This window comes from Vagococcus sp. CY52-2, assembly GCF_022655055.1.
Taxonomy (GTDB): domain Bacteria; phylum Bacillota; class Bacilli; order Lactobacillales; family Vagococcaceae; genus Vagococcus.
On record NZ_CP093384.1, the window covers coordinates 865,071 to 1,095,756 of the forward strand.

205 protein-coding genes and 8 pseudogenes (1 of these 213 running past the window's edge) are annotated in these 230,686 nt (G+C 33.9%); 135 read left to right on the plus strand and 78 right to left on the minus strand.

What is annotated here, in order from left to right:
• The 3 genes from MN187_RS04420 to MN187_RS04430 all read left to right on the plus strand — a co-directional run.
• On the plus strand, positions 1-694 hold the 3' portion of the coding sequence (locus tag MN187_RS04420; RefSeq protein ID WP_242094454.1) for an SIR2 family protein. It extends 827 nt beyond the left edge of the window; the window shows 694 of its 1,521 coding nt (coding positions 828-1,521); its start codon lies off the left edge, out of view; the stop codon is at positions 692-694.
• A gap of 31 nt (positions 695-725) precedes the next feature.
• Positions 726-1,331 carry a hypothetical protein gene (locus MN187_RS04425; RefSeq protein WP_242094456.1) on the plus strand — a complete coding sequence of 202 codons (606 nt, stop codon included), beginning with the start codon at positions 726-728 and terminating at the stop codon, positions 1,329-1,331.
• A 279-nt stretch (positions 1,332-1,610) separates the two neighbouring features.
• The gene (locus MN187_RS04430) at positions 1,611-1,991 is read left to right on the plus strand and encodes a hypothetical protein (RefSeq protein WP_242094458.1); all 381 of its coding nucleotides are present in this window, start codon (positions 1,611-1,613) and stop codon (positions 1,989-1,991) included.
• A 68-nt stretch (positions 1,992-2,059) separates the two neighbouring features.
• On the opposite strand, the gene MN187_RS04435 is transcribed toward MN187_RS04430, so the two are convergent.
• From MN187_RS04435 to MN187_RS04455, 5 genes are all read right to left on the minus strand, one after another.
• Complete coding sequence (locus MN187_RS04435; protein WP_117972224.1) at positions 2,060-2,248, minus strand: hypothetical protein; 189 nt, start codon at positions 2,246-2,248, stop codon at positions 2,060-2,062.
• Between the two features lie 55 nt (positions 2,249-2,303).
• On the minus strand, positions 2,304-3,599 hold the full coding sequence (locus MN187_RS04440; RefSeq protein ID WP_242094460.1) for an SNIPE associated domain-containing protein: 1,296 nt from the start codon (positions 3,597-3,599) through the stop codon (positions 2,304-2,306).
• Positions 3,600-3,809: 210 nt separating this feature from the next.
• Entirely contained in the window at positions 3,810-5,336 is a 1,527-nt protein-coding gene (locus MN187_RS04445) for a class I adenylate-forming enzyme family protein (RefSeq protein ID WP_242094462.1), read from the minus strand.
• 120 nt (positions 5,337-5,456) lie between these two features.
• Positions 5,457-5,801, minus strand: coding sequence for a uracil-DNA glycosylase family protein (locus MN187_RS04450; protein ID WP_242094464.1), 345 nt, complete (start codon positions 5,799-5,801; stop codon positions 5,457-5,459).
• Positions 5,788-5,934, minus strand: coding sequence for a uracil-DNA glycosylase family protein (locus MN187_RS04455; protein ID WP_242094466.1), 147 nt, complete (start codon positions 5,932-5,934; stop codon positions 5,788-5,790). Before MN187_RS04455 ends, MN187_RS04450 begins: the two co-directional genes overlap by 14 nt.
• Before the next feature lie 143 nt (positions 5,935-6,077).
• On the opposite strand from MN187_RS04455, the gene MN187_RS04460 reads away from it, so the two are divergent.
• Entirely contained in the window at positions 6,078-6,872 is a 795-nt protein-coding gene (locus MN187_RS04460; RefSeq protein WP_242094468.1) for a helix-turn-helix domain-containing protein, read from the plus strand.
• 441 nt (positions 6,873-7,313) lie between these two features.
• Here MN187_RS04460 and MN187_RS10535 read toward each other — a convergent pair whose 3' ends face one another.
• Entirely contained in the window at positions 7,314-7,445 is a 132-nt protein-coding gene (locus tag MN187_RS10535; RefSeq protein ID WP_256463838.1) for a hypothetical protein, read from the minus strand.
• Positions 7,446-7,597: 152 nt separating this feature from the next.
• Positions 7,598-8,842 (minus strand): serine/threonine transporter SstT, encoded by a 1,245-nt coding sequence (gene sstT / locus MN187_RS04465; RefSeq protein WP_242094470.1) that lies wholly within the window; start codon positions 8,840-8,842, stop codon positions 7,598-7,600.
• Positions 8,843-9,185: 343 nt separating this feature from the next.
• Here sstT and MN187_RS04470 point away from each other — a divergent pair, with 343 nt between their 5' ends.
• The 26 genes and pseudogenes from MN187_RS04470 to MN187_RS04595 all read left to right on the plus strand — a co-directional run bounded on the left by MN187_RS04470 (position 9,186) and on the right by MN187_RS04595 (position 44,011).
• Positions 9,186-11,522 (plus strand): DNA translocase FtsK, encoded by a 2,337-nt coding sequence (locus MN187_RS04470; RefSeq protein ID WP_241698948.1) that lies wholly within the window; start codon positions 9,186-9,188, stop codon positions 11,520-11,522.
• An 837-nt stretch (positions 11,523-12,359) separates the two neighbouring features.
• Positions 12,360-12,722, plus strand: a complete 363-nt coding sequence (locus MN187_RS04475) for an EF2685/EF0750 family sortase-dependent surface protein (RefSeq protein WP_242094472.1) — start codon at positions 12,360-12,362, stop codon at positions 12,720-12,722.
• On the plus strand, positions 12,712-13,527 hold the full coding sequence (locus tag MN187_RS04480) for a WxL domain-containing protein (protein WP_242094474.1): 816 nt from the start codon (positions 12,712-12,714) through the stop codon (positions 13,525-13,527). The genes MN187_RS04475 and MN187_RS04480 overlap by 11 nt, the downstream gene beginning before the upstream one ends.
• A 50-nt stretch (positions 13,528-13,577) precedes the next feature.
• A complete protein-coding gene (locus MN187_RS04485; RefSeq protein ID WP_242094476.1) occupies positions 13,578-14,378 on the plus strand; it encodes a WxL domain-containing protein in 801 nt (266 codons plus the stop codon).
• A gap of 114 nt (positions 14,379-14,492) precedes the next feature.
• Positions 14,493-15,590 carry a WxLIP family cell surface protein gene (locus MN187_RS04490; protein ID WP_242094478.1) on the plus strand — a complete coding sequence of 366 codons (1,098 nt, stop codon included), beginning with the start codon at positions 14,493-14,495 and terminating at the stop codon, positions 15,588-15,590.
• A gap of 23 nt (positions 15,591-15,613) precedes the next feature.
• A complete protein-coding gene (locus MN187_RS04495; protein ID WP_241698953.1) occupies positions 15,614-16,285 on the plus strand; it encodes a hypothetical protein in 672 nt (223 codons plus the stop codon).
• 360 nt (positions 16,286-16,645) lie between these two features.
• Positions 16,646-16,825: pseudogene (locus MN187_RS04500) on the plus strand (transposase); the annotation flags it as partial.
• Between the two features lie 97 nt (positions 16,826-16,922).
• Positions 16,923-19,745 (plus strand): MucBP domain-containing protein, encoded by a 2,823-nt coding sequence (locus tag MN187_RS04505; protein WP_242094480.1) that lies wholly within the window; start codon positions 16,923-16,925, stop codon positions 19,743-19,745.
• A 33-nt stretch (positions 19,746-19,778) separates the two neighbouring features.
• Positions 19,779-20,846, plus strand: coding sequence for a DUF916 domain-containing protein (locus tag MN187_RS04510; protein ID WP_242094482.1), 1,068 nt, complete (start codon positions 19,779-19,781; stop codon positions 20,844-20,846).
• Between the two features lie 293 nt (positions 20,847-21,139).
• Positions 21,140-24,790 carry a pectate lyase-like adhesive domain-containing protein gene (locus MN187_RS04515; protein WP_242094484.1) on the plus strand — a complete coding sequence of 1,217 codons (3,651 nt, stop codon included), beginning with the start codon at positions 21,140-21,142 and terminating at the stop codon, positions 24,788-24,790.
• A 183-nt stretch (positions 24,791-24,973) separates the two neighbouring features.
• Positions 24,974-26,512 carry an ABC transporter permease gene (locus tag MN187_RS04520; RefSeq protein ID WP_241698957.1) on the plus strand — a complete coding sequence of 513 codons (1,539 nt, stop codon included), beginning with the start codon at positions 24,974-24,976 and terminating at the stop codon, positions 26,510-26,512.
• Between the two features lie 12 nt (positions 26,513-26,524).
• Positions 26,525-27,199, plus strand: coding sequence for an ABC transporter ATP-binding protein (locus MN187_RS04525; RefSeq protein ID WP_117972241.1), 675 nt, complete (start codon positions 26,525-26,527; stop codon positions 27,197-27,199).
• Entirely contained in the window at positions 27,192-28,625 is a 1,434-nt protein-coding gene (locus MN187_RS04530) for a PASTA domain-containing protein (protein WP_242094486.1), read from the plus strand. The genes MN187_RS04525 and MN187_RS04530 overlap by 8 nt, the downstream gene beginning before the upstream one ends.
• 144 nt (positions 28,626-28,769) lie before the next feature.
• On the plus strand, positions 28,770-31,091 hold the full coding sequence (locus MN187_RS04535; RefSeq protein ID WP_199500881.1) for a cation-translocating P-type ATPase: 2,322 nt from the start codon (positions 28,770-28,772) through the stop codon (positions 31,089-31,091).
• Between the two features lie 124 nt (positions 31,092-31,215).
• Positions 31,216-33,054: a DNA primase gene (dnaG, locus tag MN187_RS04540; RefSeq protein ID WP_117972243.1), complete on the plus strand. Its 1,839-nt coding sequence runs from the start codon at positions 31,216-31,218 to the stop codon at positions 33,052-33,054.
• A gap of 27 nt (positions 33,055-33,081) precedes the next feature.
• Entirely contained in the window at positions 33,082-34,203 is a 1,122-nt protein-coding gene (gene rpoD, locus MN187_RS04545) for an RNA polymerase sigma factor RpoD (protein WP_241699213.1), read from the plus strand.
• Between the two features lie 164 nt (positions 34,204-34,367).
• A complete protein-coding gene (locus MN187_RS04550; RefSeq protein ID WP_117972244.1) occupies positions 34,368-35,378 on the plus strand; it encodes a DUF1002 domain-containing protein in 1,011 nt (336 codons plus the stop codon).
• 284 nt (positions 35,379-35,662) lie between these two features.
• Positions 35,663-36,820: an efflux RND transporter periplasmic adaptor subunit gene (locus MN187_RS04555; protein ID WP_242094488.1), complete on the plus strand. Its 1,158-nt coding sequence runs from the start codon at positions 35,663-35,665 to the stop codon at positions 36,818-36,820.
• A complete protein-coding gene (locus tag MN187_RS04560; protein WP_117972246.1) occupies positions 36,820-37,527 on the plus strand; it encodes an ABC transporter ATP-binding protein in 708 nt (235 codons plus the stop codon). The genes MN187_RS04555 and MN187_RS04560 overlap by 1 nt, the downstream gene beginning before the upstream one ends.
• Positions 37,520-38,740, plus strand: a complete 1,221-nt coding sequence (locus MN187_RS04565) for an ABC transporter permease (protein ID WP_241698961.1) — start codon at positions 37,520-37,522, stop codon at positions 38,738-38,740. Before MN187_RS04560 ends, MN187_RS04565 begins: the two co-directional genes overlap by 8 nt.
• A gap of 150 nt (positions 38,741-38,890) precedes the next feature.
• The gene (locus MN187_RS04570; RefSeq protein ID WP_117972248.1) at positions 38,891-39,598 is read left to right on the plus strand and encodes a lantibiotic protection ABC transporter ATP-binding protein; all 708 of its coding nucleotides are present in this window, start codon (positions 38,891-38,893) and stop codon (positions 39,596-39,598) included.
• Positions 39,591-40,346, plus strand: a complete 756-nt coding sequence (locus MN187_RS04575) for a lantibiotic immunity ABC transporter MutE/EpiE family permease subunit (RefSeq protein ID WP_241698962.1) — start codon at positions 39,591-39,593, stop codon at positions 40,344-40,346. The genes MN187_RS04570 and MN187_RS04575 overlap by 8 nt, the downstream gene beginning before the upstream one ends.
• Entirely contained in the window at positions 40,339-41,070 is a 732-nt protein-coding gene (locus MN187_RS04580; protein WP_241698963.1) for an ABC-2 family transporter permease, read from the plus strand. Before MN187_RS04575 ends, MN187_RS04580 begins: the two co-directional genes overlap by 8 nt.
• Positions 41,071-41,072: 2 nt before the next feature.
• Positions 41,073-41,741 carry a response regulator transcription factor gene (locus tag MN187_RS04585; protein ID WP_277756518.1) on the plus strand — a complete coding sequence of 223 codons (669 nt, stop codon included), beginning with the start codon at positions 41,073-41,075 and terminating at the stop codon, positions 41,739-41,741.
• On the plus strand, positions 41,720-43,066 hold the full coding sequence (locus MN187_RS04590) for a sensor histidine kinase (RefSeq protein WP_242094490.1): 1,347 nt from the start codon (positions 41,720-41,722) through the stop codon (positions 43,064-43,066). The genes MN187_RS04585 and MN187_RS04590 overlap by 22 nt, the downstream gene beginning before the upstream one ends.
• Positions 43,067-43,159: 93 nt before the next feature.
• A complete protein-coding gene (locus tag MN187_RS04595; protein WP_242094493.1) occupies positions 43,160-44,011 on the plus strand; it encodes a VOC family protein in 852 nt (283 codons plus the stop codon).
• A 56-nt stretch (positions 44,012-44,067) separates the two neighbouring features.
• On the opposite strand, the gene MN187_RS04600 is transcribed toward MN187_RS04595, so the two are convergent.
• Positions 44,068-44,403: a branched-chain amino acid transporter permease gene (locus tag MN187_RS04600; protein ID WP_242094495.1), complete on the minus strand. Its 336-nt coding sequence runs from the start codon at positions 44,401-44,403 to the stop codon at positions 44,068-44,070.
• Entirely contained in the window at positions 44,400-45,095 is a 696-nt protein-coding gene (locus MN187_RS04605) for an AzlC family ABC transporter permease (RefSeq protein WP_242094496.1), read from the minus strand. The genes MN187_RS04600 and MN187_RS04605 overlap by 4 nt, the downstream gene beginning before the upstream one ends.
• Positions 45,096-45,389: 294 nt before the next feature.
• Between MN187_RS04605 and abc-f the strand changes: the two genes are divergently transcribed.
• Positions 45,390-46,970 (plus strand): ribosomal protection-like ABC-F family protein, encoded by a 1,581-nt coding sequence (gene abc-f / locus MN187_RS04610; RefSeq protein WP_242094498.1) that lies wholly within the window; start codon positions 45,390-45,392, stop codon positions 46,968-46,970.
• 19 nt (positions 46,971-46,989) lie between these two features.
• Here abc-f and MN187_RS04615 read toward each other — a convergent pair whose 3' ends face one another.
• Positions 46,990-49,158 carry an LTA synthase family protein gene (locus MN187_RS04615; protein WP_305853361.1) on the minus strand — a complete coding sequence of 723 codons (2,169 nt, stop codon included), beginning with the start codon at positions 49,156-49,158 and terminating at the stop codon, positions 46,990-46,992.
• Positions 49,159-49,364: 206 nt separating this feature from the next.
• Here MN187_RS04615 and MN187_RS04620 point away from each other — a divergent pair, with 206 nt between their 5' ends.
• The 4 genes from MN187_RS04620 to MN187_RS04635 all read left to right on the plus strand — a co-directional run bounded on the left by MN187_RS04620 (position 49,365) and on the right by MN187_RS04635 (position 53,740).
• The gene (locus tag MN187_RS04620) at positions 49,365-50,540 is read left to right on the plus strand and encodes a class I SAM-dependent rRNA methyltransferase (RefSeq protein WP_241698970.1); all 1,176 of its coding nucleotides are present in this window, start codon (positions 49,365-49,367) and stop codon (positions 50,538-50,540) included.
• Between the two features lie 30 nt (positions 50,541-50,570).
• A complete protein-coding gene (gene aroD / locus MN187_RS04625; protein ID WP_242094500.1) occupies positions 50,571-51,344 on the plus strand; it encodes a type I 3-dehydroquinate dehydratase in 774 nt (257 codons plus the stop codon).
• Between the two features lie 2 nt (positions 51,345-51,346).
• A complete protein-coding gene (gene ybaK, locus MN187_RS04630) occupies positions 51,347-51,847 on the plus strand; it encodes a Cys-tRNA(Pro) deacylase (protein ID WP_242094502.1) in 501 nt (166 codons plus the stop codon).
• A gap of 177 nt (positions 51,848-52,024) precedes the next feature.
• Positions 52,025-53,740 carry a putative glycosyltransferase family protein gene (locus tag MN187_RS04635; protein ID WP_241698972.1) on the plus strand — a complete coding sequence of 572 codons (1,716 nt, stop codon included), beginning with the start codon at positions 52,025-52,027 and terminating at the stop codon, positions 53,738-53,740.
• 16 nt (positions 53,741-53,756) lie between these two features.
• Here MN187_RS04635 and MN187_RS04640 read toward each other — a convergent pair whose 3' ends face one another.
• Positions 53,757-55,028: a BaiN/RdsA family NAD(P)/FAD-dependent oxidoreductase gene (locus tag MN187_RS04640; protein ID WP_242094504.1), complete on the minus strand. Its 1,272-nt coding sequence runs from the start codon at positions 55,026-55,028 to the stop codon at positions 53,757-53,759.
• Positions 55,029-55,158: 130 nt separating this feature from the next.
• Between MN187_RS04640 and gdhA the strand changes: the two genes are divergently transcribed.
• The 3 genes from gdhA (at position 55,159) to MN187_RS04655 (ending at position 58,718) form a co-directional block, all read left to right on the plus strand.
• The gene (gene gdhA / locus MN187_RS04645) at positions 55,159-56,505 is read left to right on the plus strand and encodes an NADP-specific glutamate dehydrogenase (protein ID WP_242094506.1); all 1,347 of its coding nucleotides are present in this window, start codon (positions 55,159-55,161) and stop codon (positions 56,503-56,505) included.
• A gap of 117 nt (positions 56,506-56,622) precedes the next feature.
• Entirely contained in the window at positions 56,623-57,972 is a 1,350-nt protein-coding gene (locus tag MN187_RS04650; protein ID WP_117972263.1) for a glucose-6-phosphate isomerase, read from the plus strand.
• Positions 57,973-58,028: 56 nt separating this feature from the next.
• Positions 58,029-58,718, plus strand: a complete 690-nt coding sequence (locus tag MN187_RS04655; protein ID WP_241698975.1) for a DNA alkylation repair protein — start codon at positions 58,029-58,031, stop codon at positions 58,716-58,718.
• Between the two features lie 11 nt (positions 58,719-58,729).
• Here MN187_RS04655 and MN187_RS04660 read toward each other — a convergent pair whose 3' ends face one another.
• Positions 58,730-58,903, minus strand: a complete 174-nt coding sequence (locus MN187_RS04660; protein ID WP_158559346.1) for a hypothetical protein — start codon at positions 58,901-58,903, stop codon at positions 58,730-58,732.
• 159 nt (positions 58,904-59,062) lie between these two features.
• Here MN187_RS04660 and MN187_RS04665 point away from each other — a divergent pair, with 159 nt between their 5' ends.
• Both MN187_RS04665 and MN187_RS04670 read left to right on the plus strand, forming a co-directional pair.
• Positions 59,063-59,251, plus strand: a complete 189-nt coding sequence (locus tag MN187_RS04665; protein WP_117972265.1) for a hypothetical protein — start codon at positions 59,063-59,065, stop codon at positions 59,249-59,251.
• Positions 59,252-59,278: 27 nt separating this feature from the next.
• Entirely contained in the window at positions 59,279-59,908 is a 630-nt protein-coding gene (locus MN187_RS04670; RefSeq protein ID WP_233519151.1) for a DUF1361 domain-containing protein, read from the plus strand.
• A 38-nt stretch (positions 59,909-59,946) separates the two neighbouring features.
• On the opposite strand, the gene MN187_RS04675 is transcribed toward MN187_RS04670, so the two are convergent.
• Positions 59,947-61,152 carry an MFS transporter gene (locus MN187_RS04675; RefSeq protein WP_242094508.1) on the minus strand — a complete coding sequence of 402 codons (1,206 nt, stop codon included), beginning with the start codon at positions 61,150-61,152 and terminating at the stop codon, positions 59,947-59,949.
• Positions 61,153-61,413: 261 nt separating this feature from the next.
• Here MN187_RS04675 and parE point away from each other — a divergent pair, with 261 nt between their 5' ends.
• From parE to MN187_RS04700, 5 genes are all read left to right on the plus strand, one after another.
• The gene (gene parE, locus MN187_RS04680) at positions 61,414-63,429 is read left to right on the plus strand and encodes a DNA topoisomerase IV subunit B (RefSeq protein WP_117972267.1); all 2,016 of its coding nucleotides are present in this window, start codon (positions 61,414-61,416) and stop codon (positions 63,427-63,429) included.
• Between the two features lie 29 nt (positions 63,430-63,458).
• Complete coding sequence (parC, locus tag MN187_RS04685) at positions 63,459-65,915, plus strand: DNA topoisomerase IV subunit A (RefSeq protein WP_241698977.1); 2,457 nt, start codon at positions 63,459-63,461, stop codon at positions 65,913-65,915.
• A gap of 305 nt (positions 65,916-66,220) precedes the next feature.
• Positions 66,221-68,467: a formate C-acetyltransferase gene (gene pflB, locus MN187_RS04690; RefSeq protein ID WP_117972269.1), complete on the plus strand. Its 2,247-nt coding sequence runs from the start codon at positions 66,221-66,223 to the stop codon at positions 68,465-68,467.
• 78 nt (positions 68,468-68,545) lie between these two features.
• Complete coding sequence (pflA, locus tag MN187_RS04695) at positions 68,546-69,319, plus strand: pyruvate formate-lyase-activating protein (protein ID WP_118249671.1); 774 nt, start codon at positions 68,546-68,548, stop codon at positions 69,317-69,319.
• Between the two features lie 146 nt (positions 69,320-69,465).
• Complete coding sequence (locus tag MN187_RS04700) at positions 69,466-70,083, plus strand: PepSY domain-containing protein (RefSeq protein ID WP_242094510.1); 618 nt, start codon at positions 69,466-69,468, stop codon at positions 70,081-70,083.
• A gap of 377 nt (positions 70,084-70,460) precedes the next feature.
• On the opposite strand, the gene MN187_RS10630 is transcribed toward MN187_RS04700, so the two are convergent.
• Positions 70,461-70,562, minus strand: a complete 102-nt coding sequence (locus tag MN187_RS10630) for a hypothetical protein (RefSeq protein ID WP_371821046.1) — start codon at positions 70,560-70,562, stop codon at positions 70,461-70,463.
• A 189-nt stretch (positions 70,563-70,751) separates the two neighbouring features.
• On the opposite strand from MN187_RS10630, the gene MN187_RS04710 reads away from it, so the two are divergent.
• From MN187_RS04710 to MN187_RS04725, 4 genes are all read left to right on the plus strand, one after another.
• Positions 70,752-71,681, plus strand: coding sequence for a manganese-dependent inorganic pyrophosphatase (locus MN187_RS04710; RefSeq protein WP_242094512.1), 930 nt, complete (start codon positions 70,752-70,754; stop codon positions 71,679-71,681).
• A gap of 57 nt (positions 71,682-71,738) precedes the next feature.
• The gene (locus MN187_RS04715; protein WP_242094514.1) at positions 71,739-72,692 is read left to right on the plus strand and encodes a DUF1803 domain-containing protein; all 954 of its coding nucleotides are present in this window, start codon (positions 71,739-71,741) and stop codon (positions 72,690-72,692) included.
• A gap of 63 nt (positions 72,693-72,755) precedes the next feature.
• Complete coding sequence (locus tag MN187_RS04720) at positions 72,756-73,094, plus strand: thioredoxin family protein (protein WP_241698979.1); 339 nt, start codon at positions 72,756-72,758, stop codon at positions 73,092-73,094.
• A 19-nt stretch (positions 73,095-73,113) separates the two neighbouring features.
• The gene (locus tag MN187_RS04725; RefSeq protein ID WP_242094516.1) at positions 73,114-73,479 is read left to right on the plus strand and encodes a hypothetical protein; all 366 of its coding nucleotides are present in this window, start codon (positions 73,114-73,116) and stop codon (positions 73,477-73,479) included.
• A 208-nt stretch (positions 73,480-73,687) separates the two neighbouring features.
• Here MN187_RS04725 and MN187_RS04730 read toward each other — a convergent pair whose 3' ends face one another.
• On the minus strand, positions 73,688-73,843 hold the full coding sequence (locus MN187_RS04730) for a hypothetical protein (RefSeq protein WP_242094518.1): 156 nt from the start codon (positions 73,841-73,843) through the stop codon (positions 73,688-73,690).
• A gap of 316 nt (positions 73,844-74,159) precedes the next feature.
• Here MN187_RS04730 and MN187_RS04735 point away from each other — a divergent pair, with 316 nt between their 5' ends.
• The 27 genes from MN187_RS04735 (at position 74,160) to coaE (ending at position 100,925) form a co-directional block, all read left to right on the plus strand.
• On the plus strand, positions 74,160-74,849 hold the full coding sequence (locus MN187_RS04735) for a DUF969 domain-containing protein (RefSeq protein ID WP_117972276.1): 690 nt from the start codon (positions 74,160-74,162) through the stop codon (positions 74,847-74,849).
• A complete protein-coding gene (locus MN187_RS04740) occupies positions 74,849-75,769 on the plus strand; it encodes a DUF979 domain-containing protein (protein WP_117972277.1) in 921 nt (306 codons plus the stop codon). The genes MN187_RS04735 and MN187_RS04740 overlap by 1 nt, the downstream gene beginning before the upstream one ends.
• 20 nt (positions 75,770-75,789) lie before the next feature.
• On the plus strand, positions 75,790-76,437 hold the full coding sequence (gene pcp / locus MN187_RS04745) for a pyroglutamyl-peptidase I (RefSeq protein ID WP_117972278.1): 648 nt from the start codon (positions 75,790-75,792) through the stop codon (positions 76,435-76,437).
• A 278-nt stretch (positions 76,438-76,715) separates the two neighbouring features.
• Positions 76,716-77,090 carry an SdpI family protein gene (locus tag MN187_RS04750; RefSeq protein ID WP_117972279.1) on the plus strand — a complete coding sequence of 125 codons (375 nt, stop codon included), beginning with the start codon at positions 76,716-76,718 and terminating at the stop codon, positions 77,088-77,090.
• Positions 77,071-77,796, plus strand: coding sequence for a winged helix-turn-helix domain-containing protein (locus tag MN187_RS04755; protein WP_242094521.1), 726 nt, complete (start codon positions 77,071-77,073; stop codon positions 77,794-77,796). Before MN187_RS04750 ends, MN187_RS04755 begins: the two co-directional genes overlap by 20 nt.
• Positions 77,797-77,802: 6 nt before the next feature.
• Complete coding sequence (locus MN187_RS04760; protein WP_117972281.1) at positions 77,803-79,239, plus strand: ATP-binding protein; 1,437 nt, start codon at positions 77,803-77,805, stop codon at positions 79,237-79,239.
• 126 nt (positions 79,240-79,365) lie between these two features.
• Positions 79,366-79,656 carry a UPF0223 family protein gene (locus MN187_RS04765; protein ID WP_256463839.1) on the plus strand — a complete coding sequence of 97 codons (291 nt, stop codon included), beginning with the start codon at positions 79,366-79,368 and terminating at the stop codon, positions 79,654-79,656.
• Positions 79,649-80,425 (plus strand): inositol monophosphatase family protein, encoded by a 777-nt coding sequence (locus MN187_RS04770; protein ID WP_242094523.1) that lies wholly within the window; start codon positions 79,649-79,651, stop codon positions 80,423-80,425. The genes MN187_RS04765 and MN187_RS04770 overlap by 8 nt, the downstream gene beginning before the upstream one ends.
• 116 nt (positions 80,426-80,541) lie before the next feature.
• Positions 80,542-82,386 (plus strand): translational GTPase TypA, encoded by a 1,845-nt coding sequence (typA, locus tag MN187_RS04775; RefSeq protein WP_242094525.1) that lies wholly within the window; start codon positions 80,542-80,544, stop codon positions 82,384-82,386.
• 364 nt (positions 82,387-82,750) lie between these two features.
• Positions 82,751-82,933, plus strand: a complete 183-nt coding sequence (locus MN187_RS04780) for a hypothetical protein (protein ID WP_242094527.1) — start codon at positions 82,751-82,753, stop codon at positions 82,931-82,933.
• Positions 82,890-83,258 (plus strand): hypothetical protein, encoded by a 369-nt coding sequence (locus tag MN187_RS04785; RefSeq protein WP_242094529.1) that lies wholly within the window; start codon positions 82,890-82,892, stop codon positions 83,256-83,258. The genes MN187_RS04780 and MN187_RS04785 overlap by 44 nt, the downstream gene beginning before the upstream one ends.
• Before the next feature lie 493 nt (positions 83,259-83,751).
• Positions 83,752-84,453 carry a tRNA (adenine(22)-N(1))-methyltransferase gene (locus tag MN187_RS04790; protein WP_242094531.1) on the plus strand — a complete coding sequence of 234 codons (702 nt, stop codon included), beginning with the start codon at positions 83,752-83,754 and terminating at the stop codon, positions 84,451-84,453.
• Entirely contained in the window at positions 84,450-85,568 is a 1,119-nt protein-coding gene (locus MN187_RS04795) for a Nif3-like dinuclear metal center hexameric protein (protein ID WP_242094533.1), read from the plus strand. Before MN187_RS04790 ends, MN187_RS04795 begins: the two co-directional genes overlap by 4 nt.
• Positions 85,569-85,581: 13 nt before the next feature.
• Entirely contained in the window at positions 85,582-86,817 is a 1,236-nt protein-coding gene (gene pepT / locus MN187_RS04800) for a peptidase T (protein ID WP_241698985.1), read from the plus strand.
• A 202-nt stretch (positions 86,818-87,019) separates the two neighbouring features.
• Positions 87,020-89,617: an ATP-dependent chaperone ClpB gene (clpB, locus tag MN187_RS04805; protein ID WP_117972288.1), complete on the plus strand. Its 2,598-nt coding sequence runs from the start codon at positions 87,020-87,022 to the stop codon at positions 89,615-89,617.
• 62 nt (positions 89,618-89,679) lie between these two features.
• A complete protein-coding gene (locus MN187_RS04810; RefSeq protein ID WP_117972289.1) occupies positions 89,680-90,282 on the plus strand; it encodes a DUF5052 family protein in 603 nt (200 codons plus the stop codon).
• Between the two features lie 261 nt (positions 90,283-90,543).
• On the plus strand, positions 90,544-90,981 hold the full coding sequence (locus MN187_RS04815) for an OsmC family protein (protein ID WP_117972290.1): 438 nt from the start codon (positions 90,544-90,546) through the stop codon (positions 90,979-90,981).
• Between the two features lie 123 nt (positions 90,982-91,104).
• Complete coding sequence (locus MN187_RS04820; protein WP_117972291.1) at positions 91,105-91,428, plus strand: hypothetical protein; 324 nt, start codon at positions 91,105-91,107, stop codon at positions 91,426-91,428.
• Between the two features lie 118 nt (positions 91,429-91,546).
• Entirely contained in the window at positions 91,547-92,344 is a 798-nt protein-coding gene (locus MN187_RS04825) for a hypothetical protein (RefSeq protein ID WP_147340772.1), read from the plus strand.
• A 116-nt stretch (positions 92,345-92,460) separates the two neighbouring features.
• Entirely contained in the window at positions 92,461-93,798 is a 1,338-nt protein-coding gene (gene murC, locus MN187_RS04830; RefSeq protein ID WP_117972293.1) for a UDP-N-acetylmuramate--L-alanine ligase, read from the plus strand.
• 48 nt (positions 93,799-93,846) lie between these two features.
• The gene (locus MN187_RS04835) at positions 93,847-94,326 is read left to right on the plus strand and encodes a MaoC family dehydratase (RefSeq protein WP_117972294.1); all 480 of its coding nucleotides are present in this window, start codon (positions 93,847-93,849) and stop codon (positions 94,324-94,326) included.
• On the plus strand, positions 94,301-94,990 hold the full coding sequence (locus MN187_RS04840) for a Bax inhibitor-1/YccA family protein (protein WP_117972770.1): 690 nt from the start codon (positions 94,301-94,303) through the stop codon (positions 94,988-94,990). Before MN187_RS04835 ends, MN187_RS04840 begins: the two co-directional genes overlap by 26 nt.
• A gap of 116 nt (positions 94,991-95,106) precedes the next feature.
• Positions 95,107-95,496 carry a GntR family transcriptional regulator gene (locus tag MN187_RS04845; RefSeq protein ID WP_117972295.1) on the plus strand — a complete coding sequence of 130 codons (390 nt, stop codon included), beginning with the start codon at positions 95,107-95,109 and terminating at the stop codon, positions 95,494-95,496.
• Entirely contained in the window at positions 95,480-96,556 is a 1,077-nt protein-coding gene (locus tag MN187_RS04850; protein WP_242094535.1) for a DUF5808 domain-containing protein, read from the plus strand. Before MN187_RS04845 ends, MN187_RS04850 begins: the two co-directional genes overlap by 17 nt.
• Positions 96,557-96,818: 262 nt before the next feature.
• Positions 96,819-99,470, plus strand: a complete 2,652-nt coding sequence (gene polA / locus MN187_RS04855; RefSeq protein WP_117972297.1) for a DNA polymerase I — start codon at positions 96,819-96,821, stop codon at positions 99,468-99,470.
• 18 nt (positions 99,471-99,488) lie between these two features.
• Positions 99,489-100,319 (plus strand): DNA-formamidopyrimidine glycosylase, encoded by an 831-nt coding sequence (gene mutM / locus MN187_RS04860; RefSeq protein ID WP_242094537.1) that lies wholly within the window; start codon positions 99,489-99,491, stop codon positions 100,317-100,319.
• Between the two features lie 12 nt (positions 100,320-100,331).
• Positions 100,332-100,925 (plus strand): dephospho-CoA kinase, encoded by a 594-nt coding sequence (coaE, locus tag MN187_RS04865; RefSeq protein ID WP_242094539.1) that lies wholly within the window; start codon positions 100,332-100,334, stop codon positions 100,923-100,925.
• A 41-nt stretch (positions 100,926-100,966) separates the two neighbouring features.
• On the opposite strand, the gene MN187_RS04870 is transcribed toward coaE, so the two are convergent.
• Positions 100,967-102,583 carry an MFS transporter gene (locus MN187_RS04870; protein ID WP_241698990.1) on the minus strand — a complete coding sequence of 539 codons (1,617 nt, stop codon included), beginning with the start codon at positions 102,581-102,583 and terminating at the stop codon, positions 100,967-100,969.
• Positions 102,584-102,890: 307 nt separating this feature from the next.
• Here MN187_RS04870 and nrdR point away from each other — a divergent pair, with 307 nt between their 5' ends.
• From nrdR to rpmF, 5 genes are all read left to right on the plus strand, one after another.
• On the plus strand, positions 102,891-103,355 hold the full coding sequence (gene nrdR / locus MN187_RS04875; RefSeq protein ID WP_117972301.1) for a transcriptional regulator NrdR: 465 nt from the start codon (positions 102,891-102,893) through the stop codon (positions 103,353-103,355).
• Between the two features lie 22 nt (positions 103,356-103,377).
• On the plus strand, positions 103,378-104,784 hold the full coding sequence (locus MN187_RS04880; RefSeq protein ID WP_242094541.1) for a replication initiation and membrane attachment family protein: 1,407 nt from the start codon (positions 103,378-103,380) through the stop codon (positions 104,782-104,784).
• Entirely contained in the window at positions 104,781-105,713 is a 933-nt protein-coding gene (gene dnaI / locus MN187_RS04885; protein ID WP_242094544.1) for a primosomal protein DnaI, read from the plus strand. The genes MN187_RS04880 and dnaI overlap by 4 nt, the downstream gene beginning before the upstream one ends.
• 86 nt (positions 105,714-105,799) lie before the next feature.
• Positions 105,800-106,357, plus strand: coding sequence for a YceD family protein (locus tag MN187_RS04890; protein ID WP_241698991.1), 558 nt, complete (start codon positions 105,800-105,802; stop codon positions 106,355-106,357).
• Positions 106,358-106,415: 58 nt separating this feature from the next.
• Positions 106,416-106,595, plus strand: a complete 180-nt coding sequence (gene rpmF / locus MN187_RS04895) for a 50S ribosomal protein L32 (RefSeq protein ID WP_071456833.1) — start codon at positions 106,416-106,418, stop codon at positions 106,593-106,595.
• 46 nt (positions 106,596-106,641) lie between these two features.
• Here rpmF and plsY read toward each other — a convergent pair whose 3' ends face one another.
• Positions 106,642-107,274, minus strand: coding sequence for a glycerol-3-phosphate 1-O-acyltransferase PlsY (gene plsY, locus MN187_RS04900; protein ID WP_242094546.1), 633 nt, complete (start codon positions 107,272-107,274; stop codon positions 106,642-106,644).
• 131 nt (positions 107,275-107,405) lie between these two features.
• Between plsY and MN187_RS04905 the strand changes: the two genes are divergently transcribed.
• The 16 genes and pseudogenes from MN187_RS04905 (at position 107,406) to MN187_RS04970 (ending at position 120,806) form a co-directional block, all read left to right on the plus strand.
• On the plus strand, positions 107,406-107,822 hold the full coding sequence (locus MN187_RS04905) for a CoA-binding protein (protein ID WP_242094549.1): 417 nt from the start codon (positions 107,406-107,408) through the stop codon (positions 107,820-107,822).
• A gap of 186 nt (positions 107,823-108,008) precedes the next feature.
• Positions 108,009-109,064, plus strand: a complete 1,056-nt coding sequence (locus tag MN187_RS04910) for a phosphate/phosphite/phosphonate ABC transporter substrate-binding protein (RefSeq protein WP_242094551.1) — start codon at positions 108,009-108,011, stop codon at positions 109,062-109,064.
• 76 nt (positions 109,065-109,140) lie between these two features.
• Positions 109,141-109,890 (plus strand): phosphonate ABC transporter ATP-binding protein, encoded by a 750-nt coding sequence (phnC, locus tag MN187_RS04915; protein WP_117972308.1) that lies wholly within the window; start codon positions 109,141-109,143, stop codon positions 109,888-109,890.
• A gap of 2 nt (positions 109,891-109,892) precedes the next feature.
• Entirely contained in the window at positions 109,893-110,693 is an 801-nt protein-coding gene (phnE, locus tag MN187_RS04920; RefSeq protein WP_117972309.1) for a phosphonate ABC transporter, permease protein PhnE, read from the plus strand.
• A 15-nt stretch (positions 110,694-110,708) separates the two neighbouring features.
• Positions 110,709-111,518, plus strand: coding sequence for a phosphonate ABC transporter, permease protein PhnE (phnE, locus tag MN187_RS04925; protein ID WP_118249641.1), 810 nt, complete (start codon positions 110,709-110,711; stop codon positions 111,516-111,518).
• Positions 111,511-113,055, plus strand: coding sequence for a bifunctional metallophosphatase/5'-nucleotidase (locus tag MN187_RS04930; RefSeq protein ID WP_242094553.1), 1,545 nt, complete (start codon positions 111,511-111,513; stop codon positions 113,053-113,055). The genes phnE (MN187_RS04925) and MN187_RS04930 overlap by 8 nt, the downstream gene beginning before the upstream one ends.
• 149 nt (positions 113,056-113,204) lie before the next feature.
• A complete protein-coding gene (locus MN187_RS04935) occupies positions 113,205-113,438 on the plus strand; it encodes an AbrB/MazE/SpoVT family DNA-binding domain-containing protein (protein WP_241698993.1) in 234 nt (77 codons plus the stop codon).
• On the plus strand, positions 113,439-113,765 hold the full coding sequence (locus tag MN187_RS04940) for a type II toxin-antitoxin system PemK/MazF family toxin (protein WP_241698994.1): 327 nt from the start codon (positions 113,439-113,441) through the stop codon (positions 113,763-113,765). It begins immediately after the preceding gene.
• A 565-nt stretch (positions 113,766-114,330) separates the two neighbouring features.
• Positions 114,331-114,462 carry a hypothetical protein gene (locus tag MN187_RS10540; protein ID WP_256463840.1) on the plus strand — a complete coding sequence of 44 codons (132 nt, stop codon included), beginning with the start codon at positions 114,331-114,333 and terminating at the stop codon, positions 114,460-114,462.
• Between the two features lie 84 nt (positions 114,463-114,546).
• The gene (locus MN187_RS04945) at positions 114,547-114,780 is read left to right on the plus strand and encodes a hypothetical protein (protein WP_347247397.1); all 234 of its coding nucleotides are present in this window, start codon (positions 114,547-114,549) and stop codon (positions 114,778-114,780) included.
• A gap of 211 nt (positions 114,781-114,991) precedes the next feature.
• On the plus strand, positions 114,992-117,883 hold the full coding sequence (locus tag MN187_RS04950) for a Cna B-type domain-containing protein (RefSeq protein WP_242094556.1): 2,892 nt from the start codon (positions 114,992-114,994) through the stop codon (positions 117,881-117,883).
• 205 nt (positions 117,884-118,088) lie between these two features.
• Positions 118,089-118,376: pseudogene (locus MN187_RS10695) on the plus strand (type I restriction endonuclease subunit R); the annotation flags it as partial.
• 151 nt (positions 118,377-118,527) lie between these two features.
• Positions 118,528-118,854 carry a hypothetical protein gene (locus MN187_RS04955; protein WP_242094558.1) on the plus strand — a complete coding sequence of 109 codons (327 nt, stop codon included), beginning with the start codon at positions 118,528-118,530 and terminating at the stop codon, positions 118,852-118,854.
• 15 nt (positions 118,855-118,869) lie between these two features.
• A complete protein-coding gene (locus tag MN187_RS04960) occupies positions 118,870-119,100 on the plus strand; it encodes a hypothetical protein (RefSeq protein ID WP_242094560.1) in 231 nt (76 codons plus the stop codon).
• 128 nt (positions 119,101-119,228) lie between these two features.
• Positions 119,229-120,353, plus strand: a complete 1,125-nt coding sequence (locus tag MN187_RS04965) for a YcjF family protein (protein ID WP_242094562.1) — start codon at positions 119,229-119,231, stop codon at positions 120,351-120,353.
• A gap of 57 nt (positions 120,354-120,410) precedes the next feature.
• Positions 120,411-120,806 carry a DUF805 domain-containing protein gene (locus MN187_RS04970; RefSeq protein ID WP_242094564.1) on the plus strand — a complete coding sequence of 132 codons (396 nt, stop codon included), beginning with the start codon at positions 120,411-120,413 and terminating at the stop codon, positions 120,804-120,806.
• A 63-nt stretch (positions 120,807-120,869) separates the two neighbouring features.
• Here the strand turns inward: MN187_RS04970 and MN187_RS04975 are convergent, their stop codons facing one another.
• Positions 120,870-122,093 carry a GNAT family N-acetyltransferase gene (locus tag MN187_RS04975; protein WP_242094566.1) on the minus strand — a complete coding sequence of 408 codons (1,224 nt, stop codon included), beginning with the start codon at positions 122,091-122,093 and terminating at the stop codon, positions 120,870-120,872.
• 121 nt (positions 122,094-122,214) lie between these two features.
• On the opposite strand from MN187_RS04975, the gene lepA reads away from it, so the two are divergent.
• Positions 122,215-124,053, plus strand: coding sequence for a translation elongation factor 4 (gene lepA / locus MN187_RS04980; protein WP_117972320.1), 1,839 nt, complete (start codon positions 122,215-122,217; stop codon positions 124,051-124,053).
• Positions 124,054-124,262: 209 nt separating this feature from the next.
• Here the strand turns inward: lepA and MN187_RS04985 are convergent, their stop codons facing one another.
• The 3 genes from MN187_RS04985 to MN187_RS04995 form a co-directional block, all read right to left on the minus strand.
• Positions 124,263-124,727 (minus strand): hypothetical protein, encoded by a 465-nt coding sequence (locus tag MN187_RS04985; protein WP_242094568.1) that lies wholly within the window; start codon positions 124,725-124,727, stop codon positions 124,263-124,265.
• Positions 124,728-125,131: 404 nt separating this feature from the next.
• Positions 125,132-125,653, minus strand: a complete 522-nt coding sequence (locus MN187_RS04990; RefSeq protein ID WP_241699005.1) for a hypothetical protein — start codon at positions 125,651-125,653, stop codon at positions 125,132-125,134.
• Positions 125,654-125,794: 141 nt separating this feature from the next.
• Complete coding sequence (locus MN187_RS04995) at positions 125,795-125,989, minus strand: hypothetical protein (protein ID WP_242094570.1); 195 nt, start codon at positions 125,987-125,989, stop codon at positions 125,795-125,797.
• Between MN187_RS04995 and MN187_RS10635 the strand changes: the two genes are divergently transcribed.
• The 6 genes from MN187_RS10635 to MN187_RS10640 all read left to right on the plus strand — a co-directional run bounded on the left by MN187_RS10635 (position 125,925) and on the right by MN187_RS10640 (position 131,086).
• On the plus strand, positions 125,925-126,134 hold the full coding sequence (locus tag MN187_RS10635) for an NAD-binding protein (RefSeq protein WP_371821055.1): 210 nt from the start codon (positions 125,925-125,927) through the stop codon (positions 126,132-126,134). The two genes, MN187_RS04995 and MN187_RS10635, sit on opposite strands and share 65 nt — an antisense overlap.
• A gap of 168 nt (positions 126,135-126,302) precedes the next feature.
• On the plus strand, positions 126,303-126,722 hold the full coding sequence (locus tag MN187_RS05000; RefSeq protein ID WP_242094572.1) for a hypothetical protein: 420 nt from the start codon (positions 126,303-126,305) through the stop codon (positions 126,720-126,722).
• Between the two features lie 298 nt (positions 126,723-127,020).
• Complete coding sequence (locus MN187_RS05005) at positions 127,021-129,129, plus strand: heavy metal translocating P-type ATPase (RefSeq protein WP_371821049.1); 2,109 nt, start codon at positions 127,021-127,023, stop codon at positions 129,127-129,129.
• Between the two features lie 164 nt (positions 129,130-129,293).
• The gene (locus tag MN187_RS05010) at positions 129,294-129,446 is read left to right on the plus strand and encodes a hypothetical protein (protein WP_157093635.1); all 153 of its coding nucleotides are present in this window, start codon (positions 129,294-129,296) and stop codon (positions 129,444-129,446) included.
• 423 nt (positions 129,447-129,869) lie between these two features.
• A complete protein-coding gene (locus MN187_RS05015; RefSeq protein WP_071456854.1) occupies positions 129,870-130,856 on the plus strand; it encodes a choloylglycine hydrolase family protein in 987 nt (328 codons plus the stop codon).
• Positions 130,857-130,933: 77 nt separating this feature from the next.
• Positions 130,934-131,086 (plus strand): VOC family protein, encoded by a 153-nt coding sequence (locus MN187_RS10640; protein WP_370448223.1) that lies wholly within the window; start codon positions 130,934-130,936, stop codon positions 131,084-131,086.
• 196 nt (positions 131,087-131,282) lie between these two features.
• Here MN187_RS10640 and MN187_RS05025 read toward each other — a convergent pair whose 3' ends face one another.
• Positions 131,283-131,837: a tyrosine-type recombinase/integrase gene (locus MN187_RS05025; protein ID WP_117972326.1), complete on the minus strand. Its 555-nt coding sequence runs from the start codon at positions 131,835-131,837 to the stop codon at positions 131,283-131,285.
• 262 nt (positions 131,838-132,099) lie between these two features.
• On the opposite strand from MN187_RS05025, the gene MN187_RS05030 reads away from it, so the two are divergent.
• The 17 genes and pseudogenes from MN187_RS05030 (at position 132,100) to MN187_RS05110 (ending at position 147,532) form a co-directional block, all read left to right on the plus strand.
• Complete coding sequence (locus MN187_RS05030; RefSeq protein WP_158559356.1) at positions 132,100-132,624, plus strand: GNAT family N-acetyltransferase; 525 nt, start codon at positions 132,100-132,102, stop codon at positions 132,622-132,624.
• A gap of 397 nt (positions 132,625-133,021) precedes the next feature.
• The gene (locus MN187_RS05035) at positions 133,022-133,888 is read left to right on the plus strand and encodes a shikimate dehydrogenase (RefSeq protein WP_241699007.1); all 867 of its coding nucleotides are present in this window, start codon (positions 133,022-133,024) and stop codon (positions 133,886-133,888) included.
• A 17-nt stretch (positions 133,889-133,905) separates the two neighbouring features.
• Positions 133,906-134,925, plus strand: a complete 1,020-nt coding sequence (gene aroF / locus MN187_RS05040) for a 3-deoxy-7-phosphoheptulonate synthase (RefSeq protein ID WP_117972329.1) — start codon at positions 133,906-133,908, stop codon at positions 134,923-134,925.
• An 18-nt stretch (positions 134,926-134,943) separates the two neighbouring features.
• Positions 134,944-136,011, plus strand: a complete 1,068-nt coding sequence (aroB, locus tag MN187_RS05045; RefSeq protein ID WP_117972330.1) for a 3-dehydroquinate synthase — start codon at positions 134,944-134,946, stop codon at positions 136,009-136,011.
• On the plus strand, positions 136,011-137,177 hold the full coding sequence (gene aroC, locus MN187_RS05050) for a chorismate synthase (protein WP_242094574.1): 1,167 nt from the start codon (positions 136,011-136,013) through the stop codon (positions 137,175-137,177). Before aroB ends, aroC begins: the two co-directional genes overlap by 1 nt.
• 17 nt (positions 137,178-137,194) lie before the next feature.
• Entirely contained in the window at positions 137,195-138,286 is a 1,092-nt protein-coding gene (locus MN187_RS05055) for a prephenate dehydrogenase (protein WP_242094576.1), read from the plus strand.
• A gap of 14 nt (positions 138,287-138,300) precedes the next feature.
• On the plus strand, positions 138,301-139,584 hold the full coding sequence (aroA, locus tag MN187_RS05060) for a 3-phosphoshikimate 1-carboxyvinyltransferase (RefSeq protein WP_242094578.1): 1,284 nt from the start codon (positions 138,301-138,303) through the stop codon (positions 139,582-139,584).
• A gap of 1 nt (position 139,585) precedes the next feature.
• The gene (locus tag MN187_RS05065; RefSeq protein ID WP_242094580.1) at positions 139,586-140,089 is read left to right on the plus strand and encodes a shikimate kinase; all 504 of its coding nucleotides are present in this window, start codon (positions 139,586-139,588) and stop codon (positions 140,087-140,089) included.
• Positions 140,090-140,917, plus strand: coding sequence for a prephenate dehydratase (pheA, locus tag MN187_RS05070; RefSeq protein ID WP_241699010.1), 828 nt, complete (start codon positions 140,090-140,092; stop codon positions 140,915-140,917). It abuts the gene before it with no gap.
• 5 nt (positions 140,918-140,922) lie between these two features.
• A pseudogene (locus tag MN187_RS05075) lies at positions 140,923-141,517 on the plus strand (ABC transporter ATP-binding protein).
• A gap of 280 nt (positions 141,518-141,797) precedes the next feature.
• A complete protein-coding gene (gene amaP / locus MN187_RS05080; RefSeq protein WP_117972336.1) occupies positions 141,798-142,358 on the plus strand; it encodes an alkaline shock response membrane anchor protein AmaP in 561 nt (186 codons plus the stop codon).
• Between the two features lie 13 nt (positions 142,359-142,371).
• A complete protein-coding gene (locus MN187_RS05085) occupies positions 142,372-142,548 on the plus strand; it encodes a DUF2273 domain-containing protein (RefSeq protein WP_071456867.1) in 177 nt (58 codons plus the stop codon).
• 34 nt (positions 142,549-142,582) lie between these two features.
• Entirely contained in the window at positions 142,583-143,113 is a 531-nt protein-coding gene (locus MN187_RS05090; protein WP_117972337.1) for an Asp23/Gls24 family envelope stress response protein, read from the plus strand.
• 28 nt (positions 143,114-143,141) lie between these two features.
• Complete coding sequence (locus MN187_RS05095; protein ID WP_071456869.1) at positions 143,142-143,387, plus strand: GlsB/YeaQ/YmgE family stress response membrane protein; 246 nt, start codon at positions 143,142-143,144, stop codon at positions 143,385-143,387.
• A 525-nt stretch (positions 143,388-143,912) separates the two neighbouring features.
• Complete coding sequence (locus MN187_RS05100; protein ID WP_241699012.1) at positions 143,913-144,272, plus strand: NAD(P)H-dependent oxidoreductase; 360 nt, start codon at positions 143,913-143,915, stop codon at positions 144,270-144,272.
• Positions 144,273-145,157: 885 nt separating this feature from the next.
• Positions 145,158-146,237: a tyrosine recombinase XerS gene (gene xerS, locus MN187_RS05105; protein WP_117972339.1), complete on the plus strand. Its 1,080-nt coding sequence runs from the start codon at positions 145,158-145,160 to the stop codon at positions 146,235-146,237.
• A gap of 119 nt (positions 146,238-146,356) precedes the next feature.
• Positions 146,357-147,532 carry a DUF998 domain-containing protein gene (locus MN187_RS05110; RefSeq protein WP_117972340.1) on the plus strand — a complete coding sequence of 392 codons (1,176 nt, stop codon included), beginning with the start codon at positions 146,357-146,359 and terminating at the stop codon, positions 147,530-147,532.
• Positions 147,533-147,564: 32 nt separating this feature from the next.
• Here MN187_RS05110 and MN187_RS05115 read toward each other — a convergent pair whose 3' ends face one another.
• Entirely contained in the window at positions 147,565-149,154 is a 1,590-nt protein-coding gene (locus MN187_RS05115; RefSeq protein ID WP_241699013.1) for a bifunctional aspartate transaminase/aspartate 4-decarboxylase, read from the minus strand.
• 203 nt (positions 149,155-149,357) lie between these two features.
• The gene (locus MN187_RS05120) at positions 149,358-150,872 is read right to left on the minus strand and encodes a UDP-N-acetylmuramoyl-L-alanyl-D-glutamate--L-lysine ligase (RefSeq protein WP_117972342.1); all 1,515 of its coding nucleotides are present in this window, start codon (positions 150,870-150,872) and stop codon (positions 149,358-149,360) included.
• Positions 150,873-151,068: 196 nt separating this feature from the next.
• Here MN187_RS05120 and MN187_RS05125 point away from each other — a divergent pair, with 196 nt between their 5' ends.
• Positions 151,069-151,506 (plus strand): hypothetical protein, encoded by a 438-nt coding sequence (locus tag MN187_RS05125; RefSeq protein WP_117972343.1) that lies wholly within the window; start codon positions 151,069-151,071, stop codon positions 151,504-151,506.
• 25 nt (positions 151,507-151,531) lie between these two features.
• Here the strand turns inward: MN187_RS05125 and MN187_RS05130 are convergent.
• From MN187_RS05130 to MN187_RS05150, 5 genes and pseudogenes are all read right to left on the minus strand, one after another.
• Positions 151,532-151,750, minus strand: a pseudogene (locus MN187_RS05130) (exonuclease domain-containing protein); the annotation flags it as partial.
• Between the two features lie 101 nt (positions 151,751-151,851).
• Positions 151,852-152,601 (minus strand): ABC transporter ATP-binding protein, encoded by a 750-nt coding sequence (locus MN187_RS05135; RefSeq protein WP_241699015.1) that lies wholly within the window; start codon positions 152,599-152,601, stop codon positions 151,852-151,854.
• Positions 152,594-153,475, minus strand: a complete 882-nt coding sequence (locus MN187_RS05140; protein WP_241699016.1) for an ABC transporter permease — start codon at positions 153,473-153,475, stop codon at positions 152,594-152,596. Before MN187_RS05140 ends, MN187_RS05135 begins: the two co-directional genes overlap by 8 nt.
• Complete coding sequence (gene trpX, locus MN187_RS05145) at positions 153,472-154,461, minus strand: tryptophan ABC transporter substrate-binding protein (protein WP_117972346.1); 990 nt, start codon at positions 154,459-154,461, stop codon at positions 153,472-153,474. The genes MN187_RS05140 and trpX overlap by 4 nt, the downstream gene beginning before the upstream one ends.
• A 323-nt stretch (positions 154,462-154,784) precedes the next feature.
• The gene (locus MN187_RS05150; RefSeq protein ID WP_117972347.1) at positions 154,785-155,450 is read right to left on the minus strand and encodes a hypothetical protein; all 666 of its coding nucleotides are present in this window, start codon (positions 155,448-155,450) and stop codon (positions 154,785-154,787) included.
• A gap of 174 nt (positions 155,451-155,624) precedes the next feature.
• On the opposite strand from MN187_RS05150, the gene MN187_RS05155 reads away from it, so the two are divergent.
• The 3 genes from MN187_RS05155 (at position 155,625) to MN187_RS05165 (ending at position 160,154) form a co-directional block, all read left to right on the plus strand.
• Complete coding sequence (locus tag MN187_RS05155) at positions 155,625-157,175, plus strand: cell division site-positioning protein MapZ family protein (RefSeq protein WP_242093477.1); 1,551 nt, start codon at positions 155,625-155,627, stop codon at positions 157,173-157,175.
• A 68-nt stretch (positions 157,176-157,243) separates the two neighbouring features.
• Positions 157,244-158,944 carry an Rqc2 family fibronectin-binding protein gene (locus tag MN187_RS05160; protein ID WP_242093479.1) on the plus strand — a complete coding sequence of 567 codons (1,701 nt, stop codon included), beginning with the start codon at positions 157,244-157,246 and terminating at the stop codon, positions 158,942-158,944.
• 7 nt (positions 158,945-158,951) lie between these two features.
• Positions 158,952-160,154: a hypothetical protein gene (locus MN187_RS05165; RefSeq protein WP_242093481.1), complete on the plus strand. Its 1,203-nt coding sequence runs from the start codon at positions 158,952-158,954 to the stop codon at positions 160,152-160,154.
• Between the two features lie 31 nt (positions 160,155-160,185).
• Here the strand turns inward: MN187_RS05165 and MN187_RS05170 are convergent, their stop codons facing one another.
• The 15 genes from MN187_RS05170 to MN187_RS05240 all read right to left on the minus strand — a co-directional run bounded on the left by MN187_RS05170 (position 160,186) and on the right by MN187_RS05240 (position 175,911).
• Entirely contained in the window at positions 160,186-160,473 is a 288-nt protein-coding gene (locus MN187_RS05170) for a type III secretion system protein PrgN (protein WP_117972351.1), read from the minus strand.
• A gap of 119 nt (positions 160,474-160,592) precedes the next feature.
• The gene (locus MN187_RS05175) at positions 160,593-161,219 is read right to left on the minus strand and encodes a YfbR-like 5'-deoxynucleotidase (RefSeq protein ID WP_117972352.1); all 627 of its coding nucleotides are present in this window, start codon (positions 161,217-161,219) and stop codon (positions 160,593-160,595) included.
• 23 nt (positions 161,220-161,242) lie between these two features.
• Positions 161,243-161,650, minus strand: coding sequence for a phosphate-starvation-inducible PsiE family protein (locus MN187_RS05180; protein ID WP_117972353.1), 408 nt, complete (start codon positions 161,648-161,650; stop codon positions 161,243-161,245).
• Between the two features lie 106 nt (positions 161,651-161,756).
• Positions 161,757-162,377, minus strand: a complete 621-nt coding sequence (gene pyrE / locus MN187_RS05185; protein ID WP_117972354.1) for an orotate phosphoribosyltransferase — start codon at positions 162,375-162,377, stop codon at positions 161,757-161,759.
• Complete coding sequence (gene pyrF / locus MN187_RS05190) at positions 162,374-163,099, minus strand: orotidine-5'-phosphate decarboxylase (RefSeq protein WP_242093483.1); 726 nt, start codon at positions 163,097-163,099, stop codon at positions 162,374-162,376. Before pyrF ends, pyrE begins: the two co-directional genes overlap by 4 nt.
• Positions 163,096-164,016 carry a dihydroorotate dehydrogenase gene (locus MN187_RS05195; protein WP_242093485.1) on the minus strand — a complete coding sequence of 307 codons (921 nt, stop codon included), beginning with the start codon at positions 164,014-164,016 and terminating at the stop codon, positions 163,096-163,098. Before MN187_RS05195 ends, pyrF begins: the two co-directional genes overlap by 4 nt.
• Positions 164,013-164,792 (minus strand): dihydroorotate dehydrogenase electron transfer subunit, encoded by a 780-nt coding sequence (locus MN187_RS05200; RefSeq protein ID WP_242093487.1) that lies wholly within the window; start codon positions 164,790-164,792, stop codon positions 164,013-164,015. Before MN187_RS05200 ends, MN187_RS05195 begins: the two co-directional genes overlap by 4 nt.
• Before the next feature lie 15 nt (positions 164,793-164,807).
• Positions 164,808-167,987 carry a carbamoyl-phosphate synthase large subunit gene (carB, locus tag MN187_RS05205; protein ID WP_242093488.1) on the minus strand — a complete coding sequence of 1,060 codons (3,180 nt, stop codon included), beginning with the start codon at positions 167,985-167,987 and terminating at the stop codon, positions 164,808-164,810.
• Positions 167,980-169,062 (minus strand): carbamoyl phosphate synthase small subunit, encoded by a 1,083-nt coding sequence (locus MN187_RS05210; RefSeq protein ID WP_242093490.1) that lies wholly within the window; start codon positions 169,060-169,062, stop codon positions 167,980-167,982. The genes carB and MN187_RS05210 overlap by 8 nt, the downstream gene beginning before the upstream one ends.
• Positions 169,063-169,066: 4 nt before the next feature.
• Positions 169,067-170,350 (minus strand): dihydroorotase, encoded by a 1,284-nt coding sequence (gene pyrC, locus MN187_RS05215; RefSeq protein ID WP_242093492.1) that lies wholly within the window; start codon positions 170,348-170,350, stop codon positions 169,067-169,069.
• A 10-nt stretch (positions 170,351-170,360) separates the two neighbouring features.
• Complete coding sequence (locus MN187_RS05220) at positions 170,361-171,287, minus strand: aspartate carbamoyltransferase catalytic subunit (RefSeq protein ID WP_242093495.1); 927 nt, start codon at positions 171,285-171,287, stop codon at positions 170,361-170,363.
• 15 nt (positions 171,288-171,302) lie between these two features.
• Positions 171,303-172,595 (minus strand): solute carrier family 23 protein, encoded by a 1,293-nt coding sequence (locus MN187_RS05225; RefSeq protein ID WP_241699027.1) that lies wholly within the window; start codon positions 172,593-172,595, stop codon positions 171,303-171,305.
• Between the two features lie 137 nt (positions 172,596-172,732).
• Complete coding sequence (gene pyrR / locus MN187_RS05230; protein WP_071456897.1) at positions 172,733-173,272, minus strand: bifunctional pyr operon transcriptional regulator/uracil phosphoribosyltransferase PyrR; 540 nt, start codon at positions 173,270-173,272, stop codon at positions 172,733-172,735.
• Positions 173,273-173,471: 199 nt separating this feature from the next.
• Complete coding sequence (locus MN187_RS05235) at positions 173,472-174,377, minus strand: RluA family pseudouridine synthase (protein WP_242093497.1); 906 nt, start codon at positions 174,375-174,377, stop codon at positions 173,472-173,474.
• Between the two features lie 115 nt (positions 174,378-174,492).
• Positions 174,493-175,911, minus strand: coding sequence for a cation:dicarboxylate symporter family transporter (locus MN187_RS05240; RefSeq protein ID WP_242093499.1), 1,419 nt, complete (start codon positions 175,909-175,911; stop codon positions 174,493-174,495).
• Positions 175,912-176,548: 637 nt separating this feature from the next.
• On the opposite strand from MN187_RS05240, the gene MN187_RS05245 reads away from it, so the two are divergent.
• On the plus strand, positions 176,549-177,682 hold the full coding sequence (locus MN187_RS05245) for a trans-sulfuration enzyme family protein (protein ID WP_242093501.1): 1,134 nt from the start codon (positions 176,549-176,551) through the stop codon (positions 177,680-177,682).
• A gap of 40 nt (positions 177,683-177,722) precedes the next feature.
• Here the strand turns inward: MN187_RS05245 and thrS are convergent, their stop codons facing one another.
• The 3 genes from thrS to MN187_RS05260 all read right to left on the minus strand — a co-directional run bounded on the left by thrS (position 177,723) and on the right by MN187_RS05260 (position 182,350).
• Positions 177,723-179,657, minus strand: a complete 1,935-nt coding sequence (gene thrS / locus MN187_RS05250; RefSeq protein ID WP_117972366.1) for a threonine--tRNA ligase — start codon at positions 179,655-179,657, stop codon at positions 177,723-177,725.
• A 319-nt stretch (positions 179,658-179,976) separates the two neighbouring features.
• Positions 179,977-181,608 carry a hypothetical protein gene (locus MN187_RS05255; protein ID WP_242093503.1) on the minus strand — a complete coding sequence of 544 codons (1,632 nt, stop codon included), beginning with the start codon at positions 181,606-181,608 and terminating at the stop codon, positions 179,977-179,979.
• The gene (locus MN187_RS05260) at positions 181,598-182,350 is read right to left on the minus strand and encodes an ABC transporter ATP-binding protein (protein WP_242093505.1); all 753 of its coding nucleotides are present in this window, start codon (positions 182,348-182,350) and stop codon (positions 181,598-181,600) included. Before MN187_RS05260 ends, MN187_RS05255 begins: the two co-directional genes overlap by 11 nt.
• Before the next feature lie 132 nt (positions 182,351-182,482).
• On the opposite strand from MN187_RS05260, the gene proC reads away from it, so the two are divergent.
• From proC to MN187_RS05285, 6 genes and pseudogenes are all read left to right on the plus strand, one after another.
• Entirely contained in the window at positions 182,483-183,268 is a 786-nt protein-coding gene (gene proC, locus MN187_RS05265; RefSeq protein ID WP_242093507.1) for a pyrroline-5-carboxylate reductase, read from the plus strand.
• 124 nt (positions 183,269-183,392) lie between these two features.
• Positions 183,393-183,488 (plus strand): annotated as a pseudogene (locus MN187_RS10700) (hypothetical protein); the annotation flags it as partial.
• 45 nt (positions 183,489-183,533) lie between these two features.
• Positions 183,534-184,246: pseudogene (locus tag MN187_RS05270) on the plus strand (transposase); the annotation flags it as partial.
• Positions 184,247-184,344: 98 nt separating this feature from the next.
• Positions 184,345-184,669, plus strand: a pseudogene (locus MN187_RS05275) (HTH domain-containing protein); the annotation flags it as partial.
• 242 nt (positions 184,670-184,911) lie between these two features.
• Positions 184,912-185,208, plus strand: a complete 297-nt coding sequence (locus MN187_RS05280; protein ID WP_117972785.1) for a DUF4298 domain-containing protein — start codon at positions 184,912-184,914, stop codon at positions 185,206-185,208.
• Between the two features lie 414 nt (positions 185,209-185,622).
• Positions 185,623-186,165 (plus strand): annotated as a pseudogene (locus MN187_RS05285) (tyrosine-type recombinase/integrase).
• Between the two features lie 249 nt (positions 186,166-186,414).
• Here MN187_RS05285 and MN187_RS05290 read toward each other — a convergent pair.
• Complete coding sequence (locus tag MN187_RS05290; protein WP_242093509.1) at positions 186,415-188,289, minus strand: ABC transporter permease; 1,875 nt, start codon at positions 188,287-188,289, stop codon at positions 186,415-186,417.
• The gene (locus MN187_RS05295; protein WP_241699219.1) at positions 188,279-189,031 is read right to left on the minus strand and encodes an ABC transporter ATP-binding protein; all 753 of its coding nucleotides are present in this window, start codon (positions 189,029-189,031) and stop codon (positions 188,279-188,281) included. Before MN187_RS05295 ends, MN187_RS05290 begins: the two co-directional genes overlap by 11 nt.
• 185 nt (positions 189,032-189,216) lie before the next feature.
• On the opposite strand from MN187_RS05295, the gene MN187_RS05300 reads away from it, so the two are divergent.
• Positions 189,217-191,316, plus strand: a complete 2,100-nt coding sequence (locus tag MN187_RS05300; RefSeq protein WP_242093511.1) for a Na+/H+ antiporter — start codon at positions 189,217-189,219, stop codon at positions 191,314-191,316.
• Positions 191,317-191,713: 397 nt separating this feature from the next.
• On the opposite strand, the gene glmS is transcribed toward MN187_RS05300, so the two are convergent.
• The 12 genes from glmS to pcrA form a co-directional block, all read right to left on the minus strand.
• Positions 191,714-193,522 (minus strand): glutamine--fructose-6-phosphate transaminase (isomerizing), encoded by a 1,809-nt coding sequence (glmS, locus tag MN187_RS05305; RefSeq protein WP_241699036.1) that lies wholly within the window; start codon positions 193,520-193,522, stop codon positions 191,714-191,716.
• A 342-nt stretch (positions 193,523-193,864) separates the two neighbouring features.
• A complete protein-coding gene (gene glmM, locus MN187_RS05310) occupies positions 193,865-195,220 on the minus strand; it encodes a phosphoglucosamine mutase (protein ID WP_241699037.1) in 1,356 nt (451 codons plus the stop codon).
• A gap of 41 nt (positions 195,221-195,261) precedes the next feature.
• The gene (locus tag MN187_RS05315; protein WP_241699038.1) at positions 195,262-196,245 is read right to left on the minus strand and encodes a CdaR family protein; all 984 of its coding nucleotides are present in this window, start codon (positions 196,243-196,245) and stop codon (positions 195,262-195,264) included.
• Complete coding sequence (gene cdaA, locus MN187_RS05320) at positions 196,235-197,134, minus strand: diadenylate cyclase CdaA (RefSeq protein WP_241699039.1); 900 nt, start codon at positions 197,132-197,134, stop codon at positions 196,235-196,237. Before cdaA ends, MN187_RS05315 begins: the two co-directional genes overlap by 11 nt.
• A gap of 215 nt (positions 197,135-197,349) precedes the next feature.
• Positions 197,350-198,786, minus strand: coding sequence for an NCS2 family permease (locus MN187_RS05325; protein WP_241699040.1), 1,437 nt, complete (start codon positions 198,784-198,786; stop codon positions 197,350-197,352).
• 210 nt (positions 198,787-198,996) lie between these two features.
• A complete protein-coding gene (gene rlmD / locus MN187_RS05330) occupies positions 198,997-200,379 on the minus strand; it encodes a 23S rRNA (uracil(1939)-C(5))-methyltransferase RlmD (protein WP_241699041.1) in 1,383 nt (460 codons plus the stop codon).
• A 33-nt stretch (positions 200,380-200,412) separates the two neighbouring features.
• A complete protein-coding gene (locus MN187_RS05335) occupies positions 200,413-201,438 on the minus strand; it encodes a diacylglycerol kinase (RefSeq protein WP_117972794.1) in 1,026 nt (341 codons plus the stop codon).
• 33 nt (positions 201,439-201,471) lie between these two features.
• Positions 201,472-202,902 (minus strand): Asp-tRNA(Asn)/Glu-tRNA(Gln) amidotransferase subunit GatB, encoded by a 1,431-nt coding sequence (gene gatB, locus MN187_RS05340; RefSeq protein WP_117972795.1) that lies wholly within the window; start codon positions 202,900-202,902, stop codon positions 201,472-201,474.
• Positions 202,902-204,371: an Asp-tRNA(Asn)/Glu-tRNA(Gln) amidotransferase subunit GatA gene (gatA, locus tag MN187_RS05345; protein ID WP_241699042.1), complete on the minus strand. Its 1,470-nt coding sequence runs from the start codon at positions 204,369-204,371 to the stop codon at positions 202,902-202,904. Before gatA ends, gatB begins: the two co-directional genes overlap by 1 nt.
• Positions 204,371-204,676 carry an Asp-tRNA(Asn)/Glu-tRNA(Gln) amidotransferase subunit GatC gene (gene gatC, locus MN187_RS05350; RefSeq protein WP_117972797.1) on the minus strand — a complete coding sequence of 102 codons (306 nt, stop codon included), beginning with the start codon at positions 204,674-204,676 and terminating at the stop codon, positions 204,371-204,373. Before gatC ends, gatA begins: the two co-directional genes overlap by 1 nt.
• 13 nt (positions 204,677-204,689) lie before the next feature.
• Entirely contained in the window at positions 204,690-206,720 is a 2,031-nt protein-coding gene (gene ligA / locus MN187_RS05355; RefSeq protein ID WP_371821027.1) for an NAD-dependent DNA ligase LigA, read from the minus strand.
• Positions 206,721-206,726: 6 nt separating this feature from the next.
• Positions 206,727-208,970: a DNA helicase PcrA gene (pcrA, locus tag MN187_RS05360; protein WP_242093516.1), complete on the minus strand. Its 2,244-nt coding sequence runs from the start codon at positions 208,968-208,970 to the stop codon at positions 206,727-206,729.
• Positions 208,971-209,103: 133 nt separating this feature from the next.
• Here pcrA and MN187_RS05365 point away from each other — a divergent pair, with 133 nt between their 5' ends.
• On the plus strand, positions 209,104-209,430 hold the full coding sequence (locus MN187_RS05365; protein ID WP_199500893.1) for an inorganic pyrophosphatase: 327 nt from the start codon (positions 209,104-209,106) through the stop codon (positions 209,428-209,430).
• An 83-nt stretch (positions 209,431-209,513) separates the two neighbouring features.
• Here MN187_RS05365 and MN187_RS05370 read toward each other — a convergent pair whose 3' ends face one another.
• From MN187_RS05370 to tyrS, 9 genes are all read right to left on the minus strand, one after another.
• Positions 209,514-211,295 (minus strand): ABC transporter ATP-binding protein, encoded by a 1,782-nt coding sequence (locus MN187_RS05370; RefSeq protein WP_242093517.1) that lies wholly within the window; start codon positions 211,293-211,295, stop codon positions 209,514-209,516.
• Positions 211,295-213,046 (minus strand): ABC transporter ATP-binding protein, encoded by a 1,752-nt coding sequence (locus tag MN187_RS05375; protein ID WP_242093519.1) that lies wholly within the window; start codon positions 213,044-213,046, stop codon positions 211,295-211,297. Before MN187_RS05375 ends, MN187_RS05370 begins: the two co-directional genes overlap by 1 nt.
• Positions 213,047-213,131: 85 nt before the next feature.
• Positions 213,132-213,362, minus strand: coding sequence for a YneF family protein (locus tag MN187_RS05380; protein ID WP_071456925.1), 231 nt, complete (start codon positions 213,360-213,362; stop codon positions 213,132-213,134).
• A gap of 90 nt (positions 213,363-213,452) precedes the next feature.
• Positions 213,453-214,352 (minus strand): deoxyribonuclease IV, encoded by a 900-nt coding sequence (locus tag MN187_RS05385; protein WP_117972803.1) that lies wholly within the window; start codon positions 214,350-214,352, stop codon positions 213,453-213,455.
• A 104-nt stretch (positions 214,353-214,456) separates the two neighbouring features.
• On the minus strand, positions 214,457-215,110 hold the full coding sequence (locus MN187_RS05390) for an amino acid ABC transporter permease (RefSeq protein ID WP_079344656.1): 654 nt from the start codon (positions 215,108-215,110) through the stop codon (positions 214,457-214,459).
• A 16-nt stretch (positions 215,111-215,126) separates the two neighbouring features.
• Positions 215,127-215,771 (minus strand): amino acid ABC transporter permease, encoded by a 645-nt coding sequence (locus MN187_RS05395; protein ID WP_071456928.1) that lies wholly within the window; start codon positions 215,769-215,771, stop codon positions 215,127-215,129.
• A gap of 20 nt (positions 215,772-215,791) precedes the next feature.
• Entirely contained in the window at positions 215,792-216,586 is a 795-nt protein-coding gene (locus tag MN187_RS05400; RefSeq protein ID WP_117972804.1) for a transporter substrate-binding domain-containing protein, read from the minus strand.
• 11 nt (positions 216,587-216,597) lie between these two features.
• Positions 216,598-217,329 carry an amino acid ABC transporter ATP-binding protein gene (locus MN187_RS05405; RefSeq protein ID WP_117972805.1) on the minus strand — a complete coding sequence of 244 codons (732 nt, stop codon included), beginning with the start codon at positions 217,327-217,329 and terminating at the stop codon, positions 216,598-216,600.
• Positions 217,330-217,651: 322 nt separating this feature from the next.
• A complete protein-coding gene (gene tyrS, locus MN187_RS05410) occupies positions 217,652-218,914 on the minus strand; it encodes a tyrosine--tRNA ligase (protein ID WP_117972806.1) in 1,263 nt (420 codons plus the stop codon).
• Between the two features lie 214 nt (positions 218,915-219,128).
• On the opposite strand from tyrS, the gene MN187_RS05415 reads away from it, so the two are divergent.
• Positions 219,129-221,444, plus strand: coding sequence for a transglycosylase domain-containing protein (locus MN187_RS05415; protein WP_242094598.1), 2,316 nt, complete (start codon positions 219,129-219,131; stop codon positions 221,442-221,444).
• A gap of 46 nt (positions 221,445-221,490) precedes the next feature.
• Here the strand turns inward: MN187_RS05415 and glyS are convergent, their stop codons facing one another.
• The 8 genes from glyS to MN187_RS05455 form a co-directional block, all read right to left on the minus strand.
• Complete coding sequence (gene glyS / locus MN187_RS05420; RefSeq protein WP_242093521.1) at positions 221,491-223,566, minus strand: glycine--tRNA ligase subunit beta; 2,076 nt, start codon at positions 223,564-223,566, stop codon at positions 221,491-221,493.
• Positions 223,559-224,464 (minus strand): glycine--tRNA ligase subunit alpha, encoded by a 906-nt coding sequence (gene glyQ / locus MN187_RS05425; RefSeq protein WP_071456933.1) that lies wholly within the window; start codon positions 224,462-224,464, stop codon positions 223,559-223,561. Before glyQ ends, glyS begins: the two co-directional genes overlap by 8 nt.
• Positions 224,465-224,707: 243 nt before the next feature.
• Positions 224,708-225,511 (minus strand): DNA repair protein RecO, encoded by an 804-nt coding sequence (recO, locus tag MN187_RS05430; protein WP_241699049.1) that lies wholly within the window; start codon positions 225,509-225,511, stop codon positions 224,708-224,710.
• Positions 225,512-225,556: 45 nt separating this feature from the next.
• On the minus strand, positions 225,557-226,462 hold the full coding sequence (gene era, locus MN187_RS05435) for a GTPase Era (RefSeq protein WP_117972809.1): 906 nt from the start codon (positions 226,460-226,462) through the stop codon (positions 225,557-225,559).
• Positions 226,463-226,477: 15 nt separating this feature from the next.
• Positions 226,478-226,876: a diacylglycerol kinase family protein gene (locus MN187_RS05440; RefSeq protein ID WP_242094600.1), complete on the minus strand. Its 399-nt coding sequence runs from the start codon at positions 226,874-226,876 to the stop codon at positions 226,478-226,480.
• Positions 226,860-227,336 carry an rRNA maturation RNase YbeY gene (gene ybeY, locus MN187_RS05445; protein ID WP_079344672.1) on the minus strand — a complete coding sequence of 159 codons (477 nt, stop codon included), beginning with the start codon at positions 227,334-227,336 and terminating at the stop codon, positions 226,860-226,862. Before ybeY ends, MN187_RS05440 begins: the two co-directional genes overlap by 17 nt.
• A 2-nt stretch (positions 227,337-227,338) precedes the next feature.
• Positions 227,339-229,510 carry an HD family phosphohydrolase gene (locus MN187_RS05450; RefSeq protein ID WP_117972811.1) on the minus strand — a complete coding sequence of 724 codons (2,172 nt, stop codon included), beginning with the start codon at positions 229,508-229,510 and terminating at the stop codon, positions 227,339-227,341.
• A gap of 28 nt (positions 229,511-229,538) precedes the next feature.
• Positions 229,539-230,492, minus strand: coding sequence for a PhoH family protein (locus tag MN187_RS05455; protein WP_370448232.1), 954 nt, complete (start codon positions 230,490-230,492; stop codon positions 229,539-229,541).
• Positions 230,493-230,686 lie beyond the last annotated feature (194 nt).

The window sequence follows — 230,686 nt, forward strand, 5'->3', positions numbered from 1 at the left end:
GCTTGAAGACTTGGTTACCATCAGAATAAACAAAATTAAAACTGACAATTTTGAAGACATATACAATTCTTTAGCTTCAATTGAATTACCTGTTTCAGCTATGGATATAAGAAAAGTACAAAATGTTGTTAAGGAAATTTATGAAGGTGGAAATGTTTTAGTAAATATTGTCGATGACCTAAATGATTTGAAAAATAACGAAAAAGTTCTAGCAATTGGTAATGTTAATAGAATTAGTTATGATTATCAATCTATAGGAGAATTGATTGCTAATTACTTTAAAATTGTTGAGGAAGATAATTTTCAAATTTTAAAAGTAATTGATAAACAAAATATAAATAAAGGCCAGTTTTTCCCTATTTTTGCCTTTTCTGAAATTAATACTGATATTGAAAAAGCTGGCGAGTTAAAAGTACAGCAGGAAAAAAAATTAAAAGAGATATATAGAAAATTAAAAAATAATCAGGAGAACTCTCATACAAGGATAGATGATATAATTAAGGATGATTGCATATCAAATTCTAATAAAGATAATGCAATAATGTATGCAGTTTTTAATAAACAAATAGGATTAAAAGAATTTGAAGAACATTTATATACTAGGTCTAATAAAAAAGAAACTAGTTATAGAAGGTTGCTCTGTGTTTTTGATTTTATGAAATATTCAGGAGAATTAGAGAAGATAGAGTCTTAATTTAATATATGTCAAAGTGGTGATTATTTTAATGATAGATAGAGAAAAAAGAGTAAATGAAGGATTGGAAGCGAGAAAAAAATTTAATAGTCTAGAAGTGGACTATAAATTGGAAACTGAAAGAATATATAGAATAGTACAAAATCATCCAAATAAATTTGTTACTTCCAAAAGTATCTTTGTCATAACGTTAGGTTCAAATAAAGATTTTAAGCTAAAATATAAACAATATTTTAAATCGTTGTCAAAAAATGACTTAGAATCATATTATTATGTTTGGATAGGTCTATCAGAAGGAAATGTGGTAGTTGTAGGAAGAACATCTTTTTCAAAAAATGCAAGATCAAGTTTTGGAGATTTATTCAATGAATATAATATATTTGGTGGTATCACTCAAGAAATTATTATGAGAATAATAATTTCTGAGAAAAAAGGAATTGATGTAAATAAGATAAATCAATTAAACAATGATTTAAACGATTTTTTTACTCATGCAATAATAGTTCCTGTAGACGTTGGACAATGTAATAAAAAAGAAGCAGATTTAATTTGCAGTACTGTAGAACAGCAACTAGGAGATGGATTAATTAAGAATGAGATAGAGATACTTAATACTTACTCTCATAAGTTTTACTAGTGAAATCAAATATAAAATATAATAAACAAGTGGGTGTGAATACAGACTTTTTATTGACTTTACAAGAAAAGCTACCAGAATTTTTTACTAAAGAGTGTGAATTTAATTTATATGAACTTTAAGAAAAGTTACGAGAAAATAATATTCAGGAACTGTTAAACGGTCATCGTCTTAACTTTATTGGGAAAAGCTATTCAAAATCACTAATATGAAAAGGAATTTGAAATCTATCTGGAATTATTCGAATCTCTAGCTAATTTGGATAGAAGTTTGGAAGAAATGTATGGATTATTAGTCTATTTAAATAAACCTTATGAATCAATATCAAGTTTAATCATTACCAAAAAATTAGATAGTTCTATGAATAATCTAAATATAGCTTCTATAAATGTTAGAAGAATTCAGATAAGATACTCACCATTTTTTATAGTAAATATTAAAGATGAATTATTAGAGATTAGTGTTAGTGTTGATAAGACTTCTAAAAAATTAATAGAGGAGATTATGATGAATGAAAAATCAATTGAAAGAATTGATATAGTTGAATGTCAAAAGAGTATTTTGAAAAGTATCAACATCTTAAGAGACTGTCATGAAAGAATTAGTACTGAAGTGAAAAGCTATTTGAACAATCTTAAGGTTAAAGAGATAAGTTGGTAACATGTATATTTTTTAAGTCTAATAATTCAAACAGCAAAACACTATTAACTGATGTTTTGCTGTTTATTTTAATTCACGGTTGTTAATTTATTAATAATTTCATTTTCTAATTCTTTTTGGTTAGTTGCAGTCATTTCATCTGATGTTCTAATAATAACTGTACCAACAACAGTATATCCACCAGCAGAAGTTCCTTTGTCTATTACATCAGTACCAAAGACTTTATTTTGATCAACGAGAGTACTTGAAAAATACACAACACATGTATTACTTTATCATATAAATACTCAAAAGGGTAAAAAACGTACATTATTAATAAGAATGGTTATCTTGTATTGAATCCCTCGACTGCATATATTCCTCTGCTTCAGGATATCTCGTGAAATCAATTGTTAAAGTTTCGTATTCTTTTAATTTTTGCTCAATTAAATCAATAGAGCATCTAAAAAATTCTTTTCGATTATTTACTTTATTAATACGATAATCATGGAAATAGTCATGAAGTTCGGCTTCAAGTTTGAAGGCATCATAACTAAATATAAGGGCATGAACATCAAATTTGAAAGGGACTGATGCACTACTTAATTCGTTGATTCGCTCTAGTGGCTCCAATCGTCTAGTTACCCCAATTTTAAAGACATCTTCACCAAAAGCTCCGATGTTACTAATAATATAAACGTAACCAGCATAAGCATGTGCATTTCTATAATCTAACTCATTTTTTTCTTCTTCTTTGTTTTCAATTTGTTTCTGTAATTCAGCAATTTGTTGTTTTAAAGCGTCAATTTCTGCTTGATCATCGTTCTTTTTCATTTTTGATTCTAAATCTGAAATCATATTATTGTAGTGGGTTAAGTCTTTATCTATTATCTTCATTTTTGCGTTAATCTCTTTTTGTAACGCTTTTTCTTCACGTTCTTTTTCACGCTGTAGTTTTAATTCTTCTTTTTCTTCTTGTTTCTTTCGTTCGTATTCATATGCTAGATACATTTCTTGTTTTTTGATTTCTAGATAGGCTGGTGATATAGACAATTGGTTATTTTCATTCATTTTATTAAGCTGTTGGTAGGACGTTTCCATTCTTTTTTTAGAAGCATCTAAGTTGTTGTATTTTACTTTCATAATGATGGTTTCACACTCATTATTGAACGAACGCAGAATTTGTTTAATATTGTTATTCGTCATTTTTTTACCTTCAGCAGCACTTCCATTAACTGTCCATCCATCAAAAAAATTGACAGCAGTCTTATCTTTAATCATTTGTTTTTGTGTTGCTCGAACTTCAGTTAGTTTGTCTTTATACAAAAGTGATGAAGCAAAATTATATTGTGGTTCATACAATCCCCAATTTTGCGCGTCAATTGTATTATTCAACGTATTTAATTCGTTCTTTTTGTCCATAATTTCAGCACCCAACTGCAATAATTTATTATTTAATTCTACTTCGGTGCGTTTTACTTTTAATACCGCGTCATCAAGTTTGTTCACTTCAATGGTTAAATCTTCAATCATCGTTTGCTTTTCTATAATCGACATAGATTCAATGGAAAGTTGTTTCTTTTTGATGCGACTTAATTCTTCTGAACGATTATCTAATCTCTTTTGCATTTTTTTATTTTCATCTATTAATCGTTCGTTTTCTTGTTTTATTTTTTTGATTTTAAAAATATCTAAAATAGCGATAGTTAACTCCTCCTATATTACTAAAGATATGATTGTATGATTATATCACATCAAGTAGGAGGGAAATGACTATAGCTAGAAAATTATCAAAAATAAAAAACATTAGACATGTTTTCACATCTCTAACGTTTTTTTCTATCCTTCCTTCAACCATCTCTCCAACAATAATCTCTGAACTTTCATTGTGGCAGTATGAGGTATCTCGTCAAATGTTTTGATGATAGGTTCATTTAAATGAGGGAGGTCAGCTACTTGCAGCCACCACGCGTCCCAATCCATTTCTTTTCCAGGCACAACAGCTAAAACAGGTTGAGGAGAGTTATCTTTTCCACGCACAATCACGACTTCTTCCAAGAAATCCAAGGCATCTAATAAATAATCTTCCAGTGCAAGAGTGCTATCAATGTTTTCAATCAAATCGACTTGGCGATCTTTTAAGTATAAGTGACCACGCTCGTCCATCATGCCGTAATCGCCACTATCCCACCATTTACCATAAACATTTTCTTCAAAACGAGCGTCTTCTTTATAATAAGTTAATGCACGGCCTTTTGATAAAAATTGAATGTGTCCATCTGTCATGACAGGTAGCAGTGTGCCATTTTCATCGGTAATTCTGGCTTTTGTTAATCCTTCAAGTCCAACGCCCATATCACGAGCATCAGAGTCTTTTAGTGAATTAATGGTGTGCGAACGTAAAATCATTGGACCGCATTCACTTTGACCATAAACTTGTAAAAAGATAGGGTCATTTTCTTTTGATGCGTTTAAAAAGGCTAGCATAGTGGCATTGTTTATTGCATCAAATGTCGAATGATAAAACTTAATGCTAGAAAACACATGAGGTTTTTCTTTTGCCAGTCTTGCCCATTGGACGAAATTATTTGGATGAGTTTCCAATGCAATAGGTTGGTGTGTTGTTAGCATGTCTTCCACTTGCTGAGGTGTTGCACTTGCTAACGGCATCATAGGAAATCCCATACTCATCAATGAAGAAACCCCAATATTAAAACGAGAGTGCACAGGTGAGATGTGAAATGCAACCAATTCTTTTTTAGAAATATGAGTAAATATTTCTCGTTGCCATTTAGTTCGCCATCCCATTGAGTGATAAGAATGACAAATCAGTTTTGGGATACCTGTTGTGCCAGACGTGTGAGTCATGTATGCTATGTCGTCTTTGCCCAGCTCTTCTTGTGATACAGGCTGTGCTGAGGCGTTTAATAATGTCTCTAATGAAATTTTTTTCTCGCTTGAACTATTTTGAACAGATTGGACGTTTTCTTTCGTCACGTCATCAAATAAAATAAAAGGATCTTCCAAACGCTCAACAAACACGCTAATGGTTTCAGGTGGTAAATGATAAGACACCATGACAGGTATCGCACCAAGGAAGGAGGCTGCGACAGCAAGTAAATACGTATCAAACTTAGGACTTTTATATAGGATGATTTTATCGCCTTTTTTAACACCTAAATGGGCTAACTGATATGCTCTTTTTAATATTTTGTTATGGCTGTCTTTATATGTTGTTTCTAAGCTAAGTGAGGCAAAAGCTGGTAGTGTTTCATCAAAAATAATCGGAATCGTCGGCGTTTTTTCGGCCGCCTCTTTGTAGTTGGTATAAAGATTTAATGGTTGGTAGTCAAGTACATTTTTCAAATAAAAAAACCCTCTCAAAATAAATTGTGCAAGTTTGAACAATTGCTGAATTATCTTATCATAAAATGACTTTATTTTCTATGGTTAAAAAATATGGTTAAGTAAAGAATTTTTTATTCTTTATCTCACCATCTCCAACGCCTCATACCACTGTTGTCTTCTTTTTTTCATATACCCATTCGCAGCGCCACTCGTTGAAATACAAGGCATGATGGTTATATCCGGAAATAACTGATTTTCTAACACTTCCTCATAGGCTTTTTTACCATTCGTGATAATTAATTGAATATTCGCTGTATCTAAAATTTCACTAAAATCATTTAATTCCGCTGTTTTGATAGACGTATCTAAACTCCCTCTGCGCTCAAATAAATGATACACATCCCACAAGCCGATATGATGATTTAATAGTAACGCTACTCTTTTGTCATAGTCTGTTTCAAAGGGGACATTAAAAAAAAGCAAACATTATTTTCCAAAACTGATTCCCATTGTTACCATAATATTGTTGTTTCTTTAATGACATCTCACTTGGTGCACTGCCTAAAATCAGTATACTTGTGTCTTCATTGAAAATCGGATCAAGTCCACGTTGCATAAAACATGCCTCCTTTTTGTGATTTAGTTCATCGTAAGATAAAACTAGTCATAAGTAAATCTTAGCAAGTTAAAAATATGAGTGACAGAATCCATTTTTCAAACGTTTATATAAGTGTAGAGAAAAAGATGGAGGATGAGACGATGACAACACAACCAACTTATTTTGCGATTATTCCAGCTCATGTGAGATACGCTAAAACGATCAGTGCTAATGCCAAACTGTTATATGGAGACATTTCTGCTTTATGTCATCAACAAGGGTATTGCTGGGCAAGCAATGATTATTTTGCCAGACTATATGATGTGAGTAAAACGTCTATTTCAAAATGGATTAACCAATTGAAAGAGCAAGACTTTGTGACAGTGGAGTTGCATTATAAAAAAGACAGTAAAGAAATAGACAAGAGGCATATAAAAATTGTTGAAGAGCCTATGAAACAAAATGAGTTCACCTCACCAACGAATGTGATTGCCCCTATTGAAGAAAAGTTTAAAGAGAATAAGACAGTGAATACTAAAAAGAATAAAACAATGAATAAAAAGCATCCGTATACGAAAGAGCATATGAGACTAGCAAAAATGTTACACATAAATCTATCAAAAGATTTTCCAAAAGAGATGAGCAAAGTTAACTTAAATGTTTGGGCAAGTGAGATGTACTTGTTAAACAGGCAAGATGGCGTGAGAATAGAGGACATAGCTCACATGATTAACTGGTTAACAACCAATGATTTTTGGTCTCGTCATATCAGGCATCCTAAAAAGTTAAGAGAAACATTTGAGCGACTTGTTGTTGAAAGTAAAAAAGGTAAGACAACCACATCAAAAACAGAAACATTGCCTGATTGGTTCAATCAATCGATAAAAGAAACCCCGGCAAGTGAAGAAGAGATGGTTGATATTAAGCAAAAAATACTGGCCTTTCAAATGAGTTAAAAAAACAGACTAACTATAAAAGCCAGTCTGTTTATTAAGTGTTTTTTGTTGATGCTTTTTAAAAGCAAGGATAGCAGTCGCGATAGTGGCAATGATAACAGTTTTTTTCTTCATAAAAATCATCCTTTCAAATAACTGATGGGACTAAGTGGACGGTAGGATTCGAACCTACACCTCGGTAAATAGAGAACAAACACACGTTTAGACTCTTAGAGTGAAAACACCACGTTCACCCACATATAAGCAAGAGCTAGAAATAAATGAGTTTCTATTGCTCTAATAAACATTCAACGTGTTGAATGACTCTCTCTTTGACCTGTCTTAATCATACAAGCTAAACCTTAAATGAAACATAAAATGATAAGAAGAATTTATAAACAAGTTTAAGAAAAGATAAAGAGTGATGACAACAAAAAAATAAACCTTCCAATCATTGGAAGGCTACAGGCGTTTAAATGTAGTGATAAAACCATTTTCAGACCAGTCTAAAATATACACAGCTTTGTCATGAACATCATAGATTACTTTTTCAGTTCGATCAGTTAAAAATGGTGCAACTTTTGTATCATCCATTTGGGATACTTTAAAAAAGTTATTAAACTTTCCTTAGTGTGCATTGTAGCATCATTCGCCTTGTTAAAGGCAGATTATTATTGTCTATTTGTTTTTAGCGCCTAAATTTAAATTATAAAAAAACTCCCCCAACTTTTGAGGGAGTTTTTTTATTAAAGTAATTTTCTAGCTTCTCTGACACGTGCATTTAAATCAATTGTCTGACCAGATTTTTGCTTATCATAAAATTCCGCTGTTGCTGCAAACAACAAATCAGCAGCTGAGTTAAGGGCTGTTTCAACAGAGTCTTGGACAACCCCAATGATAAATCCAATTCCAACAACTTGCATGGCAATATCATTTGAAATATTAAACAAGCTACATGCTAGTGGGATAAGAAGTAAACTTCCTCCAGCAATACCAGAGACACCAGTTGATGAAATGGCTGCTAATAAACAGAGTAGAAAAGCAAGAAGAAATGGAATATCCATTCCCATTGTATGAGCCGTTGCTAACGTCATGATTGAAATCGTAATCGCCGCACCACCACTATTAGCAGTTGCTCCTAGTGGAATAGAAATAGAGTATGACTCTTTATCTAATCCTAGTTTCTCACATAATTCCATATTAATTGGAATATTAACAACTGAACTACGCGTAAAGAAGGCAGGAATCCCACTTTCTTTCATACAAAACATCGTTAATGGGTAAGGATTTTGTTTGAGTAGTAAAAAGACCATAAATGGGTACACAATAAATGACACAAATAACATAGTACCTACTAATAATAAAATTAATTTACCATACTCGGCTAGTCCTTTAATTCCGATCTCAGAAATAGAATTAAAGACTAAACCCACAATCCCAATGGGAGCTAGTTGAATAATAATTTGAATGACTTTAGAAATGGTATCAGAAATATCTGACAGGACATTTTTTGTGACGTCTGCTGCACTTCTCATACCCACACCAATAACTGCTCCCCAAAATAGTAGAGACAGGTAGTTACCCTCGATAATGGCTTGAACTGGGTTCATGACAGCTCCAATGATAATATCAGATAAAATGTTCCATAAATCATCTGGTGCTTGTTGTTCGACAGCTACATCAGGTAAAACCAATTTTACTGGGAATAAGTCTGAGGCAAACACCGCAACTAAGGCAGCAATAAAAGTCGCACTCAAATATAAAATAATGACGGTTCGCATATGCGTTTTAATGCCTTTTTGTTGTTTAGATAATGAATCGATAATGAGGAAAAAGACTAATAAAGGGGCAATTGCCTTCAAAGCCCCGATAAAGAGATCACCTAGTAGTTTAATCCAAGTCCAGGAAGGTACCAACATCCCTAAAATTGCCCCGACGACAATCCCGATACAGATTTTTTGGATTAATGATAACTTTCTAATCTTTTTCATATTGTTCTCTCCTTTTTGTAATATTAATATAATATACTGTAAAATACGATGAAAATAAACACTTGTTTTGAAATTAATTCACATTTTTTTCATTTTTTATTATATTGTATAGAGTTTTAATTTGAAAACAGCATAGGTTAACACTGGGTTACTTGATGTTGCTATGACAATAAAAGCTAGTTTATTGTGAGTTAAACTAGTTAAGAAAAGATGTATCAATTAATTTATTAAGGATCTATGAGAAAAAGAAATAGGTACGAGTGTTTGCTTAAAAAAATAAAAGAACAAGAAAAACTAAAACAAATATAGTATAATATCACTGATGACTTAAAGGAGAGAGATTATGGCGAAAAAGAAAACAAAACGAGCGCCTACTAAGAAGCAAAAAGCACAACAAGAGCGAACAACTTATTTCCTAATTGGTGTGTCCTTTATCTTATTTGGTATTTTAGGGGGATTACGATTAGGATTTTTAGGGATGTTGATGACAAACGTCTTTCGCTTTTTTGTGGGAAACTTGCATCTAGTAATGGCTCTTTATTTAATTATTTATGGAGCACTTTTGATGTTAATGGGAAAAGACCCTAAATTTAAACGAAAAAGTTTGGTAATAGGTCTATTAGTCTTTTTTCTAGGATTATTGCTATTTATTGAAATTGGCTTATTTAAAACGATTAGTCGTGATACAAACATCCTAGCCATGACATGGCAAAAAATTTCTTCTGACATAAAAGCAAATAGTGTCACGCAATCAGTTGGAGGAGGGATGATTGGAGCCCTTCTTTATACCGTAACGTACTTTTTAGTGTCTAAGGCAGGCTCTTATGTGGTTGCCTTTCTAGCGATGGTCGCAGGTGTGCTACTTGTTTCTAATATCGGTGTGTCTCAAGTCGCTGATAAAGTAGTTGATTTTGGTGGTCAGTTTTTTCATTCACTAAAAGAAAAAAAGCAAGAGCGAGAGGAAAAAAAAAAACTGAATAAGAAAAATCAGTTAAAAGTTTCAGAAAATAAACCCAAAGAGACAAAAAGCAAAGAAAAAAAACAACAAGCGCCCTTAATGAGTGATGATGAGGCAGGTGAGAAAGAACAATTGACCTTAGAAATTGATAGTTATCAAGATCATTATAAAAAGCGTGATCAACAACAAACCGTTGCAAGACCTAAAAAGGGATCAACAGAAAATAAAACAGGTGAACCCGAAAAAGAACAGCCACTCTTTTTTGATTTACCAGAAGGTGAAGAAAACGAAGATTATGAATTACCACCAGTTGAATTATTAAATGATATTCCGCTCACTGATCAAAGTGCAGAATACAAATTAGTTGAAAAAAATGTTAAGGTATTGGAACAAACATTTGATAGTTTTGGTGTGGATGCCAAAGTGGTGCGCGCAAGTCTTGGGCCCTCTGTGACTCGGTTTGAAATTCAACCAGCTGTTGGGGTGAAAGTCAGTAAAGTCGTTGGATTGACCGATGATTTAGCCTTAGCTTTAGCAGCGAAAGATATTCGGATGGAAGCGCCAATTCCTGGGAAATCATTGATTGGAATTGAAGTACCAAATCAAACAACCAGTATGGTCTCATTTCGTGATGTGGTTGAGTCAGAAAACAATCATGATGAGTTATTACTTGAAGTGCCGTTAGGGCGAAGTATTTCTGGTGAAGTGATGACGGCAGATTTAACGAAAATGCCCCATCTATTGATAGCAGGATCTACTGGTAGTGGAAAATCGGTTTGTATTAATACAGTCATTTCGAGTATTTTAATGAAGGCTAAACCCCATCAAGTTAAAATGATGATGATTGATCCGAAAATGGTGGAATTAAATGTCTATAATGGTGTGCCGCATTTGTTGACACCTGTTGTGACAAATCCTAGAAAAGCCGCTCAAGCACTGCAAAAAGTGGTGGAAGAGATGGAAAGACGCTATGAATTGTTTGCGGGCTTTGGCGTGCGAAACATGAATGGCTACAATGATATGGTGAAAAAACATAATCAAACGACTGGAGAAAACAAATCAAGTTTACCTTATATCGTCGTTATCGTTGACGAGTTGGCTGACTTGATGATGGTTGCAAGTAATGAAGTGGAAGATGCCATTATTCGATTAGCACAGATGGCAAGAGCGGCTGGTATTCATATGATTTTAGCTACTCAACGACCAAGTGTGGATGTTATTACAGGAATTATTAAAGCAAACGTCCCTTCACGAATTGCCTTTGCTGTATCAAGTGGGATTGATTCGCGAACCATTATTGATAGTAATGGGGCGGAAAAATTACTTGGTCGAGGAGATATGTTGTTTGTTCCCGTGGGTGAAAATAAACCCATTCGTGTACAAGGGGCCTTTATATCAGATGAAGAAGTTGAACATCTTGTAGCATTTGTGACCAATCAACAAGAAGCAGATTATCAAGAGAATATGATGCCATCAGAAAATACTGCAACAAACGGTTCTACTGCTGATTTGGATGAGTATTTTGATGAAGCTAAGGCTCTTATCATTGAAATGCAAACAGCGAGTATCTCACTTCTTCAACGACGTTTTAGAATTGGTTATAACCGTGCCGCTCGACTCATTGATGAATTAGAAGAACAGGGAGTCGTTGGTGCGTCTGAAGGAAGTAAACCACGTAAAGTATTAATGACTTATAGCGATGACAACACAGCAGAAGAATAAGAAATAACCAGTCTCTAATTAGAGACTGGTTATTTCTTATTCTTCTGCTGTGTAAGGGGTTTTATATCATGTGTATTATGTTAGATAATAGATATAATTCAATAATATCTATTGTAAATAACCATCTTTTTATAGAATAATTTCTAATAAAATTCATAAAAAATTTGTTTTTTCAACATATATTAACTATAATGGGCATGAAGCCGTTCATTTAATTTTTAAAACAACTCTAGGTTCTATTTAATGCTTTTTTATGTTAAAAAAGATTGATTAATTGGAGGAAAGGGTGATAAACTAGCGATTAACTTATCATAGGAAGGATAAACCATTTGTTACTTCTTTGTATTCATGCTATTTTGGTTTGAATAAGCATGTCAATCGGTTGGCAAGTCAACATTAAGAAAGTATCAGCATTGAAAAGTAACGTATATTAATATACGCTAGAAATAGGAATCAGTTTAGTCATAATATGGATATATAGTGTCATTTATTTATGATTCATAAACTGTTTTGTAATTCCTACGTGTAAAGTATAACATTTATACGTCGTTTTATTATGTACGTTATTGAAGTTTAAAGCTTTTCAATAATAGGTTATTCGTTCCCCTATGAAAGAATTGGAAAAGTTATAGTGTGTGATATTGGTCATTATTAAGTCATAATTATTGCTAAATCGCAATAGGGATGATACGGCTGTTCGCTATATTTTTAGTAATAAAAAGGGTCATGTGCTATAGTAAAGTATAACTAGGCTCTTCAGGTGGTGCCTATACTAGGCAATATGCCGAAGAAATCACCTGTAAAATTATGGAGGGACAACCTTAAGGAGATGAAAGGATGACAAAAAAAAGGAATCATTTTTTAATCTGTTTGTTGGTTGTGCTAATGAGTATTTTAACTAAACCCTATATGGTATTAGGGGATTCCACTAATGGTCAGGTGGTTGTACCTAGTGAAATATCTTTTTATGAAGATAATAGTGAATCGACCAAAGATGAACAAACATCTAGCTCGTCCATTCAAAAAAATACTTCAAAAAATAACACAACTCAAACTGATAAGACAACCAATAAAGGGATATTACCTCAGACTGGTGAGGCTATAAAAAATTATGGTCTGATTGGTGTTGCTATTGTGATAGTTGTTGTTATGTTATTCTTTTTACGAAAACGTAGAAAGGACGACTATTATGATTCATAAAAAACAGAAATTACTAAGTTGTTTAGTGGGTGTTTGTTTGATTAGTTTATTTTGGGGAACTTTGGTAAGTGCTGATAGTGATTTATCCAATAATGGGTCAGTCAGTGTTGAAGTATCGGATAAAACAGATCCTATTGATCCTGAAAATCCAGGTAATCCTGGAACACCAAGTAATCCAGATGATAATAATTATTCAACAAATGGTAGCTTGAGATTTGATTTTATTTCTCCATTGAATTTTGGAGCTAATAAGATTACTAAAACAAACCGTAAATATGCTGCATTAGCGCAATCATTTAATGGAAATGTAGATGCCCGTGCTAACTATATCCAAATCACAAATCACCAAGATTCTACAGCTGGATGGACACTTCAGGTAAAACAAAATCGTCAGTTTACTAGTGTCACAAAAGATACTCGTCTTGCTGAAGAATTAAAGGGAGCGGTATTGTCTTTGGATAAAGGGTGGGCCAATTCAATGAGTGATAGTCGACCTCCTGTCGTTACAAGAGAAACGATTGCAATTAACGAAATGGGAGTAACATATGAAGTGGCATCAGCCAAACCAAATGAAGCACGTGGTACATGGGTTATCTCATTTGGGGCATCTGACAAGAACACTAAGAATCAGTCGCCAACGTTGTCACCAGCAGTGGATGACCATAATAATCAACTTATTGATGAAAAAACAAAAAAACCATTGATGAGAAATTCTGCTGTGACGTTGACTGTCCCTGATTCGACAACGATTCAACCTGTTTCTTATGAAACAGAATTAACATGGGTGTTAGGTAAATTACCTTAACATATATATGTATATGTATATGTATATATAAATTTAGGAGGAGAAATATCATGAAAGCAAGAAAAATTTATTCAACAACTTTATTGGCAGTATTGGGAGTATCAACTTTAGGCGCTCCATTATTGGCATCAGCTGAGGCAACATCTTTAACATCTAAAGGCTCAGTAAAAGTGGAAGAAGGTACTGCAGGTGGGGAAGACACACAAACAGTCGATCCAGAAAATCCTGGTGAAAATTTACCAGATCCAGATCCGGATTCACCAAAGGAAAATAAAAACCCTGATACAGGAACTCTTGTTATTGAAAGAACAACCGATTTAAACTTTGGAACAATCAAAACATCAGCAAACGATGTGGAAGCTTTTGCAGCACCAGTAACATTTAATGAAAAAGCCAAAACGCGTGGGGCTTACGTACAATGGGCTGACGTTCGTGCAGGAGGGACTTACGGATACACAGTAACAGCCGAATTAACTAAACAATTTACTTCAGGTGAAAATGTGTTAAAAGGTTCACTTATTGATTTTTCAAATGGTCTCATAGCATCACAAACACAAGATAATGACGCTACCGCTGCAAGTAAAGTAGTACCATCAAACGTTCAAACAAGTTTTACACTATCTGAATCAAGTGGAGCACAAACAGTGGTAACAGCTGATAAAGACGAAAAAGAAGGTAAAGGTCGTCTTACTATGGAATTTGGTCAAAGTAAAGACTACAAAACTCAAGGCGAAGAAGCAGCGACAGATGACAAATCTGTTAAGTTAACTGTCCCAGCTGCAACAGCAACTGATATGGTTAAAGGCGATTATGAAGCTGAAGTAACATGGAAAATTGTCGCTGCTGAGTAATATTATTATGTTAAAATACAAATAAAGAAAATCTGTCAAAGTCAGTGTCGAAACTGGCTTTGACTTTATGTGTTTTTAGAAACAAATAAAATAATGGTAGATGTGGGGTTTGTTATGAGGGGACAATTACGAGTCAGTCAAAAATTAGTGATGATATTAAGTGTTATGTTATGCATGATGATAGGATGGTCGCATGAAGCCTCTGCTGCAAAGGCAGAATCACCAACCGGTTTTAATTATAAAATCAATTATCCGGATAATCAAACTGATAAAAGTTTAGGTTATTTTAAATTAAACATGGAGCCTGGACAGGAACAAAAATTATCTATTACTTTTAATAATCCAAGTAAAGAAAAAATATCTGTTTCTGTAAAAATAAACAGTGCGAAAACCAACCAAAATGGGGTTATTGAGTATGGTGTTTCAACTTTAGAAAAAGATGCCTCATTAAAATATGATTTAAAGGATCTTTTAAAAGGCCCAGAAAAAGTTGAGTTAGCAGCAGATGCTACTAAAACAGTAGAATATACTGTGAAAATGCCTGATGAATCATTTGATGGTGTCATATCCGGTGGAATGGAAATACAAAAAGAAAATCAAACAGGGACAGAATCTAATGAAGGTGGCACCAAGATTGTTAATAAGTATGCCTATGTTGTAGGAGTGGTATTACAAGAAAATGATAAAGATGTACCACCTGAATTAAAACTAAATAAGGTAGGAGCTGGCCAGTCTAACTATCGTAATGCGATTTTTGTTAATTTTTCAAATATTATGCCGTCTTATGTTAATGACATGACGACAGAAGTTAAAATCATGAAAAAAGGTAGTGAAACCGTTCTTTATGAGAAAAAACAAACGGCGATGAGAATGGCACCTAATTCGTTTATCAACTACCCAGTTAGTATGAATGGTGAACCGATGAGTCCTGGAAATTATGAAGCAGACATTTTAGTGACGTCTGGTGAGAGAAATCAAACGTGGCATTGGAAGAAAGAATTTGAAATTACTAGTGAAGAAGCAGATAAATTTAATAATAGAGACGTAGGATTGGTCCAAGAAAAAGGATTTAATTGGAAATTAGTAGCAATTATTGTACTAGGTCTGTTATTATTAATTATAATCATTGTGTTGTTGATACGTAGAAAAAATAACAAAGATAAAAAATCTAAAAGTAAAAAAGGAAAGAATAAGCGACGCAGTAAAAAATAGATGAGTTATAGGGGTATAAAGATATGGTAGAATATTTGGAATGGATTTATATAGGGACGTTATCGATTGGAAGCTTATCTGTGATAGGGTTATGCTATTTTATTTTTCGTTTAATCTCATTGCGTAAAAATTTAAAAACGTTAGATAAGAGTAAACCTAAAGGTAAAAAAGCAAAAAGAAATAAAAAGCGACAAAAGATAGCCTTAAGCAGAAAAAAACAGTCTATTCTTATTTTATTTATTGTATCTCTAGTCTCTTCACTGATATTTTTTGGAAGTTCAGCTTATATTAGATACTATCAAGCAATGAATTTAACGCCAGAAGATTCTAAATCAATTGTCACTTCTTATTATTTGATTCGAGATTTTGAAGATCAATTAAATTTATTAAAAGATAAAAAAGATGATCAAACGAAATTAGAACAAAATATTCGTCAATTATCAACCTCAATGGCAAGTTATGGTACCAAAAAGGCAAACACCCTAAATTCAGTAGATGGACAATTAGTATTAAATCGATATTACAATTCAGTGAAACAGTTGGGGATGAATGCCAGCACCCAAACGAAAAATTTTTATGGTAATAGTGAATTAGTGAATCAATTTTTAAAAGACATTCAGGGAGCAAAAGATTATGAAGGGGATGTCTTCAAGTATTATAAAGTAGATAAAGCTGTTTTGATAAAAGGAAAATAAATAAAAACGTTTGGTCGTTATACCAGCAAAATCACTTGGAAGATCAATCTTAAATGTTTATACATGAAGTATTCTTAATAATATTTAGAGCATAGATAAAGTATTGATACCTATCAATACTTTGTCTTTTTTTATAACATAAATCAAAGGAATATATCAAAATAAGATAGAAGTAAAGGCTGTCCATTTTTTATACTAACTAACTCTCAACAAAAAAGATTAAAAAAATAATTAGCAAACAAATTTATTATGCGTGTATTTGATAAATATGCGCTTTGTTGTTACAATAGGTTCATTGTATTAAATATTATTAGGGTGATAGTGAAAGATAGAAAGGAAATCTAAGATGCTTTTAAAGCCGTCTATCAAGCTGTTTCAAAAGAGAAAGCAATTGAACAAGTAACTTTTATAACAAATAAATGGAAAAAACAGTATTCACGAGTTGTCAAATTCTTCATGAATCTTGCTGTATTAACTCTTTATAACCTTCCTTCCTCAATCAGAAAGACCATCTACTCAACTAATTTAATAAGCAATTAAAAAATATACAAAGAGAACAGAACAATTTTCTGATGGATTTTCCATTTACACAAAATTCTTAACGCAACCATCAGTGTCTTTGAGAGGAGTTATATAAATGAAAAAGTTTGAAACAATGATGATTAAGATAATATTTTTAATGAGTATGTGTTTTTTTAGTGTCCCTTTAGTGACTCATGCTGAAGATTGGGAAAGTATTACGCAACTCCCCGGTATGAATTTAGTAGGAGATGGGTATGATCCTCCCAGAATACCTGGAGAGTACGCCACTATTTTTCGGTACAGACCAGATGTGACGTATGATGTTGTTGGGTCAAATTCTAATGATGTTCATTCATATGTCGGTGGGGGAAGCTATCGTTTTTACGATAGAGATAATCAAACAGAAGAGAAAGATGGTCAAAAGCATTATGTTCAATTAAATAATATCGCTATATATAACGGAGAGTATATAGATTTACGTATCAACGTGGAGTCTCTTACCGGTCCTAGTGCTACCAGACATATTCAAATATATACTGTGAGAGGCGGCATTGATTTTATGAGAATGAATACTCGACCATTTAATACTCAGGCTAAAATAAGATACGAATTTTTAAGGCATGGTACGGAGGAAAAAATTCCTTATCAAGGGATGTGGAATTATAGACGAGTTAATTACAGGAAAACAGTTGATTTAAATCCAAATTCTATCCATTCTATGTATACCAATGCTGATACAGAGTTAATTTACGACAAAGATTATTTACCACTATATAGAATTGTGGGAGAAAGCGGTGGTGAGAATGAACAACAAACTTTTTCCATCCTTTTTGACGCACCTAAAGGTATGTTAAACCAAGGTATATTTATTAAGAATACAGGTGTGGGTTATTTAAGATATGATAGTTCTCCTGTTACAGAAGTCGAGTTACCAACTCCGCAAATTGTAGGGGAAGTAAACGAGACTTATCCAAAAGTAAATTATAAAGTCGTACAAGATGTTCCAAAACAGGAGAAGGATACATGGTATCCAAAAGATTATAAAATGTTTATTCAGTTAAATAAAGGAATAGATATTGACAGTATAGACATAACGGCTACAAACCAAGATGATAGAAATGCTGATTCGTATTTTACCTATGAGAAAGACGCAAAAAATAATCAAATTATTATATCAGCAAGTGATGCTACTATGTCAAATGATAACTTTGTTGATAATGCTTATTTCTTTGCAATTTCTGGAAAGCTAAAGGATAGAAAAGATTATAAGTCTTTATATAAAGATAATTATTACAATATTCCCGCTACTGTATTTTATGAAACGCAAAAATATAATAGTGTGTCTAAATCATCTTCTGCTAAAACGAGAGCCATTATTGAGGCAAAAGCAAAAGAGCAATTGGTTGCAACACATTCCAACACATCGGATTGGGTGAATCAACCTATTGAGACATTCTTTTCAGATATGGTAGGGGCTTTTGATACGGATGATTTGAAGATTAAGTCTGTTGAAGAAAAAACATTTACGACAAAAGCATCTGGTCAAAAAGTGGCTTTTGTGTTGCAAGGAAAAGAATCAGGTGTTGAACTAGCTATTGATGTACCAGTAAAAGTATTAGATGAGAGAACCGTTAATTTAAACTATGTTGATACAAAAGGTGAGAAGATAGCCGATACAGTAGTAAAAAAAGGTTTAGAAGGCTTAGAATACGATTTTTCTTCTGAAAATAAGGAAATAGATAACTATCATTTTCTTGAGATTGATAGTAAATATGACAAGGAAACAGGGACATTCCCAACAACTAATAAAGAATTAACGATTAACTTTGTTTATGAATTAAATCAGCAAAGAGTGACCATTAATTATAAAGATAGTGATGGAAAACTATTATATAAACAAGAAGAAAAACAACTAGATATAAATAAAGACTACAACATAGAATCTAGAGAGCTTCCAGGTTATCTGATTAAATCAGTTAAGGTTAATAGTAAAGAAGATGAATTAACTCAACGAAATGGAGTGACTATTTCATTAAGTAACAGTCCTGTAGAAATAGATTTTATTTATACACCAAATCATTTTTCTCTACTATTGACTTCGAACATAACTGATGTGACACAACATCATGATGTCGCGTATCAACTATCGATCAAGAGTGGTGTTGAAGATAATTCAGAATTAACTAGCACGACTTATGTAAATACGGCTATTCAAATAGAGATTGATCCCAAATTAGAAAATATACGTGATATTGAAGTATTGAACAAACGTGGTGAAATAGTAGGGAATGGTCAATATAATAGTGAGACATCTAAAATAGATATTAGTTTAACATCAGATGTACCAAATACAGAAGACATTGTAGTAAACTATTTAGGAACGGTCAGTCTAGATGCTAAAACAGGCGATACTATCTTAACAAACGCTACGATGTCATCTAATTATTTGATGTATGGTAACTCCTTTACGATTAAAAAAGAGGCTAAAGAATTAACTAATAAAATTATTGGTAATCTGGGTCTAATATCTGCACCGAAAGAGGTTGATTTTGGGACATTTGTTTATGAAGCAAAAGACACGGTCATTAAAAATCCTAAAGTTGACAATCCTTTAGTGGTAATGGATACAAGAGATATGTCATCTAATACTGGATGGACATTAACAGCCCAATTAATTGAACCACTTAAAGATAGTGATGGTGTCTTGTTAGATAGTAAGTTAACTTATTTACACGATAATCTTGAAAGTGAGTTAGGCATGGATCCAGTCGAAATTTATAAGGATCAGTCAAAAGAACAGAAAAGAGTCGATGTTACGAGTGTTTGGGAGAAAAATAAAAAATATGGTTTACAACTTAAGATTAATGCCAACTCCTCTCCAAAACCTTCTGAGTATGAAGGGAAGATTAGATGGGCTTTAGTAGCCGGTCAGCCATAATAGGTAAAAAATGAGTGTAAGGGGGTATAGCTATTGAAAAAATTAACATTATTATTAAGTTTAAGTATTTTGTTTTTTGTTATTCCTTTAACATCTCTAGGACAAACATCTGATTCATTACCATTAGGTTTTAGTGTAGAACCTAGATTTCCTAAGAATCAAATAAATAAGGATATTGATTACTACTACTTATTATTAAAACCAAATGAACAGCAAAAAGTATTAATAGATTTAACCAATACTAGTTCCGAAAAAAAAACAATAGATATCTCATTGCATTCCGCTAAAACAAATTCCAACGGCGTCGTAGAATATGGTGATTCTAAAATAAAAAAGGACGATTCTTTGAAAAATGATTTCACTCATATTGTCAGTGGTCCATCGAGTGTAGAATTAAATCCTCAAGAAAAAAAAACGATAGAATTAACGATTAAGATGCCTAAAAAACAGTTTGATGGCGTAGTATCTGGTGGTATCCAATTTATGGAAAGAAATCAAAATAGAAAAGATCGGTCAAACAATAGAAAAGAAGGCTCAGTCATTTTTAATGAATATGTATATATCTATACAATGGTGTTAAAAGAGACTGAGGTACAAGTAGAACCAAAATTAATTTTTAAAGGGATAGAGTATTTAGATAATAAACTTTATGTGAGTTATTCTAATGTAGCAGCAACCTATTTATATCATATGGATGCTGACATCAAGATAAGTAAAAAAGGTTATACCACTGCATTGTACGAAAAGAAACAATCCAATATGAAGATGGCACCTAATTCTAATATTACTATTCCAGTGGAAATTTTAGATAATTATCTTGATTCTGGCATCTATACTGCGAGTATTTCTGTAAAAAATCAGGATGGTATAGAAGAAAAATGGCATGAGGATTTTGAGGTTGATAAAGGTTTAGTAAAACTGTTGGGAGATAGTAATTCAACTTCTTCTCGTCATAAGAAAAAAAGCCATACCCTTCTTTATTTATTATTATTTTTTATCAGTATGGTCATATTAATCGTCTTTTTTATTTTTAAAAGAATGGTAAAAATGAATTCCAAAACGTTTTTAAAGAATTCGTCTAAAAAACGTAAAGGTAAGTAACGTATTATAAAAAGATAATAGATAAAAATTAATTTGTTTAATTAGTAGGAAAAAGACCTAGAAGTGAGATATCTTCTAGGTCTTTTTCGTTAAACTAAACGTTTTTATTTTTTATAAAATTGAATTGTGGTGATATGTCATATAAGTATCATTGTTTTTTCTTAAAATCCCTATTACAATGTAAGTATAACATTTAAGCATAATAACTGATTGTTAAGTTTATTAAATGTTATTTTGGAGTTAATAATCTAAAAAAGAAGTGGAGGTTATTTGTAATATAAGGAGGATAAAAAATGAGGAAAAAAGTTTGGTTGTTATGTTCTTTCCTATTGTTTTTTTTAGTTATGATAAGTGGAAGACTCGTTGAGGCAGAAAGTTCTGTTAACGTATCTTCATCATTAAGACAAAATCAAGTAGTATCGAATAAGAAACAATTTGGAGGTTTACAAAATCTTAAGCAGTTTAGTTTAGATAAACAAGGGAACGGAATTGTTGCTTATAATTTTGGTAAAAGTATGGAAGAGATCAAAGCGCTAAATGGTGATGAACAAGCGGCTAAAGAGATGATTTTATACGAGAGTGGCGCTACTGGTTATGGTTTGATGGGTGATGTGACAGACAAGATCGAAGTAGGAGACTTAGGTGATTTATTTTCTACATCTTTTAATGATTTGGCAGAACATCATGTCACGTTAACGGTCCCAGCTGAGTATTCAGGTACTGGCAAAGCATTGTCTACTGATGTGATTATTTACACAGGGAAAGTGGCTAAGCCAACTACTTGGAACGAATTTGATACAGCTATTAGGGATCGCGATGTCACTGTTATTGACGTACAAAATTCTTTAAAAAATACAAGTAATGTAGGTAATGTTTCATTAGCTAATGCCAGAAAAGATTTTGTGTTACTTGGTAATGGTTATTCTATTGATTTTTTATTTGCTAGTTATGCTTGGAGAAATTTTAGAGGTCAAAGACTAAACGGAGCTTTGGTGACACCACATGCGATACTTGACAATTTAGATTTTTATGGCACTAATTATTACGGGCCTGTTTCTATGTTTGATACGACAAATTATGGAACATCGATTACATATCGTAATGTTTCGTATATTGGATCTCAAGTAACGGCAGCTTTTCAGGCTACTATAACGTTTGAAGGGAAAAATAGTGTATATACTAAAACAGGTAGCTATACTTCTTTTGATGGAAGTTTTGTTCGTTTATCTCAAGATAATCAAGCTGGTATTGAAGCTCATACCTTACGCTTTTCTGATGGCTCAGAAAATACATTTACTACTGATAATGGCGATGCTGTTATTTTAGGTAGTTGGTATTCTGATCAAGAACCTGTGAGAAGTATTCAACCATCTATGGTTATTGGAAAAAATGCTAAAGTGACGTTGAAAACATTAGGGAATATCGGTGAAAATAATGACTATTATGTTTCCAATAGAGATCCTAATTTATATTCTGTGATTAATATTAATAGAAATGGTCGGATAGATGTTGGTGAAAATTCAACATTAGTGGCAGAAACGGCTGAAGGAACGACTAGGGTACCGGTAAGATTGGGGTATTATGACAATTCCTATACCAGAGATTGGATTACGAGTGTTAATTTATCAAAAAATAGTCAATTTAATGTGAATATAAATGGACCTATTGCTAAGAGGCAAAATGGTACAGAAGAATATGCTGGTTTTATGTTAAAACAAAATTCTCAAATCAATGTTGGTGAAAATGCTAAACTAAATGTATCTGCTAGAAATATGACTACTGGAGCTCCTGTAATATCAATGGGAGTTAATTCAAAAATTAACGTAGCAGAATCAGGTAGTATGTTAATTAACAAAGATGGCGGTAGAGGGAACATCTTAAACTTAGGTGCCGATTCATTGTTTAATGTATCTGATGAAGGAAATGTAAAATTTGTTTCAGATGGTGAAGGAACCTCGACGGATTCCGTGATATACGGTGCTAATAAATCTACCTTTATTATTGGTGAACGTGGTCTCTTTACTTCCCAAATAAAAAACGGTTCTGGTACAAGAACCATGTTAGATTTTGCTTCAGGGGCGAATTTCAAATTTGCCAATGCTCGACGAATTGATTTAGATGTCCGCGGCAATGCTAATGCTTCTCTAATTGGTATGGCCACTGGTGACTTTTTAGCAGATATTCAAGCCGTAAAAGCTTGGACAAAAGAGGATGCGAGTCAATCAGATGATGATCCATCGTATGATTGGAGCCCAATGTATGGGGTAGATGTTCGCTATAACGGTAGTTCTCCTAGTAAAATTACTGCTAACAGTCTCACTTATAAAATGCGTGATGATTTTATCAAAAATTACAATACACAAAATATGTCACGTGTATTATTTGATTATATCCCAGATGTGCACATAGGACTTGATGAGCTCAGTGATAATCCTAAATTATCAAGTAGTCAAGTCTTTAAAGGTGTCATCAACAATGGCTCAAGTGTGGCCTTTTATAAAGTGGTTGATGAAAACGATCCAAGCAAGGACATTTTATTACCGAACGCAACCATTCCGTCTCCAGTAGAAGGAGAAGATAAAAAATATCATGTTATTGCAGGTAATGATGGGACCTATGAATTTCCTGTTCCAGAGACGACAAAATTAGTCGCAGGGGATAAAATTAAGGCTTATGGGTTCTTAAATGCCAAAGATGATTATGTCATCAATACGGTTCAAGATAAGACACCGCCAACAGCGGAAGGCGCTCACTATTATTTACCTGTTCATGGGGAAACACCAGATCCAAGTGTGTTAGTGACTAATGTCTCAGATACAAATCCTAATAATACACACTATACTTATCAATATAATGAAGCTAATCCAAAAGAAACGATTGATGCGTATATGAGTGAAATAGGAGACCACAAAGTCAAGGTTGATGTATCGGATGAAGCAGGTAATACAGCAACGATTGATACCACCCTTTCTGTGGTTGAGTCAAGTACTTATGTTTCTGGAGATGAGTTATCTATTTCATTTAAGGATTTACGTAATATGTCTGAAAAACAAATGAACGAGTACATCTTATCTAAAGGAAATATATCTGCGTATAAATTGTTAAATGGTAAAAAAATTGATTTAAGTCAAGTTGTTTCTGTTAAAGATTTGGGTGGTTTAGCTGATATTGAACAGATCAAATCAACCCCTTATACTATTTCTTTAGTTGTTTCAGCAAAAGATGCCGGTGAAGGAGTTAGTGATGATATCACTGGTACTATGACGGTAAAAGTAACCGATATTGATGCTGTTTTAACCATCAGTTTCATCAATGAAGCAGGAAAAGTGTTAGATGATTATACCACGACAGTTAAAGCGCTAGTTGGTGATACACTTGATTTAACTAAAGACACACATATCAAGACCCAACAAGAGTTACTTAAATCAAATGGGTACTTACTTGGTCGTGGTCCAGATCAAGAAACTGCCTTCAAGGTAACAGATACGGAAATGACCCTTGTGTATTATGTAGAAGGGACTGTGATGATTCAATCGGTTCCAACGGTCTTAGATTTTGGAACAGTCAATTACATTGCGCGTCCTAATCGGGTTGAAAAACCAACCTATGATAAACCATTAGTTGTTAGTGACACACGAGCCAATGCGACAGATGGATGGATTATGTATGCCCAAATGAGCTCGCCACTTCAAACCACCGATGGAAAAGTATTAGAAGATGTTATTCATTATGTGTCTAATGGAAAAGATACTGTGTTATCTGAAAATTCCCAAGCTATTTTTAGTGATAAAGAAAACAAAGCAGGCATTTATGACATTAGTAATGGTTGGGGAGATAAGCCAAAATCTGATGGGATTAAATTAGAGTTAGGATCTTCAGGTGATATTCATACTGGTAGTTATACTGGCGAAATTACTTGGAAGATTATGGAAGGTCAACCTTAAATAAGTACATATAAAATACCCTAAATATTTTTGGGGTATTTTTTTATAGTCATTTTTTAATCTAAAGTATGATGATTAAAATAAATTGAATGTTTCTGGATTAAACTATGAAAATTTAATGAATTTTATAATAAAGGGTGATAAAATGGGAGGTAAGACAATCAATGTAAAGGGAGTGAGAAAGTGACCTTTTTTAAGAGAGCCTTGTTGAGCATCCAAAGACGAAAAGGAAAGTCATTGATATTATTTTTGGTTATATTTATTTTAGGTAATTTAATGGCAGGGGCTATTGCGATTCAGCAGGCAACAAAGGGTGTTGAAACGAAGATAAAAACACAATTAGGTGCAAATGCGACTGTATCATTTAATCAAGACAAGTTGCAAGATCTAGATGACTCATCTAGTCAAACGCTAGACATGAAAGAACCAACAGCTAAAGTCTATCAAGAAATAGGAGCATTAAAGCAAGTAAAGTTTTATGATTACTCCATTATAGATATGATGCAAACAAAGAAAATAAAAAATGTTGAACCATCTGATGGAAGTTACAGTCGCAGTTACAATGGCTTATATTATTTTGATATTAAAGGGGCAAGTAGACCTGAGTTGATTGATGAACAATCAAAGAAAATAAGGTTAGTTGATGGTAGAAATTTTAATGAAGAGGACATAAAAAAAGGATCATCTGTTGCTATTATATCAAGTAAAGTAGCTAAAGAGAATAATCTTCATGTGGGAGATAAAGCTGTTTTTGATCGCACAATTGAACAGTATAATCAAGGTGGTTCTGATGATAGCAATGACGTTGAAACAAAATCTAAAGATTATCCTGTTGAAATTATTGGGTTATTTGATGTAAAAGAAGTAGAAGCAAAAAAATCAACTGGTAATTCACAAAAAGATAGTGAAAAGCAAATGAACCAAACAATTGATTTATATGATAAATTAAACACTATTTATTTACCAAATCATTACATTGAAAAAACACAAGCTGAAATGCTAGAATTTACATACGATAATTTTCCAGATAATTTTTTAGATGAAAATGAAAAAGTAATGGATAAAGAGACAGTATTAAAAGAATTTTCTTATAAAAATATTGTGGCAACCTATGTTCTTAATAAACCTGAGGAAATTGAAGATTTCCGATTGTTAGGAGATCAAATACTAAAAGACAATGGGTTGGATTATTATAAAATCGAAGCGAGTGCTGACCAATTTGATTCAATTGCTGGACCAATTAAAGGAATGGCAAAAATTTCTAAAATCGTTTTAATGGCTTCTGTATTAGCCTCTATATTTATTATTACCTTGGTGACGATTCTTTTCTTAAGAGATAGAAAACATGAATTGGGCATTTACTTGTCATTGGGGGAAAAACGCCAAAAGATTGTGGGTCAAATTGTCGTTGAAGTGGTGTTAGTTGCGTTAGTTGCCATGACATTATCTGTTTTTTCTGGTAATCTATTAGCGAAAGGTTTTTCTGATTCATTGATGAGGACACAGCAAAATAATTCGATAGACGATAATATGATGATGTATGGCAGTCCAGTCGCTGACGTCGGTATCACAGAAGATGACGTCATGAGGTCATATGAAATAGCGTTAACACCATCATATATTGCATTATTTTATTTAATTGGGTTGATTGTCGTATTATTATCAACGATTGTTCCTCTAGTCTATATCATGAGGCTGAATCCGAAAAAAATGATGATGTAAAGGAGCCAATCTATGTCAATCTTAAAAGCAAGTAAATTAAATTACTATTATCAAGATGGTGATACACGGCGCTTTATTTTAAAAAATATGAATGTCTCCTTTGAAAAAGGTCAATTTTACAGCATTGTAGGGCAATCTGGGTCTGGTAAGACAACCTTTTTATCTCTTTTAGCCGGATTGGATAAACCACAGGGAGGACGTATTTTTTACGAGAAAAAAAATATAGAAAAAATAGGTTATGATGAATATCGTCGTGACTATATTAGTATTATCTTCCAACATTATAATTTAATTCCCTATTTAACAGCCGTTGAAAATGTGTTGGTTCCAATGGCAATAACGGATAATAAATTGCCAGAAAATGAGGAAAAAGTAGCTATGAATCTATTAGATTATATGGGCATATCAAACGATAAAGCTAAACGATTGGTGACGCAATTGTCAGGTGGCGAACAACAGCGTGTGGCAATTGCTAGAGCGTTGGCAACAAACGTTGATGTTATTTTAGCTGATGAACCAACTGGTAATTTAGACGAAGAGATGGAACAAGAGATTGTGGAAATATTTAAAATGCTTGCTCACAAACATAATAAATGCGTGATTGTAGTTACTCACTCGCCGGAAATAGCATTGCAATCAGATCATTCCTATCTTCTTAGAAAAGGAGTTTTAAAAGAGAATGTCTGACTTTCTATCAAATTTCGAACATGACAATTATAAACAAATATTAAATGATAAAAAAAGTAAAAAAGAGGAACAATTAGAAGAGAATGCAGAATTAGAGGACGATTTATTATCTGATGACGTCGATGGCAACAAATCAGTCCTTCCAGAACATGAAGGAAAAATAAGACGAAAAAAAAAGAGAAAAAGAAAGAGCCAACCTATTCCTAACCAATCTATTGTTCCAATAGAGGAAGAATCACTTGAAGATGATATTGAAATCGATCCAGATTATCAGAGCAAACAAACTAAACGCAAAGCGGTGATTGGGGCTTCGGTTGTTGGTTTACTACTCATTGGTTATATTATTTATTACCAGGTGACACGTGTAAGTGTTCCTAATTTTTCTGATAAAACGGTTGTTGATGCTAAAAACTGGGCATCAGAAAATAGAATGAAGCCAAAAATCGAACAGGAGTATTCTACCAAAGTCGAAACAAATGGTGTGATTAGTCAATCTGTCGCACCAAATAAGAAATTAAAAAAAGGGTCTAATATCACCTTTAAAGTCAGTGAAGGGGCTAATCCCAAAGAAAAAATCACGTTACCTGATTTTGAAAAAATGTCTAAATCAGAAGTTGAACAATGGATAAGTAAAAATAAAGCGGATAATGTTTCCCTTATTGATGAATACAATGATAAAGTTGACAAAGGTAAATTTATTAAGCTTGAATTTACAGACAAAGAAGTCACTAAGGAAAATTATTTACGACAAGATATCGCGAACGTTTATTTTTCTAAAGGAAAAGAAGTGTTTGAAAAAAATATTTCAGTCCCAGATTTTAGTAAGAAATCTAAAAGTGATGTAGAAGATTGGGCTAAGAAAAACGATATTAAAGTCGATTATAAAGAAGTGGACTCTGATAAAATTGAGGCTGGATTAGTTGTCTCTCAAACAGTAGATCCTGATACTAAGATAGCTAAACAGGAGTCTATGAGTGTTTCTATCTCTGTTGGAAAAGCTGTCGTTGTGCCTAATTTTGCTAACTATTCAATTGAAGAAGCAACCAATGCAACAAGTGATTTACAAGTTATGACGAAAGAAGCTTTTTCCGATAGTGTTCCTTTTGGCCAATTGATTTCTCAGTCTATTGAAGCCGGAAAAAAATTAACGGGAAATGATGAAAAAGCCGTCAATGTTGTTTATTCTTCTGGAAGACCATATATTAAATCATTCTTCGGTCAATTAGAAGGAGATATCCCTAAATTAATTTACGATAACTTTAATTCAAAAGGGGCTTGTGTCACGTATGAAGTCTATTATGTGGATTCAGATAAAGAAAAAGGCCAAATTGTTCATGCAAATGCTTATAATCAATATATCGCAACAAACGCTCATTTAGTATTTGCGATTAGTAATGGAAAATATGCATCCTTGCCTGGTGAGTGATACAAACCTGACTAAGACATAATACGACGATTAAACTCCTAAGCTTTTCTAGTTAGGAGTTTAATTATTTGTTAAGAAGCTTTAAATTTGCCGAAAAAATCTATACAATAATGGAAGAAATCATGAAAAGAGAGAGTAAATATAATGAGAATGAATGAAAAAGGATTGACCCAAGCGGAAGTTAACCAGCGTATTAGTCAGGGACAAGTGAATGATTATGTTTCTGATACATCAAAAAGCAACAAAGAGATTATTTATGACAATGTTTTTACTTTATTTAATTTGTTAAATGTTGTGATTGCTATCTGTTTAGCTTTAGTTGGAGCTTATAGCAATCTGTTTTTTATGGCTATTATTATCTTAAATGTGGTCATTGGAGTATCACAAGAAATTCGAGCGAAAAATCTTGTGTCACAGTTATCGATTGTGAACGAAGAAAACGTTGAGGTCTTTCGTGACAATCAAACAATCGGCATTCCCACCACTGAATTAGTATTAGATGATGTGGTTATTTTATCTGCAGGCCAACAAGTTCCTTCTGATATGGAAATTTTGTCTGGAAATGTTGAGGTAAATGAATCGTTATTAACAGGTGAGGCTGATTTAATCAAAAAATCGACTGCCAGTCAACTTATGTCAGGAAGCTATGTCACAAGTGGTCAATGTGTGGCCAAAGTGGTTCATGTTGGAAAAGATAATTATGCCGTCAGAATCGCTGAAGAAGCTAAAATTCATAAACCAGTCACTTCTGAATTAGTTGAATCGATCAGAAAAGTGGCAAAATTTACCAGTTATATTATCATTCCTTTGGGTATGATTTTGTTTTTAGAAGCGTATTTTTTAAGACAAAGTGATTTGAAATTATCTGTGGTGTCATCTGCTGCTGCCTTACTAGGTATGCTGCCAAAAGGAATGGTGTTATTAATTAGTATTGCTTTAGCAACAGGTGTGGTCAAACTAACAAAGAAAAAAGTATTGGTTCAAGACATGCACTCAATTGAAACATTAGCACATGTGGACGTGTTGTGTTTAGATAAGACTGGTACGATTACGCAGGGAAACATGTTGGTGTCAGAAGTGATTGATGTCAATCCATCATTCAAAGAAATAAACACAACCAATTTAATGGAAAACTATATTAATGCGACAGATGATAATAATTTGACCATGCAAGCCTTGCGTTCTTATTATCAAACGTCAACTAATTTAAATGTATTAGATACTTTAGCGTTCTCATCAGATAGAAAATGGGGAGCGGTACTGTTTGAAGGCGTGGGATGTGTATATCTTGGAGCGCCAGAACGTTTAGTGTCAGAAGATAAATTACCACAAGAAATTTATCAAGCGCAGGCACAAGGTAGTCGAGTCCTTCTTTTAGGGATCGATCAATCAGCCACTCAGCTAACTGATACAGTAGGAAATGTTGAAGCATTATCTGTCTTAATTATTGAAGATGCTATTCGAGAAAATGCAGAACAGACATTGGCTTATCTAGACAGTGAAGGGGTTGCGTTAAAAGTTATTTCTGGTGACAATCCAATTACTGTATCAAATGTAGCAAGACGTGCCGGTCTAAATCACTATGAGGAATATATTGATTTATCAACGATTGAAACAGAAGAAGAGGTCAAAGCTATTGTGGATGACTATACTGTGTTTGGTCGAGTGAGTCCACAACAGAAAAAATGGTTAGTCGAAGCACTAAGACAAAAAGACCATATTGTTGCTATGACGGGTGATGGTGTGAATGACATTTTAGCGATGAAAGAGGCAGACTGTAGTATTGCCATGGCTGAAGGGGATAATGCGACACGTCAAATGGCTAATTTGGTTTTATTAAATTCTGATTTTACTACCTTACCAGATGTGTTGTTTGAAGGTCGACGTGTGGTTAATAATGTGACAAAAGTTGCGAGTATCTTTTTTATTAAAACTATCTACTCATTTATCTTGTCCATTATTTGTATGGTAGCAGCAATTGGATTCCCATTTATTCCGATTCAAATTACGTTGCTTGATTTAGCAATAGAAGGCTATCCTACGTTCTTCTTATCATTTGAATCTGACAAACGTAAAATTACGACAAAATTTTTACCAACTGCCCTACGACGAGCGTTGCCAAATGCATTGTTAGTAGTCATTAATATGTTAGTGATCTATTTTGTTTCTCCAAAATTAGGCATTACAGGAATCGATCAAACAACATTAATGTATTACATGTTGATTGCTGTTAGTGCTATGGCAGTTATTAAGGCGTGTTTGCCATTTAATCCACTCCGATTATTTTTAGCGGTGACAACAACTGTTGGAACGTTTGTAGCGGCAATGCTATTTACATCATTATTAGAAATCACTTGGCTAAATGCTACTACATTACCTGTTTTTGTTGTACTTGTTATTTGTTCGATTATTGGTAAGCTCATTTTAGATAAATTAATTACGGGTAAAATGGGATCTTTTAACTAAGCACAAATTGTTGCAAACTAAATGATTTATGTTATAATTTATTATGAAGAGTTATGTCGTGGTCGCGCTGATTTCAGTGCGACTTTTCTGACTTAATTATGTAAAAAGGGGATGACTTATCAATATGCCACAATTAATCCCTCAAGAATTAATTGATACAGTTAGACAAGAAACAAATATTGTTGAGGTCGTTGAAAACTATGTTCAATTAAAAAAATCTGGTAAAAATTATTTAGGCTTATGCCCATTTCACAATGAAAAAACACCGTCGTTTACCGTAGCAGAGGATAAACAAATCTTTCATTGCTTTGGATGTGGTAAGGGTGGAAATGTGTTTACTTTTATTCAAGAAGTAGAAGGATTATCATTTCCTGAGGCAGTTGGGAAACTAGCTGAACCACTAAATGTATCTTTGCCAACAACGTCATTTTCTGGTGTGCAACAAACACCCAAAAATAGTACACATCAGACATTAATTGAGATGCACGAACATGCTAAAAGTTTTTTTCACCATATTCTGGTAAATACAGAAGTTGGTAAAGATGCTATGACTTATTTGGAACAACGAGGTATTTCTCGAGAATATATTGATGCGTTTGAGTTAGGCTTTGCTCCTGACAACCGAGACATTTTATTAAAAGTTATGCAAAAAGAATTTAAAGACGGTCCTTTTGATGAGTCAGGTTTATTTGTCGAAAGAGATGATGGCACGTTGATGGACCGGTTTTTTAATCGAGTCATGTTTCCAATAAAGGATGCTAAAGGCAAAACAATTGGTTTTTCAGGTAGGCAGATGCCAACAGATCAACCAGATAAGGATAAAAAGCAGCCTAAATACCTTAATAGTCCTGAAACGGAGATATTTAACAAGCGAGAAGTGATTTATAATTTTCATTTAGCTAGACCTCATATTAGAAAAACAAATGAGGTTTATTTATTTGAAGGATTTATGGATGTTATGGCGTCTTATATGTCTGGTGTTAAAAATGCTGTCGCCACTATGGGAACAAGTTTAACTGAGCAACAAATTCATCGATTAGAGCGTGTGTGCGAAGATGTGACGATTTGTTATGATGGTGATTCAGCCGGCATCAATGCGACCAACCGGGCAATTGAATTATTGACCAAAAATACCGCAATCGGGGTTCAGGTAGTCAGTTTACCGAATAAACTAGATCCAGATGATTATCGGATGATGTATGGAACAGATGCTTTAGAAAACGAATTATTACACCATAAACAAACTGTGTTTCAGTTTAAACGCGTTTATTTGATGCAAGATTTTAATTTGGCAAACGAATCAGATGTTTTAGCTTATCTAGAGCTTGTGTTAAAAGAGTTAGCTATGATTCCATCTGTTATTGAAAAAGATTTCGCTTTAACACAACTATCAGAAGAATTTAACCTTTCTAAAGAAACGTTACAACTTCAATTAAATCAATTAATACAAGATAATAAGCAGCAAGCTTTTAAACAAATCATACCTAGAAGGCCAGAAACCATCGTTCCTAAAACACAGGAATTTAGAAACATAGATGTGGTTGAAAAAGCCGAAAGGTTATTAATATTTCGTGCGTTAAATGAGAAGACAACATTTCAAAAAATAATCAGTCAGCCTAACTTTTCATTTATTCATGATGCCTATCAGGAATTATTTCAACATATAGCAAGTTTTTATGAATTGTATGGTCGAGTTGAATTGGCAGATTTTATTAATTATTTGAAAGAAGACAATTTACGTAATGTATTAATAACTATTACCATGCAAAATTTTAGTGAACAAAGTAATGACCGGGAGATTAGTGATTGTTTACAAGTGATAGAAAAAGCAAGTATTCAGTCTAAAATAAACGCTTTAAAGAAACAGCAACAAGAGGTCAAACAGATAGGTGATTCTATCAAAGAAATGGAAGTAACATTAGAAATTATCCAATTGCAAAAAGAATTAAGTAATTGGGGATAATACAAGGGGGAGTCCATCATGTCAAAAATGGAAAAAGATGCCGCATACAAAAAAGAAGTAACCAAGTTCATCAAAATAAATCGAGTTAGAGGTTCAGTATTTTATGATGAATTAACCAATAAATTAGCTACTCCTTATGAATTAGATGCTGATGATATGGATGAATTGATTGAAAAAGTTGAGGACGCAGGAATTAGCGTTGTGGATGAAAAAGGCGAGCCAAGTGAACATAGTTTGCGTGTCGCTAAAAAAAATCAAGAATCTAAGAAGACAAAAGAAAAAGAAGAAGAAGAAGAAGATTTAATTGCACCAGCTGGGGTAAAAATCAATGATCCCGTTCGTATGTACTTAAAAGAAATCGGTCGTGTCTCACTTCTTACAGCTGACGAGGAAGTTGCTTTAGCGCTACGTATTAAAGAAGGTGACCCTGAAGCAAAACAAGAATTAGCTGAAGCTAACCTACGTTTAGTGGTGAGTATTGCAAAACGTTACGTTGGTCGTGGAATGCAATTTCTTGATTTAATCCAAGAAGGGAACATGGGATTAATGAAGGCAGTTGAAAAGTTTGACCACGAAAAAGGGTTTAAGTTTTCTACTTATGCGACTTGGTGGATTCGTCAAGCAATTACGCGTGCGATTGCCGATCAAGCAAGAACGATTCGTATTCCAGTTCATATGGTTGAAACAATCAATAAATTAATTCGTATCCAACGTCAATTACTACAAGACTTGGGACGCGAACCAACACCAGAAGAAATTGGAGCAGAGATGGATTTATCACCTGAAAAAGTACGTGAAATCTTAAAAATCGCTCAAGAGCCTGTCTCACTTGAAACACCTATTGGAGAAGAAGATGACTCGCACTTAGGTGATTTTATCGAGGATCAAGATGCAACTAGTCCAGCTGAACATGCAGCTTACGAATTATTAAAAGAACAATTAGAAAGTGTGCTTGATACATTAACTGATAGAGAAGAAAATGTCTTACGTTTACGTTTTGGTTTAGATGATGGACGCACTCGTACATTAGAAGAAGTCGGAAAAGTATTTGGTGTGACTCGTGAGAGAATTCGTCAGATTGAAGCAAAAGCGTTAAGAAAATTACGCCACCCTTCTCGTTCTAAACAATTAAAAGACTTTTTAGAATAAAAATAATAACGCACTAGTTAAAGCTAGTGCGTTTGTTTTTAATTGATTTTTTTAAAAGAATGTTAAATAATCAATAAAAAGACTTAATTCATTCTAAAGATGGATGGAAATAAGGAATAGATGTGTTACATTTGTAATGAATTAAAAAATGAAAAGGTGATGTTATGAATAAATTTAAAAAGATTTTACTAGGTCTTACACTACTTTCAACAGTTGGATTAAGTACGCAAGTTTCGGCTGCAGAAAAAGCGAAAGATGAAGGATGGGATATTCCAAATATCGCATTAGGTAATGGCTTAACAGATGCTGAAAAGCAACAAACACGTGATATTTTAACAAAAGACCTGAGTAAAGTATCCATGTTAAGTGGAGCAAACACTCAGAATATAAATGAATACATTGTTGATGGCAATGATTTAGTGAAATATGTGACCGACGTTCCAGAATTTACCAGTTCGTCAAAAGCTTATTCAAGTGCGTTGATTGCTCGTACAAAAAGTGGGTCAGGTGTTACCGTAGATATTGTGACACCAGATAAAATTACCGCAAGAACTGAAGCAATGTATCGTTCAGCAGCGATTACAAGTGGTGTGTATGATGCCTACATTCGTATTGCAAGCGTTCGACCAATGGATGGTAGTGGTGCATTAGCTGGTATTTATAAGATTTATGATGAAGTAGATCCTGCCTCTAATCAAACAGAACAAAAAGAGCGTGATGAAAAGCGTGAAGTAGCACAAGATCAAATGCAAGTGGTTTCTGCCATTGATCAACAAAACCAAGATAATAAAGATTATTCTTCAGAAAACATCTTAGTCATGTTAGCTGATATTCAAATGGAATTACAAAAAATTAATAAGAAATTAAGTGACATGTCTGATGAGAAAAAGAAACAAGAAGTAACCAATGTGGTTGACGAACAAATTGAGAAAAACGGCCTGCAAGAAGCCATTACACCAGAACTAAAAACGCAAGTCGTCAATAACATGGTGAACTTTACTAATACAAGTGCCATCACAGATAAAGAATTAACCAGTCAATTATCTGGGTTTAAAGATGACATTGTGAAAAATGGTAAAGAATTTAAAGATAATTTATTGTCAGAAGAAAATGTCGAAAAAGCAAAAGGAATTTGGCAAAAGATTAAAGATTTCTTCTCAAACTTATTTAAATAACGTTGAAACTATCTAGTGAAAACTAGGTAGTTTTTTTAATAGACTAGGGGATTATAAGTTCAGCCGTCAATGTCTAGCTCCCAAGTCCTGACCTAGTGAAAAAAAGATAACTTTTCGCCATTGCGCGCTTCGCTGCTCATTCAGGGTCAAATTTCCTATTTTTTCATAGGTCAAGGCGGACTTTTCCCTTTTCTTATACTCACTCACAATAGGACCATCGACTGATTTTTCCAATGCTTTTTTTAGGTATACTTAAATTATTAATGAAAAAGGAGTTATTGAGGATGTCAAAAAAGAAAAAAGTGGTTATTGGGAGTATTATTGGGTTGGTAGTGATTGCTGCAATCGGTGGGAAAATGGTGTTATCGAAAAAAGAGCCAGTAAACACAAAGGAAGAAGAAAAAATTGAGTTTTATACCGTTGAAAATGTTGATCAAGTGTTTATTAATGGTGTGGTAACTCCTGTTATGTCAAAAGAATTTACCAAAGATACAACTCTAGGTAAATTGGGTGATTTAAACGTAAAAAATGGTGAAAATGTCACAAAAGATACAGTGCTTTATCAATACTTAGATGAGACAACAGACTCTCAAATTAGAGACTTGAAATTTCAAATTGAATCAACACAAGCCGAAAAAGAAAAAGCTGCAAGACAAATGCAACTTGAAATAAATGAAATGAATAATGTGTCAACCTCAGAATCAGGAGAAGCTGCCAGTAGCCCTGTATCGAAAGAAAGCATAGAATTAAAATATGATTTAGGTAGTTATGATATTAAAATGAGTCAATTACAAACACAAATTAATGAATTAAGCGAAAAACAGGTTAATAAAGTCATTGCACCTTTTGACGGTCAGGTTATTATTCCACAAGACCAAAACAGAGATAGTGCCATTTTAACGTTATCATCAACTGATTTTTATGTTGAAGGTAGTGTCAATGAGAAAGACTTAGAAAAAGTTAAAGAAAAACAATTAGCGGACGTTAGAACCATTGCGGATAATAAACCATACAAAGGTGAAGTCACTTATGTGTCTAATATTCCAAATACCCAGCAAGCAACAGAAGGTGGTGCATCAAATAGTGGGAATTCTTTATCAACTTACACAGTAAAATTAAGTTTAAAAGATGCAAAAGAAATTCGCAAAGGATTCCATGTACAAGCTTCGATTAAGCTAGAAGATAAAAAAATAGAAATACCAAAAGAAGCCGTAAAAGTAGATGATAAAACGAAAGAAGTTTATGTACTCGTTGATGATTTTGGCACAATTGCAAAACGGGTAGTTGAAACGACCGATCAAGGGGCATCAAAAGATAAAATTATCGTAACAAGTGGATTAGAAGGCTTAGATCGTGTCATTATTTCATCCAAAGCATCTTTAACAGTAGGTGAACCAACTCCTGGAGGTGAAGTTACCGAAAATGAAGGAGGAGAAAAATAATGAGTCACGACAACCCAGTATTAGTTGAGTTAAATGATATAAATAAATACTATCCAGTCGGCAAATCAACACTGCATGTCTTAAAAAATCTCAACCTTACTATTGAGCAAGGCGAATTTATCATGATTATGGGGAAATCCGGTAGTGGAAAAACGACGCTCATGAATATTATTGGATTTTTAGATCAACTATCAGATGGTGAGTATATTTTTGATAATAAAGACGCGTCAGAATTAACTGAAAATCAAAAATCGACTTTAAGAAACGAATACATCGGATTTATTTTTCAACAATTTTTCTTAATACAATCGTTAAATGTGATTCAAAATGTTGAATTACCAATGGTGTATGGTGGAAAGAAAAAAGAAAAAGAACGTCGTCAAATCGCCTCAGACTATTTAGCTATGGTTGGTCTAGAAGGAAAAGAGTTTTCTAAAACGACTGAGTTATCAGGAGGACAACAGCAACGTGTCGCCATAGCTAGAGCCTTAGTTAATGATCCGCTATTAATTATGGCAGATGAACCGACAGGAGCCCTTGATAGTGAAACGAGTGAAGATATTATGAGTATCTTGTCTAATTTAAATAAAGAAGGAAAAACAATTGTCATGGTCACTCATGATCCTGATATGAGAAAGTATGCCACACGAGTGGTTTATATGAAAGATGGTTTATTCCTTACCGAGGAGGAATTTATCAATGCTTAAAAATCTATTATTAAGTACTTTCTTAAGTTTAAGGGCACATAAACTACGTGTTTTTTTAACGATGGTTGGAATTATTATTGGAATCACAGCTGTTGTGACAGTATCAGCAATCGGTGAAGGGATGAAGCAAAGTAGCTTAAAAGTAATGGAATCTACCGATGCTAACGTGATTCGTCTAATCTATAAGGTTGATCAGAGTGATGATAGTATTGGCTTTCAAGACGAAGAGCCGTTTGCGTTTGACAAACTTGATTTAAAACTGTTAAGAGGACTCGATGGTGTTGATACCATTAGTGCTGATTATGGGTTTGGATTCGGTGCTAAAGAGATGGTGACGAGTACACTAAACTATTTTGACACTTCAGGTAGTGGTCAAATTGTGGCAACAAGTAAAACGAATACACCAGTTGGTTTTGGAAATAGTTTTACTACTGAGCAATTAGAATCAAATAGTATTATCATCACGTATGATACCATGCAATCAACGCTAGGCATCCGAAAACCTAAAGATATTATTGGAAGAGCGATTGATGTTGATGGTATAAAATTTTTGGTAGTTGGTGTAAAGCCTAAGATTGATGATGGTGCCATGATAATGGATGATTCCGCCTTTTTTGACGAAGTACCTAAAAAAGCGTTTAATGACCTTGCAAAGAATAAACCAATCAATGCAATCAAATTAAAAATGACAGAACACGGTGATAGACAAGCCGTTATTGATCAAGCAAATACATTACTTAAAGAACAACACCCTAATTTAGTTGGAACATTTGAAGAAGATCGTTCAAATGAACAAGCACGACAACAAATTGAATCGATGCTTCAAGCAGTTGTAACAGGATTATTATTTATTACAGCTATTTCACTTTTAGTTGGTGGAATTGGCGTGATGAATATCATGTATGTGTCTGTTTCTGAACGTAAAAGAGAAATTGGGATTAGACGAGCCATTGGGGCAAAACCCATTACTATTTTATTACAATTTTTATTAGAAGCAGCGTTTATTACACTAATTGGTGGCGTCATTGGGATCTTCTTTGGATGGGGACTTGCAACACTGATTTCCACTTTTGCAGATGGTATTACAGCAATTGTTAGTCCAAGTATGGCAATACTCTCAGCGTCTATTTCAGCAGGAATTGGGTTAATATTTGGTGTTATACCAGCTATTAATGCAGCCAAATTAGATCCTATAAAAGCAATTTATCAATAAATCACACACTTAATTTGTTCAAATCGAGCAAATTAGGTGTTTTTTTGTTCTTTTTCATTTTGTTTATGAATTATTTTTTGCTGTTTTTATTTCATTATAATTTCATTATATTTACCCTTTATAGTTAAGTCATCAAAAGGAGGACATATGATGACAAACATAATTGAAATAAAAGGAGTATCAAAACAATTTAAACATCAAACTGTTTTAGATAATATCTCATTAACGATAGAAGAAGGCACAGTCTATGGCTTATTAGGACCAAATGGGGCTGGGAAATCAACCTTATTAAAAATTATTACTCAAGTAATTAAACCAGATTCTGGAACGATTTACTTTGACTCACATGAATTAAACCAATCTGATTTACTTGAGATAGGGGCGATTATAGAAAGTCCAGCTATTTATCCTAACTTAACAGCTTATGAAAATTTAGACGTTTTAGCGACCTTACTTAATATAGAAAAAACACGTATCAAAGAGGTTCTATCCGTTGTGTCGTTAGAAAACACTGGAAAAAAGCTAGCAAAAGATTTTTCTTTTGGGATGAAACAACGTTTAGGCATTGCGATGGCATTGATTCATCAACCAAGGTTATTGATTTTAGATGAACCAACAAATGGTTTAGATCCTGTTGGGATACAAGAATTAAGAGAGTTAATCAAATCATTTTCAAAACAAGGAATAACCGTGATTTTGTCCAGTCATATTTTAAGTGAAGTACAACAAGTTGCTGATAAAGTAGGGATCATCAATCATGGACATTTACGTTACGAAGGGAAAAATGATATGACGGGTACTCATCTTGAAGACTTGTTTATGACTATCATCAAAAAGGATGGTAAGGATTATGAATAACTATATAAAGGCAGAATTCATTAAAGACAAACGTTCTGCTAATGCGACCTTGATGAAACTTGTTCCAGTGATTGTTGTAGTGTTTAATTTATTGATGGTCAGTCTAATGGGAGTAGCACCAACTGGTAAAAGTTACGTGATGGCAACGACCTTTAATTGGTATCCAATTTTGATTTTACCTGTCATATTAAGTTTATTGGTAGTCAATAGTTGCAGTAAGGAAACACCATCACACCTTGTTAGTCAAAAGAGTTTGGGAGTCAGTGGAAGTAAAATGTTGTTTGCAAAAAATGTGGTGGTATTAGCTGAATTATTTGTTATGTTAATTTTATCTTCTGTACTGGCAGATGGATTAGGGATATTTATTTTTAAGGAAACAATTCACATTAAGACCTTAATCATGGCTACCATCACACTTTTTATAGGTAGTTTGCCTGTTGTTGGCATGTCATTTTTATTATTTTATGTCGTTCATAAAAAAGTGGTGGTTATCTTAATAAACTTTTTATTGGTTTTTCCTTCAGCGTTAATAGCAGTCCAATCAAAATGGGTCTTTTTCCCATGGGCATATAGCTTACGTATGCTTGCACCAATTATAGGGGTCCATCCAAATGGCACATTTTTAACTGAGGAGAATCCATTGATGACTACTCATGCAACTTATTTAGGTATTATGTTAAGTTTAATGGTTTATCTACTTATTTTAATTACTTTGACCATTATTATTAGGAGGAAAGACCATGACTAATCTCTTAAAATCATACTGGCTACGCACTAAAAGGACTCCAGTGAGAGTGTTGATGATCCTTGCACCAATTTTATATTCACTTATCGTGTGTTTGTATTTCTTTTTTTCAAAGACTTTAAAAGGACAAGAAGTTCTCTCGTTTTATGCGATGTTAGCCATTATATCGACTTTTTCATTAAGTCTTCTTGTCCCAATGATTTATGACCCTGATAAAATAGCCAGTCATTATGCCAACGATTTACGAATCGGCATCGACAGACGACGAGTATTTTTTACCCGATTTGTTTTTATCACACTGATTTGTCTAGTGATTATTCTTTTAGCAGTGAGTTTTTTTATTTTTTCCTTACTTGTTACAAATAGTGAGTTTAACCTGATACAAGTTATTACCTTAACAGTTATCCTGTTAATGACATTAATGCCGATGATTGCTATTTATCAGTATTTATCTTTACGATTTAATTATACTGGTAGTATTTTGGTAGGATGCTTAATAACATTAGCAGCAATCTTACTTGGGACAACGAATTTGGGTGAGAGAGTGTGGCTGTTTTTACCCTTTACTTGGCCAATTAAATTAACTTTTGAAGTAGGCAAAGGAACAATGAGTCTTCATATTGTCAGTCTAGTGTTAATAGGGACAGTTTTAGTAATAGCAATCACACTATGGGGATTGTCACTTTGGTATAATAAGTGGGATGGTGTCACACGATTGGAGGAATAGTGATGAAAATATTAGTCATTGATGATGACGAGGATTTATTAAAACTAATAGAAAATGCGTTAAGTAAAGAGTACACAGTGGAGACTAAATTAGGTGCAAATAGAGTTAATCCTGATGAGTTAAAGCATTATGATTTAGTGATATTAGATGTGATGATGCCAGAGATGTCAGGCTTTGACTTTTTAAAACAGTACAGAGAACTAATTGATGCCCCAATCATTCTTTTAACAGCAAAAGATTTTGAAAAAGATAAGCTTGAAGGATTTGCTTTAGGGGCGGATGACTATGTGACCAAACCTTTTTCTATCAAAGAAATAAGAGCACGAGTTGCCGCTCATCTAAGAAGAGAGCAACGACAAAAGCATCATCGACTGATTGATTATCCGGTGTCCTGTGACTTGATTGCCAAGCAGTTTTTTTACGAGGAAACGAAAGTATCACTTACCTCAAGTGAATATGAGTTATGTGAATTACTATTAAAAAATAAAGGGCAAGTTTTTTCAAAAGAACAGCTTTATACGTCTATTTATGGATTAGAAGCAGTGGGAGATAGTCAAACAACGATTACAGAACGAGTGAAGCAGATTCGAGCAAAATTTGATTTAGTTGGCATTAATCCAATTAAAACAGTATGGGGAGTTGGGTATAAATGGCAAATCGAAAAGGACTGACTCGTTTGGTCACAACATACGCTGTGATGGAGTTACTTTATACGTTTTTCGTCATGATTTTTTTCTTTTTACTACTAAATATATTGGTCAATACTGGTATTGTTTACCCAGCTAATTACCCTGAAAGTCAGTTGGGTAAAGTTGAAAAAGACTTTAAATCTGAGAGTTGGACACCAGAACAACTGCCGTTTTTTTATAAGTATGAGTATATTAAAAATGGGCAAGTGGTGGATCGTAACATCAGTGAGACTTATCAACCTTATGTCAAAAAAGCACAAGAAACAGCAAGAGCGTCAAAAGATAGTTTTATTGGGGCAAGAGTGTTTCGATACTACACTACAAATGATAAAGAACTAGTTGTCAGCTACAAATTAAGTCCATTCTTTGCATCACAAAAACTTAATCAGTTGATTCCACATTTTGAAGGTTTTTATTGGCTCGTTGTTTTTTTGGTTTGGATAAGTGGTTTTTTATTTTTGATTGTGAGATTAACTAAGATACTAAAAAGAGAGATTAAAAAAATATCAACAGCCAGTGTCTACATTCAGCAACAAAATCTTGATTATCCAAGAATAAACAGTGACTATAAAGAAATTAATGACGTATTATCTACCATTGATTTATTGGCAAATGATTTAAAGAAATCTCTGCAAGAACAGTGGCAAATGCAAGAAACGAAACGAGACTTAATTGAGTCAGTGACTCATGATATTAGAACACCCATTACGTTAATAAAAGGGAATCTTGAATTGTTAGATGAAGAAGCGTTGACTGCTAGTTCAAGTGAACGGGTGAAAGATATTGAAAAAGGCGTATCACGATTAGAAGTTTACGTTGAAAGATTAAAACAGATTTCAAGTCATGTCACTGAAGAAAAAATGCCAGTGAGTGAAGAGGTGTTAAGTCGTTGGATTGATGTCGCACGTTTATTATGTGACACTCATCAACGACAACTTAGCCTAATGGAAACTGACACAAGTTCTATTCCACTAGAAACTGAAAATGTCACGATGGCGTTACAAAATATAATCAGTAACTCAATCGAGCATTCTAACCTAAATTCAACGATTACATTAGATTTTAGAGATTTAGAGACAGAGTATCGAGTGACCATAACAGATGAAGGAACAGGATTTTCGGATTTATTTTTAGCCTCATCACCTAGTAAATATATGTCAAGTAAGCTAGATAATACGACTTCTCATGGTTTAGGTTTGTATCATGTGAAAGAAATGGTTGAACGACATCATGGGACATTACTCATCGAAAATCGTCCAGAAAAAAATCAAACAGGTGCGAAAGTGACACTAGTATTCGGGAAATAACATCATGAAGCAAGTTAGTTGTGCTAGCTGATTTTTAGTAGTATAGTTACTTACATAAAGTAAGAGTTATACAAAAGAAAGAGGTTGAAGCATATGTCATTTCATAAAAATCCAGTTACCTTTGTTAGTCATGTTGCACTTAAAGTGAGCGACTTAGAAAAATCTAAACGTTTTTATACAGAAGTATTAGGATTAAACATAAAAGAACAGACATCAAACAGTGTGTCATTTACGACAAATGGTCAGGATGTTTTGTTAACGATTACCCAACCAAAAACTATCAACAAAAAACAAGAACAACGAACAGGCTTGTACCATTTTGCTTTACTATTACCAAAACGAGCAGACTTATCTCAAGTCGTGAGACATTTTATTCATCTAGGCGCTCGTTTTGGTGGCGGAGATCATTTAGTTAGTGAAGCCATTTATTTAAATGATCCAGATGGCAATGGGATTGAAATTTATGTCGACAGAGAGGCGAGTGTTTGGCAATGGTCGAATGGTGAAGTTACCATGACGACTGACCCAGTTGATTTTGATGATTTATTAAAAGAATCAGTTAACCCAGTTTGGAATGGTTTGCCAAAAGAAACGGTGATGGGGCATATTCATTTGCAAGTGAATGATTTAGCAAAAAATAAAGAGTTCTATGTTGATGGGCTTGGGTTTGATGTGGTCAGTCGATATGGAAGAGAGGCATTGTTTTTATCTGATTCAAACTATCATCATCATATTGCCTTAAACACTTGGTCAGGGACACAAATTAAACACGCTGAAAAAACAGAAACAGGCATCGAAAGTTATTCAATTGTCTTTCCAAGCGAAGAAAAACGACAAGAGACTGTGGCGTCATTAAGAGAATTAGGTATTCCAGTAATGGAAGAAGAAAATGAGGTTACTGTATTTGATCCGTCAGATATAAAACTAAAATTGATGATTGGTTAAGAAAAACCATCTATCCAAATGTGGGTAGATGGTTTTTCTTTATTCATGCAAGTTTCTTAAAATGAAATAGTTTGTACTAGTACCATATAAAAAATGGTTCCTAATCCTATACTTAAAAAGGTGCTGTGTTTCCACTTATGGATGATGACAATCAGTAAAATTGCGAGTAATTCAGGAAACGCAAAGACTCTTGTGACGGCATCTTTTAGACAAAATACAACTAACAAACCCATCGTGGCATAAGGTAAAACGTTTCCTAGATATGTAATATAAACAGGAGGTGTTTTATTTTCTGGAAATAATATAAATGGTAAAAACCTGGTAAGCATGGTACCAATCACTACAACGCCAATCGTAATGAGTTGGTGTGGAAAAGACATGGTTGTCATCATGTCGTCACCTCCTGTTTATCAAGATTTTTTCTATCTAAAGTAAAAATTAAAATAATTAAAGCCATTGCCGGCAACATAAAATGGTCAGCTCCTAATAAAATTAAACAAATAAATGAACTAATCAATCCAATGAGAGCTGGTCTATGATCGGAGGATTCTTCCCATTGATTGATAAACATGACAACAAATAAAGCAGTCATCACAAATTCAATGCCAGTTGTATCAAATGTGATAACTGAACCAAGTAATGCACCAAGTGTTGCGCCGCCTACCCAATAAATCTGATTTAGTAATGTCACAAAAAACATAAACCATCCTTTATCGACATCTTTTGGTGGTGTGACGGTACAATTTATCGTGAATGATTCATCACACATACCATAAATAAGATAGAACTTTTTCCAACCGGTATTTTTATATTTATCCAACATAGAAATACCGTAAAATATGTGTCTAACATTGACTAAAAGCGTCAAAACAAAGGCATAAAGTGGGTTGTAAGCTGACATGAGTAAATTAGCTGTGACAAATTCCATTGAACCAGCATAGATAAAAAAACTCATGAGCATTGGATACCACACACTAAACCCCATACTACGCATCAAAAAACCATAAGACATTCCTAAAAACAAAAACCCAACACAAATTGGCAGTGTGTAGGGCAGAGCTGTTTCGAACGCTTTTCTTTTCATTCAAGTCAGTCAATTAAAGTGAGTAGTCAAAATAAGCCACGTCGTGTTATAGTTGTCTTAACAATTTAAGAAAGGGTGACCCAAATACATGTACAACTAAATCCTATTTATAAGCAAAATGAAGAAAACGATCGAACAAGCTTTTTTGTTATGCGTTTGTCTTTATTTGTGGAATAGGTGTGGTTGTATGAGTGTGGGTTGATGTTTTTTTGAGTATGCCCTAAACACGTTTAATCCCTCCTATTTCAAACAATAGGAGGGATTTTTTTCTCCTAAAATTAAGGAGATGGTAAGATGAAACAAATTGATATACTAACATTTAATTATCAAATAAACCCAAATTTAGAATTAACGATAGACAACCTAAGTGTGAACAGGGGAGATAAAATTGGGCTAATTGGAAATAATGGTAGCGGGAAAACGACGTTACTACACCTTTTAGCGCAAGACATTTCGTTAGAGACACCAAGTGTTCAGCATTATCTATCTGTCACACTCGTCAAACAGTTTAAAGAAGGATTTGATGATAAAAGTGGAGGAGAAAAAACGCAACGCTATTTGCAAGAAGCATTTAAACAAGATAGCGTGTGGTTACTTGATGAACCAACGACCCATTTAGACAATCGTCATGTTGATTGGGTTGAAAAACAAGTATTGAATCATCACGAAGGTATAGTGGTTGTATCACACGATCGTCATTTTTTCAATCAAGTGTGTAATAAAATTTGGCTTTTAAAAGATGGAAAAATAACAGTTTATAAAGGAAACTACCAATCATTTTTAACCCAATATGAGGAACAAGAAAAACGATACAAAGAAAACTATGACATTTATCAACGTGAAAAGAAAGGATTGGAACAAGCGATTCGAGCCAAAAAGCAACAAGCAAATGGGGCCATGGCTGTGCCGAAAAATAAAAAGCAAGCTGGAGAAAAAGTTGGTAGTAGCAAACCATATTATGCAAAAAAACAGAAAAAACTAGATAAATCAGCCAAAGCCCTGGAAACAAGATTATCACAATTAGAACGAGTGGAAGCACCGAAAAAAGAAACATCACTCACTATGGAAACTTCTCTTTCTCATATGTCAGGTGAGCATATTATGATAAGAGGGATGGATGTATCAGCTGAAATAAATCATCAAGTCCTTTTTTCTCAGAGCGATTTTTATATTAAAAATAGAGAAAAGGTCGCAATAGTTGGGGACAATGGCGTAGGCAAAACGACGTTACTAAAAATGATGTTAGATAAAGAAAGTTCTATTAAAGTGTCACCATCAATTGAGTTTGGTTATTTCTCACAAGAAGTTGATTTACTAGACGATAAGGAAACAGTCCTAGAAAATGTTTTATCAAGTATGCGTGATTATAATCAGACATTAGCAAGAACGGTATTAGCACGAATGCATTTTTTTGACCGCGATATTGAAAAGACCGTCAGTGTATTAAGTGGAGGAGAGCGTGTCAAAGTGACTTTAGCAAAACTATTATTAAGTGATATTAACACGTTAGTCCTAGATGAGCCGACAAATTATTTAGACATTGAAGCAATACGAGCATTAGAAGCATTATTACAAGCGTTTGAAGGGACAGTTATTTTTGTGTCTCATGATAGAGAGTTTATTAATTCAGTGGCAACAAAATTATTAATTATTGAAAACAAAAAGATAAACGTATTTGAAGGACCTTTGTCAGATTATAAAATCACCCCAATCATTAAAAAGAATTCAAAACAGCAGGATAGTTTATTAGTGATTGAAACAAAAATTAGTGAAGTATTAGGTAAGTTGAGTCTTGAACCAAGTGAAGAATTAGAGCAAGAATTTCAGTTATTATTAAAACAAAAACAAGTATACAAAAAAACACACAAGAGTTGATATCTTGTGTGTTTTTCGTTTATTTTGCGGTTGTAGAAGAAGTTTCAGTGGTTCCACTACTTTGAGTGGTCCCCCCTTTTTCTTCTTGAATTTCTTTATAAGTCTGTGTTTTAAATAAACCAACAGTTGATTGGTTATTGTGTAGTGAGTAAACACTGGTTGATTTATCTCCTTTTTGTTGTTCAACTTGAAGGAGTTTATCTAACCCATTTTTATAATCAAACTTAGCCGGATCAAGTGGTTTTAATCCACTGTTTGTGTTAAATCGTAATAAATCACCGTTTGTAATAGCATCAGACATATTAAGTTGTGTGGTTCCTTTTTCTTTAATATCCGCTATTTCAGTCAGTTGTTCTTCTGTTGGCGAATCAATTAATTCACCCGTTTTTGTATCATAGGTGGCTTCACTTAAGATCGTGTATTTTGGTGTGACGATGGTTCCATTTCTAAAGGCGACAATTTGGTCTTTATCTTTAGAGAAGAAATCTTGTCCTAATTGAATATATGGTTGAGTATCAACACCTAATAAATGTAGCAGTGTAGGTAAGATGTCAACTTGTCCCCCAAATGTATGATCAATCCCACCTTTAGTTTGACCAGGAATATGGAACATTACGGGAACACGCTGAACGGCTGTATCATCAAAGTCGTTCCATTCTTCTTTTGATTTACCAAGTAATTCAGCTAAAGATTTGTTACGAGAATTTGAAATACCATAGTGGTCTCCATATAACACAATGACTGAATTATCATACAGTCCAGATGCTTTTAAGTAATCGAAGAACTCTTTAACCGCTGTATCTAAGTAGTTTGCTGTTGCAAAGTATCCATTAATTGTCGCATCTGATGTATTAGCCATTGGGAAACCAGCATTATCGTCTTTAAATTTCGCATATGGATAATGGTTTGATACTAAAATAAATTTAGAATAAAACGGCTGTTGCACATGCTCTAAGTATTGAATAGATTGTGCTAAGAATGGCTTATCATGTAATCCATATTGGAATGAATTGTTCTCATTCACATCATAGTAACTACCATCGAAGAAATAGTTATAACCTAAATGTTTGTATGTTTCATTACGATTCCAGAATGAGCCACTATTACCATGGAATGCTACGCTTGTATAACCTTGTGTTTGACCTAAAATATTAGGTGCGGATTGGAATGTGTTTTTATCCCCCAATTGAGTAAATAAAGGGCCTTGGCTTAAACCAAAGAATGAATTTTCTAACAAGGTTTCAGCATCACTTGTTTTACCTGATCCCACTTGATGGAAGGCATTATCAAAACTAAATGTTTCATTTGAATGGAATAAACTATTTAAGAAGGGGGTAACTTCGTGTTCAACACCATTTTCATCTTTTAATTTGTAATCAATTAAAAATTGTTGGAAACTTTCTAAATGGACATAAATGACATTACGCCCTTTGGCAATTCCAAACATGTCATCATTTGGTTTAGCATAATGTGTTTTCACATATTTTTGAACATCAACTAAATCATTTTGACTCGCTTGAGCACGTCGTTGTGTCGCGTTATACGTCTGTACGCCATCATAAACAGTAAAGACGTTCATCCCTAAATATTTCACGATATGATCTCTTGAGAAAGTACGTTTTAATAATTCAGGTCGATCTGTTTCCGCTAAAGTTAAGTTAGCAGAAAATAGAAGGATAGAAAAACTTGTTACAGCAAATGCTGAGCGAATAGCAATTGGTCTTTCATCAATTTTGATTTTTTTTGTTGCAAGTAAGACAATCACAACAATAATATCAATCCAATATAATAAATCATATGGTCTAAACATACGAAGAGCACTTTCACCAAGACCAGAAGCTACTTTACCGGCACCAAGCATGGTGTTAACGGTAATAAAATCTGTAAATTCTCGGTAATAAATGACGTTAGAAAAAAGTAACAAGGTGGTTAATGATGAGATAATCAGTAACGTAATGTAGGCTTTTTTCGGACTTTTTATATAGAGTGCAGCAGAGAATAAAAAGACTGTTGTTGCCACAGGACTAATAAATAAGATAACGTATTGGAAAAAACTTTCAATTCCTAAATTAAAGTCAACTGTATAAGCTAGTAGGTTTTTTAACCAGAATAACACAACCATTAATGAGAAAAACCCCATCCTGGTGTTGAGCCAGTTTTTATTATATTTATGTTTCAAAATAAACATCCTTTCTTAACAACTTAGTGTCACTAGACTACCAAGCTGAATATTCCATGTTACATTTTACATATTCCTTACATGTCTGTCAATTATGGTCATGTTTCTTAAAAAAAAATATAGAACTAACATCTTTAAAAAGGGAGAAAAAAGACGTAAAAACTGATATAGTAGTATCATACAATAAATGAATAGAAATTAAAGGGATTGACTGCATGAAGAAAGTACAAATAAGACAAAAGAAAAGTCAAAAATATAAAGGCCACTATCCATTAATTAAAGCTGAAGATATGGTAAATGCTCAAGACGAGTGTAAAAAATGGGTTAGTTTTTATTCTGAAAAAGATGAATTTTTAGGATATGGCTATTTAGGGAAACAACATAAAGGATCAGGTTGGATAGTTAGCTTTTCTGAAAACCAACCAATAAATAAATCTTTTTTAGTCCATCTATTTAACGAAGCAAAAGACTACCGTTCAACATTTTTTGCAGATGAGGCGACGACGGCATTTCGTTTGTTTAATGGTGAAGGAGATGGATTAGGTGGTGTAACGATTGATTGGTATGCTGGTTTTTTAGTTGTTTCTTGGTATAATGACACCATCTACCAATTAAAAAAAGAGATACTAGAAGCCTTAATGTCTTCTAATATTAAGTATCAAGGTATATATGAAAAAATTCGCTTTAATACAAAAGAAGTACCTGAGTCAGCATTTTTAAGCGGTAAACAAGCACCTGAGCCACTTTTAATCAAAGAAAATAATATCACTTATGCGACTTATTTAAATGAAGGTTTAATGACGGGAATCTTTTTGGATCAACGTCAAGTTAGAGGTCGTTTGACAGATAGTTATGCCATTGGAAAAACAGTATTAAATACATTCAGTTACACTGGAGCTTTTTCTATTGCAAGTGCAATGGGAGGTGCTGTGTCAACAATAAGCGTTGATTTAGCAAAAAGAAGTCGACAAAAAACCCAAGAACAGTTTGCTGTGAATGGGCTTAGTACCGATAATCAGTCTATAATAGTAATGGACGTTTTTGATTATTTTAAATATGCTTTTAAAAAACAAGTCACTTGTGATATTGTGGTAATGGACCCACCGAGTTTTGCAAGAAATAAAAAGAAAGTTTTTTCTGTCGCCAAAGATTATCAGCAATTAACGACTGAAGCAGTAGCATTATTAAATAAAGATGGGTTACTGGTTGCTTCAACAAATGCGGCAAATGTCTCGTTGGATAAGTTTAGGAAAATGGTCGAGCTAGGAATAAAAGAAACTGGTCGTGCGTTTACGTTTTTAGAATTATATCAATTACCAGAAGATTTCCGAGTAGCAAAAGAGTTTAATGAAGGAAATTATTTGAAAGTATTATTTTACCGAGTGAAATAAATGTGATTATGAAATGATAGGTGGGGTTTGATGTCAGAGTTAAAAGTACGTAACCTTGAATTAGGAAAAGGAAAACCAAAAATATGTGTGCCTCTTATAGCGAAAAATTTTGAAGAACTGTTTTCGGAAGCTATACGATTAAGTAAATTAGATTGTGACGTCATCGAGTGGCGTGCAGATTATTTTATGTATGTTCACGATGCAAGATTTATGAAAAAAGCGGCCTACTTTGTGCGTTATGCCATTGATGATAAGCCACTTATCTTTACTTACAGAACATTGCAAGAAGGTGGTGGACAACATATTGAGTTAGATGAATATGTTGAACTCAATCGTATGATGATGGATACTGGTTTAATAGATATGGTTGATTTAGAATTTGAAATGATGTTAGAAAAACCTAGTGATATCATGGTTCATGCTAAGGAAAAAAATGTTAAAGTATTACTATCCAAACATAATAATCATTTTACACCTGACGTGCATAATATGTATGAGTTAATTAAAGACATGTATCAATTAGGTGGGGATATTTGTAAGCTGGCTGTTATGCCAACGGATTTACAAGATATGTTAAATGTGTTGGAAGTATCAAATAAAATCCAAACCGAACATTCGGAGATTCCTTTTGTTATGATTAGTATGGGTGAGTTAGGCCAATTATCTCGTATGACAGGTGAATTATTTGGGTCTAGTTTAACTTATGCGTCAAATGGAAAATATCTTTCAGCACCAGGTCAGCTTCCAATACCAATCTTAAGAGAAGGAATGAATCTTATTGGGTATAAAAGAGGGAGTCGATAGAAATGTCTAAAAAGAAGGCTAAAACAAATGCTGTTAGGTTGTTGGAACAAAAGAAAATAACATTTGATACCAGAGAGTATGAATACAGCGATAAACACGCAGCGGCACTTGAAACCGCCAATGCGTTAGGGATTGATGAAAATCAAGTCTTTAAAACGCTTGTGACTGTGGGAAATAAGACGGGACCCATTGTGGCAGTTATACCTGGAAATAAAACGTTAGATTTAAAAAAATTGGCTAAAGTTAGTGGTAATAAAAAAATAGAGATGCTACCAATGAAAGAGTTAGAAGGATTAACAGGCTATATCCATGGAGGCTGTTCTCCTGTTGGAATGAAAAAATTATTTCCAACTTATTATGCCAAAGAAGCTGAAATTTTTGATACTATACACGTTTCTGCAGGTCGTCGAGGACTACAAATGAGTGTCTCGCCTGAAGATTTATTAAATGTGACACATGGAAAGTATGCTGATTTAACAGAAGATGAAACGATTCTAGGTTAGGCTTAGAATCGTTTTTTTATTAAGAATGATGATAGAGTATGACGTTTAACTCTTATTAGTAAATTGAACGATTATTTGGTAAAATAGTCATGTTTGTAACAGGTTAATACACGAAATATGCTGATTTATAGATGATTGTGTTGTTTATTATTAGATTAATTAAAAGAAGGAAGACAAATGAAAAAAAATCATTTTTTTATTCTATTTTCTTGGATAGGATTATCATTATTTTATATGTTGCCAGCAGTGGATTTATCGAATTGGCATGTGGCACTTATTCGTGGGGATGACTATCCTTTTCATTTTGCGCGAATTTTTGGCGTTATGGATCAATTAAAAGACACAGGGCAGATTCAATCAGTCGCAAGATTTGGTGAGCGTGATATTTTTTATGGAGTCAATATGTTTTACCCTACGCTTACGACAGTTTTACCAATTGCGTTATTATCTTTGATTTTTCAATCAGTGATTTTTGGTGTCTATGGATATCTATTTTTGATGAATTTATTGACGTTTTATATTGCCTACCAATGTGCTAACTATATTAGCTCCATTGCGCTACCAGAAGTAAACATACGTGCTAAGCAGTTTTTACCGTTTGTTTTTTCATTTTTTTATGTCTTTTCCCATTATCGACTGATTTGTTTTTATCAACGATTTGATTTGGGTGAATTTTTTGTATTGACGATGTACCCTCTAATATTTGCTGGCTTTTATAGTATCTTAAAAGATGGTGGAACAAAAAAATATTGGCTGATTGTTGGATTGTCACTTACAGCGTATTCACATGTTTTGTCATTGATGTTAGTGGTTGTTGTATTGACTGGGTTATTTGTGGTAGGTTTTATTAAAAAGATGATTACGATGAAAGTATTCAAACAATTAGTATTTAGTGCTATTATGACGATGATTATTTCTGCTGGCGCTCTTGTTCCTATTTTATATCAAATGTTAACTTTACATATTCGTTCTGTACGGGTTCATGATTTGGCGAGTGAAGCGACCAATATTGGTGTGATGATCGTGTCATCTAGCATTAATTATTTAAGTTATATAAGTATCGGAATTATTTTGCTATGCTCACTTATGTTAGGGATATATCACGTTATTTGGAAAAAAGAATCGATTGTCCGTAAAGATAAATTATTAAGGCTATGTTTGTGGTTATCATTAGTCATAACTTTCATGATGACATCAGTATTTCCGTGGCGTGTATTGCAACATACACCATTAGCGATTATCCAGTTTCCTTTCCGTTTAATGCCCTTTTTATCCGTATTTGGTAGTTTTTTAGGAGCAGCGATTTTGGCTGATTATTTTAGCCGTTTTGCTACCGTTTCATTAAAACGAGTCACAATTTGGTTAAGTGTTGCTATGGTGATTATCTCCACTCTTAGTGTTAATGCTTTAATGATTCGTCGGTCGTTAAATAAATTAATGTATGATAAACAAGATATTGTAGCGACCAAACGGTATATTAAATCTGTTAATAGAGACTATTTTCCAGCGGGATTGACTGACGAACAAACTAAACGCATTAAAGATAAGATTGGGCAAGTGAACCAAGAAGATGTCCCAATGCCTTACCAGTTTGAAAAAAATGCAGCGATTATAAAGGTGACACTGAATGAGCAGACTAATACTGTTGACACACCCATTATTGGCTATAGTGGATTAGTAGTGGAGGAGGATGAAAAACGCATCAAAACCACCCTCTCATCTGAGAGAACCTTATCATTTCAATTGCCTAAGGGAGTTCACGAGCTATCTATTTATTATGATCCGCCTTTTTTGATAAAATATAGTGCGGTATTTTCAGGTATAGTGGCGTTGTTCTATGGTGTTTATGTCATGAAAATAAAAAAAGAGACTGGCCTTATCCCTAAAAGTTAAGGTCAGTTTTCTTCTTCTAATAGTTAAAATAGCTGGCAATTTCTGCCGCGTGTTCTCCGGCAACATGACCAGTACAAAACGCTGCAGTAATGTTAAAACCACCAGTATATCCATTGATATCCAGTAACTCACCACAGAAAAATAGCCCGTTTACACATTTACTTTCCATCGTTTTTGGGTTCACTTCTTTTAGACTAATCCCACCACCTGTGACAAACGATTTATCAAGTGGATAAGTTTTATTAACTGTAAACGTAAGGTGTTTGATTTCACCGACGAGAACATCAATTTCTTTTTCAGTCACCTGTTTGAAAGGTGTCTGCGTGTCAATCTCGCTGCGAGTAAGTAAAAACTCTAGATAACGTTCTTGCATCAATGACTTTAACGCATTTTTTATGGATTTATTGCCATCTTCTTTTTGGATAGACACCATTTGCTGTTTGATATCTTGTTCAGATTTTAATGGAAACAAATCAAGAGACATCGTGACATGTTTTTGTCCTTTTTCAAGGAGTTGATTGACAAACATACTACAACGAAGGGCTGCAGGACCAGAGATGCCAGAATGAGTGAACAACGCATCCATTTCATGAGTGACAACCACTTTCCCTTTTTCATCAATCACGGATAACCCAATATCTCGTAACGATAACCCTTGAAGATCACGACTTTTAATAAAAGACTCTTCAGATAAAAGGGGAGATTCGGTTGGAAATAGTTTGGTAATGGTGTGCCCCACTTTTTTTGCTAATGTGTACCCATCTCCAGTGGACCCAGTATATTGATAAGTCTTCCCACCAGTGGCTAAAACCACACAAGGAGCGTGAATTTCTTCTTTTGTATCAGTCATTACGCCAGTGATATTGCCATCAGTTACTAATAATTTTTTAACAGTTGTGTTCATTTTTAATTCAACGTTTAAGGCATTTAAGCGATCAAATAAACCGTTAACGATTGCTTTAGAGGTGTTTTCAACAGGAAACATTCTACCATGATCTTCTTCTTTTAAATGCACACCATGGCTTTCAAAAAATTCCATAATGTCATAGTTATTAAATTGAGAGAAGGTACTATACAAAAATTTCCCGTTTCCTGGGATAAAAGAAATAATGTCTTCTGACGGTCTATTATTGGTGACGTTACATCGACCTCCACCAGTTAGACGTAATTTTTTTCCAAGCATTTTGTTTTTATCAATAATCATGACGCGTGCGCCTTTTTCAGCCGCGGAAACGGCAGCCATCATACCGCTTGTTCCCCCACCAATGACAATGACATCTATATTCATCTATTGCCACTCCTTTCATTATTAAATGATAGTTTAGCATACTTTTTTTAAAATTTGATGAGAAAAGATTTTTTTTATTTATTTAAATATTATATAATACTAATTAAGTTTAAGAAGGGAATGATACAATATGTCACCACAAGATTATGTAACAAAAATGTTGGATGAAGTGAAAGAAAAATATGGTTACCAATCAGAGTATATTCAAGCAGTGGAAGAATTTTTAACCACAGTCACACCATTTTTAGAAAAAAATCCCGTATACTGTGAGAAAAATATCTTAGGTCAGTTGATTATACCTGAGCGTTTAATTGAGTTTCGCGTTCCTTGGATGTCAGATTCAGGTGAGTGGATGGTGAATACTGGTTACCGTGTTCAATACAACTCAGCGTTAGGACCTTACAAAGGTGGGTTACGTTTCCACCCGTCAGTGAATCAAAGTATTATGAAATTCTTAGCGTTTGAACAAATTTTTAAAAACAGTTTAACCTCTTTACCTATTGGAGGAGGTAAAGGTGGAAGTGATTTTGATCCTAAAGGTAAATCTGATGGTGAAATCATGCGTTTTTGTCAAAGTTTTATGCAAGAATTACAAAAACATATTGGCCCAAGTATGGATGTGCCAGCTGGTGATATGGGTGTTGGAGGCCGTGAAATTGGGTATTTATACGGAGAATACAAACGTCTAAATGGTTATCAAGCAGGTGTTTTAACTGGTAAACCATTAGCTTTCTGGGGAAGTTTAGCTCGTACAGAAGCAACAGGTTATGGTTTAGTGTATTTTGTTAAGTATTTGTTACAAGACAAAGGTGACTCACTAAAAGGCAAACGTGTGATGGTTTCAGGTAGTGGTAACGTGGCCATTTATGCGATTGAAAAAGCACAAGAATTAGGCGCAACAGTTCTTGGCTGTTCTGATTCTTCTGGTTATATCATCGATGAAGATGGTGTAGACTGTGAGTTAGTTAAAGAAATCAAAGAAGTGAAACGTGGTCGTTTAAGTGACTATGCTGCAGCAAAACCAAATGCTAAGTACGTTGAAAATGCGTCAATTTGGACAGAAAATATTGCCTATGAAGTCGCTTTACCATGTGCCACTCAAAATGAAATTGGATTAGATGAAGCAGCTATTCTAATCAAAAACGGGATAAAAGTCTTAGCTGAAGGGGCAAACATGCCAACTAAACTTGAAGCTCTACACAAATTAACGAATTCTGGTGTTATCTATTGTCCAGGTAAAGCAGCCAATGCTGGTGGAGTGGCTGTATCAGCGTTAGAAATGGCTCAAAATGCTCAACGTTTACCTTGGAGTTTTGAACAAGTCGACTCAGAACTTGATAGCATTATGAAAAATATCTATGAAACATGTGCGACAACAGCAAAAGAATACGCGAAAGAAGACGATTTACTAACTGGTGCAAATATCGCTGGATTTGAACGAGTTGCTAAAGCAATGCTTGCTCAAGGACTTGTGTAATAAAAATTTTCCACGTTTTGTTATAAACTATCTGAAAAAGATGTGAAACATTCAAAAAAGTGGTAGAATAGGGATGTATTCTTGTACTAAGAATCACATATTACTAGGAGGATGATTATGTCACATATTCGTTTTGATTATTCAAATGTCGGTACATTTATCGGTGACCATGAATTAGGTTACATGCAAGCAGAAGTAACAGCAGCACACAATGCATTGCGTGAAGGGACTGGACCAGGAAATGATTTCCGTGGTTGGATTGATTTACCAGAAAACTATGATAAAGAAGAATTTGCTCGCGTTAAAAAAGCAGCAGAAAAAATTCAATCAGATTCAGATATTTTAATCGTCATTGGAATTGGTGGGTCATACTTAGGAGCTAAAGCTGCTATCGACTTTTTAAACCACTCATTCTATAACCTTTTAGACAATGAAGAAAGAAAAACACCACAAGTATTCTTTGCTGGAAATTCTATTAGCTCAACTTATTTAGCTGATTTAATCCAAATTATTGGGGACAAAGATTTCTCAGTGAATGTTATTTCTAAATCTGGTACAACAACTGAACCAGCAATTGCATTTAGAGTCTTTAAAGATTTATTAGAGAAAAAATACGGTAAAGAAGAAGCAAACAAACGTATCTACGCAACAACTGATAAAGCACGCGGCGCTGTTAAAACAGAAGCTGACGTTGAAGGTTGGGAAACATTTGTTATTCCTGATGATGTTGGGGGACGTTTTACTGTATTAACTCCAGTTGGATTACTTCCAATCGCTGTAACAGGTGCCAACATTGATGAGTTAATGAAAGGTGCTGCTGACGCACGCGTTGCATACAGCTCTGATGATTTAACAAAAAATGAAGCGTATCAATATGCTGCATTACGTAACATTTTATACCGTAAAGGAAAAGTAACAGAGTTATTAATCAATTACGAACCAAACTTACAATATTTCTCTGAATGGTGGAAACAATTATTCGGTGAGTCTGAAGGGAAAGATCAAAAAGGTATCTACCCATCAAGTGCGAACTTCTCAACTGACTTACATTCATTAGGTCAATACATTCAAGAAGGGCGCCGTAACATTTTTGAAACCGTCATTAAAGTCGAAAAACCTCGTAAAAGCGTGGAGATTCCAGTACTTGATCAAGACTTAGATGGTTTAGGTTACATTCAAGGAAAAGAAATTGACTTTGTTAATACAAAAGCCTTTGAAGGAACACTTTTAGCGCATACAGATGGTGATGTGCCAAACTTTGTGGTAAATATTCCTGAAACAGATGCTTACACATTAGGTTACTTAATGTACTTCTTTGAAATCGCAGTTGGTATTTCAGGTTACTTAAATGGTGTCAACCCATTTGATCAACCAGGTGTTGAAGCATATAAGAAAAACATGTTTGCTTTACTTGGAAAACCAGGTTTTGAAGAGTTAGCAAAAGAATTAAACGAACGTCTTAAATAAGACAATTGATGAGCGCTCGACACATTTGTCGGGTGCTTTTTTAATGGAGGAAACGTATGACACCAACACAAACAACCCTTTTTTCAATGCAAGATACGACTTACAAAGCCTTTAACGCGAGATTAATCCCGACCATTAGTCCTGATAAGGTCATTGGTGTGAGGATGCCACAACTTAGAAAACTAGCTAAAGAGATGATTAAAAATGAGGATACAGTCAATTTTTTATCAGAATTACCTCATACCTATCACGAGGAAAATGTCCTGCATATGTTGATTATCTCAAGTATAAAAGACTTTGATGAAGCCATTAAAGCATACCAAACGTTTTTGCCTTATGTGGATAATTGGGCCGTGACAGATTGCCAAACACCTGCTGTATTTAAAAAGAATCCAGACAAATTACTACCATATATAGACGAATGGCTGGTTTCAAGTGAGGAATACACCATCCGTTTTGCTATATTGCAGCTGATGAATATTTATCTAACAGAAGACAACTTCAATGAATCGATATTAGAGCGTGTGTGTGAGGTGAAAAATGAGGCCTATTATGTCAATATGATGCGAGCATGGTTTTTTGCGACCAGTTTGGCTAAGCAGTATGATGTAACGATTCCCTATATTAATGAGAGAAGATTAGATGACTGGACACATCAAAAAACGATTCAAAAGGCGCGTGAGAGTTTAAGAATCTCACCAGAAACAAAAGACTATCTAAAGACACTTAAAAAGCCTTCCAATTAATGGAAAGCTTTTTAAGGTGCTTTAGTTCCAAACATATTCATTTTTGGTTTGGGAATTTCTTTGTTATGTTGAGCTGCTAAATCCATGGCTTTAACATACAAATCAAGTTTTTGTTCGAGTGTTAATTCTTTTTTTTCAGACATCAAGACAGCTTGAGCAAATTTTTCTTTGTCAATATAAATCATTTATTCCAACCCCTCTTTGTTATTTATTTCTTTCATTATAACAAATTTCAAGAAAAAAAGAGTTTTAAAGAATTGAATATTTAATGAATTTTTCAAAAAATGGGTAAAAAGATGTTATAATATGTCGATAGATAAAAATTAGATGAAGGGGTAGAAAGAATGAATCCAGAAGATTTTATAACAGAATTATCTCATTTAAAAGCGGTCCTTATATTAGATAAAAAGGGTGATATGAATCGATTTAATGTATTATATCAAGCTGCACAAAACGCGATGTTTAAGGGAGAAAGAATCAATAAAGAGTTGATGGAAGAATTTCTTTATTTTAGGAATCTAATAGAACGCTAATAATCAAGATAGAAAAGGGGTGAAAAAATGAAAAATATGGTTAGATTAATGAGTCTATTATTTATCATTGGAGCGTATAATACACGTTTTTCGTTTTTATCATTGAATATTTTATTAGCTTACATCCCTTTAGAGCTGTCATTTCAATTTTTTCGTGTCAAGAAAAATAGTTTAAAAATAGGGTTAGCAGCTTTGTTTATGTTATATTTTCCTAATATTCCTTATTTGGTGACAGATATGATTCACATGGATATTTTAGATATTTATAACTATTTTACAGGAGATAGCATTAAAAATTTAGGTGATTGGACATTGACTGTGGTATTGTTTTTAGCGGTTTTTAGTTTTGTTTTAATTGGGTTTGGTCAATTGTTAAAACTATTAAATTATATTAAAAATCGTTATACCCTAAACATGACTCAAGTCAGTTTGATATTAATTGTTGTGTGTTTGTTATCTTCACTAGGCATTTATGCTGGTAGATTTCCACCAAGGTTTCATTCTATTGATATTTTTGTTAGGCCTTGGTATGTGTTTAAAACCATTTTTCTTAACTGGTCACTCGTCAAATTAGAAATAGTCGTCCTTTTTTTAATTCTTCACTTAGCGATTGTTGGTGTGATGACAATGAATAAACAATTATCAACATTAAATTAAAAAGCACATCGCCTTTAATGAAGGTGACGTGCTTTTTTTTAATAGTTTTCAGCGCCTTTTTTAAGGAAGGCTAAAGAAAGTGTGGCTAAAATACCTAAAGCAAAGAAATAAATAAAAGCAGAGAAATAGGATTCAGAACCATCGACTAATGAACCAATAATGATTTGTGCTGTTGCGCCTCCTAGGATACCACCAGTTGAAATAGTAGAGTAACTTGGTGCAAAGTGTTTACCAGTAAATACTTTCAGTGGGATTGTCATAAGGGTCACAAAGGCAACTGTCATAGACAATGTTGCTAATCCTAAAACGAGGATAAATGGGATAAGAGAATGGAGATAATAAGATAAAAAGACTAATGATGAACCGATCGTTGCCATCATCATAATCACCAGTGTATCCTTCTCAGAAAAAAACTTGCTTACAACATAACTTCCACCAATGGCTCCAATGAGAGAAAAGACCCCAACGCATGAACTGACCATACCAGATTGAGTCAGTGTAATACCACGTTGACTTGTTAAAAAGCTTGGTAACCAGTTGTTAATACCGTAAAGTAAACTATTGATAAAAAATGCGGCAGCAAATAGTGTCCAAATATTTCGGTTTTTCCAAATATTCAGTAAGGATACTTTTTCAGACGCTTCTTCAATGACTTCTTTTGATTGTTTATTCGGTGTAGGAATAATTCTTACTATAATAAAAGAAGCTAAAATAGCCAGAATAGTTAGTAACATGTAAGCAAATTTCCAATTGTATTGCTCGATAATTGGTGATAGTAGAATAGGTCCCACAATGCCAGCAATACCTGAGGAAGAAATGAGAATCCCTTTAGCAAATGTCCTGCGTTCTAAAGGGAAATGATCAATGATTTCCTTACTAGAAGCAGAAGGGTAACCAGAATGAGCCAGCATACCTGTTAATAATCTAATGGCTAAGAGCATTGTCACGGTTTCTCCAAAACTGAAGATAAAATCAAACACCCCAATCATAAAGACAGACCAAATAAGGACTTTCTTTGCCCCAAATTGATTAATCGCAAAACTCATAGGAACCTGCATAATAGCGTAACCAATAAAGAACGCACTTAAAATGAGTCCTTTTTGACTTTCAGTCATAGGAATATCCTTGCTAATGGAAATGATAGAAATCCCAACAGATAATTTATCAATATAGACAATCACATAACCTAGAAATAATGTGGATAATAGTAAAGATAAATTAACTTGTTTTTTTGTATTGTTCATAGACGTGTCCTTTCTAAAAAAATATCATCATTTAATAAATATACAGTTTTTTAAAAACGTTGTAAATTGAAAAATCAAAAGCTTCATTATTTTTTCGAAAAAAACTAACTTTGCAAGATACATTATTTTATTATAGAATAAATGATGTTGCCGTGAATAGGGCGAATACCTGTTCTTTACATCGGCGTAAAAGTAGCCTATTATTGATTAGAACAAGCAACTAACTTGTTTACGTAATGATGGTAGAAAAGGAGTTTACCTATGTCAAAAGAAATAAATAGACAATACGATGATTCATCCATTCAAGTATTAGAAGGTCTAGAGGCGGTAAGAAAACGTCCAGGGATGTATATTGGATCAACAGACTCTAAAGGATTGCATCATTTGGTTTTTGAGATTTTTGATAATGCGGTTGACGAAGCGTTATCTGGTTATGGAACAGAAATTGATGTAACAATACATAAAGACAATAGTATTAGTGTACGAGATTATGGTAGAGGGATGCCAACAGGAATGCATGCTTCTGGAAAGCCAACGATTGAAGTGATTTTTACCATACTGCATGCAGGTGGAAAATTTGGCCAAGGTGGTTATAAAACCTCAGGGGGGCTTCATGGTGTTGGGGCAAGTGTAGTTAATGCCTTATCAAGTACGTTAACAGTGGAAACCGTTAAAGATGGTCAGAAGGCAACCTTATCGTTTAAAGATGGTGGTCATCCTGATGGAAAGTTTACAAAGGTGAAAACCTCGATTAAACAAAATGGCTCAATGATTACATTTAAGCCAGATGCGTCCATTTTTTCAACAACGGTTTTTTCTTATGATGTCTTATCAGAACGTCTGAGAGAAACTGCCTTTCTCTTGAAAGGCATTAAAATTACGTTAACAGATGAACGAGAAGGGCAAGAAAAAGAAGATGTCTTTTTATATGAAGATGGAATCAAGGAATTTATTGCTTATTTAAATGAAAGCAAAGATGAGTTGTCACCAATTGTTTATTTTGCAGGTGAAAAAGAAGAAATCGAAGTCGAATTTGCCTTCCAATATAATGATGGCTATTCTGAAAATATTTTATCTTTTGTAAACAATGTGCGAACAAGAGATGGTGGGACACACGAAGTTGGGATGAAGACAGCGTTAACCAAATCATTTAATGAGTATGCTAGAAAAACTGGTTTATTAAAAGAAAAAGATAAAAATCTTGAAGGTAGCGACTTTAGAGAAGGTTTGTCAGCCATTATTAGTGTGCGTATTCCCGAAAACTTACTTCAATTTGAAGGGCAAACGAAAGGGAAATTAGGGACACCAGCTGCTAGGACGATTGTTGATACAGTCATTAGTGATCAATTAGGATTTTATTTATTAGAAAACAATGATTTATCTCAAATGCTTGTAAAAAAAGCGCTGAAAGCACGAGAAGCACGAGAAGCGGCACGTAAAGCACGAGAAGACAGCCGTAACGGCAAAAAACGTCGTAAAGGGGAATCATTACTATCTGGTAAATTGACTCCAGCACAATCACGTAACCCAAAGAAAAACGAATTGTACTTAGTCGAAGGGGACTCTGCCGGGGGATCTGCTAAACAAGGTCGCGACAGAAAATTCCAAGCGATTTTACCACTTCGAGGAAAAGTCATTAATACGGAAAAAGCCAAACTACAAGACATATTAAAAAATGAAGAAATCAACACCATGATTTATACCATTGGTGCTGGAGTTGGACCAGATTTTCAACTAGATGATGTCAATTATGATAAAATCATCATCATGACTGATGCGGATACGGATGGGGCACATATTCAAGTGCTTCTATTAACCTTTTTCTATCGCTACATGAAACCTCTTGTCGAAGCAGGAAAAGTTTATATCGCTTTGCCACCGCTTTATCGTGTGAGTAAAGGCCGCGGTAAGACTGAACAGCTTGAATACGCATGGACAGATGATGAAATGGATAATATTACTAAAAAAATGGGGAAAGGCTATTTAATTCAACGCTACAAAGGTCTTGGTGAAATGAATGCTGACCAACTATGGGAAACAACGATGAATCCTGACACAAGAACATTGATTCGTGTGACGATTGATGACTCAGCAAGAGCAGAAAGACGTGTGACAACATTGATGGGCGATAAAGTAGAGCCCCGCCGTAAATGGATTGAAGAACATGTCCAATTTACGTTAGAAGAAGATGGTAGTATCTTAGAAAATCATGATATTTTAGAGGAACACGTGACATCTGATAATAAAACAGTTGAAGAAATCAATCTATTTGATTAGCGAGTACCAACAAAAGGGAGAGAACAAGAATGAATCAAGAGCATGGGATTCAAAATCTTAGTCTTGAAGATGTAATGGGAGATCGTTTTGGACGTTATTCAAAATACATTATTCAAGATAGAGCATTACCCGATATAAGAGATGGACTAAAACCTGTTCAACGTCGGATTTTATTTTCAATGAATAAAGATGGCAATACTTATGAAAAAAGTTTTAGAAAATCAGCTAAATCGGTCGGAAACATCATGGGGAATTACCATCCTCATGGTGATAGTAGTATTTACGAAGCAATGGTTCGTATGAGTCAAGATTGGAAGTTACGCGAGCCATTAATCGAAATGCATGGAAATAACGGGAGTATGGATGGCGATCCTCCTGCTGCGATGCGTTATACTGAAGCACGCTTATCAAAACTTAGTGGTGAATTATTAAAAGATATTGAAAAAGAAACCGTGGATTTTGTTTGGAACTTTGATGATACTGAAAAAGAACCAACTGTGTTACCCGCAGGATTTCCTAACCTACTAGTTAATGGATCAACAGGGATTTCAGCTGGGTATGCAACCGAAATTCCAACACACAATTTAGGTGAAGTCATTGATGGCACGATTTATTTAATCGATCATCCAAATGCTAGTGTGGAAAAATTAATGGAATTTATTCCTGGACCAGATTTTCCGACAGGTGCGATTCTTCAAGGGAAAAAAGAATTGAAAAAAGCCTACGAAACAGGCAAAGGTCGCGTGATTATTCGTTCTAAAACAGAAATCGAACCGCTTAAAGGTGGACGTGAACAAATTGTGATTACAGAAATTCCTTATGAAGTGAATAAAGCTAACTTAGTGAAAAAAATGGATGAATTGCGTTTAACAAAACGTGTGGAAGGAATATCTGAAGTTAGAGATGAAACAGATAGAACGGGTTTACGTATTGTAGTTGAGCTCCGTAAAGAAGTCGATGCTACAGGTATTTTAAACTATTTACTTAAAAATACGGAACTGCAAGTCAATTATAATTTTAATATGGTAGCTATCAACAAACTTCGTCCACAACAAGTTGGTTTGAAAGATATCTTAGAAGGCTATATTACTCACCGTAAACAAGTCATCATTGACCGTAGTCAGTTTGATTTAACTAAAGCGAAGAAGCGTGAACATATTGTACTAGGCTTGATGAAAGCTTTATCCATCTTGGATGATGTGATTCGCATTATTCGTCAAAGTAAAGACAAAAAGAATGCCAAAGATAATTTGATTTCAGCACATAACTTTAGTGAAGAACAAGCAGAAGCGATTGTATCATTGCAATTATATCGCTTGACTAATACGGATATTACAGCTCTTGAGCAAGAAGCAGCTGAGTTAGAACAATTGATTAAATCACTTGAGTTAATCATTCATAACCCAAATGAGTTGTTAAAAGTCATGAAAAAAGAATTACGTGAAGTGAAGAAAAATTATGACACTGACAGAAGAACGGTGTTAGAAGATAAGATAGAAGAAATTAATATTGAAACAGCAGTTATTGTGCCACAAGAAGACGTCATGGTGAGTGTGACGCGTGAAGGGTATGTTAAACGAAGTAGTTTAAGATCATATGGAGCATCCAAAGATGATGCGATTGATATGAAAGAATCTGATCAACTGATTTATGCTGGACAATTAAATACTCATCATCATGTATTATTTGTGACAACTAAAGGAAATATCATTTATCGACCTGTGCATGAATTAACAGATAAAAAATGGAAAGATGTTGGTGAACATTTTTCACAAACGCTAAGTACCCTTCTTCCAAATGAGCAAATATTAAAAGTCTTTCCTTATGAAACACTTGATGAGACGAAAGAATTTGTCTTTGTCACAAAGGAAGGCATGATTAAACGAACACCAATGAGCGAATTTTCTAGTTGGCGAACCTATAGGAGTAGACCGTTGATGTGTATGAAACTTAAAACAGACACAGACGAATTGATTAGTGCAAATTTGGTATCAGCTCAAATAGAGTACGAAGTCACATTAATAAGCCACTTAGGATTTGGACTACGTTATGATTTAAGTGAAGTGCCAACAGTTGGAGCAAAAGCATCTGGCGTTAAAGCCATGAACTTAAAGGAAGGAGATTATTTGGTTTCCAGTCATATTTTCCCAATTAGTACGGCAGAACATTTGGTGACAGTCGTGACACAACGTGGATCAGTCAAGAAAATGGATGTATTAGAGATTAGTAAATTAGGGCGAGCAAAACGTGGTTTGATGGTTTTAAGAGAATTGAAAAATAATCCACACCGCGTCTTTTTAGCGATATCAACTAATGGTGATAATGAATTAATTATAATAGAAACCAAAAACGGTTCAAGCTATACAGTTGATACAAAGGACATCCCTATAAACGATAGAACGTCTAATGGCTCATTTATTTCGAATGAAAAAGTAGATGGAGAAGTGATTAAATTAACTGTTTCACAAAAAGAAAAAGAAGATTAATAAAAAGAAGAAATCTTTAAAAGGTTTCTTCTTTTTTTCTGTTATACGACACGATTTAAAATGTAACCGCTGTTGTAATACAGATGGGTACAGGAAATAAAACAGATAAGTGGAAAAACTTCCTTAATAAAATTTTAAGAAAGTCACTAAAGCTAGGGGTTAAACGGAAATTGTGTTTTTTTTAACAAAATTAGTATTTTTTTTCACTATAACACTTGCGTGAATCTGTTTTTGTGTTATACTGAACATGTAAATAAATGAAATATAAAACTTTGAAACAACTAACTTAAGGAGGTTCTCATATTATGGGATACTGGGATGGATTTAAAGGTAGTAAATGGCGCACAACTGTGGATGTTAGAGATTTTATTCAAGCAAACTACACAGAATACAAAGGTGACGACAGTTTCTTAGAGCCAGCTGCTGACAGCACAGAAAAATTATGGACAAAATTACAAGAATTATTTGAAGTACAACACGAACAAAATGGTGTTTATGACATGGATAACAACATCCCTGCTACAGTAACATCACATGAACCTGGTTACTTAATTAAAGAAGAAGAAAAAATCGTTGGATTACAAACTGATGTTCCATTAAAACAAGCATTCATGCCATTTGGTGGTATTAACATGGCAAACAATGCTTTAGTATCAAATGGATACGAAATTGACGACGAAATGACTAAAATCTTCACTGACTGGAGAAAAACACATAACCAAGGTGTATTTGATGCTTACACTCCAGAAATGAGAGCCGCTCGTAAAAATAAAATTATTACAGGTCTTCCAGATGCTTATGGCCGTGGACGTATTATCGGTGACTACCGTCGTTTAGCATTATACGGAATTGACTTCTTAATCGCTGAAAAGAAAAAAGACTTATCTAACGTAGGGAACAAAGTGATGACAGATGATGTGATTCGTTTACGTGAAGAAGTGTCTGATCAAATCAAAGCATTAGTTGCCATTAAAGAAATGGCGACTTACTACGGATTTGATATTTCTAAACCTGCTAAAAATGCTCAAGAAGCGATCCAATGGGTGTACTTCGGTTACTTAGCAGCCATTAAATCTCAAAATGGTGCGGCTATGTCAATTGGACGTATCTCTGCATTCTTAGATATCTATATCCAACGTGACTTAGAAAATGGCGTAATCAACGAAGCGGAAGCACAAGAATTAATTGACCACTTAATTATGAAATTACGTATGGTTAAATTCGCTCGTACGCCTGAATACAACCAATTATTCTCTGGATACCCAATTTGGGCAACCTTATCAATTGCTGGTATGGGAATTGACGGACGTTCATTAGTAACTAAAAATGATTTCCGTATCTTACATACCTTAACAAACATGGGACCATCTCCAGAACCAAACTTAACAGTATTGTATTCTTCTCATTTACCAGAAGGATTCAGAACTTACGCAGCTAAAATTGCAAAAGAAAGTTCTTCAATCCAATTTGAAAATGACGATTTATTACGTGCTAACTGGGGATCAGATGACTGTGCGATTGCTTGTTGTGTGTCTGCCACTGTTATGGGTAAAGACATGCAATTCTTCGGAGCTCGTGCTAACTTAGCTAAAGCTGTGTTATATGCAATTAACGGTGGGGTTGACGAAGTGACGAAAGCACAAGTTGCACCTCGTTTCCGTCCAATGACTGGTGATACATTAAACTATGATGACTTCATCACTCGTTACAAAGATATATTAGATTGGTTAGCAGAATTATATGTAAACACATTAAACGTTATCCATTACATGCATGATAAATATGCTTATGAAGCACCACAATTAGCATTCATGGATACTGACTTAAAACGTACATTCGCAACAGGTATCGCTGGTATCTCTCATGCGGCTGATAGTATCATGGCTATCAAACATGGTAACGTACAAGTTATCCGTGACGAAGATGGATTAGCAGTTGACTATGTACCACAAAATGAGTTCCCAACTTACGGAAATGACAATGAAGAAGCAGATGCAATGGCAAACTGGATCTTAGATTACTTCATGACTCAAATTAAACGTCAACATACTTATAGAAACTCAACACCTACAACATCATTATTAACGATTACTTCTAATGTTGTTTATGGTAAAGCAACTGGTAACACACCAGACGGACGTCGTGCAGGTAAACCATTAGCACCAGGTGCTAACCCAAGTTACCAAGATGGTAAATTCTTAGGTGAGAAAAATGGTCTTTTAGCATCATTAAACTCAACTGCAAGACTTGCTTATACATCAGCTTTAGATGGTATCTCAAATACACAAACGATTAACCCTAATGGTTTAGGTAAAGATGATGATACTCGTATTAACAACTTACGTAACGTAATGGATGGCTACTTCGATAGAGGTGGATACCACTTGAACGTAAACGTCTTTACAACTGACTTATTATTAGACGCTCAAGCTCATCCAGAAAAATATCCAAACTTAACTATCCGTGTATCTGGATACGCAGTTAAATTCCGTGATTTAACTCCAGAACAACAAGCAGACGTTATTTCTCGTACTGCTCATGATAGAATGTAATTAAACAATTCGTAAAATAAGAGGATGGCTGTTTTAGCGGTCATCCTTTTTTAAAAGCAAAGTTAGGAAGTGACGATAATGACAGAATCAGTAACAGGAAGAATTCACTCAACAGAAAATTTAGGGACAGTTGACGGTCCGGGTGTACGTTTTATAGTCTTTATGCAAGGGTGTAAAATGCGTTGCCAGTTTTGTCATAATCCTGATACTTGGAAAATTGGTGGAGGGCGCGAAGTAACAACTGATGAAATATTAGAAGAAGCATTGCGTTATAAATCTTACTGGGGCGAAGATGGAGGCATTACAATTAGTGGTGGTGAGCCATTACTTCAACTTGACTTCATCATTGATTTATTTAAAAAAGCGAAAAAACATGGAATTCATACAACGGTAGATACTTGTGGTAAACCATTTACGTTTGACGAACCCTTTTTTAGTAAATTCAATGAAATGTTGAAATACACTGATCTGTTTTTATTTGATATCAAACATATCGATCCACAAGGTCACAAAGAACTAACGATGCATACTAATGATAATATTCTTGAAATGGCGAAGTATTTATCTGATATTGGTCAACCTGTATGGATTCGACACGTTTTAGTACCGCAAAGAACAGATTATGATGAATTTTTGATTCGTCTAGACGATTTCATAAAAGAATTAAAAAATGTCGACAAAGTTGAAGTGTTGCCATATCACACAATGGGTCTTTTCAAATGGCAAGACTTAGGGATTGATTACCCATTAAAAGGCATTGATCCACCAACTCAAGAGCGAGTAAAAAATGCCCAAGAATTACTTCATACGGCAGACTATAATAAGTACAAAGAAAAACGTGCAGTGAAATAATGAATGACCTAGAAGTGCTATCTTCTAGGTTTTTTAGTTTGTATGGAAAGAACGAGGTTAAAGTCATTTTTAAGTGGGTTTTTATTTTCATAAAACGTACTTTATGATAAAATTGTATTAAGAAAAACAAAAGGGGAGAATGAGCAATGAAAAAAATAATCTTATTAAGTAGTGTGGTTTTATCGTTAGGAGTGTTTGCAGGGTGTTCATCCCAAAACATAGATTCGGGTAAGACGACTAAGTCATCAAGCTCACAAGTTTCAGCTTCAAGTATCGCAGTTAGTTCATCAACGAGTGAATCAAGTGTAAGTGAACCAGTTTATAAGGTGAGTTTATCAGACGCGATAGAAACATATAAAGAAACGTATCCAAATACTGATATCATATCCATTAGTTTAGATACTAGTTTTGGGCAAACCATTTATGATATTGAAGGGATAGATGATAATAAAGAATATTCATTAAAAATCAACACTGATACAAAAGAAATAAAAAAAGAACGCGAAGAAAATTTAGATCGTGATGAGAAAGATGGCGTAAAACGCAAAGAAAATAAATTAGACTTAACGAATTTAATAGACATGAATGAAATATTTGATATTGCTTTGAAAGAAGCTGGTTCTGGCAAAATAGATGATTGGGAAATCAAAGAAGATATGGGTGTCACTTATTGGGATATTTCAATTAAAACTGGTTTGACAAAAGAAATTGAGTACAAGATTAATGCCCAAACTGGAGAAATTATTGAAACAGATATAGATTAAATAAAAAGCAGATAGGTTAGTTATAACGACTAACCTATCTGTTTTTTACATAGTTTTATTTAGTTTGGTGATAAAATAAAATGTTAATGCTGTGTGAATCATAAATAAACCAACGAGTGTTGCTGTAATCCAAAGAGCTTGCTGTGTGGCGGATGTGATCAGAGATAAAATAACTACTAAGATAGATAAAATAGAGCTAGATTTTGCTGGTGCAATCGTGCGTATTTCAATGTTACGAGGGTCATTTTCTTCTATTTGATATTGTTTGGCATATTGGGGGTTGGTAACAAATTTTTTGTATTTCAGTTAGTTTGCAATCGCTCCTCCAATAAATCCTGAGCCAAGGCCAATTGAGATAGAGGATAAATTTGATTGAATTAATAAACCGATAAGTACCCAATCTTTAGTGCTAAGATAATAGAAGGATGATATGTTCCTTTTTCAAGTGAAATGATGGTTTGTCTAGAAATATTTAACACACTGGCTAAGTCTTGTTGAGTCGTTTTTTCTTTTTTTAATGTTAGCTAAATTGTTTTTTATCGCTCCTCCTTGTGTAAAGCGCCCTTTCCATTTATAGGTTGCTAAATATGATTAAAAATTTCTGCTTATTGATGATAAAAATTGTGATATAATACAAATTGTATGACATTAATTGGAGGGATATAACTATGACAAAGGTATTAATTTTTGGTCATCAAAATCCGGATACAGATGCAATTGCTTCAGCAATCTCATTTGCTTATCTACAAAATAAACTAGGTGTCGAAGCTGAAGCCGTTGCTTTAGGAACACCAAATGAAGAAACAACGTATGCATTAAACTATTTTAACGTGGATGCACCAAGAGTGATTGAAAACTGTGCAAATGAAACAACACAAGTGATGTTAGTCGATCACAATGAAGCACAACAAAGTGTGAGTGATATTAAAGAATTAGATGTATTAGCCGTAGTGGATCATCACCGTATTGCAAACTTTGAAACAGCTAATCCATTGTATTATCGTGCTGAGCCAGTTGGTTGTACGAATACCATTATCTTAAAAATCTATAAAGAACATGGTATTGACATTCCAAAAGACATAGCAGGAATGATGCTTTCAGCTATTGTGTCTGATTCATTACTATTCAAATCACCAACCTGTACGGATGAAGACATTAAAGCAGCGAAAGAATTAGCTGAAATTGCTGGTGTTGATTTAGAAGGTTATGGTTTAGAGATGCTTAAAGCAGGAACCAATCTTTCAACTAAAACAGCATTAGAATTAATCAATGCGGATGCTAAAACTTTCCCAATGGGTGATAAATCAGTTCGTATTGGTCAAGTTAATACAGTAGACGTGACTGACGTATTATCTCGTCAAGCAGAATTAGAAGAAGTAATGGCAAAAGAAAACACTGATAACGGGTTTGATTTATTTATCTTAGTAATTACAAACATTTTAGATAGTAATTCAGTGGCTCTTGTTGTTGGAGAACCAAAAGAAAAAGTGGAAGCAGCTTTTGGTGTGACATTGGAAAATAATACAGCTGAATTAGCTGGCGTCGTGTCACGTAAAAAACAAGTGGTTCCACCACTAACAAACGCATTTAATGCATAAAAACCTAAAAATCTCTGAGGAAACTTGGAGATTTTTTTCAAATGAGGCGTTAATTTAATGTATCAATTTATAACATTACAAACAGAACAGACTTATCGGTCATTAATGCAAGATAAAGCATTTCAACAAGTCGTTAATTTTATGATTGAACAAGGAGAAAGTGTGACCTTACGCGATATAAAACGTACCTTGCCTGATGTGGAAGAGATCGAAGTGGTAATCGAAACATGGATATCAGCTGGACTTATCACACGTTATCATGGACGATATGAGTTAGTTGGATATGTGATGTCCGAAGAAAAACAAGAGGAATTAAAACAGACCTATCAGTCATTTTTTTTATCTTGTGTGGAAAAATTAAACGCTAAATGTAGACAATTGGATTTATCGACAAAAGACGTTGCTTTTTATTTACTATATGCCTTGCATCAAAAAATACAAGGCAATATAGCTTTGGGTCAGTATGCAGAAGATACTCCAGCATTAGCTAAGATAAAGCAGTTGCCTTTCTATTTTCAACAATTAACTGGTAAAAAAACAGAATGGCTATCGTTTGAAAATTTAACCAATTTAGCTGAATGTGTCAGTTTGCCAAGTTTTTTTTATGAAGAAACTTACCGAGAAAACACACGAGCGCCTCAGTTTTTATTGTTAGACAAACGATTGGGCGATGTAAATGAGTCTTATTTTTTAACATATGCTGAACGAAAGTTACGTCGTATTGAAAAGGGACGAATCATGTCATCCGATACACCTGATATTTTTTTAGACGCACTTGTCACGTTGGGTTATTTAACCATAGAGGCACGTCATTACAAGTTAAATACACTAAGTGTTGAGGAACATGTGATAGAAGAGATTCATCAAGAGCTGGATCCAATCATTGAGTTATTTGATGAAACCTTTAATAGACCCTGGGAGATAGTGGTAATTTATACTCTCTTAGATGCGATGGATTTAGTAGATACGTTGGAACATTATCCTACTCTATTTGGGCTTAAACCGCTTTAGGCATAAAAGTTGGATTAACCTTGGTCTCTTTATATAATAAAGAGAGAAATGAGGGGAAACGTTATGTTTGAAAAAGTTTATGACATCAATCAATTAAATGAACAAGTGTCTCAAGAAGGATTGACGATGGTTTATTTTGGCCAACCAAATTGTAGTGTTTGTCACGGATTGAAACCACAAGTAGAGAAAAAATTAGCTGAATTTAGTGAAGATGTAACATTTTTAGAAGTGAATACGTTTGATATACCAGAAGTATCTGGAAAATATCAAGTAATGACAGTACCTGTCATATTATTGTTTTTAGATGGCAGAGAATATTTAAGAAAAGCAAGGTTTGTTCCCATTGAGGAATTATATAAAGATATAAAAAAAATCGTCGATGGTGTCAATAGCATGAGCTAGCCTTTAGAGGAGATAAGACATGAAAGTATTTAAACGAATTTTTTCTATTTTAATTTTAGTCATTATTATTGGTGGGGTAGGTTATTACTTTTACACTGAACAAATAAAAGGTGGCGCACCTGATATTGTGGCAAAAGATACAGGAAGCATTGATTTATCCAAAATAGAGCAAACGGATGATTCGAAAACTGATTCAAAAACAACAGACGAAGGAAAATACACAGAAGAATTTGAGTCCTGGGATGCACTAGATGATAAAGCTAAAGATGGTATTTATGTGTTAGATCAATACCCTGATAAGTCATTGTATCTAATCTCTGCAACGAAACAAGCCAATGGAAAGATAGTGGCAGTGTTCGATGATGAACCAATTAAAGACAAATAATAATAATTTGGACAGTGTTTTATATTTAAAAAAACATTGTCTTTTTTTGTTATGTTATATTTTATTAACTATACCACTTTTAAATAGATGTCGTTTAGAATGATGCATGAAGCAATAGGTCTTTATTTTAACAAATAAAATAAGCAAGTATTCATCCATGGGTTTAGGGGTGAATACTTGCTTTAATTACTGGGTTCTTCCAATGTAATTACTCCTTAACAAGTTGATTTAAGTTATCTTTAGCTTCTTCAATTGTTGCGCCTGTTGCAAAGATTTCATCGTTTGTTGCATCAAATACAATAAAGATATTTTCATCAGTATTTAATGTCACACGGTATTGAATGGCTTGTTGTGTAAATACCATCATACATTCCTCCTTTAAAAAACATTCATGGAAGACATTTGTCAACCACATTACTAATTTAACATATACCAATTATTTAATCAACTAATTTACCATGAAGTTTATGAATAGAGTGTAAACATTATGTAAAAAAATATAATTATCAAAAGTAAAAATTGTATAAAATAAAAGGAATAACTAAACAGATTAAATTTATTTTTATATAAAAAATAAATTATTGAATAATATGTGGATAATTTGTTGGATAAAAAACTATTTACTTTGCAGAAAACGTTATTTATACTTCTATTTATTGTTATTTTTAGGAGGGATTTTTATGGAATGGATTAAATTAATTGGTATTCTGATTATTTTAGTCGGGTTTATTTTTAAGTTTGATACGATTGCTGTTGTCATTGTTGCGGCATTATCAACAGCTCTTGTATCAGGTATGTCATTATACGAATTTTTTACCATGTTAGGTGAAGCGTTTGTTAATAATCGTTTGGTGACAATATTTTTATTAACCTTACCAATGATTGGTTTATCTGAACGATTTGGATTAAGACAACAGGCAGTTATTTTAATAAAGAAAATAAAGGGACTCACGCCCGGAAAATTTATTACACTATATACTGCACTACGTGAATTAGCCGGTTTATTTGGGATTCGTTTATCTGGGCATCCTCAGTTTGTGCGTCCAATTGTTAACCCAATGGCTCAAGCAGCAGCCAAACATACTTATGGGGATATTTCAAAAGAAGACGAAGATAACATTAAAGCAAGAGCTGCAGCAAACGAAAATTTTGCTAACTTTTTTGCTCAAAATACGTTTATTGCCTCAGCAGGTGTGCTATTGATTTACGGAACACTAAAAGATTTAGGTTATAAAGTAAGTGACGCAAGTATTGCGCGTATGGCGTTACTTGTGGCAGTGATCGCTTTAATTCTTTCTGCTGTGTCAAACTGGTTATTTGATAAAAAATTAGCTAAAAAATACAATAAAATAAAAGGAGTAGACAAGTAATGGCACACTATATTCCAGCGATTTTAGAATTTTTTTATATTTTGATTGGTCTACTTTCTATGATGACAGCTGTTCGTTGTTTTAAAGACAAGACCAATAGTGCCCGTATTGGTACTGGGCTTTTTTGGTTAATCCTTGGGGTGATTTTTGCAGCTGGAAAGCTAATGCCTTATGTTGTTTCAGGCATATTATTAGCTGTTATTGGTTTATTAACGTTGTTTAAACAAGTTAACGTTGGGAAATTAGCCGAGATTAGTGAAGAAGAAGGTCAAAAATCAGCCGAAAGAATCGGAAGTTGGATCTTTTTCCCATCTGTTTTATTAGCAATTGTCGCTGTGGTGATTTCGTACACACCACTTGGAGGGCAAGTGGGGATTGGTGTGGCTTCGATTGTCGCATTACTTGTGGCGATGGTGATTACGAAAGCTCCACCAAAAACGGCATTAGAAGATACTGACCGCATGTTACAATCGGTGGGGACGACAGGTATTTTGCCACAGTTACTAGCAGCGCTTGGTGTGGTATTTAATGCAGCAGGTGTAGGTGATGTAATCTCCCATGCTATTTCGGGTATTGTTCCAGAAGGCAATCGTTTAGCTGGCGTCATTGCTTATTGTTTAGGTATGATGATATTTACCATGGTAATGGGTAATGCGTTTGCCGCTTTTACTGTTATTACAGCAGGAATTGGTGTTCCATTTGTGATGATGCAAGGGGGGGACCCTGTTGTTGCTGGGACACTTGCGATGACGGCAGGATTTTGTGGGACACTCTTAACGCCAATGGCCGCTAATTTCAATGCGTTACCGGTGGCGTTGCTTGAGATGGATGATACAAATGGTGTCATAAAAGCTCAAGCCCCAATGGCTATTATGATGATGATCATTCATATCATTTTGATGTATGTGTTAGCTTTTTAATAAAGAGAGGAAGATATTAGATGAAAATATTAGTAACAGGTTTTGATCCATTTGGTGGAGAATCAACTAACCCAGCTTTAGAAGCTGTTAAAAAATTACCAGAAACTATTTTAGATGCAGTTATTATAAAACTTGAAATACCAACTGTTTTTAACAAATCAGCAGAAGTAGTGAAAGAAGCAATGATAAAACATCAACCAGATGTTGTCGTAAATATTGGTCAAGCTGGTGGACGATTTTCTGTGACGCCAGAACGAGTGGCAATCAATATAGATGATGCACGGATTCCAGATAATGAAGGCAATCAACCAATTGATGAAGTAATCCAAAAAGACGGTCAAGCAGCTTATTTCACTCAATTACCCGTCAAAGCGATGGTAGCGTCCATGAAAGAAGCTGGCTTACCTGGAGCCGTATCAAATACGGCAGGAACATTTGTATGCAATCATATCATGTATCAAGTTCAATATATGATTGATAAAGAATTTCCAAATGTAAAAGGTGGGTTTATCCATGTTCCTTTTATCCCATCACAAGTGGTTGATAAGCCAAATCAACCAAGTATGAGTTTGGATGATATTGTACAATCTTTAGAAAAAGCATTAGAAGCCATTGTATTGTTTGACAATAAGAAGGATATTCGAGTGATTGGTGGAGAAACTCATTAATTTCGGAGGTCAAAAAAACAAGAAGATAACGTGAAGAAAAAAAACGTTTATCTTCTTGTTTTTATTAAAATAGTCTTTAAATTTGAAAAAAATAACATAATTAGTGAAACATGATTCAAAGATTAAATATTTATTTAAAAAAATAACGCAATCATTGAAATGTTTGACATTATTTTGTAAAGTTATTTAGGTGCTTTTATAACGATTCTGTTCATTTTAGTTCCATGTACGTTCTAAAAAGAGTATACTATTAGAAGAAATGTGAGGTAGGTGTTAGTTTGATATTTAATTTTGTGGGAATGTTAATGACAGTAGTGGGTGTCATTTATCTGATTTTTCCTTCTAGAAGACGAGAAAATAAATACGGATATCGTACGCAGCGAGCAAGATATACAGATGCCACATTTAAGTATGCTCAAAAAGTGGCTGCTAAAATCTTGCTGTTGATTGGAGTGGCAACATGGTTAATTGGGTTTTTAATAAAGAGTAGTGGTATAACACAATTCTTTCTTTTAGAAATATTTTTGATAGCAATACCTATTATTAGTGTGTTCTATCAGATTGAACGACGCCTTGAGTTGTTCAACGATGAGCTTGACCGAGAAATGAGTAAAACTAAAGAGGAGGATACACATGAAATTATTAATGATTGAAGACAACGAGTCTGTCTCAGAAATGATGAAAATGTTTTTTTTGAATGAGGAATGGGACGTTACGTTTAAAGATGATGGAAAAGAAGGATTAGATGCCTTTTTAGAAGATCCAACATCTTGGGATATGATTACGCTAGATTTAAATTTACCAACAATGGATGGAGTGAGTGTCTGTCGTGAAATGAGAAAACATTCGTCATCCGTTCCAATCGTGATGTTAACCGCAAGAGATTCTGAAAGTGATCAAGTCATTGGACTAGAGATGGGAGCAGACGACTATGTCACAAAACCATTTAGTCCTATCACATTAATCGCTAGAATTAAAGCGTTACATAGAAGAGCTCAAATCAAAGAAGACGGTGATGGAAATACAGATCATAGTAAAAATGATGACTTTGATGTGAAAACTGAACATTTTAAAATTAACATTAAAACACGTGAAGCGTATTTTGATGAGGAATTGGTGAGTGGTTTAACGCCAAAAGAATTTGATTTATTATTAACATTAGCGAGAAAACCAAGACAAGTATTCTCTCGTGAAAAATTATTGGAATTAGTTTGGGATTACCAATATTTTGGTGATGAACGAACAGTTGATGCACATATCAAAAAATTAAGACAAAAAATTGAAAAAGTTGGTCCGCAAGTGATTCAAACTGTTTGGGGAGTTGGCTACAAATTTGACGATTCAAACATTAAAGAGTAGTGCGCTATGAAATACCTACTACAACAGATGATTGCGTTTGTTGTGATTATCTTGACGGTATTAATTATTTTTGGTGTCTCGTTTCGTTCGTACACTAGGCGAACGGTAACAGAAACCTCTTATGCTCAATTGAAAGGGTACTCTGATACCATCATTGATAATATTAAACAACAAAATTGGACACTTCAACAATCCCTTGATACTTCTCAGTCTGTGTTGAAAAAACAAAAAGTAGCCTTTACGATGCTTAACCCAGATTTAACGGTGAGTTATCCAGTAGAATTTGAAGGACAAAGTGGTTCGAGTTATGTGACTGAGACGGAGTTAGATTCGTTAAAAAATGGAAACACGATAAAAAAGACGGTAAAAGATACGCACTTATCAACTAATAGTCAACCAACATCCTTGTTTATTCAACCACTTTTTTCTTCACCAGATTTAAAATTTATGGGGCTTTTATTGGTTTCTAGGCCAGATAGTAGTATCGACGCTAGTTTGAAATCACTGACCAATGACTTATTGAAAGGTTTTTTAATTTCAACCATTATTGCTATTTGGTTGAGTTACTTTTTAGCGAAATTTCAAGTCAAACGAATTGATCGCATGAAACAAGCGACGAACCAATTAGCTAATGGAAATTATGATGTGCAAATTAAAGTGAAAGATAAAGGTGATGAACTCGATGAGCTTGCTTCTGACTTTAATTTACTCGCTATTGCGTTAAAAGAATCGCAAGAAGAAATTGAGCGCCAAGAAGAGCGACGCCGTAATTTTATGGCAGATGTGGCTCATGAAATGCGAACCCCTTTAACGACGATTAATGGTCTCTTGGAAGGCATTTCTTATGGCGCCATACCAAAAGATCAAGAAGAAAAATGCATTACACTTATGCAAAATGAAACCAGACGATTGATTCGTTTAGTGAATGAAAACCTTGATTATGAGAAAATTCGAACCAATCAAATTAAAATGGTTATACAACAATTTAATGCAACTGAAGTGTTGGAACTAATCATTGAACAATTAAAGGGTAAGGCTGGGGATAAAAACGATCAACTTATTCTAGATACAACTGAGCCAATTAAGGTATGTGCTGATTATGATCGATTTGTTCAAGTCGTGGTAAATATTACAACCAATGCCATCCAATTTACACAAGACGGAGAGATTAGATTGTCTCTATCACGTTTAGAAAATGCGACAGTTGTCTCTATTTCTGATAATGGGATTGGAATGGATAAAGAGCAACAAAAAAATATGTGGGATAGATATTATAAAGCTGATCCATCAAGGAAAAACACAAAATATGGTGAATCAGGATTAGGTCTATCGATTGTTGATCAGTTAGTGAAACTTCATAAAGGCTCTATCCAGGTCATTAGTGAGTTGGGTGTTGGAACCACCTTTAAAGTGACGTTTCCAGATCATGAGATTAAAAAATAACTATTGGCCAAAAAAGACAGTTTTCTTCGTCTTTTTTGGCTTTTATTTGTTTTTACTATCTCTTTGGTGATTTTTTTGATACACTTTTAACTAGATAATATTACGATAAAGAGAACAGGTGAGCGTGTGAAAGAAAATTTTACGTATCCAATGAATCCCGATTGGACAACAGATGAGTTGATAAAAGTGATGGGAGTTTGGCAAGCAGTCGAACAAGCGTATGAATCGAAAATAGACGTGGATGAATTTTTTGATACTTATAAAGAATTTAAATCCGTGGTAAAAAGTATCGGTGAAGAGCGCCAATTAGGTCGTGAGTTTGAAGAAGTTAGTGGTTATTCCTTATATCGTGTGGTGCAACTAGCAAGAAAAAAACAAGCAGGTTTGATTAAGAGAAAGGATTTAGTGAATGGATAACAAACAATTAATGTTACAAGTCAAACAGTGGATGGAAGAAGCAGGTCAATACATTAAAGATGAGTTAAAACAAGTGGTGACAGTAGAAGAAAAAACGAATCGCAGTGATTTGGTAACAAATGTTGATAAAGGAACAGAATCCTTTTTAGTAAAAAAAATAAACGAGGCGTATCCCAATGATTTAATTATTGGTGAAGAAGGAACAGGAAGAGAGGTTTCTTCAACAAAAGGGAGAATCTGGATTATTGATCCAATTGATGGCACATTGAATTTTGTCAAACAACAAGAAAATTTTTGTGTGATGATTGGCATTTTTGAAGACGGAAACCCATTATTAGGGTTTATCTATGACGTGATGAAAAATGAATTTGTTTATGGTGGTCCTTCTACGGGTGTTTATTTAAATGGCACCCCATTACATGCTCCAGAAGATAGTTCTCTAGCAGATGGACTGCTAGGCTGTAACGTGGGAATGTATTCAGAGAATTATGAGCACAGTCGTGAGATTGCCTCAGCAGCTATTGGTGTTAGAATGTTAGGATGTGCTGGATTAGATTTTTTAAATGTTATTCGAGGTAAGCAAAATGCTTACATTTCCAATCTAGCTCCTTGGGATTTTGCAGCAGGAACGGTTTTATCACAAGCGTTAGGATTAGTCTGTCGTCAATTTCCTGACCTAGACTATAATATATTAGGAAAACGCCAGTATTTTATTGTTGCAACACCACAGACTTTTCGTGATATTCAAAAATTTTTTAAAAATAAGTGAAAAATGAAAAACTTTCACTTTTTTTCATGGAATTTTTTTGTTATACTGAATAGTCGGTTAATTTAAGCGAGGATTAATCGCTTATGTTTTTTAAACAGTAAGGAGAGTATATAATAGTGAAATTAAGAGAAGATATTCGTAATGTGGCAATTATTGCCCACGTTGACCACGGTAAAACAACGTTGGTAGACGAATTGTTAAAACAATCTGATACATTGGAAGGCCATACACAGTTACAAGAACGTGCAATGGACTCTGGTGATATTGAAAAAGAACGTGGTATTACGATTTTAGCTAAAAATACAGCCATCAACTATGCTGGAAAACACATCAACATCTTGGACACGCCAGGACATGCGGACTTTGGTGGAGAAGTTGAACGTATCATGAAAATGGTAGACGGTGTGGTGCTTGTTGTCGATGCGTATGAAGGAACAATGCCTCAAACACGTTTTGTGTTGAAAAAAGCCTTAGAGCAAAAATTAACACCAATCGTGGTTGTAAATAAAATTGATAAACCAACTGCTCGTCCAGCTGAAGTAGTGGATGAAGTATTAGAGTTATTTATCGAGCTTGGTGCTGATGATGACCAATTAGAATTCCCAGTTGTTTATGCTGCAGCTGTAAACGGAACATCAAGTTTATCTGATGATCCAGCTGATCAAGAACACACAATGAATCACGTACTTGACTCTATTATTGAGCATATTCCAGCTCCAGTTGATAATAGTGATGAGCCATTACAATTCCAAGTATCATTACTTGATTACAATGATTACGTTGGGCGTATTGGGATTGGTCGTGTATTCCGTGGAACAATCAAAGTTGGGGACCAAGTTGCTTTAATGAAATTAGATGGTTCTGTTAAAAAGTTCCGTGTCACTAAATTATTAGGTTTCTTAGGCCTAACTCGTGTGGAAATCAATGAAGCTAAAGCGGGAGATTTAATTGCGGTTTCAGGTATGGAAGATATCTTCGTTGGAGAAACTGTTACACCTGTTGACCACCAAGATGCTCTACCAATCCTACACATTGATGAGCCAACATTACAAATGACTTTCTTAGTAAACAACTCTCCATTTGCAGGTCGCGAAGGTAAATACGTGACGGCTCGTAAAATCGAAGAACGTCTACAAAACCAATTACAAACAGATGTGTCTCTAAAAGTTGAAGAAACTGAATCGCCAGATAAATGGATCGTTTCTGGACGTGGAGAATTGCATTTATCTATCTTAATAGAAAACATGCGTCGTGAAGGATACGAGTTACAAGTATCTCGTCCGAGTGTTATTTATCGTGACGTTGATGGCGTATTATGTGAGCCATTTGAACGTGTGCAAATTGACACACCTGAAGAATACATGGGTGGGGTTATCGAGTCATTAGGTCAACGTAAAGCAGAAATGCAAGACATGATCAACTCAGGTAACGGTCAAGTCCGCTTAATCTTCTTAGCTCCAGCCCGTGGATTAATTGGTTACTCAACTGAATTTATGTCATTAACTCGTGGATATGGTATCATGAACCACACGTTTGACTCATACCTACCAGTAATCTCTGGTTTAGTCAGTGGTCGTCGTAACGGTGCCTTAGTCTCTATCGACCAAGGTAAAGCTACAACTTACTCTATCATGAGTATTGAAGAACGTGGGACTGTCTTTGTTGAGCCAGGTACAGAAGTATACGAAGGAATGATCGTAGGTCAAAACTCTCGTGAAAATGACTTAGGTGTTAACATCACAAAAGCAAAACAAATGACTAACGTGCGTTCTGCAACAAAAGACCAAACATCAGTGATTAAAAAACCAAAAATCTTAACATTAGAAGAATCATTACAATTCTTAAATGACGATGAATACTGTGAAGTAACACCAGAAAGCATTCGTTTAAGAAAACAAATCTTAAACAAAGCTGAACGTGAAAAAGCAGCGAAACGTAAAAAACAAGCAGACAATGCTTAATTAAATTGAAAGGACTGGCCTTTGTGGTCAGTCTTTTTTATTTCATCGAATACTTATTGATCATGACAAAAAAATATTTTTTAATTAATAATCGTGAGTTATCCACAATAAAAGATTAGCAGAAAATATTTATAAAATCTGAATTTAGCATATAAGACACTATATATAGTGAGTTTTATAGCTTTTTAGAAAAATATACACTATATATAGTTGAAAAAATAATTTTTTAATAATAGAATGAAACTGTTAGAAAAATGTCGATACAAATAAAATGTATTGAATAATTTTCTAAATATACAAGAATGGAGATGATTCGATGAACTAATAATAAAAAATATTTACTGATTAAAAAAGGGGGGATAAGATGGTTATTGGCAGAAAAAAACCTTTTTCTCTTAGTCTTGGCGGACGAGAAAAAGGCAATAAGTATTCTTTTCTGTCTTTATCATCTCAAAAATGTTGCTTTTTAGCAACAAACTTAGATGAAAAGAGGAGATTTTTTAATGAAAAATTTAAAAAAATATGTACTGAGTACACAGGAAAGTAGTATTTATGAAATGATTCCTCATGGACTAGAGAACGCTAAGCGAGTTAAAGATATCTCAACACCGTTAAAACTTGATGAAAGAGAAGTGCATAATGCAATTAATTCAATGTGCCATAAAAATATACCTATTTGTTCGTCAAGAAAAGAACCTTTTGGTGTGTACATTCCTTTAAACGAAGAAGAAAGACGAATAGGATTAGTATCTTTAACTAATCAAGTAAATAATATGAGCGCTCGTGTTGAATTAGTTGGAAGAATAGATTTAAATTCATGGGAAGAAACGATTGAAACAACTTATCAGGCTAAACTACATGATGAATACTAGCAGTAACTAAAAAATCTAGTTATTAGCTTAATAGATTTTAGAAAAAATGAAATAGCATTATGAAATTTGTTAAAGGTCAATTAATTCTATAAAGAAAAAAATTAGCTAATAATCGTTTTAGAAAACATAAATATTAAAAAAGGTTACAAATGCTGATACAAATGATTTAAGTGATTGAGTACCTAGTCAATCAGTATAAAAAATTTGTATCAGCTTTAAAATTTGTCATGCATTTAAATGTAGGTTTTCCTCTTATTGTTGAATAGTCATGATAATTTGATTTGAAAATACATTAAAAGTAAACAATAACATTAATGATTCCAAGCATAGATATTTTACCTTAAAGCATTTCTTTATAACTTTTTCACTATTTGTAATTTAATACGTTATATTAAAAAGTTACCATAAATAACACAAATCATACTGTTAATAGCATTTAAAAAAATTTGATTAGTGTTATAATAAGATTAATGATGAAAAGTGAGGCGAATATATGGATTATCAACAATTATCAAACCGTTTGGAAGCAGTAGCAAATTTAGTGCCACAGGATAGCTTTTTAGCTGATATCGGCTCTGACCATGCGTATTTGCCTGCTCATTTAATATTAAATAATCAGATTACAGGAGCTATTGCCGGTGAAGTCGTCAAAGGTCCATATGAATCTGCTGAAAGATTGGTCAATGATTTATTACTGACAGATAAAATAGATGTTAGATTAGGAGATGGCTTAGAAGTCATCAAACCTTATGATAACGTAAGTGCTATCACGATTTGTGGGATGGGTGGCACACTCATTCGAGATATTTTAGAACGTGGCAAACACAAGAAATGCCTAACACGTAAAGAATTATTAATCTTGCAACCAAACGTTGGCTCTCATGTCCTAAGACGTTGGTTGGTAGAGAATCATTACATCATTCAAGATGAAAAAATATTGAGTGAGAATGATAAAACATACGAAATTATTGTTGCTGAAGCATCTGATAAAAAAGTAGAGCTAACTGAATCAGAAGAATTATTTGGCCCCATTTTGATGAATGAATCATCTGAAGTGTTTAAAGCAAAATGGCAATTTGAATTAGAACAATATGAACGCGTAATACGTCAGTTGTCTCAATCTAAAACAAGCCAAGATGAAAAAATAGCACAAATCAATCATCAGTGTGATTTAATCAAGGAGGTACTGTCGTGAAAATAACAGGAGCTGAATTTATTAAACAATTTGAATCAGTCGTCCCACTAGAACTTGCTGAAGATAATGATCCAGTTGGGTTACATATTGGCACGCTTAATAAACCGATTAATCGTGTGATGATGACACTAGATGTTAGACCTGATGTGGTGCAAGAAGCGATTGATAAAAAGATTGATTTAATCGTGGCGAAACATCCGCCGATTTTTCGTCCAGTGAAGCATTTGTTGGTCGATGATTTTCAAACTAAAATGTATGCTGATTTATTAAAGCATGACATCGCCGTCTACGCTGCACATACTAACATGGATATTGTCGATAATGGGTTGAATGACTTGTTTTGTGAGATGTTGGGTATTGACGTGACGGATTATTTACGTCAAACTCACGAATATTTTTACCGTAAGTTAGTAGTTTATGTGCCGACAACTCATGCAGAGTCACTACGAGAAGCATTTGGTGCTGCAGGCATCGGTGCTTACCATGATTATGATTACACAAGTTTTTCATCTAGCGGAACAGGTCGTTTTCGTCCACTTGAAAAGGCTCAACCAGCAATTGGTGAGAATAACGAGCTGACAAGTGTTGAAGAAGAAAAAATTGAAGTGATGTTTTTACCCCAAGAGTACCCAACAGTGCTGTCAATTATTAATGAGTATCACCCGTATGAAGAGCCGATGTTTGATATTTTCCCACTAGAAAATATATCAAAAACATATGGAATCGGTCGTATGGGTACTCTACCACAACCAATGCCATTGCTTGATTTTGTTGAAAAAGTTAAACAGACATTTGGCTTAAATGCCATTCGTTTAACGACTGACACAAAAGATAAACAAGTAAAAACAGTGGCTATTTGTGGTGGTAGTGGTGAGAAATTTTATAAAGACGCTCTTAAAAAAGGGGCAGATGTGTATATTACCGGAGATGTGTATTATCATACGGCTCATGATATGATGGAAGAAGGGTTATCAGTGATTGACCCAGGACATTATATAGAGTCAGTTTGTAAAAAATACTATGTTGAGTTATTTAATCAATGGAAACAACAAAATGATTGGGATGTCACGTTTATCGAAAGTGACGTGAATACTAATCCATTTGAAATAATATAAGGGAGTGTCAATTATGTATACAAATTTAGTACCAAGATTTATCAAGTATGTTAAGACAGAAACAAGATCGGACGCAACAAGCAAGACAACACCATCAACACCAACTCAAATTGCCTTTGCTAAAGAGTTGAAAAAAGAATTAGAAGATATTGGGATGTCAGATGTATTCCATAACGAAGAAAACGGATTTGTGATTGCGACATTACCAAGCAATACAGATAAAGACGTGCGTAGCATTGGATTTATCGCACATATGGATACAGCTGATTTTAACGCTGTTGGTGTGAACCCACAATTTGTAGAAAATTACGATGGTCAAAGTGATATTCCTTTAGACAAAGAAGGCAAGTTTAAGTTAACCGTTAAAGATTTCCCTAACTTAGCTAACTATAAAGGTCAAACATTGATTACAACGGACGGTTCAACTCTTTTAGGAGCAGATGATAAATCAGGTATCGCTGAAATTATGACTGCGATGGAATATTTAGTGAATCATCCAGAAATTAAACATGGTAAAATCATGGTAGCGTTTGGTCCAGACGAAGAAATCGGTGTTGGAGCGGATAAATTTAATGTCGAAGAATTCCCAGTAGACTTTGCTTATACGATGGATGGTGGACCAGTTGGTGAATTACAATTTGAAACATTTAGTGCTGCTCAAGCAGAAATTTCAATTGAAGGTAAAAACGTTCACCCAGGTACAGCAAAAGACACCATGATTAATGCCTTGCAAGTAGCCATTGACTTACATAATAAATTACCACAAGATGAAGTTCCTGAAAAAACAGATGGATATGAAGGATTCTTCCATTTATTACAATTAGATGGTGTGCCTGATGAAGCAACGATGACTTACATTATTCGTGATCATGACCGTGAAAAATTTGAAGCACGTAAATCACTACTTGAATCCATCGTAAAAGAATTTAACGACAACTTTGGTCAAGAACGTGTGTCATTAAACTTATTTGACCAATACTACAACATGCGTGAAGTTATCGAAAAAGATATGAGTATCATTGATTTAGTAGACGAAGCAATGCGTAATTTAGACATTGAACCAAATAAAGCACCCGTACGCGGTGGAACAGACGGTTCTAAAATTTCTTACATGGGATTACCTACACCAAATATTTTTGCTGGTGGGGAAAACATGCATGGACGTTTTGAATATGTGGCAGTTGAAAGCATGGAAAAAGCGACTAGCTTAATCGTAGAAATTGTTAAACTTAATGAAGAAAAAGCGTAAATAGTTTGAAGACTCGGTGATAATCGAGTCTTTTTTATGTCTTTTGATGAAAACTGTCGTTTTAAAGACCTAAAAAGTGTGGTTTTAATCACTTATATATATTAGAATAAACTTAACAGTTTGATGTCGAGTCTTTTTGTTTGACCTATTTTGACCTATGGTGTAAAATATATTTTGTAGTTAAGAATAAGGGGGTAATGATATGAATATAGAAAAAATGACTACGACATTGCAACAAGCAATCGCAGAAGCGCAACAAGTTGCAATCACTCGAAAAAATCAAGAGATTGATATTGTCCACTTATGGAAAATATTCTTACAACCCAATCATTTTGCTAGAAACTTATATGCCGGTATTGGCTTAGATGTTGATGCATTTGAAAGAGAAGTCGATAATGAATTAGATAAATTACCAACCGTTAGTGGAAATGTCCAATATGGACAAAACTTAAGTCAAAACTTGTTTCACTTATTGCAAGAAGCAGATAAAATTAGAGAATCATTTAATGACGACTATTTGTCAACCGAAGTAGTGGTTTTAGCCTTAATGAAACTTAAAAACTTTAGTTTAACCCGTTTCTTAATGGCACAAAAAGTGACCGAAGCTGAACTAACTGAACGTATTAAAGATTTGAGAGGAGGAGAACGTGTGACTAGTCAAAATCAAGAAGAACAATATGAAGCACTAGAAAAATACGGAACAAACCTTAATGAAGCAGTAAAATCTGGAAAACAAGATCCAATCATTGGGCGTGACGAAGAAATTCGTGATGTGATTCGTATTTTATCACGTAAAACAAAAAATAATCCAGTATTAATCGGTGAACCTGGTGTTGGTAAAACAGCCATCATCGAAGGATTAGCACAACGTATTGTGAAAAAAGACGTTCCTGAAAACTTAAAAAATAAAACCATCATCTCATTAGATATGGGGTCATTGATTGCTGGAGCGAAATTCAGAGGGGAATTTGAAGAACGTCTAAAAGCAGTTCTAAAAGAAGTCAAAAATAGCGATGGCGAAATTATTTTGTTCATCGATGAAATTCATACAATAGTAGGGGCTGGGAAAACAGAAGGTAGTATGGATGCCGGAAACTTACTTAAACCAATGCTTGCTCGTGGTGAGTTGCATTGTATTGGGGCGACAACACTTGATGAGTACCGTGAATACATGGAAACTGATAAAGCGTTAGAAAGACGTTTCCAAAAAGTATTAGTGAAAGAACCAACTGTAGAAGATACCATTAGTATTTTACGTGGATTGAAAGAACGTTTTGAAATCCATCATGGGGTAAACATTCACGATAACGCGTTAGTCGCTGCAAGTACATTGTCTAATCGCTACATCACTGATCGTTACTTACCAGATAAAGCAATTGATTTAGTCGACGAAGCGTGTGCGACTATTCGTGTTGAGATGAATTCAATGCCAACTGAATTAGACCAAGTAACGAGACGTTTGATGCAATTAGAAATTGAAGAAGCAGCTCTTAAAAAAGAAGATGACGATGCAAGTAAAAAACGTTTAGACATTCTTCAAGGTGAGTTGGCTGAATTAAGAGAAGAAGCCAATACACTAAAAATGCAATGGGAGACTGAAAAAGAAGAATTAAACAAAATAAATGAAAAACGTTCTGAGTTGGATCAAGCCAGAACACAACTTGAAAACGCAGAAAGTAACTACGATTTAGAAGAAGCTGCTGTGTTACGTCATGGAACGATTCCAAAACTTGAAAAAGAGTTAAAAGAATTAGAAGAAAAAGAAAAACATGATGGCCGTATGGTACAAGAAGTGGTAACTGACAAAGAAATCGCAGTTGTAGTTGGTCGTTTGACTGGTATCCCTGTGAAACGACTTGAAGAAGGCGAAAGAGAAAAAATCTTACGCTTAAACGAAACACTCCATAAACGTGTGATTGGTCAAGATGAGGCAGTCGATGCGGTGTCTGATGCGGTGATTCGCTCTCGTGCTGGATTGCAAGACCCTAATCGTCCACTTGGGTCATTCCTATTCTTAGGACCTACTGGTGTGGGTAAAACAGAGTTAGCGAAATCATTAGCTGAAAACTTGTTTGATTCTGAAGACCATATGGTACGTTTGGATATGAGTGAGTACATGGAAAAACATAGCGTGTCTCGTTTAGTCGGAGCTCCTCCTGGATATGTTGGTTACGAGGAAGGTGGCCAATTAACAGAGGCAGTAAGAAGAAGTCCGTACACTATTGTCTTGCTTGATGAAATTGAAAAAGCTCATCCAGATGTGTTTAACATTTTACTTCAAGTGCTAGATGATGGTCGTTTGACTGACTCTAAAGGTCGTGTCGTTGACTTTAAAAACACTGTGTTAATCATGACAAGTAATATTGGGTCTCAACTATTGCTTGATGGCGTAGATGAAGATGGAAACGTATCTGAGAGTGCTAAAGAAGGGGTTCTTGACATGTTACGTGGTCACTTCAAACCAGAATTCTTAAACCGTATTGATGATACTATCTTGTTTAGTCCGCTTACTCTAGACAACGTGAAAGATATCATCGTGAAAATGACTGAAAGCTTAACAAGACGTTTAGCTCATCAAGATATCAAATTAACAATCTCTGAGGATGCGAAAACTTGGATTGCTGAACAAGCATACGATCCAATTTACGGCGCTCGTCCAATCAAACGTTTCTTAACAAAAGAAGTGGAAACACCTCTTGCTAAAGAAATTGTTGCTGGAAAAATTGGTCCTAAAACAGACGTCATGATTGAAGTAGTAGAGGGTAAATTATCATTTACTGCATTACAAACCGAAGAGTAGTATAATAAAAGGCAAAGATGTTAAATCATCTTTGCTTTTTTTAATAAGGAGAGGAGCTAATCATGAAACATAAAAAACAATTATTAGTAGTGGGATTATTAAGTATGACAGTAATCATGTTATCAGGTTGCCAAGATATTATGAATTCTTTTAAGCAGTTTGAACAAAGTTTTAAAGGTTTAGAGATGACTGTTAGAACGTATGATGAACAAAGCCAAGTGATGGATAAAGTTCAAGGAAAATCTGTCAAAATTGAACGAGATAATACCTTCGACACAGATGAAGACAGTAAAGACTCCAGTGTGATTCAAATTACTGTCGGTAAAAATGAAATGCATCATGTTGGCTCATCAATGATTATTGAGGAAAAAGGACTAACCAACGTTTTTGATGAATATGCTGACAAAGTAGATATCAACAATACTAAAAGAAGTGTGCCAATGATTAACTCAATGGTGAATGATTTTAGTAATTCGTTTAAAGGAAAAGACAAAGTGATTTTGATAAGAAGTCAAAATGGAACCCCGCTAGCAACTTATGCTGGAAATAAAGTATCAATGTATTCAACGGATGTGCCAAAAAGTACAGGGATTTTAATTGATGGAAAATATTTGTTTATTTACCGATGTGATTACACGATTTATGATAAAGCATTAGTTGATTAATCTTTAATATTGAAAAGAAGCGATTATTATGGCTTCTTTTTTTAGTTAATCTGATAGGTTTCATTGTATGTATAAAGAAATCATATTGATTTTTTTATGTTATTTTCCAATTATATTACTCTTTTAAAGTAATGATGAGTGAAATAATAGGATTGAGAGCGTTTTTAAATGATAGGATTTTAGTAAAATAATGTCATTTGAGTTAAAAAATACTTATTTTGTGATACCATGATAGGTATATTAGATTAGGAGGAAGTTAGTATGACAGTTCAAACATTTAAAACAGTAGCAGAGAATACTCAAGGAGTACAAGTTTCCGTAAAATCAAGAGGTTTTGAATTTATATTAGATGAACCTAAAAATCTAGGCGGAAATGATACTGGAATGAATCCAGTGGAAGCGTTATTAGGTGCATTAGGGGCTTGTAAGGTCATCGTAGCTAAGAGCTTTGCTGCTTATCATAAAATTAATCTAAAATCTATCAAAGTAGAAGTAGAAGGCGAATTAGATACAGATGGTTTTTCAGGAAAAAATCCAAATGCTAAAGTTGGTTTTTCTAAAATCGTGTCAAATTTTTATATCGACGCTGATAACACAGACGAAGAAATTGCTGATTACGTGCGTTTTATCAACAAAACATGTCCAGTAGCCGATACAATTGAAAACGCTCCTGAAATGGAATCGTATATTATTAAATAATGTTTTCACTAGACTAGTCCTTAGGGCTAATTTTTTTATTGATTGGGTGCTAAATAAGATTAACAAAAGCCATTTAGTTTGGTATAATGCGTATTGTGTTATATATAAGGGAGGAGTGAATTAATGGCAAATAATCAGTCGAACAATAAATATCACTTATTATTAAAAGGGTTTTTGGTTATTTATGTGATTGAATTAATTTGGTTTTTATATTCTCAAATTATTAAACCACTAATGAATGGAAATACTTTAAATATGGGCTCAGTTGAGCTAGCTATTTTATTGGCAGTTGCTCTTATTGTTGTATTAATCTTTTACATGTTGAAAAAATCGCATAAAGTTAGCGGTATTGTGTTATCTATTTTTGGTGTTAGTTTAATTCTTTTTGGTATTCTTGCCCCACTGTTAGATGTGTATATACCGTTTCTATGGCATTTATTCCACTAAATAAACAAGGAAAGTACAAAGTGAAATCTTTGTACTTTTTATTTATTTAACGTTAAATTAGATGTTTTCTATCTAGAGGTATGTTAGAATAAATAAAGTGAAATTAAAGGAATGATAAATGATGAATTTTTCTGATAAGCGTAAACACTTTCGATTTCCTGTTTATGATGATGAGACAGGAGTCAAATTAAATAGACCATCACAACAGTTGGGTGATAATGCTAAACGAACTGTGAGTAGTCAAGAAAATGACACAGTTATCTTAGATCCTATCGAAATGGTTTCTGAACCAAAATATTTTGGGGAAGATGGTTTGCCAGAGATGGAAATCGAACGAGCTGAACCGAATCGAAGTGTGCAACAAAAAATTAACGTAAAAAAAGCTAAAACACCTTTGACTTCTAAAACGGTGACACCAAAGAAAACAGCAGAAAAGACGGTTAACTTAAATAATAGCAATATTGAAATTAAGAAGATGACTAATCAGGTCTATGCTGAGCCTAGTGAACAAGAATATAAAGCACCACAATCATCTTTTTCTAATAAGTTATATGAGACAGATCAAAATGGCCAAGCTAAATACCGTAAACGACATCATAATCGTAAACCATTTTCTTCTTCTTATCACTTACCTGGAGAAAACCCACAAGATTTATTCAAACCTAAGTATATTCCAGCATCATTGATTGATGATAAACCAGCTAGTAATAGTGAGATTGAATCAACACAAGTCATGAAAGAGTTAAGACAATCGGCTAAAGACCATTTGTTAATGATGGATGAATTAGACCCAGTAGAAATGGTTGATGATACCACACCAATATCAGCTAAAAAAAATAATCGATTAGAAAAATCATTGTCTGGTATTATGCAAGATGAATCAAGACAAGACTCAGACAACTTTTATTTTGATTAGGGAAATACTTACTGGAATCAGTGGATTCTTGTAAGTATTTTTTATTGAATTGTTATCTTAATTGTAAGATAATACAGGATAGTCATAATTTATTATATTAATAGAGGAGCTTTTCTATGGAACTGAATAAAAATAAAACGTACCACTTTGTCGGAATTAAAGGAACAGGAATGAGTGCATTAGCTCTTATTTTGCATCAAAAAGGATTTACAGTACAAGGATCTGATATTGACAAATATATCTTTACTCAAAGAGAATTAGAATTGGCTAACATTCCGATTAAACCATTTCAAGAAGTGAATATACAAGATGATATGGTGATTATTGCTGGAAATGCGTTTCCAGACAGTCATATTGAAATAAAAGCAGCACTTAAAAAAGGATTACCGGTTATTCGTTATCATAAATTCTTAGGAGAATTTATTAAGCACTTTACAAGCATTGCGGTAACGGGTTCTCATGGAAAAACAACGACTACAGGATTGTTGTCTCACGTCTTTTCAGGAATTGAGCCAACAAGTTACTTAATCGGAGATGGGACTGGACATGGTGAGCCCGGAGCGAAATTCTTCTGTTTTGAAGCATGTGAATATCGTCGTCACTTTTTAGCATATTCTCCTGACTATGCGATTATGACAAACATTGATTTTGATCACCCTGATTATTATCATGGCATTGAGGATGTGTTTGATGCATTCCAGTCATTTGCTAATCAAGTGAAAAAAGGAATCATCGCATTTGGTGATGATAAAAACTTAAGACGTTTGAAAACAGATGTGCCAGTTTATTATTATGGATTAAATGAGACGGATGATTTCCAAGCGGTTAATATTGAGCGAACAACTGAAGGGTCATCATTTGATGTACTCCATAAAGGAGATATGATTGGCTCATTTAAAGTGCCAACATACGGCGTGCACAATATTTTAAATGCTTTAAGTGTGATTGCGATTTCTCACCTAGAAGGATTTGATATGAGTTTAGTCGCCAAAGAGATGCTAACATTTGGTGGCGTGAAACGTCGTTTTAGTGAAAAACGCGTTTCTGATATGATTATTGTAGATGATTATGCTCACCACCCAGCAGAAATCAAAGTAACGATTGATGCGGCAAGACAAAAATATCCTGAAAAAGAAATTATTGCTGTCTTCCAACCACATACGTTTACTAGAACCATTGCGTTATTGGATGAATTCGCTGAATCACTAGATCATGCTGACCAAGTTTATTTATGTGACATCTTTGGTTCTGCAAGAGAAGAAATTGGTTCGGTAAAAATTGAAGATTTAGGCGTTAAAATTTCTAAAGGTGGCGATTTAATTACACTAGAAAATATGTCACCACTACTTGATTACAAAGAGGCTGTTGTGATTTTTATGGGAGCAGGAGATGTACAGAAATTTGAAGTGGCGTATGAAAGTTTATTAGGAAACACTCGTCCAAATACAATGTAGTTGGTGATTGTTTTCTGATATGATAAGATAAAAAGGAAGGGAGAGGTAATCATCGATTCGTCAAAAAATAAAATTAAAGCCATTACGGAATTTAATGAGGGAGAGATTTTAAGCATCACAGAAACCTTAGAAGATAGCCAAATTTTACTCTATCTAGGATTAACCAAAGATGCAAATCCTTTATTTATTCAAACAGAATTTGCAGAAGAAACGATTAATGATGCGCCAATTGTACCAAGTATCATGTTAATGGGAATTATTTCAAGTAATATCTCAAAACATTTACCTGGTCCAGGATGGAATATTGTAAATCTAACATTTAACTTACTTCGAAATGTGTATCACGGTGAAACACTGACGTTTCATTTTGAAATCATAAACATTGACGAGTTGAAGAGAACGATGACACTTTCTGTTAAAGCGTATGATTATGATGATGAACGTCTTTTAAATTCGGTGGTTATTGTCGAACTTAATACAAAAGAGAAAGTGAGCGATGTCAATGAATCAACAACATCAAACAATTGAACATACAAATGGTTTAGCGAAATTTTACAGTAAAGTATATGGCTATTTAGGCGTTGGCTTAGGTATTAGTGCCTTAATTTCTTACTTAGTGCTTAATGTATTTGCTGAATCTGTTTTACCCGTTATTTTTGGTAATCCATTACTATTTTGGGGTATGTGGATAGCACAACTTGTACTAGTTGTTTACCTTGGAAAAAATGCATTTAATGATTCAGCTAAATCATTCATTGGGTTTATCGCCTATTCCGCTTTAACTGGTGTGACCATTTCTGTCACGCTTGCGATGTACAATCAACAAGCCATTGTTCGTGCGTTTGTTACAACAGCGATTATGTTTGTTGGGATGTCACTACTTGGTGTGTTTATCAAAAAAGATTTAAGTGCCATGGGTCATGCTTTATATAGTTTAGTGATTGGTGTGATTATTGCGACACTGATTAACGTCTTTTTCTTAAAAAGTGCCCCAGTTGATTATTTTATTTCTTATTCAATGGTTGTCATTTTTGCTGGATTGATTGCATATGATAATCAAAAAATTAAAGTAATTTATCAAGAAAGTGGTGCGAAAACAGCATCAGGTTTAGCTGTTTATTGTGCATTAAGCTTATACCTTGATATCGTCAACTTATTCTTAGCGTTAGTAAGAATTTTCGGTAGAGATTAATACAAGTAAGAGAAGTCCTTTTAAAAAGGGGCTTCTTTTTTTTGACACCTTTTTTGTTATAGTTGACATATAATATTTTTTGTTATACTATAACTATAACAAAAAGAGGTGAGACCATGATAGAGATTGATACAGAGAGTATTATCCCAATATATAGTCAGCTAATGTTTCAAATAAAGCGAGCAATTGTATTAGGGAATCTAAAGAGGGGGCAAAGTATGCCAAGCGTGAGATCGCTGGCTGGAGATATTGGTGTGAATTTGCATACGATTAATAAAGCGTACAAATTACTTGTAGAAGAGGGTGTATTGGTTCAAGAAAAAAAAGGCTTTACAGTGAGTTGTGAAAAACCAATTCAAACCAGTGAAGAAAATAAAAAACAAATTCAACAAAAATTAGATGAAATTATTATTGATGGGTTAATTTTTGATCTAGATATAGAGGCATTAATTGAGCAAAGATTAAATATACTTGAAGGATGTGAAATAAATGATTTGGATAATTAGTGCGTTACTTTTATTTTTAGGGTTTTCAATGTCTATGACACCTTACATAACACAAAGAGGGATTATTTTTGGTGTGACTTTATCAAAAGAAACCGATGACATCATTCAGTTAAAGAAACGATATTTTAATCAAAATATGCTATTAAGCATAGTGATAATACTATTGTTTATTTTTTTTGATAAAGGATTAAATCTATCAGAGGAAACATTGAGCATTATAATGGTGGTCTTTATCTCTCTTCAAATGGTATTTGGGATTGTCGCCTATTTCATTGCGAATCGACAAGTAGCATGTTATAAAAACCAACTAATTAAAGAAGGCTATCAACCAAACAAAAAAATGGTGCTTGATTTAAATTACCGAGAAACTATGACGATTTTTCCGACGTGGTTATTAGTTGCTATTCAACTTATTATTATCGCAATCGAAATAATTATCACGATCAAACATCAAGCAATTATCCCTAATAAAATCATCATGCAATGGGATTTTCAAGGAAATCCTACAAGAATAGTTGATAAAACATGGTTTAATATTTATTCTTTACCCATTATTCAATTAGTCATGGTATTTATATTAAGCATCACCAATGAATCATATAAACGTGGCAAACAACGAGTGATGAATAATCAATCAGTTAAATGGAGTCAGTCTTTTAGAAAAATATCTTCTTATGTAGGAGTAGTGATTGCGGTATTAGTCCAAATCACGATATTTAGTATCCAAATGACCAGTGTGGTACCACTGCTCACTGAGAAGACACTGTTTAAAATATTCATTATCCTTTTAGGACTCATGTTACTCACTATTATCAGTTTAATGGTGATTTATGGACAAAGTGGTTCTAGATTAAATCCGTCAAGTGTGATACCACAAGCCTATGATGATGATAAATACTGGAAATGGGGGATGTTTTATTATAATCGAGAGGATCCATCCTTTTGGGTTGAAAAGCGAATGGGGATTGGCATGACGATTAATCTGGCTAATTGGAAAGCAGTCGCATTTGTGGTGATACCGATTGTTTTTATGTTAGGCGTGTCGTTTTTTATTAGTTAACGATCAAAACACAGAATCTAAGGGTTTTGTGTTTTTTTATTAATTATTATTGGTATGGCTGGCAATGAATAGAAATCATTTTTTTTTTATTTTACTGGTTATTATAAAGATTTATTTACATAAACTATTATCGCAAACAAGATAATCTTTCAAAAGAATAATGCAGCTAGACAAAAATAAACCCCTTTAGGATTTTTAACTTTCGCAATAGCATGTAAAATTTGATAGAATATTAACAGAAGAATAGAAATGGAGTGTCATAATGGCGAAGAAAAAATTATTATTAGTCGATGGAAATAGTATTGCGTTTAGAGGATTCTATGCACTCTATCAGTCACTTGAACGTTTCAAAAATAACAATGGTTTACATACAAATGCGTTATATGCAGTCAATAATATGTTAGAAAATATATTAGCTAAAGAAGAACCAACTCATGTATTAGTAGCATTTGATGCAGGGAAAACAACCTTTAGACATGCATTTTACGAAGATTATAAAGCGGGACGAGCAAAAACACCAAGTGAATTTAAGGAACAAATGCCTTATTTACGAGATTTAATTGAAGGTCTTGGGATGAAGCATTTTGAACTAGATAATTATGAAGCAGATGATATCATTGGAACACTTGCGACAAACTATGCCTCGGAGGAAATAGATGTTGTGGTGTTATCTGGAGATAAAGATTTAACTCAACTAGCAAGTGAGCACACGAAAGTGGATGTAACGGTGAAAGGTGTCAGTGAAATCGAAAGTTATACACCTGAGCATATTATGGAAAAATATGAATTAACTCCGTCACAAATTGTCGACATGAAAGGTCTAGCAGGAGATCAATCAGATAATATTCCTGGTGTCACTAAAATTGGTGAAAAAACAGCTATCAAGTTATTAAAAGAGTATGGCACAGTTGAAGGTATCTATGAACACATTGATGATATGAAAAAAAGTAAAATGAAAGAAAATCTGATCAATGAAAAAGACATTGCCTTATTAAGTAAAAAACTAGCCACCATTGATACAAATGTTCCACTCGATATGACGCTAGATGATTTAGTTTATAATGGGAAAGATTTAGAAAAGTTGATTCCTTTTTATAAAGAAATGGATTTTAATTCATTCTTGGCAAAATTAGATACCAGTCATGTAGAAAGTGATTTAGTTGAAAAAGTCGCGATTCATTATGAGGTTGTGTCAGATTTAAGGGAAGATATGTTTACTTCAGATATGACGTTTTATGCAGAGATGTTAGGAGAAAATTATCATACTTCCCCAATTGTTGGGTTTGCTTTTGGAAACAAAGAAAAAGTCTATGTGACAGATAATATGGACTTACTTTCGCATCCATTGTTGGTTCAATGGCTTCAAGACAATGAAAAAACGAAAAAAGTTTTTGATGCAAAAAGACAATATGTAGCGTTAAATCGTTATCACATTAAACTTGAAAATGTTAAATTTGATATGCTATTAGCTGCGTATTTAGCTGATTCAACGAATAATAGTGAAGACTTAGCTCAAATCGCTCATTTTTATGATTATTATGATGTGGATCGTGATGAAGTGGTTTATGGTAAGGGAGCAAAGAAAGGGTTACCTGAATCCATTGACACGTTATATGAGCATTTAGCTCGTAAGGTTATCGCAATAGACTCATTGTATGAGCCAATCATGACCGATCTTGAAGATAAAAACCAAGCTGATTTATTTTATAATATCGAATTACCAATTGCCTTGATTTTAGCTGATATGGAAATAGAAGGCATTACGGTGAATGCGAGTCGATTGCAAGAAATGAAAGGCGAATTTGCTGAGAGATTAAGTGAGATTGAACAAACGATTTACGGTATTGCCGGCGAAGAGTTTAACATTAACTCGCCAAAACAATTGGGTGTGATTTTATTTGAAAAAATGGGATTGCCTGTTATTAAGAAAACAAAAACCGGTTATTCGACAGCGGTTGACGTATTAGAAAAATTACAGGGTGAGTCACCCATCATTGATAGTATTTTGTCTTACCGACAGTTAGCTAAAATTCAATCAACGTACGTGGAAGGATTATTAAAAGTCATTTTTGAAGATAATAAAATCCATACCAGATACATTCAAACACTAACTCAAACAGGGCGACTAAGCTCAGTTGACCCTAATTTGCAAAATATTCCAATTCGATTGGAAGAAGGACGTCAAATTCGTCAAGCATTTGTTCCACGACAAAAGGGATGGAAATTGTTCGCATCCGACTATTCTCAAATTGAGTTGCGTGTGTTAGCGGCTATTTCTGATGATGAACATTTAAAAGAAGCGTTTATTGAAGGAATGGATATTCATTCAAGTACAGCGATGCGTGTGTTTGGTATTGAAAAAGCTGAAGACGTAGATAGCAATATGCGTCGCCAAGCAAAAGCCGTTAACTTTGGGATTGTGTATGGGATCAGTGATTATGGTTTATCACAAAATTTAGGCATTACACGAAAAGAAGCGCAAGAGTTCATCGACCGTTACTTTACAATGTATCCAGGTGTTAAAAAATATATGGAAGACATTGTGCGAGAAGCAAAAGATAAGGGGTATGTTGAAACGATGTATCATCGTCGCCGTTATTTACCAGATATCAATGCTAGAAACTTTAATCTGCGCTCATTTGCTGAAAGAACAGCGATTAACACGCCAATTCAAGGAAGTGCTGCTGATATTTTAAAAATTGCGATGATTCAGATACATAAACGATTAAAAGAAGAAAACCTGCAAGCAACGATGTTGTTACAAGTACACGATGAGTTAGTATTTGAAGCACCAGAGGAAGAAATTCCAGTCTTGCAACAATTAGTCGAAGAAACCATGAATCATGCCGTTGAATTATCTGTCCCACTTAGAGCAGATAGTAGTTATGGTGACACATGGTATGATGCCAAATAAGATAAAGGGGTAGAGTGAATGCCTGAATTACCAGAAGTTGAAACAGTCAGAAAAGGACTGGTTCAACTTGTTAAAGGAAAAGAAATTAGTAATGTTATCGTCGATTGGGGAAGAATTATTGAGTCTCCTGAAGTAGACGAATTTATTCATACATTAGTCGGTCAAACGATTTTAGATGTGGACAGACGTGGTAAATTCTTGATTTTTAAATTAAGTCATCACGATATGATTAGCCACTTGCGAATGGAAGGAAAATTTGAATATCATAGTCAAACCGATGAGATTCAAAAACACACGCACGTTCGTTTTCAATTTACTGATGGAACAGAATTACGTTATCTCGATGTGAGAAAGTTTGGTCGTTTGTCGCTTGAAGAAAAAGACCATGGAGAAGATTACAAAGGTATAAAAAAATTAGGTCCGGAACCGATTTTACCTGATTTTGATTTAGAGGTTTTTAAACAGCAATTAAAGAAAAAACATCGTGCGATTAAACCGTTATTACTGGATCAAACTTTAGTGACTGGATTAGGAAATATTTATGTTGATGAAGCATTGTATCAATCGTGTATTCATCCAGAGCAGATAGCATCAAAACTAACGGACAATGAAGTTGAAACACTTCATCAATCTATTATTGATGTCTTAGCGATAGCTGTAGAGGCTGGTGGAACAACTATTAGAACTTATAAAAATGCTTTAGGCGACGCTGGTAATTTTCAAGTGTATTTATCGGCATATGGCAAACAAGGTGAACCTTGCAAACGCTGTGGTCATACGATTGAAAAAATAAAGGTCGCTCAACGTGGGACTCATTTTTGTCCTGTTTGTCAAGTCGCTCATGATTAGGAGGGGTAAGCCATGTCTTATTTGTTAGGATTAACTGGTGGCATTGCTTCTGGAAAATCAACCATTAGTCAGTTTTTCAAATCAAAACACATTCCTGTGATTGATGCAGACTTAGTTGCTAGAGAAGTGGTAGAGCCTAATACAACTGGGTTAAATCAGATTGTGGCTCATTTTGGTGAAGAGATTCTGTTGTCCAATGAAAAACTTAATCGAAAAAAATTAGGATCGATTATTTTTGAGGATGAAAAAAAAAGAGAACAATTAAATACCATATTGTCAAAAGAAATTCGTCAAAATATTTTAGAGAAAGTGACTTATTTCCAGTCGAGAAAAGCACCTCTCATTGTGCTTGATATTCCACTTCTTTATGAAGGAGCATATGATGAGATGGTAGATAGTGTCATGGTTTGTTATGTACCGAAAAAGACTCAATTACACCGATTAATGTTGCGTGATGGGTTAAATGAGGAAGACGCCTTGAAACGAATTGATAGTCAAATGAGTTTGGATGATAAAAAAAATCTGGCTGATACAATAATTGACAATAGTGGATCAATCGAAGAAACATTAAAACAAGTCGATAATTGGCTAACACACTTTTCATAAAAAAACCACCTGAGCGTTTTCGTTCAGGTGATTTCGTTTTTTTATTCTGTTGCTTTATCTTTTCGTTTATAAAGACCAAACGTTAAAATAAAACTAATAAACATAATAATGGAGGCAATACCAATTGTTTTAACCACACTATTTGTAAAGTTGTGATCTAATTTTGTAACGATATTAGCTTGAATTGATTTTGTTAAATGCAATGTTTCAGGATTTGATTGTTTTAACACACGAATAGATGATCCTGCACTATCAATCACACTTGATTCAAGTGAATGTTGGACTTGTGTTGGTAATCCAACATTGTCTAACGTATTTGGAATATCATGTTGTAATTGTAAACCAAATACTGTTCCAATAATCGCAATTCCTAAAGCTGAACCAATTTGACGAACAGTGGATTGAATACTTGATCCTTGACCAGATTGAGCAGGAGGCACATCTTTTAATACAATTGACGTTAATTGAGCAGATGCAAAACCTAATCCGATACCGTATACGACTAACCAAACAATAATCCAAGTTAAGCCATTATTTGGATCAACGGTTTTAAAGAAACCGAAAAATCCAAGTGTTTCTAGGAATAATCCAAGAGAAACAACAAATGAAGCAGATGTTTTTTCAACAATAAAGGATGCCATTCCACCAGCTAAAAAGGCACCAAGTCCCATCATCGCTAAAATAGCACCTGATTTAATTGGACTAAGTGTTAAAATATTTTGTAAAAATAGTGGTAATAAGAATAATAAACCTGATTCCCCAATTGCTACAATTCCTGCAATCGTGTTACCCAATGAAAAACTTTTGAATTTAAATAGTGATAAATCAAGTAAATGAGATTTATTTGTTTTACTTAGATGTGCTTCCCAAACTAAGAATAAAGCAAAGAAAATAGCTCCTACAACAAGTAGAGTTGGGATGATAGATAAGTTAAAGAGAGTGGGATGATCGCCTTTTACGTGCCACCAACCATAATTACGTCCTTCAATAATACCAAATACTAATAAAATTAACCCAATAGTTGATAAAATAAAGCCAATAAAATCAAAACCGTTCGTCATCTTTTCACCATAAGTTTCAGGTAAAAATTTTAAAGCCGCTAAAATAATAAATAATCCAATTGGTAAATTAATCCAGAAAATCCAATGCCATGTCATATAAGTGGTAAAATACCCACCTAACAATGGTCCAATAGCTGCCATACCAGAAATCACTGAGCCCCATACAGCAAAAGCGACAATACGATCTTTTCCAAAGAACAGTGCATTAACAGCTGATAAGGTAGTTGGTAAAACCGTAGCTCCTCCAATACCTTGCATGGTTCTAGCCGCTAACATAAAGGTAATATCTTTTGAAAAACTAGCCATTATAGAGCCAACTAAAAAAATAATGATTCCAGTAATGAGCATTTTTTTTCGACCAAAATTATCTGCAATGCGTCCCATGGTAATTAATAAAGAAGAGAAAATTAAAGAATAAAGCGTAATAATCCATTCAGCATCTGTAAAAGATAATTTTAAATCTTTCATAATGACGGGTAAAGACACATTAACAATGGTTCCATCTATTACAACTAGAGATACAGACAGAGCGAGTACGGCTAATGCCCACCATTTATGTTTGACAGTTTGTTGTTGTGCAGTTGTAGTATCTGCCACATTGAACACCTCACTTAATATAGTTATTTACGTTTCTATACTACACCTAAAGTGACGATGTGTCACACAGTTTGCGATATTAACACATATTTTTTACATAGTCATAAAATAGTCACTATTTAAAGGTAAATAGTCACTATTAAATACAAAATAATTAGAAAAGATTTCTTGTTTTTTAGTATGGAGAAAAATTTGTTATAATGGCTTAATCTGTCTAAACTAGTTTGCCTATACCAATAGTGGTGTTACATGTTATAATAGTGCTACTATTTTGTCTATTGAGACAGTTTATGAAGAGGTGAAAAAAATGCAATGTCCAAAATGTAGCTATAATGGATCGCGAGTAGTAGATAGTCGTCCTGCAGATGACAATCGTGCTATTCGTCGTAGAAGAGAATGTGAAAAGTGTGGCTTTCGTTTTACCACATTCGAGCGTATTGAAGTTGCTCCTTTACTTGTTATAAAGAAAAATGGGGCAAGAGAAGAGTTTAATCGCGAAAAAATACTAAGAGGTTTGGTCCGTTCAGCTGAAAAAAGACCAGTGTCAATGGATCAGATGGAACAAGTCGTTGAACGCATAGAAAATAGAGTCCGACAAAAAGGAGATAATGAAGTATCGACGAATCTAATTGGAGAATATGTCATGGAAGAATTAGTCAATCTTGATGAGATTGCCTATATTCGTTTTGCCAGTGTCTATCGCCAGTTTAAAGATATGAGTGTCTTTTTGAAAGAATTACAAGAAATTATTGATAAAGAAAAACATGATTAGAAAGTGAAGTGAGTATTAGGTGATGAACACACAGACCCATTTAAAGCCTAAAGATACATTTGAAGTTCATGGTTATTGCCTGTTAAATGGAGAAGATACACGTGTTTTGAACCTACTGTATCAACCAATCATTGGTGGGAATGCTTTAATGCTATATCATAACTTATTAAGCAATGTATCGGTATTTAAGAAACCAACCGCTCATTTTGTGTTACAAGATATAATAAATAATGGGCTTCAGGAATTATACCAATCACGTATCAAGTTAGAAGCTATAGGTCTATTAAAAACTTATGTTAGAAAAAAAGATGAGGGGTATCATTATATCTATCTATTAGCAAATGTTTTACCACCGCATATTTTTTTAGCTGATGATGTCTTGAGTCTATTATTATTAGACAGGGTGGGAGAACAACGATTTCAATTATTAGTTGACATGTTTCAACCTGATCAACCTGATTTATCAAATTATAGCGATATTACGAATAAGTATACTGATACGTTCCAGTTAAGTTCTGAGCGATTAATCCCATCTAATAAATTAATTGAACAAACAAATCAAATCATGAAGCAAATGCCAACATCTGTTAAACCCACGCTAGAAAGTGAAACATTTGATTGGGAATTTTTCGTAGATAACTTGTCTGGTTTAAACATTGATCAAACCTTTTTAACCAATGAATTTAAACCACTTGTTTACACAATTCATGGCTTATATGGCATAAATGAACTAGAGATGGTGAGTCATGTCAAATATTGTTTAGACTATGTCACAAACAAAATTGATGTGACAGAATTTAAACGTCATATTTATAAAAAATATCATCAAGCTAAATCGACAGCATTGAATGTAAAAAACAATCAAGTGACACCATTAACGCTTAAAGAACAAGATCAAGCAATTGAACGTCATAAAAATGATTTGAAACATCAAGGATTTTCTCCAGAAGAGATTGCCGTGATTACATCGTGTGAAAGAATTGCCCCCCTTATTTTTTTAAAAGCCATTAAAGAACAAAAAAATGGATTTGTCGCGCAAAATGAACGTTGGACGATTGAAAATTTAAAAGCTCAATCTAACTTGCCGGATGAAGTGATTAATATGTTAATTCATTATTCATTGGTCGTGTTAAACAATCCATCACTTAATCAAAATATGGTGAATACGATTGCGAATAATTGGGCACAAAATAAAGTGTTTAAAGCATCTGAAGCTTTAAAACAAGTGAAAAACTTCAAACAAGAATCGACTAAGAAAGCAACAAGCAAGAATTATCGTCGAAACTACTCGACAAAACCAACGAGAAAAGAAACATTACCAGACTGGGCGACAGATGACAGTCGAAAAGAAACGCCTCTTTCAGGAGAAGAATTATCTCTGTTAGAGCAACAATTAAAGAAATTTAATCAAGGTGGTGAGTCATCATGAAACATATTAATCAACAACTGAATCGAACCGTTAATAACCAAAATATCCAAGACCGTCTAGTTAAACTAATGGAAATTGTGCAAAAAGATCAAGATGTTCAAACGTTTATTGCAGAGCATCGTGATCAGTTGACCGATGATGATATTTTAAAAAGTTCAGCTAAACTATATGAGTTTGTCAAAGAAAAAGAAAAATTTCTTACCAATGACGCCAGTATGATTGCCCCAGGATACGAGCCAAAACTATTTTTAAATCATCATTTTATTGATGTTACCTATGTTCCGACTGAAGAACTATTGAAGAAAAAAGAGTATGAGACCATTCGCAATCGCGTACAAGCCATTTCTATGCCAAAAGACATAAAAGACGCCTCATTAGATCAGTTTAATATTACGGCTGAGAGAAAAGAAGCATTGAGCGAAGCCATAATGTTTATGAATGATTACTATGAAAACCCCAAAGAATTTCATCAAGGGCTGTACTTATATGGTACATTTGGCGTAGGAAAAACCTATTTGTTAGGAGCTATTGCGAATGGATTAGCAACAAAAGGGATTCGAACGACCATTATCCATTTTCCAACCTTTTGTGTGGAGATGAAGCATTCCATTAAAGATGACAGCGTCGCATCAAAAATTGATACCGTAAAAAAAACACCCATCCTGATGCTGGATGATATCGGGGCTGATTCTATGAGTGCCTGGATACGAGATGATGTATTAGGAGTTATTTTACAATACCGTATGCAAGAAAAACTACCAACCTTTTTTTCTTCTAACTTAGATATGAAACAGTTAGAGGAAGAACACCTTCGTTTTTCACAAAAGGGAGACGATGAACCATTGAAAGCAAAACGTATTATGGAGCGAATTAAGTATCTTTCAAAGCAAATCACCATGATTGGTGAAAACCGCCGATTGGATAATTAAAGTAAACCCTATGATGTTATTAAAAACTGATTGACAAAGGAATTACAGACTAGTATAATTATTTTTGTTGCTTAAGGAGTGATAGAATGAAGTGGGCATTGTCCGAATTAAATAAGTTTAGAGGAAGTCAAGTTGATTTCTTAGAAACAATTGATTTATCAGCCTCTTTAAAGAAAAGAGAACCATCTATTATTGATATTTCTCCAATTAAAGTCAATGGGTTTTTAGAAGTCGATGAGATAGGTTATTATGCTCATATGACGATGGAAACCATTCTTACTGTTCCATCATCTCGTTCGTTAGAACCTGTGGAATTGCCATTAAATCTTCTGATTGATGAAGAATACATGACACCAAAACAGTATGATGCATTGAAAGATGTACCAGAAGATGATAAAAACTTGATAATTATTTTGGAAAAAGATTTGATTGATTTAACAGAAGCAATTGAAGATTTTATCCTATTAAATTTACCATTACAAGTCTTAACAGAAGAAGAAAAGCAATCAACAGAATTACCAAAAGGTGACTTTTGGCAAGTTGTTTCAGAAGATGATATTAAGGTAGAACACGAAACTGAAGCAGCATCAACCATTGATCCTCGTCTTGCTAAATTATCTGACTTTTTCAAGGAAGATGAGTAGTAGGATTGGAATATATGTGACTTGTCACGTATTTAAGTTAGTAGGGAGGTGTATCTAAATGGCAGTACCAAAAAGAAAAACGTCAAAAGCTCGTAAAAATAGACGTCGTACTCATTACAAATTGTCTGCACCAGGTTTAACAGCTTGCAGTAACTGTGGTGAAATGAGAAAATCTCATCATGTGTGCCCTTCATGTGGTCATTATGATGGAAAAGACGTTATGACTAAAGAAGCATAATTACATTTTTATAGAAAATGTAAAACCGTTAGACTAACCATGGAGTCTAACGGTTTTTTGTTTTTCTTAAACCAAAATTTACTTTGCTTTCTGTCCCTGCTTTGATTCGCTTGATATTATCGCGGTGACGAATAATAATAAATAATGTAATCGCCACAGCAAGTGTGGTTAATAACCAGTTTTGTTCAGCTAAAATAAATGGTGCATAAATTGGTAATACTATAGTAGAAATGGTAATAATAATCGCACTAATCATGCTTGATAAACTAACTGTACTAGTTAAAAATAAAAAGATGATAAACAAACTAGCTGAATAGATGAAAAAAGTCGGTGAATAGGCTAGTAACATCCCAGCGCTTGTCGCCACAGCTTTACCACCTTTAAAGTGTCCAAATATTGGAAAAGTATGTCCCAATATCGCGGCGACACCAAACCACAATGGATCAATTGATAAACCAAACCACATTGGTAAACAAGTTGCTACCGTTCCTTTTAGGATATCCATAAATAATACGGCTGTTCCAGCTCGTTTTCCTAATACACGGAAAGTATTGGTTGTCCCAGTATTACCACTACCAAATTCTCTAATATCTTTATGATAAAAAATCTTGCCAATCCAAACCCCTGATTGTATCGAGCCTAACAAGTAGGCTAATATAAATAACGAAATAGTTTTCACGTTGTATCCTCCTTAAGGTCAGTCATTATTTTACCATGAAATATACGGGTGAACAATTGAGAGAGGCACTTTAAAGGAAGTAAATGGTAAATTTTGTTATAATTGACCTATAAAATAGGGAGGTCATTAATATGGCATATAAAGATTTAGGCGAAAAAAAAGTAAAAGAGATTTTAACTAATGCAAAGACTATCGCAGTTGTTGGTCTAAGTGATAATCCTGAAAAAACAAGTTACCGTGTAGCAGAAGTCATGCAAAATGCTGGATATAAGATTATTCCAGTTAATCCAATGAAAGAAGGGAAAACAATTTTAGGTGAAAAAGTCTATCCTTCTATTGAATCAGTTGATCAACCAATTGATATTGTCGATGTCTTTAGACCAAGTTCAGCATTAGTTGATGTGGCGAAAGATTTCTTAAAATCAGATGCACCCGTTTTTTGGGCACAACTAGGAATAGAAAATGATGAAGCAGCTGACCTTTTATATGATAGCGGGATAACAGATGTTATCATGAATCGCTGTATTAAAATCGAATTACAAAAATAAAAAACAAGTGCATTTTTGCACTTGTTTTTTTAATCTTCCTTTACCGTTAATTTAATGTAAAAGTAAGGTAAAATATTCGTTTTTAAGACATTTTTTTGTAAATGTAATTGCTTTTATATTGTTAAATGCTATAATTTAAGAGTGTTCAAGTATGTGAATACAGACGATTAAAAGGAGGAACGAGTGTTGTTTAAAAAAGTTGTGAAGTATACAGGTCTAGTTGCATTGGTAGCAACTTTAGGCGCATGTGGTAGCGATTCTGCTAAAGATAAAGGTAGCGAATCAAGTAAAGGTAAGGATGACAAAACCATTGAAACATTATCAGTTGGTTTTGTCCCATCAAGAGATCCAGAGGAAATTGTTTCAGCAACAGAACCTCTGAAAGAATTAATGCAAAAAGAGTTAAAAGAACAAGGATACGATGTTAAAAAAATCGATATCACTGTTGGAACTAACTTTGAAGCTGTTGGTGAGTCACTAGATTCAGGTACACTTGACATTGGATTTATTCCAGGTGGTACATATGTATTATATGATCAAGGGGCAGAACCTATCTTAACTGCAACACGTTCTGGATTGTCAATCGACTCAGACGAAGCAAAAGTTTGGAATGAAAATAAACCAACTGAGCCAACTGACAAACAAGTTGATTCTTACCGTGCGTTAATGATTGCTGGACCATCTTCAAAAGGCCAAGCAGTTGCTGATAAAGTAAATAAAGGTGAAAAAGTATCATGGGATGATTTAAATAACCTTTCATGGAGTGTGATGAGTTCATCTTCTCCAGCTGGATATATTTACCCAAGTCTATGGTTAAACGAAAACTACGACAAAAAAATCACTGATTTAAAAAATATCGTTCAATCAGATTCTTACGGTAGTGCCTTTGCTCGTTTAGCTTCAGGTCAAGTTGATGTGGTATTAACTTATGCTGATGCTCGTCGTGACAATGAAGAAAACTGGAAAAAAGAGTTTGGCCGCAACAAATCTATCTGGGATGAAACAAACGTTATTGGTGTAACACCAGCGATTTATAACGATACTATCTCAGTAAGTAAAAACTCAAAAACAATGACAGATGATTTGAAAAAAGCGTTACAAAAATCATTTATCAACATCGCTAAAACAGATGAAGGTAAAAAAGTTATCGGTATCTACAGTCATGAAGGCTATGTCGAAGCAAATCCTAAAGACTATGATAATGAACGAAAAGCACAAAAATTAGTTCAAGACGCTAAATAAATTTAAGAAAAACGACACGTCAAACTGCGATCATCTCTTTTGATGATGGCAGTTTGTTTTTAGAAAGGATTTTAAGATGATAAAGTTTGATAATGTCCAAATGGTTTATCCAAATGGTTATGTGGGATTAAAAGATATTGATTTAGAAATTGAACAAGGTGAGTTTGTTGCAATCATCGGACTATCAGGAGCAGGTAAATCAACCTTAATTCGTTGCGTCAACCGTATGCATGACATTACAGAAGGAACATTGATGGTTAATGAGACAAACGTTGGCAAAATTAAAGGAAAAGAAATTAGAGCGTTTCGTCGTCAAATTGGAATGATTTTCCAATCATTTAATTTGATTACTCGTGCAACTGTATTAAAAAATGTCATGATTTCGTCTGTTCCAGAACTTCCTTGGTGGAGACGTGTGTTTGGTATTTTTCCAGAAGACGTCAAAGTGACAGCTTTAGAGTCTCTTGATAACGTTGGAATTTTAGACAAAGCGTTTGTCAGAGTGGATCAACTATCTGGTGGGCAACAACAACGTGTGGCCTTAGCTAGAACACTCGCCAGTCATCCTGAAGTGATATTAGCCGATGAGCCAGTTGCCGCTCTTGATCCTGTCACAGCAAAAACGGTCATGGATGATTTTAAACGCATTAACAAAGATTTAAATATTTCCGTATTAATTAATATTCACCATGTTGATTTGGCATTAGAATATGCTGATCGAGTGATTGGAATTAGACAAGGACAAATCGTGTATGATGGTCCATCAAAAGACGTGACAGAAGATGTGTTATCAACCATTTATGATGGGGATAAGAAAGGAGAGTAACCATGCGTAAAAAAACGATCACTTTGCCGAATGGAAAACAAGTCGTTCAAAAAGCATCTTACACTCCGCTCATTGTGTTATTGGTTCTTATTTTCATGTACATCTCTATACAAGTAACACAATTTAACTTCACGCAATTACTAACTCGTGGCGATCAGTTTTTTGTGATGCTAAAAGCTATGTTTCCACCTAAAATGGACTTTTTAAGTAAAGTTTGGACACCACTGTTTGACACGATTAAAATGTCACTCTTAGGGTCACTTATTGGGGCATTATTAGCTGTTCCATTTGCTATATTGGCTTCTAATAATATTGTAAAAAACCGCTTTGTTTCGTCATTATTCAAATTGATTTTAAGTTTCTTACGAACATTACCAACGATTGTTATTGCATTAATCGCAACCTTTGTATTTGGTTTAGGAACAATGGCAGGAACTGTTGCTATTTTTATTTTTACTATCTCTTATGTTGGTAAATTAACGTACGAACAAATCGAATCACTGGATATGTCGACATTTGAAGCACTAGAATCAATGGGGCTAACACGTTTGCAAGCCTTTCGTTATAGTGTGATTCCAGCTATTTTACCATCTTATCTATCGACATCTTTATTTAACTTCGAAGGAAACTTACGATATGCCTCCATTTTAGGGTATGTTGGAGCCGGTGGGTTAGGTATCTTGTTGAATGAACAATTGGGTTGGCGTGATTATGGAAATGTTGGGACGATTTTAGTGGTCTTAGTTATCACTGTTGGCATCATCGAAACAATCAGTGAATATTTCCGCAAAAAATTACAATAGAAAAGGAAGACATATATGAATCAACGTATTTTAACTGAATTAAACAAAGAACCAAATAAGACAAAGCAATACGTTATTTTAGTAGCTGTCTTGCTTGGGGCGTTTATCTGGTCATTGTCAGCGTTAAATTTTAACGCGATGGACGAAGGTGGCGGCAAAATCGCTGCAAACATTCTTAAAGGGATTGTTCAACCAGATACCAATCTATTATTTAACGGCACAAAACAAGGTGTCCCTTACTTGCTATTTGAAACAATTTGTATTGCCTTTTTAGGAACGATTTTTGGGGCGATTTTATCGATTCCTATCGCTTTTTTAATGGCACCAAGTATTATGCCAAAACCAGTTTATCTATTCATGAGAGCTTTTGTAGTTGTCATTAGAACGATTCCAGCATTAGTCTATGGGTTAATGTTTATCCGTGTGACTGGACCTGGTCCATTTGCCGGTGTGATGACTATGTCTCTTACCTCGATTGGAATGGTATCAAAATTATATGTAGATGTTATTGAAGAAATTGATACAGGTATTTTAGAATCAATGGATTCTTTTGGGTGTACAACGTTTGAAAAAATTCGTTTTGGGATTATCCCACAATTAATTGCTAACTTTACCTCAATTACTATCTATCGTTTCGATATGAACTTACGTGATGCAACTATTCTTGGTTTAGTAGGAGCTGGAGGTATTGGAGCGCCGCTTATTTTTGCGATGAACTCATATCGTTGGAATCAAGTTGGCTCAATTTTAATTGGATTAATCGTGTTAATCTTAATTGTTGAAGTCGTATCAAATTATTTGAGAGGAAAATTAGTCAATGGATAAGATAACAATTCTTTCTACCAGTGATACACATGGTTATTTATACCCGACAGATTTTAGAGCAGTCAATCAAGATTTGTCATTTGGGTTATCAAAAGCTGTTACAGCCATTAAAGATGAACAGGCTAAACAAGATGGGACTGTTGTATTAATCGACAATGGCGACTTTTTACAAGGCTCACCAATGAGTTACTATCTATCAAAACAAAAGAATAGTAAACAAGTCGCTGATATCATGAATTCAGTTGGCTATGATGTGGGTGTTCTTGGTAATCATGAATTTAATTATGGCGTTGAGTACTTACTTGATACAGTGGGTCAACTTAACTACCCAATTGTTTGTGCCAATATTTTGAATGACAAAAATGAGCCACTAACAGGCCAAGCATATGTGATATTAGAAAAAAATGGGTTAAAAATTGCCGTTCTAGGACTGACAACACCTTATATTCCAAATTGGGAGCAACCTGAAACGATTAAAGGACTAACTTTTTTATCTGCGCTTGAAACAGCAAAAGAATATGTGCCGAAACTTAAAGAAGAAGCAGATGTGGTAATCGTGAGTTATCATGGTGGATTTGAAAAAGATTTGCAGACTGGTGAAGCAACTGAAAACTTAACAGGGGAAAACGAAGGCTATGATATCGTGACCCAAGTTGAGGGAGTTGATGCGTTTGTTACCGGACACCAGCACAGAGTAATTGCTGAAAAAGTTAATGACACACCTGTTACTCAGCCAGGAGATAAAGCCAAACATGTTGGAAAAATGACCTTGACGCTAGATGATAATAAACAAGTGACTGACTCAACAGCTGAGTTATTATCAATGTCTGACTATGATGCCGATAAAGACATTGTCGATACATTTAATCCAGTCTTAGATACTGTCGAAAATTGGTTGGATCAACCACTTGGACACATTGAAGGTGATATGACAATTACTGATCCAATGAGTGTGCGAATTAATGGGCATGCCTACATTGAATTCATTCAAGATGTGCAAATGGATGCGACAGGCGTTGATATCTCTGGTACAGCTCTGTTTGATAATGATAGTAAGGGATTCCAGTCTGATGTGACCATGCGTGACATCGTGACAAATTATATTTATCCGAATACTTTAGCTGTTTTAACTGTTTCTGGACAGGACTTGAAAGATGCGTTAGAACAAAGTGTTGAGTATTTTGCTCTTAATGAGGATGACGAAATTGTCGTGAGTGACAAATTTTTATATCCTAAAACCGAGCATTATAACTATGATATGTATAGTGGTATTGGTTATAAAGTTATCGTATCAAATCCTGTAGGGCAACGTGTTGTTGAACTGAGTTACAAAGGCAAACCAATCAAGATGGATGATTCACTAGATATTGTCATTAATCAATATCGTGCAGTAGGTGGCGGAAATTATGCAATGTTTGATGCGTCAAAAATCATCAAAGAAGTCACAGTTGATATGACCGAGCTTATTTCCAACTTTTTACAAACACATCCAACTTATCAAGCAAAAACAGAATTTGATTTTAAAGTAGAAAAATAAAACTTAACCTTATCATTCTTAAAATTTTAATGATACATCTTTACCGGCTAGCTAACACTAGTCGGTATTTTTGTGTTAATGAGTTATCTTTGACACGATTGTTAAATTTAGTTATACTTAGTTTAACAAACCATTAGGAGATGAAAATCATGGAAACAGTCGCTCGAAAAATTGGCAATTCTGTTGGTGCTATTTTTCCTAAAGATATTTCTCCAGAAGTAGGAGATACGTTTACTATTACTAAAGTTGGAGAGGCCTATATTTTAAAACCTAAAAAAGAAGACATTTTTAAACATGCAGATGATTGGGCAGGATTTAGAGATTCTGTGGTACAAGAAGATGCCGAGTGGGATATTATGATGTCTAAAGGGAACGAACACTAAATGGATACGCCAAAACAGAAAGATATTGTTTGGATGGACTTTGATCCATCAAAAGGTAAAGAAATTAAAAAACGTCGACCAGCTTTAGTTGTGAGTCGCGATGAGTTTAATCAGCATACGGGTTTTTGTTTGGTGTGCCCCATCACGTCAACAAATAGAGACTTTTCTACCTATGTGACGATTAAGCAACCACAACAAGTAGAAGGTGAGATTGTGACTCATCAGTTGAGATCGATTGATTTTACCAAACGTCATTTAGAAAAAATCGAGCAATGTGACATATTGACCTGGTTAGAGGTTGTCGAGGTCATAGATATGTTTATATAACATCTAAGAAAACTTATCTTTATAGGTAGGTTTTTCTTTTTTTAAATTAGGTGTTAAGTAACGTCATTGGAAGGTGCGTCATCCACCTATTGCAAAAGGTATCACCCTTTTATTTGATAAGGGGAAACAGTCAACTTATATTGGAACATTGCATCATGACATAATAGAAATAGACCAGGATTTGAGAGGATTGAGATAAACGGAGAAGGACTCGTTCAACTAACGGTTAACATTAATCATGCTTCGTGGGAATCATTTGAGGATAGTACGTTTGATACGTTATTAGCAGCTCATATTTAAAGGAAAATACTTATATAGATGTAGACGACTTAGAATGATGGAAATACAAATCACTATTTAGAGCTATTCAACTTGCTTGGTCTTATGGCGATATGACATAAGGAAACGATCAAAGAGATGTCACATTATATGAAGATTTTCAGCAAAAACTAGCAGAATATAAACGGTTAAATAAACAAAATATCGTCACAAATATTCAGATAGATAAGGTAAAAGTAACTCGTGCTACACAACATAATGCTTTAAAAAAGGATTGTTTGAGGAAATGTTGATAGACTATTTTGAAGAAAACGGCGTGCTACCGGGTGGTGAAATTCAGACTGTATCATTTAAAGATATCTGGATAATTGAAAGCGTAGAGGGAAAAATGGTTGTTAGAGATAGTCAAAATGTATAGAGATGTCCTATCATGGACTTTAATAAACAAAGATTGGTATATTTAATTATGATATAACGATTAAAACGAAATGAGGTTATGCCCATGTCAGATAAAAAATTATTAAAATCAGAGAAACTACGTTTAAAAAATGATAAATTACGAGCAAAAGGAAAAGACCCATTAAAAGGATGGGGAAAGATGGTTAATACAGGATTAGGTGGTATAAATAAAGGTGCAACGATTGAAAATAGGGCAAGTATGATTGATACAAAGGATTTTATCAAGGATTTACAAAAAGATATAGCAAGTGAAAATAACAAAAAGAATTTATCATAACATAGAATAAAAAATATCATAGGATGACAAGGTATACCTTGTTATCTTGTGATATTTTTTTATTATTTAAACTAATAATTATAATATAGTCTCAAAACATAGATAAAAAAACGTTATATAAAACCTTTTTTAAAAAATAAATTTTATATTGTGTATACCTTGTGTTTTATATTACAATATAATTAAATTTATAAATAAAAGAGGAATAAATATGAAAAAAATATCGATTTTCTTGTTTTTAGTAGTAGGAATTATTTTTTCAACGTTTAATATTCAAGCTGAAGCAAGTAAATTACCAGATGAGCCAAAAAAAAATGTTAGACTTGATATTAATTTGAAAGATAATCCGGATGTTCATTTAAATAATTTAAATTTGTTGCCTTCAAGATTATATACCGTAACAGATGATAATCAACATATTTATTTTTGTTTAGATGAAGGTAGATACTATCCTGATAACGTTGATTATACGTTAGATACAAATAGAAAACTATCTGGTCCAGTTCTATGGTTGATGCAAAATTTTTATACAAATATTGATAAAGATAGTCCTGTAAATAATGTACCTGATTATCAGCAAGCGAATCATTTAACGAGGTATGCTGCCACACAAATCGCTATATGGAAATTAACCGGATCAAATTTTAATAATAGTTTGATTGAATCAAATCCTTTAATTCAACAATTATATGAAGAAGCAAAAGAAAAAACAGATGATAATGATAGTTATCAACAAATTATCAATAAAATAGACAATATAGAAATAAACGTTAAAGAGATTATCCCAAACGGGGAAGATAAAGATAATTATTACTATAATATGATCTTTGAAGACAATATGGATGCTGAAACAGAAAAACTAGTTGAAATTGATGATAAAGATACCAATATTCAAGTTCAATTACTTAATGATGGAAAAATAACGGATATCACAAATGAGGTCTCAACCCAGCCAGATTTTGCAAGTAGAACAATAAAAATAAGCATTCCTAAAAAAATTATTGATGAAAATAAAGCATCTGATTCAGAATTATATTGTAATATTGATGCTATTATTAGAAGTAAAGAATCTTATTATGTTGTCTACTATGCTAAACCGATTCTACAGCCAATGGGGTCCTTACAACAAATAGAAAAAAGATTAGTTACTCGTGCTAGTATTGATTTTGATAGTGCTGAAACGTCATTTTCAGTATTAAAGCATTGGAACGATCGAGATAATCAAGATGGTTTAAGACCTCAGAACTTAGCAGTACAGCTATATCAAAGTGACCAACCTTACAGTTTTGACCAATCTGAAAGTATTACCACTGGAAAAGAGACAAAATTTGGAGACATTAAATATCTAGATGAAGCAAATGATTGGGAATATATTTGGAAAAATCTTCCATTAAAAAATGAAAATGGTCAAACTGCCTATTATACCGTTAGGGAAGAATTTGATTCTAAAGACTACAATTTAAGTATTCAAGCGACCGATGATGGTAAAGCTTTATATTTAAAAAATGAACATACACCAGAAAAAGTAACTATTGAAGGAGAAAAAATTTGGAATGACTCAAACAACCAAGATGGTATTCGCCCTAACGCAATTAATGTTGAGTTGTTTGCTAATGGAACATCTGTTATGAGTCAAGAAGTATCTAAACAAACTAATTGGAAATATAAATTTGAAGGATTACCTAAATATGAAAATGGAAAAGAAATTATTTATACAATAAAAGAAAAAAATATTCCAGAAGGATACACATCTGAAGTAACAAAAAATGAAGATGGTAACATGTTTATTACAAACTCTCATGAACCAGAAAAAACAGAAGTTTCTGGCAAGAAAACCTGGGATGATGCCAACAATCAAGATGGTAAACGCCCAGAATCAATCAAAGTCAATTTATTAGCAAATGGTATCAAAGTTGATTCGAAAACAGTGACTGAAAAAGATAATTGGGCGTATACGTTTAGTCATTTAAATAAATATGACAATGGCAAACCAATTATTTATACGGTTAATGAAGACAGTGTACCTGGCTACACCGTCTCAATTAAAGACAACGATATTACAAATAGTTACACACCAGGAAAAACCAGTGTCACTGTATCAAAACATTGGAATGACTCAAACAACCAAGATGGTATTCGTCCACAAGATATTAGTGTTCAACTTTATGCCGACGGCAAAGAATCAGGTAAACCTGTGACACTAAACGAAGGTAACAAGTGGCAATATACTTGGAAAGAATTAAATGAAAAGAAAGATGGAAAAACCATTGAGTATACGGTGAAAGAAACAAATGTACCAAAAGGCTATAACTCAACCATTGCAAATAATGACAATGGCAATATTATAATCACAAACTCTCATGAACCAGAAAAAACAGAAGTTTCTGGCAAGAAAACCTGGGATGATGCCAACAATCAAGATGGTAAACGCCCAGAATCAATCAAAGTCAATTTATTAGCAAATGGTGTCAAAGTTGATTCGAAAACAGTGACTGAAAAAGATAATTGGACGTATACGTTTAGTCATTTAGATAAATATGACAATGGTAAACCAATTATTTATACGGTTAATGAAGACAGTGTACCTGGCTACACCGTCTCAATTAAAGACAACGATATTACAAATAGTTACACACCAGGAAAAACCAGTGTCACTGTATCAAAACATTGGAATGACTCAAACAACCAAGATGGTATTCGTCCACAAGATATTAGTGTTCAACTTTATGCCGACGGCAAAGAATCAGGTAAACCTGTGACACTAAACGAAGGTAACAAGTGGCAATATACTTGGAAAGAATTAAATGAAAAGAAAAATGGAAAAACCATTGAGTATACAGTGAAAGAAACAAATGTACCAAAAGGCTATACTGCTACTGTCACAGATGATGGTAAAGGACACCTCACTTTGACAAACTCTCACAATGTATCAAAAGTACCTGGAACTAGTGGAAGTGGTACAACAAGTGGAAATGGCACAACAAATAATAATAAACCGAATTTACCAAGTACAGGTGAAGATCATTCAATGAGTCTTATGTTCTATGGAGCAAGCATATTATTAATGTCAATGGGTGCTTTTTATATTAGAAGAAAACATTAAAATTCCTGTTTATAAACATCAATTTATGATGAGTGGAAATCTCGTCATAGATTGATGTTTTTTGTATTTGAAACGATTAATACCCAAAAACATCATGAGTGGGTATAAAAGAAGAAATAACGATTTCTGATAATAATCTATTAAACTAGCTACCTGTATAGTAATATAGAGATAGATTATTTTTTATTAAAGAAACGAAAAAGAAGTTAAAAATCAATGGCTTTATCAAACATGGTTTGGTTTTACAGGTACACCAAACTTTTACGATGATACACTGAATGATGTGAATACCACATAAGATATTTCAACACATGATATTTTCGGAAAAAGACTTCATAGCTACACAATCAAAGATGCGATTGGCGATGTTTTAAGATTTGACGTGACGTATTATAGACCAGAGTATACCATCACTAATCCGTCAGAATACTTTACTGAAAAAGAAATATATAGTAGTATTCCATATAGGCAACAAGTGGTTCAGGATATACTAGGAAAGTAGTCAAATAGAGGAATTATCTCCGTCTGTTAGTCGATTGAAACAATTAGCAGGAGAAGGTTTCAGTTAAATCCCTCGTTCTGAAACGGAACGTGAAGAATTTGCTAAATTAGCTGCATTAACACAAGACAAACTCCAACGTCTAATGAGACAAGGGGATGATTTTGGTACAGAGGTTGAGAAATTTAATGCAGATAATGAGCCAACTGGTGAAAAATTCATGTTGGATATCAAAAATAGCGAAGAGCTGGGAGTATTACAAGCACGTCTGAATGATGTAGCCGAATTATTACCACCAGAAAAACGTCCAGATATTACAGAAATTTGTGTGGCACTGAAAAAATACTCTACCGAAATCATTGACTATGATAAATTAGTTGAGCTGTTGAATAATTACATTGATAAGACTGACGAAACTAATAAACAAGCCATTGAGGAGTACGTTATGTCAATGGACGAAGACAGTCGTTAAGAAATTCATGATATTGTGGGAGACATTGCATCAGGTGATATCACAGAACATTTTAAAACTGAGACATTGGCGACCATACGAAAAAAATATCGGATAGAAAAACAAGAATTAGAAATCAGACGATGGACAGCCACTCAAGACGTCAATCATAATCGTATCATGGAAGCTTATGAAACCTATATTCCTTGGCATTCATTACTAGATAACCCTAGGTTAGCAGAGATTGTGCATGAAATTGAGGACTAAGAAAACATTGGATTTTTTGGCGCTTTAGAGTTTGAAGAGTCATTAATGGAGTTTTTTGATAGGTTGTCATTTAATCAGGTATAATGTTTTATCATGTTAGTGATTCTTATAAAAGGAGGTAAAAGAACATGGATCAAGCGAATTATAAAAAATATGTTGAAGAAACATTTAATAATGTTAAGAAAGAAAATAAAGAGCTAAAAAAGGTGAATCTTTTGATTGCTGGAAAAAGTGGCGTTGGAAAATCCACATTGATTAATACGGTATTTGGTGAAGATTTAGTAAAAACGGGCGTTGGTAAACCTGTTACAGAGGATATTCATTTGATTGAACAGAAAAATTTTCCTGTTAGAATTTATGATACTGTAGGATTTGAAATTAGTAAGATGGGATTTGATATAAAAAGCGTGGTCAAATCATTCAAACGAAATCCTATCCAACAACTAATAAAAAAAGTTCAAGCAACTGAAACAACAGACGATGATGTCCATGTTGTGTGGTATGTTATTTCTGGATCAGGTGCTAGAATTGAAGAGGCTGAAATATCATTTATCAAGTGGTTAGTTGATCAAAAGTTACCTGTTATTATTGTATTGACAAAATGCTTTGACCTAAAAGAAGCCACTCTTTTAAAAAATGAAATAGAAAAATTAATCGACTCTTCTTTTGATATTATATTAGTGCTAGCAAAGCAAACGGAATATCAAGATATCTTTGGGGTTGAAGAATTAATCGATGCTACTGTTAAACTGTTACCTGAAGGATTACAAGCGTCATTTATCCATTCACAAGAAGCTTCTATCAAAGTCAAACATAATGAAGCTGTTAAAGTTGTGACCGCTACTATGGCTGCTAATTTTGGAACGGGATTTGCTCCCATACCTGGGGCAGATGCTCCGATAATGATGACATCACAAACAGCGATGATGACCAAAATCACCTCAATTTATGGTATTGAAGTTGATAAGCAAAAAATAGAAACAGCTTTAACTAGTATGTTAGGGGTCTATGCTGCAATGATATCAGGAAAATCATTAGCTGGTAATATTGCTAAACTAGTACCAGGTGTTGGAACACTTAGTGGAGGCCTTATATCTGGTGGTGTCGGAATGGTTATTACTGGTGCATTGGGGTATGCCTATATAGAATTAATGGAACTCGTTATTAAAGGACAAGTTGATTTAAGTACTATGACACCTGATGCTTTAACAGACTTATTATTAAAGCTGTTACCAAATTATTTACCAAAATAATATAATGTTTGACTAATTGTTAAGTTGTTTTACAATGAAAAAATAGGAGGTGATTATATGATAAACGCTTATAGAGAATATTGGAATAATATGACAGTTATGAATGCTTCATCTACAAGAGCTCAATATTGGTGGCCACAAGTGATCAATTATTTTGTTTTAGCTCTCTACACTAGTCTGACAGGGACCTACAAGTACATTGATTTTATGTCTGACGGTTCAAGAGTCATTAAAGAATGGAATTCAGTAACGATTATTTTTGTTGTGCTAACTATTTTAATTTGGTTAGCTAACTTTACAGTCAGGGCAAGAAGGTTGCATGACAGGGATCATAGTAACTGGTGGATTTTATTTTATCTTTTACCTGTTATTGGTAATTTTATTATCTTCATTACATTAATTTTACCAAGCAAACAGCAAACTAGATGGCCAATAAATCAATCTGATATATAGGAAAAAGGACTTAACAAGACATGAATTCTTGCTAAGTCCTTTTTTATGAAATCAAACACGTTATCAGAAATAATCACTAAAGTATGCTTCTTGATCAGGAATGATTCTCTCAAGCGTTCTAAGTGTTTCTTTATCCGTTTTTAATCGTTCAATACGATAAAGATATGACGGACGTTTATAACTCATTAGAAGAGCAGTGAGCGTCTGAATATCAACATAAACAGGATTTCCAATAGCTTCATTTGTTACAGTCAAATGATTATCCTCATCCCACATTAAACTAAAGTGGTTATTATTCCACTCAGCAATAGGATCAGTCACAACAAAGTGGAATGGTTTACCCGTAGTGATAAACGGGTATTGTTTGATGAATTGCTCAACATCTACAATGCGTGCCATAAAGTAAGGCTCAATGGATTCTTTTATTTCACTGTCTTCAAATAAAAAGGCAATTGGCTCATTTTTATAGGTAGCACCAACAACACGGTCAATCATTGAAAAATGGGCAGACACAAAATTCCAAAGCCCTTTTCTAGCTTCTTGGTTTAAATAAAACATCTCTTTGATATGAAACACTTCTTCAGCTATCCAGTAAAAACAAACTCCACAAGGCTCGCCATCTGCACTATAATAAATAGCGGCTGTTCGTTCTTCTTCATTTTCCCAACGCCAATATTCTTCCCAGTTTAAATCAGAACGAATCATTGCCCCATGGTTTTGTTCAGCAAATGCGTCATAGACTTTGTAAACATCTTCATGGTCAATATCCTCGCGTTCAACATAACCAGGCACGTCAACTGGTTTTGGAAGTTGTGTGTCTTTTATTTCAAATGATATTTTATCGGACATAATTTCCCAGCCCTTACGACGGTAGTAAGGGATATTATAAGGGTAGAGATAAGAAATCCATTGCTTATTATCACGCATTTTAACTAAACCCAATTTAATCAACTCACTCATTAATCCCATGTTAGTGTATTCTGGGTACGTTCCAACACCAGTTAAACCAGCCATTTCATAGACAGTATCATGGATGTTAATCTCACAAGGATAGATAGCTAATTGAGAAATTAACTCATCATCTTGAGTAAACCAACCATAAACATCTGCTTCACGTAAGACAGGACGTTTGGCACGAATAATTTCAGATTCATCTTCATAGCCACTCTCCTCAATATCAGAGTCAGTAACTTGAAAGACATAACGAAGTAACTCATTAAATTGTTTCAAATATTTTAGTTCGACCTTTTTTAAGGTTAAATTCTCGTGTGCATCTTTTGATTCCATTTATCTTTCTCCTATTATTTGATAATGTTTATTATATCAAACATATATTGAAAATACTTTAAAAACACTCAAAAGATTGGTATAATTGAAAATGCTGATTAATAGAAAGTAGGAGATAACGATGAATTTTGATGAAATGAAAAAAAGACAAGAATCTATTCGGAATTTCTCCATCATAGCACATATTGACCATGGAAAATCAACGCTTGCTGACCGTATTTTACAACAGACCGAAACCGTTTCTGACCGTGAAATGCAAGAGCAGTTACTTGATTCAATGGACTTAGAAAGAGAACGCGGTATTACAATCAAATTAAATGCCGTTGAGTTAACTTATAATGCGAAAGATGGAAAAGAATATATTTTTCACTTAATAGATACACCTGGGCATGTCGATTTTACTTATGAAGTGTCACGCAGCTTAGCCGCTTGTGAAGGGGCTGTACTTGTGGTAGATGCAGCTCAAGGGATTGAAGCTCAAACGTTAGCCAATGTGTATTTAGCCGTTGATAATGATTTAGAAATTTTACCAGTTATTAATAAAATAGATTTACCTGCAGCAGATCCTGAGCGTGTTAGAAAAGAAATCGAAGACGTGATTGGGATTGACGCGAGTGAAGCCGTACTAGCTAGTGCAAAGGCTGGAATTGGGATTGAAGATATCTTAGAACAAATCGTTGAATACGTACCAGCTCCTGACGGTGATTTGAACGCACCACTAAAAGCACTGATTTTTGACTCTGTATACGACTCTTATCGTGGGGTTGTATTAAATATTCGTGTCTTTGATGGGGTCGTAAAACCAGGAGATACGATTCAATTAATGAATAACGGTGTTCAATACGAAGTTAGTGAAGTGGGCATTTTCTCTCCAAAAGCTGTTCCAAGAGATTTCTTGATGGTAGGGGACGTTGGTTACTTAACAGCAAGTATTAAAAATATTCAAGATACACAAGTAGGGGATACCATTACATTAGCGGATAATCCGGCGAGTGAACCTTTAGATGGTTATCGTAAAATGAACCCAATGGTGTATTGTGGATTATACCCTATTGATACATCAAAATACAATGATTTACGTGAAGCACTTGAACGTTTGCAATTAAATGACTCTGCTCTTGATTTTGAGCCAGAAACATCTCAAGCATTAGGGTTTGGATTCCGTTGTGGGTTCTTAGGACTACTACATATGGACGTTATCCAAGAGCGTTTAGAGCGTGAATTTAATTTAGATTTGATTACAACGGCACCGTCTGTAATTTATCATGTCAATTTAACTGATGGGTCACAAGTTGTCGTTGACAACCCGGCAGAATTCCCAGAGCCAGGTGTAATTGATAGCGTGGAAGAGCCTTATGTTAAAGCACAAATCATGGTACCAAATGATTATGTTGGGGCTGTCATGGACATTTCTCAACGTAAACGTGGTGAGTTTGTGACGATGGATTATTTAGATGATTACCGTGTAAATATCGTCTACAATATTCCATTATCTGAGATTGTCTTTGACTTCTTTGACAAATTAAAATCAGGGACAAAAGGCTATGCCTCACTTGATTATGAATTGATTGGTTATCGAACAAGTAACTTAGTTAAAATGGATATTTTACTAAATGCTGAAAAAGTTGATGCCTTGAGCTTTATCGTGCATAAAGACTTTGCGTACGAACGTGGGAAAGCCATCGTTGAAAAACTACGCAAGTTAATTCCAAGACAACAATTTGAGGTGCCTATCCAAGCCGCAATTGGTGCGAAAATTGTCTCTCGTACGGATATCAAAGCCTTACGTAAAAACGTGTTGGCGAAATGTTATGGTGGTGACGTCTCTCGTAAACGTAAATTGCTGGAAAAACAAAAAGAAGGTAAAAAACGGATGAAACAAATCGGATCAGTTGAAGTCCCACAAGAAGCCTTCATGGCCGTTCTTAAAATGGACGATGACGAGCCGAAGAAGAAATAGTAGCTTATTAGATTAGGTATCAACTGTATAGTAATATTTTCCAACAACTTACTGACTATCAATATAAAATGTTAGCAGGTTGTTGGAATTTTTTTGTAGTTTCTAATTTATTAATTGTTTATTTTTTAAATTTTCTTGATTATATGAGAATATGTATAAACATTAGTTAATTAATGGTATAGGGAAAATAAAAAGAACTAGTAAAAACCTTAGTTCTTACTTTTTGATTTTATGTCATTTAAAATAACTCTGGCCAGATTAGGGTATTTTAAAGATTTTGATAACGATTCTGCTTCTTGTAGAATTGCTACCTCCAGATTTTGGTACACTCTTTCAAAGTCAGATTCTATATCATGTAAACTTTTATCAAATTCAAGTGTAATTATTTCAGCACTTAAATAATAATATTCTGGAATGATTTCGCTAGAATCTTTCCCTAGATATTGAATGTTTTCCATAATTAATTTGGTGAATTCTTGTCGAATATGTAGAGGAAGTTTACTATGCTTCTGTTTAGAATAACTTAAATGCATAGTTTTACTCATAAAAGGCACATAAAATGTTTCATATCGTTTTAAGTCAACCTCATCTTTTTTTGTTGCTTTATTAGAAAATAAACCCAGAAAATATGAAAAAAGTATCGTTAAAAACGGAATTATATAACTGGACCACAATTAAATCACATCCTTTTAGAAAAGCATACCAAATTTGTAGTAAAGGATAAATCTAATTTCCACTAACATTAATACAGTAACGAAAAGTCGAAGCCATATATCTTTATAAAAAGACTAATAAGTTTATATTAAATAAAATTAGTATAGAAGATGTTTTTAAAATAACTCTTGAAGAGTAACTTATTGTACTATAAGCGTTACATAATCTGATTTATTTAATTAGTAGTAATAACTTTCCCAATTCTAGACTTGAACAAGCAAAGTACAACCCATCTCTTGAACTCGCTGTTAATATTTCAAGAGTCTTAGATGTTCCAATCGAAACATTATTTGAATTTGACAGATAAAAAGTTTTATCAAAAAACACCTTTCCTTTTGGTCTTATGTCAAAAGGGAAGGTGTTTTTAGTTAACTAAGTGGTACTCTCTGGGTGATGTGCCATCATTATAGTCAATTATCATTTTTTCATTTGTGATGACATGTATCTGAGCAGCTTCACCCCCGATTGTGATATATAAAGTATCACTCATCGCATTATAGGAATCAATTTTCACATCTAATTGTCTTGGCTCACTTAGCCCCGCGGTTGTTGCTGACCAAGAACCATCTTCATGAATCATTAGAAAACTATCTGTTGATGGTACTGCCCATTTACCCTGTAAAGAAATCATTTTGTTTAAGGCAATATCTTTTTGACTCATTGAGTCCTCGGAGTGTTGTGACTCATAGGTAATAGAAGAAACGTTGGTACTAACAGCTGTTTCCTTTATTGATGAAAGGGTACTACTGTTTAATGTTGACGAAAAAGAAGACCTTTCCTTTGTTGTGTCACTTTTTTCTCTATTTTGTGTTCCTAAAAAATACCCACCACCAGCAAAAATAATCACCACTAAAATGACAATCACAATATCTCGTTTATCTTTCATGTTATCCTCCAATATGATATGACTAGTTAGATTATCATTATATCATTAAGTATGATGTCAATGTTTACATTATCTGTTTTTTATTAGATTAACTATTTTATTATGTTAAATAATTATAGGTAAATATTATTGAGAATTGTTTTATTGTTTTATTGTTTTATTTTTTTCTATAATCATCGATTTAAACTCTTTCTTTGTGAAGGGATAGGAATATTTATCTGATAGTTCAGATTTTTTAATACAAGAAGAGTTACCTAAAAAAGCGTTATTTATTGGTGCTGGGATTATCTCTTTTGCTTTTACGACAATTGCTAAAGCATTTGGATGCGACGTCACCGTGTTGCAGCATGATGAATTAGTTTTGAAAAATTTTGATCAGGAATTCGTCAGTGAATTGATTGAAATAAATAAAAAACGTGGTGTGTCTTTTTTCTTTAATGATGAAATTGAACGAATATCATCATACTCTTCAATTAGATAAAACAGGGATTCTAGTAGATTCAAATGCTTATACATCAAAAAATTGCAAGCATTAAAAAATTAAAATAACTTTATTTTTAGGCAATTCCATCATGAGTGATTGCCTATTTTTATTGTTCATTTTATAAAGTTATGATACGTTTAATCAAACTAAAAAAGAGGTGTTAGAATGAAAAAAATAATAAGGGTGATGGTGACGTTGATTACAGGAACCGTCTTGTCTACTAATTTTTTCGAAAAATCATTACATGTCAAACCAGTTGATGGTCAACCTAATTGGTATCTGTGGCTTTATCTAGTAGGAATGGTCTTCATTATGGGAGGACTACTTTTAGGGGCAAAAGAATTAATTAGGTATTTATCACGAAAAACAAGCTTCCCTTTTTATCAGTCTCTCACTTATTTTGTACTTGGAGGCGCTACTTTTGTTGCAACTTACAATGGACTTATGAAAGTGAAGCTACTAAATTTCTTAATTGATCCCTATTTTCTGTTGTTTCTTTTTAGCTTAGCTACTTTAGCATGGGCATTGGTATTATTGATTAGTGAACTATTTTCACTATATAAAGATAGACAAACAAAAAATTAAAGTTTATCCTTTGTCCCATAGGAAGTCATCCTCCAACAAGATAGACTGTTATGAGATACTTAATGACCTTAATGGGGTTGACAGCAATTGTATTGGGTTATTATGGTGACTATGATACGAAGCCATTTAATATAACTGATGCAAAAATCATTTATCATTCATTGTAAAAAATCGTTTCAATTAATTTTTAACTAGTTTAATATAAATTAACATAAAAAATAGTTTAGTCATATCAATCCTTTTTAATTAACATAAAATACCATTTAGTGGTATCCTAGTACCAAAAGGAGGTTTTATCATGTCTAACAATCAAAATAATAATCATAATATGCATGATATGCGACATGATTCTATGAAGCATACTGATCACGATATGTCACATATGTCAATGGATCATTCTAAGATGGATATGAGTGATCATCAAATGGCAGGTATGGATCACTCCATGCATATGGGAAATTTTAAAAAGAAATTTTTTGTTTCTCTTATTTTAGCTATCCCTATTATATTATTATCACCTATGATGGGAATGACACTTCCAATTCAAATTAGCTTTACTGGTTCTGAGTGGATTGTCATGGTTTTATCAACTATCTTATTTTTCTACGGTGGCCAACCATTTTTAAGTGGAGCACGTATGGAATTAAGTCAAAAGCAACCAGCAATGATGACACTCATCGCCATGGGGATATCGGTTTCTTATTTTTATAGTTTATATGGGTTTATCATGAATCTTGTTAATCCAACTACTCATGTCATGAACTTTTTCTGGGAGCTTGCGACGTTAATTGTCGTTATGCTACTCGGTCATTGGATTGAAATGAATGCAGTAAGTAACGCCAGCAACTCATTAAAAAAAATTGCGGCATTATTACCAGATAATGTCACAAGAATCACACAATCAGGAAAAGAAGAACAAGTCTCTTTATCTGATGTTCATATTAATGACCAATTGATTGTACGCAGTGGGGATAAAATTCCAGCAGATGGAACGGTTATTAAGGGGAATACCATGGTCAACGAATTTATGATTACAGGTGAATCACAAGGTATTGTAAAAAACATCGATGACAAAGTAATCGGCGGGACCATTAATGGAAATGGAACAATTGAAATAAAAGTGACTGGCACTGGAAAATCCGGCTATATTTCAAAAGTAATGGACATGGTACAACAAGCTCAAAACGAAAAAATTCCACTAGAATCTTTATCAGATAAGGTAGCTAAATGGTTGTTTTATGTGGCATTAGGTAGTGGAATCATTAGTTTTATCATTTGGCTTATCATTAGTAAAGATGTTGGGATAGCATTTGAGCGTATGGTAACAGTTTTAGTTATTGCCTGCCCACATGCACTTGGTTTAGCCATTCCTTTGGTTATTGCTCGTTCAACTTCTCTTGCTGCTCAAAATGGTTTATTATTAAAAAATAAAAAAGCACTTGAAGCAACTAACCATATTGACTATGTTTTCTTAGATAAAACAGGCACCTTAACTCAAGGGCAGTTTGCTGTAACTGGTTTTAACATGATTTCTGATCAGCTATCTGAAAACGAGGCATTAAAAATTATAGGGGCGCTAGAAAAAAATGCTAACCACCCTATCGCTACAGGTATCATGGATTATATTAATCAAAAACAATTGACGCCTTATGATTCATCAGATACTCAAGCTATTTCTGGTGTTGGAGTTACAGCTGTAGTCAATGGAAAAACAGCAAAAATAGTAAATGAAAAAGGATTAACAGATGTGTCTACTCAATTTAATCCTTCAATAAAAAAAGAGTACCAAGAACAAGGAAATACATTGAGTTTCCTAATATATGATGGTTCACTTATTGCCATGATTGCTCTTGGTGATACCATTAAGCCTGAATCTAAAGAGTTTATTGCTAAATTAAAAGAGCAAGGTATCACACCTGTTATGTTAACTGGTGATAATCAACAAGCAGCTGAAACAGTTGCTAAATATCTTGGACTTGATCATTATTATAGTGAGTTATTGCCAGGTGATAAAGAAAAAATTGTGAAAGAATACGTTAATAAAGGTGATAACGTGATGATGGTAGGCGACGGAGTGAATGATGCTCCTAGTTTGATTAGTGCAACAGTTGGTGTGGCTATTGGTGCTGGAACTGACGTAGCTATTGATTCAGCCGATATTGTTTTAACTAATAGTAATCCTGAAGACGTATTAAAATTACTTAACTTGGCTAAGTACACTCGACGTAAAATGATTCAAAATTTATGGTGGGGAGCAGGTTATAATATTGCGGCTATTCCATTAGCTGCTGGAGTCCTTGCTCCAATAGGCATTTTACTAAACCCAGCTGTCGGTGCTATTTTGATGTCATTGAGTACGGTTATTGTCGCTATCAATGCTTTAACGTTACGGATTGGAAAAGAATAATTAAGAAAAAGATTGGGTATTCAATAACAGAAACCCAATCTTTTTTATTATAGTATCAGAAGTCGCAAGTCATCGACGTCTGACCAATTAAATCTCGCAATTTTAGTAAACCAATTTTTGAAACATCAGCTATTTTAGATAAATTATTAAAACTAGTAACAACTTTGAATAAATCAAATAATCTAATTGTTTTAGATGAACCAATTAATGGACTTCACATGTCAGATGTTGATTTTTTGATAGATTTACTGAAATCACTAGTAAGAGATGGTCACACTGTGATTGTGATTGAACACAACTTACAAGTGATTGGGTAATCGACATTGGACCTAGTGGTGGAAAATTTGGTATCCTTACTGCTACACTTTCTTCATTATTTATCCTTAAAAGAAGAAACTTACAATCTCATACGTTTTATTTTTACAATATTACATATTACTAGCCCTAAAGTTTGTTGAATTTAGCTGATACTGTCACAATGATTTAGCTAGCTTAACCCTAAGAAATCCATATTTTTAAGTCCATATCTGCACCAAATAGCCTGAAGTACCAATGATAAACGTCATTTATTAAATTGTTGTACTTAGTTATGACTCATTCGCTTGCATTACCCATTAAATTTATCGTAATTATCATATAAAAATGACGTTTAATCAATAAAATCATCATATAATTACCATAAATTATTAAATGTTTTAAGTTATTATAAACGAATTGAAATATACTAGGAGGAATACAGAATGTGCACAAGTATAACATTACAATCAGAAGATAAAATAAACTTTTTGGCTCGTACCATGGATTTTGGATTTGAATTAAATGGATTACCGATCGTTATACCAAGAAATTATGCATCAACCTTTCATTTTGAAGGTACTTCAAAAACAACCTATGCTTTTGTTGGGACAGGGCAAAAAATCGGTCGTGATTACATGTTTGCTGATGGGGTGAATGAAAAAGGACTTGCTATTGCAGAGCTTTATTATCTTAATGAAGCATCTTATCAAACCAGTCCAGTTGAAGGGAAAATTAATTTAACTCAAGACGAATTTTTAACATGGGTACTTGGGCATGTTGCAAGCATTGATGAATTAAAAGAAGTCATAAAGCAAGTAGAGATGATTGGAGTAAGCAACCCCTTATTATCTGTTATGTCACCACTACATTTTATCGTGTCAGATAAAACCGGAAAATGCGTTGTGATAGAAACAAATAATGAGACGCTAACCATCAAAGATAATCCAGTTGGAGTCATGACAAATAGTCCAACACTTGAATGGCATTTAACGAATTTAAATAATTACTTATTTATCAAACCAACAAATTATCAACCAAAAAAATTTGAAGACTATACCATTAAACCTTTTGGACAAGGATCAGGAACATATGGTTTACCAGGTGGGTTAACATCACCAGAGCGGTTTGTGCGTGCAACTTATATGAAAACATACGCAGAAAAAGGAAAAAATGAATCTCAAGCTCTAAATAGCATCTTTCACATTTTAAACACTGTGACCATTCCTAAAGGAGTAAACATTGAAGACGATGGTCACTATGATTATACGCAATATCGTGCGGCATTTAACTTAAATAGTGCCACTTATTACTTTAATCCATACTATACACAGGAAGTATTTTCAGTAGAACTAACGGAAGATTTGTGCTCAAAAGATGACGCTACTGTATTTTCAGTATCACAAGATTTTTCTATCACAAAATTAAACTAAAGACGAAAGAGCGTTTAAAAATAACGCTCTTTTTATGATGCAACGAAATCAATTAAGAAAGAGGAGGAAGATGAACCATGTATTTAGAGCATGCGGCAAGGTATGTTAATGATGTAGAAACAATGAAAGCGTTCTATGAAAGCTATGTTAATGCCACAGCAAACGAAAAATATCATAACCCAAAGACAGGATTAGCAACTTATTTTCTCTTATTTGAAACAGGTGCATGATTAGAAGTAATGACAAGATCTGATAAAGTAGACATCTTAACGTCACAAATGGATACAAGGTATTAAGCGGTACGCTAATAACAGGGGACGGCTGTCATTTTAGATCCAGAAAACAATCAAATTGACATTACAGGTTAAAAAAAGGCTGACTAAAAAGTTCTAAAATAGAAAAAATCACTTTTGGGTCAGCCTTTTTTTATATTCCTAATCTGAAATCTGCTAACGTATTGCCAATCTCATCTGTTGTTATGCCAATATATCGTTTCGTCACTTTTTCAGAACTATGATTAAATATTTCCATTAATGTTGCAATATCTCGTGTTTTTCGGTAATAATGATAACCAAATGTTTTTCTAAGAGAGTGAGTGCCAATATCTTTTCTTCCTAAATTATCGGCGATTTTTTGATACTGTTTATACACCGTGTTTACTTTCAAGTGTCCACCTTGTTGACGACTTGGAAACAACCACTCATCATCGTCTTTTCCTTTAATGTACTCTGCAATGGCATCTTGTAAATTATCAAGATACAATACTTTTCGTTTCCCAGTTTTTCTTTCAACAATGATCGGACGCTTTTCATATTTGATATCTCTTACTTTTAGTTTCACAATATCCGACATCCTTAATCCATTGTTAATCCCAAAAATAAATAGAAAGGTATCGCGTTCTGGATAGTTTGTTCTTCTAAGCCAAAATAAAAAATCATCTATCTCAGTTTGACTACGTAATGGTTGAACATTATACGACATTTTTACCACTCTTTTCTCTAAAATTTACAGTTCACTATTTTTATTATATAATAACATAATAATGAACTTAATAATATAGAATTTTAAACACTTGATAAATCAATACTTAAGTTCATGATTTTACATAATATAGTGAACTCAAATAAAAATTAATTAATTTTCGTGTTTACCACAGGACGATTCTAAGCACTTTAAATTTTTAAAGATGGACAATTATCCAAACAAACGCTTAAAATCATTATTTGGGAATTAGGAGGAAATGATGAAGTTAATACCAATCGAACAAATAGATATTCCAACCATTAAACACTTTAAAGAGTCATTCAATCAAACCCAGAACATTATACACGGTGCCAATCAATTACAACGATCAAAAAACATCAATCAATGGTTACGAGATGTCGCAATTTTAAAAACAAAAGATTACAAACAATCGGTTCAAACAACACACTATGCACTCATCAATCACTTAGGTGAAATGGTTGGCATCTCTGATGTCAAACATCATCTAACTCCTTATCTACAAAAAGAAGGTGGACACATTAGTTATAGCATTTCACCTGCTTATCAAGGAAAAGGTTATGGAACATTATTACTTAAAGAAACGCTAAAAAAGGCACATATGTTAGAATTAAAAAAAGTACTGCTAACTTGTAAAGAAACTAACATTGCATCTAAAAAAGTGATTGAAAACAACCAAGGTATCTACCAATACACTATAGTGATAAACCAATCCAAAGTAGAACACTATCTCATTCATTTGGATAACAATAATTATATTATGTAAACCAAATAGTGTGTTTTTAAAAAAGATAGCATAAATCAAATGTTATGTTAATTATTTTATTGACAACCTCTCATTTAACTACTATACTTAACTCAATCTTACATCAGTTTGGAGTGGAAATATCATGAAAACAACTCATATAATAAAAAGTCCACAACTGAATAATTACTACTTTAGCTATTTTAGATAGGTTTGTGTTCATCAATGTGTGGATACAAACAACCCAAGTTTGTATCTATGATGGCTAAGGAAATTTAGATTGATTTCAAAACCCACATAGATCTTAAAAAATCTATGGTGGTGTTTTACATATACTGTATATTAAGTATAAGGATGTTCACTGTAGAATTTTTTAAGTCTACGTGAGCATCTTTTTTATTAGGAGGAATTTAAAAACATGTCATGTATTGAAGTGAATGGGCACACTAGATTAGCAGGATTTTTCGCTAGTCCCGCAAAGCATAGTTTATCTCCAATATTGCATACCACATCATTTGAAGAACTCGGTATCAATGCTGTTTATCTAGCATTTGATATTAAACCAGACCAACTGACCACAGCAATTAACTCGATTCGTACATTAAATATGATGGGAGTTAACTTATCAATGCCACATAAAGTTAACGCTCTACCACTCATGGATGAATTGTCTAAAGAAGCGACTTTGATAGGTGCGATTAATACAATTGTTCATAAAGGTGGTAAGTTAATAGGACATAATACAGATGGATTTGGTTTTATGGAAAGTTTGCGTGTTAATCAAATTCCTATTAAAAATCAAACGATGACGATTTTAGGAGCAGGTGGCGCAGCAACAGCTATTTTAGTCCAAGCAGCACTCGATGGTTTTAGTGACATTCACATTTTTAGTCGACTGGGTAATCGGTTTGATGAAATGAAAAAAAAGATTCTGGAATTATCTAATATAGTAGACTGTAAGATAACGCTGACGGATTTATTTGATTCACAGACTTTAAAAGAAGCCATTACTAGATCACATATACTCGTTAACTCAACCAGTGTTGGCATGATTAATGATGAGTCCTTAATTGAGGATGAGTCACTATTACGAAAAGACTTGGTTGTCTATGACGTGATTTATAACCCAAGAAAAACCAAACTCTTAAAACAAGCAGAGAAAAAAGGCTGCCAAACCATTAATGGGCTTGATATGTTATTGTATCAAGGAGCAAAGGCGTTTAATCTATGGACAAACCAAGATATGCCTATTGAAAAAGTAAAACACATAATAGAAAAAGCATAAAGAAAGAAGGAAATCTCATGATCGTTATTATGAAATTAGGTGCAACAAGTGAGCAAATTAATCAAGTCGTAAAAAGAATTGAAGAAAGTGATTTAGAAGTTCAAGTCAACACTGGTGAAGAACAAGTCATTTTAGGAATTAAAGGTGATACACGAAATATTCAAGATATTGCGTTCAACAGTTATGATGGGGTAGATAAAACTGTTCGTATTACCAACACATATAAACTAACTTCTCGTGAATTTCATCCAGATAACACAGTAGTTGATGTTGATGGGTTAAAAATTGGTGATGGAAGTTTCGTTACAATGGCTGGTCCATGTTCAATCGAAGGATTAGACCAAATTCGTGAAACTGCTCGTATCGCAAAAGCTGGTGGTGCATCTATCTTACGTGGTGGCGCGTTCAAACCTCGTACTTCTCCATACGCTTTCCAAGGTTTGGAAGAAGAAGGATTAAAATACATTAGACAAGCAGCTGATGAGTTTGATATGAAAGTTATTACAGAAGTGATGGATGAAGCTCATATTGATATGGTTGCTGAATACTCTGATATTTTACAAATTGGTGCTAGAAACATGCAAAACTACAAATTACTTAGCGCTGTGGGACAGACTGGTAAACCAATTGGCTTAAAACGTGGGATTGCTGGAACGATTGATGAGTGGTTAAATGCTGCAGAGTACATTGCTGTTGCTGGAAAAAGTGATGTTATCTTTATCGAGCGTGGTATCCGTACTTACGAAACAGCGACACGAAACACGTTTGATTTAAGTGCCATCCCTATTATTAAAAAATTAAGCCACTTCCCTATTATTGCTGATCCTAGTCATGGTACTGGTGTATGGGACTTAGTGACACCAATGGCAAGAGCTAGTGTCGCTGCAGGAGCTGATGGCATGATCGTTGAAATTCACCCAGATCCAGCAAATGCTTGGTCAGACGGACAACAATCATTAAATGAAAAAACTTACTTACGAATGATGGACGAAGTCAATGTATTAGTTAAAGCAATGGAAGAAATTAAATCACTATAAACTAAAGGAGTCTTTTGCATGATTGAAGTAAATTTACCAAATCACCATTATAAAATTGAGGTTCAACGAGGTCTTTTAAAATCTTGTGGGCAATGGGTGGCAAATATTTGGCGACCACAACGAGTAGCGATTATCACAGATGAAACTGTCGCAGAACTTTATGGTGAGGATGTGGCTGATAATTTAGTTGACCACGGCTTTGATGTTACCATGCTTGTTGTCCCACCAGGCGAAGAAAGCAAATCACTAGAAAAAGCGACACTTTTATATGATGCGCTAGCTGATAACGGCTTTACACGTAGTGATGGTGTCATTGCCTTAGGTGGAGGTGTCATTGGGGATTTAGCAGGATTTGTTGCCTCAACCTATATGAGAGGAATTCATTTCTTGCAAATTCCAACGACCTTACTAGCACAAGTTGATTCAAGTATTGGTGGAAAAACGGCAGTTAACACAAAAAAAGCGAAAAACCTTGTCGGAACGTTTGCGCAACCTGATGGTGTTTTAATTGACCCAAATGTTTTAAAGACATTGGAAATGAGACGTGTCAGAGAAGGTATCGCGGAAATCATCAAATCAGCTGCCATTGCAGATAAACAGCTTTGGGATTACTTAGGAACACTAAAAAATGAAGAAGATTTACTCAATCATGCAAAAGAAGTCATTCATGCCTCTTTAGAGGTAAAACGTCATGTTGTGGAAGAAGATGAATTTGACCATGGTAGTCGACTAACGCTTAACTTTGGACATACAATTGGTCATGCGATTGAAAAAACATCTGGTTATGGCGTCATTAGTCATGGTGAGGGGGTTAGCTTAGGTATGGTCATGATTTCGACTCGTGCCGAAGCGTTTAACCAATCACCTAGAGGCATTACCAAAGAATTAATTACCATGTTGACGAAATTTCATTTACCAACACGTATCGCGTTAAATCGTGAGACAATTTTTGAAGCCATTACGCATGATAAAAAAGCACGTGGGAACACACTAAAAATAATATTATTAAAACAAATTGGCAAAGCCAAAATCGTAGATATACCAATTGAACAAATGAAAGATTACATTATCGAGGAGGAAGTTTAGTGAGATATATTACAGCTGGTGAATCTCATGGTCCTGAACTAACAGCAATTATTGAAGGACTTCCTGCAGGATTACCTTTAACTGCAGATGACATAAACAAAGAATTAATTAGACGTCAAACAGGATACGGTCGTGGTGGGCGTATGCTGATTGAAACAGACCGTGTTAGAATCACGTCAGGTTTACGTCACGGAAAAACATTAGGTTCTCCTATTACACTAGTCGTTGAAAACAAAGACTGGAAGAACTGGACAAAAGTTATGGGGATTGAAGAGGTGCCTGAAAAGCAAAAGAAAATACGTCGTGTCGCTAGACCTAGACCAGGACATGCTGATTTAGTTGGTGGCATGAAATACCACTTCAATGATTTAAGAAACGTGTTAGAACGCTCATCTGCACGTGAAACAACGATGCGAGTGGCAATCGGTGCAATTGCTAAAAAAATTCTTTCTGAATTAGACATTGACGTTGCTGGTCACGTCACCATGCTTGGTGGTATTAAAGCAACAGTGCCAGATGGATTAACTGTCTCAGAAATTCGTGAAATGTCAGAACAATCAGATGTACGTGTGGTAGATGCCACGGTTGAACAAGACATTCGTGATTTAATTGATGAAACAAAGAAAAAAGGTGACACAATTGGTGGTGTCGTTGAAGTATTAGTTGGTGGAGTTCCTGCAGGATTAGGAAGTTATGTCCAATGGGATCGAAAACTAGATGCGAAAATCGCTCAAGCTGTTGTGAGTATCAATGCCTTTAAAGGGGCTGAATTTGGTGTTGGCTTTGAAGCAGGTGTGTTACCTGGCTCTCAAGTCATGGATGAAATTCTTTGGGATGAAAAGAATGGTTACACAAGACGAAGCAATAACTTGGGTGGTTTTGAAGGCGGTATGACAAACGGCGAGCCGATTGTTGTCCGTGGGGTTATGAAACCTATTCCGACTTTATATAAACCTCTGCAAAGTGTTGATATTGATACAAAAGAGCCATACAAAGCCAGTATCGAACGCTCTGATAGTACAGCAGTTCCGGCTGCAAGTGTGGTAGCTGAAAATGTCGTAGCCACTGTTGTAGCCAATGACATTCTTGAAAAATTTGAGAGTGATTCATTTGAAGAGCTTGTTCAATCAGTAAAAGAATACAGAGAGTACACTAAAAACTTTTAGTCGCTAGGAGGATGTGTATGACTGGAAAAACAATCATGATTGTTGGTCTAGGACTAATCGGTTCTTCCTTGGCTAAATGTATAAAAATTGACCATCCCAATGCTCAAATTATTGGTTGGGATTATTCTGATAGCACAAAACGAATTGCTAAAAAAATTGACATTGTAGACGAGATTCCTCATTCATTTGAAGAGGGTGCCGAAATATCAGATGTTATTATTTTAGCCACACCTGTGTCAATTTCAATCGATTATTTAAATCAACTAGCCTTACTTTCATTAAAAGAAAACCTCTTAGTAAGTGACACAGGTAGTACCAAAAAAGACATTATGCAACAAGCCAAAGAGATGCCATTTGACTTTATCGGTGCTCACCCAATGGCGGGTTCACACAAGTCTGGTGTCACAGCCGCTGATGAGAACTTATTTGAAAATGCTTATTTTATTATAACGAACGATCGACACATAAACCGTGTGGAGGAGTTAACACAACTATACAGCGGAACTCATGCCAAATACGTGGAACTAACATCTGATGAGCACGATGAGATTACAGCAATGCTATCTCATTTGCCACATATTATCGCATCAGGTTTAGTCAATCAAGCCGATGCCTTTAATCAAGAACACCCAAGAGCCAAACAATTAGCGGCTGGAGGATTTCGTGATATTACTAGGATTGCCTCATCTGACCCGAAAATGTGGACGGATATCTTAATGAGTAATCGCACCACACTTGTACAAGAGCTTGATGATTGGCAAAAGCAAATGAGTCAAGTTAAACAGTGGTTATTAAGTAAAGACTCTGATGCCATTTATGATTTTTTTGAACGGGCAAAAGAAACCCGTGATCAGATTCCAATCCACCAAAAAGGGTCAATCCCGGCATTTTATGATTTGTTTGTAGACGTGCCAGACAAACCCGGGATTATTGCTGAAGTAACGGGGCTTTTAGGAGAAGCCAATATCTCAATCATCAACTTAAAAATATTAGAAACAAGAGAAGATATTATCGGCGTGTTGCAGGTTAGTTTTAAAAATGACCATGATTTATTGCAAGCAAAAGAGTGCATTGCAACATACACGGATTATGTCTGTCGAACACAATAGGAGGAAATGACACTATGAAATTAATCTCAGCTAGTCCATTAAATGGAACCATACACGTTCCTGCTGATAAATCTATTTCACATCGAAGCATTATGTTTGGTGCGATTTCAGAAGGTACCACAACCATCAAAAACTTCTTACGAGGAGAAGACTGTTTGAGTACACTTAACGCGTTTAAAAGTTTGGGTGTGCCAATCACAGATGATGGCGAAACCATTCGTGTAACAGGTGTAGGCTTTGATGGTCTAAAAAAACCAGCTACAGCACTTGATTTAGGTAATTCTGGTACCACAATTCGTTTAATGATGGGGATTTTGGCGAAGCAGTCATTCGACACGGTTTTATTTGGTGATAAGTACCTAAACAAACGCCCAATGAATCGCGTCATGTTACCACTTAATCAAATGAATGCTAATCTATCAGGGCATGATAATAGTGAATATCCTCCTATTCACATTTCAGCAAATAATCAACTAACACCCATCACTTATCACATGCCAGTAGCAAGTGCTCAAGTGAAATCTGCTATTTTGTTTGCAGCCTTGCAAGCTGATGGTGAGACAACCATTATCGAAAAAGAACCCACTAGAAATCATACTGAAGAGATGATTCGACAATTTGGTGGGACTATCACAACAGATGGAAAAGACATTCGTATGACAGGTCCACAACGATTAGTTGGACAAAATGTTACTGTGCCTGGCGACATTTCATCTGCGGCGTTCTTTTTAGTTGCCGGAGCTATTGTCCCGAATAGTGCAATCGTGCTCAAAAACGTGGGAATTAACCCAACCAGAATAGGGATTCTAGATGTTTTAGAAGAGATGAATGCCGATGTGGTGATTAGTGAAGAAGATCATGCTAACCAATCAGCCACCCTCACTGTTAAAACAAGTAGTTTAACTTCTACTACAATTAGTGGGGATATTATACCTCGTTTGATTGATGAAATTCCAATTATTGCTTTGCTTGCAACACAAGCAAATGGTCAAACAGTCATTAAAAATGCTGAAGAACTAAAAGTAAAAGAAACCAATCGTATTGACGCAACAGCTGAAGAATTAAGAAAACTTGGTGCAGATATTACGCCAACAGAAGATGGGTTAATCATCAATGGCCCATGTCAATTGCACGGTGGAAACGTATCAAGTCGAGGGGATCATCGTATCGGGATGATGCTTCAAATTGCTGCGTTACTAACTGATGAAGACGTTGTGATGGAAAAATCAGAAGCTGTTTCAGTATCTTATCCAGCCTTTTTTGAGGATGTCACACGACTTTCAAGAGGTGATTATTAAAATGACGCTCGTTTTAATAGGCTTCATGGGAGCAGGAAAAACCACAGTTGGTAATGTATTAGCAAATAAAACAGCAACCAAGCAAATTGATTTAGATCAGTGTATTGTCGAAAAAATTGGGATGCCTATATCTGAGTACTTTGATAAGCATGGAGAAGAATCTTTTAGAGAGCTTGAAACCGCTATGTTAAAAGACTTTCTAAACACACCTGGTATTTTATCGCCAGGTGGTGGGGTAATTTTAAAAGAAGAAAATCAAGCGTTATTAAAAGAACAGGCTACAGTCGTTTATTTACAAACAGATTTAGATGAATTATTACGTCGAATCGAGCAAGATACGACAAATTATCGTCCGTTGTTGCATAATAAAACAATAGAAGAGGTGAAAGATATCTTTTTACCTCGAATTCCCATTTACGAAGAAATTGCTGATCATATTGTTGATACCACGAATAAAACACCGGAAGAAATCGCTGATGTTATTTTAGAATTAGTAGGTGATTAAATGGAAGTTGGTTATTTAGGACCAAAAAACTCGTTTACATACAAAGCAGCATCATATTATTTTGATGATTCATCATTACAACCTTATGCAAGCATTACAAATTGCTTAAATGCCTTGAAGAAGAATCAAGTTGATTATGCTGTTGTGCCGATTGAAAACTCATTGGAAGGGTCTGTTCACACAAGTATGGATGGGCTCTTTCAACAAAAAGATATCACTGTTTGTCGTGAAATCATTTTACCAATACAACAAAACTTATTAGTGAATGATTTGACGATCATTCCTAAAAAAATCTTGTCACATCCACAAGCTCTCGCACAATCACAACAATTTTTAGAAACATATTACCCAGATGTATTGATAGAACAGGTGCCATCAACCACATTTGCTGCAGAATACGTGGCTGAACACCCGTCTGAATCAGTTGCAGCAATAGCCTCAAAAGAAGCAGCAAGTGAATATGGTTTAGAAATCTTGTCAGCAGGTATTCAGGACAATCGCTTTAATCAAACACGTTTTTGGTTATTGGGTAAAGAGCCATTTAATCAAGATGAGTACCAACCGCAAAAAATGACGCTATTTATGACATTACCTAAAAATGCGCCAGGAATCTTACACAAAGTCCTTTCAGCGTTTGCTTGGCGTGAAATTGATTTAAGTAAAATAGAATCTAGACCACTAAAAACTGAGTTAGGTGAGTATTACTTTATTATAGATGTACCAATTCATGACAATATCAAGCTAGTTGAATATGCGCTTGAAGAAATCACATTATTAGGTGCTAAATATCAGCAGTTAGGTTATTATCCCATCGTCATAAAGGAGTGAAGTGAGTGTTAATTAATTGCGAGAACGTGTCGTTTATAAGAGATAAGCAACCAATATTACAGCATATAAACTGGCAAATGAATGACCATGAAAATTGGGCAATTTTAGGGTTAAACGGTTCAGGTAAAACAACACTACTCAAACTAATTACAGGATATGATTGGCCTTCAAGTGGAAAGTTAACCGTTCTGGGTGAAACATTTGGAAAGACTTCCATCCCTGATTTAAAGAAAAAAATAGGGTGGGTCAGCTCAGATTGTTTTGATTGCAAGAGCGTTGATGGCTAAACCTGAGCTACTGATATTTGACGAACCTTGTAATGGACTTGATTTGTTTGCAAGACAATCCATGTTAGAATAAATTGATAGCATTGCACAAGACAAACAACCGAAAGGATTAATCTTTGTTACTCATTATATAGAAGAAATTCCAGTAAGTTTTGATTATATATTATTAATTAAAGATGGAAAAATATTTGCAAAAGGATTAAAATCAGACGTCTTAACGCCTGATTTTTTAACACGATTTTATGACAATTCTGTTGAAGTTATTAAATTACCAGATAATCGACTAACCATTATACCAAAAAGTTCTAAGTAATTACTTTAGAGCTTTTTATTTTGTTGTCATTAGGAAGAGTGGTGTATTATCTTGTCGATAAAAAATTATTTTGATTTGGTTTACATAAGATATATTAAACTAAACTAAGATATATATTTAAAATAAAACAAATATATATCATATATCAAAAAATTATACGTTCACAGATACATTTAATATTCTTTTTATGTATTTTTTAGTTGAGATAACGCTTTATTTTTGACTTTAGATTGTATATAAAATACAATATTACTATAAATAGTTAGAAAGGAGTTCTGATATGAACATTTACAAAAAAGTGTTTATTTTGATAAGTATATTATTATTAATTCCACTTTTATTTACTAATGTTATACAAAATCAATACTTAGCAAATCTTTCTTTTAAGCTTATTCAAATGGAAAATTATCCTTTTGTGGGTTCTTATATTCCATTTTATCTATTTTGGGGAAGCATTCTGGTGATCATATTCTTAATCATTTTATTCTGTTTTATTCTCTTATATCCTAGGAATAAAACAGAAGTCTATTTTTCTAAATCTAAAGGCAGTCTTTCTATTAAGAAAAATGCTGTTGAACAATTTGTATCTACTATTTTGACTCAAGAGCCTTGGTTAAAAAATCCTAAAGTGTCTGTCACAATGAAAAAGAAGAAGATTAAAATTTTTATATCATGTAACTGTTCTAATATTAACTCTAATCTAGTTGATAAAACAAGCGAATTATCTCATCGTATAAGACAGGAATTTTCAATCTTTCTAGGGATCGATGATCCTAAACAAGTATCAGTTGAAATAAAACAAGTTTCAAATAAAAAAGCTAGTAATCCACGTGTTATTTAAGGAGGATAAGAAAATGGAAGATTTTATAAAAAAATATAGGTTTCCTATTTTGGGAGCTCTCATTGGCCTAGGCTTAGCTATATCATTTTTTAGTTTAGGATTTTTTAAAACAATTATCCTTATTATTTTAACGTTACTAGGTGCTTGTATCGGTTATTACCTTCAAAGAAATAATTTTTTGAAGAAATAAAAAAATAACAATAAATAAATTGGAGGAATCAATCATGGAAAACAAAGGAACACAAGTAGAAGTAAAAAAATCAGAGTTAAAAGGTGAATTAACATTTGAAGACAAAGTTATTCAAAAAATTGTTGGTATTTCATTGGAAACTATTCCTGGTTTATTAACAATTAATGGTGGATTTTTTTCAAATTTAGCAGATAAGATTGTTAATAATAATGATGTAACTTCAGGAATTGATGTTGAAGTAGGAAAAAAAGAAGTTGCTGTTGATTTAGATATCGTTGCAGAATATGGTGTAGATATTTCAAAAATATACGAAGACATCAAACGAGTGATTGAAAAAGAAGTAAAGCATATGACGAGTCTAGAAGTTATAGAAGTAAATGTTAATGTCGTAGATATTAAAACAAAAGAACAATACGAAGAAGATAGCGTTACTGTTCAGGATAAGGTGAGTGACGCTACAAGTGAAGTTTCAGACTTTGTTTCTGATCAAACTAACAAAGTCAAAAAAGTGTCTTCTAAAGGAGCAACAAAAGTAAAAGAAGCAACTGAGCCCAGAGTAGAATAATAATATTTTTAGATGAGGAGTGATATATATGGGATTCATTTGGTCATTAATAGTAGGTGGAGTTATCGGAGCTATAGCAGGTGCTATAACAAGTAAAGGAAAATCTATGGGATGGATTGCTAATATTATTGCTGGTTTAATTGGTTCTTCAGTTGGCCAATCTTTATTTGGTTCATTTGGACCATCTTTAGCCGGAATGGCTATTATTCCATCAATCATTGGAGCAGTTATTGTTGTGGCTGTCGTGTCATTATTTACTGGTAAAAATAGCTAACAAAATAAATACAAAGATGAAGCAAAAGATAAATTAAATAAATAATAAAACTAATTAAAATATCCTACAATTTTTATACTACATAAATAAAAAATGTTCTCTTAAGTAAAATTTAGCTTAAGAGAACATTTTTTTGGATACACATAAGCACATATCTTAATTATTCTTATATTTTTCTCTCTCATTAGCATAAAATTTATCAAATGTTAAGTAATGATTTAATTTCCGACCAAATTGTTACGTCTGTCAAAACATAAAAAAACACCTACCTAGAATAAAAAATACCTTCAGATTCTCTTAATCTAGCGGCCTATTAGAGAGCTCTATTAATAATATAAAATTAATTAACCGAATAGCTATAGCTATAAAAATTTCAAAACTATAAATATAGAATTTAACTAAATTTTAAAGACAAACAAATAAGCAACGAAAACCAATTGGCTTCTGATACTTAAAATCACTATATTGTACTCATCCACATCATTTGATGTAAAGCCAGGATATTTTGAAATAGTTTTAGAAGAAATGGAGCGCATTAAAAAAGTTGATACCATAATATTTGTATTTTCGATTTATTGGCACAGTTTACTAGCTATGTTAAAAGGATGTATAGATAGAGTATTCAATTATGGTTTTTCATATGGAAACGGCAATAAATTACCGATCAATAAAATTAGATGGGTTCCTATAGCTGGAAATACTCGCAAGAAGTATAAAAAAAGAGGATATGACCTAAATATTGAACATAAACTTAATATAGGAATAGCAGATTATGCAGGTGTCAAAGACTCTGAAGTTAATTACATTTGGAACAGTTTAGGTGAATATATTGAAAATGAATCACAATCTACTTACTTTGATAATCTAATGAAAAAAAGCATTTGATTATGAAAAAATATATAAAAAATACTCTATTCTTTATTTAATAAAAGAATAGGAATCGTTTTAACTTGTCTAGAACATTTAATTCCATATTAAGAAAAAAGTAGATATAGATTCGAAGATGTTTCAGAATCTAATCCTGCCAAATAATGTTTGGGTATAATATAGTTTTAAATTTACAGCCAGAAAATTTAAAATTATAAAAAGCTCTCAGAAACTTATAAAACTGAGAGCTTTTTCATTATCAACATAACAACATGAAATCAGATTCAACAATAATAGACTAGGTACTAAATTTTCATGAATAATTATTTTATCAATTTGGTTTACATAATATATATTAAACGAAGTTGTTTTAGGGATTAAAATCTACCAGATATACCATGTTATTCATAAAACACATCATCAGCATGAGTCATTCAATTAATTAACCATATATAAGTTTATTTAACTAAATAAAACCTATATAACTTAATATGACTTCTAGTATTATTATATTAACATGACTACATGATGAAGTTTATTTATATTATATGATAGTTAAAAATATTAAGTATTCATAATTCATGATTATTTATATAGTTTAATTGGTTATCTAATTACTATTAAATAACAAATATCTTATATATTTACTATAATAATAAAGCTGATTAATACTCTTATTAATCAGCTAAATAACTTATATAATATTGATTTAACCTAAGTAAATAGAACTCTATCAAACATTTTAAAGATTCATAGATACTTTTTTACCTTTCTTGAAAGTATCATCTTTCAAGAAAGGTAAAATATATTATTATTTTAAAATAACAATATATCATTAGTTTCATTGACTTATTTAAAAATAAAGGATATTATATATACAAACATACGTTTGGAGGTTATCTTATGTCTCAAGAAAAAAATATCAATCGATTAGAATTGGAATTACAGACTCTTCCCTTCTTTGTTCATGAATATGTACAAAAAAAAAGCATTGTTCCCTATTCTGTCACCACTCTATATGAATATTCTAAAGAATTTCGTCGCTTTTTTGACTGGTTAAAACATGAGTCTCTTATTTTTTCAGATACTGCTAGTATCACACTTGAAGAAATGAATCATTTAACATATGAAGATGTCGAATTATATAAAGGCTACCTTCTTTCATCACCACGTCTTGGAACAAGCTCAGACGGAAGGCTAAGAAGTCATGTAAGTATTCAGCGCTCCATTACAGCGTTAAAATCATTATTTCAATTTTTAGCAACTCAAACAGAAAATCAAGATGGAAAACCATATATACAACAAAATATTATGTTAAAAATAGATAATGTTAAAACTGGACGAACACTTCAAGATAGATCACGAGCAATCGAAAAGAAAATTTTAATAGGTGATGAATCTCTAGAATTTATTGAGTTTATTGATACGTCTTACGAAAATTTATTAACTAGTCATCAAGCAAAGTATGCGTTTAAACGAAATAAAACACGTGATTTGGCGATTATTGCTCTATTTTTAGGTACTGGAATTCGTCTATCTGAATTAGTCAATATGAATGTGTCAGATTTGGATATCTCTAATATGGAAGCGACTGTTATTCGTAAAGGCGGATTTAAAGACACCACAATGATTTCTTCTGTTTTTATGGAATACATTAGTGAGTACGCTAAAGAACGCCACACTCTCTATCATCCAGAAAGAACTCAAAAAAGTTTATTTCTTTCACTCTATCGAGGAAAAGCACAACAAATCGATCAATCAACTGTTGAAAAATTAGTGGCAAAATATAGTAGTGCTTTTAAAACACGTATTACACCACATAAATTACGACATACGGTAGGAACACAACTCTATAAAAAAACAAATAGTTTACTGACCGTCTCTCACCAACTAGGACAGACAGGAACGAGTGCTACTGCTCTATACACTCATTTAGTTGATGAAGAAAAAAGAGAAGCAATTAATGATTTATGGACTAATTAAAGTCATTCATTCTTTGAATGGCTTTTTGTATCTAAATTATGATTAAATGGTCTCATCATTATGACGTATTTTTGTTATAATTATTTTTATAAATCGAAATATGACTAAGGAGTTGCATTATGTCTCAAAAAAAATATCGAATTGACATACCAGCCTCGTTTATTGATGAAAATAAGTTAGAAAGCGATAAAGTTTTACAAGTTAGAAAGGAAGATAATCGTCTCATTCTTGAAAAACCAATGATTGTTAAAAATAATGAAGCAATTTCACTTAAGTATTTCATTTATCCATCTATTGTGATGACACTAATATTTTGTTATTCTATTTACCAAAAATCTCTTGAACAAATTCCTTTAACTGGTAATTTTTCTATTGCTAGCCATTTAATTTATTTAGGATTAATTAGTGGTATGTGTTCTTTTTCTTACTTTTTTATTAAAGGAAAACGAAATCCTAAAAACAAATCAACATTGGATATCTATTGGCGAAATGTCCCTACTATTATTTTTTCATTTACTGTGACATTAGCCCTCTTGTTGTCTTCATTCTTTTGGATGATTAGTAAACTATTTGTTGGAGCTAGCTTTGATGAATTTACTGCAATAGCTATCTTTTTTATGTTTGCCTGTATTATTAATTATTTTATGATTTATTCTGCTAACATATTTACTTCATCAATGATTGTGTCTTTATTAATAGCAGTGATTATTGGGGGTGTTTTTTTTGCTATGTTAACAAATAGTCAAAGCAAGTGGTGGCAACATAACTTTAGTTACCTTGGAACAAATGAAGCGATAAGGAGTTGGCCATTTAATTTAACGCTTATTTTAGCTTCTTTACTAATGATTGCTTTAGTTGATTATTTGTTCGTTAACTTAAAAAATCATGGCTATCATGGAAGAGGTATCACTATTTTACGTATTTTGATGATATTACTTTCTCTTTCATTAGGTGGTGTTGGCTTCTTTCCTAATAATGAAGGCGTCTGGCATGAATTACACAATCATGCTGCTAACCTTTTAGTATTTATTATCATCCTTCTTATTATAGGGATAAAATGGCTTTTACCCAAAGTCACAAAAGAATTTTTGATTGTCTCCTATGGAATAGCTATCATTTTATTAGTAGCAAATTTTCTATTTGAAACGATTGGTTATTTATCACTTACTGTTTTTGAAATTATTGCGTTTGGATTAGCTTTTAGTTGGATTTTATTATTATTACAACATATTAATCGACTATGTGCTTATGAAAATGATGTGATTTTAGTTAAATTAGAAGAGATTACTAAATAAAGAGATGTGAAGGGGGGTACCTTCACATCTCTTTATGATTGTTTTTTAAATGCTTGATAGTACTCATTTAATAATTCTAGCATCTGTTGTCCAATTGTTTGATAGTCTTTGGTTGGTAAATTTGCTTCAGATACACGTAAGTCACCCGGATTAGCTCCAAATCCAACGCCATCCATCAAAACAATTCCATTTTTTTGCGCAAGATTAATTAAAAAATCAATTTGTTCATAATGAGTTTTTAAATAATGACTAAACTCAGCCCCATATTTTTCTTCTGCCAAATGATAAATATTAATCATTGAATAATACTTAGCATTTTTGGAACTGTCATCTTTAGCATAATTTAAAGCAGCATGTAATTTTTCGTAACGTTCATTTACTAATTTTTTTGAAGCCTCGATATAATCATCACTTATGTCTGATACAACTAAATGAGTTAAACTAAATAAAGCTTCCATAATTTGCGATGGTGTTGATAATCCTGCAATATGATATAACCCAATCGACCGGCTATCTGCTACCATTCGATCAATAAAACTCATTTCTTCAGTATCTAATACGACAAGATGATAACGTTTATTTAATTTATCTTGTTCTTCCTTAGGCAACTCTTTAATTAACTTATCAAAGACATTTTCTTTATGTAATCCAATGATACCTAGTCGCCATCCTGTTGCACCAAATAATTTTGAGTAAGAGTACACTAATAATGTATTAAAAGGAACAACAGAATAGACTGTTTGAAAATCATTAACAAACGTGCCATAGACATCATCCGTAATAATCATTAAATCAGGGTTATTCATCACTGCTTTTTTTATTTCTTTTAATGCTGTATCATCTAGTGCTTTTGATCCAGGATTACTTGGATTAACTAGGAAAAAAGCTTTTAGCTCTGGATCATTTAGTTTATCAATAGTCGCTGGATCTATTTCCCAATTATGTTCCTCTTTAGAACTTAAATCTAACTCAACTAGTTCATAATCATTTAACACAGGAATTTGTAAATAGGGAGTAAAAATTGGGGTATTAATTGCAATTTTATCACCAGGTTTGATTAACTTGTTTTCTTTTAAAGAATTAAACGTATAAACAATGGCAGCACTCCCTCCTTCTGTAGGAAAAAGAGTGGTATCATTTGCTAAGTCTACTCCATTATATAAAACACTTTGCAAGTATTGATTTAATATCATTTCAGTATATTTTAACACACGATTTGGTGACGGGTATAAATTTCCCAAGACACCATCAACAAATTCTTTCACTACATCATCAAGAGTCAATCCTAATTTGTTCTTCAAATAGTCTAAACAAAGGACTAAGAATTGATCTGTTTCATTAGTTTGAGGGGATAAAAATTGTACTAAACGTTTAGATAGTCCCTCTAACTCTGTGTAACCAACTAAATCACCATCGGAAATCGTCCGCTCAGATTCTTCAATACCAAATTCTACTAATCTAGAGAATGCTAAACGTGCTTTCTTATTAATCCAATTGGGATTGCCACGCCCAGCATTTAAATAAGGATTCCCTTTTGCATTAATCTTTGCTAACTCAACCATCTTTTCACTAATTTCAAAGGCACCCAGTGTCTCTATTTTTTCTTCATCAGAAGTATTCATCTTGTTATCAACCTCCACTAATTAAAAACAAATGTTTTTATTGTTAAATAATGTGTTATAGTATAACATTTCAATGAATTAATTTCATTTATAAAGTATCATATTCAATAAAATATCATATGTTTCATAAAATTATCATATCGATTTTGAATATAAAAAAAGACTTAGATAAATTTCTAAGTCTTTTGGTTCGCATAATATTATTATGGTTTCTTTAAGATGTGGTTTTCAGCAATGGTATAATCTCCCAAATACGGGACATCTCTTCCTTGTATCTTTTGATATAAATCTCGACCTTTCCCTGCTAATATAACAGTATCATGGCTCGTAGCTAAATCTAATGCTTGTTTAATCGCTTCTTCTCTATCTATTACAATATGTTGAATAACATCTTTGTTTGTAATGTATTGACTAATTTCATTAATAATCATGACAGGATCCTCGTATCCAGGATCATCAGATGTGAGAAACACAATATCAGTATACTCATTTAACACATCACCAAAGTCTTTTCTTCGAGACGTTGCCTTATCTCCCGTACTACCAATCACAGTAATAATTTTCCCATCTTGATGTTCATTTTTGGCAAATCCTAATAAACTCGTTAAACTCACTTTATTATGAGCATAATCAATATAAACAGTAGAGCCATTTTTTTGAATGAGTTTTTCCATTCGACCAGGCACAATGGCTTGTTCTAACCCTTTTTTACAACTGTCAATATCAACTCCTAATAATCTAGCAGCCATCAAACTAGCTAAAGCATTGTCCTTATTAAAGTCCCCCATTAAACTTAATTCGTAATGATCACACAAATCAAGCACATCTTCCTGTGCCTCAACACTAAAACTTGAGGCATTTTCTCCCTTTTCCCAGTAATAAGTTGCAGATTTATCATGCGAACTATAAGTAAGGGTTGGGATGTTTCTATCTTGTGCTTCTTCTAAAATTAACGCCACATCTTTTGTTTCTTTGTTTACAATAAAATGTTTTGAATGTTGAATTAATTGTCTCTTACAATAATAATAATCATCAAACGTTGGGTGCTCTATTGGGCTAATATGATCTGGCGAAATATTAAGGAAAATCCCAACATCAAACATCAGTTTATAGACACGATTTAACTTATATGCCTGTGAAGATACTTCCATTACTAAATGTGTCATCTTATTATCAACTGCTTGTGCCATCATACGATATAAATCCATTGACTCGGGGGTTGTTAAATGAGACTTAAAATAAGTCTTTCCATCTAGTGTGGAATTCATCGTAGAAAACATTGCTGTTTTATGTTGGTTAAATTCATCCAATATATATTTTAAAAAATATGCTGAAGTTGTTTTTCCTTTTGTTCCTGTAAAAGCGACTACTTTTAATTTCGTTTGAGGGTCATCATAAAAAGCCATACTAATCAAAGCCATTGCTTTTCTAATGTCTGTCACAATGATTCCTAAGCCACCATTCACCTCAAAAGGCATCTCTGATATATAAACAGATAACCCTTGAGACATAGCAGCCATTAAATACTCTGCTTTAAAACTAGCTCCTTTACAAAAAAATAACGTCTCACTTGATACATCCCTTGAATCATATGATAAATGAGTGAGGGTTTTATCCTCAACGGGAAGATTATAGTGCCACTCATTGTTATATATAAATTCTTTTAATAACTTATTTTCTTTTAATAATCCTTCTACTTGGTGCAATGAAATCGTCAAAAAAACCACGCCTTACTAATTATAATTTATTGATATTATATCATACTCTTTTAACAATCGTCCTTATTAGATGTTATACACAAAAAAATTAAAATAATATTTTATCAAAAGAAAGAACTATTACCAGTTTCACGACCTTTTATGCTATAGTAGTAATATAAAAATTGTTTTTTTATCACACTTTGGAGGGATTATTATGAAATATGTCAAATCATTACTATTCTTTATTATCGCAACATTTTCATTAACTGCCTGTACAAATTCTAATTACAAACAAGAACTCACCAATCATGATTGGACCCTAATTAGAGAATCAGAAGAGCAATTCCCACCTTTATTGGTAAGATTTGATCATGATAAGTTATTATCTAAAATTGATAGCAAATCTTTTAATAAAAAAGATAAAGATTACGTTGGAGATGACCTTGCAAAAAAATTTGCCAAAGAACTATCAAACAATACAGAAATCGAATCACGATACACAATTGATGGAGACAAGATCACTTTTAAAAATACTCAGCTAGACATAAAAGGAATTTATACAATGTCTCATGAAGGAAAAGATATTATCTTAACCCCAACTGATAGCGTTGATAATACGGATATGATCATTAAACTTATTCCTAAACAATAATAAATAAGAAAAGCTAGTTAATCGATTAAATGACTTTAACTAGCTTTTTTAGTGACTCTAAACCAAAATGATTAGCTTGGTATAACAAAATATTCGCACAAGCTAGACTATCGTCTAATGCGTTATGGTGATTGTCTAAAGAGATGCCTAACTTTTTACTAACAGTATTTAATTTATGGTTTTCAAATTCTGGAAATAGCGTTTTACTTGTTCGAACTGTACATAACGACACATAATATGGTTGATGGTTGATCTAAGCCATACTAATCTAGACATCCTTTTAAAATAAAAAAAGTTAGATTAAATAAAACCTCCCAATTCAAGTTTCCAGGAGGTTTAGTTTGGTTATAAGTTGAAAAAAGTTAGTAAATCAGCTAATCCTAATTGTTTTTTTTGTGTTTCATCTATGTCTTTTTGAACTTGCCCTGAATCTAACACAATTAATCGATTGCCGTATTTCAATGCATCTTCCATACGGTGTGTAATCATTAGACACGTTAATTTATTTTCTGAGATGGTCTTTTCTGTTAAATCCATTAATTGCCGACTTGTTTTAGGATCAAGAGCGGCTGTATGTTCATCCAATAATAATAAATCGGGTTTTTGAATTGTTGCCATCAATAAACTAAGTGCTTGCCTTTGACCACCTGATAGATTACCAGTTGGTGTATCTAAATGATGTTCTAACCCATTTCCTATTTTTTGGCATTGTTCAAAGAAAAATTCTTTTTGTTGTGCTAATTGGCGTTTTTTAAGCCCTCTTTTTTTTCCTCTGAGTTGAGCCAATAATAAGTTCTCTGAAACAGTCATTCTTGGGGCAGTACCTAATTTAGGGTCTTGAAAAACGCGCGCAATATACTTTGCTCTATTTTCTTCACTTTGATTCGTCACATCTTCACCATTGAGTTCTACTCTACCACTGGTTAAAAATAACTGACCAGAGATGACATTAAATAGAGTTGACTTACCTGCTCCATTTCCTCCCAAAATAGTCACAAATTCACCATGAGGTATTGAGAGATTTAAACGATCCATAATATGACGTCCACTTGAAATAGTTTTAACACCATTGATAATATCTAATGCATTATTCATTGATACTTCCCCCTTTTTTCTCACTAAATTTCTTGCTTAATTCTGGAATAATTAAGCAAATACCTAGAATAACAGAAGAATAGAATTTCAAGTAAGTTGTATCAAAACTTAATTTAATTACAGCCAGTATCAATAATTGATAGATAATACTTCCCACTACAATTGCAATGAATCGTTCTAACATGGTCAGTTCTCCAAATAATAGCTCTCCTAAAATGATAGACGCTAAGCCAATGACAATAACACCAATCCCTTTATTAATATCAGCATAACCATCACTTTGTGCTATTAAAGCCCCTGATAATCCAATTAGCCCATTTGACACAATAAGTCCCAAAATCTTCATTTTATCTGTATGAACCCCTAATGATTTTGCCATAACTTCATTATCACCAGTTGCAATGTAAGCTTGTCCTAAATCGGTATTTAAAAATGACAATAAACAAAATATCACGATGATTACAACTAGTAACCCAATCAGTATAACATCAAAATTAGCCGGCAAATGGGCAAAGTTTAGTAATGAAAAGATTTTTGGTTTATTAAGCAGTGACAAGTTAGGTGATTTCATGACAAACAACATCACTGAATTGAGTGCACTCATTACTAGTATTCCTGAAAGAATGACTGGAATCTTTCCCTTAGTATAGAGTAATCCTGTCGTTAAGCCTGCTAACATACCTGCCATAACTCCTAACAATGTGGCTATAACAGGTGATACACCATTGGTAATAGCTGTAACACAAACAGCACCTCCAAGAGGGAAACTCCCTTCTGTTGTTAAATCTGGAAAATCCAATATTCTATATGTTAAATAAATGCCTAGGCCCAGTACTGACCATAATATTCCTTGTCCTATTGTTGATGCAATCATTTTTTAGCCTCCTCTTTTAACTCTTTTGGAATAGTTATCCCTAATTTTTGTGCTTTTTCTTCGTTAATAACTAAGTCGCCTGTATTAAAGGTATAAATAGGTGTATCACTTGGTATTATTTTTCCTGTTAAAGTACCAACCACCATTTTAGCTGTTTGAACACCTAAGTCATACTGATTAATGCCTATAGTAGCGACACCGCCTTCTTCTACCATTGTATCCACAGATGGGAATATCGGAATATTTGCTTCATCTGCGATTGAAACAATTGTTTGGAACCCATTAGCAATTGTATTGTCTGTTGGGGTATAAATAGCCTCTACCTCACCTGTCATAACGTGAGTCATTTGAGAGATTTCGTTGGTAGAAGGAACTGCATACGTTTTAACCTCTATTCCCTCTTTTTCTGCTATCTCTTTAAAACGATTAACCTGTGATAAAGAATTATCTTCAGCTGATGAATAAATAACACCAACTGTTTTGATATTAGGCATCAGTTGTTTCATTAATTTCAATTGTGCCTCAACAGGTGATTGATCACTGACTCCTGTTATGTTGCCGCCAGGTTTATTATTACTTTCAACTAATCCAGCCGCTTTTGGATCACTAATTGCCCCTAAAATAATGGGGATATCTTTTGTCTGATTAGCTAATGCTTGAGCAGCTGGTGTAGCAATTCCTACTAACACATCGGGTTTTTTACCAATTAGCTGCTGACTCATACTTGATAATTTACTTTGATCCGCTTGACCATTTTGAAAATCGATATTAATCGTTTCTTTGTCTTTATAACCTTGTCTTTCAAGTTCTTCAACAAATCCTTTATAGATTAAATCAAGAGATGGATGACTAACAAATTGCAAGACGCCAACTTTAGGAATGGGTTTCACTGTGTTTGTCTCTTGCTTTTTCATCCCCATTACAAATGACCCTACTAAAATGAATACTAAAAGATAGACTGAATATTTTAATCGTTTATTTTTCATATTTTTTCCTCCTCGAAATAAAAAAGACAATAAACCCGAATGAAACGGTTTATTGTCTTTGTTTTTCCCACAAAAAAACCGCATAGATATGATTTCTATGCGATAGGATCTGTCTGATTATTCCTTAGCATAGATACCTCTTTAGAAAATCTCTAAAAGCTGTATCTATACACCCGTACAAATACAACTATCTACGCCAAGTTTGCCATGATATATTATGTAAAAAGAATGTTTGACTATTATCTTGTTTTTTCATGGCCATTTCCTCATTTCGTTTTAAATTTGTTATTATAATATCGCTAAAACGGACACCTGTCAATCAATTATTCAAAAATAATTTCTTTCGTTTTCTTGCGAGCACTGCTATCAGTTGTAGAATTAGTTAAACTATCATCCACTTTTTTAGCTACTTTTATGCGTTTAGGTTTTTTTCGAGCAATTTTTGGCTCAATAATGGCGATTAATTTTTCGTCTAGGACCTCAAGCCCTCCCGTTAGTTTATCAAAAGAATATCTTCCTTTTTCTTTGCCATCTTCTATGACGATAAAATTATTTTTCGCTGTTAATTTATATTGTTTCGCAATATCTGTAAAATTATAAATTGGTTGGATATAATTTATTTTCCAATCGATTGTCTCCAATGGCGTTTTCTGTGTCAATAATTTTTCCACTGTCGATAAACTTGGATTCCCTTTGGCATCAATTACAGCAACAATATGGGACTCTTTATCTGATAAAACAGTCTGAATATCTGTCTCTTTAGTTGGAATAACTTGTTTGTTATCAGATTGTAACTCCGAAATAGCATGAAGTTGTTTTTCCCTTATAGTTGGTCTAACAGCCGAAACAAATACTGACATAACAACAAAAAGAAGTGTTATTAAACTAATAATGATAACAAAACGTTTATTTGACTTAATCATATCTAGCCAATTGACTTTTTTTAGGGAATGAAAAAGTTTTTTTACTTGCCGTTTAAATTCCGTCATTAACTCCCCACCTTATTTATTCTAGGAACATTATAACGTAAAAAAGTTTCTTTGAGAATAGTCGATATTGAAAGATTAGCAATGGATTCTTCTTTTTGACTACTAATTTTATACTGAATGGTTTATAATATATAGGTTAATATAATTATTCAAAATAATAAGGAGCGATTTCTTTTGACCAATGAAGTAAAAAAATGTCCAAATTGTGGTCATATATTTAAAGCAGGAGAAACCTATTGTCCTAACTGTGATTTATTTATTCCGATTGATAAGCAACATAATATATCTAAAGATACACTAAAAAATGAGAGTCAATCTGACTTAAACAAAAAGACAACTGACGACTCATTTAACCAATCAGTCCCAACGTTTAAACATCGAACACTATCTAATCAAACTAATGATGAGAAAGTCATGGATGAAGACGAGACAAAACAAAGCCCTATTACAGAAGATAAACAGACTGTCTCAGATGAAAAAATGGACAAATCTATTAATAAGACCGTAATACACAGCCCCCAAGAGGAAGAAGATAAAGAAGTAGATAATACTAAAGAAGAAAAAGAATTAACTAAGTCTACATCACTAATATCTGATACGAAACAATCTAATCATACTCCTCCTACTAAGAATAACAAAACAAAAATTTTAGTAGGAATTATCATTTTGCTCATTGTCTTTGGTGGTGGGTATGTCTATAACTCACAAAAAAAACAGCATGAATTAGAAACAACATTAAAGTTGACAACTAGTGCTGAAGAGGCTATAGATAATTTATTCATGAAAAATCAAGGAGATATCTTTTTGAAAAAAGGTATTACCCAATCAGATATAAAAAATGCCGAAGATAAAGTAAACGAGATAAAGGGTAATGAGCAATATGATAAATTAAATGAACGCTTACAGCAAGCTATTAAGACATTCACTCGTTTAACTGCCATTAATGATGCCTTTAAAACACCTATTATTGAAGGCAATCAATTACTGACTGATGCCTATGTAAAAGATGATACAAAACTAACGCTTGAAGCAATTGATCCTGAAAAAAATGGTTTTGACAAATTATATAATGAAGCCATTAAGGATGCGACAGATCAAAAATCTGCCATTAAAACATTTAAATCGACACTTGAAAAACTATACAGAGATGATAAAGTAGTTAGTGAACCAAGTAAACAAGTGTATAATGAAGCTGTGAAACAATTAGCTAATATCAAAGATCCTAGCTTAAAATCTGACTATCAAGCTACATTAGATAAAGTCAGTAAAGTAATCGACGAGCAAGAAAAACAAGCTGAAGAAAAACGTCAAGAAGAAGAAGCAAAACAAGCAGAAGCCGCTAAAGAAGAAGCTGAAAAAAATAATCAACAAGCGCAAACAAACGACAATAATAACACCCAAAATGGAAATTCATTTACCCCATCAACCAATGGTGGCCGTTGGGGAACGAGACAAGATTCTACAATTGATTTATCAAATCCAGCTTGGTCATGGAATGCTGGTGTACAAGAAAAAGTCATTTCTGAAGTAATTAGTCGAGGGTATGTTGTGGATGGTGGTTACACACTTGTCCCTAAATTTATTGAAAATGGTGTTGGATTCTATGATTTATATGCTACAAAGAACTCAAAACTATTTCCAAATAGTAAACCAGAAGAATTCCCTATATATGTTGTAACAATTAATGATAAAACTGGTTGGTTTAAAGGAAACGGACCAAATTAAACGTGAAAGGAGAAATAACATATTAACTGTTGTTTCTCCTTATTTATTTTTTAAAAGGAGGTTTTACCATGTCATTTGACGGTATATTGACTCATTTAATGGTAAACGAATTATCAGATACATTAACCAATGGAAGACTATCAAAAGTTCATCAACCCTATGATAATGAATTGATGTTGGTTTTTAGAAACCATTCCAAAAATCACACACTTTTATTATCAGCAAATCCAAATTATGCTCGTATTCAACTAACGAATATCAAGTATAAAAATCCTACTACCCCTCCAAACTTTTGTATGACACTTAGAAAGTATCTTGAGGGAAGTATTTTACAAGAAATTAAACAAACAAATAATGATCGAATTATTTCCTTTTCTTTTGAAAGTCGGAATGATTTAGGTGATTTGGAGAGTATTGTCTTAATTGTAGAATTAATGGGTAGACACAGTAACATTATCTTATTAAATAAAGATACACAAAAAATTATTGATACGATCAAACATGTCGGAATGAGTCAAAATAGTTACCGTTTACTTCTACCAGGAGCTGACTACATTAATCCACCACTAAAAAACACACAAAATCCTTGGACAATAAATAATGAAGAGTTGTTCAAAGAGTTAAATAGTATGGCTGATTTAACGCCACAAGCCATTCAGCAACAATTTGAAGGATTCTCTAAAGATACTGCCAATGAGCTAGTTTATCGCTTAATAAAAAGTGACACTTATAAGGTGACAACTTGGAAAAACTTTTTTAATGAAATGACCAATCATTTAAATCCAACAATTGGGTTAGTGAATCAAAAAGAACGTTTTGCCCCTATCCCCTATCAAACTTTTGATGAAAATTTATCACAGTTTGATACACTTAGTGACATGTTAGATGCTTTTTATGAAGGCAAAGTCGAGAAAGACCGGGTAAAACAACAAGCTGGTGAGCTAATCAAAAAAGTGACAAACGATATTAATAAATTAAAAAAGAAAACCAAAATTCTAGAAAAACAACTTGTGGATGCTGATAATGCAGAGATTTACCGTGTCAAAGGAGAGCTTCTCACGACATTCTTACATGAAGTAAAACGTGGCGCTACCAGTGTTGAGCTACCAAATTATTATGATAATGATGAACCAATTAAAATTAGTTTAAATGAAGCTCTTACACCAAACCAAAATGCACAAAAGTACTTCCAACGTTATCAAAAGCTTAAAAATGGTGTGGCGGTGGTAAAAGAACAGCTAAATATTACAAAATATGAATTACTCTACTTAGAGTCAGTTTTAGCACAATTAGATATTGCCTCACCTAGTGATGTACAACTAATCAGAGATGAGTTGATTGCTGGAAAATACATTAAAAATAAAACAAAAGATAAGAAAAAACAAAAAAATAAACCCTCTAAACCATTGCAATTTATATCAAGTGATGGCGATATAATTTATGTCGGGAAAAATAATATTCAAAATGATCAGTTAACACTGAAAACTGCCAATAAAAATGATATTTGGCTACACACTAAGGATATTCCTGGCTCTCATGTCATTATAAAAAATAATGATCCAAGTGATCAAACGCTTTTAGAAGCAGCCTTGCTTGCAGCTTACTATTCTAAATATCGTCTTTCGGCTTCCGTTCCTGTTGATTATGTTGCCGTGAAACATGTGAAAAAACCAAATGGTGCTAAACCTGGCTTTGTTATTTATGACAATCAAAAAACATTATTTGTTACCCCAGAAATTAATGAAATTAAAAAAATAAAGGAGTGTTAATGATTTTATGTTACGTTTTAGAACGGTTCTATTAGGTGTTGTTGGAATAGGTTTAGCTGTATTTGCTATATCTTATTTCATTTACCGCTATCTCTTCAAAAAAGAATTAAAAAATAAAAAATTAAATATTTTAATGATTATGTTAATCATAGGTGGAGGTGTATTGGCTTATATTCCAGCAAAACAATATGTTCAATTAAAAAAAGGAACGATTAATCACAGTCATGTTGTTACATACAATGGACAAAAAATTAAAACTGAAGCAAATGCAATAGAACGATTAACTTTGCCTTCTGTTTATGGAAGTATAGATGCTACACACCCTTCCGTTGTCGCTCTTGACGAACCTTTGGACGGTTATAAATACTGGATGGCTGTTACCCCTTATCCAAAAGGGAAAGCAATTTATGAAAACCCACATGTATTTAAATCAAATGATTTAGTTTCCTGGATTCCAAATGAAGCAAATCCTTTGGACGAACCCAAAAGTGAAAAATTCAATGAGAATAATACACCCATGCAATACGATTCTGATACTCATATCATTTATAACAAGGAAGATAATCGTCTAGAAGTTTTTTGGCGCTATGTTGATGACATTAATAAAAAATCAATTATTTACAAACGAACCTCAACAGATGGAAAAACGTGGACACCAAAAGAAGTGGTATTTAATGGAACAAAACCTGGTGAAGACTGGATATCACCAGTATTTATTAAAGATGAAAATGGATATAAAGTTTGGTATGTCGCTCACGGATATAAGATTTGGACTAGAAATAGTGTGGATGGTAAAAAGTGGAGTAAATCTATTGAAGTAACTGTTCCTTATGAAGAAGATAATATGCATCATTGGCATTTAGATGTACAAAAAACTGATTTAGGCTATGAAATGATTGTGGTTGGCTTTAAATCAAATGGTGACTATAAATTATCCGATCGTCATGTTATGAACCTATACTACTCTAAATCATCAGATAATAAAAAATGGGATACCTTAAAACCTATTATATTCCCTTCAGGAAAACGTGTAGGATACGATGGCAAAGGCTTATATAGAAGTGCCATGCTAAAAGAAGGAAATCAATATCATATTTTCTATAGTGGAATCGGATATGACGAAACACGAGGTGTTGGTATTTCAACAGGAACAGATATTAATCATTTAAAAGGATTAAACCTTTCTGATTATGAAGGAAAAATAAAATAAATTGTAAAAACGAGTAGAAAACTACTCGTTTTTATATATGTTTTTTTGTTCGTTTAAATTTCTCTTTATGATCATCATATTCATCTTGTAATTTTAGTAACTCCCCATATACCCAATCCATTGATTTACTAGTTGCTAAAGATAATGAATAGATAAAAGATACTGGTAACGATTCAATGCGTCTCTCTCTACTGACCCAAGTCGCGACGGTTGATTGTGGGTATTGAAACTGTTCACAAAATTCTTGTACGGTATAATTTAAATGATTAATAATGAATGTATTAATAGGGTGCGGATATACAAAGGTATTAGTTGTCATGGTGGCAAAATCTCCTTTTATTGTTTATATCTTGTTTGCGATAATAGTTTAATCTTAATTTTATTATAATAAAAAAATACTAATTATCCTAATGATAATTAGTATTTTTTTCCTATTTTCTATAAGTATTGATTCACTTGTTCAATAAAATCATCTTTTCCATAAAATGGCTTATCTAATAATTCAGGAAAAATTTCCTCAAAGAAATAAATAACTGATGGACGATGTTTATACTTCTGAATGGTTTGAATTGCTTCTAAAAACATTTCTCTATATACAGTTTCAGGATTATTTTTAACAATTTCTTCAAAAGATTCATACAATAAATCAACTTTATCTGCAATAGATAAAATTTCACCTTCTATCGTATCATCTTTTCCTTCAAATAAACGTCTTCGATAAATGTCTTGAAATTCTTTTGGTATTTCTTGGGAAATAAATTCTTCAGTCATTTTTTCTTCTACTGTTTGTAGCATCCCTCGTAGTTCTTTGCTAGCATATTTAACCGGCGTTTTGATATCTCCAATAAATCGCTCTGTATAATCATGATTTAATGCCTTCTCATAAAGACTTTTCCAATTAATTTTTACACCGTGATGCTCTTCAATATCACCTAATACTTGAGCGATAGATGAAACTCGATAGGAATGCGCTGCAACTGTATGCGGTGTGAATTTAAACGACCCTGGTGCGCGAACAATCGTTTCTAAGTTGTTTAATCCCAAAATAAAATCATTTAATCCCATAAAAAACACCATCCTCTTTAAACTTATTTATTTTTTCTAATTTTTTCTTTTGCTTTAATTAACTCTAATAAATACAATGTTAATGTCAATATTAATATCGCAATTGTTAAAAGTAATGTCTGACCACCGTTATTGTGTACAACTAATAACTGACGCAAAATAGCTGTGATACTAATTAATACTAAATATTTAATAGGAACATTATGAGCATCATCAATATATTGCAGTGTCATAATAATAAATTCAAATAACATAAAGAAACCTAAAATATAATCGGCAATCGAATCAATCGTTCCTACATCACCATGAATAAAAATTAGTTTAACAATATTTACCAAATCAAATCCCATATAAATAACAATTAACAGGGCTAAAATGGATAGAAAGATATTCATTATCAAGCTTAATAAACGCATTAATTTTTCTTCCATAACTCCTCCTAAATTGAATGAATACCTTTATTAAATAATAAAGTATTTAATAATGCAACCATAAAACGTTACAAAAAAACCTACGACATGATCGTAGGTCATTTTTTTAGTTTAACCAAGCAGAAGGATCTTTTTTCCACTCTTGTAATAACAAGCGATCATCTTGTGAAATGTAGTCATTTTCTATCGCAACGTCGATTAATTCATCATAATTCGTTAATGTATCAAATGGAATGCCTGCTGCTTTGAAATTTTCTACACCACTTGGTAATTGATACGTAAAAATGGCAGCAACACCCAACACGTCTGCCCCTTCACGTTTAGCTGCTTGAGCGGCATCAATCACGCTACCACCTGTTGAAATCAAATCCTCAATAATAACCATTTTAGCACCATTATCAATACGTCCTTCGATTTGATTTTTCTTGCCGTGATCTTTAGATTTTCCACGGATATAAACCATTGGTAAGCCAAGTTCTTCGGCAACCCATGCAGCATGTGGAATCCCTGCAGTGGCTGTTCCAGCGATCACTTCAACACTCGGGTAGTTTTCTTTAATTAAGTTCGCTAATCCTTTAGCGACCAATCTACGCACATCAGGGTAGCTCATCGTTAAACGATTGTCACAATAGATTGGACTTTTAATCCCACTCGCCCATGTAAACGGCTCATTTGGACTTAACGATACTGCTTTAATGGATAATAATTCTTTTGCGATTTGTTTCATTTATGATTCTCTCCATTCCACTCGTTTTTGATTTCTAGATAGGCAGCATAAGGATCTTCTGCTTTTGTAATTGGTCTTCCTACGACAATAAAAGTTGAGCCATTTTCTCTGGCTTTGCTTGGTGTCATCACACGCTTTTGGTCACCAACGTCATTACTTTTCAATCTAATTCCTGGTGTTAAACAAACAAATGACTCACTGGTATGTTGTTTAATGTCTTTGGCTTCATGAGCAGAACACACCACGCCATCAAGTCCTGATAATTGAGCCAATACAGCATAGTGTCTGACACTTTCATTTAGTCCAACTGAAATAAGTTGTTCTTGTTTGACTTGTTCATCACTAGTTGAGGTTAGTTGAGTGACAGCGATTAACTTGGGCACAGACTTGTTTTTTGGTGTTCCCTCTTGTAATCCTTTGTAGGCCATCTCCATCATCTCTTTACCACCAGCAGCATGGACATTGGTTAATGCCACCCCTAACTTAGCAATACCCTTCATAGCAGAATAGACTGTATTGGGAATATCATGAAGTTTTAAATCAAGAAACACATCATGTCCATTATCAATCAACCACGTTACAATACTTGGCCCTTCTTGATAAAATATTTCCATTCCTACTTTCAGATAAAGTGATTCTTCTTTTGGAAAATGACTTAAAAATAATTCCATGTCTTTTTTACTCGGTAAATCTAGTGCAATGACTGGTCGTTTTTCTCTCATTGTCTAGCCTCTTTCACTTCTTTTATTAATTGTTCAATCGACTCAATCCCTAATTCGTCCATCTTACTTGGCAATTCATCAATTAACTTCGGACAAATATACGGGTCAGTGAAATTCATTGTTCCAACAGCGACAGCACTTGCTCCAGCTAAGTACATTTCAATCACATCATCTACTGTAGACACACCACCCATTCCAATAATCGGAATGTCGACTGCGTGAGATACTTCATGAATCATGCGAATCGCCACTGGTTTAATCCCTGGACCTGATAATCCGCCAGTTCCATTAGCTAATACAGATTTTCTTGTTTTTAAGTCTATACGCATACCAACTAATGTATTAATCATCGTAATTCCATCTGCTCCAGCCTCTTCTACTGCTTTTGCAATGGGTACAATACTTGTCACGTTTGGTGATAACTTGATGTAAACAGGCACATTAGCTACTGACTTTGCTTCTGCTGTTAACTCCGCTGCCACATCAGCACTTGTTCCAAACGCAATTCCACCGTCTTTTACGTTAGGACATGAAATGTTAAGCTCAATCGCTTTAACATTTGGTGCGTCCCCAATTCTTTCGCATACTCGTTTGTAATCATCTACCGTTGAACCAGCGACGTTTGCGATAATTGGAACATCGTATTTTTCAAGAGAAGGCAATTGATTTGCCATAACGGTTTCTAATCCCGGATTTTGCAATCCAATAGCATTTAACATGCCACTTGGTGTTTCAGCGACGCGTGGTGTGGGATTACCATAACGCATGTCAGCTGTTGTGGCTTTTACCATAATCGCACCAAGTTTACTTAAATCATAATACTTAGCATATTCATCACCAAAACCAAAACAACCACTAGCCGGCATAATTGGATTTTTTAATTCTAATCCTGGGATACTCACACTTAAACGACTCATATTATCACTTCTCCTGCTTTAAATATTGGCCCTTCATCACAGACTTTTTTATTAACCTTAGGATCTTTCTTAGACTGACAGACACAGGCATAACATGCTCCCACACCACAAGCCATTCTCTCTTCCATAGATAGATACACATGAGGGTGATCTATAAAAGTCGTTTCAACTGCTCTTAGTAACCCTGGTGCACCACAAGCAAAAATTGCTTTAGGTTCGCCCGTTACAGCTTTAACTTCGTCAATCAACATCCCAACATGACCTTTTACACCATATGAGCCATCATCTGTTGCAATGTGTAACTGACCTAATGCACTAAATTCTTCTTCATAATACATCACATCTTTTGACGCAAAACCATTTAAGAAATAAATAGTTGCTCCTTTTTCTTTTAATCGACGTCCTAACTCATAAAGAGGAGGAACACCAATCCCTCCACCGATTACATAAACAACATCATCTTTTTCTACCATTTCTATATCAAATCCATTACCTAAAGGTCCTAAACAATCTAGTTTATCGCCAACTTGAGACTCACTAAACGCTTTTGTCCCATCGCCTTCAACACGGTAAATGATTTTGCACGTTTTATCGCCATGATTTACTTCCGCCAAACTTATTGGGCGTCTTAATAGTAAATCTTCTCTCGGAACACGAATATGAATAAATTGACCTGGTGTTACCATCTCTTGCGTTAAGTCTCCTCTTAACGTCATTTCGAATATACGTGGTGCTAATTCAACTTGATTGACAATCTCCATCATCTCTTGTTTCATATTCAATCTCCTTTTTTATAATGATAATGCGGTAAAACTTCTAGCTTCTAATACTTTAAGTATCGCTTCGGCTGTATCAAGGGACGTCATAAGTGGCACACCATTTTCGACTGCTGAACGTCTGATTCTAAACCCATCTGATGTTTCTTTTACATTGTTTCCTGTGGTATTAATCACTAGGTTCACTCTATTTGAACGGATGCTATCAATGACATTAAATTGATTAGTTTCAGCAATTTTAGCGACTGTTTCAACAATTAATCCTTGATCTGTTAAATACTTACTTGTTCCTTCTGTTGCGATAATACCATACCCTATGTCTGAAAAACGTTTAGCCAAACTTAGTGCTTCTTCTTTAAAATCATCTGATATGGTAAATAGAACATTTCCATAATCTGGTAAGTGCATGCCACTTGCTTCAAATGCTTTATAAAGAGCTTTTTCCATCGTACGATCTGTTCCCATGACTTCACCAGTAGATTTCATTTCTGGCCCTAATTGGGTGTCAACTTCATGTAATTTGGCGAATGAGAACACTGGGGCTTTAACGTGAACCATCGGACTTTCTTTATATAATCCTGGTTCATAACCAAACTCTTTCAATGTATGACCTAAAATTAATTGTGTCGCAAGTTTGGCCATTGGGATATCTGTTACTTTACTTAAGAAAGGAACCGTTCGGCTAGCACGAGGATTGACTTCAATCACGAAGACGTCTTCTCCTTGGGAGATAAACTGGATATTCATGATACCTTTACAGTTTAATCCTTTAGCTAGTTTTTGTGTGTAATCAACAATTTTATCAATCACTGGTTGGTTTATTGTTTGAGGTGGATAGACTGCCATCGAATCTCCTGAATGGACACCCGCACGTTCAATATGTTCCATAATACCAGGGATTAAGACATCTTCCCCATCACAAATCGCATCAACTTCACACTCTGTTCCGACAACATATCGGTCAATTAAAATTGGATGCTCTGGTGATGCTTTTACGGCTTCAACCATGTAACGTTTTAAGTCTTTTGTGCTCCAGACAATCTCCATCGCACGACCTCCTAAAACATAACTTGGTCTAACTAACACAGGATAGCCAATTTTTTCCGCAATTTTTATCGCGTCAGCTTCATTAGTCGCCGTCGCTCCTTCAGGTTGAGGGATGCCAAGTTCTTGTAACGCTTGTTCAAACTTATCACGATTTTCTGCTCTATCTAAATCTTCTAAGGTTGTTCCAATAATTGGAATACCGTGTTTTGTTAATCCTTCTGCTAAGTTAATCGCTGTTTGACCACCAAACTGAACGATAACGCCTTTAGGTTGTTCTAACTCTACGATGTTAAGCACATCTTCTAATGTTAATGGCTCAAAGTATAGTTTATCTGAAATTGAGAAGTCAGTTGATACAGTTTCTGGATTGCTATTGATAATAATCGCTTCATAGTCTTGTTCTTGAATGGCTTTAACCGAGTGAACGGTTGCATAATCAAATTCTACCCCTTGACCGATACGGATTGGACCAGAACCAAGGACAATCACTGATTCTTTATCTGTTTTTTCGCTTTCGTTTTCTTCTTCGTAAGTACTATAGAAGTATGGTGTTTCTGAAGCAAATTCTCCAGCACATGTGTCCACCATTTTATAAACTGGTAAAATTTTGTGCTCAGTTCTAATATTTTTTACGTCTTCTGCTGTCATATTCCATAATCTGGCAATCACAACATCTGCAATACCATAACGTTTCGCTTCTTTTAATACTTCGATATCGTTTGGATTGTTGGATAACGCATCTTCTAATTCAATGATTCGTTTGATTTTATCTAAGAAGAAGATATCAATTTTTGTAAACTGAGCAATGTCTTGAATCGTCATGCCTCGTCTAATACCTTCTGCTACTCTGAATAAACGGTCATCTTTTGCTTCGACCATTTGTTTAATTAACTCATCATCTGACAGATCTTTTGATTCTTCTGAGTCAATATGGTGTAACCCAATCTCTAATGATCTCACCGCTTTTAATAATGACTCTTCAATCGTACGACCTAACGCCATCACTTCTCCGGTTGCTTTCATTTGGGTACTTAATAATCTATCTCCGTGTTCAAACTTATCAAATGCCCAACGTGGAATTTTTGATACCACGTAATCTAATGCTGGTTCAAACATCGCATACGTTGTTTGCGTCACTGGATTTTTCATTTCATCAAGTGTTAAACCGACCGCTATTTTCGCGGCAATTTTTGCAATCGGGAATCCTGTTGCTTTACTTGCTAAAGCTGACGAGCGACTCACTCGAGGATTTACCTCAATGACATAATAGTCATAACTATCTGGGTTTAAGGCTAACTGAACGTTACATCCACCTTCAATTTCAAGGGCTTTAATAATTTTTAGTGACGCATCTCTTAATAGCTGAACTTCAACATCAGATAATGTTTGGCAAGGGGCAAATACGATTGAGTCTCCAGTATGAATTCCGACTGGGTCGAAGTTTTCCATGTGACACACCACAATCGCTTGATTCTTTTTATCTCTCATTACTTCGAATTCGATTTCTTTATAACCGGCGATACTTTTTTCAATTAAACATTGGTTAACAGGGGACAAGCTAATACCATTTTTTGTGATAGCTATTAATTCTTCTTCATCGTCACACATACCACCACCTGTTCCACCAAGTGTGAAAGCTGGGCGTACAATTAAGGGATAACCGATTTTTTTACCAAATTCGACTGCTTCTTCTACTGTATGAACAATCACACTTTCAGGAATTGGCTCATTTAACTCTTCTATTAATTGTTTAAATAAATCTCTATCTTCTGCCTGGTCAATGGCACTGATTTTAGTTCCCAAGAGTTCAATCCCTAATTCTTCTAAAATCCCTTTGTCATTTAACTCAATCGCCATATTTAATCCTGTTTGACCTCCAAGTGTCGGAAGGATAGCATCTGGGCGTTCTTTTCTTAATACCTTTGTGACAAATTCTAATGTGATAGGCTCGATATACACTTTATCAGCAATGTCTTTGTCTGTCATAATTGTCGCGGGGTTTGAGTTGATTAATACTACCTCATAACCTTCTTCTTTTAAGGCTAAACATGCTTGTGTACCGGCATAGTCAAATTCAGCTGCTTGTCCGATGATAATTGGTCCTGAACCAATCACTAATATTTTTTTTATATCGTCTCTTTTAGGCATGTTTATTCCCCCAGTTTTCCATTAATTCAATAAATTCATCAAAAATTGATACTGCGTCATGTGGCCCAGGTGCAGCATCTGGATGAAATTGCACTGAAAAGGCTGGATGATGTTTATGTTTAACTCCTTCAACTGATCCGTCATTAATATCAACGTGAGTTAACATTAATTCTGTTGTATCTAAACTATCAAGTGACACGGCATACCCGTGATTTTGAGAGGTGAAGTACACTGAGTCAGAGGCAATCTCTCTGACAGCATGATTTCCGCCACGATGTCCAAAACGCATTTTATACGTATCAGCACCATTTGCTAAACTTAGAAGTTGATGACCTAAACAAATACCAAAAATTGGGACAACACCTTGAAGTTTTAAAATCGTTTTTAAAGCAAGTGGTAAATCTTTTGGGTTGCCAGGACCGTTTGATAACATCACGCCATCTGGTTGATACGATAAAATCTCATCTGCTGTTGTATCATAGGATACTACTGTGATATGACAATCGCGTTTGATTAATTCTCTTAATATACTTTGCTTCATGCCAAAATCAATAATCACCACGTTTGCACCCGTTCCTGGAATGCTATAAGGTTTAGTAGTTGAAACAGCTTGGACTTGTGTTGACGGTAAAACAGTCGCTCTTAATTGGTCGTAAGCATGGTTTATGTCAGACACAACATCTATAATGCTTGCCTTCATTGCCCCTTTTTCACGAATTTTTTTCGTTAACGCACGAGTGTCAATCCCGCTGATTCCTGGAACACCTTTTCGTTTCAAGAATTCATCTAATGTTGCTTGTGAGCGCCAGTTTGATGCTACTCTAGCGACATCTCTGACCACAACAGCAGAACAAGCTGGAGACATAGATTCAAAATCATCACGATTTATTCCATAATTTCCAATTGTTGGATAAGTGAATAATAATATTTGCCCTTTAAAACTTGGATCCGTCATCATCTCTTGGTATCCACTCATTCCTGTTGTAAATACTAACTCACCAGTAGCAGAATTTGGCGCACCAAATCCTTCTCCTTCATAACACGTTCCATCTTCTAAGATTAACAATCGCTTCATTTACTTACGCCTCCTTTTTATTCCAAACCAATTTCCCTTTTACAAAGGTATATAATGTGTCTCCAACAACTTTTTCTCCACTAAATGGCGTATTATGTGATTTTGAAACAAACTCTTCAGGTATGACCACTTCTTCATCTAAGTCAAAGATGGCAATATCCGCATCTGCCCCAATATTTAATGAGCCTGTTTCTAAATTAAATAGTTTTGATGGTGCTTCTGTCATCCAATACACAACTTGCTCTAGTGTAAAACGATTTGTTTTAACAAAGTGCGTGTACATTAAAGCAAAGGCTGTTTCACTTCCCACGATTCCAAATGGTGAGTCAATCATGCTTTGATTTTTTTCTTCGTGTCCATGTGGTGCATGGTCTGTAGCGATACAATCAATCGTTCCATCCAGTAATCCATCGATTAATGCTTGTTGATCATCAGTCGCTCTTAGTGGCGGATTCATTTTAAAGTAACCATGATCATGTGTGATATCACAATCTGTCATGATTAAATGATGCGGACACACTTCACACGTCACATGAATACCATGTTTTTTCGCTTGTCTGATGACTTCAACACTTTCTTTGGTTGAAACATGACAAACATGATAATGAACACCTGTTTCTTTTGCTAATAACACGTCCCTAGCAATTTGTGATGATTCAGTCGCACTCATAATACCAGGTAAGCCTAACTCTTTTGATTTCTCACCTAAATGCATCACGCCACCAAATAATAAACTCTCATCTTCAGTGTGGGCCACAATCGCCATATCAAGTGCTGCTGCTTCTTTCATTGCTTCATACATGACTCCAGCAGTTTGCACACCCACACCATCATTTGTAAAAGCAAATGCACCAGCTTTTTTTAATCCAGCAAAGTCAACTAACTTTTCTGTGTTTAATTCTTTTGTAATAGGTGCATATTGTAAGATGTTTACCATGCTATCTTTTTCAATACGTTGATACATGTCTGTCAAACGCTCTGGTGTATCTGGCACTGGATTAAGGTTTGGCATGGCACACACTGTGGTGAACCCACCTTTAGCCGCTGAACGACTACCTGTTTCGATTGTTTCTTTGTATTCAAATCCAGGCTCTCTAAAATGCACATGAACATCAACTAATCCTGGTGTTATCAATCCGTTTTTTGCATCAATAACTTGTTCAAAACTCTCTGCTGTTTCAGTAAACTGACCAATCCCTTTGATTTTCCCTTCTTCAATCCAAATATCTACTGGGATTAACTGATTTCGACTTGTAACCACTCGGCCATTTTTAATTAATGTTTTCATGTTCATCCTCCTATGATTTTCCTTGTAAAATGGCTTCTAATATTGCCATTCTCATAAATACACCATTGGTCATCTGTTGCGTGATTCGTGATTGATAACTTTCAACTAACTCATCAGCTAGCTCGACATCACGATTGACCGGAGCGGGGTGCATGATAATCGCTTTTTCTTTCATTTTTGTTGCACGTTCGTTGGTTAAACCATGTTGTTGATGGTAGTCTTTTTTTGAGAAACTTCCACCACTTTCATGACGTTCGTGTTGAACACGTAACATCATCATCACGTCTACTTTATCTAATACGTCATCTATTGGTAAGTAAGTCCCGTAAGCTTCATATTTCTTGTTGTACCATTCTTCTGGTCCACAGAAAAATAGATTCGCTCCCAAACGTTTTAACATTTTCATATTTGAATTTGCCACCCGCGAATGCGTTAAATCGCCACATATCGCAATATTTAAATTGTCAAAATGTCCGAATTCTTCATATATAGTCAATAAATCAAGTAAACACTGTGTTGGGTGATTGCCACTACCGTCTCCTCCATTAATGATGGATGTCGTAATTGTCTTACTTTGAATTAATTCATTGTAATAATCTTCTTCCCAGTGACGAATCACACACGCATGCACACCGATTGCTGACATCGTCAACACAGTGTCATATAACGATTCGCCTTTTGATACTGAACTTGTTTTTGCATCAAATTCTATTACATCGATGCCCATTTTTTTCTCTGCGACTTCAAAACTTTTATGTGTTCTTGTACTGTTTTCAAAGAATAGATTAGCAACAAAATATTGTTGATTGGGTAATTGAGATTTCTCTCCGTGTTTAAACTGCTGTGCACGTTTAATTAATCCCATCACTTCTTGGTCACTTAATGATTCTGCCGTTAGTAAATGTTTTAAACTAATTCTCTCCGATGTAATAATCATTTGAGCCTCTCCTTTTTATTCTAATTCGCTTTTCGCTTTTTCAGGTAAAATCAAGTTCAGTATAATTCCAAACAATGTTGCCAGAGCCATACCAGAAACCGCTACTGCTCCAACTTGGAATGTTAATCCGCCGATTCCCACTACTAAGATAACTGAGGCAATCAACAAGTTGCGTTTTAAGTTAAAATCAATTTTATTATCAATCAAGATTTTCAATCCGCTTGAAGCAATCACTCCGAATAGGATAAAACTAATTCCTGCAATAACTGGGTTGGGAATACTTTGAATAATCGCGGTTAATTTTCCGACAAAACTTAATCCCATTGCAAGAGCTGCTGCCCCTCCGATGACAAACACACTGTGTACACGAGTAATCGCAAGAACCCCAATATTCTCACCATAACTTGTAACAGGAGGACCGCCAACTAAACCAGCGACGATTTGTGCTAATCCATCACCTTTAAGTGTTTTATCTAGACCAGGCTCTTTGAAGAAATCTCGTTTTGTTAATTTATTTAACACCATCAAGTGACCAATGTGTTCTGTCATCGTCACAAATGCGATAGGGGCCATGGTCACAATCGCGGTTAAGTAAAATTTCGGTGTGTAAGTCACAAACGGTGCTTGAAAGTCAGGTAAAGCAAACCATGCTGCTTGTCTAATTGGCTCAACATCGACAATTCCAACTGCAAGTGCGATAAAGTAACCACACACAATTCCTAGTAATATTGGAATAAGTCCCATAAACCCTTTAAGATACATGTTAAAGAAAATCGTTAGTGACATGGTAATCAAGGCAACTACAATGTATTTCACACTGTAAACTTGTTCGCCATTTGCTCCTACTGCATACATCGCTTGACTTGCTGCATTTCCAGCTAACCCAAGGCCGATTACCATGACAACTGGTCCAACCACAATCGCTGGAAGCAATTTATCTAACCAAGCTGATCCCGATCGCTTCACAATGACTGAAACAATTAAGTAGACAATCCCCGTTGTGATAGCTCCTAAGGCAACTGCCGGATAACCATCATCTTTCATTAACATTTGCATCGCTGCAATAAACGCAAAACTACTTCCTAAGTAAGCTGGTATTTTTCCTTTTGTTACGATGAGATACACAATCGTTCCAAGTCCTGAACTAAATAGGGCAATTCCTGGGTTAATACCAACTAATATTGGCACTAGTACTGTGGCACCAAACATGGTAAATAAATGTTGTAAGCTAAGCCCTAACCATTTAATTCCCTTCGGTTTATCATGTATGTCCAATACAACATCTGGGTTTCTATAGTTTTCTTTCATTTGACAGTCTCCTTTATAATAAAAAATCCTCGTTTCAGTTTTAGAAACGAGGCGCGCGAAAACAAGTTGGTGTTTGACTTTTTCCACCAATTGTTATTGCTTTTCCTAGTCTCTCTGTACTCGATTAAAAAGCTTATTTAATTAAGTTGTTTAATTTTGATCTCATCTTTACCATCATATTCTTCCACAGATACAATAATTTGTTCTGTTTTTGACGTTGGAATATTTTTGCCAACGTAATCAGCTCGAATTGGTAATTCTCTATGTCCTCTATCAACTAATACGGCTAATGAAATCTTTTCAGGACGACCAATATCCATGATAGCGTCTAGTGCTGCACGAATCGTTCTACCTGTAAAAATAACGTCATCGACTAAAATGACTTCTTTATCTTCTATTGAAAAGGGAATATTTGATGCATGTACTTCAGGTGTGTCGTGTTCATTGACATGATTATCATCTCTGTATAATGTAATATCTAGCTCGCCAACAGGAATGTCTTTTCCTTCTAATTGTTTTAATCTCTCAGCAATTCGATTAGCTAGATAAATGCCGCGTGTTTTGATCCCAATCAACACGATATCATCAATGCCTTTGTGTCGTTCAATAATTTCATAAGTAATACGTGTCAATGCTCGTTTCATTGTCATGTCATCCACTACTACTTTTTCAGTCATTAAAGTTCCCCCTAAATTTTTTAAACAAAAAACCCTCTCATCCATCAAAGAATAAGAGGGTTGTGTTTAGTCATAGTGATATAAGGATACAATGTCCCTTATCAATACATATTACACGCTCCTTCTTAGCCTCTCTGGACTACTCTTAAAGGACTGTTCTGTTTTGTTGTACTGAGTATAACGCACTCATATGTAAATATCAATCATTATTTTCGATTTCCTTCAATGTTTTTGTAAATATTTCTGGTAACTCAGAATCAAAGGTCATCAGCTCTCCTGTTGTTGGATGCGTAAAGGCTAATGTTTTAGCGTGTAAAAACTGCCCATTTCCTTTTATCGTTTTCTTAGGACCATATAGTGGATCGCCAACAATTGGATAACCGATATAATCCATGTGCACCCGAATTTGATGTGTTCGACCAGTTTCAAGGACACATTCAATTAATGTATAATCTAAAAATCGTTCTAATACGGTAAAATGAGTCACTGCTTCTTTACCATCTGCTACGATCGCTTGTTTTTGACGGTTGTCTTTACTTCTACCTATTGGTGCTTCGATTTTTCCTTTTTCATGTGGAATGACACCATGAACTAACGCCACATATTTTCTTAATGTTTTACGTTCTTTTAACTCATCCTGAAGCGCAATATGTGCCGCATCATTTTTTGCCACCATCAATAGTCCAGATGTATCCTTGTCAATTCGGTGAACAATCCCCGGACGGATCACATCATTAATACTTGAAAGTGATCCTGCGTGGAATAATAATGCATTAACAAGCGTTCCATCAGGATGACCCATAGATGGATGGACTACCATTCCTTGAGGTTTATTTACCACAATCACATCATCATCTTCATAAACAATTTCTAATAGAATATCTTGTGGTTCTAAGGTTAATTCTTTTGCTTCTGGTACCGTAATATCAACACGATCGTTTTGTTTCACTTTATAATTTGCTTTAACAATCTCTCCATTAACATTCACTGCCTCTTCTTTTAACCAACTCTGAATTTGAGAGCGTGAATAATCTGAAAAAACTTCTGCTAATACTTTATCAATTCTTCCTTTTTTATCTTCTACTACATAATGTAATTGTGTCATTGATTATCTCCTTCATTTAACTTGCTCACTTAGTTTATCATAAAACTGGTCGCTATTCACTAATACAATCATGATTTTAGATAAACAAAAAAGAGACGATAAACGTCTCTTTTTATTATTCATTAATTTGTGTATGATTTGATGGCATATTGAACTGATCTTTATCAAACGTGCCTTCCCATTTATCTACGACTACCGCAGATACCATACTTCCGGCAACGTTTAACATTGTACGCCCCATATCAACAATTGGGTCAATACCAAATATAGCCCCAATACTTGAAATAGCAGAACCATAACCTAATCCATTTAATGTAACAGTAGCAGCAACGGTTGCTGTTCCTGGTACACCGGCAATACCGATTGAACCTACTGTCACAACAACCACAACAAGCACAAAGAATGAAAAGTCCATAGTAGCTCCCGCTGCTCCAGCAACTAATGTTCCAAGCATGGCAGGGAATACTCCGGCACATCCATTCATCCCAATTGTTGTTCCAAGTGTTGCAACAAAGTTTGATGTTTCACCTGATACACCCATGTCTTTTTCAAGTGTTTGCAAAGTATAAGGTAATGTTCCTACGCTTGAACGAGAAGAAAAAGCAAATAACAATGTATTAAAAGCTTTCTTGTAGAACATAACTGGATTGACACCCATAAAACTTAAAATAACAACATATACCAATAACATAATGATAACTCCTGTATAAAGTGCCGCTATAAATCCTAGCATACTAACAACAGATTGGATACCATTTGAAATAATAGTGTTACTTACAAGAGCTACCACACCATATGGCATTAATTTAATAACGTTTGTCAAAACAGAATTAACTGTAATACGTAGCGAATCTAAAAATGTCACAAAAGGAGCTACTTCAATCGGTTTTTTAACCTTTAAGAAACGAATTGCACTGGCAAACATCGCTGCAATAATAACAACCGATACGATACTCCCATTGTTTCCCATTACACTAATAATATTATTAGGAATTAAATTTAAAAAGAATTCAGGAAAACTTTGTGAGGCAATATTATTCATAAATTCTGTCTTTTGTTCCGTTAAGTCTCCAGCAAAACTAGTCGCATTTAAATTAAATAGCTTAACAACTAAAATACCAACAATCGCAGAAATAGCTGTTGTGCTTAATAATGTAATGAATGTGCGACCTGTTAAACTTCGAATACGATCACCTCGTACATCCACAACAACTTTAATAATAGATAAAAAGACGACTGGAATAGCAAGTAACTGAACTAGTTTTAAAAACCCTGTCCCAATAAGTCCAAACCATGCAGATATTTCTCCTCTAGCATGATCAATGTAAATACCATTTTTGTTACTGATCATATCAATACCAATCCCTAGTACTAGACCAATGATCAAAGCGATAATCATGCGTTTAGAAAAACTTACTTTTTTGTCTTTAAGCATTTTTAAGCACACCATTGCCGCACCTAACAATACAATAGCAATCAACGTGTAAAAATTACTCACTTTAAGAAATTGTGAGAAAAATGGAACATCTATCATGAATATCATCTCCTTTTTTACCAGTCTACACTGATAGAATCATTTTTTAAACTCATTTGTTTCAAAATATTTTCAGAAAAATTATTTAATAAGAATCATTTCAACTTTTAACAAAATCTTTTTGAGAATATACTACTTTAAAAAGTGGATTTTACAAATGTTTGTTATGATATCAATAAATCAATTAAAATACTCTAAATAAAAAAACATGTCAATTGTACGATTACATAAAGCCCTACTCTATACCTTATAATCTCACGAATCATTTTCCATACTTACACTGTTTATCCTTCAATCATATCTGAACTCATTTATTTAACTTAAACATTTATCAGAATTTAACCTGATGTAAAAATTCAACGTTTAATTCACGATATATAATAAAGAACAATAGATTCAAGTAATGTCCACATCATTTAACCTCCATTCCTAATTTATAGTTGTCATTATACACAAATTATCTATCATTTTAAAAAATTTGCTCTCAAAAATGATGATTTATTTGAAATTTTATTCATATGAACGTTTTTTAATACGAAATTTTACTTAAAATTTAATTGACAGCGCATACATGTGAGTGTTACGTTCAAGGTATTAACAGAATAAAATTAACTTATATAAAATTGGAGGGGATTTTATGAACATCAATACAAAATTACTACATGGTTATTCCGTTATCGACAAAGAAACTGGATCAGCCTCTATTCCAAAATACCAAACATCCACGTTCCATCAAGATGATGTCTTCCATCATACTGGATACAACTACACTCGGTTTGGTAATCCAACCATCACAGCTGTTGAAGAATGCATTGCTTCACTTGAAAATGCCAAATTCGGCCTAGCTTTTTCTTCAGGTATGGCAGCTATCAATTCTGTTTTATTTATGTTATCTCAAGGAGACCATCTTATCCTTGGAAAAAACATTTATGGGGGTACTTATCAGATTGTGACGGAATTTCTAACACGTTTCGGCGTGAAACATACGTTCGTTGATGAATCCGATGTTTCAGCATGGGAAAATGCCATCCAACCAAATACCAAGTTATTTTATTTAGAAACACCCTCAAATCCATTGTTAACGATTACAGATTTAAAATCTGTCTGTCATTTAGCAAAAAAACATCAAATTTTAACTGCTTGTGACAACACATTTATGACACCTATTCACCAACAACCACTCGATTTTGGGGTCGATATTGTCATTCACAGTGCCACAAAATTTATTAATGGCCATAGTGATATTTTAGCCGGACTCATTGCGACAAATGATGAAAAACTCTACTCAACGCTCAAAAAACATCAAAAAGCATTAGGAAGTATTTTAAGCGTTGAAGATGCGTGGTTATTACTTAGAGGGGTTAAAACAATGGGTCTTCGCATGAAACAATCTGTTAAAAATGCAGCTAAAATCGCAGACTTTTTATCAAATCACGATGAAATAAAATCTGTCTATTACCCTGGACTAGCAACTCATCCTCAATCAGACATTCATCAATCACAAACACAATCTGGTGGTGCTGTTTTAAGTTTTGAGTTAAGTTGTGAAGATAAAGTCGCTGATTTCTTTAATAAATGTCAAATCCCTATTGTGGCTGTCAGTCTTGGCGGTGTTGAGTCGATTTTATCTTATCCATGGACCATGTCACATGCCTGTATGCCTGAAGAAGAACGCATCAAAATGGGTGTTACCTCAACGTTAATTCGTCTATCTTGTGGTATTGAGGATTGCGACGATTTGATTAATGATTTAGAAAATGCACTGAAATAAGTAAAAGACCAAGCCACAATTGACTTGGTCTTTTTTTGTATTATTTACTGTAGTTTTTCACTTCAGCAACCACTGATTCAACAAATAATGGTAATTTCACTGTCTCAGTTTCTTTGCTTCCGTATTTACGGACATTTACTTCACCGTTGTCTAACTCTTTATCTCCCACAACAATTTGATATGGAATTTTTTGAGTTTGAGATTCACGAATCTTGTAACCCATTTTTTCATTACGATCGTCCACTTCAAAACGTAAGCCTAAACTATTTAATTGCTCTTTGATTTCAAAGGCATAGTCACTATGTAAGTCTAAGTTAACTGGGATGATTGTTCCTTGCACTGGTGCTAACCAAGTTGGGAATGCGCCTTTATACACTTCAGTTAAGTAAGCCACAAAACGTTCCATCGTAGACACGATACCACGATGAATAACGACTGGACGATGAGTGTTTTCGCCATCTTTTCCAACATAAGTTAAGTCAAAACGTTCAGGTAATAAGAAGTCTAATTGGATAGTTGATAATGTTTCTTCCATTCCTAAGGCAGTTTTTACTTGCACGTCAAGTTTAGGGCCATAGAATGCTGCTTCGCCTTCTGCTTCAAAGTATTCTAACCCTAATTCATCAATGGCTTCTTTCAGCATTGTTTGAGCTTTTTCCCACATTTCATCATCATTAAAGTATTTTTCAGTGTTTTCTGGGTCTCTGTAACTTAAACGGAAACGATAATCTGTAATATTGAAATCTTCATATACGGCAACCATTAATTCTAATGTACGTTTGAATTCATCTTTGATTTGATCTGGACGAACAAATGTATGACCATCATTTAATGTCATTTCACGAACACGTTGTAATCCTGATAACGCACCTGATTTTTCATAACGGTGCATCATACCAAGTTCAGCGATACGAATTGGCAATTCACGGTAACTATGAACATCGTTTTTATAAACCATCATATGATGTGGACAGTTCATTGGACGTAATACTAACATTTCGCCATCTCCCATGTCCATTGGTGGGAACATGTCTTCATGGTAATGATCCCAGTGACCAGAAGTTTTGTAAAATTCAACGTTTGCCATAATGGGTGTGTAAACGTGTTGGTACCCTAAGCTGATTTCTTTATCCGTAATGTAGCGTTCGATTGTACGGCGAATTGTCGCACCTTTTGGTAACCAGAATGGTAAACCAGAACCAACTTCAGGACTTAACATAAATAAGTCTAATTCTTTACCAAGTTTTCTATGGTCACGCTCTTTCGCTTCTTCACGCATTTTGATGTATTCTTTTAATGCTTTTTTATCAAAGAATGCTGTTCCGTAAACACGTTGCATCATATGGTTATCAGAATTCCCTCTCCAGTATGCTCCAGCAACAGATAATAATTTGAAGACTTGAATACGTCCAGTAGATGGCACATGCACCCCGCGACATAAATCTACAAAGTCACCTTGCTCATAAACAGTAATCACTTCATCTTCTGGTAGGTCAGTAATTAATTCCACTTTATATGGATCTTCCTTAAACAACTCTAAAGCATCGGCACGAGAAATTTCTTTACGCACGATTGGGTTATTTTCTTTTACAATCGCCATCATCTCTTTTTCAATCGCTTCTAAGTTTTCTTCAGAGATAACCTCTTCACCATTATCAGTGTCATAATAAAACCCATTTTCAATTGCTGGTCCAACACCAAAATGAATATTTGGGTATAAACGTTTCATCGCGTTTGCCATCAAGTGAGCTGTTGAGTGGCGTAAAATTCCTAACGCCTCTTCATGGTCTGGTGTCACGATTTCAATTGACCCATCCACTTCGATTGGTCGCTCTAAATCAATCAACTCGCCATTTAATTTACCTGCTAAGGCTTTTTTTGCTAGAGAATTGCTAATGCTTTTTGCAATATCTAATGTTGATGAGCCACTCTCAAATTCTTTGACAGCGCCATCTGGAAAAGTAATCTTAATCATACTATCGTCTCCTTTTAATTGTTTAAATAAAAAAAGCCCTAGTAAGTCATATTGACCTACTAGGACGAATCATCGTGGTTCCACCTAATATTTAAGACATAAATCTATGTCTCCTCGAGCGTGTTAACGGTACGACCGGTCAAGTTTCAACTCGACTTTCGAAAGTGGTCAACACATGCACTTATCTGGAAAACTCTCAATTATGTTTTCCTCCCTGTCAGATAGCCCTCACATATCGGTGTCTTTCTCAACAATTATCTTTTATTTATCTACAGTTATATTTATAACACCTTTATAAATATAAAACAAGTACAAACATTTAATTTTTTAATTTAAACGTTTTGGGTGCTACTTTTAAAATCACAGCAAACCCTACCCCAACATACAATAACGACACAATAGACAATCCTAATGCATAGTAAAGTCCTGTTGTTTTAAGTTGTAAATTTATATAGGCAAACAAATAAAAGACACCATTCACTACTTTATAAATAGGATTGATTACTTGAAAATCACTTGTAAAAGGTTGTAGTAAATAATAAACAAATAATTCGTGAAACGAAAAAAGTAACGTTAAACTTATGATGACTAAAAGAGCAAGCCCAATCAAATGGATGGAATTAAGCCCAACAACTAGTAAATTAAATAAGATTAACCAAACTAATAAAACACCGTTCACGATACTATTGTAAAACAGGATTTTTTTAAACCTAGCGAGAAATCCACTAATTATTGCTTCTTTTGTTCGATAAAAAGGAAACGTCAACATGGAGATATCACAATTCATAAATAAACTTTGTACCACACTTTTGCCAACTGACGTTAAATATAAAACAAAAAAGAGTGATGGGACAAGGCGATACATAAATTCTTCTAACTCACCGACACCAGACATTAATGGAAAAAACTGACTGGCTACTACTAAAGCTAAGCCTAATACACTAATACTGATTACTTTAATTAGCAATCCCTTACCTAGTCCTTTTTTAAATCGACTAAAAAATAATGCATTTAAATAAGCATTTCCTGACAAATCATCGAAGTTCGCCTGTTCATCGATGCTCATTTTTTTTGTTAAGCCTACGCCTTCAGTAAAGTTTGTAGTTTTATTTTTCAATTCTTTATCATCGGCTTCAAAGGCATACATTGATGAGCTAACTTTTTTATCGGCTACTAATGAAAAACGAGGATAAGATAAATAATTCTTGGCCACTAACCAACTCGCCAGAAAGTTAAAAATAATGAGTCCTATTATTACCAATAGATTAGAAAATAAAAAACTCATAAAAGAAGATAACATGGTGAAACAAAATCCAATAACTAACGCCAACATCACTACTAATATCGCAACTTTTTTTATCCATGGATATTTTTGTAGTGTCAGTGGTAAATCTATTCTTAGCCAAATCGTACTAAAAAACACATAAGTACTACTCCCTAATAATGTGGTTAAAATAATCGGTAAGCTATTAAACAGACCCATAACAATCAACGCAATGGTGACGACGATTAAATCAAAGCATAGTTCCAACAGAGTCATTCTTTTCAAATGAGAAGATTTATTAATTCGAAAATTAGTGATAAACAACACATCTTTTTTATCAGGAACACTAAATAATGAGCCAAATATTGGCAAATAAAACGCAAAGACAACTAACCAAATATCAAAACTTGATAACTGACTCTCTTTAAATACAACATTAGCTAAAAATGAACTGACAAAGAAAGGAATGATACCTATTATGACTTTAATTGCTGTTGAAATAGCAAACTTAATATAGGTGAATACTTTCTTTAAGGGATAATCCGCATAAACCATTCTAACAGGAACAATTTTACCAATAAAAGGAATTCTACCAATAAAATAAAACAAACCATTAATAAAGATAGTCCCTTTAAATAACTGCAATAAAATATATTCTGTGAGGGTTGACCTAACATTACTTATCATCTGACTCACCTATCACTTCAACCACTGCATCTTGAGATTTACCCTCTTCATCAGATAACATGGCAACAATATCCGCTTCAAAACTATTCGTATGAATTTTAGTTGGATCAAACCCTGTTAGTTTACCTTTATGAAGCACCACAATCTCATCACATAAATCTTGTGCTAACTGTAAAATATGAGTGGAGAATATCACAACGGAATCTTTTTTTATTGATAAAATCAATTCTTTCATTTCATGAGCTGCAACCACATCAAAACTCGTCAATGGTTCATCAAGTAGCAAGACAGGTGGTTGCGCCATCATCGTCGCAATCATCTGAACTTTATTTTTCATCCCATGCGAGTAGTCTTTCAGTAACCGATGGCGATCCTCTTTTTTTATCCCAACTTTTGCTAAATACTCATCTGGCGTTCGAACGTTTAACATTTTTTCCTTATTCATATCAATAAAAAACTTAATGAATTCATAACCTGTCATAAAATCTGGTAGAGTTGGGGTAGCATGAACTAACCCAACTTCTAGATCAGAAAAATCATGCTCTATCATGTCCTCTTTCAACTGAATCGTCCCTGAGTCAATAGATAAATCTTTTGATATACAATTAAAAAGTGTCGTTTTACCCGCTCCGTTTCGACCTAATAATCCATATATTTTGCCTTTTTCAAATCGAAAACTCGCTTCATCTAAAATCACTTTATCATCAAACTTTTTCACTACGTCTTGTATGATTAACTCCACTCAACCCACTCCTTTAGTTTAAATGTCCTTATAGTATATCATAAAGTGATATACTATAAAATTAGTTGTCACAAATAATTTTACGTTCTATACTAAATTGGTTAACTATTTAAAAGAAAGATGGGATGATATATGAAGATCGGTATATTTGGCGCTGGCCATATGGGAGGAGCTATGATTAAAGGGTGGGTTCGCTCAAATAATATTTCTCCAACAGATATTCTTGTAAAAGGGGGTAAAGGGGACACAGCAAAAAAACTACAACAAAATATTCCTTTTAACCTAACTGATAATTTAGAAGATTTTGACCAAGTGGATATGATTTTTTTAGCCGTTAAAACACCTATTATTCTTCCAGTCATAAACGAATTAAAAAATCATTTAAACAAAGACCTTCCTATTATTTCTGTATCAGCTGGTGTCCCTATTTCCTTAATGCAGGAAGCTTTAGGTGGATCTTACCCTATCGCTCAAGCTATCCCCAATACACCTGTACAAATCAATCAAGGTATTACTGGTATTGCTTACTCACAGACAATAAGTAATCTTGATAAAATCGCAATCTATGATTGTTTAAGTCTTTTGGGAACGGTAGAAGAAATTTCTGAAGATAAGATTGATATTTTTGGTACATTGGCAGGATGCGGACCAGCATTTGTTGACGTCTTTATGGAAGCTCTAGGAGATGCGGCAGTATTACATGGTATGGACAGAAAATTAGCTTATACTGTTGCTGCCAAGATGGTAAGTGGATCAGCTAATTTATTACTAGACTCTAACAAACACCCTGGTGAATTAAAAGATGGTGTAACCTCTCCTGGCGGTACAACTATTAAAGGTATCACTGCTTTAGAAAAAGAAGGATTTAGGTATGCCACCATCTCTGGTATTGATACCATCATGCAAAGTTACAAATAGAAAAAAGCATCCACTTATCATAGTTGCTTCAGACTGTAGACAAAGTATTGATAAATTTCGATACTTTATCTTTTTTTGTTAAGATAGAAGAAAGGAGTGACTATTAATGTTGAAAAAACAAGATATGAGTAAACGTAATCAAATAGGTTTTTATTCATTAGAAGACTTAGTTTCACAGGAACATTTTTTAAGAGATATTGATAAATACGTCGATTTTAGTTTTATTTATCAACTTGTTGAGGATAAATATGATCAGTCTAATGGACGACACGGATGGGTTTTAGGATATACAACGCATCCAGGTAATCAACATGATAGTCGTACTTTTATCTCTATTTACAATAAATTAAAAAGTCATTTCACTCTGAATAAATTAGTGATGGATGCGGGCTACAAGACACCAGGTATTGCTCATTTGTTGTTTCAAGATAACTTAACATCTATTTTTCCATATAAGAGACCCATGACCAAGAAAGGTTTTTTCAAAAAATATGATTATGTTTATGACAAATACTATGATCAATCTATTTGTCCCAATATGAAAACATTAACTTATACGACAACTAATCGAGATGGTTATCGAGAATATAAAAGTAACCCTCACGATTGTATGACGTGTTCTTTAATAAATAAATGTACGCAATCAAAGGATAAGAGAAAATAAGTTCAACGTCATTTATGGGAAGATGATATGGAACGATGTGAGGACATACGTCATTCCATTGGAATGAAATCTATCTATAATAATCGTAAACAGACGATTGAGAGGTTATTTGGAACAGCCAATGAATTTCATGGATTACGTTATACCAACTTAATAGGCAAAGAAAAAATGCACATGAAAATTGGGCTTATTTCGCATGTCTTAATATAAAAAAATTAGCAAAAATGCTTAAATTAAGAGACCTAGAGGGCTCTATTTTTTTGTCTATTTTTAATTATTTACCTACATTAATCATTGGATTGTCTTCACTCTGAAACTATATTGAATAATATAGTTTGGATATTTGCAGTTATTTTATTATTATTTGATGCTTTTACAATTGGTGTGCCTAAAAAGATACAAGGTAAAAACAATGAGTGAAGGATTGAAAACGATTAAAGAGCTGGCGGATGAGTTAGGTGTTTCCAAACAAGCTATTCAATATCATATAAAATCATTGACAAACAAAAACCGACAAACAAAAAGAACCGAATATTAATCAATATTTGTTAAATGAAATTGAAGAAGTTAAGAAAAATAGGGATAAACAATTAGCAGTTAAAGATAAACAAATAGAAAATAAAAACATTCAAATTGCACAAATGCAAAATCTGCTAGATCAGCAACAACGTTTAGCCCTACAAGATAAAAAATTGCTGGAAGAATACAAGGCAGAGAATGATAGCTTTAAAGCCCTTAAAAAGCAAATAGAAGTCTTAAATGATAAAATAATCGGTTGATTCTTCGCAAAACGAAGAATCACAAATACAATTTTTTGAATCTCTTCCAATTGGCACAATATCAAGCGCAATCACTCATTCCAGTGATCTAGACGTGCTTAGAATGGCAATCTCAACATTAAATATAACTTTATTAAATACTAATGATTGCATTAAAAATTGCTTTTTGAGATAATTGCTAAAAAAGTGAGGATTCTCAAATGGATAACAAAGATATAGAGCTGATTCAACAAATGGAAAACAAATATGACACTTTTATGCCAGTCTTAACTAATTTAATTGATAGTGTTGAAAAATTTAACTCAATTTACAATAATTATATTGAATTAAAAAATTTTTATGGTAGTGAAAAATGGTTTGAATATATGGAAATTGAAAAGATCCCAGTAAAATGTGGTGTTTTATCAGAAGACCAATTATTTGATATGATTGGTGATCATAATGAACTTCTTGGAGTATTACTTGACCTAACTTCAAAAATGTACAAAAATTTTTAAAAAAAATAAGCACCACTTAAGGTGCCATTTCCTGCCTGCTGAACTCATTTTTAGTGACTTTTTATATAGTTTTGATTTTGTTTTATTTTCATCTAACTGTAAACCAAATTATCACAAACGCTTATATATCAATGAAGTTTACTATAAATTTACACTGTTTAAATGCTAGGTTTAATTCTACAAATTATTTTGAATTTTATTTCAGGTAATTACTGGAAGAGTAAGTAGACCAGTCTTTAACGTCACTTCCAATTATAGCTAATTCTTTATGAGCATTAATAATTCCCATTGTTGTCAATTTTCCAGCTTCTAAAATTACGACGTAATCACTTAGTTTTTCTTCTAATCGATTTTTAAAACTGAAATCAATGGAGCGTTCTTTATCTTTATATCAAAGATTCAAATATCTTAAAAATGGTGCAGGATACACTACTTGATAGTTTTCGTGCTGGTCGTCGCAACTGTACAATTTTCCAAGCTGGGAAAGCGCCCTTTCTACGTGTGAGTGACGTCATGAAATTAAGAAAAACAGATGTCTTTAATCTTGATGGAACAGTCAAACAAACTGCATTTATTCATGATCAAAAAACAGGTAAGGGAAATACGTTATATTTAAAACCTGTCCAACAAGATTTAACGCTTTATCATGCATGGCTCATCCAACAAAATATGAATTCAGAGTGGTTATTTCCTTCAACTTCTCGTCCTGATCGTCCTATTACTGAGAAACAGTTTTATAAGATTATGGCACGAGTTGGTGATCTTTTAGGAATTAACTATCTAGGAACGCATACCATGCGTAAAACAGGCGACTATCGGGGCTATACGTAGTCAAACTATAATATTGGTTTAGTGATGCATTTATTAAACCATTCAAGTGATGCTATGACCTTAACGTATCTTGGATTAGATCAAGCTAGTCGAGAAACGACGTTAGACCAAATTGATTTTGGGTAATGAATGTTTAGAACTTAGTAGTCGTCCAAAAACGACTACTTTTTTTGTTGAATCGTACGAGGACGATTCGATGCTTTTGACTTGTAAGAACAGGATTGAATGAAGCAATACTGTTCGCATATTTTTAGTGGATGAACAAACAAAATACGAGAGATTTTTTGTTTGTTTATACATGGTTTTAGAAAAAAAGAGACGATTTTGGAAGAAGAAAATCGTCTCAGAGTGAAGACAAACCAATTACTCTGTTTTCTATTCTATAGTGACCTCTTGATATAATTTTCTAAAATAAAAATGACTTGCGATTAAATAATAAATAATTTGTATAACTAAAAATAGACCTATAATCATAAATGCCATCATTTGTAATCTTTGATTAAATAAAGCATACATTGCTTTTAACGCTACTAATCCATGAACAGAAGACACTATAATTGGAGTAAAAAATAAAATGCCAACTTGTCTATAAACGGTCTTCTTGATTTCTTTGCGACTAAGTCCTAATTTATAAACTATTTTAAATTTTTGAATATCTACTACCATATCACTATATAACCTAAAATATAAAAAACTACCAGCAGACACAAAGAAAATAGCACCAATAAAAAAGCCGACAAATAATACAGGTGTATAAGTTTCTGTAATGGATTCAATAATTAATGGCTTACTTTGAAGACCTTCAATTTCTTTTAAGTGTGTCGCAACCTTTAACTGTTGATCGTGATCTTTCGGATTGCCCATCCATCCAATTTCTTGCTGAATCCCATATTTTTTAGCAAATTGACTATAAACTGTTTTAGGTACTACATACACATTTTGAAAACCAGGCAGAACCACTTTTTCCACCTCAAAATTATTCACAGATACACTTGTTCCATCAGGTAATGGTAACTCTTTTAAGTAGCTTGTTTGAGGTTGCCCTGATAATAGGTTACTATCAATATTTAATCGATAAGACTGATTAGTATCCAATATTTTTTTATTTTTAGTATATTTTGCAATGTTATTATACCCATTTGTACTAATGACTCTGTACCCATTTTGATTTTTAGATTCTGGAACATAGACCACTTTCATACGAAGTTCTGTCATATTTAAGTCTTGATTATCCATTTTACTTTGAACTGCCTCTAAATTATTAACTAATCTTTCTTGATTACCATCAGAGTCTGATAAATAAAAGTCATAAGTCATCGCATTGACAGAAGCAACTGTCATTTCTTTTAACCCTGCTAAAGAGCCAATAGCAGCGAACACAACAGTTGTGATGATTGCTACCAAAAAAAATGACCGTGCATTATCCTTCATCCGAAAGACCAAATCTGAATAGACTAGCATATTCGTTTTTTTCCAAAACCGTTGTTTATTTTTTTGTAGTTGTGTAACAACGAGAATACTTAACTGATTAAACAAAAAATAAGTCCCAATAATTACTATCAATACAACAGGTATCATAGCCACAAAAACCTGCATACCTTGAGCGTACAAAGCAATCGCATACCCCATTCCAATAAATAATAAGGCAAAAATCGATTTTATCTTGGATGATTTGATTTCCTCTTTTCCTAAATCTTCACTTTTAATCAATTCTTGAATGTCCATTTTAGGAATCTTAAACTGAATAAAGAAAGAACTCAAAAAGAATAGAATAGTAAACGCGACAAACGTTATCACAATTGACTTTAATGGAAAATAAAAAGCTAATTGAACCATTAATATCTTTTTACTCAAAAATAATAGCACTTGTGAAAATATTAAGCCAGCTAGAATACCAATAACTGTGGCAAAAAATCCCACTATAGTATTTTCTTGAAAAATCATCTTTCTTAACTGTTTTGGAGACATCCCTTGGATTAACAACAAACCAAATTCTTTCTTACGTGATTGGAGAAAGATGTCCATAGAATATAACACGTAAAAAAATGAAAAAATATAAATAATACTTGACGATAGATTCATGCCCACTATAACAAACGGATGCATAGATGATTCACCAAGAGATGGATGATTAGAGAAAGTTAAAAAAGTTAAAAACGTCATGACAGTTGTTAACGTGCTTAAAAAATAGGCTAGATATAATGGTTTATTTCGAATAGTATTTTTATAAATAAATTCCTTAAAAGTCATATACTTCACCTTCCAACTGCCTCAAACTAAATAGAATATCATCATAAAACTCACTTTGAGAACTATGTCGACTAATTTCATCGCTTAATTCACCATCTTTAATAAACACAATACGCTGACAATAACTTGCAGCAAGAACATCATGCGTCACCATTAAAATCGTAGAATTAAGTCTAGTATTTAACTCTGATAATAATCTCATAACGTCTTTTGATGATTTCGTGTCTAAATTTCCAGTTGGTTCATCTGCTAGTAATAACTTTGGTTCATGAATCATTGAACGTGCAATAGCAACACGTTGTGCTTGTCCACCAGAAATATTACTAATTCGTTTGTTTAACAATGATTCAATACCTAATACTTCAGAGATATCATTTAATTTTTTTGTCATAACACTAACTTTTTCACCATCTAGTGTCAATGGTAGCACAATATTTTCTGCTACGGTTAAGGTGGGTATCAAGTTAAATCCTTGAAATACAAACCCTAATTGATTTCGTCTAAATTTTGCTAAATCCTCTTGATTTAAATTCGACGCTCGTTCACCATCAATTGTGATGTTTCCTGATGAAGGCTGATCTATTGTACCAACGAGATTTAGAAGAGTTGATTTACCACTTCCAGAAGGACCCATAATGCCAACAAATTCACCCTCTTTTACACTGAGGCTCACTCCCTTTAGTGCTTGAAATAATGAATCTCCTGTACCAAACGTTTTTGTTACGTTATTTATTTCTAACATCTTTTTACCCACTTTCGTTCTCACAATCCCCTCATTATAGAATAACATGTTAACGTTTATATTAAAACGAACAATATCCCAAGATTGTTAACACATAATAATTTTAACACTGTTTTATTAGAAAAGGCTATTATTCATACAGATTTTTGCTATACTTATTATATACAAAAAATGGAGGTGAAGCTATGGCAGTATTAGAAACCACTATTTTACTGATTATACTCGTTATTCTATCTAATATTATCAGTCACTATCTTGTGGCAGTTCCTACCGCATTAATTGAAATAGCCGTTGGTGTTATTGCCGCATTATTTTTACATTTAGATATAGAATTACAAACTGATTGGTTTATGTTGTTATTTGTAGCACCACTTTTATACAATGATGCCAAGCATTTTCCAAAGAAAGAATTATGGGAACTACGAGCTCCAATTTTTGCTAATGCTATTTTCCTTGTCTTTCTTACTACAATTGCAGGAGGACTATTAATTAATTTATTTATCCCACAAGTCAGCTTGCCATTAGCCTTTGCTTTGGCAGCTGTATTATCACCAACCGATCCAGTAGCAGTTCAAGGTATCGCTGAACAAGTAAAACTTCCTAAACGAATTTTAACGTTAATCAGTGGGGAGAGTTTGATTAATGATGCTAGTGGATTAATCGCTTTTAAATATGCACTAGCGGCCTTTCTAACTGGCACTTTCTCATTAAGACAAGCCTCTGGTGACTTTATTTATATGACTTTAATCGGTATACTGACTGGCTATATCATCAGTCGACTAATTTATTTGATTCAAAGGAGTTTGTTAAGGCAAGGCATTCAAGATGTTATTTTACATTCGTCTCTTCAAGTAATGACGCCTTTTGTTATTTTTATTATGGCAGAAATCGTTCGGGCATCAGGAGTTATTGCAGTAGTCGTTTCAGGTGTTATGGCCATTCAGCAAGAGCCATTATTTAGAGGACAATTTTCTGAGATAAAAATTGTAACCAATAAATTATGGGATATTATTATTTACTTGCTAAATGGCATTGTTTTTGTCGTATTAGGTACAACTCTTCCTTATGCTATGCGTGGAGCCATTATTAATCCTACTATTAATAATGCTCTGTTAATCCTTTATGTTATCATCGTGTGGCTTATACTGATGATAATAAGAACATTATGGACGTATGCTTACATGTGGTATCATTACTTTAAAGCAAAAGATAACATCCAACTAAAGCCCAAATTTTCTATTGCTATTTTAACGGGATTAACTGGTGTTAGGGGAGCTGTTACTATGGCGATGGTTTTATCTATTCCATTCTTTTTACCAAATGGTGCGGTATTCCAAGAACGATATCTGATTATCTTTTTAGCTAGTGGCGTTATTTTAGCAAGTTTACTAGTCGCTGTGATTACATTGCCTATTTTCACAAAACAGAAAAAGCGATTGATCTTAGCCGGGGATGAAGGAACACAAGAACCTATTGATGACTCAAATAATTCATCTCAACTACCTGAAATAGAAGCTAGAAAATTAATGACTAAACGAGCCATTCAATCCTTACAGCAAGAGTTAAATAATGAAAATCAATTAATTATTAACGATATTCTACAAGATTTTGATAAGCAATTACGTTTCTTATACTTAGATGATAATCATACATCTAACACTGTTTATTATGAATTAGAATCAGATTATAGATGCCAAGCAGCAGATTTTGAAACAAATAAAGTAATGGAGATACTACCTCAACTAGCATTACCTAAAAAAATTGAACAAAACTATTTAAAAATGCTTGAATACAAACAACGTGCCCATTCAAGTAATGTTAAAATCATCATACAACGTTCTTTGTACAAAGTTCAGAAAAAAATCAAAAGAATCGTATATCAGACTTTCCTAAAACGACAACCTGAAAAATCCCAATTAGATAATGTTAAAAAAATTACCTTATTAGAAGTTAAAAGTTCTGAAGCAACTTTTGATATGTTAAATGATTGTCAAAATAATTTAGATAAAGCAGACAAATATTTTACAGTAAAATATAATATTTTAAACCAACTTATGATGGAATATACAAGTAAGATACATCGCATTCAGCATTATCATCTTATTCAAGAATCATCTTATCAAGAGATATACAGAGATTATTTTTTAAGGGCTCTTGATGAAGAAAGAGGTATGATTCAAAAGCTTCTTGAACAAGGGCGAATTTCTAATACTATGGCAAATCAACTACGCCAAGGAATTAATTACAATGAAACATCCTTTCTACAAACAAATATTGAAGATTAAATTAAAACATAACAAAAAGTCGAAAATTAATTCAATTTTCGACTTTTTGTTATGTAAAAATATCTTTTGATTATTGTGTTATCTATAGTATAAGCTAGTTCATATTCATTGCCTAAATCGTCAACCAATCATTTGTCATTTAAATCAGATATAGTAAATTTTTTTATGATATCTTTTCCACTAATAGTGACTTTTTTATTTTTTATCTACTGATATAACAACATTTTTAAATAATTTTTCGATTTTCTTATCAAAATGATATAAAATATTTTCTTTAAACGACTCTTTATGAGTCACAACTGAAGTAATTGAGCAAATTTAATTTTTAACCACTCCACTCTTTTTAAATATTATACAAAAAAACCAACCTTCACTTAAGAAAATTGGTTTTAATTGTTTATTCTACTGTCACACTTTTTGCTAAGTTACGTGGTTTATCAACATCTAATCCTCTTTGCAAACTGGCATAATATGCTAATAATTGTAACGGCACCACACTAACTAGTGGTGTTAGTAGTTCATGTACTGGCAACAACACGAGTTCGTCGCCTTCATGTGCGACATTTTCAAGTGAGATTGTTAAAACATTTGCCCCACGACTTTCCACTTCTTTTGCGTTTCCGCGTGTATGACTGGCTGTTTTTTCATCTGTGATAATCGAAATGACTGGTGTGCCTTCTTCAATCAAGGCAATGGTTCCATGTTTTAATTCCCCAGCAGCAAATCCTTCTGCTTGAATATAAGAAATTTCTTTTAATTTAAGCGCTGCTTCCATCGATACGGCATAATCTAATCCACGACCAATAAAGAAGGCATTGCGTGTTGTTCCTAAGAGCGACTCGCTAAGACCAGCTATTAATTCTTTTTCACTAATCATTGAATCCATTACAGAGGCGATAATTGCCATCTCATGAGCTAAATCAATTGATGACGCTTTTTCTAATCCTTTTTTTAATCCAATAGATTGTGCTAAATAAGCCATAACTGCAATTTGAGACGTATAAGCTTTTGTTGATGCTACGGCAATTTCTGGACCGGCATGTAATAATAACGTGTAGGTCGCTTCACGTGATAGTGTAGAACCTTTTACGTTCGTAATAGTCAGTGATGGTAAATTCAATTCATTTACTTTAACCAATACTTGACGACTATCAGCTGTTTCACCACTTTGCGTTAAGAAAATGAAGAAAGGCTTCTCTGATAAAATTGGCATATCATAGCCCATCTCACTAGCTAAATGTACTTCAACTGGAATATGCGTTAACTCTTCAATGATTTTTTTACCAACTAAACCGGCATGCCAACTTGTACCGCATCCAACGATATAGATACGATCACTTGATGCCATATGAGAGATAATATCTTCATCAATTGTTGTCTTGCCATCTTCTGTTAAATATTCAGAAATTAATTTTCTCATCACACTTGGTTGCTCATCAATTTCTTTTAACATGTAATGAGGGTATAAACCTTTTTCAGTGTCTGTTGCATCAATATCAGCCACAAAAGACTCACGTGATAATTTATTTGACTCTCTATCAAAAATAGTCAACTCACCTGGTGTTAAAATAATGCGTTCACCATCTTTAATTTCAACAAATTCATTTGTTTCATTAATCATGGCCATTGCATCACTACCAACATAATGGCAATTTTCGCCAAGTCCGATTAGTAATGGGCTTTTATTTTTCGCAAGGTATAGTGTGTTGCTATCTTCTACGTCCATTAATGCAATCGCATAAGAACCTTCTACTTTGTCTAAAGCTGCTTTAAATGCTTCAAAAGGCGTTTTACCTTGACGATAAAAATAATCAACCAATTCAACGACAATCTCACTATCTGTATCCCCTTTTAAGGCGATATCAGTTAAATAATCATTTTTTAACTCTAAATAATTTTCAATCACGCCATTATGTACTAAACAGAATTTTCCACTTGTTGATTGATGTGGGTGTGCATTTTCTGTATTTGGTACACCATGCGTTGCCCAACGTGTATGACCAATTCCAATATGGCCTTCAGGAATGTTATTAGCCAAAGCTTTTAATTCACTCACACGACCTGGTGCTTTAACAAGGTAAGCTTCTGTATCATCCGCTACCATAATTCCTGCTGAATCATAGCCTCTATATTCTAATTTTTCTAATCCTGTTAACAAGATATCTTTCGCTTGGTTGTTTCCGATTACTCCAACTATTCCACACATTCATATTTCCAACTTTCTTTTAAAATAGTTGTTTCTATTTTTTTGCATGAATAAAGTTTTGTCAAACAAGTTCCCTTGCTATTTTGTCTTTATCCTAAGAGTGCAAACCCTATGAGCCACCCGCCGAATTTTCGATAAACTCATTCCTCGTCACCTAAAAAGGTCTGGCGCTAAATTGGTATAGATACCTTAAATAGTAATAAAAAATAGAAACAAGATTATAATAACCTTTAATAAACTTTCAGTCAACATTAAAATAAATTTATCTTTCTTTTTATGTCATTTTGGTATAGACAAAAAAATGATGTTATCATCCCTGAATAACATCATTTTTTGCAAACCTTAAATTCCTATTTCTTGAATCACGACATTCGCAATTTTTTCTACATAATAATTTACTTTTTCTTCTGTTGGTGCTTCGGCCATCACACGTAATAGCGGTTCAGTTCCTGAAGGTCTTACTAAGACACGACCATCGCCGTCCATTTCTCCTTCTACTTCTTCAATTACTGCTTTAATCGCCGGAACATCCATTGCACCATATTTATCTGATACTTTAATATTAACCAATTTTTGGGGATATTCTTCAATATCCGCTACTAATTCAGATAATTTTTTACCGGAAGATTTCATCACTTGCATTAGTTGAATACCAGATAATAAACCATCACCAGTTGTATTATGTTGTAAGAAAACAATATGTCCAGATTGTTCTCCACCAAGATTGTAACCAGACTTTCTCATTTCTTCTACAACATAACGATCTCCTACTTGAGTTGTTACAGCTGCTAAGCCAGCTTCTTCAACAGCTTTATGGAAACCTAAGTTACTCATAACTGTTGCAACAATCGTATTTTTATTCAATTCATCGTTTGATGCAAGATATTTTCCGCAAATATATAAAATTTTATCTCCATCAACAATTTGACCATTTTCATCAACTGCTATTACGCGATCACCATCACCATCAAATGCCAAGCCTAAGTCTGCTTCTTTTTCAACAACAAATTTAGTTAATTCTTCAGGATGAGTCGATCCTACACCGTCATTAATATTTAATCCATCTGGTCTTACTCCCATTGTATAGAAATCAGTATCTAAATCAGCAAATAATTGATTAATCAATGGACTAGTTGCACCGTTTGCTCCATCTAGACAAACAGTTAATCCATTCAACGATTCAGATACCGTTTTTTTCAAGAATTCAATATATTTTTGAGAACCCTCACGGTAGATATTCAATGTTCCTAGCCCTAAAGCTGATGGACGAGGCAATAAATCTGTTTCCGCATCTAATAATACCTCAATCTCCTCTTCCTCTTCATCAGATAATTTGAAGCCATCAGGACCAAAGAATTTAATCCCATTATCTTCAGCAGGATTATGTGATGCTGAAATCATAACACCAGCAGCTGCTTTTTGTGTTCTTGTTAAATAAGCCACACCAGGAGTTGAAATAACGCCAAGTTGCAATACTTCGATTCCAACTGATAACAATCCAGAAATTAATGCTTGTTCTAATAATTGACCAGAAATTCGCGTATCTCTGCCTACTAATACCTGTGGTTTTCCTTCTGTCAAATGGCTGTGCTGACATAAAACATGTCCTCCACAACGTCCGATTTTAAATGCTAACTCTGGTGTCAATTCTTTATTGGCTATTCCTCTAACACCATCAGTTCCAAAATATTTACCCATTTTTTTATCTCCTAACTCAATTTACAATTTATTCTTTTATTTTATTTACTCGAACTATCACTCGTTGATGTTTTTACTTCATTTGGTTTAACTGTCACTGAGACAGTTTCTGGAATAACTTTCACTCCATTTGGAACAACAACAGCATATGAGCTAGTTACCGTTTCTTTAATATTACTTGTATCAATTTTTAATTCAATACCGTTTATTTCATCTAGTACTTCTTTAGGCCCTTCAATATCAACCATGTCATCTTTAATAGTAAAGGTAAAATCTTTTATCCCTTTAGGTATCGTTCCTGACTGAACAGGTGTAACTTTTACTCGTTTGCTTGGGACCGTTACTTTTACATTCACACTAACTGTTTCAGGTTCAATTTTTACATCAAGGGGCTCGCCAGATTTATTGACTGCATAAGGTTTGACTCTTTCAGAAAAATTGCTTGTCACATTTGTTTTATCACTCACACCTGCAATCACTCTGTCTACTTCTTTGACAGATGCTTCTGAACCACTTACTTTTACAGTCATCGGGTCAATTGTTGCTTCATTTGTTGAGTAACCCTCTTGATAAATTTTATTATCAATTGCCGGTTCCACTTTGAATGTATTACTATCCTTATTTTCGATCGTTACTGATAGTTTGCTTGGCTTAATAGTTCCCTTAACAGAATTAGGTAACCCAACTACCTCTAAAGGCACTTCATGTGTTCCTACATTATATTTAGTTAAGTCCATGACAACTGAAAATCCTCGTGTCTCAGCATTGGATTCTTTATCAAGTAAAATTTTATTATTACTTGTTAAATCAACAGAAACGGTTTCTTGGTAACCAGAAATAAAGTATTTATCTTGATTATACGTTACATTGACAGGTACATTTTCAGCTGTTGCTTGCAATTCTTTCATCGTTCCTGTAACGGATTTATTCGAAATAACAAACGAATTAGCATTATAATATAATAGAATAGCAAAAAAGAGAGATAAAATTCGAATAAACCAAGGTGATCTACTATCATTTTTCATCTTTTTTGCCTCCTTTTTTAAAGCTTTTTTTTACGTCTTCAATAAACAACGCAATACCTGATTGTGACTCTTCTTCACTAAAATCAGATAATTCTTGTTTTAACACTTCCAGATACGCTTCACGTTGAAGTCCAGGTAGAAATATTTTATTGTGTGTAATACTAACCTCTCCTGTTTCTTCTGATACAACAAGTGTTAAGGCATCTGATGTTTCACTGACACCAATTGCAGCACGATGTCTTGTTCCAAACTCTTTTGGAATTTTATTACTCTCAGACAGAGGTAAATAACTTGAAGCGGATGCTATTTTATTGTCTTTAATAATCACTGCACCATCATGTAATGGAGTATTTGGAATAAAAATATTAATTAATAACTGACTAGAAATATCTGCATCAAGTGGAATACCACTTTCAATAATATCGATTAAATTATCATTTCGTTGAATAGTAATCAACGCACCAATTTTCCGTTTAGACATATACTGTAGTGCTTCATCTAAAGCTGTTATAAAAGACTGTTGCATGTTTTTTTGTCTGCTAGAATGTGTTAAGGCAGCTCCTCTACCAAGATGTTCTAGCCCTCGTCTAACTTCTGGTTGAAAAATAACAATTGCTGCGACAACACCATAAGTGATCACCTGATTCATTAGCCATGAAACAGTATTTAAACCTAAAAAATCACTAACGATTCTTACAATGATAATCACTGCGATCCCCTTAAAAACTTGGATAGCCTTTGTGTCATTTAATAGCATTAAGAACTTGTAAACAACATACCAAACGACTAATATATCTACTACATGGATCAAAACACTCAAAGTTAAATACTTGTTGAGTAAATTTTGCCAAATCTCAGGTCTGAACAAGCTCGTTCCAGTTAATATCATCTTGCTCCTCCCCCTTCATTTTTTTTATAAGTATTTACACTATTAATAATCCCCCCAAATACTTGCTTTATGATACTTTTCTTATTATAACATAGGTTTATAATCTGAAAACCTAGAAATTATTTTTTTAACCATTTAATACATTTTTTACATAAAAAAACGCACCTGACATAATTATTAATCAGATACGTTTTATTCTTTTTATTTAATACTTATTATAATGTTGCTAAAACAATAAAGTTAATAATAAATAGTCCAGTAACGATCCATAAAACTGGAGAAATCTCTTTTACTTTTCCTTTAACTACTTTGATCAACACAAAAAATATAAAGCCAGCAGCAATACCATAAGAAATACTATAAGCTAGTCCCATAAAAATTGAAGTAAAGAAGGCTGGAATGGCATCTTCTAAATTGGTCCACTCAATTTCTTTAAATGATGACATCATCATCACGCCAACCAAAATTAATGCCGGCGCAGTTGCTTGTGTTGGAACAGCTCCTACAACTGGGGATAAAAAGCTACTCAATAAGAACATTGCTGCAACAACGACAGATGTTAACCCCGTTCTACCACCTGCACCAATGCCTGCTGCACTCTCAACATAGGTTGTCACGTTACTTGTTCCTACAATAGCACCTGCAGTTGTAGCAATAGCATCTGCAAACAATGCTTTATCCATTTTTGAATGAATCCCTCGACTAGTCATAACGGACTCTTCTTCTTCCTTAGAAAAAATACCAGTACGACGACCAGTTCCTATAAAGGTGCCAATAGTATCAAAAATATCAGACAAACTAAAAGCTAAGACCGTTAATAATACTTGTGGAATTTTTGATGCATCAGAAAACAGTGATGGCATACCATTTGGACCAAACGCTGCACCAAATGTTGTACCTAATTCTTTAATTGAGTTTACTAAAGAATTTTGTTGAAAATTAATCGTACTTAAATCAACTACACCCATTGGAATTGACATAATTGTTGTAATAACAATACCTATTAAGATAGCACCTTTTACATTTTTTATCACTAAAATAGTTGTAATAATTAATCCAATTAAGGCTAATATGATAGCAGGATTATTAAAATTCGCTAACGCTGGAACAATTCCCCCATTCGATACAACATTTGTTGCTTTATCACCATCAACAACTGATGAAACAATTGCGCTCTCATCTGATGTAAAGTGTAAAAATCCTGCATTTTTAATTCCAACATATGCAATAAAAATTCCTATTCCTCCACCAATAGCATGTTGTAAACTTTCAGGTATTGATTGAATAATTAATTTTCTTAATTTTGTAATTGTAATAATGATATTAATCATACCACATAAGAAAACCATTGCTAAACCTTGTTCCCATGAATAACCTAATCCCATCACAACTGTAAAGGTAAAAAAAGCATTTAATCCCATACCTGGGGCTTGGGCATATGGAACATTTGCAAACAAGCCCATTATTAGCGTTCCTATTGCGGATGCGATAATAGTTGCTAAAAAAACTGCTTGAAATGGCATTCCTGATAATGATAAAATAGTTGGATTCACAAATAAGATATAACTCATGGCAAAAAATGTTGTAACTCCTGCCATAATTTCTGTTGAAACAGTCGTATTATTTTCTTTTAACTTAAAAAACTTTTCCATTCCCTAACATTACACCTTCCATTATATATTTTGTTCGTCAATATCTTTAACAAAATTGATTATAAAGTGACTATTAAAAAATAGCAATCATTTATTTATATTTTGTTGTTTTTTTGTTTGAAATGTTCGTGTTTTATCTATTTTAATAGTAATTTATATTTTTTATAACATACAAAAAGACAAGTAAAGTTTTTTACTTGTCTTTTTTCGTTATGATTTTCTCTTTAACACTGTCACACACTCAATATGTGTCGTTTGTGGGAACATATCGACTGGATAAACAGTATCACTTGTATAGCCTAAACCAGCAAACAGTTTCATATCACGTGCCATCGTACTTGGATCACATGAAATATAAACAATTTTTTCTGGTTGTAATTCAACTGATTGTTTGATAAAGCCTTCTGTTAACCCTTTTCTTGGTGGGTCAACGACAATCACATCAAATTTAATACCATCTGCTGTCCAATTTTTTAGAACTTTATCAGCTGATCCGGCTTTAAATTCAACATTTGTAATGTTATTGATTTCAGCGTTATGAATCGCATCTTCAATCGCTTCTGGCACGATTTCCACGCCGTACACTTTCTTCACTTTGTTAGCCATACTCAAGCCAATAGTTCCAATACCACAATACGCATCAAGAACCACATCATCTTCTTTCAAATCAGCTAACTCAATGGCTTTTTTATAAAGATTTTCAGCTTGTTCAGTGTTTACTTGGTAGAACGACTGCGCTGAGATATGGTACGTCTTACCCAATAACTCATCACTAATGCTATCTTTACCGTATAAGACATTCAAACGTTCGTCTAAGACTTTGTTTGTCACGTTTGGTTGGATGTTTTGCATCACAGATACCACGTTTGGATATGCCTCCACCAGTTCAGTCACAATATCATGTAAGTAGAAAATTTTCTTTTTACGTGTCACAAAAGTAACCATCACTTCATTTGAATAGTGACCTTTGCGAATCACGATGCTTTTCAGATGTCCTGAATGTTGGCTTTCATCATATGGTTTGATTGAATATTTTCTAAGTCTTTCTTTCAAGAATAATAAAATCTCATCAATCATTTTATCTTGAATTAAAAAGTCTTCTACCACAATTAAGTCATGACTATTTTTTCTAAAGAAACCAAGTTCAATGTCAGCACCAATCATACGAACTGGAATTTGTGCTTTATTACGATAAGCAAAGGGGTGTTCCATGCCTAAAACGTCCGCAACGTTTAATTCATCAAAACCACCAATTCGTTTCATCGCTTGAGTTACTTGATTTTTCTTGAAATCAAGTTGCGCATCATAGCTCATATGGTGTAGCGGAGCAATCCCTGTACGAATTAAATCTTTTTCCACCGCTTCAACTCGGTTTTCACTTGTCGTTTCCCATGTCATAATTTTTGCGAAGGCAAATTTTTTCATGACTTTCATTACATGAATTTTTACCCGCTCGCCCGTAATCCCTGCTTCAACAAAAATGGGGAAACCATCCACTTTTGCTACTCCACGTCCGTCATAGGTCATATCGACGATATCAACAACTAAACGCTCATTTTTTTTCACTGGTGCTTCTATTTTTTGTTTTTTCATAAAATCCTCTTTCTCTTTTAAACAGTGCACGTACTACTCTTTATTGCCAAAAATAGTACCGTCTTCATTAATATCTTCTTGAGTGAGTTGTTCGACTTCTTCGATAAATCGATCAGACGCCTCTTCTTCATCAATTGAAATAGCCGATTCAGGTATTTCATCCAAATTAGCATAAATTTCTATGTGTTGTTTGTAATTTATAAATTCCATTGGGGCATCTCCACCATATTCCCCATCTAAATTAATCATCATACGGTAATCATCATCAAAGGCTTCAGCGTGTAACCTTGACGTTTTAATGTATTCTATTCTAGGATCGTCAATGTGTTTTCCACCGTTTAACATCAAAGCAACCAAATGCATGATTTCTAATACATTGGCTGTTTTCACGATTATCAGTGAAAATTTCCCATCATCTAACTGAGCGTCGGGAACAATTTGTTCAAAGCCACCAACTGAATTGGTTAGCCCTAAGAAAAACATGGATGCTTTGCCATCAAATTCACCATCGTCATATTTCAGACGCATCTTGATTGTTTTCACTCGTGGCAACATCTCTGCTCCTTTTGCTAAATAGGCAAGATAGCCAAAAACACTTTTCAGATGAGATGGTACTTCATAGGTCAATTCAGTTAAGTAACCACCTGCTGCGATATTCATAAAATATGTGTTCCCAGCTTTTCCAATATCTGATCTAATGGTTTGATTTTTTAAAATCACTTCTGCTGCTTTCACCACATTATCACGCGGAATTTGCAACGCTCGAGCAAAATCATTGGTTGTTCCACCAGGAATAACTGCTAATTTAGGGCGTTTTTCTAGTGGAGCAATACCATTAATCACTTCATTAATCGTGCCATCACCACCTGCTGCGATAATCAAATCAAAACCAGCATTCGCGGCTCTTGCTGCTTCTTTTTTGGCAGAAAAAGGCTCCGGTGTCGTCGCAAAGGCACTGGCTTCATATCCAGCTTTTTCAATCACCATTAAAATATCTGCTAAATTTCGTTTTAACAACTCTTTTCCAGATGTTGGATTATAAATTAATCTTGCTCTCATTTAACTTGCTCCTTCATATCGAACGTTGTCAATTTAACGTTTCAATAATTCCTCTTTTAGTAATTTGTTCACGACTCCTGGATTTGCTTTTCCTTTTGTTGCTTTCATAATTTGGCCAACTAAGAACCCAACGGCACGATCTTTTCCATTTTTAAAGTCTTCGATTGACTGTTCATTTTTGTCTAATACCTCATTAATCATTGGCAATAATTGAGCTGGATCAGATAATTGGACTAATCCTTTTGCTTCTACGACTTCTTTTGCGTTTCCACCATTTTCGATTAATTCTTTAAACACTTTTTTCGCAATTTTAGAACTAATTGTGCCGTCTGCGATTAAATTAATCATCCCAGCAAGATTTTCTGGTGTTAGTTTTGTTTCAAGTAACTCTAAGCGCTCGCTATTTAAGTAAGCTGATACTTCACCCATTAACCAGTTAGAGGCTTGTTTGGCATCTGCTCCGTTATTCACTGTGGCATCAAAGAAGTCAGACATATCACTAGATAGAGTCAATACCATTGCATCATATTCAGGTAAACCAAGTTCACTCACATAACGAATACGTCTAGCTGTTGGCATTTCTGGTAATGATGCTCTGATTTCTTCCACCCATTCTTCACTAATGTCAATTGATGGAATATCTGGTTCTGGGAAGTAACGGTAATCACTTGCCCCTTCTTTAACACGCATCAAGATAGTTGATTTAGTTGATTCATCATAGCGACGTGTTTCTTGTTGGATAATGCCACCTGACATTAACACTTTTGCTTGACGTTGTTCCTCAAAAGCAAGTCCTTGTTTCACGTAGTTTAGTGAGTTCAAGTTTTTAAGTTCTGCTTTTGTTCCAAATTTTTCTTGTCCATAAGGTCTTAGAGAAATATTGGCATCACAACGCATTGACCCTTCTTCCATTTTCACATCACTGACACCAGTAAATTGGATGATTGAACGGATGGCTTCTAAATAAGCATAAGCTTCTTCAGGTGAACGCATATCTGCTTCAGATACAATCTCAATAAGTGGTGTGCCTTGACGATTTAAATCGACGTATGAATAACCATCAGTACCATGAATATTTTTACCCGCATCTTCTTCTAAATGCACGCGTTCAATACGGATTTTTTTCTTTTTACCTTCTACTTCGATTTCAACCCAACCATCATAGCCAATTGGTTTGTCATCTTGAGAAATTTGGTAAGCTTTTGGATTATCTGGATAAAAATAGTTTTTTCTATCAAAATTTGTGTGATGGTTGATTTTACAGTTAAGTGCTAAAGCTGCTTTCATACCATATTCAAGTGCGCCTCTATTTAAAACAGGTAAAACACCTGGCATTGAAAAATCAATCACGTTTGTATTGGTATTTGGGTCTGCACCAAAGTGAGCGGCAGACGTTGAAAAGATTTTTGATTCGGTTTTTAATTCTACATGGACTTCTAACCCAATGACTGTTTCAAAATTCACTATGCTTTACCTCCTAAAATAACAGGTTGTTTTTTATGGAAATCAGTTGCTTGTTCAAACGCATACGCTGCTTGATACATTTTTTCTTCATCAAAATGATTTCCGATTAATTGAATCCCAATTGGCAATCCTTCAGAAAATCCACCAGGAACACTCATGCCTGGTAAACCAGCTAAGTTAACTGGAATGGTTAAGATATCACGCATATATGCTGTGATTGGATCATCTTGAGCGGCACCAAATTCAAATGCCACAGTTGGTGATACTGGTCCTAAAATCAAGTCGTAGTTTTCAAAGACTTTTTTAAAGTCATTGACAATCAAGGTACGAACTTGTCCAGCTTTTCTAAAGTATGCATCATAAAATCCGGCGCTTAGAGAGAATGTTCCAAGCATAATACGACGTTTCACTTCTGAACCAAATCCTTCAGAACGTGAGTTAACATATACGTCTTCTAAGTTTGAAATATTTTCTGAACGGTAACCATAGCGAATACCATCAAAACGTTGTAAGTTTGATGATGCTTCTGATGAGGCAATAATATAGTAAACTTCCACGCCATAAACCGCATTTGGTAAACTAACTTCGTCTACTGTTGCTCCAAGCGCTTCAAATGTTTTCACCGCTTCTTTTACGGCTTGACGAATATCAGGATGAACCCCTTCACCCATGAATTCTTTTGGTACACCAATTTTCATTCCTTTGATGTCTTGACCAATTAAGTTTGTAAAATCTGGTGTGTCACGACGAGAACTTGTACTGTCTTTTGCATCATGTCCAGAAATCGCATTTAAAATCATGGCATTGTCTTCCACCGTACGAGTCATTGGCCCAATTTGGTCTAAACTTGATGAAAAGGCAATTAACCCATAACGAGAAACGCGTCCATAAGTTGGTTTCATCCCCACGATACCGTTAAATGACGCTGGTTGGCGGATACTTCCACCTGTATCACTACCTAAAGAAGCAGGAACTTGTCCAGCTGCCACACTCGCAGCAGACCCACCTGAAGAGCCACCAGGTACTTTTGTTTGGTCCCATGCATTTTTTGTTTTCTTGAAGTACGACGTTTCAGTTGAAGACCCCATCGCAAACTCGTCCATGTTTAATTTACCCATAGACACAAGTCCAGCTGATTCTAATTTTTCTACTGCCGTCGCAGAATAGATTGGGTTAAAGTTGTACAACATTTTACTTGCTGCGGTTGTTAACACGTCTTTTGTCACGATATTATCTTTAATCCCAATTGGAATACCAGCTAAAGGTGTTAATTCACTACGTGGTGAGTCATCAATTTTTTTCGCTTCTGCTAATGCTTTTTCTTCACTTAATGTGATAAAGGCATCAATCGTTGGCTCTGTTTCTTTGATGTAATCAAAACCACTTTTCACAACTTCTTGTGAGCTTAATTCTTTTTTATTTAACGCCTCACTTAGTTGTTTTACTGTTAATTGTTGTAATTCAGTCATTATGCTCCTGCCTCCCCGTTATCCATAATTGCTGGCACTTTAATGTAACCATCTTGTGTTTCAGGAACATTGCTAAATAATTCGTCACGGCTTTCACCTTTCACACTAATATCTTCTCTAAAAACATTAGTTTCTTCCGTCACGTTTGAAGTAAACGCAACGTCTGTTGTATCAACATTGCTTAAACTAGCCATCATGTCTGTGACTTTCCCTAAATGTTTTGTCATCTCATCTAATTCACTATCTGAAAAACGTAATTTCGATAATTTTGCTACGTGTAGTACTTCTTCTTTTGAAATTGTCATCAAAATTCTCCTTTTACTCTATTTTATGTGACGCGTTTATGGCATTAACCATTTGTTGTTCACTCCAAACGTCAATTCCTAATTCTTGTGCTTTGGTTAACTTGCTACCAGCTTCCTCTCCAGCAACAACAATATCCGTTTTTTTCGACACACTACCCGTCACTTTTCCACCTAACGACTCAATCTTTTGTTTGGCTTCAGCTCGTTTAAATTGTGTCAAACTTCCAGTTAAAACAATCGTTTTATCTTTAAATGGGGACTCGATTGATGTGATGTCTTCTTTTGTCACACCAAGATACGTCATATTCACCCCAGCTTGTTTTAGTTTGTCAATTTGTTCCAATGTTTCTGGAATCGAGAAATATTTGATAATACTATCAGCCATCACTGGTCCAATCATGTCAATCGCAAAAATCTCTTCTTTATCTGCTTCGATAATTTTATCAATCGTACCAAATTCACTTGAAATAATTTTAGCAGCTTTTGATCCAACATGTTGAATTCCTAAACCAAACAACAATCGCTCTAATGAATTGCCTTTACTGTTTGCAATGGCTTCTAAAATATTGTTTGCTGATTTTTCTTTAATTTTATCCAGTGTTAATAATTGCTCTTGCGTTAAATAGTACAAGTCTGCTGCTTGTTTGACAAGTTCTTTTTCATACATTTGTTCTAACACACGAGGGCCTAATCCATCAATGTTCATGGCATTACGTGACACAAAATGATTTAGTCCTTCTTTAATTTGAGCTGGACAAGCTGGATTTAAACATCTTAATGCCACTTCTGATTCAATACGCTCCAATTCAGAATGACAGGTCGGACAATGTGTTGGAAACTCATACGGCTGACTGTCTTCAGATCGCTTATCCAACACAACTTGAGTGACCTCAGGAATTATATCTCCAGCTTTATGAATCACGACTGTATCTAATAATCGAATGTCTTTTTCAGCAATCAAATCACAATTATGTAAGCTAGCTCGTGAGACGGTTGTTCCAGCTAGTTGCACCGGATCCATCACCGCAGTTGGCGTTACAACGCCCGTTCGTCCAACTGTCCACTCGATGTCTCGTAAGACTGTTTGAACTTCTTCAGCCGGAAACTTATACGCAATCGCCCACTTAGGGGCTTTTACTGTATAACCTAATTCATTTTGTGCATCAAAATCATTGACTTTAATCACAATACCATCAATTTCATAATCGAGCGTGTGACGTTTGTCGCTAAATTCGACAATGTATTGCCACACGTCATCAATCGTGGCACAAAGTTCACGTTGATGATTCGTTTTAAATCCTAAACTATCTAGATAATCTAATGCGTCTGTTTGGGTTGTTAATCCTAATTCTTCAGGATTAGCAATTGTATATAAAAACGTACTTAACTGACGTTTGGCTGTGATAGATGAATCAAGTTGACGTAAACTCCCCGCTGCTGCATTACGCGGATTCGCGAACACACTTTCGCCGTTTTTGTCACGTTCCTCATTTAGTCTAACGAACGACTCTTTTGGCATAAAACACTCACCACGAACGTCCAGTGTCACAGGTGTTTGCAGTGATAGTGGAATAGAGTGAACGGTACGCAAATTTTGCGTAATATCCTCCCCTACGACACCATCTCCACGAGTTGCACCTTGAACAAATTGTCCATTGTCATAAGTTAAATTAATCGCCAGGCCGTCAATCTTTAATTCTACCATGTAACTAATGGGTTTGCTCGTGCCTTTTCTCACGCGTTTATCAAAATCACGTAAGTCTTGCTCGTTAAAGGCATTACTTAAACTCATCATTGGTGTCGTGTGCTCTACTTTTTGAAACCCGTCTAGTAATTTTCCGCCCACTCGTTGCGTGATAGAATCACTTGTTACAAGTTTTGGAAACTGTCCTTCTAAACTCACTAATTCTTTGTATAACTTATCATATTCATGGTCACTAACGAGTGGCGCATCTTTCACATAATAAGCGCGTGCCCATTCATTTAACGTGTGACGTAACTCGCCCACACGTTTTGTTGCTTCATCAATACCCAAAATGGTCACCTCTTTTTAATCTACTTTTGTAATAGGTGCAAAAGCGGCCAATAAACGTTTAATCCCTTGAGAAGGAAATGCCACATCTAACTCCATATCTTTGGCGTCTCCACTCACTTTAACAACCGTTCCAACACCCCACGCTTTGTGTTCTACTTTATCACCTGGTTGCCATGGTGCTTTTTCGCCACCTGTTTGTTTTTTCGCCGTAACGGCTGTTGTCGTTGGCTGTTGATACGTTGCACGACGGTATTTTTCACCAATCGGTTTTTGGCTAGCTACTTTATGCACTGCTCCAACTTTTTCTAATACGTCATCGTCAATTTCTTCTAAAAAACGTGACGGACGGTTGTATTGCGTACGTCCATACAACATACGACTTGATGCGTTCGTTAAGAATAATTGTTTTTCAGCCCGGGTAATCCCCACATAAGCTAAACGACGTTCTTCCTCTAGTTCATCACTTTCTAAAACCGCACGAGATAGTGGAAAAATACTTTCTTCCATCCCAACTAAAAAGACATAAGGAAACTCAAGTCCTTTCGCCGCATGAAGTGTCATAAAGGTAACTTGACCTTGGTCGTCTTCTAATGAATCAATATCAGAAACAAGTGCCAAATCATTTAAGAATAACGCGAGTTTATCTTCATCATTTTCACTTTCGTCTTCATAATTTCCCGCTTCATAACGCTTGTCAAATTCTTTGGTTACAGTTAAGAACTCTTCCAAGTTTTCTAAACGTGAATGAGATTCAAGCGAATTTTGTTTCACCAAATCTTCTTGATAACCACTTTTATCTAACACTTGTTCGACTAATTCCGTAATTGTTAAAAACGGAATCATCTTTCTTAATTGCATAATCATTTTCCCAAAATTACCAAGCTCTTTTTTCGCTTTGCCAGTAATCGGGGTTAAATCAATATCAACTGTTGCTTGAAGTAACGACCAACCATGCATATCAGCAAACTCTCTGATTTTTTCAATGGTTCCTGGTCCAATGCCTCGTTTTGGACTATTCACCACACGCTCAAAACTTAATGAATCCATTTCATTTGAAATCACTTTTAAGTAACCTAAAATGTCTTTGATTTCTTTACGGTCGTAGAATTTATGCCCGCCAACCATTTTATAAGGGATATTTGCTTTTAAAAACGTATCCTCAATCACACGGGACATGGCATTCGTCCGATATAACACACAAAAATCACCATATGAGCGTTGTTCTTGTTGTTTCAATTGTTGAATGGTAGTCACAATGTATTGCACTTCTTCTCGTTCAGAGTTAGCACGATAATACACAATTTTTTCGCCTGATTGATTATCTGTCCATAATTCTTTTTTCTTACGGTTTTGGTTGTGGTTAATCACACTATTTGCCGCTTGTAAAATATGTTTGGTTGAACGATAGTTTTGTTCCAGCAAAATTGTTTTAGCATCAGGATAATCTGATTCAAAATCTAAAATATTTTGCATATCAGCTCCACGCCAACCATAAATACTTTGATCCGCATCCCCCACAACACATAAATTATTAAAACGTTTCGCCAGTAAGTTAACCAATGTGTATTGAGCATGGTTTGTGTCTTGGTACTCATCAACGTGAATGTATTGGAATTTATTTTGATAATAAGACAAGGTTTCAGGACTTTCCTTAAATAAACGAATTGTTAACATAATCAAATCATCAAAATCCATTGATTGATTGTTGCGAAGTTCTTTTTGGTATCTCTTATAGCATATTGCCACAATCTGCTCAAAATAACCATTGTAGCGCTCTTCATATAATTCAGGCGTTAATAACTCATTTTTTGCCTGACTAATTTGCGATAAAATACTGCGTGGATCATGTTTTTTAGGATCAATATTTTCCTCTTTTAAAATCCGTTTAATCAATGTCTGTTGGTCACTAGCATCAAGTATGGTAAATTGACGATTGTAGCCAATTAAATCAGCGTCACGTCGTAACATTTTGACGCACATTGAGTGGAAAGTTGAGACCCACACATCTTCACCAACTGTTCCAAGAATCGACACCACACGTTCCTTCATCTCTTTGGCTGCTTTATTGGTAAAGGTAATAGCTAAAATATTCCAAGGATTAACCCCTTTTTCATCGATTAAATAAGCGACACGGTGAGTTAAGACTCTTGTTTTCCCACTACCTGCACCAGCCATAATAAGTAAAGGCCCTTGTGTCGTTTGAACGGCAGCTTGTTGTTTGTCATTTAGACCTGCCAATAAATTATGTTTTTGCGTCATTTGGTACGAACACCCTTTCTGATCAAATCCTTTTCTATTATAGCAAATTCTTAGAATAATTTCTTTCTATTTTTCTTTTTGAATTGCTTAATCCTAAAATATGGATTACAATTTAAGAAAAAGGAGGTTATTTATGACTCGTTTAATAAACGTCACGATAGACAGACCTCTTGGGTATCAAAATGAATTTGGAACTGTTTATCCAATCAACTATGGCTATGTCAAAAACATCATAACAGGAAACGGGAAAGAACAAGGTGCCTATATTTTATCACGAACTGTTCAAACACCTATTGAGTCATTTGATGGTGTCCTCATCGCCATTGTCAAACGACATGACGATGTTGAAACCAAATGGGTTATCTCATCTTCAGGTGAAACCTATACAGCAGAAGAAATATATGACCAAATTGAATTCATCGAACAATATTTCGATTCTTCTGTGTATCTTGTTGACTAGCCTGTCATGTTAACAAATCAAAAAAACAGACTCGGGAAAAAAATTATTTTCTGAGTCTGTTTTTTTGATTCTTCTTTATTATATTATATTTGATTGTTTTGCAAACGATACATATCGTAGTATAACCCTTCTTCATCAATTAACTCATCATGAGTTCCTTTTTCAACAATATGACCTTTCTCAAGAACTAAAATAAGATTGGCATCTTTAATAGTAGATAATCTATGTGCAATGGCAATCGTCGTACGACCTTTACGCATTTTCTCTAATCCTTCTTGAATCAGCGTTTCGGTTTCGGTATCAATATTAGCAGTTGCCTCATCTAATACTAGAATTTTCGGATCAGTGACGATTGTTCTGGCAAATGAAATCAACTGACGTTGGCCACTTGAAAAACTTGATCCACCTTCCAAAACAGGTGCATGATACTTTTTAGGTAATGTTTCAATAAATTTATCCGCTTGAACAAATTTTGCCGCATTAACAATCTGCTCATCTGTAATAGCGTTATTTAACAATCTAATATTGCTTGAAATGTCACCATAAAACATAAACGCATCTTGTAAGACTAATCCCATTTTCTCACGTAATTCTTCCATTGGATAATCTTTGATATTCACATCATCAATTAAAATATCACCATCATAAAACTCATAAAATCGCATCAACACATTGATAATGGAACTTTTACCACTTCCAGTATGACCAACTAACGCCACTGTTTCACCTGGATTGGCGACAAAGCTAATGTTATTTAATACATTATGTGTTCCATCATAAGAAAAACTAACATCTCTGAACTCGATTTTAGCGTTTGTGATGGTTGCATTAGCTCCTTCATTTTGTTGTGGCACTAATTCTTCATGATCTAAAATACGCATAATTCGACTTCCAGCGACAAGACCATCTTGAAATGTACTTAAAAAATCCATCATCTGTGTCATTGGATTAAAAAACTGTTGTACGTATGAAATAAACGCATAAATCATCCCAACTTCAACTAATGAATTCAATGATTTAAACCCAAAGAACCCTAAAATCATCGCGGTTGCTAAAGCAAAAAGTAAGTTGATAATTGGTGCAAGAAGTAATGAATTAGTTCGAATCATGGCATATTTTGTTTTTAAGTAGTCATTATTATTTTCTTCAAATTCTTCTTCAAGACGTTCTTCTTGTCTAAAGTATTGCACAATTTGCATACCTGAGATGGATTCATTTAATTTTGTATTTAATTGACTTAATCGCTCACGCATGTTGCGGTAAATCTTTGAACTAAATTTTTGATAATACCAGATAATCACCAGTAATATCGGGAAAAAGATCAAACAAGCAAACATTAATTGCACATTAATCGTTGCCATGGCAATAAATGACGCCACGATACCAAATAACGCAGATAAAACCATCAAGAAAACTAACCAAAAATCAAATAACGTTTCAGTGTCATTCGTCACACGAGAAACAATTGATCCCGCAGGTGTCTGGTCAAAGTATCTCATGCCCATCATTTGTAGTTTGGAGAATAATTTAACACGGATAGATTGGTATGTTTGCAATGACCCTTTGTAATATAAAATCCATTGCCCAAACCATACAATAGCTTTAAATAACGTTCCTAAACCATAAAGGGCAGCAAAATATAAAATCGTCTGTGTCGTCACGCTAGTATCTGTTAGATGATTATCCATAAACACTTGCAAAATTTTCGGCAAAATAATATTAACGACCGCAAGTAACACGGCAAATACTAATGAGCCGACAAAGTATTTTCTAAACGGTTTAGCAAAAGTTATCAAACGCTTAACGATTTCTTTTTGCTCTTTCATCGTAAACGACTTCGACCATGCTGATTGTTGTTCTTCCATTAGTTTAGCCCCTCTTCAATTTTTTGTTCAAGTTGTTGATGGTCATACATTTTCTTATACCAACCATTTAACGCAATCAACTCGTTATGGGTGCCTCGTTCGATGATTTTTCCTTCATCGATCACAATGATTTCTTTTGCATGTTTTACACTACTTAATCTATGAGTCGTGATAATCGTTGTTTTATTTTGTCTTGTTTCTTTCAAACTAGATAATATTAATTCCTCTGTTTTAGCATCAACAGCAGATAACGCATCATCTAGAATTAATAATTCTGGTTCTGTTAATAGGGCTCGTGCAATCGAGATACGTTGTTTTTGACCACCTGAAAGAGAGACACCACGTTCTCCAACCATTGTGTCATAGCCATGACTAAATCCCATAATATCATCATGTACTGCTGCTTGTTTAGCAATCGTTTCGACTAATTCTTGTGATGCTTTTGGGCGACCAAATCGAATATTATCTCTTACTGTCATCGAAAACAGAAAATGATCTTGCGGCACATAACCAATCGAATGAAGTAGTGCATCCAATGTATAATGTTGTAATTTGTTACCACCAAATAATATCTCACCATCATAATCATCGTATTCACGCATTAACAGTTTTAGTAATGTTGTTTTCCCTGCTCCAGTTTTACCAACTATTCCAAGAGTATCTCCCTCATGTAAGGTAAAATCTATATGTTCTAATGCTGTTACCTCATCACCTGGGTAATTAAATTTGTCTACGTGATAATGGATATCTCCTTTTGCTGGCTGAGATACACCTGTTTTCATTTCTATAATCGCTGACTTTTCACTTAATAATTCATTAACACGGTCATAACTTGCATTCCCTCGTTGCAAAATGTTAAAGAAACGCCCGATTGCGAACATTGGCCAAACCAACATCCCAATATAGTTAAAAAATGAGATTAATTGTCCAATTGAAATACTTCCAGTTTTAACTAAGTAGCCACCTAGCGAAATTGAAATAATGTAACTTAACCCAATAATAATTGTAATCAGTGGATCAAATAATGCATCTAAAAAGTTGACGCGATTATTTTTTCTAACAGAGTAATCCACTTTTTCTTTAAAATCTTCTATTTCTTCTTTTTCTTGTCCAAAAGTTTTAATCACTTTTATCCCGGTAATTGTTTCTTGCGTTTTATCATTTAATCTTGAAAACGCATCTTGTGACTCTTTAAACGCTGCGTGTAACTTGTCTCCAAGTTTACTAGATAACACAGCAAGCAGTGGAAACGGTAGTAACGCTAGTAATGTTAAACGCCAATCAATGAAAATAATCATCGCAATCACCGTTATAGCTCCTGTAATAAACGCATCAGCAAAGGTTAAAATCCCTCCACCAGCCACGTTTTGGATGGCGTTTAAGTCATTTGTGGCATGTGCCATTAAATCTCCTGTACGATACCGTTGATAAAACGTTTGGTCCATCTGAGTAAAATGATGGAACAACCTTTTTCTCATACGTTTTTCTAATCTAGCTGCACCACCCCAGATGTGTGTTCGCCACACATAACGCAATAAATACACCACGATAGCTGCTAATACTAATAATCCAACCCAAAACATTAATTTTTGAACGGTTAATGTTTTATCAGCAATAGAGTCCACGACAATCCCAATCACTCTCGGCGGTAATAACTGAATAATAGCAACTAAAATTAATGCCCCTACACCGATAATGTAGTTTTTCTTTTCTTCTTTGAAAAACCAAGCTAATTTTTTAAAAACGCTCAAGTTGTTCACTCCTTTTGACCATAAAAAAACAGGTGCGAAAAAGCACCCGTTTTTTATGTTTTTTATTCATTCCAAAACAAAACAACTATTTTTTCTTCTTGTTGTTTTGAGCTGTCATGTTTTGCATCATTTGACGTATTTTCTTCTCTGACGGTTTTTGACCCATCTGTGACATCATCATACGCAACATATCCTCATTAACGGGAGGATTTTTCTGTAATTGATCTTCAAATGTTTTCTTTGCTAAAAAGAATCCACCGACTGCTCCTAAAATTAGGGCAATAATAATGAATAAAATAGCTAATCCAGTATTCATCTTTTCGACGCTCCTTCCTCCAATTAATCTACTCCACAATAATCAATTGTACTAGAAAATAACGTCAATGAAAAGACTCTTTTAACAAATTTAGGCATTATTTTCAATATCTATTAACAAATTAGGATTAAATTCTCCTTTTTTCAACATTTTAATCTCATGATAGTATGGTGCTTTGGCTGTTTTTTTATCTTCACCTACAAAAGGTGTTTCTAAAATTTTCGGTAACTCTTTTAATTGGTCGTGATGAACCACATAATTTAATGCATCAAACCCAATTGTCCCAAAGCCAATATTCGCATGACGGTCTTTATGTGAGCCTTGATCGTTTTTAGAATCATTGACATGAATGACTTTTAATCTGTCCAAACCAATGATTTTATCAAACTCTTCTAACACACCATCAAAATCTTCACGAACATTGTACCCAGCATCGTTAATGTGGCATGTATCTAACGTCACAGATAATTTATCGTTATGTGTGACCCCGTCAATAATTCGTGCGATTTCCTCAAATGAACGACCGATTTCTGTTCCTTTTCCTGCCATCGTTTCTAGCGCAATCTGTGGTGTTTGATCACTTGTTAACACTTCATTTAATCCTTTAATAATTTGGTTAACCCCCGCATCAACTCCCGCTCCAACATGGGCACCAGGATGCATTGTTATTTGTGTTGCACCAATAGCTGACACACGTTCAATTTCTTGACGTAAAAAGTCAATGGCAAACCCAAAGTTTTGTGGTTTCGTTGTGTTACCAAGATTGATGATATAAGGAGCGTGTACCACTATTTTATTAATGTCTAAATCATGTTGACGCATAAATTCTCGACCTGCTTCAATATTTAACTCTTCAATCGGTTTTCTTCGTGTATTTTGTGGTGCACCTGTATAAATCATAAAAGTTGATGCACCATATTCTGCTGATTGTTTTGCTGACCCTAACAGCATATCTTTTCCACTCATACTAACATGAGACCCTAATAACATAAAATAATTCCTCATTTCTATTAACTTACTTTATAGATTGTAGCGTTTTATCGAATTGACTACAAGATTATTGCCTAAAAAAATAACCGAACAAATTCGTTCGATTATTTTTGATAATTTAATTCAAATCGTTTCGCAAAAAGCGATAGTGAGTAGCAAATGGCAAAATAACACACTGTCATGATGATGAACATCACCAATACTGTACTAGGGTATTGGGCATAAATAATTTTAGAATTGTGTGTCAACTCTGGTAAAGAAATCACAACTGCTAACGATGTATCACGAATTAACGAAACAAACTGGCTAACAAGCGGAGGAACCATCAATTTAATCCCCTGTGGTAATACAATATAATACATTGTTTGAGCAATATTAAGACCAGTTGAACGACCCGCTTCCATTTGTCCTTTAGGTACAGCTTCAATCCCACCTCGAATAATTTCAGATAGCATTGCTGATTCAAAAATCGTCAATGCCACAACTGCTGACCAAAAAATACTAAACTGTATACCAATTTGAGGCAACGCAAAATAAGTAAAGAATATAATTAAAAGTAATGGTAAATTTCTGATGATATCAATGATCAGTCCAACTATTTTGGATAAGTATGGTATACGTAAAAATCGGATAACACCTAAAATCCCACCAATGATAAAACTAAAAATAATCGAAATAACCGCTACCTCGAGAGTTACTAATAACCCATCAAAAATAAAACGTAAATTAGGTAATGTCAAAGCTTGAGCAAAATTCATTTCTTTCACTCCTTTCTTAATTTGTTGCAACGCGTGTTTCAATATATCGCATCAAATACGACAACGGCATCGTCATCAGTAGATAAATGAGGCCAATTAATGTATACGTTCCTAACGTATTAAACGTTTCACTGGCAATCAAGTCGCCGGTATACATAAGATCTGCTCCTGTAACCATAGCCAAAATAGACGAATTTTTAACTAAATTGATAAATTGATTTCCTAATGAAGGCAACGCCACTTTAAATGCTTGAGGTAACACGATATAGTACATAATTTGGAAATAATTTAAGCCTGAAGACATTCCTGCTTCCTTTTGACCCGTTGATACAGCTTCAATACCTGATCGAACCGTATCCGCAATAAAAGCTGATGTATATAATGTTAAGCCAATGGTACCTGATGTGATTCCATTAAATTTAAATCCATACAACGGTAATACAACAAAGAAAAACATTACCACAATTAATAAAGGAATATTACGGAAAAAATTAACGTAGATATTGCCAATTCGTCGAATCCATTTTTTTGTGGCTACTTGCATCATGGCTGTTATTGTTCCAATAATCAAACTACCAATTAACGCAATCAAACTGGCTGTCAATGTTACTTTTAGTCCAGATAAAATATCTTGATGATAAGTATTCCAAATTTCTAACATAGTCTCAACTCCTTTATCTTTTAGTCTTTAATCCATTTTTTATATATCTTGTCATAGGTGCCATCTTTTTTCATGTCTGATAACAATCGATTGACTTCATTTACTAAGTCTGTTTGCCCTTTATTAAACGCAATACCATATGGTTCCTCAGTAAAATTACCACCAACTAATTCATAATCAGGGTTTTCAGATACCACACCTAAAAGGATGCTATTATCTGTTGTCATCGCATCACCTTGTCCGGATTGAAGAGCCGTAAACGCTTCAGCATAGTTTTCTAATTCTAAAACTGTCACATCAGGGGCTTTTTTCCTCACGTTTACAGCTGAAGTAGATCCTTTTACGGCTAAAACTATTTTTCCTGCTTTTAAATCATCAATACTTTTTATGTCGCTACCTTTTTTAACTAAAAGTGACTGCCCCGCATCAAAATAAACATCTGAGAAATCCACTTGTTTTTTACGCTCGTCACTAATGGTCATAGTGGCAATAATCGCATCAATGTTTCCATTTTTTAAAAGAGGTATTCTTGTTTTTGATGTAACCTCAACAAATTCTGCTTTCTTTTCATCACCTAACAAACGTTTAGTGATTTCTTTTGCGATATCAATATCAAATCCTTCTACTTCTCTTTTTTCTATATTCATCAAACCAAATAACTTGGTGTCATACTTGACTCCCCAAATCATTTTATCTTTCTCTTTGATTGTATCTAACACATTTGATTCAGAAATACTTTTTGCCCCACAAGCTCCAAGTAAAAAAACGAAAGAAAGCATCATTAACATCAATAAACCACGATAAACTTTTTTCATATTGCTCCCTCCTAGTGACTAATAATTTTACTTAAAAATTGTTTCGCTCTTTCATCTTGTGGATCATCAAAAAAGGCTTCTGATTCGCGATCTTCTAGTACTTCTCCATCAGCCATAAAAATGACTCTATCCGCTACTTCTCTGGCAAATCCCATCTCATGAGTTACCACAACCATCGTCATACCAGACTCTTTTGCTAGAGACTTCATAACGTCCAATACTTCTCCAACCATCTCTGGGTCAAGTGCTGACGTTGGTTCATCAAATAACATATAATCAGGTGTCATAGCTAAGCTTCTTGCAATAGCCACACGTTGTTGTTGACCTCCTGACAATTGTGAGGGATACGACTCTTTTTTATCTAACATGCCAACTCTTTCTAATAAACGCTCAGCACGTTCATTTGCTGCTTGCTTATCTAGACCCAATACTTTTATTGGTGCTAACGTAACGTTTTCTAACACGCTCATATTGGCATATAAGTTAAATTGTTGGAATACCATCCCTAGATTTTTTCTGACGTCATTTAAATTCGTTTTTGGATCAAAAATATTAGTTCCATCTACTATTAATTCACCAGTTGATATGTCTTCCAATGCATTGATACAACGTAGCATAGTACTCTTACCTGATCCAGAAGGACCTAATACAACAACCACCTCACCAGTTTCAATTGTTAGATTGATATCTTTTAATGCATGAAACTCTCCATAGTATTTTTCTACATTTTTAAATGTAATCATTGCTAAAAACCCCTCTCTTATAATGTGATGATAAACCGCTAACTTTTCTCATCAAAAATTAATATTATTCTATTAAGAATTCATTATATACTGTAAAGTTTATAATTGTAAAGTTTTCTATAATGAAGTTTTCAAAAAAAAAAAGAATATAAATACTATTAAATTTATCATTTATTCTATTTTAGAACAATAAAATTAATTTAATCAACTTTATTGAATAATATTATTTGAAATTATCTTTATTTAAAGAAATTAAAAAACCTAAGAAAAAATGATGATAATCATCATTTTTTCTTAGGTTTAGCTAACTATTAACAACTTTTTAAAACTTCAATAAGAAATATTTTTTCTTTCCACGTCGAATAACAATAAATTCATTTTCTATTTTATCTTTATCAGATAAGACATATTCTAACTCTTGGATTCTATCTCCGTTAATGTAGATAGCTCCATTTTTGACATCCTCACGTGCTTGACGTTTAGATGACTCAATACCAGCGTTCACTAATAACTCAACAAGATTTAAATCATCATTAGCTGATACTTCATAACTAGGAACATCTTTAAACCCTTGTTTAATTTCTTCGCCAGTTAATTCTTTGATGTCACCACTAAACAATGCTTTAGAAATTCTCACAGCTTGTTCGTAAGATTTTTCACCATGAACCAGTGTTGTGACTTCTTTAGCCAATGCTTTTTGTGCAGCTCTTTCATGAGGTGCGTCATTAAATTCTTTTTCAATCTCAACAATTTCATCTAGTGATAAAAACGTAAAGTATTTTAAGAATTGAACCGCATCACGGTCATCAGTGTTTAACCAAAATTGGTAGAATTCATACGGAGATGTTTTATCAGCATCTAACCAAACAGCATTTCCTTCTGTTTTACCAAATTTTGTACCATCTGCTTTTTTAATTAGTGGCATCGTTAAGCCATAACCTTGTACTTCTTTTTCACGTCGTAATAACTCAATACCTGAAGTGATATTTCCCCACTGATCACTTCCACCTAATTGAAGTTTTACTCCTTCTGTTTCATATAGTTTTAGAAAGTCATAAGCTTGTAATAATTGATAAGCAAATTCAGTATAAGAAATACCTGTTTCAATACGACGCTTCACACTTTCTTTACTCATCATATAATTGATTGTAAAGTTTTTACCTACATCTCTTAAAAAGTCAATCAGTGTCATACTAGTCAACCAATCAGCATTATTCGCTAAAATGGCTGGATTTGTTTTATCATCAAAATCAATAAAACGAGACAATTGATTTTTAAGACTATTGGCCCATGATTCAACAATTTCAGTAGAATTTAAACTACGTTCTGCATCTTTAAATGATGGGTCACCAATCATACCAGTTCCCCCACCAACAAGTGCTACTGGCACGTGTCCTTGTTCTTGAAATCGTTTTAAGGTTAATACTGGTAATAAATGACCGATGTGTAAACTATCTGCTGTCGGATCAAAACCAATATACAACTTAACAGACTCTTCATTCAATAATTCTTCTAATGCTTGTTCGTCAGTCATTTGATAGACGAGACCACGATCCTTTAATTCTGATAAAAAATTCGTTGTCATATTAGTTCCTCCTTAATTTTATTCATCTTTAATCTTAACCTATTCATAATCTAAAAGAAAGATTAAAATGTGATTTTTATATCAGAACACCAAAACAATTTGACTAAGTATAATGATTAATTGTAAAATGATATAATTGAGCACATAAAAAGAATGAGGTGATAAATTGAACGAGGACAATAAGTTTGATACTCCCTTAGATACTCCAGAAGAAGTGGAAACTCAAACCCCTGATCCTGATAAAAAACGTGATTGGCTATTTGTCATTAATGTCACTTATCGTGTATTTCGATCGTTATTTATTCTATTAATTATTGTAGGCTTATCTTTAGCTGCATTAGGTATTGGAACAGGCATTGGCTATTTTGCTTCTTTAGTTAAAACCGTTGATGTACCTGAAAAAGAAGATCTTGTCAAAAAAATTTCAGATTTAGATCAACAGTCTAACATAACTTATGCAGATGGTTCTTTAGTTTCAGTAATAAAATCAGACTTAATTCGTACAAATATTTCATCAAATAAAATTTCAAATTTTATAAAGGAAGCGTTGGTTACTACTGAGGACGAAAACTTTTTTGAACACAAAGGAATTGTACCAAAAGCGGTTGCTAGAGCAACTTTGTCTGATATCATTGGCATTGGAAGTAAGTCTGGTGGTTCAACCATTACACAACAATTAGTCAAACAACAAGTTTTAACAAATGAAACATCTTATAAAAGAAAAGCTTCAGAAATAATGCTTGCTCTTCGAACTGAAAAAATCATGTCAAAAGATGATATTTTAAGTGCTTACCTGAATGTTTCTCCTTTTGGACGAAATAATCATGGTGAAAATATTGCAGGTATTGAAGAAGCCGCTTTAGGAATATTTGGCGTTCACGCTAGTGAGGTTACTTTACCACAAGCTGCTTTTTTAGCTGGTCTACCACAAAGCCCAATAGAATACTCTCCATACACAAACGATGCACAATTGAAAGATGACTTAAGTGCTGGACTTAATAGAAAAGATGACGTTCTCTTTAATATGTATCGTGAAAAAATAATCACTAAGGACGAATATGAAGCAGCAAAAAGTTATGATTTGAAACAAGATTTCATTGCACCTTCTCCTAAATCGGATACTGAGAATGGCTTTTTATATACCTATCTATATGATGAAGCAACGCGTGTTTTAATGCCAAGTTACTATGAAGCTGATGGACACACAGAAGATGATATCAATAATTCAAAACAACTATTTGATCAATATTTCGAAAGAGTCAAAAAAGATATTGCACGTTCTGGTTATACGATTCATTCAACGATTGATAAAACAACATATGATGCCATGCAAGAAGCGGTAAATAATTATGGCTATGTATTAGATGATGGCAGTGGAAAATTACTGGAAACAGGAAGTGTCTTAATGGATAATCAAACTGGCCGTATCTACGGTTTTATTGGTGGTAGAAATTATAGCCAAAATCAAAATAATCATGCTTTTCAAACTAGACGTTCACCTGGCTCTACTATGAAACCTATTTTAGCTTACGCTCCAGCAATCGATAATGGTATCATTGGTTCAGAATCAAAATTATCTGATTATCCATTAAAATACAAAAATGGACAAGAAGTAAAAAACTATTCTGATAAAGGGAGTAACTCCTTTAAATCTGTAAGAGAATCACTAAAATGGTCACTGAATATTCCGGTGGTTAATTTATATAATGATATGCTTCAAAGTATAGATCCTAAACAATATTTTGATAAAATGAATATAGGACTTAATCCCGATGAGTACTACCGTGAATCAATCCCTCTTGGCGCAACTGATTATGGTATGACGGTCTTAGAGGAAACAGAAGCTTATGCTACTTTAGCTAATAAAGGAGTTTATAATAAAGGCTTCTCCATTGATAAAATCACAAATGAAGAAGGTGAGGTCATTTATGAACATAAATCTGATCCAACCCAAGTCTTTAAACCTGCTACAGCATCTATCATGAATGACATGATGCGAGATGTTCTAAAAAGTGGAACAGGTCAAGCAGCCCAGGAGTCCCTTCAATCTGTTAACCCAACACTTGCTAAAGCTGACTGGGTTGGAAAAACCGGGACATCAGAATTAGAAAAAGATTATTGGTTTACCGCTTCTACTCCGGGAGTGACGATGAGTAGCTGGATTGGTTACGATGACAACACTCAAATGAGCTCAACGTGGAACAAACAAAATATGATTTATTGGTCTTATATGACAAATTATGTGTATCAAAGAAATTCTGATATATTTAAAGTGAATGAAAAATTCACCTTAGACCCTTCTGTAAAAAAAGAAAAGGTCGTCGAATTTACAGGAGAAAAGGTAGCCACCGTCAAAGTAGATAATCAACAAATCAACTTAAAAGGAGCAAAAGAAGTAGAAAGCTTCTATGCAACTGATGGCCCTAAAGATAGTACTTTCAAATTTGGTATTGGTGGAACCGATGATAATTATAAAAATGCATGGAAATCATTTAGTACACCTAGAGCAACAACTAATAGAAGAAATTAATAACATAGAAAAAGTGGCTACTGATTAAATCAAGTAGCCACTTTTTTTATTTAACAATTAAACGATCTAAACTTGCAAAGGATAATGCAATATTTGCTATCATTTTTAATTGATTTAAACGATTTTCTCTTATTGCTTGATCATCAACCATAACCATTGTATCTTCAAAATATGATTCAATCAATGGGTTTAAATGACGCAGTTCTTCATACAATTCATTAAGTGTCAAATCACCCACTTTTTCTGAAACCGACATAATTGCTTCATAAAGTTTTTTCTCAGAATCATTTTCAAATAATTCTGGATTTACCTTTCCTACTTCTTTATCTTCTGCTTTATTAGACAAATTAATAACACGTGTTAAAGATTCGATTGTTGGTCTAAAATCACTTTCCGATGCTTGACTCACTAAAATATCTGCTGTTTCAAACATCGTATGCAAGTTTTCTTGTCGACTTTCTAAGACGGCCTCAATAATATCGTGACGAATTTGTTTACCACTAAACCATTGTTTCATACGACCTTTGATAAACTCTGTTAAAACTTCTTCATCTGCCTCAATACTTAATCCAAATCTTTCAATATCTTCATTAATTAGTTCTTTCATTTGTTGTTGCAAACGAATGATTGGGAAATCCCATCCTTTAGACTCAATAATACGAATAATACCATAAGCTTGTCTTCGTAACGCATATGGGTCATTTGAGCCTTTAGGCATTAAGCCCACAGCAAAGAAAGATAATAATGTATCTGATTTATCTGCAATCGCCAAAACAGCTCCTACATTACTTTCAGGCAACTCACCATCGCTTGATTTTGGTAAGTAGTGTTCACGAATAGCTTGAGCCACCTCAACGCTTTCACCTTTTAATGTGGCATATTTTTCCCCGATTAATCCTTGTAACTCTGGGAACTCATCTACCATTAATGTTACCAAATCAAACTTATAAATTTGGGCAGCACGTTCTAACTCTTTCATCTCTGTGTCAGATAGACCAACTGATGTTCCGATTAATTCTGAAATAACGGAAACACGTTGCATTTTTTCATACATTGACCCAATTTTTTCATGGAATGTGACTGATTTTAGTTTTTCGACATAATCAGCAATAGATGATTTCAAATCTTCTTCATAGAAAAATTCCGCATCTTCCAAACGAGCTTGAAGAACTTTTTCATTTCCTTTTCTAACGTTATCAAGATAGTCAGAGTTACCATTTCGTACAGAGACAAAATGATTTAGTAAGTTTCCTTCTGAATCTAGGACTTCAAAATAACGTTGGTGTTCTTTCATCGACGTAATTAACACTTCTGAAGGTAATGATAAGTAGTTTTTCTCAAAGTTTCCAACAAAAACAGTTGGGTATTCAACAAGGTTAACGACTTCTTCTAATAAATCGGCATCTTGAGGAATTGTCCATTGATTGGCTTCTTCTATCTCATTGATTTGTTTACTAATTTTGCCTTGGCGAATCACTGGATTAACAATCACAAACTGTTCTTCCAAAGCTGTTTCGTAATTAGATGAGTGATTAATCGTCGCAACTTTTCCTAAGAAACGATGTCCACGAGATGTGTTTGAGCTGTTAATACCAAACAATGACATAGGGATAATTTTATCTTCAAGTAACGCCACTAACCAATGTACTGGACGGATAAAGCGGTAGTTTCCTTCTCCCCATGTCATGCTGATTGGAAACGTTAAATGAGCTACGACATCTGTTAAGCCTGGTAAAATCGTTTCAACAGGTTGGCCTTCAATAAATTTATCAACAAAGACATACTCAACATCTTTAATTGTTTCAAAATATAAATCATCAGTTGTTGCCCCTTGACCTTTAGCAAAACCAATCGCTGCTTTTGTCCAATGACCGTCCGCATCTTGTGCGATTTTTTTTGCCGGTCCTTTTACTTTTTCTTCTATGTTTTCTTGTTTATCAGCTAATCCATTTACACGAATAGCAAAACGTCTTGGTGTAGAAAACACTTCGATATTATCAAATGACACACGATGTTCATTCAAGTAATCTGCTGCTTTTTTAGCAAATTGTTTTGATGTTGGAGTGACTAAATGAGCTGGTACTTCTTCCAACCCGACTTCTAATAAAAATTGTTTACTCATGAATATCCTCCTCCACTGATTCTTTTAATAATGGGAAACCTAATTTCTCACGTTCTTCAACAAACCCTTTAGCTAACGCTCTAGCCATATTACGAATTCTTGCTAAATAACCCGCACGTTCTGTAACAGATACGGCTCCTCTAGCATCAAGTAAGTTAAACATGTGACTACATTTTAATACATAATCATACGCAGGATGAATTAATCCTAATTCAATGGCACGTTTTGCTTCGTTTTCATAACTGTTAAATAAGTTTAATAATAACTCTTGGTCACTTTGTTCAAATGAATACACTGAATGCTCATATTCAGGTTGCACAAAAATCTCACCGTATTTAACGCCTTTCGTCCATTCTAAATCATAGACACTTTCAACTTCTTGAATGTAAGAAGCTAAACGTTCTAATCCATATGTAATTTCTGATGTAACAGGTTTACACTCTAATCCACCCACTTGTTGGAAATAAGTAAACTGAGTGATTTCCATTCCATCTAACCAAACTTCCCAACCTAATCCAGCACAACCCATAGAAGGATTTTCCCAGTTATCTTCAACAAAACGAATGTCATGTTGTAATGGGTCAATGCCCAATACTTTCAAACTATCTAAATATAATTCTTGGATGTTTTCTGGTGAAGGTTTCATCACGACTTGGAATTGATGATGTTGATACAAACGGTTTGGGTTATCTCCATATCTTCCGTCTGCAGGACGACGTGATGGTTCAACGTATGCTGCGTTCCAAGGTTCTGGACCAATCGCACGTAAAAAAGTATATGGACTCATTGTTCCGGCCCCTTTTTCCGTATCGTATGCTTGCATTAACATACAGCCTTGATTTGACCAATAATTTTGTAGAGCTAAAATCATTTCTTGTATGGTTAATTTTTGACTCATTGTTTCTCCTCCTATTTTTTAACATAATAAAAAGTCCCTATGCTTGATAAACATATCAAACATAGGGACGACTATTCGCGGTTCCACCCTACTTCCGTTTTCACGGCAGCTTCATTTTAAAACACTCCAGAATGCCTTCAAGATGATGTCTAATATTTGGCTTACACTCTCCCAAACTCGCTTTCATTAGCTCACTCAACTTTACTTAGTTCTTTCAACGTGTCTATCTAAGTTGTCTTTATTTTAATTGGTATTGTCTTGTTTGTCAATTTTGTTTTCTCTTTTTGGAATCATTTCTTTCCAATTTTGCATGTCATCTATAAATTTCTTACTTTTTAACTGCAAACCAACGTATTCTTCATAGATGGAATCAATCACTTGTCTAATGTATTGTTTCGTCTCGTCAGATAAGTTAATACTTTTAATCTGTTCAAAACTAATGTGATTAAATAATCGAATAAAATGCAATGCTCTTGGTGAGTAGTGAAACCTTCGCTCATCCATTGACCAATGCTTTTGACACAACACCCCGTGATATTTATCAGAAAAATCAAATGGTTCCTCTTGGCTGCCACAAATGGCACACGATGAAAAATTAAGTTGGATGCCAAAACGTTGAAGCAATTGTATTTCAAAAATATTGGTGATTATTTCGGCATCATAGCCCTCATCTATCAGGGTTAGTGAGTCTTTGATAAAACCAAATAAAAACGGATCATAAACGTTATCGTCAATGGCAGCATCACTTAAATTAAGGATATATGTAGCATAGGCTGATAAAAAAATATCCTGTTGAATCGCAAAAAAAGGATGAATGTCTTTGGCAGAGTTTAAAAAAGAGAGACCTTCTTCTTTTAAATCACCAATGTAATTGGCTTGAGTAAAGGGTTGGATGGCTGAATTGATTTGACTATTCTTTTTATTTGCGTGGCGCACAAAAAACATGCGTTTTCCACTTGATTCAGTAAAAATCTTTACAAGTTTATCACTCTCACGATAATTTCTTGAAAAAAGAACAATCCCATTAACCTCTTGTGGTCCTCTCAATTTGTCACCTCCTTAAATGAATAAAAAACATGGAAAAATCCATGTTTAATAATCTGTTTCTCTGTATCCGTAATTTTGTAAATCACGACGTTTATCACGCCAATTTTTTTGTACTTTTACCCACAATTCTAAGAAGACTTTATCACCTAAAAGGTTCTCAATATCTTTACGACTTTTCGTTCCGATATTTTTAAGCATTTTACCACCTTTACCAATAATAATGCCTTTTTGGCTATCGCGTTCCACTATGATTGTGGCTTGAATATGAATTTTATCATGATCATCACGTTTCATGCTTTCTGTTACGACCGCTACAGAATGAGGAACTTCTTGTTCTGTTAATTGTAAGACTTTCTCACGAATAAGTTCTGACACGATAAAATACTCCGGATGGTCAGTGACTTGATCATCTGGGAAAAACTGTGGCCCTTCTGGCATATCATTTACCAAGGTTTCTAATAAATGTTCCACATTATTTCCTTCCGTGGCAGAGATTGGGACAATTTCTTTAAAATCAAGCTCTTGACGGTAATCATCAATAATCGGTAATAATTCATCTGGATGAACGGTATCAATTTTATTAATGACTAGATATACAGGAGCATGCGCTTTCTTCAATCGTTCGATGATAAAGTCATCACCACGACCTCTTGGCATGTCCGCACTCACCATAAAGATAACGGCATCGACTTCGCGTAACGCACTATAGGCTGTTTCAACCATAAAGTCGCCTAATTTATTTTTTGGTTTATGAATTCCTGGCGTATCAATAAACACAATTTGTGCTTCTTTTGTTGTATAAATTCCTTGAATTTTATTTCGTGTTGTTTGAGCTTTATTACTCATAATGGCAATTTTTTGTGCCACAATACGATTTAATAAGGTTGATTTCCCGACGTTTGGTCTTCCGACAATTGCGACAAATCCTGATTTAAAATTTTGTTCTGACATTCAATTTATCCTTTCTTAACGACCTACTAAAAATGATATTATTTTAGGTAGGAAGATGATCATCCCCACAAATATAGCAAAAAAGGCACTGAGTAACACCATTCCGGCAGCCATGTCTTTTACTTTTTTCGCCAAAGGATGATACGTTTTATTTGTTACTAAATCAACTAATACTTCAAATGCTGTATTGGTCATTTCAGCCATCAATACTAACACAATCGCACAAATTAACCATAGCCATTCAGCGATTGAAATGTGACAGAAAACACCTAGTATAACCGCACTGAGTCCTAACAACATATGATACTTCATGTTTCTTTCTTCTTTTATCACAGTCTTTAATCCATATAATGCATGAGTTAAAGACTGGATAAAATGTCGATTTTTCTCAGTTTGTTTATCGTTCCAAGCCATACGCATCTAAAATCTTTCTTTGTAAATCAAACATCTCTTTCTCATCTTCTGGTGTCATATGGTCATATCCATTAAGATGCAAAAATCCATGAATCGTTAAAAAACCAAGTTCTCTATCAAATGAATGGGCATATTCTTCTGCTTGTTCTTTCGTTCGATCAACAGAAATGAATAAATCCCCAATATTTCTTGGTAAACCAAGTTCTTCTAAATCAAATTCAAAACCTGATAAATCATCTTCTTCTAATGCAAAACTGATTACATCAGTCGGACGATCTTTTTGACGATGCTCTTTGTTGATTTGATGAATTTCTTCATCATCGACAAACGTCACTGACATTTCCGTATTTTCTGGTAGATTAATGACTTCTTGTTTCGCTGCAAAATCTATAATCGTTGAAACCAAGTTTAATTGTTCGTCTGTTAGTGTGTTCGTTTTATCAAGGAGTACCAAATCCATTGTTAAATCCTTCTTTCTTCTTGTTCTTGTTTCATTTTTTCTGCTTCTGATTTCATTTTCGGGTATTTAATTCGTGAATGGAATGTTGAACATAACCCGTCCACTAAGGATTTTTCAATTATAGCAATCTCATCCAATGTTAAACCTGATTCATTTAACTGCCCATCTTCTAATCTTGATTGAATTAAGTTATGGACAAATTCTTTGATTTTTTCATTCGTTGGGTGATCCATCGCACGAACAGCTGCTTCAGCACTATCAGCAATATTAATCACACCAGCTTCACGAGATTGAGGTTTTGGTCCAGGATATCTAAATGCCTCTTCAGTTGTCTCTGGATTTCGTTCTTGTTCTTTAATGAAGAAATACTTCATCAAGGTTGTCCCATGATGTTGTTGACACACATCAATGACAAATTGTGGCATATTCGCTTCTTCTAGAATCTTCACACCATCTGTCACGTGACTAAATATGATTTCTTTACTATCTGATGGTAACAAGAAATTGTGAGGATTTTCTGCCCCATCTGGTAAATTTTCCACGAAAAAGTTTGCGTGTTTGATTTTACCCACGTCATGATAGTAACTTGCCACGCGTGTTAATAACGAGTTTCCTCCAATTTGAGCGACGGCGTTTGCACTTAAACTAGCCACCATCATACTATGATGGTACGTTCCAGGAGCTTCTTCTAACAATTGTTTTAATAAAGGTTGATTTGGGTTACTTAATTCATTTAATACAATCACACTATCATCTGTTAACAATAGTTCGATGTATGGATATAACCCAATAGATAAAATAAATGAAAATAGCCCACTACCTGTTGAAATAAATAACGTTGTAATAGAACGACTATCCCCAATATTAAAGCCTTGATAAATCACTAATACTGCCATAAAAAGAATTGGCATAATAATCAATAAAAAGAATGCTTCTTTTAATTGTACACCTATTCGTTCGTTAACTAAAAAAGTTGACACAAATGCAGAAAACATATAAAAAAGTGAAATAACTAATAGTGATGTGGTTCCCGCTAAATTATAGAAAATAAAGATAGAAAAAATAGCTTGAAACATACCCATCAACAATCCCCATCGTTTATCTAAAAACATATATAAAATAACCGATCCAAATGCTGCTGGGAATAATAGAGAAACATTACTTAAATTATCTTTTTGGAATAAATAAAGTAATTTCATAAATAAAACACTCACTGTAATAGCAACAGCATATAAGGTAACACTTTTAACACGTACTTCTTGATTAGTATGTCGTAAAATATACCCTATTAATACGACTTGTAACAAAATAACGAGTAACATGGATAGCAACGGCGAAGTTGACGTAGATTGATTAGTTAAGCCGAGTAACTTTATTTTCTCCATTGCCTTAGAATCAATTTGTTCCCCTTCACGGACAATGATTTCACCTTGATAAATCATCACAGGAAGCACATTATTTTTGGCACTTTCTTTCATAGATTCTGTTGCTTTATCGTTTACCACTTCATTCACTACGATTGCTTTATCAAAAATCATCACAAGTAAATTAATTTCTTGTGAACTAAACTCATCGTACTGAACCATTTCTTTGGCCGTTTGCTTTTCTCCTTGAAGCGTAGAATTTCTAATATGTTTAGCCAAAATTGTTCTCAATGTGTTCTCAGACGTTTCTTCCAGTTTAGTTAAATCAGAACGAGGTAACTCAAGTAATTGTTCGTAAAAAGTGTCTGGAAAAGACTGAAAAAATGCAATATCATTTTGACTATATTTTTCAAAATTAGATTTTAACATAGGTAATTTATCTTCTACAGTAGGCTTTGAACTACTCTTTTTTTCATTATATTGTTTTTCAGCTGTTTCATTGACTTGATTTACTAAATCAAAAATGGTTTTAACATATTCAATTTGCTTTGTCTCAACATCTGGATTGTAAGTATACTCTGGTGTCACACTTTCCATTGCTAACTTTTGTTTTTCTTTTGTTTCATCTTTATTTTCAATGGTTTTATTAGCGCGTATTGTTTCACTTGATAATTGGCCCACTTTATAAGTAACTTGTTTTTGTCTTACACTACCAAACATCAAACTAAACATGATTAATGACATTAAAAATAGAATTAGAGGTGTATAATATTTTCCAAGTGCTTTAGGCACTTGTTGGATTTTTTTCATTTACCTCACTCACTCCTTTTTTCTCCTTTTAGTTATCTGCATATGCTTTAATGATATCAGCAACCACCGGATGTCTCACCACATCTTGTGTTGAAAATTCTATAAATGCAATTCGTTTAATGCCTCTTAAAATTTTTTCAGCATGAATTAACCCACTTTCAACTCCACGAGGTAAATCTATTTGCGTTTTATCTCCATTTATAATCATCTTAGAATGGTTTCCTAAACGAGTTAAAAACATTTTCATTTGTGCATTTGTTGTATTTTGAGCTTCATCTAATATCACAAAAGCTTCTTCCAATGTTCTTCCTCTCATATAGGCAAGAGGGGCGATTTCAATGACACCTCTATCCATTAACCGGGCTGTGTGCTCCATACCTAAAACTTGATACAGCGCATCATAAACAGGTCGCAAATATGGATTAACCTTTTCTTGTAAATCTCCAGGTAAAAATCCTAGATTTTCACCTGCTTCAACAGCTGGACGGGTTAAAATAATTTTTTCTACCTCACCTTTTTTTAGGGAACTCACTGCCATTACAACTGCTAAAAACGTTTTTCCTGTTCCAGCAGGACCAATACCAAACGTCACATCATTTTTTTTAATGGCTTGAATGTATTTTTTCTGACCATCATTTTTTACACGAATGGCATTTCCCTTATTATCTTTTAATAAAGCGTGTTCGTATAGACTAAAGAATGTCTCTAATTGTCCTTTTTCCGCTAATTGAATAGCTGTTAACATATCACTACTTGTAATTTTATGTCCTCTTAGAATCAATTGTTGTATGGCAGTTAAAATATCTTGAACCATGGAGACATTTTCAACATTTCCTGATAAATGAACAACCTCTCCTCTTGAAGAAATTGATACATTCAAATATTCCTCGAGTATTTTAATATGTTTATCATGTGTACCAAACAAATCATTGCTTTCAATGTTCTTATCTAACATAAATACTAATGTTGTTTCTGATGTCAATCACTACAGCTCCTTCATCTTCTTATAACCTAAATAATACCACACTCTCTAAATAAAAAAAATAACGAGGGTGCTTTCAAACATCTTTTCATCTTTAGAAGTCTGTAGTATAGCACAAAAAAGAAGATAGAGGTAATAACCACCACTATCTTCTAAAAAATCTTTCATATACAATTAATAAAGAACCCATAATA

Bases quoted from the DNA above. Each gene is read 5' to 3' on its own strand.
- phnE (WP_118249641.1), top strand. From the start codon at position 110,709: ATGAATCAACGTATTTTAACTGAATTAAACAAAGAACCAAATAAGACA.
- era (WP_117972809.1), bottom strand. From the start codon at position 226,462: ATGTCAGAACAAAATTTTAAATCAGGATTTGTCGCAATTGTCGGAAGA.
- MN187_RS04755 (WP_242094521.1), top strand. From the start codon at position 77,071: ATGAAATTATTAATGATTGAAGACAACGAGTCTGTCTCAGAAATGATG.
- MN187_RS04615 (WP_305853361.1), bottom strand. From the start codon at position 49,158: ATGTTTATTTTGAAACATAAATATAATAAAAACTGGCTCAACACCAGG.
- pyrF (WP_242093483.1), bottom strand. From the start codon at position 163,099: ATGAGAGAAAAACGACCAGTCATTGCACTAGATTTACCGAGTAAAAAA.
- MN187_RS04760 (WP_117972281.1), top strand. From the start codon at position 77,803: ATGAAATACCTACTACAACAGATGATTGCGTTTGTTGTGATTATCTTG.
- MN187_RS04890 (WP_241698991.1), top strand. From the start codon at position 105,800: ATGAAGTGGGCATTGTCCGAATTAAATAAGTTTAGAGGAAGTCAAGTT.
- parC (WP_241698977.1), top strand. From the start codon at position 63,459: ATGAATCAAGAGCATGGGATTCAAAATCTTAGTCTTGAAGATGTAATG.
- MN187_RS04530 (WP_242094486.1), top strand. From the start codon at position 27,192: ATGTCTGACTTTCTATCAAATTTCGAACATGACAATTATAAACAAATA.
- MN187_RS05295 (WP_241699219.1), bottom strand. From the start codon at position 189,031: ATGTTAGAAATAAATAACGTAACAAAAACGTTTGGTACAGGAGATTCA.
- MN187_RS04440 (WP_242094460.1), bottom strand. From the start codon at position 3,599: ATGCAAAAGAGATTAGATAATCGTTCAGAAGAATTAAGTCGCATCAAA.
- MN187_RS04580 (WP_241698963.1), top strand. From the start codon at position 40,339: ATGACTAATCTCTTAAAATCATACTGGCTACGCACTAAAAGGACTCCA.
- MN187_RS05015 (WP_071456854.1), top strand. From the start codon at position 129,870: ATGTGCACAAGTATAACATTACAATCAGAAGATAAAATAAACTTTTTG.
- rpmF (WP_071456833.1), top strand. From the start codon at position 106,416: ATGGCAGTACCAAAAAGAAAAACGTCAAAAGCTCGTAAAAATAGACGT.
- carB (WP_242093488.1), bottom strand. From the start codon at position 167,987: ATGCCTAAAAGAGACGATATAAAAAAAATATTAGTGATTGGTTCAGGA.
- MN187_RS04555 (WP_242094488.1), top strand. From the start codon at position 35,663: ATGTCAAAAAAGAAAAAAGTGGTTATTGGGAGTATTATTGGGTTGGTA.
- MN187_RS04670 (WP_233519151.1), top strand. From the start codon at position 59,279: ATGAAAAATATGGTTAGATTAATGAGTCTATTATTTATCATTGGAGCG.
- thrS (WP_117972366.1), bottom strand. From the start codon at position 179,657: ATGATTAAGATTACTTTTCCAGATGGCGCTGTCAAAGAATTTGAGAGT.
- MN187_RS05370 (WP_242093517.1), bottom strand. From the start codon at position 211,295: ATGGAAGAACAACAATCAGCATGGTCGAAGTCGTTTACGATGAAAGAG.
- MN187_RS05170 (WP_117972351.1), bottom strand. From the start codon at position 160,473: ATGACAACTAATACCTTTGTATATCCGCACCCTATTAATACATTCATT.
- MN187_RS04840 (WP_117972770.1), top strand. From the start codon at position 94,301: ATGAATCAACAACATCAAACAATTGAACATACAAATGGTTTAGCGAAA.
- pyrC (WP_242093492.1), bottom strand. From the start codon at position 170,350: ATGAAAACATTAATTAAAAATGGCCGAGTGGTTACAAGTCGAAATCAG.
- MN187_RS04550 (WP_117972244.1), top strand. From the start codon at position 34,368: ATGAATAAATTTAAAAAGATTTTACTAGGTCTTACACTACTTTCAACA.
- MN187_RS04730 (WP_242094518.1), bottom strand. From the start codon at position 73,843: ATGGTATTTACACAACAAGCCATTCAATACCGTGTGACATTAAATACT.
- dnaI (WP_242094544.1), top strand. From the start codon at position 104,781: ATGAAACATATTAATCAACAACTGAATCGAACCGTTAATAACCAAAAT.
- MN187_RS04930 (WP_242094553.1), top strand. From the start codon at position 111,511: ATGGATAAGATAACAATTCTTTCTACCAGTGATACACATGGTTATTTA.
- MN187_RS05380 (WP_071456925.1), bottom strand. From the start codon at position 213,362: ATGAATACTGGATTAGCTATTTTATTCATTATTATTGCCCTAATTTTA.
- gatA (WP_241699042.1), bottom strand. From the start codon at position 204,371: ATGACTGAATTACAACAATTAACAGTAAAACAACTAAGTGAGGCGTTA.
- MN187_RS04880 (WP_242094541.1), top strand. From the start codon at position 103,378: ATGAACACACAGACCCATTTAAAGCCTAAAGATACATTTGAAGTTCAT.
- dnaG (WP_117972243.1), top strand. From the start codon at position 31,216: ATGCCACAATTAATCCCTCAAGAATTAATTGATACAGTTAGACAAGAA.
- proC (WP_242093507.1), top strand. From the start codon at position 182,483: ATGAAGATCGGTATATTTGGCGCTGGCCATATGGGAGGAGCTATGATT.
- MN187_RS05085 (WP_071456867.1), top strand. From the start codon at position 142,372: ATGGAAGATTTTATAAAAAAATATAGGTTTCCTATTTTGGGAGCTCTC.
- MN187_RS05200 (WP_242093487.1), bottom strand. From the start codon at position 164,792: ATGAAACAAGAGATGATGGAGATTGTCAATCAAGTTGAATTAGCACCA.
- MN187_RS05325 (WP_241699040.1), bottom strand. From the start codon at position 198,786: ATGGAAAAGTTTTTTAAGTTAAAAGAAAATAATACGACTGTTTCAACA.
- MN187_RS04720 (WP_241698979.1), top strand. From the start codon at position 72,756: ATGTTTGAAAAAGTTTATGACATCAATCAATTAAATGAACAAGTGTCT.
- MN187_RS04935 (WP_241698993.1), top strand. From the start codon at position 113,205: ATGGAAACAGTCGCTCGAAAAATTGGCAATTCTGTTGGTGCTATTTTT.
- MN187_RS04975 (WP_242094566.1), bottom strand. From the start codon at position 122,093: ATGGAATCAAAAGATGCACACGAGAATTTAACCTTAAAAAAGGTCGAA.
- MN187_RS04950 (WP_242094556.1), top strand. From the start codon at position 114,992: ATGAAAAAAATATCGATTTTCTTGTTTTTAGTAGTAGGAATTATTTTT.
- MN187_RS05290 (WP_242093509.1), bottom strand. From the start codon at position 188,289: ATGACTTTTAAGGAATTTATTTATAAAAATACTATTCGAAATAAACCA.
- MN187_RS05175 (WP_117972352.1), bottom strand. From the start codon at position 161,219: ATGGGATTAAATGATTTTATTTTGGGATTAAACAACTTAGAAACGATT.
- MN187_RS05385 (WP_117972803.1), bottom strand. From the start codon at position 214,352: ATGTTATTAGGGTCTCATGTTAGTATGAGTGGAAAAGATATGCTGTTA.
- MN187_RS05135 (WP_241699015.1), bottom strand. From the start codon at position 152,601: ATGAATAATGCATTAGATATTATCAATGGTGTTAAAACTATTTCAAGT.
- pflA (WP_118249671.1), top strand. From the start codon at position 68,546: ATGACAGAATCAGTAACAGGAAGAATTCACTCAACAGAAAATTTAGGG.
- glyS (WP_242093521.1), bottom strand. From the start codon at position 223,566: ATGAGTAAACAATTTTTATTAGAAGTCGGGTTGGAAGAAGTACCAGCT.
- MN187_RS04515 (WP_242094484.1), top strand. From the start codon at position 21,140: ATGAGGAAAAAAGTTTGGTTGTTATGTTCTTTCCTATTGTTTTTTTTA.
- MN187_RS04640 (WP_242094504.1), bottom strand. From the start codon at position 55,028: ATGAATATAGATGTCATTGTCATTGGTGGGGGAACAAGCGGTATGATG.
- MN187_RS05140 (WP_241699016.1), bottom strand. From the start codon at position 153,475: ATGATTGCATCAACAATAGGACAAGGAATATTATGGTCAGTACTGGGC.
- MN187_RS04770 (WP_242094523.1), top strand. From the start codon at position 79,649: ATGGATAACAAACAATTAATGTTACAAGTCAAACAGTGGATGGAAGAA.
- MN187_RS04455 (WP_242094466.1), bottom strand. From the start codon at position 5,934: ATGCAACGTGGACTTGATCCGATTTTCAATGAAGACACAAGTATACTG.
- MN187_RS04790 (WP_242094531.1), top strand. From the start codon at position 83,752: ATGGATTATCAACAATTATCAAACCGTTTGGAAGCAGTAGCAAATTTA.
- MN187_RS04460 (WP_242094468.1), top strand. From the start codon at position 6,078: ATGACAACACAACCAACTTATTTTGCGATTATTCCAGCTCATGTGAGA.
- abc-f (WP_242094498.1), top strand. From the start codon at position 45,390: ATGAAACAAATTGATATACTAACATTTAATTATCAAATAAACCCAAAT.
- MN187_RS05210 (WP_242093490.1), bottom strand. From the start codon at position 169,062: ATGAAGCGATTGTTAATCTTAGAAGATGGAACGTGTTATGAAGGAGAA.
- MN187_RS04475 (WP_242094472.1), top strand. From the start codon at position 12,360: ATGACAAAAAAAAGGAATCATTTTTTAATCTGTTTGTTGGTTGTGCTA.
- MN187_RS05165 (WP_242093481.1), top strand. From the start codon at position 158,952: ATGTTACGTTTTAGAACGGTTCTATTAGGTGTTGTTGGAATAGGTTTA.
- MN187_RS04570 (WP_117972248.1), top strand. From the start codon at position 38,891: ATGACAAACATAATTGAAATAAAAGGAGTATCAAAACAATTTAAACAT.
- MN187_RS04785 (WP_242094529.1), top strand. From the start codon at position 82,890: ATGAAAAATTTAAAAAAATATGTACTGAGTACACAGGAAAGTAGTATT.
- MN187_RS04660 (WP_158559346.1), bottom strand. From the start codon at position 58,903: ATGATTTATATTGACAAAGAAAAATTTGCTCAAGCTGTCTTGATGTCT.
- MN187_RS04850 (WP_242094535.1), top strand. From the start codon at position 95,480: ATGATTTGGATAATTAGTGCGTTACTTTTATTTTTAGGGTTTTCAATG.
- MN187_RS05180 (WP_117972353.1), bottom strand. From the start codon at position 161,650: ATGGAAGAAAAATTAATGCGTTTATTAAGCTTGATAATGAATATCTTT.
- pcrA (WP_242093516.1), bottom strand. From the start codon at position 208,970: ATGACGCAAAAACATAATTTATTGGCAGGTCTAAATGACAAACAACAA.
- sstT (WP_242094470.1), bottom strand. From the start codon at position 8,842: ATGAAAAAGATTAGAAAGTTATCATTAATCCAAAAAATCTGTATCGGG.
- polA (WP_117972297.1), top strand. From the start codon at position 96,819: ATGGCGAAGAAAAAATTATTATTAGTCGATGGAAATAGTATTGCGTTT.
- MN187_RS04425 (WP_242094456.1), top strand. From the start codon at position 726: ATGATAGATAGAGAAAAAAGAGTAAATGAAGGATTGGAAGCGAGAAAA.
- MN187_RS05365 (WP_199500893.1), top strand. From the start codon at position 209,104: ATGACTCGTTTAATAAACGTCACGATAGACAGACCTCTTGGGTATCAA.
- MN187_RS05125 (WP_117972343.1), top strand. From the start codon at position 151,069: ATGAAATATGTCAAATCATTACTATTCTTTATTATCGCAACATTTTCA.
- MN187_RS05400 (WP_117972804.1), bottom strand. From the start codon at position 216,586: ATGAAAAAAGTTTATCGTGGTTTATTGATGTTAATGATGCTTTCTTTC.
- MN187_RS05335 (WP_117972794.1), bottom strand. From the start codon at position 201,438: ATGAGAGCAAGATTAATTTATAATCCAACATCTGGAAAAGAGTTGTTA.
- parE (WP_117972267.1), top strand. From the start codon at position 61,414: ATGTCAAAAGAAATAAATAGACAATACGATGATTCATCCATTCAAGTA.
- nrdR (WP_117972301.1), top strand. From the start codon at position 102,891: ATGCAATGTCCAAAATGTAGCTATAATGGATCGCGAGTAGTAGATAGT.
- MN187_RS04480 (WP_242094474.1), top strand. From the start codon at position 12,712: ATGATTCATAAAAAACAGAAATTACTAAGTTGTTTAGTGGGTGTTTGT.
- MN187_RS05090 (WP_117972337.1), top strand. From the start codon at position 142,583: ATGGAAAACAAAGGAACACAAGTAGAAGTAAAAAAATCAGAGTTAAAA.
- MN187_RS05450 (WP_117972811.1), bottom strand. From the start codon at position 229,510: ATGAAAAAAATCCAACAAGTGCCTAAAGCACTTGGAAAATATTATACA.
- MN187_RS05390 (WP_079344656.1), bottom strand. From the start codon at position 215,110: ATGAATTTTGCTCAAGCTTTGACATTACCTAATTTACGTTTTATTTTT.
- MN187_RS04635 (WP_241698972.1), top strand. From the start codon at position 52,025: ATGAAAAAAAATCATTTTTTTATTCTATTTTCTTGGATAGGATTATCA.
- MN187_RS05115 (WP_241699013.1), bottom strand. From the start codon at position 149,154: ATGAATACTTCTGATGAAGAAAAAATAGAGACACTGGGTGCCTTTGAA.
- MN187_RS04740 (WP_117972277.1), top strand. From the start codon at position 74,849: ATGGCACACTATATTCCAGCGATTTTAGAATTTTTTTATATTTTGATT.
- lepA (WP_117972320.1), top strand. From the start codon at position 122,215: ATGAATTTTGATGAAATGAAAAAAAGACAAGAATCTATTCGGAATTTC.
- MN187_RS05100 (WP_241699012.1), top strand. From the start codon at position 143,913: ATGGAGCGCATTAAAAAAGTTGATACCATAATATTTGTATTTTCGATT.
- pheA (WP_241699010.1), top strand. From the start codon at position 140,090: ATGGAAGTTGGTTATTTAGGACCAAAAAACTCGTTTACATACAAAGCA.
- MN187_RS04430 (WP_242094458.1), top strand. From the start codon at position 1,611: ATGTATGGATTATTAGTCTATTTAAATAAACCTTATGAATCAATATCA.
- MN187_RS05280 (WP_117972785.1), top strand. From the start codon at position 184,912: ATGGATAACAAAGATATAGAGCTGATTCAACAAATGGAAAACAAATAT.
- MN187_RS04575 (WP_241698962.1), top strand. From the start codon at position 39,591: ATGAATAACTATATAAAGGCAGAATTCATTAAAGACAAACGTTCTGCT.
- MN187_RS05110 (WP_117972340.1), top strand. From the start codon at position 146,357: ATGTCTCAAAAAAAATATCGAATTGACATACCAGCCTCGTTTATTGAT.
- aroB (WP_117972330.1), top strand. From the start codon at position 134,944: ATGATTGAAGTAAATTTACCAAATCACCATTATAAAATTGAGGTTCAA.
- glmS (WP_241699036.1), bottom strand. From the start codon at position 193,522: ATGTGTGGAATAGTTGGAGTAATCGGAAACAACCAAGCGAAAGATATC.
- glyQ (WP_071456933.1), bottom strand. From the start codon at position 224,464: ATGAGTCAAAAATTAACCATACAAGAAATGATTTTAGCTCTACAAAAT.
- MN187_RS05055 (WP_242094576.1), top strand. From the start codon at position 137,195: ATGACTGGAAAAACAATCATGATTGTTGGTCTAGGACTAATCGGTTCT.
- MN187_RS04535 (WP_199500881.1), top strand. From the start codon at position 28,770: ATGAGAATGAATGAAAAAGGATTGACCCAAGCGGAAGTTAACCAGCGT.
- MN187_RS04505 (WP_242094480.1), top strand. From the start codon at position 16,923: ATGAAAAAGTTTGAAACAATGATGATTAAGATAATATTTTTAATGAGT.
- gatC (WP_117972797.1), bottom strand. From the start codon at position 204,676: ATGACAATTTCAAAAGAAGAAGTACTACACGTAGCAAAATTATCGAAA.
- MN187_RS05025 (WP_117972326.1), bottom strand. From the start codon at position 131,837: ATGTCGTATAATGTTCAACCATTACGTAGTCAAACTGAGATAGATGAT.
- MN187_RS04725 (WP_242094516.1), top strand. From the start codon at position 73,114: ATGAAAGTATTTAAACGAATTTTTTCTATTTTAATTTTAGTCATTATT.
- MN187_RS04560 (WP_117972246.1), top strand. From the start codon at position 36,820: ATGAGTCACGACAACCCAGTATTAGTTGAGTTAAATGATATAAATAAA.
- MN187_RS05035 (WP_241699007.1), top strand. From the start codon at position 133,022: ATGTCATGTATTGAAGTGAATGGGCACACTAGATTAGCAGGATTTTTC.
- MN187_RS04965 (WP_242094562.1), top strand. From the start codon at position 119,229: ATGGATCAAGCGAATTATAAAAAATATGTTGAAGAAACATTTAATAAT.
- MN187_RS10640 (WP_370448223.1), top strand. From the start codon at position 130,934: ATGTATTTAGAGCATGCGGCAAGGTATGTTAATGATGTAGAAACAATG.
- pyrE (WP_117972354.1), bottom strand. From the start codon at position 162,377: ATGAAACAAATCGCAAAAGAATTATTATCCATTAAAGCAGTATCGTTA.
- xerS (WP_117972339.1), top strand. From the start codon at position 145,158: ATGTCTCAAGAAAAAAATATCAATCGATTAGAATTGGAATTACAGACT.
- MN187_RS04650 (WP_117972263.1), top strand. From the start codon at position 56,623: ATGTCACATATTCGTTTTGATTATTCAAATGTCGGTACATTTATCGGT.
- MN187_RS04620 (WP_241698970.1), top strand. From the start codon at position 49,365: ATGAAGAAAGTACAAATAAGACAAAAGAAAAGTCAAAAATATAAAGGC.
- MN187_RS04485 (WP_242094476.1), top strand. From the start codon at position 13,578: ATGAAAGCAAGAAAAATTTATTCAACAACTTTATTGGCAGTATTGGGA.
- mutM (WP_242094537.1), top strand. From the start codon at position 99,489: ATGCCTGAATTACCAGAAGTTGAAACAGTCAGAAAAGGACTGGTTCAA.
- MN187_RS04525 (WP_117972241.1), top strand. From the start codon at position 26,525: ATGTCAATCTTAAAAGCAAGTAAATTAAATTACTATTATCAAGATGGT.
- MN187_RS04970 (WP_242094564.1), top strand. From the start codon at position 120,411: ATGATAAACGCTTATAGAGAATATTGGAATAATATGACAGTTATGAAT.
- pepT (WP_241698985.1), top strand. From the start codon at position 85,582: ATGTATACAAATTTAGTACCAAGATTTATCAAGTATGTTAAGACAGAA.
- MN187_RS05195 (WP_242093485.1), bottom strand. From the start codon at position 164,016: ATGAGTCGTTTAAGTGTGAGTATCCCAGGATTAGAATTAAAAAATCCA.
- MN187_RS05405 (WP_117972805.1), bottom strand. From the start codon at position 217,329: ATGATTACATTTAAAAATGTAGAAAAATACTATGGAGAGTTTCATGCA.
- phnE (WP_117972309.1), top strand. From the start codon at position 109,893: ATGCGTAAAAAAACGATCACTTTGCCGAATGGAAAACAAGTCGTTCAA.
- MN187_RS04675 (WP_242094508.1), bottom strand. From the start codon at position 61,152: ATGAACAATACAAAAAAACAAGTTAATTTATCTTTACTATTATCCACA.
- MN187_RS05150 (WP_117972347.1), bottom strand. From the start codon at position 155,450: ATGACGGAATTTAAACGGCAAGTAAAAAAACTTTTTCATTCCCTAAAA.
- MN187_RS05395 (WP_071456928.1), bottom strand. From the start codon at position 215,771: ATGTTAGAAATTTGGAATACTTATCATCAAGATATTTTATCTGGACTA.
- MN187_RS10535 (WP_256463838.1), bottom strand. From the start codon at position 7,445: ATGGATGATACAAAAGTTGCACCATTTTTAACTGATCGAACTGAAAAA.
- MN187_RS05220 (WP_242093495.1), bottom strand. From the start codon at position 171,287: ATGATTATTACATCGGAGAGAATTAGTTTAAAACATTTACTAACGGCA.
- tyrS (WP_117972806.1), bottom strand. From the start codon at position 218,914: ATGACAACGAATTTTTTATCAGAATTAAAGGATCGTGGTCTCGTCTAT.
- aroA (WP_242094578.1), top strand. From the start codon at position 138,301: ATGAAATTAATCTCAGCTAGTCCATTAAATGGAACCATACACGTTCCT.
- clpB (WP_117972288.1), top strand. From the start codon at position 87,020: ATGAATATAGAAAAAATGACTACGACATTGCAACAAGCAATCGCAGAA.
- MN187_RS05300 (WP_242093511.1), top strand. From the start codon at position 189,217: ATGGCAGTATTAGAAACCACTATTTTACTGATTATACTCGTTATTCTA.
- MN187_RS04715 (WP_242094514.1), top strand. From the start codon at position 71,739: ATGTATCAATTTATAACATTACAAACAGAACAGACTTATCGGTCATTA.
- MN187_RS05030 (WP_158559356.1), top strand. From the start codon at position 132,100: ATGAAGTTAATACCAATCGAACAAATAGATATTCCAACCATTAAACAC.
- MN187_RS05235 (WP_242093497.1), bottom strand. From the start codon at position 174,377: ATGACACAATTACATTATGTAGTAGAAGATAAAAAAGGAAGAATTGAT.
- amaP (WP_117972336.1), top strand. From the start codon at position 141,798: ATGAACATTTACAAAAAAGTGTTTATTTTGATAAGTATATTATTATTA.
- MN187_RS04820 (WP_117972291.1), top strand. From the start codon at position 91,105: ATGGCAAATAATCAGTCGAACAATAAATATCACTTATTATTAAAAGGG.
- ybaK (WP_242094502.1), top strand. From the start codon at position 51,347: ATGTCTAAAAAGAAGGCTAAAACAAATGCTGTTAGGTTGTTGGAACAA.
- aroF (WP_117972329.1), top strand. From the start codon at position 133,906: ATGATCGTTATTATGAAATTAGGTGCAACAAGTGAGCAAATTAATCAA.
- glmM (WP_241699037.1), bottom strand. From the start codon at position 195,220: ATGGGTAAATATTTTGGAACTGATGGTGTTAGAGGAATAGCCAATAAA.
- MN187_RS04600 (WP_242094495.1), bottom strand. From the start codon at position 44,403: ATGATGACAACCATGTCTTTTCCACACCAACTCATTACGATTGGCGTT.
- MN187_RS04470 (WP_241698948.1), top strand. From the start codon at position 9,186: ATGGCGAAAAAGAAAACAAAACGAGCGCCTACTAAGAAGCAAAAAGCA.
- MN187_RS04815 (WP_117972290.1), top strand. From the start codon at position 90,544: ATGACAGTTCAAACATTTAAAACAGTAGCAGAGAATACTCAAGGAGTA.
- MN187_RS04490 (WP_242094478.1), top strand. From the start codon at position 14,493: ATGAGGGGACAATTACGAGTCAGTCAAAAATTAGTGATGATATTAAGT.
- MN187_RS10540 (WP_256463840.1), top strand. From the start codon at position 114,331: ATGTTGATAGACTATTTTGAAGAAAACGGCGTGCTACCGGGTGGTGAA.
- MN187_RS05245 (WP_242093501.1), top strand. From the start codon at position 176,549: ATGAACATCAATACAAAATTACTACATGGTTATTCCGTTATCGACAAA.
- MN187_RS04590 (WP_242094490.1), top strand. From the start codon at position 41,720: ATGGCAAATCGAAAAGGACTGACTCGTTTGGTCACAACATACGCTGTG.
- trpX (WP_117972346.1), bottom strand. From the start codon at position 154,461: ATGAAAAATAAACGATTAAAATATTCAGTCTATCTTTTAGTATTCATT.
- MN187_RS05065 (WP_242094580.1), top strand. From the start codon at position 139,586: ATGACGCTCGTTTTAATAGGCTTCATGGGAGCAGGAAAAACCACAGTT.
- MN187_RS04700 (WP_242094510.1), top strand. From the start codon at position 69,466: ATGAAAAAAATAATCTTATTAAGTAGTGTGGTTTTATCGTTAGGAGTG.
- MN187_RS04710 (WP_242094512.1), top strand. From the start codon at position 70,752: ATGACAAAGGTATTAATTTTTGGTCATCAAAATCCGGATACAGATGCA.
- murC (WP_117972293.1), top strand. From the start codon at position 92,461: ATGGAACTGAATAAAAATAAAACGTACCACTTTGTCGGAATTAAAGGA.
- aroD (WP_242094500.1), top strand. From the start codon at position 50,571: ATGTCAGAGTTAAAAGTACGTAACCTTGAATTAGGAAAAGGAAAACCA.
- MN187_RS04825 (WP_147340772.1), top strand. From the start codon at position 91,547: ATGATGAATTTTTCTGATAAGCGTAAACACTTTCGATTTCCTGTTTAT.
- MN187_RS05005 (WP_371821049.1), top strand. From the start codon at position 127,021: ATGTCTAACAATCAAAATAATAATCATAATATGCATGATATGCGACAT.
- cdaA (WP_241699039.1), bottom strand. From the start codon at position 197,134: ATGATATTAACTGGAACGAGCTTGTTCAGACCTGAGATTTGGCAAAAT.
- MN187_RS05225 (WP_241699027.1), bottom strand. From the start codon at position 172,595: ATGAAAGAAAACTATAGAAACCCAGATGTTGTATTGGACATACATGAT.
- MN187_RS04990 (WP_241699005.1), bottom strand. From the start codon at position 125,653: ATGAAAGATAAACGAGATATTGTGATTGTCATTTTAGTGGTGATTATT.
- MN187_RS04810 (WP_117972289.1), top strand. From the start codon at position 89,680: ATGAAACATAAAAAACAATTATTAGTAGTGGGATTATTAAGTATGACA.
- MN187_RS04735 (WP_117972276.1), top strand. From the start codon at position 74,160: ATGGAATGGATTAAATTAATTGGTATTCTGATTATTTTAGTCGGGTTT.
- MN187_RS04845 (WP_117972295.1), top strand. From the start codon at position 95,107: ATGATAGAGATTGATACAGAGAGTATTATCCCAATATATAGTCAGCTA.
- MN187_RS04605 (WP_242094496.1), bottom strand. From the start codon at position 45,095: ATGAAAAGAAAAGCGTTCGAAACAGCTCTGCCCTACACACTGCCAATT.
- MN187_RS04940 (WP_241698994.1), top strand. From the start codon at position 113,439: ATGGATACGCCAAAACAGAAAGATATTGTTTGGATGGACTTTGATCCA.
- pflB (WP_117972269.1), top strand. From the start codon at position 66,221: ATGGGATACTGGGATGGATTTAAAGGTAGTAAATGGCGCACAACTGTG.
- phnC (WP_117972308.1), top strand. From the start codon at position 109,141: ATGATAAAGTTTGATAATGTCCAAATGGTTTATCCAAATGGTTATGTG.
- MN187_RS05440 (WP_242094600.1), bottom strand. From the start codon at position 226,876: ATGGCTTGGAACGATAAACAAACTGAGAAAAATCGACATTTTATCCAG.
- MN187_RS04945 (WP_347247397.1), top strand. From the start codon at position 114,547: ATGTCAGATAAAAAATTATTAAAATCAGAGAAACTACGTTTAAAAAAT.
- MN187_RS04585 (WP_277756518.1), top strand. From the start codon at position 41,073: ATGAAAATATTAGTCATTGATGATGACGAGGATTTATTAAAACTAATA.
- ybeY (WP_079344672.1), bottom strand. From the start codon at position 227,336: ATGGATTTGGTACTCCTTGATAAAACGAACACACTAACAGACGAACAA.
- rpoD (WP_241699213.1), top strand. From the start codon at position 33,082: ATGGAAAAAGATGCCGCATACAAAAAAGAAGTAACCAAGTTCATCAAA.
- MN187_RS04780 (WP_242094527.1), top strand. From the start codon at position 82,751: ATGGTTATTGGCAGAAAAAAACCTTTTTCTCTTAGTCTTGGCGGACGA.
- pcp (WP_117972278.1), top strand. From the start codon at position 75,790: ATGAAAATATTAGTAACAGGTTTTGATCCATTTGGTGGAGAATCAACT.
- MN187_RS04495 (WP_241698953.1), top strand. From the start codon at position 15,614: ATGGTAGAATATTTGGAATGGATTTATATAGGGACGTTATCGATTGGA.
- gdhA (WP_242094506.1), top strand. From the start codon at position 55,159: ATGTCACCACAAGATTATGTAACAAAAATGTTGGATGAAGTGAAAGAA.
- MN187_RS05315 (WP_241699038.1), bottom strand. From the start codon at position 196,245: ATGAAAAATGATAGTAGATCACCTTGGTTTATTCGAATTTTATCTCTC.
- MN187_RS04565 (WP_241698961.1), top strand. From the start codon at position 37,520: ATGCTTAAAAATCTATTATTAAGTACTTTCTTAAGTTTAAGGGCACAT.
- MN187_RS04595 (WP_242094493.1), top strand. From the start codon at position 43,160: ATGTCATTTCATAAAAATCCAGTTACCTTTGTTAGTCATGTTGCACTT.
- rlmD (WP_241699041.1), bottom strand. From the start codon at position 200,379: ATGAAAAAACAAAAAATAGAAGCACCAGTGAAAAAAAATGAGCGTTTA.
- MN187_RS05240 (WP_242093499.1), bottom strand. From the start codon at position 175,911: ATGATAGATGTTCCATTTTTCTCACAATTTCTTAAAGTGAGTAATTTT.
- pyrR (WP_071456897.1), bottom strand. From the start codon at position 173,272: ATGACTGAAAAAGTAGTAGTGGATGACATGACAATGAAACGAGCATTG.
- MN187_RS04955 (WP_242094558.1), top strand. From the start codon at position 118,528: ATGAGACAAGGGGATGATTTTGGTACAGAGGTTGAGAAATTTAATGCA.
- MN187_RS05095 (WP_071456869.1), top strand. From the start codon at position 143,142: ATGGGATTCATTTGGTCATTAATAGTAGGTGGAGTTATCGGAGCTATA.
- MN187_RS04905 (WP_242094549.1), top strand. From the start codon at position 107,406: ATGGCATATAAAGATTTAGGCGAAAAAAAAGTAAAAGAGATTTTAACT.
- coaE (WP_242094539.1), top strand. From the start codon at position 100,332: ATGTCTTATTTGTTAGGATTAACTGGTGGCATTGCTTCTGGAAAATCA.
- MN187_RS04655 (WP_241698975.1), top strand. From the start codon at position 58,029: ATGACACCAACACAAACAACCCTTTTTTCAATGCAAGATACGACTTAC.
- MN187_RS05000 (WP_242094572.1), top strand. From the start codon at position 126,303: ATGAAAAAAATAATAAGGGTGATGGTGACGTTGATTACAGGAACCGTC.
- MN187_RS05255 (WP_242093503.1), bottom strand. From the start codon at position 181,608: ATGATAAGTAATGTTAGGTCAACCCTCACAGAATATATTTTATTGCAG.
- MN187_RS04665 (WP_117972265.1), top strand. From the start codon at position 59,063: ATGAATCCAGAAGATTTTATAACAGAATTATCTCATTTAAAAGCGGTC.
- MN187_RS05160 (WP_242093479.1), top strand. From the start codon at position 157,244: ATGTCATTTGACGGTATATTGACTCATTTAATGGTAAACGAATTATCA.